Genomic DNA, 161832 nt, shown 5'->3' with positions numbered 1-161832 from the left:
AATCCCGTCCTGCTCGTTATGCCCTTCGATATCTTCGGAAAGACCTTAACTGAACGGCATTAGCCCCGAAGGGCTGCTTTTTTTTCGTCTGCCAATGCTGACCGGCAGCGGGCGGGTTAGCGCTGCGCAGCTTCGTGCCTTTCTTCACCGCGATTGCCTTGCGGGTGTGGTTGGCCCTCGTGGTGCTCTTGCCGCGGCGGCTGAGGCTGAGGCTGAGGCTGAAGCTGTGGTTGTGGCTGTGGCTGTGGCGGCCGGGCTTCAGGCGGACGCGGTTGCGGTTGCGGCTGCGGTTGCGGTTGAGGCGGATGGAACTCTGGCGCACGCGCCTGTGGCTGCTGTTGCGGCGGTCGCATTTCAACAACGTGCGGCTGCGGCGCCGGACGCGGTGCGTCCATGTGCGGCTCTGCCGGCCGTTGCGTGGGCTCGGGGCGAGCGCGCATCTGCGGAGGCTCGTTGTGCGCGCGCCCCTGCATTGCCGGCGCCGGATTCCCATTGAAGCGATTGGGCTCCTGACCACCGTGCTGCGGTTGAGGTTGCGGCGTTTGCGGAGCGGCTTGCGGCAGTTGCGGGCGCGGCGCGAAGGCACGGCGTTCGTCGTGCGGTGCGCCGGGGGCACCTTCGTGCTGCGGTGGCCGAGTCGTCATGCCGGCAGGGCCTTGCTGTGCCTGCGCCGTCTGCGGCTGTCCGGGCCGCTCTTGGGGCGCGGCGGCGCCTGGCAGCGGACGTGGGCGATTGATCGAACCTGGCGCCATCAGCGCTTGCGGAGCCGGCACAGGTTGCGCACCATGCTGACCGTTTTGCGGGTTCGGCGCGCCAGGACTGGGCGAGCCCATCAGCCCGACCGGATGCCCCGGCTCGTTGCCGGGGCGTGCAGGGCCATTGGGCGCGGCGCGTGTCAGGCGTAGACCAGCGGCCTGAGCAGCCACCGGCGCAGGCGGCACTCCCGCATTGGTTTGGCCGCGCACCGAAGCGACGCGTGGGCCTGTGCTGCCACCCGTCCACGCCGGACCGGCGCCGGGCAGCGCGCCGCCTTGTGAACGGAAGCGCTCCGCCAGGGCGTCATGTCCGCCCGCGGGTGCGGCAGGCGCGCGTACGGCGATTGCCTGGCGTGCAAACGCCTGCTGCGGCGGCAACTGATGCGGCCCGCCATTGGCCGCCGCGCCCACCAGGCTGGCGCGCACCGGCGCCAGCGCTGGTGTCGACACAAACTGCGCATGTGCCATTTGCGCGCGCAGTTGTTCGGGGCGCAGATGCGTCATTGCGGGGCCGACCGGCTGACCGTTCACGAACGTTTTGGCTGGCACGGCCGTCAGCGCGGCCGGGTTGTTGGCGTTGACGTACGTGATCCGGTTTGCGTTCCGGATGTTGGTTACGTTGGTGTTGTTGATGATGGTCTTGTTGACCGTGACGTTATTCACCACCACCGTGCGGTTGATGTTGGTCACGTACGTCGGGCTGGCTGCGTACACCGGGCGATAGGCCTCGCCGGGGGCCAGCGGGAACCACGCCACGCCCGGCGAGCCGATCGAGATGTTGATCCCCCAACTCACGCCGCCGCCGCCTCCGCCGCCCACAAAACCAACAAGTGCCGGCGCATACACTGGGCGCGGTATCACCGGCCCCGGCACCCAGCACCAGGTCGTGCCGACATACGCCCAGCGGCCATAGTGGAACGGCGCAAAACCCCACGGCGCATCATCGACCCACGTCCAGCCCCACGGCGCGACCCAGGCCCAATGGCCTGTGCGATACGGCGCCCAGCCGACTGGCACTGCACGCGGCACCCACACAGCACCGTAGCCGTCTTCTTCACGCCACGTGCCGTTGTCGTCGAGAGCTTCGTAACCGGTCATCTCGCGGCCGACGTAACGGGCGGAGACGGAAGCGTCTTCACGGGCGTCGCGTGATTCGGACCAGCGGTCGAAGGCGTCGCGGCCGGGGTTGTCGGTGCCGCCAGCCTCGGCGAGGTTGGTGCCGTCGAAGCGGACTTGCTGGCCGACACCCAACGGCGTGGAACGATCATCGCCGTAGGCCGTACCGTGCCCGTGCCAGACGGTGACGGTCGTGCTTGAGCCATCCGGCGCCACGTCAATGCGGTATTCGCCCGGCGCCTGCGGCGTGAACGCCAGGTTGGGCGTATCGACTTCGATGGTCTGATCTGCCGGCAGCGAGCGCACGCGCACCGACAGCGCGCCTTGCGTGAGCTTTACCTGCGTGTTGCGATCACCCAGGTCGACGAGCGTGGCACCGGTGTTCTGGCCCAGGCGCAGCGCTGTCGAGCCGACATGCAACTCGCTGTGGCTGCCCTGGTCGGACCACAGTCGATCACCGGTGGTGAGCGGGCGGTTGAGCGAGGCACCGGCCCAGTCGTCGGAGCCGGCGGGCGCGAAGCTCACCGTGCCCGAGAAGTCAGACAGCCGCGCAACGCGTGAAGCGGGGTCCGCGGCCATCGCAGCCTGTTGCCCGCAGACCAGTAGCACGGCTGCAACGCCCACGGCGCGCAACACATGCGGCAGCCGCATACCGGAGAAGGGCGCGCGACGGGAAACATTGGACATGATGAGCCCTCGTTTTTAGGGCGGCCTGTGCCGCATGGATGTCTCCATTTAACGCGGTAGGCGCCGAGGGGTCGACTTGCCTTTGTAAGCACGTGTTTCGCGGGGTGAGGCGCCGGGCGACCGGCTGGCCGGTCGTCATGCGATGCGCACCGCCGCGAACAGAGCGGGCGGGCGCGCGAATTGCGCACACAAAAAAAAGCGCGCGGGCCGGGGAGCACCGCGCGGACGGGAAATCCCTTCGAGGGGTCAATTCGAAAGGGAGGGGTAACCATGCACCGGAGAATGTGTCGTCGTCATCGTGTCGGATGAGATGCATCATCTGATGCCCAACATGGCGCACAACAATTGGACACAAACGCAGGGTGCGCAGGCATTGTGGGCGACAGGGTGGCGCTGAGGCGTAACAAAGTGTGTCGGATTGCAATCGAATGCAAGCGCTGTAAAGGCCGCTTGGTGTGAAGCGAAAAGCGCCTGAAAGACGGGCTGAGGGAACGCCTGCTGCACCTGCACAGTCCCATCGCTTTGCTGCTTAGGCAGAAGGGGCCTGGAGAAAGGCGAGCCAGCGGTGCGTGTTCTGGTTTGGAATGTCGAGTTCACGGGAGGGAGGCATGCAAAGGCATGTGTTGCAGAAGTGGGGCGGGGCAGGCGTTTTTGTTACCTTGATGGGAGCTGTGGGCGGGGTGGGCGTCGCTCACGCAGGTACGGAAGCGGCCTCTGCTCCGCCTGCTGCGCCCGCGAGTGCGCCGGCCGCCTCCGCGCCTGTTGCTTCTGCGCAAACCATCCCTCTTGCAAAAACGAAAGAGCAGTCCGAGCGCCTTGTTGGCAGTTTCTGGCAGGGCACGGTAGGCAAGAGCGCCGACAGCCCCGGCTGGAATGTCTGGCTGAGCGTGTACGACCCGCCCCCCAAAGCGCAGGACAAAGACAAAGACCCAGTAGCCGACACGCTCACCGGCGAGGCGTACGACGACCGCCCGCAGGGCCGCACCCTCTGGGCCGTTGAAGGCCGCAACGCGCCTGAGCGCCGCTTTGTGTGGCGCGAGCGTGCGGATGTACTCGATGCAGCCGGCCAGTCCGTCGTACGCGAGGGCGGCACGCTCTCCGGTGCGTTATCGGCCGACGGTGCCACTGCTACCGGCACGTGGAGCGACGGCGGTCGCAGCCAGCCTTTCACGCTCAAGCGCGTGGCGCGTTACCAGGAAACCACCAGTGCTTCGGGCCAAGCCACGCTGACCGAGCGCTACCCCGTCACTGGCGACACCGCCATTGACGCGCTGGTCCAATCGCTGCGCGTTCGCAAGTGCGATCAGTACGACACTCAATGCACCATCCGCATCAGTGCCATCGGCGTGGGCGACACCGTGAGTCTGTTGCGCATGGTGTGGGCCTACAGCGGCGGCGCGCACGGCAACTACAGCTTCACGGGCGGCAACTGGCGACGCGGCACGCAAGGCTTCCAGCCGATCGCATTGGCCGATGTGCTGAACCCGACGGCCGCCTGCCTGCAAAGCTTCAACACGCAGATCGTCGATGCGCTCAAGCGCGAAGGTGCGCCCGACGCGCCGCGCGGCGCGCTCAAGGAGAAGGATCTGCGTAACGCCGCGTTTCCGTTTACGCTGCAAGGCGACCGTATCGTCGTGCACTACGGGCCGTATGAAGTTGGTCCGTATTCGTCGGGCGCGTTCCGTGCCGCTGTACGCTTGGATGACCTGAGCGCCGCATGCAAGCGGCCCACCACCTGATTGCAACTGCATCGCAACCATGTCTGCCAATCCTTCCTACGCCGACGAACAAGCCACCATGCGCCGGCTGCTGTCCGGCAAGACCATCGCCGTGGTCGGGCTGTCGCCGCGCGCCACGCGGCCCAGCTATGACGTGGCGCGCTATCTGCAGCAGGCCGGCTATCGCATCGTGCCCGTCAACCCGCGGCACGCGGGCGAAGATGTGCTCGGCGAGCCCTGCTACGCCACGCTCACCGAGGCTGCGACGACGCTCGCTGCTGCCGGCCAGCGCATCGATCTGGTTGATATCTTTCGCCGATCCGAACAGGTGCTGCCCGTCGTGCAGGAAGCCGTGACGCTGGGTGTGGGCGGCATTTGGGTGCAGCTCGGTATCGTCAACGACGAGGCGATGGCTGTGGCGCGCAACGCCAGCATTCCGGCCGTGCAGGACCGTTGCACAAAGATTGAGCACTGGCGACTCGGCATCGGGCAACACGGCTGAATGCCATTGAGCGCATCACGATTTGTGACGGTGGCGCGCGCGGTTTGCTCTAGGCTTTTGCGTTTCTGTTTTCTCAGGAGCGCCTGATGCAATGCCGACGCTGGATATCCGCTGCTGCGCTGGCCGCAGCATCATCCTTCACCAATGTTGCCAATGCCGCCGGAGCCGGTCTGAGCGTGCACGTGCTCGACCAGCAGACCGGCATGCCGGCCACTGCCGTGCGCGTCACGCTCGATGCCCGCAACGCTGCAGACGGCGCCTGGCACACCATCAGCCAGGGCACCACCGACGCCGACGGCCGCATCAAGGCTTTGCTGCCCGCCGGCCAAATGCTCGCCACCGGCGACTACCGCGTGACGTTCGACACGGGTGCTTACTTCAGCAAACACAACACGCCCGCGTTCTTCCCGGAAGTGCCAGTCGTCTTCCATGTGCAAGACGCCAAGCAGCACTATCACATTCCGCTGCTGCTCAGCCCGTTCGGCTTCTCGACGTATCGCGGGAGCTAAGAGGCAAGCCGCAGCGGCGCGCTACACTTCGGCCGTCATCGAATCTTCTTCGCATTCTCTGCCCACCATGGCCGTCGATCCGCAAATCCTGCAGTTCTACCAACGCCTTGCCGAGCATTTCGGCGCCTTGCCTGCGCCGGAGGATGCAGCGGCGCAGCGCGCACGCTTTGAAGCGATTGCCGCACTGTCTGAGCGGCCCGACCCCGATGGCGTTGACGTTTCGGACCTGAGCTTGCCGCTTGCAGGGCGCACGCTCGACGCCATCGTTTTTCGTCCGAAGGGCGTGACCACGCCGCGCTTGCTGGTGTGGTTCCACGGCGGAGGTTGGGTGGTTGGCGCACCGCGCACCACGCACCGCATGCTGGCCGCATTGGTAGCGCAAGACACGGGTTGCGCCGTCGTGAGTGTTGATTACCGCCTCGCGCCCGAGCACGCGTTTCCCACGCCCGCCGACGATGCACGTGATGCGCTCGCGTATCTGGCCGCACAGCGTGCGCACCTTAACGTCGAGCCGGACTTCCTGGCGGTGGGTGGTGATAGCGCGGGCGGGCACCTTGCGGTGCAGGCAGCGCAGGGCATGCGTCCAGGGCTCGTCAACGCGCAGTTCCTGCTGTACCCCGTCACCACGCCGGCTTTCGGCAGCGAGAGCTACAACGCGTTTGCACAAGGTCCTGGCCTTACGCGCGACGAAATGCGCTGGTACTGGGAGAAATACATTGGGGCTGAGGCACTCGCCAAGCCGCTTGCCGAGCACGACCCGCGCGTCTTCCTGATGGCGCACGCGCCAAAGACCACGCCGCCCGACACCGTCATCATCGTGGCCGCGCACGACGTGTTGCGCGACGATGGCCTGCACTACGCCGACTACCTCGTGCAGCACGGCGCGCAGGTCATCACCATTGAAGCGTCGGGCATGACGCACGCCTTTGCACGCATGCAGTTCGAAGCCGAGCGTGCACGCGAATGGATGCGCCGCGCGGCGCATGCATTCGTTGGGATGACGAGCGAGGAATAAGCGAAGGGGCTAGCGCGTTGGCGGGCGGCGCGAGCGGAACGCCGCCAGCACGCGGCGCGTGACGAACAGCGAAAGGTAGTCGTGCACGCGGGCATCGGCGGCCAATGTGCGCATCGTCTGCATGTACTGCTCGCGGACGAGATCGGCGGGTGCGCCGGTGTCGTGTGCAATTTGGTCGATCTGCTCGTCTTGGTCTGCGATGGCGGTGCCCATGTTTCCCTTCCCATCGTTGCTTTGGCAGTGACGCGCGGGGCTGACTTGCGCGGTGAGTGATCACTATAGGAAACGCGACAGAACAATCCAGCCTTTTTGCAAAGCTTTCAGCGGGCTGTCTGCCCTGCATCAACACAGCGAGATTGCCGGGACAAAAACTGCACCGGCAAGGCCCATTGGCCCCTTATTTTCCCCAGTTTGCGGGCATGCTCTGCAGGCCAATGGCGGCGCCCGACGTATCTGTCACGCGCGCCAGTTCACGATACGCAATCGCCTGCACGCGCTCGGGCAGCGGCACAAACTTGGCCTTGGCGGCCAGTTCATCGCCGTGGAAGTAACCCCACGTCAGAAACTTCAGCGCGGCCAGCGTGCGCGGGCCCGACGCACTCACCGCCGGTACGACGATGAAGGTGCCCATGGTGATCGGCCATGTCTCTGCGCCCGGCAGGTTGACCAGCGGCGCGGTGAAATCGCCTTTGCGGTTCCACGCGCTTTGCATCACGGCTTCGCGAAAGCCGCTGACCTGCGCGCTGACAAAGCGGCCCGCGACGTTGCGCAACTGCACGGCGCTCAGGTCATTGTCGAGGATGTAGTTGTAGTCGACGTAACCGATGGCGCCGGCCGCGGCCTGCACGGCCTTGACCACATCGCCGCTGCCCTTGGCGGCCGTGAAGCCGGCGGGCCAGTTGATGGTCGACTTGGTGCCGTAGGCGCGCTTCCAGTCGGGGCTGACGGCGCTCAGGTAATCGGTGAAGTGGTACGTCGTGCCCGAGCCATCGGCGCGCACCACGGGGCGGATCTTCAGCTTGGGCAGCGTCACGCCTGGGTTCAGCGCGCGCAGCTCGGGTGCGTCCCAACTGTCGACCTTGCCGAGGAAGATCTGCGCGAGCAGCTCGCCCGTGAGTTTGAGCTGGCCCCGCGGCACGCCCGGCACGTTCACGAACGGCACCGCGCCCGTCACCACCGACGGCACACAGACGAGCCCCGCCTTGGCGGCATCGTCGCTGGAGAGCGGCACGTCAGACGCCCCAAAATCCACAGAGCCCGCACGAATGCGCTTCAGGCCTTCTCCTGAGCCCACCGCGTCATAGCTGAGCGTAACGCCCGACGATGCGGCATACCCTGCCGACCAGACGCGATAGACCGGCGCAGCGGCGGTTGAACCCGCGCCGCGCACATCCGCGCGAGCGAGAACTGGCAGGCCCGCAGCCGCAACGGCCAGGGCGAGAACAACGTGCTTGAACATGGAGAGACCTACGGACTGCTGAAGACGCAAAGCCTGCGATTGTAGCGACGCACGTGTGACAACGTGCCATGCGCCGCCGATAGGCCCCATCTCCAACATAGCGGTATGTTGTAAGACGTTCCGCAAACGTTATGCGTAGTAGGGGGTCACTCGGCGATTTTGATTAGTCCTCTGGCACTTTTCACATCATCTCGCAGACTGCGCACGATCGCGCCTGAGCGGGCCGTCATTCCCGGACAGCACCTCTAGCAGCATCTGAAGCATCAAGATTCGACCGGGCTTGATTTCGTTTTCATCGATTTCTTCGCCAGCAAAATCTGGGCAGGGTGGGGCCAGCGCGACGATCGACCGGCGCCCAAATGGCATGGCAACGATCACCATGGTGAGTCCGCCCGATGTGGAAACCAAGGCGGCCTGGGTGCAGCAGCGTGGCAAGACGGATCCCTTTGGCGGGATTCATCCGCTGGACTGAGTTCACGATTTTGCTCGACATGTTGCGCTTGCCGCAGGTTCAGTTGGCGGCAACGGCCGGGGCGACCGGGTGCTCGTCGGGAATGAGCGCGGCGCGGCGGCGCAAATCCTCCGTCGTCTCGCCATTGCCACCGGGCCGCCAGCCTGGCGGGCGGAAGAGATAGCCGAGGACTTCGCTGGCCGAGCGCGCCGCCTTCAGGTCTTGCCACAGCGCGCGCCATTGCGCGAACTCGATCACCAGCAGGTTGTACGTGCGCATCGGGTGCACGAGGCCGTAGCGGCAGGGCACGTCTTTGCGTTCGGCGATGTAGGTGCCGAACAGGCGGTCGAAGATGATCAGCACGCCACCGTAGTTGCCGTCGAGATATTCGAGATTGGACGCGTGATGCACGCGGTGCGCCGACGGCGTGTTCAATACCCATTCCAGTGGGCCGAGGCGGGGGATCCATGTGGCGTGAATCCAGAACTGATACAGCAGATTGAGCGACAGCAGCATCAGCACGATGCGCGGCGGCATGCCCAGCAGCGGCGCCAGCACAAAGAACGCCAGCGTGCCGCTCAGGCGGCCCGTCCAGCCGAAGCGATAGGCGGCAGACAGGTTCAGGTCATTCGGCGAGTGATGGATGGCGTGCGTGCACCAGAACCAGCGCACGCGGTGCGCGGCGCGGTGGTACCAGTAGTAGCAGAACTCCTGACCGAGAAAGCATGCGGCCCAGCCGGTCCAGTGATCCATCGGCAGGGTCCAGAGGCGATGCTGGTAGACCCATTCCAGCCCCTGCGTCCAGAACGCCAGCGGCAGCAGCCAGCGCAGTGGGTACTCGCGTACCAGGAAATCCACCACCGATACGCCGGCAGCCTTCCAGTCGTAGTTCGTCCAGCCGTTTTTCAACGACAGCACGATCGCCTCGGCCAGTGACGACACCAGCACGAGCACCACGGCAATCTTCAGAATGGTGAACAGCACAGCCATGGCACGGGGCTCCCGGCGCTGTAGGGAATGCTCGCGACGGTACTGCAAACGATGCCGAGGCGGCAATCGGGGCCGATGCCGGGGCGTCTTGCAACGTGTTCAGCGCGCCCATGTGTTATTGCGGTTGTGCAGAAAGACGTGCACGCCGCCGCTCTTGTCTTGCGCCACGCCGGCGCTGCCCCAGGGGTAGCGCGCCAAGTCGCCTGGGTCATCGCCGAGTTTGCGGGCGATCCAGCCGCGGTGGCGTTGTTCCACAACGTCGATGTCGTCATACAAAACCGGCTGCGTCAACTCGACCAACACGCTGACGAGCGCACCGTCTTCAAACCGCAGGCTGACGGTAACGGGCGTTGTGTCGTCCAGCGCGGCCACGGTTGCGAACTGGCAGGCGACGTTTTTGCCATCAATGCTCACTGACCGCACGGGCCCAACTGCAAAGCGTGCGGGCAAGGCATGGGCTTGCGTCTGCGGCGTGATGTGGATGTCGGCCAGCCGGATTTCGCCGGTGGCGGGGTCGATGTGCAGAGCGTCGTGCATGGGTTGGGTTTCGCGGGAAATGGGCTGCCTGGGCAATCACGCGAAGCGTTTCCTGTTATAGCAGCCATCCGCCCCAGGGAGCGGGTTTTGCCGACTCAAGTTCGCCTGTGGCGTGCCGTAGCAGCTTGGAGTGGCCCCCCACAGCCAGCAGTCGGTTCTGGGGGACGCTGCGGTCGCCGCTGCACGCAGTCAGATTCATGCCAAAACGTTCTACCAAGAAGAATCATGATCTCCTCTCTCCGCACCCGAATTCTCCTGATTTCATCGGCCACCGTGGTTGGTGCCCTGGCGCTGTCCGGCGCGGCGACATATTCCATCGTGCGCTCCAATACGATGGAATCGATCGAGCAGAACCTCGCTGCCGTCGCCAGCGGCAACACGCTCGCCATCGACAAATGGGTCAGTGCCAAGGCGCAGGCCGTCAAGGCCACCGCGGGCGTGATCGAGCACGGCGACCCGCAAGGCTTCGGCAAGCACATGGGTGACGCCAACGGCTTCCCCATCATCACGATCGGCTGGACCGACAAGAGCTTCATCTCCACCAGCGCCACCACGCCCAAGGATTACGACCCGACCGTCCGCCCCTGGTACAAGCAGGCCATTGCCGCAGGCCACTTGCTCGTCACCAAGCCCTACGGCGACGTGTCGACCGGCGTGCCGTATGTGTCGTTTGCTGCGCCGCTCATCCAGAACGGCGAAACCAGTGGTGCGCTGTCTGGCGCCGTGCCGCTCGATGGCGTGCGCGAGGTGGTGGCAGCGGTACACCCGACGCCGTCGAGCCTGGCCTTCGTGGTCGCTAAAGACGGCCAGGTGATTGCGCACCCGGACGCAAAATTGATGCTCAAGCCGGCCACCGATGTGGCGGCATCGCTCACCGCCGATACGCTCGCCAACCTGGCGAAGGCCACGTCGCCGCTGGAGGTTGAACTGGCCGGCGCACCGAAGCTGCTCAAGGCGCAGGCGGTGCAGGGCACCGACTGGTATCTCGTGATTGCCCTGGATAAGGCCGAGGCGACGGCCGGTTTGCGCAACGTCGTGCGCGCCATTGGTGTGGCCATGGTGCTGCTGACGCTGGCTGCCGTGGGCATCGCCGCGTTCTTCACGTCGCAATCGTTCCGCCGCCTGTCACAGGTGCGTGATGCGATGGACACCATCGGCTCCGGCGGTGGTGACCTCACGCACCGCCTGCCCGTGGTCGGCAACGATGAGGTTGCGCAGATCAGCGCCTCGTTCAACACCTTTATCGACAAGATCGGCGAAGTGCTGCTGGAAGTGCGCGCCAGCGTCGACAGCATGAAGTCCGCCACCGGCGAGATCGAGGCGGGCAACCGCGATCTCTCCAACCGCACCGAGGTCTCGGCCAGCAACCTGCAGGAAACCTCTGCCGCGCTGACTGAGCTGACCACCAGCGTGAAGAACTCCGCCGATGCGGCCGTGCAGGCCACGCGCCTGGCCAGCGACGCCAGCAATGCGGCCACGCGCGGCGGCGACGTGGTCTCCAGTGCCGTCAGCACGATGGACGAGATCGCCAAGTCGTCGGCACGCATTACCGAGATCATTGGCGTGATCGATAGCATTGCGTTCCAGACCAACATCCTGGCGCTGAACGCTGCGGTGGAAGCCGCCCGTGCCGGCGAAAACGGCCGCGGCTTTGCCGTGGTGGCCGGCGAGGTGCGCACGTTGGCGCAACGCAGCGCCACCGCCGCACGCGAGATCAAAGACCTGATCCAGGCGTCCGAAGCCAGCGTGAAGACCGGCGCGCAGCGCGTGCAGGCTGCCGGCGCGACGATGCAGGAGATCGTGCAGGGCATCGAGCGTGTCGCGCGCATCATCGGCGAGATCGACGGCGCGATGCACGAGCAGAGCACCGGTATCAGCCAGATCGACCGCAGTGTCGCCGAGATGGATGAAGCCACGCAGCAGAACGCCGCACTGGTGGAGCAGTCGACCGCCGCATCGTCGATGCTCAACGAGCAGGCGCATGGTCTGGCGCGCACGGTGGGGCTGTTCAAACTGCGCACCAACTGACGCACAACCCCCCTTCATCGCGCCCGGGCCGGGTGCTCCTTTGCCTGGATTGGAGCCCCGGCTATTTCCCCCGCGCCGCGTGGCTACATCGCGCGCCCGTCGAAATGCGTGACCGGCACGCTGGCCAGATCGATGTCTTCCAGGCAGCGGACGTTGACCGCAATCATCGGCGTGCCGTCGGGCATGACGCCCTCGGCATACGGATGGATGCCGCAGGTCGGGCAGAAGCGGTGTTTGATCACATGCTTGCGGAAGAGATAGGTGCTGGCGTTGTCTTCTGGCGTGAGCAGCCGCACCTTGTCGCGCCCCACAAACCACAGCAGTGACCCTTTACGCTGGCAGATCGAGCAGTTGCACGCCATCGCGCTTTCCGGATGGCCCTCGACTTCGAACGCGACGCTGCCGCAGTGGCAGCTTCCCTTGTGTGTCATGCCGGTCTCCTTGGGGTGTCAGGGGCTGGTGGGCCTGGTGGGCCTGGTGGCGACCACTATAGGCGAGCCGGTTGGCGTTCAGTGTCCGCTTTCTCGGGAATCGCCCTAGGTCTCCACCCACGCATGCCGATGCGACAATCTGCGCGCCACGGATCGCCGCGCCTTGACGGCGACCGCGTCACGAGGAGGCATCATGCATCGTCATCGTTCTGTTGCTGTGATCCGGGCGGTTTGTGCCGCCGCCATCTTTGCCGGCAGCGCCGCCGCGTTTGCGCAAGCGTCGGAACCGGCCGCTGCTCCGACCGCGGGGCCACCGCTCTCAGCGCAGATCATCGGCATGGGCGGCATGGCGCCGGACGAGATCGGCCCCGTCATTGCTGAGATGGGGACGCTGCGCACCAAGACCCTCGTGACCGCCGCCAACGGCACGGTGGGCATCCAGGTGGGCACCGTGGCCAAGCACACGCATACCTACTCGGACGAGATCCAGTACGTGATGTCGGGCACGGCCACTGTCTGGCTCGACAAGGCGCCGCGTGAGGTGAGGGCGGGGGATCTGATCGTCATTCCGCGTGGCGTGGTGCATGCAACGCTGACGACCAGCACGGATTTCAAATCGATGGCGATCAAGCTGCCGCCGCAGCGCGCAGGCGATACGCACAAGGTGCCGTGACCTGCGCGCGGTGATATGCGACATGTTGGCCTGAGTCACGTCGGAATAAAAACACCATCCCTTACAATGGCGCCCTCCTCAAGAGTCCATCGCCATGTCCGCACCGCTCGCCAACGACACCTTCCTGCGCGCCCTGCGCCGCCAGCCCACCGACTACACGCCGCTGTGGCTGATGCGCCAGGCGGGCCGCTACCTGCCCGAGTACAACGCCACACGCGCCCGCGCTGGCAGCTTTCTCGGTCTGGCCAAGTCGCCGGCGTATGCGACGGAAGTGACGCTGCAGCCGCTGGATCGCTATCCGCTGGACGCGGCCATCCTGTTCTCGGACATCCTGACCGTGCCCGATGCCATGGGCCTGGGCCTGTCGTTCGCGCAGGGCGAGGGCCCGCGCTTTGCCAAGCCGGTCCGCACGGAAGCCGATGTGGCGGCGTTGTCGGTGCCAGACATGGCGTCGCTCCAATACGTGTTTGATGCCGTGTCGGAAATCCGCCGCGCGCTTGTGCAGGACGGCCGCCAGCGCGTGCCGCTGATCGGCTTCTCGGGCAGCCCGTGGACGCTGGCCTGCTACATGGTCGAAGGCGGAGGCTCGGACGACTTCCGCACCGTCAAGTCGATGCTCTACGCGCGTCCGGACCTGATGCACCGCATTCTGGAGATCAACGCGCAGGCCGTGATCGATTATCTGAACGCGCAGATCGATGCCGGCGCCCAGGCTGTGATGGTGTTCGACACCTGGGGCGGCGCACTGGCCGACGGCATCTATCACGACTTCTCGCTGGCCTACATGGCACGCGTGGTGGAAGGCATCCGCGCCGGCGCCGACGGCCAGCGGGTGCCCGTCATCCTGTTCACCAAAGGCGGCGGCCTGTGGCTCGAAGCCATGGCCGAAACCGGCGCCGACGCCCTGGGCGTGGACTGGACGGTCAACCTGCAGCGTGCCCGCCAGCGCACCGGCGGCCGTGTCGCGCTGCAGGGCAATCTGGACCCGACGGTGCTGTTTGCCGAGCCGGACGCCATCCGCGCCCAAGTGCGCCGCGTGCTGGAAGACTACGCAGCCGGTGGCGACAGCGACGGCCACATCTTCAACCTGGGTCACGGCATCTCGCAATTCACGCCGCCCGAAGCGGTGACGGTGCTGGTGGACGAAGTCCACAGCTTCAGCCGTGCACTGCGTACCCAAGCGAAGTAACGCGTAACGGCGGCAATGCTGCGATGCGATAGCGTTTGAATGGGGCCGCAACGGTGCGTGAAGCCGGGGTCACGGGTGGAATCTTCGCCGCTTTGGTGCAGCGGGGGTGAGTGACTACTCGCGTGCCGGTGGCCCCATCTGGGCCGCAAGGGGTGTCAAGCGATTTATTTTGTGATTTCTGGTGCGTAGGCTGGCTGTCAAGACTTGACTTATGCACAAAGCTGTCGCGGCTGGTTCTTTCTGCGGCGCAACAGAAGAGGCTTCACACACCCAACGCATAAGTGTTTGATTTTTTTGAAAGAAAGTCGCGTGCGCGTAAATCGTGCAAGCTAGAAAAACGGCGAATCTACTGGCGTTCGCAGGCATGGCAGCCGACTTTTCAACAAAGTTATCCACAGGTTGTGTGGATAGCCCGAAAAACGATCGCCGATCAGGGCGCCAAGGCACAAACCTCAAGTAGTACTTGAACATTGAACCGACCATGGCAATGGCTGTGAAGGCAAGGTGAGATGGGCGAGACGCATTTCCCGGGTGCAGGATCCGCCGCTGCATCGCAACAATCCCTTTGTGATTCAACCGTTTGCGCTCCGCATGACCACCGCCCACGTCGACGCCGCGTTTCCTGATGCTCAGGTGTCGGCTGCCATCGCGCGGGTTGTGATTGATACGCCGCTCGATGCGGTATTCGATTACAGGTGCACGCAGCCGGTCTTGCCGGGGCAGTTGGCGGTGGTGCCATTTGGCAACCGCCGCGTGGTGGCGCTGGTCATTGAAACCGCCGCAACCTCCGATGTGCCGCAAGAGAAGCTGCGCGATGTCGAACGGGTGCTCGATTGGGTGCCGCCGCTCGATGCTCAATGGCGCGCCCTGGCCGAATTTTCCGCCAGCTACTACCACCGCGCGCTGGGTGAGGTGACGTTGCCGGCGCTGCCGCCGTTGTGGCGCACCCCCGGCAGTTGGGGCAACCTCGCGCGCCAAGCCAACGAAACCGTCTACGTGATGTTTGAGCCGGCACGTGCGGCGTTGCTGGACAGCCTTCCCAAACGGGCCTCTGGCGCCACGCGCCTGGCCGAAGCGTTGACCGGCGATGGCGAGCTGTCCACCAGCGCTGCCGTCGCGCTGCACGGGCAAGCCGTCGCCAAGTTGCGCGATTGGGCTGCCGCCGGGTGGCTGCGTGCAGAATTGCGGCCCAAGGCGCTGCTGCCGCAACCGCTTGAACTGCCTGCGCCTTCCGTTGCACCTGCCCTGAACGACGAGCAGGCTGCCGCCGTGGCCGCCATTGCCCAGGCAGGCGTGGCGGGCGCGTTCAGCCCGTTCTTGCTGTACGGCGTGACCGGCAGCGGCAAGACCGAGGTCTACCTGCACGCCATCGCCGACACCCTGGCGCGCGACCCCGCCGCGCAGGTGCTGATGCTGGTGCCCGAGATCAACCTGACGCCGCAACTGGAGGCGCGCATCGCGGCGCGTTTTCCCGGCGTCCCGATGGCTGCGTTGCACAGTGGTCTGGCAGAACAACCGCGCGCGCTGAATTGGCTGGCCGCCCATCGCGGCGAAGCGCGCATTGTGCTCGGCACGCGGCTGGCGATGCTGGCATCGCTGCCCAACCTGGCGCTCATCCTCGTCGACGAGGAGCACGACACGTCGTACAAGCAGCAGGAGGGTCTGCGCTATTCCGCACGCGACTTGGCGCTGTGGCGTGCCAAGCAGCGCAACATCCCCGTCGTGCTGGGTTCGGCCACGCCGTCGCTGGAGACCTGGTGGCGCGCCGAGCAAACCGCCACGACACGCCTGACGCTGTCGCAACGTGCGCAGGCCGAGGCGGTGCTGCCGCGCGTGTCGCTCATCGACCTGAACCTGGAGCGCCGCGCCGGACGCGAGATTCGTGATGGGCTGTCCAAACCGCTCGTCGATGCGATTGCCGATCGCCTGGCGCGTGGCGAACAGAGCCTGCTGTTCCTCAACCGCCGTGGCTACGCGCCGGTGCTCTCATGCGACGCGTGCGGCTGGCTGTCGGGCTGTCCGCGCTGCTCGGCGTACCTGGTGCTGCACAAGCCGGAGCGGCGCTTGCGCTGCCACCACTGTGGCTACGAATCGCGCATTCCGCATCACTGCCCCGACTGCGGCAACGTCGATATCGCCCCGCTCGGGCGCGGCACACAGCGCATCGAAGAGACACTTGACGAGCTGTTCCCGCAAGCGCGTGTCGCCCGCATCGACGCCGATTCCACCCGCCGCAAGGGCAGTGCCGAAGCGCTGTTCGAGACGGTGCACGAAGGCAGCGTCGACATCCTGATCGGCACCCAGATGGTCGCCAAGGGGCACGATTTCCAACGGGTGACGCTGGTGGGCGTGGTCGCGCCCGACCCTTCGCTGTTCTCGCACGATTTCCGCGCTGGAGAGCATCTCTTTGCCTCGCTGATGCAGGTGGCGGGGCGCGCGGGCCGTGCCGGGCTGGCCGGCGAGGTGCTGATTCAGACGCGGTATCCGGATGCGCCAGCGCTGCAGGCGCTGGTGCGGCATGACTATGGCGGGTTCGCGCGGCAGCTTTTGCGCGAGCGCAAGCAAGCCGGATTGCCGCCGTTTTCCTACCAGGCGCTGCTGACCACCGAGCACAAGGAAGTGGCGCGGGCGTTGGAGTTTTTGAAGGCTGCACGGGAGATGGGCGAAACCCTGGTTGCTGAATTGGGTGCGCCGGTGTTTTTGCATGATCCGGTGCCGATGACGATGGTGCGGCTGGCCAACCGCGAGCGGGCACAGTTGCTGATTGAGAGTGCGTCTCGGGCGGCTTTGCAGAAGCTCTTGTCGGCCTGGACTGAGGGGTTTGCCGGGATTGGGAAGACGGTCAAGGGTGTGCGGTGGCAACTGGAGATCGATCCGCTGCGGATTTAGGTTTTTGGGCCTTGGTGTGCCATCCGCCTTTTCGTTCCCTGCCGGGATGGAACAAGGGATGCACCAGCAACAAAAAACCAGCCCCCGAATCGCCCAACCCAGTTGTGCGGTTGCACCAAAATTACCCCTTTCGAACCAAGGGGTTGTACTAGGTTGCACCTTCCAAACTGCCGGGCGTATGATCCGCTCCAATTTGCCGGCCACAAGCTTTGGCAATGGCAGCTACGGATAGGAACCCACATGGCTACAACCACCCTCGGGGTCAAGCTGGACGATGCTTCGCGTGAACGCCTCAAGCGCGTTGCGCAGTCCATTGACCGCACGCCGCACTGGCTGATCAAGCAGGCGATCTTCACGTATCTGGATCAAGTGGAGCGGGGGCAGCTGCCAAATGAAGTAAAAGCAGATGCAAACGGCACGGCGGCGGATGGCCTCCCGTCCGCCGCTGGCGCCGCCACAGCCGTCTCCGACATGCATGACGGAGACGATAGCGATGGTGCCGCGGTGCAACCGTTCCTCGAATTCGCGCAGAGCGTGCAACCGCAATCGGTGCTGCGCGCTGCCATTACGGCCGCATACCGCCGGCCGGAAACTGAAGCCATTCCGATGCTGCTGGAGCAGGCCCGCTTGCCGGCCGCACTCGCGTCGGAAGCCAAGCAGCTCGCCCGTGATCTGGCCGGCAAGCTCCGTACACAAAAGGTTGGCACCGGCCGCGAAGGGCTGGTGCAGGGCCTGATCCAAGAGTTCTCTCTGTCGAGCCAGGAAGGCGTGGCGCTGATGTGTCTGGCCGAAGCGCTGCTGCGCATTCCCGACAAGGCCACGCGTGATGCGCTCATCCGCGACAAGATCAGCAACGGCAACTGGTATTCGCATGTCGGCCAGAGCCCGTCGCTGTTCGTCAACGCTGCCACGTGGGGCCTGCTGCTCACCGGCAAGCTGGTCGCCACGCACAACGAAGCGGGGCTCTCCAAGGCGCTCACGCGCATCATCGGCAAGAGCGGCGAGCCGCTGATCCGCAAGGGCGTGGACATGGCGATGCGCCTGATGGGCGAGCAGTTCGTCACCGGCGAGACCATTTCCGAAGCGCTGGCCAACGCGCGCAAGTTCGAGGCCGAAGGCTTCCGCTACTCGTACGACATGCTCGGCGAGGCCGCCATGACGGAGGAAGACGCACAGCGCTACCTCGCGTCGTACGAGCAGGCCATCCGCGCGATCGGGCAGGCGTCGGGCGGGCGCGGCATCTATGAAGGGCCGGGCATCTCGATCAAGCTGTCGGCGCTGCACCCGCGTTACAGCCGTGCGCAGTACGACCGCACCATCAACGAGCTGTACCCGCGCGTCAAAGCGCTGGCGATGCTGGCGCGCGAATACGACATCGGCATCAATATCGACGCGGAAGAGGCAGACCGCCTTGAACTGTCGCTCGACCTGCTCGAGCGCCTGTGCTTTGCGCCCGAGCTGGCCGGCTGGAACGGCATCGGCTTTGTGGTGCAGGGCTACCAGAAGCGCTGCCCGTTCGTGCTCGACTACATCATCGATCTGGCCCGCCGCAGCAAGCACCGCCTGATGATTCGTCTGGTGAAGGGCGCCTACTGGGACAGCGAGGTCAAGCGCGCCCAGGTGGACGGCCTGGAGGGCTACCCGGTCTACACGCGCAAGGTCTACACCGATGTGTCGTACCTGGCCTGCGCGCGCAAGCTGCTGGCCGCGCCGGAAGCGATCTTCCCGCAGTTCGCCACGCACAACGCGCATACGCTGGCCGCGATCTATCAGATGGCCGGTCAGAACTATTACCCCGGCCAGTACGAATTCCAGTGCCTGCACGGCATGGGCGAACCGCTGTACGAGCAGGTGGTCGGCAACAAGCCGGGCAAGCTGAACCGCCCGTGCCGCATCTACGCACCGGTCGGCACGCACGAAACGTTGCTGGCCTACCTGGTGCGCCGCCTGCTGGAAAACGGCGCCAATACCTCGTTCGTGAACCGCATTGCGGACGAGTCGATTCCTTTGGACGACCTCGTCGCCGATCCGGTGGCCGTGGTGGAAAAGATGCACGCCGATGAAGGGACGCTCGGCATGCCGCATCCGAAGATTCCGTTGCCGCGCCATCTCTATGGTGACGTTCGCGCAAATTCGTCGGGCATTGACCTGGCGAACGAGCAGCGCTTGGCGTCGTTGTCGTCCGCCCTTCTTGCGGGCACCAGCACCGTTTGGGCTGCCGAGCCGACCATCGGCGATGCGCCGTACGCGCGTGGCCCATCGCAACTCCGGCAGCCGGTGCGCAATCCGTCGGACCTGCGCGATATCGTTGGCCACGTGACGGAAGCCACCGAGGCTGATGTCGATGCCGCGCTGACGGCTGCCGCCGCTGCGGCACCGATCTGGCAAGCCACGCCGCCCCAAGCACGCGCCGCACTGCTGGATCGCGCCGCCGATCTGATGGAAGGCGAGATGCAGCACCTGATGGGGCTGATCATCCGCGAGGCGGGCAAGACGCTGTCCAACGCCATCGCCGAGGTGCGCGAGGCTGTGGACTTCCTGCGCTACTACGCGGCGCAGGTGCGCGGTGGGTTCTCGAACGACACGCACCGCCCGCTGGGCCCGGTGGTCTGCATCAGCCCGTGGAACTTCCCGTTGGCAATCTTCACGGGGCAGGTGAGCGCGGCGCTGGCCGCCGGTAACCCGGTGCTGGCCAAGCCCGCCGAGCAGACCCCGCTGATTGCCGCGCAGGCCGTGCGCATCCTGCGCGAAGCCGGCGTGCCGGCCGGTGCCGTGCAACTGCTGCCGGGCCGGGGCGAGACCGTTGGTGCCGCGCTGGTCAAGGACATGCGCACCAAAGGCGTGATGTTTACCGGCTCCACCGAAGTCGCCCGCATTCTGCAGCGCACGCTGGCCGGCCGCCTGGACGCCAACGGCGCGCCGATCCCCCTGATTGCCGAGACCGGCGGCCAAAACGCAATGATTGTTGATTCGTCTGCGCTGGCCGAACAGGTGGTGGCGGATGTGTTGTCGTCTGCGTTTGATTCAGCGGGGCAGCGTTGCTCGGCGCTGCGCGTGCTGTGCCTGCAGGACGATGTGGCCGACCGCGTGCTCACGATGCTCAAGGGCGGCATGGCCGAACTGGCGATGGGCAATCCGGATCGCTTGTCGGTGGACGTCGGCCCGGTGATTGACGCCGAAGCGCGCGACAACATCGTCGGCCATATCGAAGGCATGCGCGCCAAGGGCCGCCGTGTGCATCAGGCGCCAGTGCCAGCTGCCTGCGCGCACGGCACCTTTGTACCGCCGACGGTGATCGAACTCGACAGCCTGTCGGACCTGACGCGCGAGATCTTCGGCCCGGTGCTGCACGTGGTGCGCTGGAAGCGCACGGCCAAGGATTCGGATAGCGCTGGCCTCACCAAGCTGATCGAGCAGATCAATGGCACGGGCTACGGCCTGACGCTGGGCATCCACACGCGCATTGACGAGACCATCGCGCACGTGGTCGACCGTGCGCACGTTGGCAATCTGTATGTGAACCGCAATATCGTGGGCGCCGTGGTGGGCGTGCAGCCGTTCGGCGGCGAAGGCCTGTCGGGCACTGGCCCGAAGGCGGGCGGGCCGCTGTATCTGCTGCGTTTGCTGTCGACGTGTCCGCAAGACGGCATGCGCACGGCGCTGCAGTTGACCGCAGGCACCGGCACGGAAATCGACACCGATGCGCGCCGCGCGTTGCTGGCGCCGTTCGATGCGCTGGCCGATTGGGCGCGCAAGCAGTCGACGGCGCAGTCAGCCGAGCTTGCTGCACTGTGCGAACGCCTGGCCGCTGCCTCGGCCACGGGTGCCACGGCCACGCTGCCGGGCCCGACGGGCGAGCGCAACACCTACACGCTGTTGCCGCGCGAGGCGGTGCTGTGCGTGGCGGCTGATCCGGCCGACTGGCTGCGCCAGTTGGCGGCGGTTCTGGCTGTTGGCAGTGTGGCCGTTGTGCAGGAAAACCCTGCCATCGAAGCGGTACTTCAGGGCTTGCCTGCAGCAGTACAATCGCGCGTCCGCGTGGTCGGGTCGACTGACGAAGCGGCGTTTGATGCGGTGCTGCACCACGGCGATTCGGACCATCTGCGCGCCATTTGCGAAGGACTGGCACGACGTGCCGGCCCCATTGTGGGCGTGCAAGGCCTGCCGCATGGCGGGGAAGGGCTGGCGCTGGAGCGCCTGCTGATCGAGCGTTCGCTGTCGGTCAATACGGCCGCAGCGGGTGGCAACGCCAGCCTGATGACCATCGGCTGACGGGGAGCACGAGCAGGATTCGCAGCACCATCCGCACGACGGGTACGGGTGGGGCGCGAAGCGGGAGGAGGGCGACGGTGATCCCGTCGCGCTATTGATCCAAATTGCGTTTGAACTAGGAGACGCACAAATGAAATTGAAGCAACTGTGCCTGGCAGCGGCCCTGTGTGCATTGGGTAGCGCCGCATCGGCTCAAGAAGTCATCAAGCTCGGCTACGCTGGCCCGATGACCGGTCCTCAAGCCCAATACGGCAAGGACATGCAGAACGGCCTGACGCTGGCTGTGGAAGAGTTCAACGCCACCAAGCCGAAGATCGCTGGCAAGGACGTCAAGTTCCAACTGGTGTCGGAAGACGACCAGGCTGACCCGAAGACCGGCACCACCGTTGCACAGAAGCTGGTGGACAACGGCATCAAGGGCATGCTGGGCCACTTCAACTCGGGCACGACCATCCCGGCCTCGCGCATCTACAACAACGCCGGCATCGCAGAAATCGCGATGGCCACGGCGCCGGAATACACCAAGCAAGGCTACAAGACGACGTTCCGCATGATGACCTCCGACACCCAGCAGGGTTCGGTGGTCGGCACGTACGCCGTCAAGAAGCTGGGCTACAAGAACATCGCCATCATTGATGACCGCACGGCCTATGGCCAAGGTCTGGCAGACGAGTTCGAGAAGGCCGCCAAGGCTGCCGGCGGCACCATCGTGCGTCGCGAGTTCACCAACGACAAGGCCACCGACTTCAAGTCGATCCTGACGCAGATCAAGGCCAAGAAGCCGGACGCCGTGTTCTACGGCGGTGCCGAAGGCCAATCGGCCCCGCTGGTCAAGCAGATGCGCGAACTGGGCATGAAGTCCACGCTGATGTCGGGCGAAATGTCCAAGACCGACGACTTCATCAAGCTGGCGGGCGCGCAATCGGCCGAAGGCGTGGTGTGCTCGCTGGCCGGTCTGCCGCTGGAGCAGATGCCGGGCGGCGCTGGCTACAAGGCGCGTTATGAGAAGCGCTTCGGTACGCCGGTGCAAACGTACTCGCCGTACGCCTACGATGGCGCCATGGCTCTGATGCAAGCCATGGTCAAGGCCGGTTCGTCGGATCCGAGCAAGTACCTGCCGATCCTGGCCGCCACCAACATGCAAGGCGTGACCGCCAAGCACTACGCCTATGACGCCAGTGGCGACCTGAAGGACGGTGGCATCACCGTCTACAAGGTCACCGGCGGCAAGTGGGCACCGCTGGAGAGCGTGGGCGGCAAGTAAGCCGATCATCCTCAGCCGTTTGCAGTATGAAAACCGCCCTTCAGGGCGGTTTTTCTTTGCCGGCGGGAAATCGCTCCAAACACAAAATTGCCAGTATTTGCGCCGAAAATCTTCGATCTATTATTAAATATCGTGTAACGCGGTTCTAACGCGTGTCAGTGCTTGGCTGACTTTTCCAAATGGGTGCTTCGGGTACCATGTCGCCCATGACAGGACTTCACGATCTCTTCCCTTCGTGGCCGCCCGCACCTGGCGGTCTCTTCTGGATCGGGCTGGCGCTGGTTGGCGCAGCGCTGTGCGGCGAGTTCGCGCGCGTGGCGCTCAAGCTGCCACGCATCGTCGGCTATGCGGTGGCAGGGCTGGTGGCCGGTGTGCTCGGCCGCCCGCTGATTGACGCCGACATGCTCGACCAGACCCACATCCTGATTGAGATGGCGCTGGCGCTGGCGCTGTTCGAGTTGGGGCACCGGCTTTCGTTCGAGTGGCTGCGCGCCAATCGTTGGCTGTTGCTCACCAGCGGCTTTGAGAGTTTGCTGACTTGGGGTCTCGTGACTTGGGTGCTGCAATTGTTCGGGGTGGCGGCGCCGGTGGCGGTGGCTGCAGGCGCTATCGCAGTGGCCACGTCGCCCACGATACTGCTGCAGCTCAAGAACGAACTGCGCGCGGAAGGCCAGGTGACGGAGCGGCTGCTTTCGCTGGGCGCGCTCAATAGTATTTACGCGAGCGTGCTGGTGCCGCTCACCGCAGGCTGGCTGCATAGTGAATACGGCCACTGGGCTGCCGCGCTGATCCACCCGCTGTACCTGCTGGCAGGCTCCGTGCTTCTGGCATGGGTGGTCGGCAAGGTGGGCCATGCGCTGTATCACCGCATGGCGGGTGATGATCACTACGCGTTTCTGGTGCTGGTGGGCCTCGTGCTGTTTGCACTGGCGATGGCCAAGCTGCTCAAGCTGTCGGTGCCGCTCACGCTGCTGCTGGCGGGCGTGGTGTTCAAGCACCAGGACGACCACCCGCGTGTGTGGCCGTCACACTTCGGCAGCGCGGGCAGCATCCTGATCGTGGTGATGATCGTGTCGCTCGGCTTGCCGCTCCAGGCATCGGACTGGGCGATTGGCGGTGTGGCGGCAGTGGCGCTTGTGCTTTCGCGCTTCATCGCCAAGCTGGCGGCCACGACGGCGCTGGGCTCGTTCTCGGGCCTGTCGATGCGGCAGAGCATCGCGCTGGGTCTGGCGCTCGGCCCCATGTCGGGATTGTCATGGCTGCTGATGCACGATATGGCGGCGCTGTATCCGCAAACCGGCGGGCCGCTGGCGGCCATCATCCTGTGCACGCTGGCGATCCAGCAGATTGCTGCGCCGATCCTGACCGCGCGCTCCTTGCGCTGGGCAGGTGAGGTGCGCCAAGACGAAGGGAGGCGCTGAGCCCCATGTCCCTCGAACCGTTCTCGAAATCCGAAGCGCTCACGTTTGGCGTCGAGCTGGAACTGCAGCTCGTCAACCGCCACGACTATGACCTCGCCTCGGCGTCGCCAGACTTGCTGCGCATGCTCAAAGGCAAGGAATACCCCGGCGACATCAAGCCGGAGATCACCGATTCGATGATCGAGATCTCCACCGGCATCTGCCACAGCCACGACGAGGCCCTGTGGCAGCTGCGCGAGATGCGCGACCGCATGGCCGATGCCGCCACGGCGCTGAACATCGGCATCTGCGGCGGCGGCACGCACCCGTTCCAGCAATGGAGCCAGCGCCAGATTTCGCAGTCGCCGCGCTATCAGTACATCTCAGAGCTGTATGGCTATCTGGCCAAGCAGTTCACCGTGTTCGGCCAGCACGTGCACATCGGGTGCCCGAGCCCGGACGATGCGCTGTACCTGCTGCACGCCATGTCGCGCTACGTGCCGCACTTCATTGCGCTGGCAGCGTCGTCGCCGTTCGTGCAGGGCGTGGATACCGGGTTTGCCTCGGCACGCATGAACTCGGTCAGCGCCTTCCCAATGTCGGGCCGCGCGCCATTCGTGCTCACGTGGGATGCCTTCATCACGTACTTCGACAAGATGCGCGCCACCGGCGTGATCGAGAGCATGAAGGACTTCTACTGGGACATCCGCCCCAAGCCCGAATTCGGCACGATCGAAGTCCGCGTGATGGACACCCCCCTCACGGTGGAACGCGCCGCCGCCATCGCCGCCTACATCCAGGCGCTGGGCCGCTGGCTGCTGCTCGATCGCCCGTTCGTGCCGGTGGAAGACGACTACCTCGTCTACACGTTCAACCGCTTCCAGGCGTGCCGCTTTGGGCTGGCCGGCGAATACGTCGACCCTGCCACTGGCAACCGCGGCGCGCTGGCCGATCACATCCTGGAGACGAGCAAAGTGCTCTCGGCGCACGCCGAAGCGCTATCGTCCGAAGGCGCGCTCGATATGGTGCGAGAGGTGGTGGAAGCGCGCGACGCGGATGCTGAATGGATCCGCAGGGCGCAACGTGAAACCCGCAACCTGCACGAGACCGTGCGACGTGGTTGCGGGCGGTGGACACAGGCGGCAACGCAGCCTGCGTAAGTTGAGCTGACGACCGGGGCCGGTCAGTCGTTGCGGACCGTGCCCGGCGCTTCCAGCCAGCGCTGCATCAGGACGAGGTCGAGCCATTGGCCGCGCTTGATGGCGGCTTCGGGCATGCGGCCCACCTCCTTGAAGCCCAGCTTTTCGTGCATGCGGATCGAGCCCGCATTGGCGCCGTCGATGGCGCCGACCATCACATGCTTGCCGATGGCGGCCGCACGCTCGCACAGCGCTTCCGTCAGAAGGCTGCCGAGCCCCTTGCCGCGCCAGTCACGGTGAATGTGCACCGAGTGCTCGACCGTGTGGCGGTAGCCGGGGTAGGGGCGAAAATCGCCAAACGACGCAAAGCCCGCGACTTGTCCGTCGTCGTCGGCCACCAGCACCGGATAGCCCTGCGTGGCGCGCAGGGCAAACCACGCGGTGCGGTCTTCCAGCGTGGCCGGGGTTTCGGTGTAGATCGCGTTGGAGGTGGCGATTACGTCATTGAAGATGGCGAGAATAGCCGGCAGATCGGCTTGCGTGGCGTCGCGGAGCAGCATGATGCGGATGGGTCAGTGGGTCAGTGGGTCAGTGGGTCAGTGGGTCAGTGGGTCAGTGGGTCGGGTGCACCGCCAGAACGCGGCGCGAAAACGCCCAGCATACCAAGGCGAACACGATCAGCCCAAACCATTGCGCCGTGCCTTCAAACGAAGCGCCCACAATCGCGAGCGGCGCATCCTTGCCCGTGGCCCCGATGACGGCCGCCATCAGCACGCCCACCAGGCTTTCGCCCACGATCAGGCCCGAGGCCAGCAGCACGCCGTGGCGGTTCGGCACTTCGGCATAGCGCTCGTACGGCACACCAGCCGCTTGTGCGCGCTTGGCCAGAATTTTCTCGATCACCCACGCCAACACCGCGCCGGTCACCAGCACCGTGCTGATGGTTGGCGGCAGATAGATGCCGATGCCCACCGCCAGCACCGGCAGTCGGGCGACGCCGCCACGCTGCTTGAGCGCCCAGTCGACGGCGATCAGCAGCACGCCGATGACGACGCCGGCAATCACCATGTTCCATTCCAGCTGGTGCGTGAAGATGCCCGTGGCAATCGCCGTCATCAGCGTGGCCTGCGGCGCGGCCAGTGCTTGCGAGGCGTCCATGCCGACACGCGGCAGCGCGCCCGGAAAGCCGTATGCGTTGTACAGCAGCTCCAGCACCGGCGAGATGACTGCCGCACCGGCCACACAGCCGATCAGCAGGGCCACCTGCTGGCGCCACGGTGTGGCCCCGACCAGCCAGCCGGTCTTCAGATCCTGCAGGTTGTCGTTGGAGATGGTCGCCACGGCCACCACGGCAGACGTCGTAAAGATGGCCAGCGCGATGCCCAGCTTGCTCGCTTCCGGCGAACCGACGATGCCGTTGTCCGCGCCAATCGCCAACAACAGCAGCGACACCAACGTGATGGCAATGATGCCGATGCCCGAAATCGGGCTCGACGACGAACCGATCAGCCCGGCCATATAGCCGCATGCCGCCGCCACCAGAAAGCCGAACACCACCGCAAAGATCACGGCGCAGGTGATCAGCGTCCAGCGCGAGCCGGCCGACAGCATGGTCGGCGCCAGGAACGCGGCAAAGGTGATCACCAGCACCACGACCATCGCCAGCGTGACCAGCAGAATCCAGCGCGGTGCCATGTCCTGCTCGGTGCGCTGCGCGCCATCGGCTTTCGGGCGCACGCTGCCGAACGCACGCTTCACGCCGTGCACCACCGGGCCGATCAGCGTGCCCAGTGTCCACACGGCCGCCACGGCGATCACGCCCGCGCCGATGAAGCGCACCTGTGTGCGCCACACATCCGTGCCGAATGCGGAGAGTGCCTTGCCTGCCGGCATTGGCGTGATGGACGTCAGATACGGCACCGCGATGCCCCAGGCAATCACCAGGCCCACCAGCATTGCCAGCCCGGCCACCAGCCCGATCAGGTAACCGGCGCCCAGCAGCGCCGTTGAAAAACCCAGCGGCAAGCGCACCACCGCGGCGCCCGCTGCGAACCACCAGCTCGCCCCTTCGCCCAGCAGGCGCAGGCCACTGGTTGCAAACGCGACGACGGCCGCGACAATGCCGCCGGCAGCCAGATCGCGCATGCCGGTGGCGGCGGGCACGGCGTTATCGTCAGCGTCGGAGCCGTCCGCCGATTGGCCGCTGCCCACGCGCAGGATTTCTGCGGCGGCCACGCCTTCGGGGTAGGGCAGATCACTCTGCACCACCATCGCGTGGCGCAGCGGAATTGTGAACACCACGCCCAGCATGCCGCCAGCCATGCAGACACCAAACGTTTGCCAGAACGGAAAGCCCTGCCAGTGTCCGATCATCACCAGGCCCGGCAGGATGAAAATGATGGAAGACAGCGTCCCTGCCGCAGACGCCTGCGTCTGCACCATGTTGTTCTCAAGGATGTTGGCGCCGCCGAGCATGCGCAGCACCGCCATCGAAATGACCGCTGCGGGAATCGCCGAAGAAAACGTCAGGCCCACTTTCAGGCCGAGGTACACGTTGGAAGCGGTAAAGATCACGGTGATGATGGCACCGAGAATCATGCCGCGCAGCGTCAACTCCGGCAGGGTTGCTGCCGAAATGTGCTTGGGAGGATGGAGGGTTTGCATCCTGCGGGTCTCCGATGAGGGTTTTGTGGGCCGGATTATAGGAGGGCAGGGATGCGGTGGCCCGTTTCATACCCCGCCGGACATGACGCACTTTTCTTTGTCTGGCCAAAGGCACGCAGCAAAAGAACGACGCGCCGGAGATGACCGACTTCTCCTTGAATTCGCGCGGCCGTGCGGGGAAGCAAAATCCAAGACGCCATCCAAGGGCTCAGCGCCAAAGAAAAAAGGCCAACCCGTCGTGATGGTTGACCTTTTTTTTCTGGCTGGCGTGCTGATGGCTCAAGTCGCCACGGGTTTCTTTGCTGCGAGCAACCCCTTAAGCGCCCCTAACCGATCCTTGGGCGACATTGCCGGCATCGAGTCCTCCGGCGCAGGCCCATCCTCCTCTCCAAGCTTCATCTCCGCGATATATCGCGACGGCTCGCACACCACGGTTTCACGCGCCCGCTTGCGCTTCTTGCACCAACTGATATGCAAGCTGCGCTGCGCCCGCGTAATGCCTACATACATCAACCGCCGCTCTTCCTCGATCTTCTCGTCGGTCAGGTCGTCGTCTTCACGGCAGTGCGGCAGGATCCCTTCTTCCACGCCCACCAGAAACACGTGCGGATACTCCAGCCCCTTGCTCGCATGCAATGTCGAGAGCCGCACCGCATCCGGGTCCTCTTCCCTGCCTTCAAGCATGCTGATCAGCGCGATGGTCTGCGTGAGCTCCAGCAGGTTCTTGCCGGTGTCCATCAGGCCATCGGCGTTGTCGAAGTTGGTGGCGTCTTCGTCTTCGAGCTTCTCGGGCTTGGTGCCCTTGCGCTTGAGCCAATCCAGAAACTCCAGCACGTTGGTCCACTTGTTCTGGGCCTGCCGCTCGTCGTAGGTGTCGTACAGATAGGCCTCGTAGTGGATGCCTTCCATCATCTCGTCGAGCAGCGTGCCGGCGGGCTCCTTCGCAGCGCGGTCTGACAGGCGCACGATGAACTCGCAGAACACGCGCAGCGGCTCCAGTTGACGCGGCGCGAGCTGCGCCTCGATGCCGCCCATCATTGCCGCCTCGAACAACGACACCTTGGCCTGCCCAGCGAACGCGCCCAGCACTTCCAGCGTCGCATTCCCCACGCCGCGCTTGGGGCACGTGATGGCGCGGATGAACGCCGGGTCATCATCCGCGTTGGCGATCAGGCGCAGATACGCACACAAGTCCTTGATCTCGGCCTTGTCGAAAAAGCTCTGCCCGCCCGAAAGCACATACGGAATGCGCTCACGCCGCAGGATCTGCTCGAACAGGCGCGCCTGAAAGTTGCCGCGATACAGGATCGCGTAATCCCGAAACTGCGCGCGGCGCTCGAACTTGTGCGCGGAGAGCTTGAAGACCACGCTCTCGGCCTCGTGCTCTTCATCATTGGCGCCCGTCACGTTGATGGCGTCGCCCATGCCGTGCTCGCTCCACAGCGTCTTCTCGAACAGCTTTGGGTTCTGCGCGATGACGGCGTTGGCCGCATTCAGGATGCGCACCGTGGAGCGGTAGTTCTGCTCCAGCTTGATGACTTTCAGGTTCGGGAAATCGGTCTGCAGCAGCTTGAGGTTGTCCAGCGTGGCGCCGCGCCAGCCGTAGATGGCCTGGTCGTCGTCGCCCACTGCCGTGAAGGCCGGTGCGCGCAGGTGCGAGCCGCCCGCCAGCAGCTTCAGAAGCTGGTACTGGCAGGCATTCGTGTCTTGATATTCGTCGACGAGGAAATAGCGCAGGCGGTTCTGCCACTTCAGGCGCACGTCTTCATTGCGCGCGAACAGTTCGGCGGGAATGCGGATCAGGTCGTCAAAATCCACCGCCTGATACGCGTGCAGCGTGGCGACGTAGTTGCGGTAGACCAGCGCGGCCTGGTGATCGTCGGCGTTGTTGTTGGCGAGCGCCTCCGCAATGGCGGTTTCGGGGTCGACAAGACCGTTCTTCCACAATGAGATCGTGCTCTGCACGCGGCGGATCAGTTGCTTGTCGGTGGTCGCCAATTGCTCCTGGATCATGCCGAAGCAATCGTCCGAATCCATGATCGAGAAGCGCGGCTTGAGGCCCACGTGCTCGGCCTCCGCACGCAGAATCTGCACGCCCAGCGAGTGGAACGTACACACCGTGAGTTGCTTGATGGGGATACGCTTGCCGTCTTCGCGTGTCTTGCCATCCATCAGCTTGGCCACGCGCTCCTGCATCTCTTTGGCCGCCTTGTTGGTAAACGTGACGGCGGCGATGTGACGCGGCTCGAATCCCTTGTCGAGGATCAGGTGCGCGATCTTCTGCGTGATCACGCGCGTCTTGCCCGAGCCCGCCCCCGCCAGCACCAGGCATGGGCCATCGAGATAGTGCACACCTTCGGATTGAGCAGCGTTGAGCCCGTGGGCGAGACCAGAAGACATGGGAACAGGCGGGAGGAAATCGGGCGGGAACTGACAGCGGAGGGCGATGGTAGCACGCGGGGGCGACGCGCTTTGCGCGTCATCATGGCTGCCGCCAGCCGGGGTTTTGCGAGGGCCGCCGACGCTGCGCGCACACGCGTTTCTCACCCGCTTTTTGGATGGCGATAGCCTCGATTGCAAGCCGCACGCGTTTGCGCCCCTCGCTTTCTCCCGCCGCCGTTACACGGCTTACGCGCGGTTACACGACGGCCGTCAGCGTTCAGCCGAAACGGGCCGTTATTGGCAGCAGAGCGGCTGAATCGGTCAGCCGCCAATTGGGGGAAAACCATGAACCGCATCGTCAAAGTCCTGGCTGTGTCCGCTGTCGCTCTGTCCGCCGCCACCGGCGCCTTCGCGCAAACGCACTGGCAAAAGGAACACCCACGCCGCGCTGAAGTGAACAAGCGCCTGGCCAACCAGAACCGCCGCATCCACAACGAAGTGAAGGAAGGCGAGATCACCAAGGGCCAGGCCGCGACGCTGCGCAAGGACGATCGCCAGATCCGCCAGGAAGAGCGCGACATGGCCGCCCAGAACGGCGGCCACATCACCAAGCCGGAACAGCGCGTACTGAACCAGCAGGAAAACCAGGTGAGCCGCCAGATCGGCAACTGATCACCGGCTTTCCTTTGACCCGCTCACTGGCCACACGCAGAGCACTTCCCACGTTTCAGGGTTGATCTGACGGCCCTCCAGCACCATTGATACGAAGGCACCGATGCCATCCAGAAACCCGTGCCGATACTCGGGCGGGTGGATGCTGGCGTATGCGGGGCGGTGCCCGCTTCTGACAGATGGCATGTCGGCCTCGCCAAGTTGCATCGGAGGCTCGCCATCTCGTTGCTACACGGGGTGGCGGGCCTGACGGCGGGGGTAGCAAAACCGGCCCTTAGAGAACGACCGGCAGACCCGAAGGTCTCCTCGCCCGGCCCCCCAGGCACTACAACGGCCAGCCTCAGTTGCCAGCACTATCCGTTGGCGTATTGAACGAGTCCCGCAGCAGATAGCTCATCGGCACTTCCAGGTTCACCCCGTTGGGCGGAATCGGCTGCTGGAACCACTTCTTGTATAGCTTCGGCACCTCGCCGTCCACAATCAGCCGCGTCATCGACTGATCGATCAGCTTCTTGAATTCCGGGTCTTGCTTGCTGAGCATAATTGCGTACGACGACACCAACTGGGTCTTGCCCGCCAGGCGATAGTCGGCCGGATTCCTGGCCGTGGCGCGCATGCCCGAGAGCAGGATGTCGTCACCGGCGAACGCATTGGCGCGGCCATCGGCCAGCATCGCAAACGCGCTGCGCAGGTCGTTGGCATCCACCACGTGCATCGTCATACCGGTCTCGTTGAGCTTGCGTGCGAGGTCGGCATTGGTTGACCCGCGTGCGGCCACCACCGTCTTGCCGTTCAGGTCTTCCCATTGCTGGATGGGCGAGGCCGTCTTCACCAGCATGCGGCCCTTGGTGATGTAGTGCGGAATCGTAAAGGCCACCTTCTCGCGTCGATCGCGCGAGTTATTGGTTGAGCCACACTCCAGGTCGGCCTTGCCCGTGGCGATCACGTCCATGCGCGTTGCAGCCGTCACCGGCAGGTATTGCACCTTCAGGTCGGGGCGCTTCAGCGTGGTCTTGAGCGAGTCGATCAGATGCGAGCAGATGTCGATCGCGTAGCCCACTGGCTTGCTGCCGTCGAGGTACGAAAACGGAATCGAGTCTTCCCGATACGCCACGTGTACCGTGCCCGAGTCGCGGATGCGATCGAGTGTCGGGGTGGCGGCGAGGGCGTTGGATGAAGAGAGCGCGGCGGAAACAGCGGCAGGAATGGCAAACGCGGGCAGCAGCCACGTGCGCGCAGGGAACAGCATCGTCAAAGGTCCTGGGAGAGAGTTAGGGCTATATGGGCACGGCTGGCCCGAAGTGACCGTGCCGCTGCCGCTGTGCCCTGTCGGCGCGGCCGTCTTCGCAATCGTTTGCCGGGTCAGCCCGGATCGATCGCGTCGAACTGGCTTGCGCGCGCCACTCCCCCGGAGAATGCCAAACCGTGAAGCAATGTCACGCGCCGCCATGGGCGCGCATTATGCGCTGATTGCGGGTATACCCTCAAGCACCTTCTCGGTGCATGGTTGATGGGTGTTGCGTTAGTCCGCCACCTTGTCGGTCGGAAACTTGAACGAGTCGCGCAGCAGGAAGCTCATCGGAATCTCAAGCTTCACACCGTTGGGCGCAATGGGCTGCTGGAACCACTTCTTGTAGAGCTTCTCTGCATCGCCATCGAGGATCGTGCGCGACATTGCCAGGTCGACCACTTTCTTGAACGCCGCATCGTCCTTGCCGAGCATGATTGCGTAGGGCGCTACGGCCAGGTTGCTGCCGACCACCGCGTAGTCCGCCGGGTGGGGCGAAGTGGCGCGAAAGCCATAGAGCAGCACGTCGTCCATCGCAAACGCATCGGCCTTGCCAACTGCCACCATGCCAAAGGCTTCGGCGTGGTCCTTGGCTTCGATCACGTTGATCTTGAGCACGCGCGCATCGGCCATTGAGCGAATCTGCCCGCCGTTGGTACTGCCCCGCGTGGACACCACCGTCTTGTTGTTCAGGTCTTCCCAGCGGTGGATGCCCGAGGTGGTCTTGACCAACATGCGTCTGCTGGCAATGTAATGCGGGATAGTGAACGCTACCTTCTCACGCCGCTCGCGCGTGTTGTTGGTCGAGCCGCATTCCAGATCGGCCTTGCCCTCGGTGATGGCGGCAATGCGCGTGGCCGGTGTCACCGCCACATAGGCCACCTTCAGCTCCGGCCGCTTGAGCGCCACTTTGATCGCATCAACCAGCCGCGCGCAGAGGTCGATCGAATACCCCACCGGCTTGCCGCCATCGATGTAGGAGAACGGCACGGAGTTCTCGCGATACGCCAGCCGGACGGTGCCGGATTCGCGAATGCGGTCGAGAACGGGGCTGGTGGATGCGGCCAACGCCTGGAATGCGCACAACGCCAGGCCGGCCGCGGGCAATGCGCGGGTCGGATGCGGCACGGGGGATGTCTCCTGTCGGATTATTTTTCTGGTGCCGGCGCGCTTGCGCGGCTCCCCACCCTATGCGATGCGGTCTTTCATCCTGCTTTCATTGCCTTCGCCGCTTCCAACCTGTGGCCTCTTCACAGCGCGTTCACGCGGGCCATGCGCGCTGCAGCACGGCCCCCAGTTCCTGCGCGTGGCCGTCGAGCGTGCCAAACACGCGGCCATGCTGATGGTGAAAGCGGCTGGCGATAAAGCGTTCGGCGTCGTCCGGGTGGGCGTGCGCCAGCATCAGCGCGGCCTGCGCGGTCAGTGCCAGCCCCTGCGCGATGCGGCGCGCGGAGGTCTCCTGAATGTCGCCCGGCTGATGCAGCATCGCCTGCAGCGCAGCCAGTTCGGCACGCACGGCGCGGTGGCCCTGCGCGCGCTCGCCAATGTCGTGTACCAGGCGCAGCGCATCGTCCGGCGTGCGTGCGATGGCGCGCAGCACATCCAGGCACATCACGTTGCCCGAGCCTTCCCAGATGGAATTGACCGGCGCCTCGCGGTACAGGCGCGCCATCGGGCCTTCCTCGACATAGCCGTTGCCGCCCCAGACTTCCATCGCCTCGCCCGTGGCTTCGAGGGTGCGCTTGCAGACCCAGAACTTGGCCGCCGGCGTGACGATGCGCTTCCAGGCGGCGGCCAGCGGATCGACATCGGCGCGCTCGAACGCGCTGCCCAGTTCCATCATCAGCAAGGTCGCGGCCTGAGATTCAAGCGCGAGATCAGCCAGCACATTGCGCATCAGCGGCTGATCGACCAGCAAGCGGCCAAATGCCATGCGATGGCGCGCGTGGTGCAGCGCCTGCATCAGTGCGTGGCGCAGGATGGCCGCGCTGCCGATCACGCAGTCCAGGCGCGTGTGCGTCGCCATCTCGATGATGGTCGGAATGCCGCGCCCTTCCTCGCCGATGAGGATGCCCTCCGCGCCACGGAACTCCACCTCGCTGCTGGCGTTGGAGCGGTTGCCGAGCTTGTTCTTTAGGCGCTGGATCTCGATCGGGTTTTTGCTGCCGTCGTCGCGAAAGCGCGGCACGAAAAAGCACGACAGCGGACCATCTTCGGCGCCCATGCGCGCAACCACCAGGTGTGCATCGCACATCGGCGCCGAGAAGAACCACTTGTGCCCGGTGATGGCGTACGTCGCGCCGCGCCCCTCGCCGCGCAAGGCGGTGGCCACCGTGATGTTGCTGCGCACGTCGGAGCCGCCTTGCTTTTCCGTCATGCCCATGCCGATGAGGATGGCGTTCTTCTGGCGCCACGGCAGATCGCGCGCATCATGCTCACGGGCATACAGACGCGGGCCCAGATCAGCAAACAGCGCGGTCTCTTTCTGCAGCACGGGGATGCTGGCGAACGTCATCGTCGCCGGGCAGAGCGTGCCGGATTCGATCTGGGCCTGCATGAAATAGCCGGCGGTGCGGGCAATCCAGGCGCCGGGGCGTGGGTCGACAAACGGCAGAGCCTGCAGGCCCTGGCCGCGCATCAGGCTGAGCAGGGCGTGCCAGGCGGGGTCGAAGCGGATGGCGTCGATGCGCTCGCCGGTGCGGCTGTGGGTGTGGAGTTCGGGCTGGTATTCGTTGGCCTCGGCGGCCCACCGCAGGGTTTCGGGGGCGCCGAGCTGGTCACCGAAGGATCGCAACGCATCGGCGTTCCAGCCGCCGCCCAGGCGTTCGAGGGCGCTTTGCAGCGTGGCGTCGGACGTGAAGGGGTTGAAGCCGGTCAGATCCTGGACCTGATTGAAGACGCGGTGCGTGGCATCGGTGGGCATGGAGGGTCTCCTGGCGTGTCACATTTGGTTGTGAGGCCATGGTAGACCAGTGATGGCTGGGGCGGGTGGAGGGGGATTTCCATACGCGGTTTGGGTTTTTGAGGTTTGCGCATCCCGCATCCTGCATCCCGCATCCCTTGCATCGGCCCTTGCAGGGAGCCAACATCCAAACCTGCGAATCCCCCCACAGCCAACCACGAAACCAACGGCTACGCGCCAGCGCTTAAGATGACGGCACGTTTCATCAAGCCAACGCCCACGCCAACGCCCATGCAGATCTACCACAACCCCCGCTGCTCCAAATCCCGCGCCGCCCTTGAACAGGCCGAGGCCTTTGCCGCAGAAAAGGGCGAACAACTCGACGTCATCGAATACCTGAGCACGCCGCCCACGCTGGCTGATCTCAAGAGGCTCGCCGCGCAGCTCGACACTCCGCTGCGCACGCTCGTCCGAGAAAACGAAGACGAATACGCGCAACTCAATCTGGCCGATGCATCAGATGACGCGCTGCTCAAGGCCATTGCAGCACACCCGAAGCTGCTGCAGCGCCCCGTGCTCGTTCGCAACGACAGGGCCACCATCGGCCGCACACCCGAAGCACTCGACGCCTTCCTGAAGTAACTCCGGCGCCCCACAAAGTTGAACGGCCTGGCGATTTCCATCGGACAGGCCGTTCAGGGGTGGCCGTATCTCGCTTTGCGCGAGGGCCGGGGCTGCGTCCGTCAAGACGCGCAAGGGCACCGGATTATTCCAGGCCCATCCATCGGGCCATTTCTGACCCGAAGCCAATTGCCAGCAGGGCGGCAAGCACCACTGCCAGCGCCGCCACGGTAGACACCATGGCGACTTTCATCACCTCTGCGTCGTGGTGCGCGTTGCTGTGCGTGTGATGTAGATGCTGCGCACGCATGCTCAACGGGACCGCCTTCGCAGACGATTTGCGATGCCAATGCAAGCGCTCCGTCATCGCTCGCAAGTGTTGCGTGTCAAACGCGTCACGGGAAAATCGCATCGCGGAACCTCCCGTTGTTGGCTGATAGCCGACGCCGGCACGCACCGGCGTCGGGGGCACGTGCGGCCCGAAAACGATACGGCAAGCAAATGGCGTATGCGAGTGGCTTTGCTTGCCGGCGCCGGGTGGCGCAGTCGTCTGGTCGCCTCGCACAAGCCCAGCGTAGGCGCGGGTTTGCGGCGCTGCAAGTTGCGTTGCGGCATGGTGCGCGCATCACGCGGGCAAGACGCAAACGGTATGCGGCTCTTGGCGAAATGCGTGATGTGTCCGGCGCTCAATCCTGAGCAGATTGGTGGGGCACTTGTGCGGCGGCGCGCTGGGCTTCGCGCTCGGTTTGCCGTTGATGCAACTCGGCGAGCATGTTGCAGAAAAGTGCGCCTTGCTCTTTTGCGTCGTCCAGCGCGATATGCGTGTGCGGCAGCGGGTCGTGCCAGTGTTCGGGAAAGAGCGCCTTCACGTTGCGTCGATACGGCAGGCCCGTGAGCGCAAAGGCCAGCGTCTTGATGTCGAGCGCTGCCCAGCCGAACGGCGAGCGTCCGGCAAAACGCATCATGTACCAGAACATGTAGGTGAAATCGAAGCCTGCCGGAAACGCCACGAACACAGGCTTGCCGGGCAGGCTCTCGACCCATTCCACGTAGCGTGGCAGGGCCACTTCGGGGGCTTCGAGGTTGGTACGGCAGGCCGCCCACGCCTCGGGCTGCGTTTGCCACCATTGCATCTGGATCGGGTGGCCTTCAGCGCCCGGCAGCGTTTCCAGGTTGGCCTCAAACGTGCCGACGAGCGTCTTGTCGGCCAGGTACGCCGCGCTCGCGAAGCTCAGCATCGAGTGCGGCCCTGGAATGGGCCCATCGGCTTCAATGTCGGTGCTGACGTAGATTTCGGGCCGTGTGTCAGGCAGCTGGTTGCCGCGCTTGCGGCGAGGCTTGTCTGCCGGTGCGGCAGGCGCGGTGTCGGCGAAGATGTTGTCGCTGTCGTTATCTTGATCGCTCATGTTGTGCCTTCGTTGGCAAACAGGCGATCGGCAACGTACGGATTGGTCGCGCGCTCCTCGCCGAAGGTGGAGACCGGCCCGTGGCCCGGCACAAAGGTGACGTCGTCGCCGAGCGGCCAGAGCTTGGTGCGGATCGCGCGGATCAGGTCCGCATGATTGCCGCGCGGAAAATCCGTACGGCCAATTGAACCCGCGAACAGCACGTCGCCGACGATGGCGACGCGATCTTCCGCGCTGAAAAACACCACATGGCCGGGCGTGTGGCCGGGGCAGTGAAACACCTGCAGCGTGCGGCCAGCGGCTTCTACTGTGTCGCCATCATCCAGCCAGCGGTCGGGCACGAAGGCGTTGGCCGGCGGAAAGCCGAAGCGCTGGCTTTGCATCGGAAGCTGATCGATCCAGAACGCCTCGTCTTTGTGCGGGCCTTCGATGGGCACGCCAAGCTGTGTGCGCAGCGCATCGGCGGCGGCGCAGTGGTCAACATGACCGTGCGTGAGCAGGATCTTTTCGATGCGCGCGCCGTGCTGTTGGGCGGCGGCCAGGATGCGTTCGATATCGCCGCCCGGGTCGGTGACGGCGGCCGCGCCATCGTCGCCGATCAGCAGCGTGCAGTTCTGTTCAAACGGCGTAACGGGGATGACGACGACTTTCATGTGATCTTTGGCGCGCATTTGCGCATGTCAGGGATAACCCGATTGTATCGGGCCGAGCCCGCGCCAGCACTGGGCTCGCGGGGCGCACTGTTACATCGGAAAGAAAATATTACAAAATTGATGCGAGATGACAGCATGATGTGATCCTTTTAATAGGAAATGTAAATAATCGATCAAAGCATGCGTGTTAGACTCGCGGCCATGTTCCAGTTGACCCACCCGATCCCCAGCCTTTCGGCCGGCCGCACGCTGCGTGCCTGGCTGACGCATGGTGCCGCACTGCTGGCGCTCGCAGGCTGTGCCGCCGTACCCGGCGAACCGCCCACGGGTGGGCAGCCTGGCCTGCAGGCCAGCAAGCCTGCAGCCGCCGCGTTGAAGCCGGCCGACCCGCGCAACAACCCCGATGCCTGGGGCGCGCTGTCGTTTCGCGGCGTGCCGGATTCGAGCAGCCTCAAGCTTGACGAGAACGCAGATACGAGCCCCGGCCTGCGCGCCGACCTCGGTACGTTCGAGCAACGCGGCGTGGCTTCGTGGTACGGCCGCGGCTTCCACGGCCGCCGTACCGCCAGTGGCGAGCGCTTCGATATGAACGCCTTCACGGTGGCGCATCCGTCGCTGCCGCTGCAGAGCTGGGTGCTGGTGCGTAACCTTTCCAACGACCGCGTGGTGGTGGCCAAGGTGACGGATCGCGGCCCGTATCACGGCAAGCGCATCGTCGACATGTCGTATGCGGCGGCCAAGCGTCTGGACTTCGTGAAGCGCGGTTCGACGCAGGTGGAGATCCGCCGTCTGTCGCGCGCCGAAGTCGAAGCGTTGCGCCCCGAGTTGACGCAAACCGACGTCGCCAGCAATGACGGTGATGCCGATGTGGGCGGTGATGAGCCCGCACCCGCAAAGAAGAAGGCGATCAAGCGTCGCGCCAAGCGCCGCTGATTCAGCCGTCTTTCAGCACCGTCAATCCTTCCCCTCGTTTTTCAACGCCAGCGCGCTCTGATACAGCGCGTCTACCGGCGCACCCGTAATCGCCCCGGCCAGCTTGGCCGCGCGCTTGGCGGGCAGCTCGGCCAACAGCAAGCGCAAGACCTGATCCGCCGCCATGGCGGTCGGTGCCGCATCCTGCGTGCCTGCGCCTTCCACCACCAAGACGAACTCGCCCTTGCCGTGGGCGGCATCGGCGGCAAGCCATGCGGGTGCATCGGCTGCAGGCAGCACGACAATCTGCTCGAACAGCTTGGTCAGCTCACGACCGATGAGCAAACGCCGCGCTGGCAAATGCTCCGCCAGCGCGGCGAGAGTGGCGTCGATGCGATGCGGCGCCTCGTACAGCACCCACGCCGGCCCATGCGCCGCCCATTGACGGATGGCGGCGTCGCGCTGCCCAGCCTTGGGCGGCAGGAAGCCAACAAACGTGAATTGCCCATCCGACGTGTCGAGCAGCTCGCCGGCGGCGGAAAGCGCTGTGACCACCGCGCTCGCGCCCGGCAGCGGGATCACGCGCTGGCCCGCCGCACGCACCGCCTCGACAATGCGCGAGCCGGGGTCTGACACGCCGGGTGTGCCCGCATCAGACACATAGGCAATGCGCTCGCCCTGCGCCAGACGCGCGACGATGCGCGCCGCTGCCTCGCGCTCGTTGTGCTCGTGCGCCGCCAGCATCGGCCGCGACAAGCCCAGCCGATTGAGCAACTGCCCGGTGTTGCGCGTGTCCTCGCAGGCCACCGCATCAACGAGGCCGAGCACATGACGCGAGCGCAGCGACACGTCGGCGGCGTTTCCGATGGGGGTGGCCACCACATATAATGCGCCGGCGGGATAGTGCTGGTCGTGCGCCAGCAGGGTCCAGTCAGGATCACTCACGAGAACTTCTCTCAGTCACTTGGTTCAAACCGCAAATGCACGCGCCGCAGCCCGTTCCTGTGCCACACGACAACGCTACAACCGGCGAGGCCGGTGAAGATCGCGCGCTGCGCTATCTGCAGGCGCGCGGTTTGTCGGTGGTCACCCGCAATTATCGCTGCAAGGGCGGCGAGATTGATCTGGTGATGCGCGATGCGGCCGGTGTGTTGGTGTTTGTCGAGGTGCGCGCCCGCGTGGCGCGTTCCACGCAGCGTTTCGGCGGGGCGGCCGCGAGTGTCACGCCCGCCAAACAGCGCCGCCTGATTGCCGCAGCCGAAGATTTTCTCGCACGGCAGGCCGAGAATGTGCCCGCCTGCCGTTTTGACGTCATCGCCATCGATGGCACACGCATTGCATGGATGCGCGATGCCTTCGGTGTCGAAGCTTGAGCCTGGCTCTTCTTTCTTCCGGATTTCATCCAAGGACAGCATGAAACTCTCGTCGCCTACGTTTGCCAGCGCCCGCCGCATTGTCGTGCTGGCCGCCCTGGCCGGTGTCACCGCCACGCAGTTGACCGCCTGCTTCCCGCTGTTTGCCGGCGCCGTGGCCGGCGGCGTGGCGCTTGCCACCGACCGTCGCCCGACCGCTACCCAGACCATCGACCGCGGTTTGCAGATGGAAGCCGAGAGCACGCTGATCTCGCGCTACGACGGCCGCGCCCACGTCAACGTGACGGTCTACAACCGCAAGGTGCTGCTGACCGGCGAAGCCGGCACCGAGCAGACCAAGCAGGAGATCGGCCAGTACGCGCAGAAGCTGCAGAACGCACGCGAGGTCGTCAACGAGATCGTGGTGACGCCGGTGTCGAGCACGTTTGGCTCGCGCACCAACGATACGTACATCACCACCAAGGTGAAGAGCATGCTGGCCGGCACGGAAGGCGTGCCCTGGAACTCCATCAAGGTGACGACCGAAGCGCAGACCGTCTTCCTGCTGGGTGTGGTGACCGAGGCCGAAGGCAACAAGGCCACCGAGGCCGTGCGCACCGTGGGTGGCGTCAACAAGGTCGTGAAGGTGTTCGACTACGTGAGCGAAGACGAACGCAGGCGCCTGGATTCGAACGCCACGTCGACCAACCCGTCGACCGCGCCCGATGCATCGCAAGGCACGCCCGCGCCGGTGCAAGGCACGCCAACGGCCACGCAGGCACCGGCACCTGTGACGTCGGCCGCGCCGGGCGTTACCGTGTCACCGACCAACTCGCCGGCACTGCCGCCGGGCAAGCAATTGCCGTAAGCCATATCAGCGGCATCGGCAACATCGCTTCGCAGGGAACGCAGCCACCGCGCTGCGTTTTTTGTTGCCTGCGCGCATCACGGGGCACATAGCCAGCCGTGCGTGTTAGCGTATGACGCTTCCGCGACTTCGCAGCCCCCCATGCCCGTCGTCCACCGTTTTGTTGCCGCCGTTCTATTTGCGGCGCTGTCCACGGCCCAGGCGGCCGATCGCCCGCCCTCCAACTTGCAAGCCCGCACCTGGGCCGCTACGTGCGCCAGTTGTCATCACGCCGATGTTGCCCCCGCCACGCCGGGGGCCAGGCGCGCCGCGCAGACATTGCCGTCGCTGGCGGGCCGCTCGCAGGCCGAGCTGATCGATGCGTTGCAGGCGTTTCGCAACGGCACGCGCCCGTCCACGGTGATGGGCCAGATCGCACGTGGTTATGACGACGCACAGATGGCTGCCATTGCCGGCTGGCTGTCGCGCCAACCGCAGGAGGCGCCATGAGTGAGTCGCTGCGCAAGGATCGACGCGCCATGTTGCGCGCGCTTGGAGCAACGGCGCTGGCCGGGCCGCTGGCTGCGTGCGCATCGCTATCGGGCATGCGCAATGCGCGCGTGGTGGTGGTCGGCGGCGGGTATGGCGGCGCGACGGCGGCCAAGTACGTGCGCGTGTTCTCCGGTGGCCGTGTCGACGTGACGCTGGTCGAGCCGAACGCCGCGTTTGTCTCGTGCCCGCTGTCGAATCTCGTGCTGTCGGGCGACCGTGACATGGCGTCGATTACCGTGCCGTATGACGCCCTGGTCGAGCGCCATGGTGTGCGCTGGGTGCGCGACCGCGCATCGGCCATCGACCTCGGCGCGAAGCAGGTGCGGCTGGCCGGGGGCGGTACGCTCGATTACGACCGCCTGATTCTCTCGCCCGGGATTGATTTCATGCCCGGCGCGATTCCCGGCCTCGCCAACGCCGCTACGGCTGCGCAGGCTCCGCACGCATGGAAGGCCGGCATGCAGACGCTGGCACTGCGCCATCGGCTCGAAGCCATGCCCAATGGCGGCACGGTGGCGATCAGCATTCCGCTGGCGCCGTACCGCTGCCCGCCCGCGCCGTACGAGCGCGCCTGCCTGATCGCCAACTGGCTGCAGCGCGCCAAGCCGGATGCGCGCGTGCTCATCCTCGATGCCAATGACGACGTGACCTCCAAGGGCGCACTGTTCAAGCGCGTGTGGGCCGAGCGTTATCCGAGGCACATTGAATATCGCCCGCAGTACAACGCCGTCGACATTGATGCCAAGGCCCGCGTGCTCAAGTTCGACGTGCAGGACGATGTGCAGGCAGATGTGGTCAACCTGATCCCGCCGCAACGTGCAGGGGCGATTGCCGTGCAAGCCGGGTTGGCGACGGCCAACGGACGCTGGTGCGAGGTGGATTTCCTCTCGTTCGAATCGAAGGTGGCGCCGGGCGTGCATGTGATTGGCGATGCCATCCAGACCGCGCCGTTGATGCCCAAGTCGGGCCACATGGCCAATCAGCACGGCAAGGTGGCCGCCGCTGCAGTGGTGGCGATGCTCGCCGGGCACGCGCCCGATGCGTCGCCGCTCTACACCAACACCTGCTACAGCTTTGCCACGCCAGACGAGGCGATGCACGTGGCGACCGTCCACCGCTACGACCCGGCCGAGCACACCATGGTCACAGTGCCCGGTGCCGGCGGGTTGTCGGATGCGCCTTCCGCCGCCGAGGGCAAGCTCGCCCAAGGCTGGAGCCGCGCAATCTGGTCGGACATGCTCGGTTAGGCCCACGGCACAAACAATGCGCAAGATTGTGCAAGTCGTGCAGGCGGCCCGCGCCTACAGTGCGTCATATGGCCGCGCGGGCGGCCGTTTGAACATCTGACCCATCATGTCTCCAAAGGATCTGCTGCTGGCCCTGACCGTTGTGCTGGTGTGGGGCGTCAACTTCGTCGTCATCAAGGTGGGCCTGCACGGTGTGCCGCCCATGCTGCTGGGGGCGCTGCGCTTTGCGCTGGTCGCCTTCCCGGCGGTGCTGTTCGTGCCGCGCCCCAGGATTGCGCTTAAATGGCTGCTCGCCTATGGCGCCACCATCAGCTTCGGGCAGTTCGCTTTTCTGTTCTCGGCCATGTACGTGGGCATGCCGGCGGGGCTGGCCTCGCTGGTGCTGCAGTCGCAGGCGTTCTTTACGCTGACGATCGCGGCCATCGTGCTGCGCGAGCCGATCCGGTGGTTCCATTTGGCGGGCATGGGGGTGGCGGCCTGCGGCTTGGGCGTCATCGGCATGGCGGGCGGCGGCTCGGTCACGGGCATGACTACGGCCGGCTTCCTGCTGACGCTGTGCGCGGCGTTTTCGTGGGCCAGCGGCAACATCGTCACCAAACGCATCGGACCAGTGAATGTGGTGAGCCTGGTGGTGTGGGGTGCGGTGGTTCCGCCGATTCCGTTTCTGCTGCTGTCGTACTGGATGGAGGGCCCCGAGCAGATCGCCCGCAGTCTGGCGAACATCAGCGGGTCGAGCATTGGCGCGATCGTCTACCTGTCTTTTGGTGCCACCATCTTCGGCTACAGCCTGTGGAGCCGCCTGCTGGCGCGCTATGCGGCGAGCCAGGTCGCGCCGCTCACGCTGCTGGTGCCGGTCGTGGGGCTGGTGTCGGCCGCCGTGCTGCTCGGCGAGCGGCTGGTGCCCGCGCAATGGCTGGGGGGCGCGGTGGTCATGGCGGGGCTCTTGCTGAACGTATTCGGCGGCCGGCTGGTGCCGCGGCGGGCGGTGGCCTGAGCGCCGTATCCTCGCCAAACAAGCGCCCGGGCCGCGAGGTTCCGGGCGTTTTGCTTTTTGGGCGACATAGGATTTGGCCCACTTCGGGCACAATATTGGGTCCGATTCTGCCCACTGCGACCATTGGTCCGCACACGCAAGCGGGCAACCCCATCCTCTGGAGACCGCATGAAGTTCGCCCCCACGCTCGCCGCGAGCGCCGCGCTGGCCGGCCTGGCGCTGTCCGCCACGTCCGCGCTGGCCGCCGTTGATGCTGCCCGCGCGCAATCCATCGCCAATCAGAACGCCTGCATGGGCTGCCACGCCGTCGACCGCAAGCTCGTCGGCCCGGCCTACCAGGACGTCGCCGCCAAGTACAAGGGCGATGCCGGGGCGCAAGCCAAGCTCATCAAGAAGGTGCGCGAAGGCGGCATGGGCAACTGGGGCCAGATCCCGATGCCGGCCAATCCGAAGATCGCTGATGCCGATCTGAAAACCGTGATCGACTGGGTGCTCGCGGGCGCCCCGGCCAAGTGAGGGATGTGATGACGGATTCCGTGAACCTCTCCCGCCGGGACGTGCTGCGCGCGGGCGCCATGATGGCGCTTCTGGTATCCGCCGGCATTGCCACACCGGCACAGGCCGCCGAGTGGAACAAGGCCGCGTTCGCCGTCAAGGGCGTGAATGACGTGCTCAAGCAACTGGGCGGCGGCGCTGTCGACAAGGGCGGCGCTGGCATACAGCTCACCGCCCCGGATATCGCCGAGAACGGCGCCGTGGTGCCGCTGGTGGTGACCAGCACGCTGCCCGGCACCGACCTGATCGCCATCCTGGTCGAAAAGAACCCGAACACGCTGGCCGCCACGTTCGCCATTCCTGGCGGCACCGATCCGTTTGTCAGCACGCGCGTGAAGATGGGCGAGACCTCGATGGTCTACGCTGCCGTGCGTGCCAACGGCAAGTGGGTGCTCGCGAGCAAGGAGGTGAAGGTTACCCTCGGCGGCTGCGGCGGCTAAAGAACAAGGAGCACACCATGGCAGACCCGATGCGCATTCGCGCAATGGAAAACGGCGGCACGACCGACGTGAAAATCCTGATGAAGCACGACATGGAAACCGGCCAGCGCAAGGATGCGTCCGGCAAGGTCGTGCCGGCTTGGCACATCACCAACGTGACGGTGCTTCACAGCGGCAAGACGGTGCTCGACGCACAGTTCGGCCCGGCCGTATCGAAGGATCCGTTCCTCAATTTCAAGTTCAAGGGCGGCGCCAAGGGCGACAAGGTAACGGTCACGTGGGTTGATAACCACGGTGACAAGCGCACCGACGAGACGTCGATCCAGTAAGCGCCATCCAGTCAGGCAAGCACAGGAGTCCGAGATGCGACGCAGCTTCTTTCGTGTGACCGCCGCGCTGGCGGCCTTGGGCGTGGCCGGCAAGGCTGCTGCCCAGAATGCACCGCGCGCGGGCGGCGGCGCCCGCTACAAGGTGGTCTACCAGTTGAGCGAAGGCAATGACCAGGCCGTGCGCGCCATCGGCAACCTGCGCAACCACCTCAACGGTGCGCCCGGCACGAAGATTGTGGTGGTGGCGCTGGGGCACGGTATTGAGTTCCTGGTCGAAGGGGCCAAGGATGCGCAGGGCCGCACGTTTGACGCGCCCGTCGCCGCGCTGGCCAGCATGGGTGTGGAGTTTCGCGTGTGCCACAACTCGCTGATGGCCTTCAAGGTGCCGGAAGACAAGCTGCTGCTTGAAGCCAAAGTCGTGCCCGCCGGTGTGGTGGAAATCACCCGCTTGCAGCAGGAAGAAGGTTTCGCCTATATCAAACCGTAGGCGACCCGCGGAGGGGACTGTGAAACGCTTCAAACAAATCGTCACGCTGGGTGCGGCGCTGGCCGCTGGCGTTGCCCTCACGGCCAGCGCGCAGGACACCAAGGACAGCACCGCCGCCGGCATCGCGCAGTACCGCGAAATGCTGGCCGACGGTAATCCGGCCGAGCTTTGGGAAGCCGCCGGCGAGGATCTCTGGAAGAAGCCTGCCGGCCCGAAGCAGGCGTCGCTCGAAGCGTGTGACCTGGGCCTGGGCCCCGGCGTGGTGAAGGGCGCATACGCCAGGCTGCCGCGCTTCTTCAAGGACACCGGCCGTGTGATGGACGCCGAACAGCGCCTCATGTACTGCCGCATGACGCTGCAGGGGCTGACGAAGGAAGAGGCTTCGGCCCGACCGTTCTCGTCGCCAGGCAAGGCGTCGGATATTGAACGGCTGATGGCGTACGTCGCGTCAGAATCGCGCGGCGCTGCCATCGACATTCCGCTGGCACATCCCGAAGAAAAGCGCGTGTATGAAATCGGCCGCCGCATGTTCTTCTACCGCGGCGGCGCGTATGACTTTGCCTGCGCCACCTGCCACGCCCAGCCGGGCTTGCGCATCCGCCTGCAGGAATTGCCTAACCTGCTGACGGCCGATGGTGCGCGTTTTGCGTATTCCACGTGGCCGGGCTATCGCGTCTCACAAGGCGAGGTGCGCACGATGCAGCACCGCCTGTACGACTGCCTGCGCCAGCAGCGCTTTCCGGAACCGCTCTACGGCAGCGAGGTGATCACTGCGCTGGAGATGTTCCTCGCCCGCAACGCCAACGGCGGCAAGATGGACGCGCCGTCAATCAAACGATGAGGCCACGCATGATCCGACTGATCCCCATCGTTTTGACCGCTTTGACGCTGGTTGTGGGCACCGCGCAGGCGGCAGACGCATCCAAGGCTGTCACCCCGCCCAAGCCCGATGTGAAGGCCGACGCCGCACTCGCCAAGGTCATCCACGAGAGCTTTGTCTCCAAGGGCCCGGCCACCGTGGAAGGCGTGACCGAGCGCGACGACGTGCAGAAAATCTGCAGCCAATACGCAGACCGCAACGCCGTGCCCGCCGCCGTTGCCAAGAAGCTGGAAGACGCGCAGCTCAAGACCATCCGCTACCCGGCCGACGGCAAGTGGCTGGGCGACTGGAAGGCAGGCGAGAAGACCGCGCAGAGCGGCCATGGCATGCAGTTCTCCGACCCGCCCGGCGGCATGAATGGCGCCAATTGCTATGCGTGCCATCGCCTGTCAAAAGACGAGGTGTCGTACGGCACCATCGGCCCATCGCTATATCAGTACGGCAGGCTGCGCGGCGGGGTTGACGCTCAGGAAGCCATCCTGCGCTACACGTGGGGCAAGATCTACAACTCCAACGCGTATGCGGCGTGCTCCAACATGCCGCGCTTCGGGCACAAGGGCATCCTGACCGAGCAGCAGATCCGCGACGTGATGGCGCTGTTGTTTGACCCGGTCTCGCCGGTCAATCAGTAGGGATCGTCATGCAGGCCCTTCAACGGCTCGTGATGTTGGCGGCGGCGATGGTGTTCGCCGCTGGTGCCGTTAGTGCCGCGCAGGCCGTCGAAGTGGGCGATGTGGTGACGATGCCCGAAGTGCAATTGCTCGACGGCACGCGCGTGCCGGGTGAAGCGTGGCACGGGCATCCGGTCATCATCGCCACGTGGGCATCGTGGTGCCCGTTCTGCGCGCTGCAGAACCCGCGTCTGCAGAAGCTGTACGACGCCACACGCAACACCGATCTGCGCATCCTCACCATCAGCATTGATGCCAACCCGCAACTCGCCCGCGATTACGTCGCCAAGCGCGGCCTCACCTTTGCGGTGACGATGGAAACCGACGCGCTGTGCGCTGCCACCGGCCCGCGCAAGGGCTTGCCCGAGCTGCTCGTGCTCGATGATCGTGGCCGCGTCGTGCGCAAGGAAGTCGGCGAGATGCTCGAAGACGATGTAGCGGACCTCGCACGCTACGCGCACAGCACCACAAAATGAACCGCCGCGAATTCGTTCAAGCCCTGACGATTGCCGCAGCCGCCGGTCTGCGCCTGACCGATGCTCACGCTGACACGGTCCACTACGACGTGCCTCGCTTCGGCAACGTCCACCTGCTGCACTTCACCGATTGCCACGCGCAGTTGCTGCCCATCGAATACCGCGAACCCAGCGTCAACCTGGGCGTGGCGCAATGGGCCGGGCAGCCGCCGCATCTGGTTGGCCATGCGCTGCTCAAGCGCTATGGCATCGCGCCCGGCACACGTGCTGCGCACGCGTTCACCGCACTCGACTTCACAGAAGCCGCGCGCCGCTACGGCCGCATGGGCGGCTTCGCGCATCTGGCCACGCTCATCAAGCGCCTGCGCGCCACACGCCCGAACGCGCTGCTGCTCGACGGTGGTGATACGTGGCAGGGCTCGGCCACGTCGCTGTGGACCAACGGGCAGGACATGGTCGATGCTGCCCTCGCACTCGGCGTGGATGTCATGACCCCGCACTGGGAGATGACCTACGGCGCCGATCGCGTGCGCCACGTGGTCGATCACGACTTCAAGAACAAGGTCGCCTTCGTCGCGCAGAACATCCAGACCGCCGACTTTGGCGATCCGGTGTTCGACCCGTACGTGCTGCGCGAGCTCAACGGCGTGCCTGTCGCCATCATCGGTCAGGCCTTCCCGTACACGCCGATCGCGCATCCGGCTGATTTCACGCCCGACTGGACCTTCGGTATCCAGGAAGAGCGGCTGCAGAAGATGATTGACGAGGCGCGCGGCAAGGGCGCCAAGGTGGTCGTCCTGCTGTCGCATAACGGCATGGATGTGGACCTGAAGCTCGCGTCGCGCGTGCGCGGGCTGGATGCCATTCTCGGTGGGCACACGCACGATGCGGTGCCTGCGCCGGTCAAGGTCAGCAACCCCGGCGGCGTGACGCTTGTCACCAACGCGGGCGCCAACGGCAAGTTCGTCGGCGTGCTCGATCTGGACGTGCGCGGCGGCGCCGTGCGCGATATCCGCTACACGTTGCTGCCCGTCTTCGCTGATCTGCTGCCGCCCGATCCGGCCATGACTGCACTCATCGAGCGCGTGCGGGCGCCGTACAAGAGCAAGCTGGGCGAGACGCTCGCCGTCAACCGCGGCCTGCTGTACCGGCGCGGCAACTTCAACGGCACGTTCGACCAGCTCATCGTCGATGGCCTGATGCACGCGCAGGGCGCGGAGATCGCCTTCTCGCCCGGCTTCCGCTGGGGCACGTCACTGCTGCCCGGCGAGGCACTGACGATGGAAGCGCTGATGGCCCAGACCGCCATCACCTACCCGGCCACCACGCTCACCGAGATGACCGGCGCGACGATCAAAACCGTGCTTGAAGACGTGGCCGACAACCTGTTCAATCCCGACCCGTACTACCAGCAGGGCGGTGACATGGTGCGCACTGGCGGCCTGCGCTACACCATCGACCCTACGCGCCCGATGGGCCAGCGCATTACCGACATGCGCCTGGGGGACAAACCGCTCGACGCCGACCGCCGCTACAAGGTGGCTGGCTGGGCCGCCGTATCGCCCGAAGCGCGCAAGGCCGGTGGCCGCCCGGTGTGGGACGTGCTGGCTGATTGGCTGCGCGACCAGCGCGAAGTGACCGCGAGGCCGCTGAATACGCCGCGTATAGTCGGCATGGAGGGCAATCTCGGCATCGAAAACACAGGTTGACCCGCGATTGAAGGCAAGCCGGGAATTCGGGTAGACTAAATTTTCACGGGCCGATAGCTCAGCTGGGAGAGCGCCGCGTTCGCAATGCGGAGGTCGGGAGTTCGATCCTCCTTCGGTCCACCAACTCACTGGCAAAGTTTGCCAAGCGTTTGAGACAGGGACGATATTTTTGCAGCAGGTGCAAGGACATGCTTCTCTGACAAAGTGTGCAGTCTTATGCGTCAACAACAAAGCCGACCACGTGTCGGCTTTGTTGTTTCTCTGGTGTACCGAGCAAGGATTGCGCACGTTGAAGGCGCCTTAGCGGCCATCGACCGATGGAGCCTTGGCCGGCTGTTTCCGGCCATAAAGCGACAATCACTTTATGCCGCCAACTGCCCGGCGACCGCTACGAACGCTCGCTGTACGTTGGGGGCCAATGCGACGCCATGTCGCATCACGTCAGTAAGACTTGCCGTTGCGGGTTGCCTTTTCTGCGGTATTTACTCTCTATAATCAGCAGCAAATTCTTCGCCCGCATGTCTTTCGTCCGCCGCGTCCTCGTTTGGCTTGCACTGTTCGGTATGGCGCTGCATGCGCCGTTGCCGGCGATGGCCCATGAGCAGCAGGCGGAATGGTTGGCCGTTCACGCCGTTTGCAGTGCAAGCGGCAAGCCGATTGCCGGAATGGATGCCCAGGCACCCGACGGCCAGAATCATTCCGGCGCCAACCACGTCGGCATGCTGTGCTGCCTGTTCTGCTCGGACGTTGGCACGCTCCACGCGGCGCCGCCAGTGACATGGGCATTCATTGCGCAACGCGGCTTGCAGTTTGCCGTGCCGCTGCTTTCTTCATCGGCCTTCTACCGACATTCCCGCAGGTTCCTGGCGCCGGCTCGGGCACCGCCGGTGGCGTAGCGCACGTCGTCAATACGACCAATGGCGCGCTGCCCGCGCGTCTTTACGCTAAGGGCGGATACTCCGCCCACGATTTGCCAGGACTGTCATGAATCCGTTTCTTCGCGCCGGAGCCGTCGGCGCTGCCTTGTCGTTCCCCGCGTTTGCTTTTGCCTGCGCTACCTGCGGCTGTTCGCTCAGCACCGATGCCGCCATGGGCTACTCCGCGATCCCGGGCTGGCGCGTCAGCCTTGATTACACGTATCTCCCGCAGAACCAGTTGCGCCACGGCACGGGGTCGGTCACGCCGGCTGAGGTCGCGGCCATCAATGCCGCTGGCGGCAACCAGGAGGTGGAGCGCCAGACCATCAACCGCTACGCCATCCTCGGTATCTACTACAGCCCGAACAGTAGCTGGGGCTTTAGCGCGGCCGTGCCATATATCGACCGCAGCCATACCACCTACGGCAACGCCACGACCGACCAGCTCACCCCTGACAACCTGAGTGGCGCCACGGCCAGCGGCCTGGGCGACATCAAGCTGATCGCCAGCTACCAGGGCTTCCTGCCCACGCACAATCTGGGGGTGCAACTGGGCGTGAAGCTGCCGACCGGACGCTACGGCGGCCAGAATGTGAACACCGGCGCCACGGTCGGGCGCAATCCGGTCTTCTTCAACAGCGGCCCCAATGCAGCCGGCGGGCAGGCGCTCGATTCCAGCCTGCAGCCAGGTACCGGCAGCACCGACTTGATTCTCGGCGCCTACTACTACCAGCCCGTCAGCCAGGATTTCGATGCCTTCATCAACGGTCAATTCCAGGCGGCCGTGGCCCACAGGCTGCGTGATGCCGGCGCAGACTTCCGACCTGGCAATGCCGCCACGGCAAGCTTCGGTCTGCGCTATGAGGCGAATCCGCACATCGTGCCGCAACTGCAGGTCAACGTGACGCGCAAGAGCCCCGATCGGGGGGCGCTGGCCGACACTGTCAGCACGGGCGGCACGGCGGTCTATCTGTCGCCAGGCGTGACGGTTAGCGTGGCGCACAACATGCAGGTCTATGCCTTCCTGCAGAAGGCGCTGTACAGCAATCTGCAGGGCTATCAACTCTTCCCGCGCTGGTCGGGCACTATTGGGGCGAGCTATGCGTTCTGATGCGGACATGAACCCGGTGCAAGGGCCCGGGCCAAGGCGCGCGTGGCTGCGTGCGGCTGGCGCGCTGGCCTTAGGCGCCGGGCTGAGCGGACGACAGGCGGCGGCGCACGCGGCCAGTCTGGAAGTGGGGCGCCCCGCGCCTCCCCTCGTCCTTCACACCCTGGATGGGCGCAGCATTGCGACCGATGACCTGCGCGGTCAGGTGGTGGTGCTGACATTTTGGGCAACGTGGTGCGGCCCCTGCCGCACGGAGCTTCCCCTGCTATCGGCCTACGCCGCGCGCCATGCCGACAAGGGCCTGCGCGTATTGGGCTTCAGCCTGGACGAGCCAGACGAGCTGTCAGCCGTGCGCGATGTGGCGGCCAAGCTAAGCTTTCCGGTTGGCCTGCTCGGCAGCGCTTACGCGGGCGGCTACGGCCGTATCTGGCGCCTGCCCGTGAACTTCACGGTCGACCGCAAAGGCCTGCTGGCCGACAACGGTTGGGAATCGCGCGAGCCCGCCTGGACGGCCGAGCGCCTGGAGCGGATTGTCACGCCTTTGTTGCGCTGAAGCAGGCGGACGACTGCAAAGGCGTTCATACAGAGCCACGCGCCAGCATCGAGTAGCGTTGCGTCGGTGATTTGGTAGCGGACATTCGACGACAGGGAGCAACAGGCGGATTCGGGGCGGCTAACCACGCGGTTCTGTTCCGCTTGTTCGGCCATCTTTCCCGGTACGGTTGGGATGGGCCGACGAAGTCACCCGGTGCGAGGGCACGATTCCCGCTGTGGATAAACGCGTGCAGAACTTCAGGGACAACTGTGTTCGCTGTCCGGGGTCAGGTTGTCCACAGTTTGGGAATAACTTCGGCGTCTGCCGGTAGGGTGAGGCGCGCCCTGCACGAGTCATCCACGCAACGGCACATGCTGTCCGATGGGTTGTGCATTCCGCAAACGGTTGATGCGAAAGCGTTTTCTGCGGCTATCCACAGAAACCATCCACCGTTATCTACTACTACTATTTTTATATACAAAAGAAATAAAGAAGACAGCAAAGACAGGCGAGACGGACGCCCAGCGGTGCTTGAGCGGTTGTCGTGCGTCACGTGCGTTATGTGAGTGCGGCCGGCTGCCTTGGCGCGGTGCAGCGCGGCGTCGGCGGTTTCGACCAGCCGCGTGTCGATAGAGGGAGCGCCCTTGCTCGGCACGGACGTGGCGCAGCCAGCGCTGACGGTCACGTAGCGCGACGGTGTGGTGGCTTCTATGCGCAGGCGTAGCGCGACTTCACGCGCACGCTCGGCGAAGGCCTCGGCCTCGCGTGCATCGGTTTCGGGCAGCACAACCACGAACGCTTCGCCGCCGTAGCGGGCGATGAAATCCGCCGGGTGGCGCACCACACCGGCCAGCGCATCGGCCACGGCTGCGAGGCAGGCATCGCCCTTGAGGTGGCCGAAGGCGTCGTTGTAGCGCTTGAAGTGGTCGACATCGACCATCACCAGTGAGAACGCCTGGCCGTTGCGTTGGGCGGCGCTGATCTGCGTGCCGATCTGCTCGTTGAAGTCGCTGCGGTTGCACAGGCCGGTCAGCGCATCGTGCATGGAGGCCTGCTGCAGCAACACGTGCGCCTCGAGCGGGCGCCGGTACAGCGCCGTGACTTCCCATACCAGCACACGGTAAAGCGGCCGGTGCTCAGCAGGTTGAGGGTGGTATCGGTCAGGCAGGCCGGTGCGGCAAGTGTGCCTACATCACAGGCACCGGTAAGCGGTGGGAAAAGCCTGGGCAGTGATCGGGGCGCCGCTACGGCAGGCCTAAGTCTGGTGGCCTAGGCTTGCTCACAGGTTGGCCCCAAGGGAATTGAAGGGAATGTTCCGTACTGTGGGCCCGGCATTTCTGTCGTTGACGTTGAATCACTCGGGCCCGTTGGCCGACGCTGTATGGAATCACTCAATCACACGCTGTTTCTTTGGATGAACGCCCCGGCCGACCCTTCGGCCACCACCGTCTGGCTGGCGTTGGCCTTTGCTGAATATGCGATCTGGCTGGTGCCGCTTACGCTCGTGGCCGGCTGGCTATGGGGCGCGCCGACTACACGCCGTCAGGCATTGCAGACCGGCGTGGCGGCGGTGCTGGCTTTGTTGATCAACGTCGGCTTGAGCCTGGCGTGGTATCACCCGCGGCCGTTTGCGATTGACCTGGGGACCAATCTGCTGCCGCACGCCCCGGATTCATCATTCCCGAGCGACCACCTGACGGTGCTCTGGACTGTGGCGTTCAGCCTGATGTGGAACGCGCGGTTGCGTCGCGTAGGTGTGTTGCTGGCGCTGTTGGGCTTGCCGATGGCGTGGGCGCGCATTTACCTGGGCGTGCACTATCCGTTTGACATGTTGGGCGCGGCTGCCGTGTCGACCCTGAGTGCATGGCTGTGCAGCGGGCGCGTGGCGCATACGGTGTCGGAGCCGCTGCACCGCCTGGGGCTGGCGGTGCATGGTGTGGTATTGGCACCCTGCGTGCGGCGCGGCTGGGTGCGCAAGTAAGCGCAGGTTAAGCGTGCCGGCGCCATGCGCGCCAGAACAGTACGAAGGCGAGCACTGTCGCGCCCACGTTGTAGAGCGTTGCCAGAGCGAATGCGTGGCCGTAGTGCGCTGCGTGCGTAGCGTCCGTAGTGGCATCCATCGCAACCGTGCCGCTCAACCCATCCATCTGGCCGAGCAGCGAGAACAGCAGCACGCCCACCACCGTCACGCCCACCGCATTGCCGACGGCCTGCATGGTCGTTACCGTGCCGGCGCCCATGCCGGCCTGTGCGGTTTCCACGCCGCTCAGGATGGTGTTGAGCGACAGCGGAATCACCATGCCTTGCCCAAAGCCGTTGAGCACCAGCGGCACGATCAGCCACGCGGTGGCGACACCGGCCTGTGCCATTGTGGCCAGCAGCACGAGGCCCACCGCGAAGATCCCCACGCCCAGCAGCAATGCACGTTGCCCAATGCGTTCGGCCAGCCGCGGCGCCGTCAGCGAGCCGGTAAAAAACGCGATCGCTGCCGGCGTGAACACCAGCCCCGCTGCCAGCGCCGACAAGCCGCGCCCGAACTGCAGCAGAATCGTCAGCGCCAAAAAGTACGAGCTGATGGCTGTGTAGAACAGGAAGATTGCCAGCACGCCCAGCACAAAGCTGCGGTTGCGGAACAACGCCATCTCGATGATGGGCACGCGGCCCGCTGCGGACAGCGCCCGCTCCACTCGCACAAAGTGGCGGAACACCAGCAGCGAGGTCAGCGGCACCGCCCATGACCACCACGGCCAGCCGGACTCCCGCCCCTGCATGACGGGCACCAGCAGCATGGCCAGGGCCACCGCGCCCGCCACCGCGCCATGCACATCCAGCCGCGCAGCCACCGGCGCGCGCGATTCCGCCACGAAGCTGCGTGCGGCCAGCAGCGCGACGATGCCAATCGGCACATTCACCAGAAACACCGCGCGCCAGCCCGACACTTCTGCCGCCAATGGGTGGGCAATCAGCCAGCCGCCGATAATTTGCGACACCGATGCCGCCACGCCTTGCACCGCGCCCATGGTGCCGAACGCGCGCCGTCGCGCATCGCCGTCAAACAGCACGCGCAGCGACGCCATCACCTGCGGCATCAGAATGGCCGCGCCCAGGCCTTGGCCGACGCGCATGGCGATCAGCATCCACGGCGTGGTCGCCAGCCCGCACAAGGCCGATGCCAGCGTGAACAGCGCCATGCCAGCCAGGAACATGCGCTTGCGCCCGAACAAATCGCCCAGGCGCGCGCCGTTGAGCAGGAACACCGCATACGCCGCGCTGTAGCCGACCATCACGAGCTGGATCTCGGCAAAGCTCGCATGCAAGCTGGCGCGGATGTCCGGAATCGCCACGTTGACGATGAACAGGTCGAGAATGGTGACAAAGTTGCCGCTCAGCAGCGCCGCCAGCGCGGGCCAATGCCGTTTGGCAGGCGAGCTGGTAACGCGAGCGGCAGAAAGGGATTCCGTTGACATGGAGGGAGCACGCTTATTAATATACGGTCGTACGTATACTAGAGGGCGATTGGCTCACGTCAAGCGTCAATTCCATTGACCCCACGCACTGATAGGGCATTGCCATGAATGAAACCGACGGCCGCCGCCAGCGTGGCGAACGCGCGCGCGCCCAAGTGCTTGAGCACGCCACGGCCATTGCCTCCACCGACGGGCTGGAGGGGCTGACCATCGGCCGTGTCGCCACCGATGCGGGTGTGGGCAAGGGCAACATCCAGGTGCTCTTTGGCGACAAGGAAACGCTGCAACTCGCCACGCTGGATGCGGGCGTCGTGCAGTACCGGGCGATGGTGATCGAGCCCGCGCTGGCGCTGGAAAGCCCGCTCGCCCGTCTGCGTGCCTTGACCGAGGGCTGGTTCGATTACGTGGCCGGTGGAGCGTCGCCGGGCGGATGCTTTGTCTGCGCAGCCAGCTACGAATACCGCGCGCGCCCAGGCGTTATCCAGGACCGCGTACGTGGCCATCGTGAATCGGTGCGCGCACGCTTTCGCGACACGATTGCCGCCGGCCAGGCCGCCGGTGAATTGCGCGCCGATCTGGATGTCGAGCAGCTTGTCTTCGAGATTGAATCGTTTCGCTCGAACGCCAACGTGGCGTTTCTGATGGGTGACATGGCGGTGTTCGAGCGCGCGCGACGCAGCACGCGGGCGCGCATTGACGCTGCTGTCGCCTGAGCGCACGCCGGCACGCCCCGACGCGCGCAAGCAACGCCCGCGCGGCGCCCCGACGCTTCTGTGACGTCACCTTTGGTTACACTTGTGCGCGGTCGCACAAACACACCAAACAAAAAAGTCCCGGGGGAAAAGGGTATGACGAGCCGAACGATTGCCACGGCCATCGGAGTCGGTGGCGTGCTGTGGCTGGCGGGCTGCGCGGCGCCTTATACGGAGCCGCCTGCGGGCGCCAGGACTGCCACGGTGGATTTCGTCCGCCCGCTGGCCAGCACCAATGCCACCATCCTCGCGTTTGACGACGCCAAGCATTGCGGTAACCCGCGCACGGCGCTCAAGCCGGCAGATGCGACCCGGCCGATCCGCGTGCTGGCTGGCGTGCCGACCGCGCTGGGCGCCAGCTTCATCCGCACATCGGGCACGCTCGTCTACCGCTGCGGCGTGTCGGTGACGTTCGTGCCGCAACCAGGCAAGCAGTACCGGATGACGGCCAGCTACCCGACCACCGCGCATGCATGCCGCGCCGGCGTGGTCGAATCCGACGACGGCAGGTCGTGGCACGCCATCAATGCACGCTACCGCACCTACCGCATCAACCCATCCTGGGGCACCGGAAGCTGCCCCGACCTGACAGACGCCGATGTTGCCTTCCTGCGTGACAAGACGCGTTCCGACGACGGCTCCACCACGTTGAGCGACCTTTCTGATTTGCTGACGCCGCAATGACCCGCACTGCTTTGATGATCCGCTCACTCGTGGCTGCCGCGTCCGTGCTGGCTGCCTTGCCGACTGCCGCGCTGGAGCCTGCGGAAGTATTCGCCAAGGTCGCGCCCAGCATCTGGGAAGTGCGCGTGTCCAACGCCGCCGGCCAGCCGCTTGCCATCGGCAGCGCCGTGGTGATTGGCGACGGGCTTGCCGTCACCAACTGTCATGTGCTGCGCGGCGGCAAGCAGGTCAGCCTCAAGCGTGGCAACGCCAGCTTTGGCGCGCGCCTGCTGTACCCCGACGTCCAGCGCGACCTGTGCCAGCTCCGCATCGCCGATTTCCACTACCCCGCTGTCACCATCGCCCCCAGCAGCACGCTCGTGACGGGGCAGAAGGTCTATGCCATCGGCAATCCGCTGGGGTTTGACCTGACGATCAGCGAGGGCCTGATCTCATCGTTGCGCCACAACGAGAGCGGTCAGTTGCAGGCGATCCAGACCTCGGCGGCCATCTCGCAGGGCTCAAGCGGCGGCGGACTGTTCGACAGCAATGCGCGGCTGGTCGGCATTACGTCGCGGATGGTGCTCGCGGTCTATGGGCAAAACCTGAACTTTGCAGCGCCGGCCGAGTGGATTGACGATGTGCCCGCACGCGCGCAGAAGGCACTGGCCGAGCGGGCCGCTGCAGCATCGGCCGCGGTGGCCAACACGAACGCGGCGGCAACCGTGGCAACTGCCGCACCGCTGCCGCGCAAGGCCGGTGAACTCGGCCCGAAGTCGCAAGCGGCTTTTGGTCAATATCTGCACAAGCCCTGGCCGAAAATCTTCGTGGCAGCCGACGGCGATCAGTTCGTCTACGAATTCGGCCAGAACGCCGAATTCCGCGCGGTGTCGTCGTGCAAGGAACGCTATCAAAACTGTTCCATCTACGCCCGGGACGACACAATTGTCGAAAGCAAATAGGTTCCAGCGCCTTATGTAACAGTGATTGCATCTTGCTAAACACAGATCATAAAAGACATTAATATGTGATCTTTGTACGATGCAAAACACGGCTGCCGTTTGTCTAATAGCAGCGCAAATTTGTGCCTAAATGTTATATCTTGATGTAACGTTGTGGCACATTAGGGTCAGCCTACGCAGCGCCTTAAAACAAGTCGAATGAAACCTGCAACATGAACTGGACCGCGACCCGACCGATCCGCGTGATCGTGCTCGATGACCATGCGATCGTCCGCCATGGCTTGGCTGCGCGCCTGAAGCAGGAGGCGGACATCGATGTCACCGGCCTATTCGCGTCTGGCCGGGAAATCGTGCAGGCCCTCAAGGACAACGCCGTCGAGGTGGATGTTCTGCTGATGGATTATTCGCTCGGCCCGGCGGAAATCGATGGGCTCAACCTGATCCGCCTGATTCGCGTGCGTTATCCGGAATTGAAGATCCTGGTGGCTTCGGCGCATCACAACAAGGCGACGGTCGGCATGGTCATGCATGCTGGCGCACGCGGGTTTGTCGGCAAGGAAGAGGAACTGTCGGACTTGGTACGTGCCATCCGTACCGTGGCAGCCGGCGGCAAGCGCCTGAACGCCGCGCTGGCTGCCGAGATGGAGCGCGATGCTCTCGCGGCCGATGCACCGGCACCTGCGGCCAATAGCACCGAGCTTTCTGCGCTCGTGGATCGCCCGGAACTGAGCCCGCGCGAGCGCGAGGTGCTGCGCTGCTGCCTCGACGGCATGTCGGTGACAGAGATTGCCGAGAAGTTCGCGCGCAGCATCAAGACCATCAGCTCGCAAAAGCAATCCGCCTATCGCAAGCTGGGCATCCGCACGGATACCGAGCTGTTCAAGATCAAGCACGAGTTGGAGGGGCAGTGAGCGCCGGGCAACCCGGCCAACCTCGCCCGCGCGTGCTGGTGGTCGAAGACCAGCCGGCCAATCTGCTGATCCTCGAACACCAACTGCGTGCGCTCGATTGCGACGTTGAACTCGCTGCCGATGGTGCCCAGGCGCTGGAGAAAGCCGCTGCGCAGTCGTTTCACGTGATCCTGCTGGATTGCCAGTTGCCGGATGTCGACGGCTACGCCATTGCCGAACGCATCCGTGCGCGTGAAGGCGGTACGGGCGCTCACACACCCATCCTCGCCATCTCTTCGGCCACCGACGAAGAACACCAGCAGCGCGTTCTGGCCAGCGGCATGGACGGCATGCTGACCAAGCCGATTCGCGAAGATGTGCTGCGCGACCTGATCGCGCTGTGGTGTGACCGCACCGACGCTGCGCCGGTGCGTACGGCGGTCATGGCTGACGCCGGTCAGGATGTCTGGTCAATCTATCTGGATTCGCTGGACGACGATCTGGAGCGCCTTGCGCACGCCATTGCGGCGGGCGATCTGGAGGCGGCGCGTCACGCGGCGCATCGTGTCAAAGGCGCCGCGCTGGCGGTCGAGCAGGGCGCGATTGCGCAGCGCGCCGATGCATTGGAAGCGGTTCTGAAACAGGCCGTGACCGTTCCCGCCGATGCGCCAGACGCGCTGGCCGCACTGCGCCGCCAGCGCGACAACCTGCGCGCTGGCAACGCCGCCGGCTGAGACTGCTGAACCGCCAACGCCTGAACCGATCAGGCGTTGTGCAGCACACGCAGCAGCAGGTTCTCCAACTGCTTGACCTCGGGCTGCGAGAAACCCCGCAACAGGTGGTTCAGCACATCGATGATCAGCGGCCGGATTTCCGGATACAGCGCACGGCCCTGTTCGGTGAGCGAAACCACCACCGAGCGGCGATCCGCATCGCTGGGCGCGCGCTTGACGATGTTTTTCTTCTCCAGCCGATCAATCAGCCGCGTCATCGCACCCGGATCGTAGTGCAGCAGGCGCGAGAGTTCGGCCGGTGTGGTGGCGAGGTCTTCCGCCAGGTAGATGACGACCGTCCACTGCGCGGCGGTCAGGTCCAGCGATGCCAGGGCACTGTCGATGTGCGACACCAACTCGTGTCGGACCCGATGCACGAGCCGACCGATGTTGGTGTCGCGGTCCATGGTGTCAAGCTGGTAGGCGCCTTCACTGATGCTGGTGCCGGCGGCCTCAGGTGTCTGTACGTCGATGCTCATGATGGTGCTCCCCGTTCCGCCGGTGATCCGGCTTGTAAGGCGCGTCGCGTTTCCCGTAACGCCGAGCGTGCTTCATTGCACACTAATCGTCGCTTGCCCAGGCCGTCAAGCCGGGATCGACACCAACGCAGATCGTCAAATCTCGTTGGATACGGCTGCAAAACGATTGCGGCTGCCAAGGGTGATGGAGCTTCGTATCATGGTTGAAACGTCGCCTCCGCACCGTGTGGCGCGGCGTGCTCGTCCTCCCCCATATTCCTTTTTCGAACGCCATGAACCTCCACCTTCAGAACAAGCTTGCACTCGTAACGGGCTCTACCAAGGGCATCGGTCATGCCATTGCTGTAGCACTGGCTGCCGAAGGCGCCCGCGTGATCGTCAACGGCCGCACCGAAGCGTCGGTGGAAGACGCGATCGCGCGCCTGCGCGCCGAGGTGCCCGACGCCCAGGCCGAAGGCTTTGCCGGTGATCTGTCGAATCCGATACAGGTTGACGCGCTGCTTGGCCGCTTTCCCACGGTCGATATCCTCATCAACAACCTCGGCATCTTCGACCCCAAGCCGTTTGAGGAAATCGACGATGCCGAGTGGCAGCACTTCTTCAATGTGAACGTATTGAGCGGCGCGCGTCTGTCTCGCGCGTACCTGCCCGGCATGCGTGCGCAGAACTGGGGCCGCATCGTGTTTATCAGCAGCGAGAGCGGCGTGCAGATTCCGGTTGAGATGATTCACTACGGCGTGACGAAGACTGCGCTGCTGGGCCTCTCGCGCGGGCTGGCAGAACTGACGGCAGGCACCGCCATCACCGTGAATGCCGTGCTGCCGGGGCCGACACGTTCCGAAGGCGTGGATGCGTTTGTGGAGAAGCTCTCGGGCGGCCAGAGCTTCGATGCGTTCGAGAAGACTTTCTTCGAGACCGCCCGCCCGACCTCGCTTATCAAGCGTTTTGCCACCACGCAGGAGGTCGCCAGTCTGGTCGCATATGTGGCGAGCCCGCTGTCGTCCGCCACCACGGGCGCTGCACTGCGTGTGGATGGCGGGGTGGTGAAGTCGGCGTTCTAGAGCGCCAGCCCTGACGGATGCTCCATTTCAGTGCGCGGCTGCTGGAGGCGAGCCGATGTGCGCGACGCCGGGCCGATGTCCGAGGGTTTGGATAGTGTCCGGTTTGCCAGACAAAAGCCGCCTATGAAACGTTTGCTATCAAGCTTTTCCCCGTCGATCCGTTGTTAACCCGACTGACGACCCGCAGGGAAAAAAGCATGAGAGCGTCTGCGCCCCTTTCTGAATCTTCCCAAGCCCCAACGAGCTTGGGGACCCGGCTGGCCGTGATTGGCCTGATTGCCCTGGTGCTGGTATTTGGCATGTTTGCACTGGCGATTTCGCAGTCGAGCCTGCGCATGCTGGAAGCCAATATGCAATCGGCCATGCACAACCAGGAGGCCGCCATGCGCGACATGATCGGCTTGTTCGACGGCACCATGCGCACCGAAGCCGACCGTTTCCTTACGGCCTTTGCCGATGCCGCGCCCGGCCCCTACAGCGTAGAGCCGGCGCAAACCGTGGAGGTGGCCGGCAAGCCCACACCCACGTTCAAGAGCGGCGATACGGTGCTGAACCTCAACTTCACCGTGCCGGACACGTTCTTCGCGCGCACCGGCGGCACCATCGCCACCGTGTTCGCCCGCACAGGCGACGACTTCGTGCGCGTGACCACTTCGCTCAAGAAGGAAAACGGCGAACGCGCGATCGGCACGCTGCTCGACCGCGCCCACCCCAGCTACAAGGCGCTGATGGCCGGCGAGCCGTTCCGCGGCCTGGCCTGGTTGTTTGGCGTGCCCTACATGAGCAAGTACGAGCCCGTGCGTGATACATCGGGCAAGGTGATCGGCGCGTTGTATGTGGGGGTGGATGTGCGCTCGGAACTGGCGCTGCTCAAGGACAAAATCCGCTCGCACGGCCTCGGCAAGACGGGTGGCTATTTCGTCATCGATGGCAAGCCCGGCGTTGATCAGGGCAAGGTGTTGATCGACCACACCCAAGACCGCGAAGGCAAGAACCTGCTCGATGCCAAAGACACCGGTGGCCAAGCCTGGGTGCGCGAGATGATCGCGCGCAAGGACGGCACGCTGCGTCATATGCTGGCCGATGCGGAAGGCGGCATAGCGCGTGAGCGCCTCACCGTCTTCACGCAATACCCCGATTGGCAACTGGTGATTGCCGGCACGGCCTACGTGGATGAACTCGACGCCGATCTGGTTGCCGCCCGCAACCGCTTCCTGCTGCTGGGGCTTGCGCTGGGTGCGCTGCTGGCCGGCGGGCTGTACTGGATGCTGCGCCGCTCCGTCAGCGCGCCGTTGGCCGAAGTGGTGAACGTCACCCAACGTGTGGCCGCCGGTGACCTCACGCACCGCCTGCCGACGACCCGCCGCGACGAAATCGGCCAGGTGATGCGCGCCGTCAATGGCGTTGGCGACGGCCTCTCGGGCATCGTCGACAAGGTGCGCGCCAGCGCCTCCACCATCGCGTCGAGCACCGGCCAGATCGCTGCCGGCAATGCCGACCTCTCGGCCCGCACCGAAGCGCAGGCCGGCAACCTGGAACGCACCGCATCGAGCATCGAAGAACTGGCCGCCACCGTGCGCCAGAACGCCGAGAGCGCCCACCATGCGCACGACATGGTGCGGTCCGCCAGCGACGCGGCCAGCGCCGGCGGGCAGACCGTGGAGCGGTTGGTGGGCACCATGTCGGGCATCCACACCACGGCGCAGAAGATTGCCGACATCACCGGCATCATCGATGGCATCGCGTTTCAGACCAACATCCTCGCCTTGAATGCCGCCGTGGAAGCTGCCCGCGCAGGCGAACAGGGCCGCGGCTTTGCCGTCGTGGCCGGCGAGGTGCGCAGCCTCGCCCAGCGCAGCGCCGCAGCCGCCAAGGAGATCAAGGCGCTAATCAACCGCTCGGTCGAAGAAGTGCAGGCCGGTAACGAAGCCGCACGCGGCGCGGGCGATGCCATGCAGGACATCGTGGCGCGCGTGGAGCGTATCGCCGGCCTGATGGGCGAGATCAGCCACGCCTCGCGCGAGCAATCGCAGGGCATTGAAGAGGTCAACCATGCCGTCACGTCGATGGACGAGGTGACGCAGCAGAATGCCGCGCTGGTCGAAGAGGCCGCCGCCGCTGCCGAAAGCCTGCGCCAGCAAGCTCAGGAACTGCGCGGCGCGGTGGACGTATTCCGGCTCGCCTGAGCCGGCGAGTTGTCATGAGTGGATGGCGTGACGTTGCGATCGGTACAGCGTTTGGCGGGCAATCGGTCAGTGCAGGATAGCCCGCCGCACCAGTGCCACCAGCGGCGGCCGGATCGAGCGCTCGAAACCAGGCCGTAGCCGCAGCGGCTTGAGCAGCATCTTGGCCGCCATGTCGAGTGGCAGATACGAGCGCACCAGCGCACTGACGCGCGAGTTGAGCGCGCGTACGTCGGCCTCCGGCACGTCTTCTTGGCCGCGCTCGATACGAAGCACATTGCGCAGCGCGATCATCGAATCTTCGTTCTTGATTTCCCGCAGGCGTGACGCGAGCGCCTTGAGCACCCGCGCGCGGCCCACGCCCTCGCTTGCATTGCACTCGTTGAAGAAGCGCAGGAAGTGTTTGTAATGCCGGACTTCGTCGGCGGAAATGCGGCTGGCGAGGTCGCGCAGCACGGGCTCGTCGGCTTCGGCCGCCGCTTGGGCGATGGCGCGGTAGAAGGTGGCGGTGCCCATTTCGACCACGCAGCGCGCCACCATCTCCAGCGCCTGCGTGGGCTCGAACTGGTCGACCGAACAGGTGACGGAGTACTCGTCAAAGAAGCGGGTATAGCCGCGCTCCCAGTCGAACTCGGGCCAGACGGCTTCAACGTAGCTGCGCAGCGCACGGCCGTGCTGCAGCTCTTCGCGTTCCCAGTGGTGGATCAGCCAGCGCGCGGTTTCGGGACGATCGGCGTAGTACTGGGCGAGGTTGCCAGCGTAAAGGTCGGAGCCGCTCTCGACAAACGAGGCGCTGGCAACCAGATAGAACAGCGTACGGTTTTCACGCACACGTGCGATGTCGATGCTGCCGTAGGCGATCTCTTGGATCGACCACGGCATGCGCTCGCTCGCAGATGATGTTTGCTGATGAACCTGTGACAAAGCGCTTCCTCCGTTGGCGACTTCGCAAAAACCGGGCCGCCTCTATCATGAGAATGAAACATCACGTCTCAAGATTCAAGACAGATGTGCGCAAGCAAAGGTTCCTAAAAGCGAACTTCTGCGTACAAAGTGGTGAAGACGTCATGGCAATTCATGGCAATTGCCTCACCTCGGTGCGGGGGAGGTCTGTACCGCGGCGGTGCATCGGCGCCAGAAACACCGTGAAGGTGAAGTACAGCGTGCCCCACGAGACCATTTGCGCGAGGCCCAGTTGGAACACAAGGCGCCGGCCCTCGGGCGAGCCCGGCGAGAACATGGGAATCATGGAGGTGGAGGTGGAGGCGGTCGAGGCAGACAGAGCTGCGCGCAGCAGGAAAAACATTCTATCGGCGCGTGCCGGTGCACGCGTGCCCCATGCGGAGGGCCTGCTCAGCGAGCGTGGCCGCCGGTCAGCAACCGCAACGCTGCCGTGTCGACGATCTCGACCGTCCGGTAATGGCAGCGGACCCAGCCGGCGCGCTGCCAGGCCTGCAGATATTTGGAGATCGTCTGCCGCGAGCGTGCCAGCATGCGGCCCAGTTCTTCATTGCTGGCGGCTACGGTGCGGCCATCGCCGGCGCGGGCGAGTTGCAGCAGGCGTTGCGCAAGGCGCGCATCGGCAGGCATTTCGCTGGCGTGTTCGAACTCGTCGAAGATCAGGCGGATGCGCTGGCAGAGCTGCTGCATCAGCGCCCACATGCCAGCCGGGTAGACGGACACCACACGCGCAAATGCCGCGCTACCCAGCAGGATGAGTGTGGTCGGCCCTTGCGCGTGGGCGCTGTGCGTGCGGCCGCCGCCGTCGATGAGCGCGATCTCGCCAAACCATTCGCCCGCGCGCAGCACACCGTAGACAAGTTCGCTGCCGCCATCCGTCGTCCGGCTGATACGCACACGGCCGCGCACGATCAGGAACATGCCCTGTGCCGGCCCGCCGTGCGGGTGGATGCATTCGCCGTCGGGGTAGGTGATAAGGCGTGCGGCGGGCGCGATCTCGGCCAGCAGGTGGGCGGGGGCATCCCGCAGCCAGCCTTGCGCCAATTGCGCGGGCGTGGGAGCAGGGGCGGTATGGGAGGCGTCTGCGGGCATGACGGCAGGATGCGGCGAGGGCGGTTGGCGCATTGTCAAACGCTTGACAGTCTGCGTGCAAGGCCCCGGCAGAGAATGGCCAGCCAGCCGTGCAACCTGCCATTCAATACGACGCGGCACCGACGAGACCATTCCGGCGACGAAGGAGACACCCCATGACGCAACACACTGCCCCCGGCGCAACCCATGCGACGTTTTCTCACATGGAGCACGGCACCCGCGAGGACTGGGCCGCCATCTCGGCCGAGTTCATGCCCTACGCCCGCGCGCTGCCTGACCGCGTGCTCACGCATCTGAAGCTGCTCGATGGCGATTGCGGCGGCTTCCCCGTAGACCGCCTCACGCATTCGCTGCAGACCGCCACGCTTGCCCACCGCGATGGCCGCGACGAGGAATACGTGGTCTGCGCGCTGCTGCACGACATTGGCGACACGCTGGGCAGCTTCAACCACCCGGACATTGCCGCGGCCATCCTCAAGCCGTTCGTCAGCCCCGAAAACCTGTGGATGGTCGAGAAGCACGGCATCTTCCAGGGCTACTACTTCTTCCACCACCTCGGCCTGGACCGCAACCTGCGCGAGCAATACCGCAGCCAGCCCGAGCTGTTCGAGCGCACCGCCGAGTTCTGCGCCAAGTACGATGCCGCGGCCTTCATGGCCGACTACGACAACCTGCCGCTCTCGTTCTTCGAACCGATGGTGCGCCGCGTGCTGGCCAAGCCGCGCAATTCCATCTACGTGAAGGAAGGTGAGGCCGAGCTGTCCCAGCCGAAAGCCGAAGCGGCGTGATGCGGTGAGTGATTAAGCCTTCACCACATTGACGGGCGCGCCGGCTGCCCACGCCGCAACATTGGCGAGCGTGGTGTCGGCAATGCCCGCCAGCGCCTCACGCGTGAAGAACGCCTGATGCGCCGTGACGATGACGTTGGGAAAGCTCAGCAGCCGCGCCAGCACGTCGTCTTGCAGCACGTCGGCGGAGCGGTCTTCGAAGAAGAGGTCAGCTTCTTCTTCATACACGTCAAGCCCCAGGTGACCGAGCTGCCCGGTCTTGAGCGCATCGATCAGCGCAGGGCTGTCGACCAGACCGCCGCGGCTCGTGTTGATGAGCATCGCGCCGGTTTTCATGCTGGCAAGCGCACTGGCATCGATCAGGTGATGCGTATCGGCGGTGAGCGGACAGTGCAGGCTGACGATGTCGGCTTGCGCCAGCAATTCGGGCAGCGGCACGTAGCGTACGCCCAGCGCGGTGAGCGACGCCTGTGGAAACGGATCGAACGCCAGCAACTGGCAACCGAAGCCGGCCATGATGCGCGCGAATACCTGCCCGATCTGCCCGGTACCGACCACGCCAACCGTTTTGCCGGCCAGATCAAAGCCGAGCAAACCATCCAGTGAGAAATCGCCTTCGCGCGTGCGGTTGCAGGCACGGTGCAGGCGACGGTTGAGCGTGAGGATCATGCCGACCGCGTGTTCGGCCACGGCGTGCGGCGAATACGCGGGCACGCGCACCACTGTCAGCCCCAGGCGCTGCGCGGCGGATAGATCGACGTGGTTGAAGCCCGCCGAGCGCAGCGCGATCAACCGTGTGCCGCCCGCAGCCAGCGCGGTGAGCACGTCTGCGTTGAGCGCGTCGTTCACGAACGGGCACACCACTTCAAAGCCCGCAGCGAGCGGTGCCGTTTGCGCGTCCAGGTGCGCGCGCTGGAAGACGAGGTCGAAGCTGTGGCCTCCGCGCGCAAGCGAGGCACGGAAGCTGTCTTCGTCGTAACGGTGGCTGCTGAAGAAAAGGATGCGCATGGCGGTGGTCGGGGCGCTTGGAGCCAGTCTGGCGATCGCGCTAGCTTACTCCCGCTCCTGTCGGGTTTGCGCGGCCCGGCTCGGCAGGGCTGTTAGCATGCCGGCATCTTCAGCCTTTTCCTGCGAGTTACGCCTTGCCCGTCACCCAGACCTTCCTCTGGCACGACTACGAAACCTTTGGCGCCGTGCCGCGCCGCGATCGCCCGGCGCAGTTTGCGAGTATCCGCACCGATGCCGAACTCAACGAGATCGGCGAGCCGGTCGAGCTGTTCTGCCAGCCCTCCAACGACTGGCTGCCCGATCCGGTGTCGTGCCTCATCACCGGCATCACGCCACAGCAGTGCGCCAAGCAGGGCATCCCCGAATACCGCTTCGCGCAGGCCATCGAGCGCGAGCTGGGCACCCCCGGCACCATTGGCGTGGGCTACAACACCATCCGCTTTGATGACGAGATCACGCGCCACCTGTTCTGGCGCAACCTGATCGACCCGTACGCCCGCGAGTGGCAGAACGAATGCGGGCGGTGGGACTTGTTGGACGTGGTGCGCACCACATGGGCGCTGCGCCCCGAAGGTATCCAGTGGCCGACACACGAAGACGGCAAGCCGAGCTTCAAGCTGGAGCATCTGTCCAAGGCCAACGGCCTGGTGCATGAGGCCGCGCACGATGCGGTGTCCGACGTGCGCGCGACGATTGCGCTGGCACGCCTGATTCGCAACGCGCAGCCGCGCCTGTTCGACTTCTGCCTGGCGCTGCGCAAGAAAGACCGCGTAGTGGCCGAGATTGGCGATGCGCCACGGCCGCTGCTGCATATCTCTGGCATGTACGGTGTGGAGCGCGGCTGCATGGCCGTGGTCTGGCCGCTGGGCGGACACCCGACCAACAAGAACGAGCTGATCGTGTGGGACTTGGCGTTCGATCCGTCCGAGCTGTTCCACATGGACGTCGCCACGATCCGAGAGCGCATGTTCACGCGCACCGCCGATCTGGCCGAAGGCACCACGCGTTTGCCCATCAAATCGATCCACATCAACAAGTCGCCCATCGTCATCAGCAACATGAAGACGCTGCAGCCTGCGCAGGCGCAGCGCTGGGGTATCGACTTTGCCACCATCGAGCGCCACGCCGCTATCGCGCAGACTGCGCCGGATATGCGAGAAACGTGGCGCCAGGTCTACGCCCGTGATCTGGAGCCGATTGAGGATGTGGACCAGAACCTCTACGGCGGCTTCGTTGGTAATGAGGACCGCCGCACGCTCAACGAGTTGCGCACGCTCAGCGGCGAGCAGCTCGCACAACTGCACCCGGATTTCGCGGATGCACGGCTGCCCGAACTGCTGTTTCACTACCGCGCGCGCAACTTTCCTGACACGTTGAGCGAAGAGGAATACGAGCAGTGGGAGCAACTGCGCGCCGAGCGCCTGTTCGAGGGCAGCGGCGGCTATCTGACGCTGGATGCGTATATGGAGCGCATCGACCAACTCGGTGCTGAAGCTGCCGAGCGCGGCGATGCTCGTGCCGAGCGCATTCTTGCGGCGCTGCATGACTACGCTGAGATGGTTGCGCCGGAGTGAGTCTCCGGCGCGCAAGCCGAGTGAGCTGTCAGCATGCCGCCTGCGCCGACGGCGGCGCCGACAGATTTCTGAATTTAGATCAGAGAACGAATGAATCTGATCTTCATCAGAAGAGCTTCGCCTGTCGCCCCATAATCTGGTCCGGGCGTCCAATAAGCGGAACTGCCATCGGGATCGTCACTGCGAAGACCAATTTTTGTGCAGAGCCCAGCGCCCGCCTTGCCCCTGCCTGCCGGCAAACGTTAGACTCCCCGGGCTCGCGCAAAAAAAGCGTGAGCCGGGAGCGCAAAACCCGAATTAAGACTTTACCCGTGAGTGCCGTTATGGCCCTTGCGTGCTGTCGTTCGCCTATATGGGCGGGCCTCGGCAGGGAGGGCTTCGGCCCTGCCGGTTCTTGGTTGGTCTTATCGGTGTTTGCGCCCTTGTCGTGTGCCCGCCCACCCCTCGCGGTGGGTGGTTCCTCAATTCATCAGAGGACAGGACAATGGTTCTATCGACCGAGGCTGCGCTCATCACCAGTGGGCCTCGCTCCCCGCCGAGCCAGCACGATGCACCGGACTTGCAACACGAAGTCCAACGCCTGGTCGGCCGCTGCCTGCTTCGGCTCCAGCAATACGAAACGCTGATCAAGTATCTGGTTGCACATCACCAGCTTTCGGGGCCTGCATACGCGTTGGAAAGAATTCGTGTGCAGCGCGTCAAAGAACACGCGACCAAGCCGCTTGGTTACCAGATCGACGTTCTCCTGCGGTCTTTCTTTACAACCAGCGAAGCGCCGCATACACGCATCGACGATGCCTCACCTTTGATCGGATCGCCCGCGTTCGGCTATCGCAGTACGATGCGGCTATCTGCCGAAGACTATGCCCGGACAAAAGCGGAGCTGAGGCATCTGGTCGATGCACGCAATGATCTCGTGCATGACTTTGGCAGCCGGTTCGATCTCCACACGTGCGAAGGCTGTTCGGCTGCTTGCGACTATCTCGAAGGTTGCTACGCTCGCATTGATACCCAATACGGGAAGTTGTGCGCATGGGTGAAAGGCGTGGACGCGGCCAGAATCGCCGCTGCGGCCTTCATGCAAGCACCGGGGCTTTCGGGATGTTTTAACGACGGCGCGGAGCCTGTCGCAACGACGCGGTGGGCGGAGGCCGAGATTGTCGGTGCGCTGCGCGAAGCAGCAGCGCTGAATGCTGGCGAGCGCGGGTGGACACGGCTCGACCATGCGATCGCTCTGATCCATCGCAAGCATCCGGGGCTGACACCGGACAGCTACGGTTGCAAGTCCTGGCGACACGTTCTGAATGAATCCCGGCGATTTGATCTGGAATACCGCGCCGATGAGAACGCTCGGCGGGCGGCGTGGTTCAAGGTGCGCGATCGGTAGGTCCGGTTTGGGTAGGAATTACCCAACAAAAAACCGGAGGCCAAAGCCTCCGGTTCCCTTTCTGCATTTTCCCGACCATCAATGCATCACGCGGCCCGCTGCGCCGCCGCCGGATCACGCCACTGCGCAAGCAGCTTGTTCCAGCGGATGCGTGCGGCGGCCAGATTGGCCTCCTTTACATGACCAAAGCCGCGGATGTCTTCCGGCAGGCGCGCCAGCTCCACCGCTTGCGGCAGCTTCTGCGCATTCAACCCCTTCACCAGTTCATCCACCAGCGCACGGTATTCGCCGATCAGGGCACGCTCGGTGCGGCGCTCTTCGGTCTTGCCGAAGATGTCGAGCGCCGTGCCGCGCAGGCCCTTGAGCTTGGCCAGCAGCTTGAAGATGCGCATGGTGTTCGGGCCGAAGCGCTGCTTGATCAGGTGGCCCTTTTCGTCGCGCTTGGCCGTCATGGGCGGGGCAAGCCAGAAGTTGAGCTGGTAGTCGCGGCCGGGTTCGCCTTCAAACTGCGCGCGCAGCTTGTCGAGGAAGGCCGGGTCGGTGTACAGGCGGGCGACTTCGTATTCGTCCTTGTACGCCATGAGCTTGGACAGGTTGCGCACCACGGCTTCGGTCAGTGCCAGCGGTTGGTTGGCGCCGACGACTGCCGTTTCCGCCGCACGCACACGCTCCACCACCGCGCGGAATTCCGCAGCATAGGCAGCATTCTGGTACGCGCCCAACAGATCGACGCGGCGGGCGATGAGCGTGTCCAGCGAGGGCATGGCAATCACGTCGGCCTTCGCACGCGGGGCGTCATCTGCCAGCTTGAGCACGGCGTCGCGGTCTTGCGCGAGGTGGCGGCCCCATTCGAACGCCGTCTTGTTCTTCTCGACCGCCACGCCGTTGAGTTCGATGGCGCGCAGGATCGCGTCGTGCGTCAGCGGAAGCCAGCCCTTCTGCCACGCAAAGCCCAATACCAGCGGGTTGGTGTAGATCGCATCGCCCAGCAGGCGCACAGCCAGCGTGTTGGCGTCTTCAAATGCGCAGGCATCGCCGATGGCGGCGCGGATGTCGGCCTCGGCCGAACTGCCCGGAAAGCGCCAGTTCGGATTCTTGATGAAGTCAGCCGTGGGCGATGCGGTGCTGTTGACGATGGCGCGCGTCTGGCCGTGCTGCACCTTCGACAGCACTTCGTCCGACGCCGAGACGATCGCATCGCAACCGATCACCAGATCTGCCTCGCCCATGGCGATGCGCGTGGCGTGAATGGAATCCGGACGCTCACCGATCTGCACGTGCGAGAGCACCGCACCGCCTTTCTGCGCCAGGCCCGCCATGTCGAGCACGGTCACGCCCTTGCCTTCGATGTGCGCGGCCATGCCAAGCAGCCCACCGATGGTCACCACACCCGTGCCGCCCACGCCGGTCACCAGCACGCCGTAGGCACGTTGGATGGCGGGCAGCTCCGGGTACGGCAGCAGCGGCAGATCACTCATCGACACGCCGCGCGATTCCGGCTTGCGTACCTGTGCGCCTTCGGCCGTCACAAAACTCGGGCAGAAGCCGTTCACGCACGAAAAGTCCTTGTTGCACGACGATTGGTTGATCTTGCGCTTGGTGCCCAGCTCCGTGTCCAGTGGCTCAACGGATAAGCAATTCGATTTGACCGAGCAATCGCCGCACCCTTCGCACACTGCATCGTTGATGAATGCGCGGCGTGCGGGGTCGGCCATCGTGCCGCGCTTGCGGCGGCGGCGCTTTTCCGTGGCGCAGGTCTGGTCGTAGATCAGCACGCTGGTGCCTTGCACTTCGCGCAGCTCGCGCTGAATCGCATCCAGGCGATCGCGGTGGTGCACGGTCACGCCTTCGGGCAGCTTGATCGCCGCGTTGTACTTCTCGGGCTCGTCCGTCACGATGACGATACGAGACGTGCCCTCGGCATACACCTGCGCGGCAATCTGCGGCACCGAGAGCGGGCCGTCCACCGGCTGGCCGCCGGTCATGGCCACCGCGTCGTTGTAGAGGATCTTGTAGGTGATGTTCACCTTGGCCGCGATGGAGGCGCGAATCGCCAGCAGGCCCGAGTGGTAGTACGTGCCGTCGCCCAGGTTGGCGAACACGTGCTGATCGCCCGAGAACGGCATCTGGCCGATCCATGCCACGCCTTCGCCGCCCATCTGGCTGAAGGTGTCGGTGCGGCGGTCCATCCACACGGTCATGTAATGGCAGCCGATGCCGGCCAGCGCGCGCGAGCCTTCCGGCACGTTGGTCGACGTATTGTGCGGGCAGCCCGAGCAGAACCACGGCTTGCGCTCGGCGGTGATGCGCGGCTTGGCCAGCGCCTTCTCTTTGGCGTCGATGATGGCGATGCGCGAGGCAATGCGCGCGCGCACATCCGACGGCAGCTCGAACTTCTCCAGACGCGTGGCGATGGCGCGGGCGATCAGCGCAGGCGACAGCTCGTAGTGCGCCGGCAGCAGCCAGTTGGCCATCGGCACCGACCATTCGCCGCCGGCATTGTCGCGCTCATCAAACTTGCCGTACACGCGCGGGCGCACGTCGTCGCGGTAGTTGTACAGCTCTTCCTTCAGTTGGTACTCAAGAATCTGGCGCTTCTCTTCCACCACCAGAATCTCTTGCAGCCCCTCGGCAAAGGCACGCGCGCCGTGCGCTTCGAGCGGCCACACGCAGCCCACCTTGTACAGGCGGATGCCGATGCGGCGGCAGGTGTCTTCATCCAGGCCCAGGTCGACCAGCGCCTGACGCACGTCCAGGTACGCCTTGCCCGCGGTCATGATGCCGAAGCGCGCCTGAGGCGAGTCCATCACCACGCGGTCGAGCTTGTTGGCACGCACGTACGACAGGCCGGCATACCACTTGTAGTCGAGCAGGCGGGCTTCCTGCACCAGCGGCGGGTCGGGCCAGCGGATGTTCAGACCGCCCTGCGGCATGATGAAATCTTCGGGCAGGATGATCTCGGCGCGGTGCGGGTCGACATCCACCGAAGCGGATGATTCCACCACGTCCGTCACGCACTTCATCGACACCCACAGGCCGGAGTAGCGGCTCATCGCCCAGCCGTGCAGGCCGTAGTCGAGGTATTCCTGCACATTGGACGGATACAGCACCGGAATGCCGGCCGCCTTGAAGACGTGTTCCGACTGGTGCGCCAGCGTGGATGACTTGGCGGCGTGGTCGTCGCCTGCCAGCACCAGCACCCCGCCATGCGCGGACGAACCCGCCGAGTTGGCGTGCTTGAATACGTCGATGGTGCGGTCAACACCCGGACCCTTGCCGTACCACATGCCGTACACGCCGCTGAACTTGGCGTTCGGATACAGATTGACCTGCTGCGAGCCCCAGACCGCCGTGGCGGCCAGGTCTTCATTGAGCCCCGCCTGGAAGACGATGTTGTGCCCGGCCAGGTGCTTCTTGGCCTTCCACAAGGCCTGGTCCAGCGCCCCCAGCGGCGAGCCGCGGTAGCCGGAGATGAAGCCCGCCGTATTCAGCCCTGCAGCGCGGTCGCGCTCCTGCTGCAGCATCGGCAGACGAACAAGCGCCTGCGTGCCGCTGATATAGATGCGGCCACGCTCGAGCGTGTACTTGTCGTCCAGGGAAACGGTTTCGAGCGCGCGGCGTAGCGCGTCGTTCAGAGGGGCATTCATGCGTGCTCCGTGTGGGTGTGCCGGGATCACCAGCAGCAGGTCTCTTTTGGTGCCGCCTGCGCCGCTTCTTGTGGAAACTGGCAGGCAGCCATGGGTCCGGGCATCGTAGCATCGCGTGACATTCCGAACACCGTGCAACGCAGCAAGAATAGGGGTGGGTTTTCCCGAGGTTGCGGCGTTCAATGCACGCAGGTGCATCGTTGCCGAGACCAGCGGCCCGCGTTGTGCGATGCGTGCAACTTTGCTGGCGGATCTGCTGATTGGGGAGGCACTGGCGGCTGCCCTCCAAGATGACCACCTGACGATCAGTTGGCAACGCTTTCGATCACGTCGCGCATGCGCATCACCAATCCGTCCATTGCTTGGGCAGGTACGTTGCCGTAGCCGAGCACGAGGCCGTTGTATTGCGCGGTCAGCGTGCCGGGCAGGCAGAAGCGCGACAGCGGCCGCAGCACCATGCCCCGCTCGCGGGCGACGCGGCTGACCTCGGTATCCGGCACCGGTGCGTCAAGCCGCGCGGAAAGATGCATGCCGCCCGCACCACCCGATACGGTGACGATGCCGCCCAGGTGTCGCTCGATTGCGGCTTGCAGCGCATCGCGGCGCTCGCCATATAGGCGGCGCATGCGCCGCAGGTGCCGCGTGAAATGTCCCGCTTCAATGAACTCCGCCAGCGCAAGCTGCTCGGCCACGCGCCCGCGCAGCATCAGTGCACCGGCAGTCTTTTTCAGCACGGGCGCCAGCGCTGGCGGCACCACCATGTAGCCCAGTCGCAGCGCCGGAAACAGCATCTTGCTGAACGTGCCGAGGTAGATGACCGGCGCGTCCTCAGTCAGACCTTGTACGGCGGACAGCGGCGCCCCCGTGTGGCGGAACTCGCTGTCGTAGTCGTCTTCGATGATCCACGCGCCGGCTGCGCGCGCGTGCTGGATGAGCGCGAGGCGGCGCTCCAGGCTCATCACCGCGCCGAGCGGGTATTGGTGCGATGGCGTGATGTAGATGAGCTTGGGTGGCGCGTTGCGCCAGTCTGCTTCACGCGGGGCGAGGCCATCGGCATCCACGCCGACCGGTACCAGCTTGAGGTCGGCGGCTTGCAGGGCTGCACGCGCACCGTAGTAGCCGGGGTTCTCGATCCACGCGGTGTCGCCCGCATCGGCCAGCGTGCGGGCGCACATGTCGAGGCTGTTCTGCGTGCCGTCGGTGATGAACACCTGCGCCGCGTCGCAGCGCACACCACGCGAGACGCGCAGGTATTCCGCCACCGCTTGCCGCAACGCGACGTTGCCTTCCACCGGGCCGTAGCCCATCTGGCCGGGCCCGACGCCGCGCCAGCCGCGTTCCATGCAGCGGCGCCATTGCGCGAGCGGGAATTCATCCAACGCAGGTGTGCCGGGCAGGAAGGGCAACAGGTCGCCCATGCCGCCGCGCGGGCGCTCCAGATCTTTGACGCGGTGCGACAGCACGGGTGGCGCTTCGGGCGCCGGCGCGGGCACTTGCTGCAGGCCCACGCGCGCCACCACCGTGCCTTGCCGACGGCTGAGCACGAAGCCCTCGGTGGCGAGCTGCTCGTAGGCATAGAGCACCGAGTTGCGTGCAATGCCCAGCTCTTCGGCCAGCGTGCGCGACGGCGCCAGGCGCGTGCCTTCTTCAATCTGTCCGCTCAGGATCGCCGCGCGCAAACACGCATACAGCCGGTGTTGTTGCGAGGCGCGAGCAACGCCTTCGCTGCGCATCACAGTCCGTTCGTAGTTCGACAGCAGGACGCCGTAGTCCATCGTGGCTCCAAGACATAGCATTTTGGTGGGTCTATGCATGGTGCCACGGTTTTCTTATCGTCGGCAGATCGATTGCCTATTCGGGGCCTTGTCATGACGACAGCTTCTGCAACCCCACCCACGGATCGCACGCGTGTAAACCGTGTCGCCCGCCGCAGCCACTACGATGCGGCCACGCTGCACGCCATCCTCGACGGTGCCTACGTTTGCCACATCGCCTTTGCGGACGGGCACGGCGTGCATTGCATCCCGACAGCATGCTGGCGCGATGGGGATCACCTCTACATCCACGGCTCCAACGGCAGCCGCATGCTCAGGCTGGCCGCCAGCGGAGCGCAGGTGTGTGTGACCATCACGCACGTCGATGGCCTGGTGCTGGCGCGCTCGGCGCTATGACGTTCGAGACGAACCGGGCAAGGTCACTTGGGTGAAACCGGGGTTGGTAGCGATATCACCTGCATGACCTGACCATTGATTAGCGTTCCAACCCCAACCCAGCCTCGGGTTGCAACCGGGCAGGCATTTCTGTGCGGCCAAGCTGACCGCGGCCGTGCGCCAGATCGGAAATGGCTTGCCGCTCGCGAGAGCCTGCGTTCGACTCCATGTGCTGAGATTTGTGATGATGGGCGTTTGCGCTTTCGGTATCTCGCGCATCTCTGCGCCCCACCTTCAAGGCATGCATTGTGTCTTGCTCGGGCAGATGCCGCGCCGCAGCCCCCGATAGCCGCCCCGAAGCAAGCTTTCGAATCTCGATACGGTCATGGCGCAAATCCTCAGAGACTGCCTGTTGACCGACTTCACCTGTGTGGCCGGACAGCGCTGCCGCCGCTTGGCTGCCCGCCGCGTGTGAGTTGATTGCTTGCTGATGCCACAGCGCAGCAGGCGCGGGCGTGCTGCGGGTCAGTGCATACAGGCCAGCCACCGCACCGGCCACTGCGTTAGGTGCTCGCAAGTGCCCCGAGCTCGCGGTATGCGGACGCGCTTGCGATGCATGTTCCTGCGCAAGGCGATGGAGCTCGGCACCTTCAATGGCCCAATTGTCCGACTTGCCCGGCTCGTATCGTTCGAATTCGAACCTGTCCTGCGATTGCCCAGCCGGTGGCTGTTTGCCCAACGCCAGCTCTTGGTGCTTGGGCCGTGGGGCGTAGCCTGACTCAGGCGGCGCACCATACGAACCAGCCGGACGAAATGTGCCGGAATCAGTCAACACTCGCACGCTTAACGTCAGCGTGTCGGCGTTGTTGACGGCATTGTTGAACGTAAAGGGTGCCAGATGGTTGCCATAGTTCGGACTTCGCCCACTTTCAGGGAAGGATTGGTACCACTGATCTTTAGCGCTTGCCCCTTTATGGGTGTGCTCGTGAATATTCAGTTCGGTAAAGGCACGCGCATTCAGGTCGCGCACTGCTCCACCAGAAAACTCAATGCGTCCGTTCGGGCGGCTGACTCCTATCGCGTCTGTGCCGTCGATGCCATTCCAGGCGATGGATTCATCCGCGCCATTGGTCGCGCGGCTGTATTTGATGGCGTTTAACGTTTTGATGAATTGTTGCTCGACGGCATCCTTGCCTTCTGGGGTCAGGATGCCTGGACCATACAGCCGGACCATGGCGTCACTCGTTCTGGGATCCCACGGCTCGTGCAGCCGGATAATCGCACGCTCGATTTTTTTGATGCCGTCGTCGTTCGCAAATGAAATGTGGCCCTCGGGCGTCGTGGCGTATAGGTTGTTTAGCGCATGTGCGGGTTCTATCGGTCGCCATGCGCCGCCCTGATTTTCCAGCCGAAGAACCTCGCCGCCCGTGCGGGGATTCATCAGGCCCCAAGTCGGTCTATTGCCTTCTTGCATTTGGAAATTGCCGAGTTGATAAGTATTGCCTTCAATGCGCGTGAAATGGCTTGTATTTCCGTGGGAATCGGTTCGGGTGTAAATACCTTGCTGGTCCGGCTGCAAGCCCAGCAGATTGCTGTCGGGCGTTCGATAGTTGAAGAGGCTCACACGATCTTGAGAAGGCGCGTGCTGGAATAACGGGGTTTCAAAGCCGGAGCCTCCGGTCCGTGAGGCGTTGCTCGGTTCAGGCGGCACACTCTGCGAATCGATTGGGTGATCAGAATTTGTGGCGGGAATGTACATGATGAGTCCTCAGTGACATGGATATGGCGCAGCCAATCGGTGACTGACGTTTTCTCGCGGCATCGGGTCAGTGCAGACCGACTTTCGAAAAGCGGGCGCAAGTCGCGCGGCAAGAGCGATGCCTGCGACATTCATTTAATCAATGTCTGAACTCAGCGGGGGTGATTTGACAAAAATGCATCTTCCTGATTAGTGGGTGGAGCATTCCACCGAAAAATCAGCGAACTTAGAAAAGAGAATCTTCTGATTAAGAAAACTCGACAGAATGAATCAATCGAGATTCACGGGCAGCCGATGGGTGTACCCATGGGAGCAGAGGCGGGAGACCGGTGCCGGGGCCGAGCGCTGCGGCATGCTCGTATGCAACGGTCCATTGCTCTTGAAAGCAACCCGCTGCCATTGGATTGGCCGCCTTCATGGTCTGGAGCGAACCACGCCAGACAACAGCGGTACTGCGCGTTGACGCAGGGGATGCACCAGCAAAAAGAGCCAGTCAGTGCACCAGCTGGTTGATCTCAATAATCGGCATCAACACGGCCAGCACGATGAGCAGCACCACAAGGCCCATCGTGAGAATCAGCGCCGGTTCCAGCAAGCCAGTCAGGAACAGCGTCCGCCGCTCAAGCTCTTGCGCTTCACCTTGCGCCGCACGCTCCAGCATCGCAGGCAGATTGCCTGTCGCTTCGCCGGAGCGAATCAAGTGCACCAGCACCGGCGGAAACTGATTCTGCGCCGCCAGCGCCCGCGCCAGTGACGTCCCTTCCCGCACGCGCGTAGACGCGTCTTCCACATTGGTTTTGAGCGCGACGTTATTCAACGTCTCCCCGGCGGCCTGCAATCCACGCAGAATCGGCACACCCGCGCTGGTCAGAATTGCCAACGTGCTCGCAAACCGTGCGGTGTTGTAGCCACGAACAAGCTTGCCGAACAGCGGCGCTGTCAGCAGCCATTTGTGCCACGACAAACGCAACGCCGGTTGCTTGAGCAGGTTGCGGATCAGCACCCCCAGCGCTGCCAGCACGATGGCTGCCAGCCAGCCCCAGTTCCGCACGAAGTCCGACAGCCACAGCATGATGATCGTGAGCGTCGGCAGCTTTTGCTTGGTGTTAGCAAATACGCTCACCACCTGCGGCACCACGTACGACAGCAGGAAGATCACGATCGCAAACGCCACCACCGTGACGATGGCCGGGTAGGTGAACGCCAGCTTGATCTTCGAGGTCAGCGCGTTGCGGCTTTCGATGTAATCGGCCAGACGTGAGAGCACGAGGCCCAGGTTGCCCGAGTGTTCGCCAGCGGAAACCAGCGCGCGGTAGATGTCCGGAAAATCCTTCGGATGCTGTGCCAGCGCGACTGACAACGCGCTGCCGCCCACCACTTCCGCGCGGATGGCGGCGAGCAATTCGCCCACATAGGCACGTTCGGCTTGATCGGCCAGCGCGGCGAGTGCCTCATCCAGCGGCAGGCCCGCAACCAACAGGCTGGCGAGCTGGCGCGTGACCAGTGCGTTTTCCTGTGCGGAAAGCCGCTTGCCCAAGCCCGAGCCGCTGCGCTTGGCGGCCTGCGCGCCCAGGGCGTCGACCACCAGCGGCGTGAGCCCGCGTGCGCGCAACAGCGTGCGCGCCTGGCGTGCGCTGTCAGCTTCGATGACACCTTTGTCGGTTTTGCCGGCGGCGTCGGCGGCTTCGTAGCGGAAGGCTGGCATGCGCTATTCGTTTGATCCCGCTTTATTTAGTCACGTGTGACGCGCAGCACTTCTTCCAGCGACGTGGCGCCCGTGTCGATCCAGCGCTGTGCGTCCATGCGCATGGTCTGCATGCCCTGGCCGATGGCGAACGCCTTGATCTCGGATTCAGCGGCCTGGCGGTGGATCATCGTTTGGATTTCGGGCGTGACGGTCAACAGTTCGTACACGCCGGTACGGCCCTGGTAGCCGGAGTTGCTGCAACGCTCGCAGCCGACGTGATGCCACACCGATTTGCGCGCCGGGGTCGCCACCGCCACCCCCTCTGCAACCGGCGTGCCGGCCACGGCTTCTACTTCAGCGGGCGTGAGTTCGAGCACTTCCTCGCGGCGGCAATGCACGCAAAGGCGGCGCACCAGCCGCTGCGCCAACACACCCAGCAATGACGACGACAGCAGGAACGGCTCGATCCCCATGTCGATCAGCCGCGTCACGGCAGAAGCCGAATCGTTCGTGTGCAGCGTCGCCAGCACCAGATGGCCGGTGAGCGAGGCCTGCACGGCAATCTGCGCGGTTTCCAGATCGCGGATTTCCCCGATCATGACCACGTCCGGGTCTTGACGCAGGATGGCGCGCAGGGCTTTGGCGAAGGTCATGTCGATCTTCGGGTTGACCTGCGTCTGGCCGATGCCGTCGAGGTCGTACTCGATCGGGTCTTCCACCGTCATGATGTTGGTGGATGCTGCATCGAGCCGCGACAGCGCCGCATACAGCGTGGTCGTCTTGCCCGAACCCGTCGGGCCGGTGACCAGCACGATGCCGTGCGGCTGATTGATCAGGTGGTCAAAGCGCGCCAGCGTGCCGGCGCCCATGCCGAGCCTGCCGAGGTCGAGCCGGCCGGCCTCTTTGTCGAGCAGACGCAGCACCGCGCGCTCGCCGTGGCCGGTGGGCAGCGTGCTCACACGCACATCCACCGGGCGACCGCCCACGCGCAGCGTGATGCGGCCGTCTTGCGGCAGGCGTTTCTCTGCAATGTCGAGCTGCGCCATGATCTTGATACGCGAGATCAGCGCACCATGCAGCGCCTTCTTCGGGCGCACCACGTCGCGCAGCGTGCCGTCCACCCGAAAGCGCACCACCGATGCGTTCTCGAACGGCTCGATGTGGATGTCCGATGCACCTTCGCGCGCGGCCTGTGTGAGCAGCGCGTTGATCATGCGGATGATCGGCGCGTCGTCTTCGGATTCGAGCAGGTCTTCCACGGCGGGAATGTCCTGCATCAGGCGCGAGAGATCGACCTCGCCTTCCACCTCGCCGACGACCTGCGCGGCGCTGCCGTCCTGCGCGTTGTACGCGGTTTGCGTCGCGGCGGAGACCGCTGCCGCGTCGAGCGTGACCAGTTCCAGTGCGCCAAATACGCGGCCGAGTTCGGCCAGCGCCGTGCGCGAGGTTTCGGGGCAGACCCACACTTCTAGCGTGTCGACGTCCTGGCGGGCGACGAGCAGCCTGGCGTCACGCGCAAACGCGTACGGCACAAGCCGCACGGCCGACTGCGAGGGCGGCTCAAGCGTGTTGACGTCGGTGGTCGGGGCTTGCGTCGTTGCCATGGTGTGGTGTCCTCAGCCGCCGTTCCTTGGTGCGTTGCTGTCGAAGCCGCCCGAAGTGGGGGGCGCAAAGTTCTGCAGGCGCGGCTGGCTGCGGGTGGTGCCTTGCGGCATCGGCATCGGGGCACCCGGAGGCACTTGCGTGCCGGCCGGCCCCTTCGGCACGATCGACACATCGCCGTAGTTGTCGGCCGGGCGCATGGCTGACGGCGCGGGCAGCACCGGTGTGTCTTTGTCGGAGGTAGTCGGCAACATGTTCGGCGAGACAAAACCCTGCTGCGTGTCGCGCATGTAGCTGTAGCGGTTGTCCGACAGCGCGCCGGTGGCATCCGCCGTGCGCAGGATGATCGGGCGCAGGAACACCAGCAGGTTGGTCTTCACACGCGTTTTGTTCTCCGAGCGGAACAGCGCGCCCAACAGCGGGATGTCGCCCAGGCCTGGCACCTTCTGTTCGCCGTCCTGGTAGTTGTCTTCCAGCAGGCCGCCCAGCACGACGACTTGGCCGTCATTTGCGAGCACATTGGTTTCAATCGACCGTACGTTGGTGGTCGGGCCTTGCGTCGCATTCTGCGTGCCTGGCACCACTGCCGACGATTCCTGGAAGATCTGCAGCTTCACCAGCCCGCCATCGGTGATCTGCGGCTTGACGCGCAGCGTGATGCCCACGTCCTTGCGGTCGAACGTCTGAAACGGCGTGACCGAGGCCGCGCTGCCGGTCTGCGCATACGAGCCCGTGGTGATCGGCACGTTCTGGCCGATCAGGATCTTGGCTTCCTCGTTATCCAGCGTGATCAGGTTGGGCGTGGACAGCACGTTGACCGAGCCGTCCGAACCGAGCGCCGACAGAAGCACGCCCAAGCCGCTGCCCCTGTTGAACACCCCGAAGTTACCGCCGTTGAGTTGGCCAACGTTGAGGTTACCCAGCGCCGTTTGTGCTGCTGTGCTGCCGATGCCGCCCGAGCCGATGGCGGCGATCGTACCGGCCAGGCTGATCAAGTTGCCCGAGCCGGTGCCGTAGTTGGTGCCGCCACCGACGAACGTGCCCGGTCCGCCTCCGCCCACCAGCCACTGGATGCCGAGCTGCGAGGCCTTGGTGGCCGTCACCTCGACGATCATCGATTCGATGTAGACCTGCGCGCGGCGCGCATCCAGGTCGTCGATCACGGCGCGCAGGTTGCGGTAGACCGGCTCGCTGGCAGTGATGATGAGTGCGTTGGTGGCCGGATCGGCCTGGATGATGCCGCCGGTGGTCGGCGTGTTGTTCTGCCCGAACGAGGCACGGAACGAAGAGCCGCTGCTCCCCGAGCCGCTGCCCGAGCCCGAGCCCGAGCCGTAGTTGGTGTTCTGCGTGTTCTGGTTTTGCGCGCTGCTCATGCCGCCCGTCGGCTGCGACGTGGCGCCTTGCGCGGCGCTCTGGCCGCCAGGGCTGGTGGCCGACGCTGCCGACAGCGTGGCATCCGCCGCCACGATGGCGCGCAGCGTGGTTGCCAGTTGCACCGCGTTGGCGTTCTTGAGCGGCACCACCCAGATATTGCCGGGGCGTGCGTTGGGCACGTCCAGCTTGGCAATCAGTTGCTTGGCCTGCGCCAGGCGTGCCGCGCTGGAAGCACGGATCATCACACTGTTCGAGCGCGGCTCGGCCACTACGGAGGTACGCAGGCTCGGGTCCGACAGCGCCGCGCCGGCGGCCGCGCCACCCGTGCCGCCGGCTGACGGGTCGAGCAGCTTTTGCAGCGTGGCGGCCACGTCGATCGCCACGGCGTTCTTCAGCGCAATCAGCTCGGTCTCGCCGGCTACGGGCGTGTCGATCGAGGCGATGATGCGGCCGATGCGGCGCAGGTTGTCGGCGTAGTCGGTAATGACCAGCGTGTTGTTGGCCGGGTACGCGGTGATCGTGTTGTTGGGCGCGATCATCGGGCGCAGCACCGGCACCAGGTTGTTGGCCGACTCATGCTGCAGGCGGAAGACCTGCGTGACGACCTGTTCACCGCCGCGTGAGCCCGCAGCGCCCACGCTGGTGGGGGAGCCCTGCAGCTTGGCGTCGGCTTCTGGCACAACCTTGGTGAAACCGTTGCCCTCGACAATCGCGTAGCCCTGCATGCGCAGGATTGAGCCGAGAGATTCCAGCGCCTGCGAGCGCGTCACCGGCTTTTCAGTGACGAGGTTGACAGTGCCTTTCACGCGCGGGTCGACGATGAAGTTCTTGCCGGTGGCCTGGCCCACGGCCTTGACCACCGAGTCCAGATCCGCGTTGACGAAATTCAGCGAGACCTCATCCCCCGGGTTGCCAGCGGCGCCGTTCTGGGCGGATGCCGTGCTCGGCGGGGCGGCAAAGACTGGCATCGAGCCGGCCACCATTGTTGCGCAGCATGCCAGGACGATGGCGCGAACGGTGAGTCGGGAAGAGGCGTTGTGCATGGTCTCGTTCATGGTTGTCGGCACGCTGGCTCGCGCGCCGGCTTGAGGATCAAAAGCGGAGTCGATGGTGCGACCCGTCGCGCGGGCCCAGCAGACTCAACAGGCCAATCAATTGCGGTTCCGATTCCGGCGTGGCACTGGCCACCCCGTCAAAATGCGCGCCCTGGCCAAGGGTGCCCTGGCCCTGCAAAGACAACGGCCCGGCCAGTGTCGACAGCGACAACTGCATCGGGCCGCCGCTCACGCCGCCAAACGACATCACCGCCTGGTAGCTGCCCAGCGGCCGTACACGACTGAGGCTGGATGATACCTGCTCAAGCGTGACAGTCAGCGCGCCCTGAGCGGTGTTTGGTTGGCCCTGACTACGTCCCGACGCGCGACCAAATTGGCCAGAGAGCGGCGTCCACTGCGCACGCAGCCGGCCGTCCAGCTTGAGCGTGTTGAACGGCGCACCAACGCCCTCCAGCAACGATGCCGGCAGCGTGACCGTGCCCGCCTCTGCTTCCCAATGCCCCGGCGCCACCATCAGCGTGACGGGCTTCTCCAGCGCGCGATCGTGCGTCAGATGCGCCCGCAGCGTGCCGGTCAGCAACGGCAGCATATCGACCGACCATGACAGCCGACCGGGCAGCACTGTCGCATCGGCACCGCCGTTGCCGGCTGTCAGCGCCAGTGTTGCGCTGCCGTGCCAGATACTGCCCTGGCTGTCGGCCAGCAACACGCGGTGTCCGGTGGCAGCGGCGACGCGCTCAGCCACCCATGCGGCCGGATACTGCGCCACCACGGTCACGCCCACGGCCAGCAGCGCTACGCCGCACCACAGCACGCGCCAGCCCAAGCTCGTGCGCTCGTCGGACTCGGCACGGCGGCGCAGGCGCAACGGCGGCAACGATTCAATCCCTATCGGCACGATCGAACCCGTCAGCGGCCTGCGGCGGCGGGGCCTTGCAGCGTCGCCGTCACGTTGACCAGGGCGGTCGCGCCCACGTACTTGATGTTCGTGTCGATCACCTTCATGCGCTGCGCCTGCCGCACTTCCTGCAGCCATTCGGCGACGGCGCCAAAGGGCACCTTGTCCAGTTGCACCTGCACGCTCTCGCCCGACATGGCCATCCGCGTGGCCTTCAGGCCATGGTTGGTCAGGCTCGTGTTGAGCGCCTGCTGCAGCTCCGCGCCGTGCGGCACGGGTGCGGCTGCAATGGCAGAGAGGCCGCGTGCTTCCTGGCCGAGCGTTTCCATCTCGGCCAGTTGGCTGCGCATTTGCGGCAGGGCCTTTTCAATGCGGTGCTGGCCTTCAAAGGCGGGCTCCCACAGCACAAGGTAGACGATGACGAGCAACAGGATGATGCCGCCGCCAGCCAGGATCTGGCGTTCGCGCGGCTCGCGCTGCATCCAGAACGTCGTGGCCGCATCGCGTACCGAGTCCGGCACGCCAAGGCGCGGCAAGCGGCGGGATGACGATCGGGCAGGGGAAGGGGAGGAAGTCGCCATGGAGGAATCGTTATTGGGCGATGGAGACAGTCCAGCGCGAGCCAGGCACGGTGGCCTCGGCGCCGCGCGGTGCCTCGGCGGTGTCCATGTTCAGGCCGACGTTGCGGGCGGCGGTGCGCAGGCTGGCGGTGTCGGTGCCGTCCTTGAGCGTGACTGTCAGCGCGCGGCCGTGGTAATCGAGCGCGAGCAGCGCGTCGGGCGCAAGGCTGGTGGCGGCCTGGGCAAAGCGATCAGCCAGCGGCAGGAAATCTTCCGGCGCCGATTTGCCGGCGGCCAGGCGCAATTGCTCGACCTGGCGGCGCATCTGCGCGGGCGGGTCGAGGATCACCGGCGTATTCGGGAAGGCCGTCTGCAACTGCGCGCGCATCGCGTTATCAAGCCGCTTTTGCTCGGCGCGCAGCGTGAGCCAGCGCGCGTTCATGCCGACGAGCTGCACCACCACCAGCAGCACGGCCAGGGCGATCGGCAGGCGCCAGCGGCTCCAGTCCATGCCAGCCACGCCGCCGCGTGCAAAGTCGAATTGGCAGAGATCGGCCTCGCCCGAGGCCAGGGCGTCGCGTGCGCCAGCGGCCCAGGTGGACCAATCCAGCGTGGCGGTGGCGGGGTCGACTGACAGGCCGGGTGCCAACTCAGTTGCCAATGCATGCAGTGCGGGCGACACCATCAGCGTGGCCGGCGTGGGCGCAATGCACAGCCAGTTGCCAACGTTGGCCGGCAGCAGGCGCAGGCCGTAGCCCTCGGCGCGGCTGGTGCGTACGGTGATGTCGACGGCGAGGGGCGCGTTCGGGTCGGACGGCGGCGCTGCATCAAGTGCAATGGTGGCCGGAGCGACCGCGGCAGAGGTTTCAACACCGGGTGCTTCGGGTGCCGGTTCAACAGCGGCATCGAGCGACGGCTCAGCGCGTTCGACGTCGTGTGTCGATTCTGCAATGGGCACCGTGGCTGCGGCAGGCGTTTCAAACGGCACGCAAAGCTGCGCAGGCAGCAAGTGGCAGGTACGGTGCTTGTGGCTGGCGAAGGTATCGAGAATGAAGCGAACCCACGCGCGGTCGGCAATCATCAGCGCGCGCGACTGCGGCTCGCGCGGCGCACGCCAGCCACGGGCCGGTGCATCGCCCAGGCGCGGGCCCAGGGCGATATGGCATTGCTGCGCGTCCTGCACGAGGCGGTCTTCCACCAGATTGGGCAGCGCCAGGCGCAACTTGGGGCTAGCCAGCGGCGGCACGTTGGCCGGCACCAGCAGCACATCGGCGGCGGGCAGTAGCAGGATCAGGCGGTCCGCCGCGGGCAGTTCATCGGGGCGCGACGTGCCTTCGCGCTGAACGCGTTGCGGCCCTTGCGCACCTTCTTCACGCACCAGCGCAAAAGGCACGGAAGCAAGCGCGCCCGCCGACCAACGTTCGGGCGATTGAATGGGCCGGTGCGGCAGGCGCACGTACAGGGAGGTCGTCAAACCGCTCCTCTATCGATCTTGAGAGTGTGAATGCGAACTGCCAACGGAGCCGCCGGATTGCGCAAGACCCGCGATGCTGAACGATGCGGATGACAATACGGCGAAGGCCAAGGTCTGTCTACAAGCGGCGCGCCCGCATGTGGAGGGGTATTGGTATTGCGCTGCCGTCATGACGGAATCTCGTCAACACGGCGGATCCAGACGATGCGGGTCGCGTTATTGTTGACCGGATCGCCACGTGAAACAAGCGCCACTTCCCCGATCCTCGCACGCTCGTGGCGGGCCATTCCATAGACCAGGAAATAGTGCGTCTGCACGTCCAGCAGGTTGGCCGCCGCAGTGGAGTCGGCCCCTGGGGCAAGGCCGCGCAACTGGTTGGTGACGTCGCCGATATTGCGGAAGTACGCGCGGTCGCGCGCCTGCACCAGCGAGCGGGCGCGATCCAGGCTCAGGTTCGGGATGACGGCGGCCAGCACTTCGGCGCTGGCCGTATTGGCGTTGATCTGTGTGCGGGTGGGCAACACCACCACGTAGGGGCGCAGCTTGGTGATCATGTCCGCCGTGTAACCAGGAATCGTCAGCAGGCTGCCAACGTCATCGAGCGGGCGCGGGCCATTGCTATTGCTGCCGCCGCCCCCGCTGCTGCTGTCTTCACCGCCTTGCTGGCCGCCCTGCGTGCCCTCGACCGAGTGGAAGCCGCCCAGCATCTGCGCCAGATATGTTGCCGTCAGGTTGGCCAGGCTCGGGTCGATGTTCAGCGATTGCAGCAGCAGGCCATACGCCTTGATGCCGTCCTTGTCGCGGCCGGTGATGATGGTGCGCGTGCCCAGCGTCTGCGCGGTCAGCAGGTTCATCAGGTTGAAGCGCGCCTGAGCATCGAAGATGCGGCCCGACAGGTACGACTCCTCGCCCGCCGTGTCGGTGCGCAGCGAACTGCCGAGGAAGTCCGACAGCTTGGTCTCCTGAATAGGTACGGCCCAGATTTCGCCCAGGTGATCGACGGCGCCGGTGCGGCGCTGGTCGTCGCGCAGGATGAGCCGCGCCCAGTCGATGCCTGCCCGCGCGATCCACGTGGCCTGCGCTTTCAGGCGCTGGTTTTCCACCGCGCGGATCTCCACCTGCTGGCGCCACAGCATGCCCGAGACGATCACCACCGCCAGCGTGACCACCAGCAGCGCGGTGATGATGGCCGCGCCGCGCTGGCGCCTGGCGTGTGGCATGCGTTGAGTCAGCCGACGAGAGCATCGCGCCATGTCAGAGCCCCGTCATGCAGATACGCGTAAAGCGCTGGGGCGCGCCCTGTGGCGTCATGCGCACGAGCAGCGCCAGCTCCACCGCGCGCACCGATGCCGCTGGCACCACCACGCCCTGGCTGTTGGCCGGCGGCGCCGACGCGCCGGGCGTGGACGCTGAAGGCAGGCCGGTGAGGGTAGTGGTGTTGCTACCGGCCGGAAACAGCGCCGCCGACAGCGCACCGGTGTTATCCATCCAGCCGCCGGGTTCGATCCAGGCGCGCGCGCTGATGCCGTCGACGTTGGTGGCGAGCAGGTAGCGCGCTGCGCCACCACCACCCTGGCCGCTCTGGCGCAGGTTGTCCAGCGCATTGCGCAAGTCCCCGCGGTTGGTGATCGGCTGGCTTTGCAGGCGTTCAAGTCGGCCGTCGATGATGCGATAGAGCACCACCTGCCACGCAGGTGGCTGACCATCGTCGCGGCGGTCGCGCACCATCAGCACGCGGTTGGCGTCCACCTCAATGGGCGAGCGCGACAGCGTGTTCGGATCGGCCAATTGGGTGCAATCGGCATCGAACTGGGCGTAGGCGGTTTTGAGCGCCTCGATGCGTTCGTCGCGCTGGGCCAGTGCTTCGTGCGTGCGGGTCATGCTGTCCAGCCCGCGCCAGGCGATCACGGCCAGAATGGCCAGCAGCGTGATCGCCACCAGCAGTTCGAGCAGGGTGAAGCCGCGCGCGCGGCGTTCAGAAGACATTGCGCGCATCGTTGGGGAGCAAGGTCACGAGCCAGGCCAGGCGCACGGATTTGCTCGCGTCCGGATAGACGGACACCTCCACGCGGCGGAACAGCGGGTTGGGCGTGGTGGCGATGGTTTCTTCGCACCACAGTTGCGTATCGCCCTGCGGGCACGCAAAGCCGCGCGCGCCGGGGTCAGGAAAAGTGCGTGCCAGGCGCAGGTTGGCCAAGTGGTTTTCCGCGCTCCAGGTGGCGATCATGCGCGTCTGCAAAGAATCGCTGGCGGTGGTCATGCTGCCCATGGCGCGCATGGTCGCAGTCAGCGCCACGGCCACAATGGTCAGCGCAACCAGCACTTCGAGCAGCGTGAAGCCGCGCGTATGCGCGGGGTGGAGGACCTGGCCGCGCGTCATTGCGTTTGCGTCTCCGTCAACACACGCGGGCCGCCGTCGGACACGACATCCACCCGCGCACCTTGCGAGGTCAACGCCACGCGCCACGGCAGGCCAATCGCCTCGCGGCCGAACACCAGCCGCTGCGGCGCGCCCGGCACCGAAGCCGCACCGGCGACGATCTGTACGTTGTCCATACCTTGTCGCCAGTGGCCCGGCGCCAGCACGTCGCGATTGAGCAAGCGCCAGCCGTTGGGTGTCGATTCATAGAAGCGCCAGCCCTGTGCGTCACCTTCCCACGCCACGGGCCGCGAGGTGAGCTGCGCCTCTTCCTGCGCGAGTTCGATCAGGCGGCCCAGTTTCTGCGCGTCATCGGCCAGTTGCGAGCGCGGGTTGGGCGTGGCGTTTACGGCCACCACGGCCAGCACGATGCCGATGATGACCACCACCACCAGCAACTCCAGTAGCGTAAAGCCACGAGTGTGCTGGCGGCGACGTGGATGGCCGAACATGGTGAGTGGGCAGGCTGGGCGTGAGCTTAGTTGTCCCAGTTGCCGATATCGGCGTCGTTGCCTGTGCCGCCGGCCTGGCCGTCGGCGCCAAAGCTGAAGACGTCCACTTCACCGCGCACGCCTGGGTTCAGATATTGGTACGGATGGCCCCATGGGTCTTTGGGCAGGCGTTCCAGATAGCCGCCGCCCTTCCAGTTGTTGGGGATCGGCTCGGTGGTGGGCTTGGCGACCAGCGCACCAATACCCTGCTCGGTGGTCGGATAGCGGCCGTTGTCCAGGCGATAGAGCTTGAGTGCCTGCGAAATGGACGCGATGTCCTGTTTGGCGGCGATGATGCGCGCCTCATCGGGGCGGCTCATGATCTTTGGCACCACCAGCGCGGCGAGGATGCCCAGGATCACCACCACCACCATGATCTCGATCAGGGTGAAGCCACGCGCCGTGCTGCGGGCGAGGGCGCGTTGGCGGAAAGAGGAGCGAAGTTGGCCTTGCATCATGGCGACAGAGTTGGCAATGAGGGGAAGAGGCACAGTATATCCGTGACATATGACCACAGATTGCGTGGCAGGGTCATGCTGCATTGGGTCTAGAGCCGCCCCTCCAAGCTGTTCACCGAACCGGCATGAAGGGCGGATAGAATCGGCGTATTCCTACGGTGTCTCGCCCTATTTCATGACCGCTCGACAGTCGTCCCGCCTGCTCAGTCTTGTACTGTTCGCTGCCCTGTGCGCGCTGCTGACGCATTGGGTGCTGACGCTGTGGTCGCTGCGCGCGCTCTCTGCGCCACGCGAGGCCCGTGTGGCCCAGACCGATGCGCTTGAGACCGGCGCGGCCGTCACGCTCTTTGGCGGTGGCCCGCAGAGCGGCCCGCGCGATGTACAGGTGATGGGTGTGGTGGCCGACTTGGCGGATGGCGGCGGCGCGGCCATCGTGTCAGTGGATGGCGGTGCCCCGCAGGCTGTGCGGGCTGGCAAGTCGCTGTCATCCAACCTCAAGCTGGTGGAAATCAAGGCGCGCTCGGTGGTGATCGAACGTAACGGCGCACGCCAGGAGATTGCGCTGCCGGCCAGCGCCGTGGCAGGGGTGTCGCCAGCCAACCGCAATGCGCCGCCGCTGCCGCTGCCGCCGTCGGGTGCCGCCGCTCCGTTGTCGACGCCAGCCATGCCGCCGTCAGCGCCGCCTGCGCCGCCCGTGGCCAACAACCCGGCCAACACGGCCATGCCGGGCGCCATGCTGCCCCTTGCGCCCGCGCAGACGAACATGGGCGACGAAGCCGGCAATCAGGGTGGCGGCATCGCCGGCCCGCGCCATCGCGCAGCGGCCGCAGCACGCAAGGGCGACGTGGCCCCGGCGGGTGGCCAGCAGTAGGTTTTTGCGGCTCGCCATGCGCTGGCGGGCGCATATTACAGCGCGTGTCATCGGGGTAACAGCGTGTAAAAGCCGGCAACGCGCTGGCATTGTCGGGTTCTAATCCGCTACACAGTCCATGTGAAAAGGAGCTGACCATGACCAACAAACGTGCTGTCCAAGCCTTCCTCGCCACCTCGGCCGTGTTCCTGGCCATGTCGGGCATGAACGCCCGCGCTCAGGACGCCAGCGCTCCCGCCCCCAGCGCACAAGCGCCTGCCACGGCACCAGCTACCGCACCAGCCGCACCAGCCGCACCAGCCGCACCAGCCGCCTCAACCAGCGCCCGCGCTGACAAGCCGGGGCACCACGGCGGCTTCAAGGCCATCGACACCAACGGCGACGGCCAGATCTCGCGCGACGAGGCAAAGGGCCACGCTTGGCTTGAGAAGAACTTCGACCAGATCGACACCAACCACGACGGCCAACTCAGCAAGGACGAGCTGGCTGCCTGGCACAAGGCCCACAAGGGCGAGATGCGCGAAAAGATGGCGCAACGCTTCGACGCCAAGTTCAAGGCTGCCGACAAGGACAATGACGGCTCCCTGACCAAGGACGAAGTGCAGGCCGGCTTGCCACGCCTGGCCAAGCACTTTGACGAGATCGACGCCAACCACGACGGCAAGATCACGCAAGACGAGATCCGCGCCTACATGAAGGCCCGTCACGATGCCCGCAAGGCGCAGAAGAACACCCCGGCAGCTGCGGCCATGCCGGGCGGGCCGTCGGCCACCAAGGGCGAGTAATTCTCCGCACCTGCGGTATGTGTTGTAAGCAAGCGGCGCCTTCGGGCGCCGTTTTTATTGATCGCGCCAATTTGCATCATCAATCTGGCGCAATACCGGCGTGGGTCGATTTGGCTACAGTGCGGTGTCACGGCACCATGTAACGGAGAAAACCATCATGAAGACCAGCGCACGCAACCACTTTTCGGGCGAAGTCACCGCCATCCACTCGGGCGCGGTCAATGACGAAGTGACGCTCAAGATCGGCAACGCGTCGGTCGTAGCCGTCATCACGCAAGCGAGCACCAAGTCGCTCGGCCTGGCCGTGGGCAGCAAGGCGTCGGCACTCATCAAGGCGTCGTCCGTGATCGTGATGGTGGATGCGGACGCATCGAAGGTGTCGGCCCGCAACGTGTTCGTGGGCACGGTGTTGAGCATCAAAGCCGGTGCGGTCAATTCTGACGTGACCATCTCGGCCGGCGCGTTGGAGATTGCCGCCATCATCACCAACGACAGCGTGGCGCGCCTGGGGTTGGCAACGGGCAAGCCGGTGGCGGCGGTGGTCAAGGCATCGAGCGTGATCCTGGCGGTGGACTGATCGACCATGCCGCAACTGCCCGCACTGAACATCCTGCTTGCCGGAGCACGCAATGCGCATGCGCCCGACACGCGATTGTTCGCGCGGCTGATTGCGGCGCGCATGGATGCGGGCGACCTCGCCGCACTCGGCCTCGGGCGCGAGGATCTTGCTGTGCTGATGACGCGGCACTTTCCCGATGCCGCCATCGACGTCGCCCTGCCCGAGCAGCCGTTGGCCGATGCGCCACCCTTTGTGGCAGAGCTGATCGCCTTGCTGGCGCAGTTTGATCACCCAGCGACACCGGCAGATGCGGCGGACGCCCGCTGCCTTGCCACCATCCTTGCCGCCGCGTGCTTGCGGCCGGACCATCTCTGGCGCGATCTCGGCCTCTCCGGCCGCGATGACGTGACCGACCTGCTCACGCGCCACTACCCCGCGCTCGTTGCACGCAACACCGCCAACCTGCGCTGGAAGGCGTTTCTCGCCCAGGAAGTGGCACGCGCCCATGGCCGTGTGCCCGGCCCCGCGCCGGGGTGCCCCGGCTGTGAAGACTTTGGCCACTGCTTCCCGGCACAGCGCGCATGAAAAAACACCCCGGTGGCGAACCAGCGGGGTGTGGAGCAAGCAAACCTGAAGTGAGGAACGTCAGGCCGGCTGATCGTCGGCTTTGAGCACGCCACGGCGCATCTGGTCGAGTTCGATCGACTCGAACAGCGCCTTGAAGTTGCCCTCGCCAAAGCCCTGGTTGCCCTTGCGCTGGATGAACTCGAAGAAGATCGGCCCAAGTTGGTTCTCGGAGAAGATCTGCAGCAGCAAGTCGCCCGGCGCGCCATCAATCAGAATCTTGCGCTTCTTCAGCTCCGCCACGTTTTCGCCATGGCCGGGGATGCGCTTGTCGACCAGCTCGTAATACGTGTCGATGGTGTCCAGCAGCTTGATGCCGTTGGCGCGCAGCGCGTCCACCGTCTTGTCCAGCGCGGTCGAACCCAGCGCAATGTGCTGGATGCCCTCGCCGTGGTACATGTCCAGATATTCCTGGATCTGGCCGGCCTTCTCCGTCCCTTCCTCGTTGATGGGGATGCGGATGTTGCCGCACGGGCTCGTCATCGCCTTGCTCTTCACGCCCGTGACCTGGCCTTCGATATCGAAGTAGCGCACCTCACGGAAGTTGAAGAAGCGTTCGTAAAACTCGGCCCATTCCTTCATGCGGCCACGGTAGACGTTGTGCGTCAGGTGGTCGATGTAGGTCAGGCCGTGCCCGGTGGGGTTTGGGTTGGCGCCCGCGATGGGCACGAAATCAACGTCATAGATGCTGATGTTGCCGATGTCGCCAGCCTTGGCGCCGTTCTTGCCAGCCCAGCGGTCCACCAGATAGATCAGCGAATCGCCAATGCCCTTGATGGCCGGAATGTTCAGCTCCATCGGGCCGCTGTGGGTGTCGAAACCCCAGGCGCCGAGTTCCAGCGCGCGCTTGTAGGCGAACGCGGCGTCTTGCACGCGGAACGCAATCGCGCAGATCGACGGGCCGTGCAGACGCGCAAAGCGCTGCGCGAACGAATCGGGCTCGGCGTTGATGATGAAGTTGATCTCGCCCTGCCGATACAGCGTCACGTTCTTGTGGCGGTGCTTCGCAATGGCGGTAAAGCCCATGTTCTCGAACAGCTTGCCCATGGCAACGGGGTCCGGCGCGGCGTATTCGATGAACTCGAAGCCGGCGGTGCCCATCGGGTTTTCCCAAGGCGTGAATTGCATAGCGGTCTCCTGCAGGGCTGGAGCGTTGGGGCGCTCAGGTCTTTGACGATCCTCGCAGTGTAGAAGTGTCAATCCACGCAAAAATTGCGAACTTGTGCCTACCTTGCTAAATTTGCGCAAGAAAATTGCCGAATTAATTGGTGCGGAGCAACAAAATGAATAAAGTGGAACTCGACAAGATCGACCGCAAGATCCTGGAAGTCCTGCAGAACAACGGCCGCCTCACCAACCTGGAAGTCGCCGAGCGGGTGAACCTGTCGCCCAGCCCGTGTTTGCGACGCATCCGCCGCCTCGAGGAGTCCGGCGTGATCCGCCAGTACGCCGCACTGCTCGACCCCGGCAAGATCGGCCTGGGGCTGTCGGCGTATATCAACGTGCGGCTGGAGAAGCAGGGCGGGGCGCCCAAGGGCAAGGCGCCGTCAGACCTGTTTCGCGCCGCCGTCGCCACCTGGCCCGAGGTGGTCACGTGCTACGCCATGACCGGCGAGATGGACTACCTGCTCAAGGTGTTCGTGGAAGACATGGAGCACTTCGCGCGGTTCATCCGCGACCAACTGCTCGCCCACCCGGCGGTGATTGATGTGAAGAGCAGTTTTGCGCTGGAGCGGATCAAGGATACGACGGCGTTGCCGGTGGTGGTTTGAGCCAATCCTCACTGTTCTAGCCAGGGCTTTCAGGCCACAGCCGGCTGAAATGCGTGGATGTGCGGCGCAATCAGACTAGTCGGATTTCGTCGTCAGGATGACGCTCGCTATAATCCGTCGGCCATCGCGCAAGTGGTGGCACGGGTCTGGCGATCCACCAAAAGTAGTTTCTACGGAGCGGCTTTTCGCGTAAGCGTTTTGTCCGTGCACTCGCACGCCCCTATGGCGGGCCGAGTGGGGAGACCTCCGGGTCTGCCGGTTCTCCGTAGGCCGGTTCGCCAGCCCCACTGTCGGGCCCGCCACCTCCGTCTGGCGATGAAGGAACGGGCCTCCTACGTTGTAGAACTACGGAGGTTCTATGTTGTTCGCATCCAGCGGGCACCGCCCCGCATCCTATCCATCCCCGCCTCGCACCCCTGCGCACACCGCTTACGGAGGTGCCCAATGACCCACCGCAAACGCCACTACCTGACCGGCGCACTGGCCGCGCGGGATTTCCTGCGTCGCACGCAAACCGATTTGCATGCGTACCGGCAATTCCGGCCTAAAGCGCTGCGCTGGGAATTCGCGTTCATCGTTGGGATGCATCCGCCCGAATATCGCGCGGGGTTTCTTGACGCGATTGGTGCGTATCTGTTGACCACGCTGGAGGGCGTGCTGGTCGATCCCGACCGGTGGGAATTGCTGGACGTGCTTGAGCGGGAAGAGAACTAAAACAGCGGGAAGGCATCCTCGAGACGGGCGGGGATGCTGACAGTGAACACTCCGGCAGGCGCCATGTGCTTGGCCCGCACGCATTCACCAGGGTGGTCAAAGGAGGTTGACGCTGCCATGTCGCGCCAAATACAAACGCCCGGTCTGAGCCGGGCGTTTTTCGTGTGAGTAATGCGATCAGACCGCGCGTTTTTGCGGCGCCAGCGAGCGCCAGAAGCGCTGGCCGAAGCGGCGCACGTCGCGCAGGTTGCGCTTGAGCATGTAGTCGAGATCGGCGACTTGTTCATCGATGGCTTCGGTCAGCAGGCTCATCGTGTCGGCGGGCGGCAGCTCCAGGTAGGCATCGGCTTCGCCGTAGGCGTACTGCACGCGCATGCCGGCCTTCTTGGCGATGTGCATCATGGCCGCGTTGCGCGACAGGCAGTGCATATACAGCGTGCGCACCTTGGTGTTCTGGCCGTGCATGGCGGCACGCTGGAACAGCGCGCTGCCCACGCCCTTGCCGCGCGCCGATTCCGACACCGACACGCCGAACTCCGCCACGCGCCCCTGCGGGTTGTCGCGCAGGTAGGCGAGGTGGCCCACGCCAACCAGCTCCAGGCGCTCGTTGTAGACGCCAAAGACCTTGTCGTGGTCGAAGTCGATGCTGTCGACGTATGCCTCGATGACGTGATCCCGCACCACCTGGCCGAAACGCAGCAGGCGGTCTTCTTCGCCCAGGGCGAGCAGGTGTTTGAGCAGGCGCGACCGATGGTGCGCAGCAAGCTCGCGCACCAGCACGGTGGAACGCGGCGCGCCTTGCACTGCTTCCGTTTTGTCGATGTCGTCCTGGGTGACGACGCCGATGGCCTTGCTCAGTTCGAGCGGGTTCACGACACGGTTCCTGTTCTGATCGCGCCCTTCAGTACAGGGCGGCGAAGTGATAAGTCGGAGGTGCGGATGGCACCTCCGGGGCACTCAATCGGGTGCAACTGAGTGTTGTGCAACGCACCATGCCATTGTAGTGCAATCAGGGTTTCCCCGTAAGTCTGGTGTCAGACTTTCTACAGGGTTTCCCGATAAATCATTGATTTAGCGCAGCGGAACCGAGGCTCAAGGGTTGTGGTGCATCAACAACGTAAGATGCTGCATCGCGCAAAAGCGTGGAGTGAGGCGCTTTCTCAAGTGCAGTGCACACTGCATCACCGCTGGCGCTAGGGTTCTGTTCGTAACGCGGCTCAACAATAGCCATGCGAAGATGCGCCATCAAGACGCACCCGCCTCCTGATTTTCCATGACGCCCTCGCGCATTCTTGTGATCTACGCACATCCTGCGCCACGCCGTTCGCGCGCCAACAAGCCGCTCGCGCGTGCGCTGGCCAGCCTGCCCGGCGTCGCCATGCATGATTTGTACTGGCATTACCCTGATTTCGACATCGATGTGCGTACCGAGCAGGAAGCGGCGGAAGGGGCGGAGCTGATCGTCTTCCAGTTTCCGGTGCAGTGGTACGCCACGCCGTCGCTGCTCAAAGAGTGGCTGGACGTGGTGCTCGAGATGGGCTGGGCCTACGGACCGGGCGGTACGGCGCTGCGCGGCAAGCACGTGATGGTGCTGGCCACCACCGGCGGCCGCGCGCATGCCTACAACCCGGACGGCATCCACGGCCACACGTTCGACATGTTCCTCCTGCCGCTGCAGCAGACTGCCGCGCTGTGCGGCATGCAATGGCAGCCGCCGCACGTGCTGCACGACGCCGACGACGCCACGCCCGAGGCGATCGCCGCGCATATCGATCGCATCCGCGCCGCCCTGCAGCCATGGCTGCCGGTTGACCTTGACTGATTCTCCTTCGTTCATGCAATCGCACGACTTGCTCGTCAATTTCGTCATCTACCTGGCTGCGGCCGTGGTGGCGGTGCCGTTGGCACGACGGCTGGGGTTGGGTTCGGTGCTGGGTTATCTGCTGGCCGGGGTGATCGTGGGCCCGTGGGGGTTGCGCCTCATTACCAATGTGCAGTCGATTCTGGATTTCTCGGAATTTGGCGTCGTGCTGATGATGTTTGTGATTGGGCTGGAGCTGGAGCCCGCGCGGCTGTGGTCGCTCCGGCGCAGCATCTTTGGCTATGGCGGGCTGCAGCTCGCGGTGTGTGCGCTTGCCGTCGGGCTGGCGGTAATGGCGGTGAGTCATCCGTGGCGCGCGGCAGTGGTGGCCGGGCTGGGTTTGGCGCTGTCATCCACAGCCATTGCGCTGGCGACGCTCTCCGAGCGCAACCTGATGCGCACGCCGGCGGGCACGGCCAGCTTTGGCATCCTGCTGTTCCAGGACATTGCGGCCATCCCGCTGATTGCGCTGCTGCCGCTGCTGGCGCCCGAAATGGGGGAGGCGGGTGATGCCGCAGGCGGCGCCCATTGGCTTGCCGCGCTCAAGGCCGTGGGCGTGGTGGCGGCCGTGATCTTTGGCGGGCGCACGCTGCTGCGGCCTGTGCTGCGCGCGATTGCCCGCACCAACATGCGCGAGATGTTCACGTCGTTCTCGTTGCTGCTGGTCGTGGGCATTGCGCTGCTGATGCACAGCGTGGGTTTGTCGATGGCGCTGGGCGCCTTCATTGCCGGGGTGCTGCTGGCCGATTCCGAATACCGCCACGCGCTGGAAACCGATATCGAGCCGTTCAAAGGGCTGCTGCTCGGCCTGTTCTTTCTGGCCGTTGGCATGTCGATCGACTTTGGCGTGCTGATGCGCCAGCCGCTGGCGGTGATCGGCCTGGTTGCCGTCTTTCTGGCGGTGAAGATTGGCGCGCTGCGCCTGCTGGCCACGCGCTTTGGCATTGCGCGCGGACAGGCGTGGCTGTTTGCGTTCCTGCTCTCGCAGGGCGGCGAATTTGCGTTTGTGGTGTTCGGCCCCGGCGTGGCGGGCAATGTGCTCGGTGCCGAAACGGCTGCCGCGCTGAACCTCGTGGTTGCCTTGTCGATGGCGGCCACGCCGCTTTTGCTGCTCTTCCATGACAAGGTTCTCGTGCCGCGCCTGATGGATGGCAAGAAGCGTGCGCCCGATGCGATCGAGCCGCAAGACAACGAAGTCATCATCGTGGGTTTCGGCCGCTTCGGGCAGATCGTTGGCCGCATGCTCTACAGCCAGGGCTATCGCCCCACCGTGCTCGACCACGACCCTGACCAGATCGACATGCTGCGCCGTTTCGGTTTCAAGGTCTTCTATGGCGACGCCACGCGCATGGACTTGCTCGAGACCGCCGGCGCCGACCGTGCCCGCATGATGGTTGTCGCCATCGACGACATGGACACGAACCTGGAAGTGGTCGACCGCGTGCGCGAACGCTTTCCGCACCTGAAGCTGTATGTGCGGGCGCGCAACGTGTCACACGTGTACCAGTTGCGCGACCGCGGCGTAGAGGTGATCGAGCGGGAGATGTTCGAGGGCTCGCTTATGCTCAGCCGCCGGGTGCTGGAGGGCCTGGGCAAGGCGCCGTACGAGGCGCATCGCATTGCGCAGACGTTCCGCCGCCACACGCTCAACTCGATGGAGCAGGTCTACCCGGTCTACCGCGATCAGAAGAAGCTCGTGTCGCTCGCGCAGCAGGGCCGTGACGAACTGGCCGAGATGTTCCAGCGCGACCGCACGCAGCGCAAGCGCCTGCGCGAATCCGGCATGCCGTGGGGCGAAGGCGATATACACAACGACGTGCAAGACGTGCAGCCCGATGCGGACCTCGCCAACGAAATCGACACTGGTGAATCTGCCGATACAGGCACGCCTATCGATTGCCCGGCCCGCGCGGGCATCCGCCGCGACGGCTGATGCCCGCCCGCCGCAGTGGCAGCCGTATGAAGAAATGTCCACGGTTGCCCCCGGAATGGGACAGTGGGTGTTGTTTCCGGATTGACGGCCAAAGTGCGGCCGCCTGCAGGCGCATCTTGCGAAGACGGCGTGAACAAAAAAAAAGGAGCGCTTTGGGCGCTCCTGCTTCTGATGTCCAAATTGGCCGGATTGGCGCGGGCTTAAACCGCCACGCTCACGTTGCGGCGCAGCTCGCAGGTCGTGAGCGAATCAGCCTCGCCGCGCAGCAGCAGTTGGCCGTTGCTGACCAGCTCGCGGCAGCGCCAGAAGACGAACCAGTCGCTGGCGAGCAACCCGTCGATGGCGCCCATGATGCTGGCGACCACGTCGCGCGCGCTGGCCCAGTCGGTCGGCACGTGTTCCAGGATCACCTCGTCCACCGTGCCGTACGACACCGGCACCAGCGTATTGCCCTTCCACAGCCGCGTATCGGCATTCTCGCGCACGGTCTGCTGCCATTCGTAGGCCAGGCGGCCGATGCGCAACACCGACACGGGTGCGATGGTCGAAAACCGCCGCGCCAGCCGTGCGCCCGAATACATGCCGATGGTGGTGAGCGGCCCCTGGCCGTTGGGTGCCTCAAGTTCGCGCACATCCATGCCGACTTCATTGATGCGCTGGGGCGATTGGTGCAGGTGGAAGGCCACCCGGCGCAGCATGAGTTGGTCAGACGCGCTCTGGCCGTGCCAGATGGCGACTTCCGTGGCGGCATCGCGCAGGTCAGCCAGCGACGCGAGTGCATCGCGCATCTCGGCGGCGAAGTCGATGTTGCTGTTGGGCGCTACGCGCTGCCAGAAGCCGGAGCGTGCCATCGCCACGCTGTCGACGTCGGCCAGCGGCCCGACGGCAAGATCGTCGCGCAGTACGACTACGGAATCGGGGCGGCCAGCCTGTGCGAGCGCCTGCTTGAGCGTGGCGCCGGCAACATCGCCGTTGACGACATGGATGTATTGCATGGCAGCAATTGTAGCGAGAGTGTCAGCGCGGCGCTTTCGTTTTACGTATGTCTATCAGTATTCCCTTGCGCGGTGTCATGGTGCCCCTCCAAAGGGCGGATGGCCCGGGGGCAATCCTCAGGTGGGCGTGCGAAAATCGCCGCTTTGTTGCAGACCATAACTAAGAACAGGTGAGGAAACATTCATGAGAGCCCCGTTGGTGCCCAAGGGCATGCGCACGGCAATGCTAGCCGTTGCTGCAATGGTGGGTGCGCTGGCTGCCGGTCAGGCCGCCGCGGTGCCGCCCGCTGAAATCTACAAGCACGCCCAGCAGGAAAAGCCCGCGCTGATCGACACCATGAAGACCCTGGTCTCGATCGAATCGGGCAGCAAGGACATCGAAGGGCTGGACAAGATTGCCGGCGTGATTGCCGACCGCCTGCGCGGCATGGGCGGCGACGTCAAGCTCATCGACCCGAGCGACCACGCCTACCGCATGGCGGATACGCCCGAGAAGGTCGGCAAGATGGTGCTCGCGCGCTTCAAGGGCGAGGGCAAGCGCAACATCATGCTGATTGCGCACATGGATACCGTCTACCTGAAGGGCATGCTCGCGCAGCAGCCGTTCCGCATCGACGGGGACCGCGCCTATGGCCTGGGCATTGCCGACGACAAGAACGGCGTGGCGGTCATCCTGCACACAGTGTCGATCCTGCAGGCGGTCAACTTCAAGCAGTACGGCACGCTCACGGTGCTGATCAACGGTGACGAAGAGATCAGCTCGCCCGGCGCGCGCGCGATGCAGGCCAAGCTGGGCGCCGAGCAGGACGCCGTGTTCTCGTGCGAGGGCACGCGCGTGACGTCTGACAAGCTGTCGCTGGCCACCAGCGGCATCGGCGCGATCCTGCTGGAGGTGAAGGGCAAGGCCTCGCACGCGGGCGGCGCGCCGGAGCAGGGCCGCAATGCACTGTACGAGCTGTCGCACCAGGTGCTGCAGATGCGCGATCTGTCCAGGCCTGAAAGCGGCCTGAAGGTGAACTGGACGGTGGCGCAGGCGGGCACCAATCGCAACGTGATCCCGGCCGTGGCCAGTGCCCAGGCAGATGTGCGCCTGCTGCGCGCGGCCGATGCCGACAAGCTGGAAGAAACCGTCAACGAGCGCATCCGGAGCAAGCTGATTCCGGACACACAGGTGAGCGCCAGGTTCGAGCGCCGCCGCCCGCCGCTGGAAGCCACGCCCGCCTCGCGCGCGCTGGCTGAGCACGCCCAGAAGATCTACGGCGAACTCGGCAAGACGCTGGAGGTTGACGACAAGGCCGAAGGCGGCGGTACCGATGCCGCGTTTGCCGCATCGAAGACCAAGGCGCCTGTGATCGAACGCTTTGGCCTGGCGAGCTTTGGCGCGCACTCCAACGACGCCGAATACGTCGATCTGAACTCGATCGTGCCGCGCTTGTACCTGCTGACACGCATGGTGATGGACGTGTCGCGCGATCGCGCCGGTCTGGCCAAGTAACACGGCTGCAACGCGGCGCGTAAGGCTTACACGCGCCGCAGCAAATCGCCTCTGCGAAGCCACGGTTCAGTGGCTTCCTTCCCGTCGCTTCCGTCCCGTTGCTTTGCCCGGGTGCCGGGTATTGCGCTTGCTTTCCCCTGACGCATGTTCCCCGTTTCCGGCCGCGTGGCCGGTGGAGCGCGCGTCATGTCTGAACATTCCCCCGCAGCATCGAGTGACCCCGCCCATGAACCGGATGGATCGCCCGCGCGGCCCAGCCGCCGTGGTTTTCTGCAAAGCGCGGCGGCGGCAGCCTCGGCGTTTGCGCTGCCGCATGAGTCTGAATTGGCAGGTGCGCGCGCTTCCGGGCAGCCCCCGGCACGCCCGGCTGCGTTGGCGCCGGCGCGGCCGGTATCGCTCAATATCAACGGCAAGCCGTATGCGTTGTCTCTGGAGCCGCGTGTAACGCTGCTCGATGCATTGCGCGAAGTGCTGGGCCTGACCGGCACCAAGAAAGGCTGCGACCGCGGCCAGTGCGGCGCGTGCACCGTCCTCGTGAACGGCCGCCGCATCAACAGTTGCCTGACGCTGGCCATCATGCACGAGGGCGAGGCCGTCACCACCATAGAAGGGCTGGCGCGTGCGCATGACGGCACCATCGAACGGGCAGCGCTGCATCCGGTGCAGGCGGCCTTCCTTGAGCACGACGCGTTTCAATGCGGGTACTGCACGCCGGGGCAGATCTGTTCGGCGGTGGCGGTGCTGGAGGAGGCGCGGCACGGCATGCCGAGCACAGTCACGCCGCCTGCGGCGCTGGGCAATGATGGCCCGGTTGCGCTGACGGAAGAGGAAATCCGCGAGCGCATGAGTGGCAACCTCTGCCGCTGCGGCGCGTATCCCAACATCGTGGCGGCGATTCGCGTAGTGGCTGCCAAACCTGGCAACACTGTTTGAGGGGCCGCCATGCAATCGATTGCCTATGACCGTGCGTCTTCCGTCGAAGCGGCAGTGCGACTGGGCCGGGAGCCGGGCGCCCGCTATATCGGCGGCGGGACGAACCTGCTGGACTTGATGAAGGGCGGCGTCGAGCAGCCCCAGCGGCTGGTGGATGTGAGTCGCCTGCCGCTGGCGCAGATCCGTGCGTTGCCCGACGGCGGCCTGCGCCTGGGCGCGATGGCGCGCAATGCTGATACGGCGGCGCATTCGCTGGTGCGCTCACGCTATCCGCTGCTGACCGAGGCAATCGTGTCAGGCGCTTCGGGCCAACTGCGCAACATGGCCACCAACGGCGGCAATCTGCTGCAGCGCACGCGCTGTCACTACTTCTATGACACGGCATACCCGGCGTGCAACAAGCGGCAGCCCGGCTCCGGCTGTGCGGCGCGCGAAGGGTTCAACCGCATGCACGCCATCTTCGGCGCGAGCGAGGCCTGCGTGGCGACGCATCCGTCGGACATGGCCGTTGCGCTGGCGGCATTGGATGCCAGCGTGGTGGTGCACGGTGCACACGGCGAGCGGCGCATTCCCATTGAGACGTTTCACCGTCTGCCGCAAGCGCATCCTGAAATCGATACGACGCTTGGCCCCGGTGAATTGATCATCGCCATTGATCTGCCGCCGCCGGTGTTCGGCGCGCACGTGCACTACCTGAAGGTGCGCGACCGGGCGAGTTATGCGTTTGCGCTGGTGTCGGTGGCAGCGGCGCTGGCGTTGCAGACGGATGGGCGGACGATCCGCGAGGCGCGTATTGCGCTGGGCGGCGTGGCGCACAAGCCGTGGCGCGCGCATGCGGCCGAGCAGATGCTGGTGGGGCAGGTGCTCGACGCGCAGTTGTTTGCCCAGGCCGGTGCATTGGCCGTGCAGGGTGCGCAGCCGCTGCGCGACAACGGCTTCAAGGTGCCGCTTGCGCAGCGCGCGGTGGCACGGGCGCTGGGTGTGGCCGCGGATTTGAATGCGAATGCCACAGGAGGTGTGGCATGAGCAACGTTGGTCAACCGCTGGACCGTACCGACGGTCTGCTCAAGGTCACGGGCCAGGCGCGCTACTCAGCGGAATCTCAGGTGCCGCGCTTGGTGCATGCCGTGCTGGTGCAGAGCACCGTGCCTGCCGGACGCATCGGTCGTGTCGACACGCACGTCGCGCAGGCCATGCCCGGCGTGCTGCTGGTGATGACGCACGAGAACGCGCCGCGCCTGCCCAATGGCGGCAAGCCCGCGCTGGAGCCGCCGGCGGGCCGCGTACTGTCATTGCTGCAGGACGACCAAGTGCACTACAACGGCCAGCCCGTCGCGCTGGTGGTGGGCGATACGCTGGAACACGCGCAGGCCGCCGCGCGCATGGTGCGGCTGGAAGTCGTGCCGCAGCCGGCGAGGCTCGATTTCGAAACTGCCCGCGCTGATGCCCATTCGCCCGGCAAAGTCCAGACGCAATCGGCGGATACCACCCGCGGCGATATGGCGGCCGGCATGGCGCAGGCCGCGCGTCGCATCGAGGCCGTCTACGGCACGCCCATGGAAACGCACAATCCCATGGAGCCGCATGCCACCATCGCCGTATGGGACGGCGACGCGCTCACGCTGTACGACAGCACGCAATATGTCTCGGGCGTGCGGCGCACCGTCGCCAAGACGCTTGGCCTGTCGCCCGAGAAGTTGCGCGTGGTGTGCCCGTTCGTGGGTGGCGGGTTTGGCTGCAAGGGCTCGGTCTGGTCGCACGTGGTGCTGGCGGCGATGGCCGCGCGGCAGGTCGGGCAGCCCGTCAAGCTGGTGCTGGAACGCCCGCAGATGTTCGGCCCCGTCGGGGGCCGCCCGCGCACCGAGCAGCGCATCGCCTTGGGCGCCACCCGCGATGGCCGCTTTACCGCCATCTCGCACGACTCGCTGACCACCACGTCGATGATCGAAGACTGGACCGAGCCGTGCGCCATCGTCACGCGCATGCTCTACGACACGCCCAACCAGAAGACCACGCACCGGCTGGCGCGGCTCAACGTCGGCACACCGACTTTCCAGCGCGCCCCAGGTGAAGCCACCGGCACGTTCGCGCTGGAAGTGGCGCTTGATGAAATGGCCTGCGCGCTTGGTATCGACCCGGTGGAACTGCGCCTGCGCAACGACGCCGCGCAGGATCCTGAAAGACACATTCCGTGGTCGAGCAAATCCCTCGCTGCGTGCTACCGCGCCGGCGCCGAACGCTTTGGCTGGGGGCGCCGCAACCCGCAACCCGGCAGCATGCGCGAGGGCAACACGCGCGTCGGCTGGGGCATGGCCACCGCCACGTATCCGGCCAACCGTAGCGCGGCCGGCGCCACCGCGCGCTACTTGCCGGATGGCACCGCGCAGGTCGAGTCCGGCTCGCAGGATCTCGGCACCGGCACCTACACGGTGATGACGCAAGTGGCGGCGGACGCCATGGGCATGCCTGTTGACCGCGTGCGCTTCAGCCTGGGCGACACGCGCATGCCCGAAGCGCCGGTGTCGGGCGGCTCGCAGAGCGCGGCCAGCGTGTCGCCCGCCGTGCAGGCGGCCGGTGTGCAGGCGCGCGATGCGTTGATTGCCGCGGCCATTGCAGATGCGGGCTCACCGCTGCATGGGCAGGCTGCGGGTGACATTACCGTGGTTGATGGTTTCCTGAGCGGACGCAGCGGCGCGCGTGAACCCGTGGCGGCGGTTGTCGCGCGCCATGGTCGGCCCATTGAAGCGACCGCCAAAGTGCAGCCCGGCGATGAAAAGCAGAAGTTCTCGATGCACTCGTTCGGCGCGGTGTTTGCCGAGGTACATGTCGACGCAGATCTGGGCGTGATCCGCGTCTCGCGCATCGTGGCCAGCTATGGCGTGGGGCGGCTGCTCAACGCCAAGACCGGGCGCAGCCAGCTCATGGGCGGCATCGTCTGGGGCATGGGCATGGCGCTGTTTGAAGAGAGCCTGTTCGACCCGCGCTACGGTCGCATCGTCAACAACAACCTGGCGGAGTACCACGTGCCCGTCAACGCCGATGTGCCCGACATCGACATCCTCGTGCTCGACGAGGTGGACCCGCATATCAACCCGCTCGGCGCCAAGGGCATCGGAGAGATCGGCATCACCGGCGTGCCGGCGGCCATCGCCAACGCCGTCTATCACGCCACCGGCCGGCGCGTGCGCGAGTTGCCGATTACGCTCGACAAGCTCATCTGAGCGCGCATGAAAAAGCCCCGCGGGCGCATCACCAGCGGGGCCAGAATGGGCCAAGAGGCGGAAAACGGAGGATGCCTGGAGACCGGCCCGTAAGTGGTTGCCGATCAAGGCATCAATTGGGTACCGGATACCCGTAGACCGTGCCGCCACCTTCGCGGTTGCGGCCGGCCGGGTCACTGCGCATGCCATCCGAATACGGGTCGAAGCGACCGCTGCGCGCGCCCTCTGTATACGTGTCGAAACGTCCGGTGCGGGTACCGTCGCTATAGACGTCAAACCGTTCGGCCCGTGCGTCCTGGCCGAACACCTCCACGCGGCTGGACTGCGCCCAAGCGCTGCCCGCCGCGAGGGCCCCGACCGCCAGCATGGCGGCCAACCCCATTTGCCTGAGTCGCATGGCGAACTCCTTCTTCAACTGATTTTCGGTGCTGTTTTAGGCGTGGTCATTTGATGTCCTGCCACGGTCTACAGCCTAGGTCAGGCGGCATGCCGTATCCACGGTGGTGCGACGAACGGTTTGTTGTCGGCGCCGAAATGATGCGAGTCAGCGTGAATGGCGCCCAAAAACGCGCCAACGGCGTAACCCCCTACGGCGGCCCCCAACCTTTTTGTCTAATCAAGAGACCGGTTGAAAGGCGGCGGCCAGCCTTGGTGCACCACAGCAGGGCGCCATGCGCTGGCAAGCCTTGCAGCAAGCCGATTTGGTGCGATGCATTAAGAGCGATGCGCGCTTACCACACTTGGTAGAACGATTCCGTGAATTGCTTTGCCGCACATATAGGCTTTTGTTAAATTTGCGCGGCACTTCCGACACGGAAGTTAAGGAAACGGAGGAGCCCTACCTCATGCACACGGGGTCGGGCGGTTTGAGACAACTCTTTTATTACGAGCCCACATGAAAAAGTCTGCCATTCTGGTTGCAGTTGGCGCCCTGTTCGCAGGTTCTGCCTATGCCCAATCGAGCGTGACGCTGTACGGTATTGTCGATACCAGCATTCACTACATCAACAACGCGAACCAAGCTGGCAACAGCGTGACCCAGATGGAAAGCGGTGCTGTGTCGAACAGCCGCTGGGGCCTGAAGGGCTCGGAAGACCTGGGCGGCGGCAACAAGGCGCTGTTCGTGCTGGAAAGCGGCTTCAATTCCGACACGGGCCGCATGAGCAGCACCGGTACGCTGTTCAACCGTCAATCGTTCGTGGGCCTGTCCAACAAGGACCTGGGCACCATTACGCTGGGCCGTCAATACAACTTCGGCTTCACGACCGGCGGCAACTTCGACCCGCTGGGCGTGGGCAACTACGACGGCAACTCGTGGATGTACTACGGCCTGACCGGTCTGCGTGAATCCAACATGCTGAAGTACGAAGGCAAGTGGAACGGCCTGTCGGTCGGCCTGGCCTACGGCTTTGGCGAAGTGGCTGGCGCTCCAAGCCAGAACTCGTTCGTTGGCGGCACGGTGGCCTATGAATTCGGCCCGGCATATATCGGCGCCTTCGCACAGCAGCACAAAGACGTTGCTGGCAACAAGCAAACCGTGTGGGGTATCGGTGGTAACTACACCATCGCCGCTGCCAAGCTGTTCGCAGGCTACATCGACAGCAGCGACGCCACGGGTTGCGTGAACAGCTCGGCCAACTGCGTTGGCGGCAGCGCCTTCGGCCTGAACATCTACGGCAATGCCACGTCGGGCGCTGGCCTGACCCCGGGCGCCACGAAGCGTCGTGACCACGTCGGCATCCTGGGCGTGACGTACAACGTCACCCCGGCTCTGGCTCTGACGGGCGCGTTCTACTACGACAGCATCAATAACGCTGCGCTGACCGCCGGCAACGACGGCAAGCGCTACACCGGTGTGCTGCTGGCCGAGTACGCTCTGTCCAAGCGCACGCAAGTGTATGGCACGGTCGACTACAACAAGGTCAAGGACGCAGCTCTGCCGGAACTGTCGGGTGGCGGCAACGCAGCCGGCACTGGCAAGTCGAACCAGACCAGCGTTGGCGTGGGTATCCGCCACATCTTCTAATCGACGCTGTTACTCGATTGGGAATGGGAAAGGCGCCTTCGGGCGCCTTTTCTTTTGCCTGCGGTTTTTGCACGCGGTCCGGCGAGCTTGCCTGGGCATCCGCCTACAATGTCGACTCCCGTTTTCGACTCCCGGTTTCGCTCCCCCTGACATTGCGCCATGACTTCCGCACGTACTGCCCGTCGTCGCCTGATTGCTTCTGCCGCGCTGCTGTGCGCCGGCCTGCCGCTGTTTGCCGCTATACCTGCGCAGGCGCAGGATTATCCGGCCAAGCCGATCCGCATCATCGTCGCGTATCCGACCGGTGGCATTTCCGACAACGTGGCGCGTGCGCTGGGTGAAAAACTGTCGGCGCAACTTGGCCAGCCGGTGGTGGTGGAAAACCGCGCCGGTGCCGGGGGCAGCATCGGCATGGACGCCGTGGCCAAGGCGGCCCCCGATGGCTATACGCTCGGCTTCTCCTCGGTGAGCCCGCTCACGTTGAACCCGCATTTCGGCAAGCTGCCATACGACCCGCAGAAAGATATCGCGCCCGTGGCCAACGTCATGTATGCGCCAATGATCCTGCTGGGCACGCCGTCGTTCACGGGCAAGAGCTTTGCCGACATGCTGAGCCAGTCGCGCGCCAAGCCGGGTTCGATCCGCTGGTCGACCTCAGGCCCGGGTACGGTGGGGCATCTCGCGCTGGAACAGATCAAGACGCAGGCGCGCGTAGACATCACGCTGATCCCATACAAGGGCGGTGGCCAGCAACTGACGGATGCGCTGGGCGGCCAGGTGGAGGTCATGTCGACCAACGTCGGCCCGACCCTGATGCAACACATCACGAGCGGCAAGCTGCGCCCGCTGGCGGTGGGCGCGCCGCACCGGCTGGAGGCGCTGCCCAATGTGCCGACTTTTACCGAGCTGGGCTATGCCAAGGCCAACATGGCATCGACTTTTGGCGTGTTCGCGCCCGCCAGGACACCCGCGCCCGTGGTTACCCGACTGAACGCAGAGATCAACAAGGCGCTGGCTGCGCCTGATCTGCGCGAGCGCCTCATGCAGGCCGCCGTGGTGCCGGCCGGTGGCATACCCGCGCAGTTTGCTGCGGCCATCCGCGCGGAATACGACAGCAACAGCCGCATCGTGCGCGCTGCAGGTATCAACGAACAGTGAGCCTGCGCCTGAGCTGTTTCAAGCGGTAAAGCGGTACCCGACGCCGACTTCGGTCAGCAGGTGCTCGGGCCGCGCCGGGTCGCGCTCCAGCTTGTGGCGCAGATGGCCCATGTAGATGCGCAGATAGTGGCTGCTGTCGGAATGCGCGGGGCCCCAGACTTCGCGCAGCAGTTCGCGGTGCGTCATCACCGTGCCGCGCCGGCCGAGCAGCACGGCCAGCAACCGGTATTCGATTGGCGTGAGATGCAACGCCTCGCCGTTGCGGCTGACCAGGCGCCGCGCCAGGTCGACTTCCACCTCGCCAAAGCGGATGATGCTGCCGCCGTCTTCGCCGCGCTTGGCGTGTCGGCGCAGCAGCACGCGCAAGCGTGCAATCAACTCGCCAACGCCAAAGGGCTTGGTCAGGTAATCATCAGCGCCGGCATCAAGGGCGTCGATCTTGTCGCGCTCATCCACGCGGGCAGAGAGCACCAGCACCGGCACCTCCGTCCAGGTGCGCAGCTCGCGGATCAACCGCATGCCATCTCCATCAGGCAGGCCGAGATCAAGGATGACCGCATCAGGCTGGCGCGTTCCGGCCTCGATCAGGCCGCGTTCAACGCGGTCGGCTTCGTGGACTTCGCAGCCTTCTTCCTCCAACGCAGCGCGCACGAAGCGGCGGATGTGCGGCTCGTCGTCGATGACGAGGACGGTGGGCGTGAATGTGAACGGCATGGCACGCATTGTAGAGCGAGCGCCCATGAAAAACGGACCCCGAAGGGTCCGTTGCGTTGATGCTCAGTCGCTTAGGCTTTCTTGGCCCAGGCGCTGCACCAACCCTTGTTGGCGACATCCTTGCCGGCAAACAGCGGGCAGCCGCCTTGCGCTGCCGTACCGCCTTGGTACAGGGCGCAGTTGCCGCAGTGCTGATCCGGCGTGTGCTTCGGGAACTTGGCCTTGTCGGCCTTGGTGGTGTCAGCCACGTAGCCCAGTGCCTTGGCTTGCGGATCGGCTTCCGCCACCATCGGTGCAGCCAGGGCCAGGTCCGACATCGACATGACGGCGCCCGCGGCGGCCACGATCGGGATGCTCTTCAGGAATTGACGACGATTGGACATGCTGATTCCTTTTGTGGGAGTGTGTTGTGTGGCGTCCCGTGCTGCGCCCGTGCATTGCGCAGGCTTGCCCTATGGGACAGCGGACGGCGTCGGCGCGCCATTTTCCCGCTCGTGCATTCTGGCACAGCAATCGGCCGGCGGCATCTGCTCATGGTCAATGTTCCGCATACCTGAGTGCAGCAATCGCTTGCTTTCGTGGCCTTCCATCCACACAGGGCAATGCCGCGGGCGCACCGTGTGGTTGAAGGAGGCAGACATCAGCGCGAGCGTGGCCCCCCGAATGGCTGGTCAACCCGGTGGCAATTTGCCGCACGTGTGTAAATGCTTACGCCAGCAGACCTTGCAGCGCCTTTAAGAATGCGTCGCATTCATCGTCGGTGCCAACAGTGATGCGCAGATGCTGATCGATGCGCGGCAGCTTGAAGTGGCGCACAAAGATGGCCTGGTCTTTCAGGCGTGCCGCCAGCGTTGCTGCGTCGTGGGCCGGGTGTCGCGCGAAGACGAAGTTCGCCATTGACGGCACCACCTCGAACCCCAGCGACTGCAGTGATTGCGTCAACCGCGCGCGGCTCGCAACCACGCGCGCGCACGTGGCGCGAAAGTACGCGTCGTCTTCATAAGCCGCTTGGGCGGCGGCCTGCGCGAGACGGTCCAGCGGGTACGAATTGAAGCTGTCCTTCACGCGATTGAGCGCTTCGATGAGCGCCGCATGCCCGAACGCGAAGCCAACGCGCATGCCGGCCAGCGAACGCGACTTCGACGTCGTGTGCACAACGAGCAGGTTCGGGTAGCGCTCGATGAGCGCAATGGCGGAACTGGCGCCGAAATCCACATAGGCCTCGTCCACCACGACCACCGACGACGGGTTCGCAGCGACGATCCGTTCGATCTCCGCCAGCGGCAGCGCATGACCGGTCGGCGCGTTGGGGTTCGGGAACAGCACGCCGCCCGCATCGCCAAGATAGTCATCTGCGCGGATGGAGAAATCATCCGCCAGGGGCACCACTTCGCAGTGCACGCCGTACAGCCGCGCGTAGGTCGGATAGAAGCTGTACGAGATGTCAGGAAAGCGCAGCGGCTTGTCGTGCTTGAGCAGCGCCTGAAAGACATGCGCCAGCACTTCGTCTGAACCGTTGCCTGCGAAGACCTGCTCAGGCTTCAGGCCGACTTGGGCGGCCACCGTTTCGCGCAACCGGCGCGACAACGGATCTGGATAGCGGCGCAGGTTGTCGCCCGTGTCGCCCAGTTCCGCAGAGATTGCCGCCACCACGCGTGGTGACGGTGGGTACGGGTTCTCATTGGTGTTGAGCTTGATGGGCCGCGCGATGGCCGGTTGTTCGCCCGGCACGTAGGGCACAAGCTGCTGAACGATATCGCTCCAGTAACGGCTCATGGGTCGACTCCTGATGGGTGGCTATGTTTCAGCGTGCCCGCAGCGCGATCGACGAATCGAAAAATGCTGGAAGGACTGAATAGCGTTTGGAAACGGGCAAACCGGCATGTTGCGGCAGAAGCGCAGTTCTGGCGGGAAAAACTGTGGCGTTAGCTGCAATTTAGCTACAGTCGGTAGGGCAGGGAGAGGGGAAGGTACTGCGAAGCGTTGTCAGGCTTGGCGCGCCCGGCTGGGATCGAACCAGCAACCCCTGCCTTCGGAGGGCAGTACTCTATCCATTGAGCTACGGGCGCACATCGGCACAGAACGCACCGAAAGAGAAGCCCCGCAGGATAGCGCATTTGGGGTCAAGCGTCCATCGCGCGCCCGTGAACGCACCGGTACGAGGCGCGCTGGCGCAACGTTCCGTTGGGTTTTTGACGCAAGTCGAAAAGCGGCGCCTAGGGCTGTCCCGCGTGTCAAAGGCCTAAGCATTGCGGATATAATCGCGCGTTATTTGCCAGAAGAAAGACGGGGACAGGTCTGTTTGGGCCGACGCGGCAATTGAATTGCCACGGTCTTCCTGCCCTCATCACGATCCAATGCGGCCCCCACGCACTGCCGGCGATGCTCGTGACCTTGCCAGCGGCGCTCTGAGGGCTCCAAGAGCGGTTTCACCATCCTGAGAGTTGAGCATGAGCGACGCGCAACACGACGAACACGAGCCTCTGATCAAGACCCCCAAGCAGCTGATCATCGCGGTGATCGCCGCCTTTGTCGTTCCCATTCTCATCATCATCCTGCTGGCCAATTACGTTGGCCTGGGCGCCAAGGAAGGCGCTGGCGGCTCCGGCATGTCGGAAGAGGCCGTCAACGATCGCATCAAGCCTGTTGCGCGACTCGAGCTGAAAGACCCGAACGCGCCGCGCGTCTTCAAGACGGGCGAGCAGCTGTATAAGGAAGTCTGCGCGACCTGCCACGCGGCAGGTGTGGCCGGTGCGCCCAAGTTTGGCGATGCGGCAAGCTGGGGCCCGCGCCTGTCGCAAGGCCTGGATGGCCTGACGAAGGTGGCGCTGGCCGGCAAGGGCGGCATGCCCGCTCGCGGCGGCACGTCGCCGGATGACGTGAGCGACTACGAAATCGAACGCGCCATTGTCTACATGGCCAACTCCGGCGGCGGCAAGCTGCAGGAACCGGCCGCACCGGCTGGCGCTGCACCGGCCCCTGCTGCTGCGCCGGCTCCGGGCGCCGCGGCCCCCGCTGCTGCCGCCCCGGCAGCGCCGGCTGCTGCTGCGGCCCCGCAAGCCTCCGCAGGCGAAGTCGGCAAGAAGGTCTACGACTCGACCTGCCAGATGTGTCACGCCGCTGGCATGGCTGGCGCGCCGAAGTTTGGCGACAAGGCTGCTTGGGCTCCGCGTATTGCCGAAGGCAAGGCCAAGATGTACGACATTGCACTGCACGGCAAGGGTGCGATGCCGCCCAAGGGCACCTACTCCGGTTCTGACGACGATGTGAAGGCCGCCGTTGATTACATGGCCGCTGCCGCCAAGTAAGCGAAGCCGCGTTTTCGCGCATCCCTGAAGGCCCGCCCCGTGCGGGCCTTTTTGCTGCTTGCCGCGGCAGTGGCACGCGCGGCATGCCGTTTGCTATGACCATCTCTGATGTGCGGAGAACGATGCAACCATCCTGCATTGCTCCGCATACGTCTGTGCAACGAGGCAAACGGAGGTTGCAATGCGAACGGAACGAACGACGCTGATCTACTGGGTAGCTGCTGCGCTGGCAATCGGTGGCTCGACGGCCATGGCGGCCGACAACTGGGTCAAGCTCGCCCCGCTGGCCGACAACGGCGGCTCGCTCTATCTGGACAAAGACTCCATCGAGCACAACAAGGATGGCACCGTACGCGCCACGACGCGCGACGCCTATGACGCGCCGCGCAAGCTCTCAGACGGCAAGGCGTATCAGTACGACACGCGCACGTCCGTCTACGACTGCAAGGAGGGGCGCATCCTGCCGGTCAGCGCGCTGATCCAGGACGGGCAGCACGCCACGGTGCTCACCAAAAACGTCGACGGCCCCCGCTGGGAAGCCGTCGTGCCGCGCTCAGAGGGCGAGGCGATCCTGCACGCTGTCTGCCAGAAGTAATGCGCTGACGACGGCGTTACTGGAGGGCCGCTGCCGGCGCGAGGTCGACGCGCAGCGTGCCGTCTGCATCCATGTGCGTGGTGCCGCGCGCGGCGGCCTCGCGGTAGTGATACAGGTCGAAGCGCAGCGGCCCGCGCGTCGATGTATCGGTGACGAGCACGCGGCTGTTGGTCACCAGCACGTTGTACATCTTCAGGTCGCCGGATTGGATCCAGATGCGGCTGGCGGCGTCGGTTGGCGCGGGCGCGCACGTAGCGGGCGCGGGGCCGAAGCTGAGCACCAGCCCATCGGGCGTAACACGCGCCGTTTTCATCCGGCCGACCAGGCGCGGCGGCGGGAACACTGTGTATTGGTCCAGCACCATGTCATTGCCCTCCAGCTTGGCGCCGGTGCGATTGAGCGGCGCAAGCTGCGACAACTCCAGCCCCATCCCCTTGAGCAGCGCCAGCGTTTGAATGCCCATCACGCGGGCCTCGGTGGGCGTATAGACGAGATAACGCGATTCCTTGAGCGCCAATGTGCCGCGCATGCCGAACGGCAGCCACACGCCCGGAAAATGGTTGCGCAGCTTGAGCCCGCCCGATACGTCGAGCACGCCGTCGCCCGGCGTGAGCGACAGCGCATTGAGCGAGCGCGGGGAGTAATCCAGCAGATACCGATTGAACAGCGCGTCGAGCGAATCCTTTGGCACCGTCACTTCGCCGCCGAGGATGCGGATGTCGAACTGGCCGGGGTCGTCCATGTCGACAGGCTGCCCCGGCTTATGCGGCACGAGTTGCGCGGTGAGCTGGTGCACGTGAAAGCCGATGTTGCCGGTAATGCGGAAATCCACATCGCGCATCTGCACGACGGGCGGTGCGGTGCCCGAGTCGCGCGCAACGGCGGGGCCGCTGGCATTGGGTGCACCGGAAGACGGATCGCAGCGCTGCGCCCACTGCTGGCGCACGCTGGTCCACTCCTTGTGCTGGGCGCTGGCCATCGGGGGCTCTGCGGCGCGGGCGAGCGCGCTGGCCAGGAGGCCGGCCAAGCCGAGCGACACCAATGCCAGGCGCACCATCAAAGCAGCGAGAGCGAAGGCGGGGACGATCATGGCGCGGTCCTCTTGGCGAGTTGCAGGGCGGGCTTGGCCACGTTGTCCGCCGGCGTTGCTTTCGTGGCCCTGGCGGCGGAGAGCGTGTCAAACGACGGCATCAGCACGCGGATGCTCCCATCGGGCGAGAAGCGCAGTGACCCCGCCACAAGCTGATCCCGGTAGCGGTACAGGTTGAATACGAACGGCTTGGCCGGGTCTGCCACAACGATATCGATGCGCGCGTTCATCGGCATCGAGCGCAGGAAGCGGATATCGCCGCCGCGGAAGAGGATGTACGGGCGCTGCGCGTCAGCGGCGTTGGCCAGCGGCGGCATCTGCGGGTTGCCGTCACCGATCTGCATGCGCAGCCCATCGCGCGTGACGCGGATGGCGGAGAGCTTTAAATCCAGCGCGGGCGGCGGAAACAGCTTGGGCACCTGCATGACGATCTCGCTGCCGGTCAGTTGCACGGCGGGCGTGGAGACCGGAAGCAGATCGGCCAGCTCGATATGCGCGGCGCCCATCAGCGCACCGGCGTCTTGGCCGCGCACTTTGACGACATTGGGGCGGAACACGATGGTCTGCGGATCACGCAACACCAGCGGGCCGCGCAATTCGATCGGCACCCACGCGCCGCGCCGGTGCATCTCGGCGCGCATGTCGAGCGTGCCGTCGTCGAGCGAGAAGCTGAAGTTCCTTAATGGTGGCTGAGGTGAATCCCCGCCCGACCCGCGCGCAAAGACCACGGTATTGAACAGCGCGGCCATGCTCTGTGCCGTCACCCGCACCGATCCGCTCACCGGCTGCAGCGCGTAGGACGATACATCGTCGAGCCACACCGGGTCTCCCGGCGCACGCGGCACCATGCGCAGCGCGAGCTGATCGACCTGGAAGCCGACACCGCCGTCAAAGCGGAAATCGACATGCCGCAGATACGAGATCGCATCGGGCTGGCCGGAGTCGCGCAGCGTGGCGGGCCGCACTTCGCGCGTGGCGAGATTGCCGGCCTGGAACGGCGCGCGTGCCTGAGTGCGGGCGTCTTCCAACTGTTTGGCCTTCTCGGCTTCGATGCCGCCGTGTCCATCGCCGGCGGTGGCGCAGCTTTGCAGCAACAGCGCCGCCACCACGGCGCCCGCAGCCCGGAGCGCACTCTTGCCGAAATTGCGGTAATGCAAGGTCAGGTCCCACATCGACGGCCTCCTCGTCGTGAGCACCGGAAAGGCTCCGGCAACTGGCGCGTTGTTTTGCCGCGCTCGTGTAGAATTTTTTGCATGCCTGCCCGCAAACCAACCGGCGATGCCGGTCCGCCTGCTGCCCCACCCGCCCGCGAGTTCACCATCGATGAACTGGCGCGCGCGGCTGAAACCACTGTCCGCAACGTCCGCTCGTACCAGGACCGCGGCCTGATCGACCCGCCCGAGCGGCGCGGCCGCGTGGGGATCTACACGCAGGCGCATCTGGGACGGCTCAAGCTCATCAATCACCTGTTGGGGCGCGGCTACACGCTCGCCAACATCCAGGAACTGCTCAAGGCCATCGTCGAAGGCCATGACCTGCGCTCCATCCTCGGCCTCGAATCCGCCATTGCCAGCCCGTGGTCGGACGAGCCGCCCAAGCACTATTCGCTTCTGGCGCTGGCCAAGCTGTTCGGCAGGGCCATGTCGCGTCAGGCGCTGGCGCGGGCCATCTCGCTTGGCCTGCTTGAACCCGATGGCCTCGGCTATCTGGCGCGCAGCCCGAAGGCACTGCTGGCCGGGGCCCAGATGGCGAAGGCCGGCTTCCCGCTGATCGAAGTGCTCGACATCATCGAGCGTGCCCGGCCGCATACCCAGGCGCTGGCCGACGATCTCGTCTCCATGGTCGTGCGCGAACTCGACAAATACGGCAGCGACTTGCCGCCGGTCGAAGACGTGCCGCGTCTGGTCGACGTGATCTGGCGCATTCGTCCGCTGGCGCTGGTGGCGGTTGAAGCCGAGCTGATGCGTGCGCTCGAAACTGCCGCCAACAAATATCTGGGCGACCGTGTGGCGCAGGTCATCGAGCACCTGCACGAACCGCCGGGCAACGCGCCCAGGCCGGACAAAGGCTAGTGTCTCCGGCGCGCCCGTGCGTGGGGCGCGCCTTATGTATTTCTAGTTCCAGTTTGATCCCGTTGCAGTGGGTACCGCAGGTGTTTTGAATGCCTGTTCAAGAACCGGCTGCACCTGCCGCCGACAACTTGCGGCGGATCGACGGCGACGGCGCTTCGCCATTGGCGGCTGCGTAGGCTTCGATTTCCGAGATCAGCTTGGGCAAACGCTCCAGCGCCGCGCGGTTGTCCTCATCCCACGGGTGGAATGATGGCCGGAAGAAATCGAAGAACTCCGGAATGATCTTGCGCAGCGGCGCCGGGTAGATCCAAAGGTAGTGGAATGCCTTGCCCAGCCCCAGGAATTTGCGCTTGCAGGTGCGATCGGCAAAGATCAGCCGCATGTGCACGTAGAACACCATCGACCAGAACAGCACCGTGGTGGTCAGCATCACGGAGGTGCGCAGGATATAGCTGCGCAAGCCTGGCTTGGCGGCGAGATTCCATACGTCATAGCTGACCGCTTTGTGTTCAGTTTCTTCCATGGCGTGCCACATCCAGACCTGGCGATAGCCGGGTTGCGAATTGCGGCCCAGGCCGTCTTCATGGGCGAGCACCTGACCAGCCAGCATGGCGGTGTAGTGCTCCAGCGCCACCGTCACGGCCAACTGGTGCTTCTTGGGCGTGTACTTGCGCAGCACGTTCAGGAACTTGCCGACAAAGCGGTCGATGCGGGTGGCGGGCAGGCCGGCGCGGTCGAGCAGGTCGTTGTACAGCACGTGCTCACGCGTATGCATGGCTTCCTGGCCGATGAACCCTGCCACGGCCTGCTTGAGTTCGGGATCGGTCACCAGATGGCGGTAGTTGCGCACGCTGTCCATGAAGAAGCGCTCTCCGGTGGGGAAGAAGATCGACAGCGCGTTCAGGAAGTGGGTGACGTGCGTGCCTCGCTCGTGCCAGTTGCTGATGCGATCAGCCGGCAGGTGAGGATGCACGTCGCGGCGGACTGGCATCATGGGCGGTTCTCCAGATATGTGGTTTCTGCAAGACAGGGTGTGGCCAATTCGGCTGCACGCCCTTGATCGAGGAAGGCACAGAGGTCGGTCCCCACGCGCACGGGGTCTTCCTCCATTGGGATATGGCCGAGGGCCGGATACATGCGCAGCGTGGCGCCGGGGATGCGGCGGGCAAATTCACCAGCATGCGCGGGCGGGATCCACCGGTCGCGCTGGCCCCACAGAATGAGCGTCGGCACGCGGATGGCGGCCAGCCCGCTCGTATCAACATCGTCAAAATGGAACTTCGGCACCATCCTGCCGATGGCCTGGCGTGCACCGTCGGCGTAGAAGAAATCGGCGTAGCGGCGCAGCGTGGGTTCGGACACGCGTGACGGGTCGCCATACACATCGCGCGTAGCGGCGCGGATGATGCCCTCGGGCAGCATCCACGGCGAGGTCAGCCGCACACCAAGGTGGTTGAACAGATCGATATAGATCGGCAGCTTCATCGGAAAGCCGGCCGAATCAATCAGCACGAGCTTTTCCACCCGGCCAGGGTGCCGCACCGCAAAGTCCCACGACACCATGCCGCCGAGCGAATTGCCGATCAGCGTGAGCTGGGACAAACCGAGCGTGTCGACAAACGCGTCGATGAAGTCGCGGTACAGCGGCAGCGCCATCGTGCGCGGGCGGCCTTGCGCATCGCGCAGCGGGCCGGTGATGCCGAACGGCGGCAAGTCGAGCCGGATGACGCGATAGCGCCGCGTGAGCTGCGGCAGCACGCCGTCCCACGTGTGCAACGAAGCGCCAAAGCCGTGGATCAGCAGCAGCGTGCCCTCCGGGTTGGCGGCGCCCTCATCGGTGTAATGCACGCGCGTGCCCATCAGCGGCAGGTAGCGCGATTGCGGCTTGGCGTAACGGGCGATCAGCACGTCGCGCCCAACGCTGCGCAGGCCGATGCGGCCGGGGCGCAGCATGGCGCGTGCAACGTTCAACAGATTCGCGCGTGGGGGGCTGGCGAATTGTTCAAGTTCAACGGTGGTGGCCGTGTTCATTGGCGGCCTCTTATTTGGCGCGGGCGGTGGTCGGGGCGCTATCGCCTTGCACGTCGCGCAGCGCCTTCTTGCGCGTGCGGCGCGCCTCGCGCACGACCAGCGCCTGGTACGCGGCGGGCAGCACGCGGGCCATCACGTCAGCGGCGTGGGCGTCGGGGCCGATCAGCACGCGGCGCTTGTTTTTGCGCACGCCATCGAGGATCACGCTCGCGGCTTTCTCGGCCGTGGTGATGAAGAACTTCTCGAATTCGGCCTTGCCTTGCTGTTCGTCGCGCACCAGGAAGCCGTTCATGCTGGGTGACACGCGGCTTGACTTGGCGATGTTGGTCTTGATGCCGCCGGGGTGCACGCACGTGGCAGAGACACCGCAGTTCATCAGGTCCAGTTCCTGGCGCAGCGCCTCCGTGTAGCCGCGCACGGCGTACTTGCTGGCGTTGTAGGCGCCCATGCCAGGCTGCGCGAAGATGCCAAAGATGCTCGACGTGTTGACGATGTGCCCATCGCCACTCGCCTTGAGCAGCGGCAGGAACGCCTTGGTGCCGTGCACGACGCCCCAGAAGTTGATGTTCATGATCCAGGCCAGCTCGTCGTCGTCCATGCCTTCGATCGTGCTGGACAGGGCCACGCCCGCGTTGTTGAAGATCAGGTTGACCTTGCCGTGCGCGGCGGCGGCTTCTTCGGCCCAGCGGTGGACGGCGGCGCGGTCAGCCACGTCGACAGCGTGCGTGGTTACGCGGATGCGGTCGCCCGAATGTTCACCATTCAGTGCGCGCACCAGTTGCAGCGTCTGCGCAAGCGCGGCCTCGTTGCGATCGGCCAGCGCGAGGTGACAGCCCTCGCGTGCGAGCTGCAGTGCCAGCGTGCGGCCCATGCCCGATGCGGCACCAGTAATGGCGGCAACCTTGTTGTTGAATGACTTCATGACGTGGTCTCCTGATGGCCGGCGCGTCAGACGCGGTCGAGCGCTTCTTCGTTAGGGGTGTTCTGGGCAGTGGCTGGCACAGTGCGGGCAGGCACGCGCAGCGGCACCCCCTTGGGCACGGCCATCGGGCGCGTGCGGTAATCGGCCAAACGGAAATGTGCGGTCGCACGGCGGAACTGCCACGTGAATCCCGGCCACAGCGTGGTGTTCTTGCCGGTCTTCGGATCGAGATACCAGCTCACGCAGCCACCGGCCGACCAGATGGCGTTCGACAGCCGTTTCTGGATGCCGTCATTGAAGCGGCGCTGCACGTCGGGGCGCACGTCGATGGCCGCAACGTTGTGCGCGCGCATCGACTTGAGCGCATCGACGATGTACGCCACCTGCGACTCGATCATGAACACCATCGACGAGTGGCCGAGCCCCGTATTCGGGCCCACCACCATGAAGAAATTCGGGAATCCCGATACCGTGGTGCCCAGGTAGGCCTCGGCGCCGCGCTTGTCCCAGACATCGACGATGTCTGCGCCCTGGCTGCCGAGCAGCACGCCGCGCGGGAACGGATCGGTGGCGTGGAAGCCGGTGCCGAAGATCAGGCAATCGACCTCGCGCCGCGTGCCGTCGGCGGTGACGATGGCGTTGGGCTCCACACGCGCGATGCCGGTGGTGATCACGTCGACGTTCTCGCGCGTGAGCGCCGGGTAGTAATCGTTCGAGATCAGGATGCGCTTGCAGCCAATGGTGTAGTCGGGCGTGACCTTCTCGCGCAGCACCGGATCAGCGATGCGGCGCTTGATGTGGCCGCGCGCCATGCGCTCGACCGCTTTCATCAGCTTCGGGTGAATCACAAAGCCCAGCACGCGCGATTCAAGCATCCAGTAGATGCTGGTGCGCATGAGCTTTTGCGTGAACGGCAGGTGGCGGAACAGCCAGTGCTCCGCGCGTGACACCTTGCGGTCGGGTTTGGGCAGGATCCACGGCGGGGTGCGCTGGTACAGGTCAACGCGGCCGGCCTTGGGGGCGATCTGCGGGACGAACTGGATGGCCGACGCGCCCGTGCCGATCACGGCAACGCGCTTGCCACGCAGGTCGTAGTCGTGTTCCCACAACTGCGAGTGGAACGCCTTGCCCTGGAAGGTTTCGATGCCCGGAATGTTGGGCCACGCCGGACGGCTCAGGCCGCCCATGCCGGAGATGAGCGCGCGGGCGCGGTAGCGACGGCCGTCCGCCATGTCCAGGTTCCACACGCCGGCGGCTTCGTCAAAGGCTGCGCGTGCCAGTTCGTGGTTGAAGCGCACATGCGGGCGCACGCCAAATTTATCGGTGCAGCGCTCCAGGTACGCGCGGATTTCCGGCTGCGGCGAATACATGCGCGACCAGTCCGGATTGGGCGCGAACGAAAACGAATACAGATGCGATTGCACGTCGCACGCGCAACCGGGGTAATGGTTGTCGCGCCATGTGCCGCCCACCGAACCGGCTTTCTCGAAGACGAGAAAGTTGTCGATGCCGTGCTGCTTGAGCTGGATGGCCATGCCCAGGCCGGCAAAGCCCGTCCCGATGATGGCAACATCGATCAGGGCTGGGGCCTCGGCACTCGGGTGAGGGCGGGGGAAATCGGACCGTGCATTCACGTGGCGTCTCCGTGGGCACCACATGATGGGCGCCTCTTAATGTGACATTGATCGATGTCATCGTAGGAGGCGCCTCGGGGCGAGTCAATCGCCCGATTGGAACGGTTGATCTAGAAGCGGCGCATTCGCCGCTTGAAACGGATTTCCCTTATGAATCCGCAACTTGCGTGCGCTGCACAACGGATGGGGAGGGCGGCTTTATCGCTGTCAGTTGCTGTTTGATGTGAGCAAGGCGCCGTATTGCGTTGGCGCCCGCCGCTTGGAGTTCGGCGTCCGTCCCGTTGTGAATAGCGTGGCGGAAGGCCTTCACCATGGCGTCCACCGTCGGGTTGCGCAGCAGCGCGAGCGCACCGCCCGTGCGGTGTACCCATTTGCGCAACGCTGCGCGGTCGAGCGTTTCGAGCAGCGGGCGCAGCCGTTGGGCATCGTCGTCCAGGGAAGACAGGAAAACCTGCGCCAGGCTGATCGCGGCGGGGCCTGTTCCTAACGTGCCGCGCAGATCGTCGAGCGACAGGGCGATTGGTGCATCGCTTGACGCTTCGGCTGCCGGTGGTGCGTTGGTCCACAGCGTCGATAGCGCCTCCTGCAGCGTCGCCAGCGTGGTCGGCTTGAGCAGGCTCGCGTCCATGCCGACGGTGCGGCAGCGTGCGTGTTCTTCGGCCAGTGTCGTTGCCGTGATGGCGATGATGGGCAGACGCGGGCCGCCGGCATGCTCTTTCGTGCGGATGTGCCGGGCCAGGTCGAAGCCGTCCATGCGCGGCATGTGACAGTCGGTGAGCAGCGCGTCGAATCGGCCCTCGCGCAAGCGTTCGAGCGCAACGACGCCGTCTTCGGCCAGCGTTGCGCGGTAGCCCAGCAGCCGCAATTGCTTGGCGATCAGTTCGCGATTGATGGGGTGGTCTTCTGCCACCAGAATGTGTGCGCCCGGGGCTTCGCTGCCTGCGGCCGCCTGCACCGCACGGGTGGGCACGCTGGGTGGTGTCAGCCGCGCCGCTGGTGCCGGTTGTGGCAATGCGTGTTCGCAGGCTTGTACGAAGGCGTGCCAGCTCAACGGATTGATGCTCAGCGTCGCACCGCGTTCTGCGTAGCGCGCTTCACGTGTGATGCGGATGACGCCTTTGCCGGCCCGCGATGATGCGGTGACCAGGATGTCAGCATTGGCTGCAGGTGCGGCGTGCAGGCCCGCCGCCATCGCCAACTGCGTAAGAGTGCGCCGTTCGTCGGGGTTGTCGACGGCCATGGCAATGCTGCGTCCGGCCAGGCGCGGCAGCGCGTAGCGGGCATTGATGATGGGCAAGGCCAGCCGCAGTGTGACGGTGGTCCCGTAACCGAGCGTGCTCTCCATGACCAGCGAGCCGCCCATCAGGCCGGCAAGCTGGCGTGAGATCGCCAGCCCCAGGCCGGTACCGCCATAGCGGCGCGTGGTGGACCGCTCTGCCTGCACGAACGGCGCGAACAGCGTCGTCTGCACTTCGGGGGCGATGCCGATGCCGGTGTCGGTCACCTGAATGGCGACGTGGGCCACGTTACGCTTGATGGCAGTGCACTGCGCCCTCAGCGCTACGGTGCCGTTGTCCGTGAACTTGATCGCGTTAGAGAGCAGGTTGAAGAGGATCTGGCGCACGCGCACGCTGTCGACCGACACCGTGGCCGGCACGTCGGCCGCGACATCCACACGCACCGCCAGCGATTTTTCGTGCGCGCGGCTGGCGAGCAGACCGACCGTGCTGTCAAACAGCGCACGCAGATCAGTCTCCACCGGCGCGATATCGAGCCGGCCAGCCTCGATCTTGGCGTAGTCCAGGATGTCATCAAGGATCTGCAGCAGCGCGCGGCCCGAATCCTGCACCAGCGACACCATCTGCCTCTGCTCGCCTTCAAGCCTGGTCTGCTGCAGCAACTCGACCAGACCCAGCACGCCGTTCATGGGCGTGCGGATCTCGTGGCTCATCATGGCCAGGAAGCGGTCCTTTGCCTGCAGCGCCGATTCCGCCGCGTTCTTGGCGGCTTCCAGCGCATCGGCCTGTTCACGCTCGGTGGTGACGTCGCTCATGTAGCCGTTCCACACCGTATTGCCGTTCGACTCGCGGTGCGGCGTGGCGCGGGCATGCAGCCAGCGGATCGTGCCGTCTTCACCCACATGGCGGAATTGCACATCAAACGGAATCAGGTGCTGCGCAGAGGTGAGCGTCATCTCCTCCACGCGCTGGCGGTCGTCTTCATGCACAAGCTGCCCAGGCGTTGACAGATAGGTCAGCAAATCGTCGGGCTGCGCGCGCAGCGTCTCGTATGCCTTGCCGGCCACGTAGGTCATGCGGCCCTGCTGGTCGCCCGCAGGCAGTTCGAACTGATAGACCAGCGCCGGCAGCGATTCAGTCACCTCGCGCAGCCGGCGCTCCAGGCGTTCGGCGCGCGCTTGAGCCTCGCGGATCTCGCTGATATCGATCAGCGAGGCCACCGTGCCGGCCGGCTGGCCGTCAGGCAGATGGAACGGCTCGATCCAGTACAGCATCTGGCGCGACTGGCCGTCGGGCGTGACGATGGTGATCTCTTCGCGCGAGCTCTCATCCATTTCGATGGCACGGTGGTTGGTCTCGAACAGGTAGGCAGCGTTCTGCGCCGAATACAGCCCAAGCTGCTGCGGCGTGCGGCCCAACAGCGATTCGCGCGGACGGTCGAACATGTTGCAGAACGCGGCGTTGACGGCCAAGTAGCGGTGACCCGCGTCTTTGGCCACCAGCGGAAACGGGACCGACTCCATCAGCGCACGCTGAAAGCTCAGTTGCTGCGCCAGCGTTTGCTCGGCACGGCGGCGTTGACGGTTTTCACGCCGCAGTTGCAACTGTTTGATGAACAGCGCGACGACCGCGATCAAGACGAGTGCCGCAGCCGGCCCGAACTTGGCCACCACAGCAGAAGTTGACGGCCCCAACTGATAGCTTACCGACAGCCATTTGTTACGGATACTGGCCTGCTCGCCCTCGGGCATGGCAAACAGCGCGCGGTTGATCAGCGGAACCAACGCTCCATAGCGTGCAGACACTCCCACGCCGATGCTCTCGACAGTGTTGGCCGAGCCCGTCACCTTCAGCACCCCCGGAAAGTGATGGCGGATCAGGGCATCGGCTACGGGCAGGTTGGCGATAGTGAAGTCGGCCGCGCCGGCCGCCACCATCGACAGCGCATCATTGATGGATTCGGCCGACACGATGCGGATCTTGGGAACGTTTTGGTGCAGCAGGCTGGCGAGCGAATCGCTCATGGGAAGCGCAACCGTCTTGCCCGCCAGTTCGGACAGCGCGGCCACGCTCAACGCGTCGTTGCGGCCGACGACCACCATGGGTGTGGCATCGACAGGGTGGCTGAGCGAGAAGCCGGGCGGGCGCGCGTCCTGGTCGGACATACCGAGCAGGATGTCGATCTCCCCGGCGCGGGCCTTGGCGAGCGCCTCCGACCAGTCGTGCACCTGCACGCGCTCAAAGCGCAGGCCGAGCGTGCGGGCCAGAAAGTTCTGATACTCGGGCAGGATGCCCATCACCTCGCCACGCACCTCGTTGAAGGTGTAGGGCATGTAATCGGGGTCGGCCGCGTAGCGCAGCGGCGGCAACGACGCCAGCATCGCACGCTCACCTGCAGACAGCGGCAGCGCCACGGTGCGGGCGCTACCGTGGGTGATCCAGCGTGCGCGCAACTCGGCCAGCGTTGTGTCGGGCAACTGCGCGAGACGACGGTCGAGATGGCGAATGAGCGCAGCTTGTGCGCGCGGCGTGGCAAAGTGCAGCGCGTCGACCCGCTGGTTGACCAACTGCACGATCGACAACTGTCGGAAACGCGGTTGGGCCAGCAGCTCACGTGTTGTGTGGGTTACGCCCACATAGGTGTCTGCCGCGCCGCGCAGCACGGCATCGAGCGCATCACCCGCGGTAGGGGTGCTCACCATGTGCACGCCCGGATACTCGCGGGCCAGTTCCGCCTCCAGCGGCGAGCCTTGTTCCACTGCGACACGCGTGTCGGCCGAGAACGCGTTCTGCCGAACGCGATCGTTGTCGATGCGGGCCACCACGGCAGTGGCGCGTTCCAGATAGGGCGCAGAGTATTCCAGGCAACGGTCGTACTGCGAGCGCGGCACCACGCTCATGATGATGTCGACATCGCCGCTGCAGGCCGCCCTGAGCAGATCGTCGCGGCGCTCGAACACGCGCGGCACGACGCGCGTCTGATCGTGTGAGATCAACTGCATCAGCAGGTCGCCTGAGAAGCCGGTGAGCCGGTTGGCGGCCACGCCCTCGAGCGGCATCATCGCGTTGCCGATCACCCCCACCGTGAGCCGGGATGGCATCGGGCTCAGGCGCTGCGCAGCCTGAGCCGCGTCTTCCGCATGAACCTCGCGCGTGCCGCCCAGCCAGGCGAGCATGGCAACGCAGGCCAGAACGCCCGCGCCAATGCTGATGCGAAGCCGTGTCAGCGCAGAGCGTTTCATGCGCGCGGTCATGGCGTCAGGCCTCGCCGCTGCCCAGCAGCCCGTGGCGCACGGCAAAGTCGAACAGCGCCGCCTCGGTGTCGAGGTCGAGCTTGCGCATGGCGGTCTGCTTTTGTGCGCTGATGGTCTTCACGCTGCGGTTGAGCTGCACGGCGATCTCGCTGATCGTCTGGCCGGTCACGTACATGCGCAGCACTTCCAGCTCGCGCTTGCCGAGCGTGGCGATCGGGTCGTCCTCGAGGGGCTCGGGTTCGGGCGTGCGCCGGATCAGCTTGGCATCGAGCTGCGGTGACAGATAGATGCGGTCGTTCAGCGCCGCCCGCATGCCTTCAAGGATGTGCTGCGGCTCGTCGGATTTGCTGACGATGACCTTGATGCCCGCGCGCAGGATATTGCTCATCAGGGCGCGCGTTTCGAGCATGGTCAGCACCATCACGCGCAGGTCTGGGTGACGGCGCACCAGGAATTCGAGCAGGATGATGCCGTCGCCATACCGGCTGCCCGGCATGGCGTAGTCCGTGATGGCAATGTCGCAGCGCACGCGGCCCAGCACGGCGATGAGTTCGTCGGCGTTGCTGGCTTCGCCCACGACCTCGAAGCCGTCAACCGCCGACACGAGCTGCCGCACGGCGGCCACCACGCCAGGGTGATCATCTGCAATGACGAGTTGGATGGGGGCCTGCATGTCGACGTATCTCCGAGCGTGTAACGTGCGGCAACCTGTTTGCCGCATTGCTGAGAATCGCCGATGCCGCCAGCGTGGAACATCGGAAAAGTCTTATTAGTACGCCCTGTTCTGCGCGCTTTTGGTGCAAATCTGTTGCAGTACGTTGTGATTGTGGCTTGCGGTCCGGGTCAGGGCGGCGCCCGGGTGCGTGGCACAATGCTCGCAATTTCTTCGCACGCGCTACGTTCCGACTTCCGATGACGCTCACTCCCCCGACAGCACTTTCTGCGGCCGCGCGCCAGCAGAGCGCCGAACGCTCCACGCTGGTGAGCGCGGGCGTCAATTGCCTGCTCTCGGTGGGGCAGATTGCGGCGGGGCTGTGGTCGCATTCGCAGGGCCTGGTGGCCGATGGGCTGCACACGCTGTCGGACCTGATTGCCGATGGCATCGTCTTCATTGCCAACCGCAACAGCCACAAGGGGCCGGACGAAGATCACCAGTACGGTCACGCGCGCTACGAGAACGCAGCGTCGCTGGGGCTGGGGTTGCTGCTGGTCGGGGCGGGCGCGGGCATGATTTGGGCCGCGGTGCAAAGCCTGCGCTCGCCGCAAGGGCCGGCGCCGGTGCATGGCCTGGCGCTGGTGGTGGCGCTGATTGCGCTGGCGGCCAAGGAGGGGCTCTTCCGTTACATGCTGGCCGTGGCCAAGCGCATCAACTCACGCATGTTGATCGCGAATGCATGGCATGCGCGCTCCGATGCGGTGTCGTCATTGGTGGCGGCGATCGGCGTGGCTGGCAACCTGATGGGCTATCACTGGCTCGACCCGGTGGCAGCGTGCGTGGTGGGGCTGATGATCGGCCGCGTGGGCGTGCGCTTTGGCTGGGAAGCGCTCAACGACCTGATGGATCGCGCATTGCCGCCATCGCAGGTGGAAGCTGTCCATGCGAGCCTTGCCGCCACGCCGGGCGTAATCAACGTGCATGACCTGCGTACGCGCGTGACGGGCGACCAGGCGCTGGTCGATGCGCATATCGAGGTGGATCCGCGCGTCTCTGTGAGCGAAGGCCACGCGATTGCCGTGCGTGCGCGCGTTAATGCGCTGGCCGCACATACGGCGATGGCCGTGCTCGACGTGCAGATCCACGTTGACCCGCGCGAGCGCATCGCCACCGACCCCGTCCCGCTACCGGATCGTGATGCGCTGCGCGCCGCGCTGGCGCCACTCCTGCCGTCCGGCACGCCGCTCGATGCGCGCCACTGTGTGTTGCACTACGTGGATGGCTTTGTGGAAATGGACTTGATCCTGCCGCCCGCGTTGGCCGCTGAGCACGCCCGCATTGCCGAGGCCATCCACGCCAAGTGGAACGGCCTCGTGCACCTGCGCGTGCTGATTGCCGCCGCTTAAGCCTCCAGCATTAGCGGCACTGGTCGATCGCGTTGACCGGCTGCGCCTTGGTTGGGTCGAAGCGCAACTGCTCCAGCCCCTTCTCTGTCAGTGACAGCCAATCGAGCGCGCCCGAGGTGCGCTGCAAGCCGGTGCTGCCCACCGGGCGCCAATGCACGCGCTTGCCGTCGGTGTTCATCAGCGTGGCAGACAGCGTGAGCGAATCCGGCCCCGCTTGCAGTTGCAGCAGGCGGCCGTCAGCGGCGGGTGTGTAAGCGGTGTTCTGGTTCACGGCGATGCCCGCTTCGCGCACGATTGCCGGCATGCACGGAATGGACGCGCGCACCTTGCCCGTGGGATCGATCAGATCGGCAAAGCCGTTGCCCTTGGCCACGCCCACCAGCAGGAAGCGCTCGATCGCCGGCATCCACGTGATGCTGTAGGTGTAGTACTGCAGATGCTTGTGCAGGAGTTGCTCGCCGGTAACGCGCCCGCTGACCGGATCAAAGATGGCGACCTTCAGGTTGGCTTCGGTCTGCCCCGGCACGAACTGCTGCCAGGCCAGTAGCGCATTCGTGTTGCCGCCGGCCACCACGGGCCACCATTCGCGGCGTTGATCTGCAACATCGACGTTGTGCAGGCGGCGGCCCCGCCCGTCATAAACCTTCAGGTAGACGCCGTTGCCACTGCCGAGGTTATCGACGCCGCCGCCCGTGATCCAGCCATCGGAATAGAACACCACGAAGCGATCGCCCACGGCCGCGATATGGCCCGAGTGGCCGCCCGATTCCACCTGCTGCGGATACGGCTTGATGGGCCGCAGCGCCGTGTCGTAGATGCCAAAGCGCTGCGTGACGTTTTCCGGCGCCTTCCAGCCGTCTTCAAACGACACCATCACCTGGCCCGAGCGGTTGCGCGCCACTGTCACAGGCTCTTGCGCTTCTGGCTTTTGGATGAAGATACGCGGGGCATCGAGCACGCCCGTATCGGCATGCCATTGCGCGACATACACGTCGTGCGGCCAACTGCCGCTGCGGTCGGCCCCGCGCGGCGGCAGACCCGACGCGCTGAAGAACACGTTGAAAGTGTTGGCGGCCGCAGCGGGTACCGCGCTGATGCCGTGCATGTACTGGCGCGGATCAGGCGCGCTGGCAGTAGCAACGGCAGGTACGGCCAACGCGCAGGCGAGGGCCAACAGGGTACGGCGCAGGAAAGACAATCGGGACACGTGACGCTCCATCTTCATCGGTGGCTAGGTGGCGGTTCCAGAAACCATTGGGCCACAGGCACCCGCCGAAGTTGCTGCGCGGATGGGGGAGCCCGTTTGGCGGAGTGCCGCGGCCGCGCTGGTTTTACCCCCCGCCGTGGCAATCAAGTTTCGGTCCCGTATGCCGTTCTTCACAAACAAGAGCGGAACTCATTCCGCCAATCCCTTCCCAGCGCGGCCACAGCGGGTACAAGCTCGCCGCTGATCGCGCAAAAAAACCGGGCGCCAGAACCGACCCAGCGAGAACAACATGACCCAGCGACTCGACGCCCGATGGCGAAGCGAAGTGACCGAGGCTCTACGTACCGTGGAGGCGCAGTTCGGCGTGGCACTGCAAAGCCTGCCGCGCGAGGCGCTTGTCGCGGCCCTGACCGACGCCGTCTGGGCGCAGCGTGCCGCCTATGCACGTGTGCGCCAGAGCCTGGTCGCATGTCCTGAGCTGGCAGATGAATCGATGTAACCGGCGCGCCCCGGTGCCGCCGTTGTTTTCAAGAAGGTGAAGTGATGCGGTACTGCGGTTCGCTGGATCTGGACCATCTGCTGCGCCAGCCGTTTGCCCAGCTCGGCCGGCTAGTGCGCGATCAGGACTCGGGGCAGCCTTTGCCTCCGGTGGAGGTGGCCGCGCGCGCGGTCTTGCTGCGTGCTGCCGGCTACGAGGTCATGCCCACCTGCGGGCACCATGACCGACGCGGCTTCTGCCTCGGCCACGCAGACCAGATCATCGGGATGTAAGCGCCCCGCCTACGACGCATGCGCCACGTGCGCGCAGCCCTGCGCACACGCTGTTGCGAGCGCGCGTCACGGCATTCAAAAACGGCATGACCGCGTGGTGTGTGGAGCACCCGCAAAGCGTTGACTGGCGCACCTTTGCGGGCAATCCGTTGCCAAAAAGCAAACGGTAAAAATGACTTACATTCCGGTCCTTTTTCGGCCCTTGGTTCTGGTGCATCCTGAATCAAGATAGATCGCACGGATGGCAGAGTGTGCGACGTCGGACGCAACGTCAGGCCGGAAGTCGGAAGTGAATCGAATCGGCGACGCCTGCAGACCTGGGGTCAGGGGAAAGAACATGAAAACGCAATATCTCAGCAAACAAGAAATCTACGACGGCGCAGTCCGCCATCTGTTTGGCCAGGGCGGCGCCGCCATCCTGCCGCGCGGCGGTGCCGCGTATCACGGCCAGGGCGGCCGCTGCTGCCCCATCGGCAACCTGATTGGCGTGCGTGACTACACGACGTCGATGGAGAGCGTGCCGGTGCGCTACATCCTCAAGCCGACCAACGAGATTCCGCGTTACATGGACGCCGGCGTCATCGCGCTGCGCCGTGCGCTCAAGCGTGCCCGCATCGACGTGGACGATCGTGACACGGTTGAGCTGCTCTCCAAGCTGCAGAACGCGCACGACGTGTTCGGCACGTGGGAGTGGAAGGAACGCCTGCAGTCGATCGCGCGCCAGTTCGGCCTGAGCGGCGCCGTTGTCGATACTGTCGAATCATTCTGACCGGCCGGCCGGTCACAGATCACCCTATAGAAGGTGACGCCATGCAAGGGAAGGGGACGTTCCTCGCTATCGAGGACATTTTTGAACGCGTGCGCACGCACCTGCTCGCGCAGCAATGCCGCTCCGAAGATGCCGACGGCGAGCCGCGTTACCGCGGGCTGGACAATCGCCGCTGCGGCGTCGGCATTCTCATTGACGACGCGTTTTATTGCAGCGCGATCGAGCGTCTGGGTGTGAGCCTGCTGCGCGTGCCCAGTGACGATCCGCTCGCGCGGGCGCTGCGCTGCTCCGGCGTGAATGTCGACGATGATCAGGTGGTCGATCTGCTGATCGATCTGCAGGACATCCACGATCTGGCGGCCATCGAGCGTTGGCCTGCTGCGCTGGAAGACATCCAGCGTCGGTTGCCCGCTACGCCGATAGCGGCCTGAACGATTCCACCTCCGTGCGAACCCGGCCCTGCGCCGGGTTTGTCATTTCAGCGCATCCAGTTCGGGGTAGTGGCGGAAGATGCCCATTGTGTTGAACGGAATGCGCCGCGGCGATTCCAGATACGCCGCGATGTTCGGTTGCGCCGCTACGCGGTCATGCAGCGCCACAAGGTGCGGCAGCTGGCGCGCGTAGCGCTGCATGTGACGCGGGAAGGCGTAGCGCAGCCCCGCCACGATCTGGAACAGTGATAGGTCCACATACGTCAGCGCATCGCGCACGGCCCAGGTCGGGCCAGCGGGGTTGCGCTCGAGCACGCGCTCGAAGTAGCGCAGGAACTTGGGCGCGCGATGATCCAGAAAGTCCTGCGTGCGGCGCTTCGCTTCAGCTTGCTGGTCTTCGTAGTACTCGCCTGAGGCGATGGGGTGATGCGTATCGTGAATCTCCACCACGAAATCGGCAATGGTCAGTTGCAGACCGTGCGACCACAGGCCACCTGCTTCGTCGTGCGGAGCCAGGCCGTAGTGCTGGCCCAGGTAGAGCAGGATGTTGGCCGTCTGCGCGATCACCAGTTGGCCGGTCACCAGAAACGGCGGCGCGAACGGCGGTGTGGGGATTCCCGCGTCGTCGAGAAACGCTTTGATGGCGGCTTCGTCTTCGCGGCCGAGGTCGGTGTAGGGCACGGCGGCCTGTTCCAGCGCGAGCCGGACGAATTCGCCGCGGCCCTGGATTTCGGGCCAGTAGTAGAGCGTGGTTTCCATGGTCGGGCGGATGAACGCGATGGCAGTTGCGCAGCAAGATCAATGCCCCTGCCGCACTGCAGCAGGCGTGGCGGTTGAGAACGATAATAGGCGGTCGCCCCTGAACTGCCAGCCGCCGTGAACGCCCCGCTTTCCTCTTCGCCTGCCCCTGTGCCCGCCATCGAACCCGCCGATCCTTCCCGCTGGCTGGTCCGGGGCCATCCCGGTTATCTGCGCGCCAATCTGGCGTTGTTTGCAGCGGGCTTCTCCACGTTCTCGCTGCTGTATTGCGTGCAGCCGCTGATGCCGATGCTGGCGCACGACTTTGGCCTCACGCCTGCGCAGACGAGCCTCGTGCTGTCGGTGTCCACGCTGTTGCTGGCGTTCGCGATTCTGTTTGCGGGGCTGCTGTCGGAGTCGATCCATCGCAAGACGCTGATGGGGGTGTCGCTGGCGCTGTCGTCGGCGTTCACGCTGGCGGCCGCGGTGTTGCCGGGCTGGCACGGGTTGCTGGCCACGCGGGCACTGCTTGGCATTGTGCTGGGCGGTGTGCCGGCGGTGGCGATGGCCTATCTGGCCGAAGAGGTGCATCCACAAGGGCTGGGCATGGCGATGGGCCTGTACATCGGCGGGACAGCGTTCGGCGGCATGGCTGGCCGCGTGCTGACAGGCGCCGTGGCCGACCACTTCGGCTGGCGCGCCGCCATGGGTTTTACCGGCACTCTGGGTCTGCTGGCAGCGCTGGCTTTTGTGTGGCTGCTGCCGCCGTCGCGCCGCTTTGTGCCGCGCAAGGGCGTGGCGCTGGGCGATCTGTTCGAAACGCTGGCCGCACATCTGCGTGAGCCGGGTCTGCGCGCGCTGTTTGCCATGGGCTTTCTGCTGATGGGTGGCTTCGTCACGATCTACAACTACGCGAGCTTCCACTTGCTTGATGCGCCGTATGCCCTCAGCCAGACGGCGGTGGGCGGCATCTTTATGGTGTACCTGCTGGGCATTGGCGCATCGGCATGGTTCGGCCGATTGGCCGATCGCCATGGCCGGGGCCGCATGCTGCTGGCGGGCACGGTGCTGATGTCGGCTGGCGTGCTGCTGACGCTGGCCGCGCCGCTGGTGCTGGTGATTGGCGGCATCGCGCTGCTGACCTTTGGCTTCTTTGGTGCGCACGCGGTGGCCAGCGGCTGGGTGGGACGCCGCGCGCAGCGTGCCAAGGGGCAGGCTGCGGCCCTGTATTTGCTGGCGTACTACCTGGGCTCCAGCCTGATCGGCACAACAGGCGGCAAGCTCTATGCGCCGTGGGGCTGGCCCGGTGTGGTGGCGCTGGTGATGGCTTGCATGGCCTGTGCGCTCGGCACGGCGGCCTGGCTCTGGCGTCGGGCTCCACTGCCGCCGGGTGCCAAGCGCTGAGGTTGTGCGCCCAGGGAATTCGCGTATCGTGCCGTGATCGATGTCTGCACGATTGCTTTCCCCCTGTCATGCGTACTCATTCTTTATGTTGGATGCGGCGACTGTGGCCGCTCGCATTGGTCCTGTTTGTTCTGATGGCCGGCGCGGCCCACGTGGCCGACGCTGCACCGGTGTCGTTTGCCAAGCTCGCCGGGTTGTCGACTTCCACCGCGAGCGCATCGGCACCGGCGGCGGATCCTGCGCAGACGCGCCAGTCGCTCGACACCGTCATCACGCTGCTCAACAACGACGAGCAGCGCGCCGCCCTCGTCAATGAACTGAAGCAATTGCGCGACGGCATGAGCGCACAGCAGAAGGTGCAGGCCGAACAGGCTCCCGGCCTGCTGGGCGCGGTGGCCTCGCTCATCGAGAGCGGCTCGCTGCAGGCCGACGTGCAAGCCGGGGCCCCGCGTTACTGGCTGCGCCGTATCGAGGCGGCCAGCGGTAACGCCAGCCTGCTCATCGCGCCCGACAAACGCATGCCGCTTATTGCCGACTTTGCGGGCACTGTTGGCATCTGGGCCGCCATTGCCGGTGGCTTGCTTGGCCTGGGTTGGCTCATCCGCCGTGTGTTCGGCCTCACCACCGGCCTCGGGCCGCACCCGACCACGCGTGCGTTGTTTATCGATGCGCTGCGCAAGATCGGCCCATGGGCCATTTCCTTTGCCGTGATCATGCGGCTGGAGCACGATGCCTCGCCTGGGTTTGTGCTGGCGCTGGTGCTGGCTTACGCCATCGTCTGGGGCGCGATCATTACGGCGGGCGTGGCGATGCTGTTCTCGCTCTTCTCCGGCAGCGCGCACCGGCGCGTGGCGGTGGAGTATCTCTTCAAGCACGGCATGTGGCCGATCTTCCTGACGGCCAGCCTGGGCGCTTGCGGCGATGCGCTGGTCGACCCGCGTGTTGCCCTGGTGCTGGGCGGCTCGCTCAGTCTGCTGCTGGCCACGGTGTGCAACGTGGTGTCGTCATTGATGCTGGCGGTGGGCGCGTTGTGGGCACGTCGGCCGATCGGCCAACTGATCGCCAATCGCCCGCTGGAACTGCGCAGCGGCGAGCACACGGGCAACCAGGTCCGCCGGCTGTTGGCAGCGTTCTGGCCGGTGCCGGTGGTGGTGCTGGCCGGCGCCACCATGGTGGCCACGCTGACGATGCCCGGCAACGTTGATGTCGTGGCGCGCCGCGCGGTGATGACCTCTTTGCTGCTGGTGGCGGCGTTCTTCCTGTCGGCGCTGATCCGCCCGCGCGCGAACTGGCGCTCGCATCTGCGTCTGGCGCGCAGCTCGCCCTACGTAGAGCGGCTCAAGCATTTCGTTGGCGCGCTGGTGAAGCTCGCCATCTGGATCGCTTTCCTGGAGCTGGTGCTGCGCGTGTGGGGCCACACACTGGTGGAGGTGACGCACAGCTCGGTCAATGGCAAGCGCATCGCCGATGCCATGGTGGGGCTGATCGGCACTGTGTTTGCCACCTGGCTCGTCTGGATTCTGCTCGACACGGCGATCCTGCGGGCGCTGTCACCGGCCTCGGCGCGGGCGCAGCCCAGCACCCGCGCGCTTACCATCCTGCCGCTGCTGCGCAACGGCCTGAAGGTGACGCTGGTGGTGACGGCCAGCATTGGCGTGCTGGCCAATCTGGGCGTGAACGTGACGCCGCTGGTCGCGGGTGCCGGGGTGATCGGCCTGGCGGTGGGTTTTGGTGCGCAGTCGCTTGCGCAGGATTTCATCACCGGCATCTTTATCCTGATGGAAGACACCATCAGCGTGGGCGATACGGTGGACGTGGGGGTGGCGTCAGGCACCGTCATCAACCTGACCATTCGCACGGTGCGGCTGCGCGACGGCACGGGCGCGGTGCTGTCGATTCCGTTCAGCCAGATCAAGACGGTGCGCAACCTCTCGCGCGACTACTCGTTTGCCGACTTTGAGGTGCGCGTGGCGATGGATGCCGAGCCGCAGCAGGCGATTGATCTCGTGCGCGCAGCGGCTGACCAGATTGCCGGCGAGCCGCGCTTTGCCTATACGTTGCTCGGCGGTGCGGAAGTCTTCGGGCTGGATCGCTTTGACGGCGGGGCGATGATCGTCAAGGGGCGGTTCAAGACGCGGCCGCAGAAGCAGGCGGATGTGCTGCGGGCGTTCAATGTCGTGCTCAAGGCCATGTTTGATCAGGCGCATGTGCCGCTGGCGACGCCGGGGACGGTGTTGCGGACGTCTCCGGCGTTTGAGCAGTGGATGACGCAGGTTTCGCCAAATGCGGAGAAAGGGGCGTCCGCTTCCCATGAGCCGCCTGCCGCTGCGCCGGCTTAAGGGCGCTGGTGGTTTGCTGATGTTTCGTCCCCTGCGGGGGGCGACTCCAGGGCGCCATCCAGGGCAGGGTACGGCCACACCGGCTGGGCGCATGTGTTGGCGCCAAGGTTGTTCGGGTGGCCGTGTGCCGGGTTTTAGAACCCGTGGCGCATGCCCACCATCACGCCGGTCTGCGAGGCCTTTGGCAATGCGGCGGCCAGCACGGTGCCGGCGTCTTTCTGGTGGGTGTAGTCCATGCCGACGTACAGCCACGTGCGCTTGCTGACCACGTAATTCATGATCGCGTAGGCGGTGTAGCGCAGGCCGTCGGGGTCGCGCTGGCGGGTCGCCATGCCGCCCACTACCAGGTTGTATTGCCCGCTGAAGTCGTACTTCACGCCGCCGAGGATGAGGTCGTTCCTGGTGGGTGTGCCGTCGCGGTAGTTGATGTAGCCGAGCATCAGCTTGGCCGGCCCGAGCTGTACGCTGCCGCCTGTCGTCCATGTGCGGGTGCCGACCGATTGCAGGTCTTTCTGCTGTTCCCATGCGCCGCCAAAGGCGAACGGGCCGCTGGCGTAGTTGAGCGACAGCGCGCTGTAGTTGCCCGCCGAGAACGCGCCCGCCTGTTCGCCCATGCCGACCATCACGCCTGGGCGCCAGCCGTTGAAATCACCCACGTACTTGACCGCGTTGTCGATGCGCACACCGGTGGCGGTGACGTGCCAGGCCGTCGCGCCAAGATTGCCGATGGAGAGCGCGTCGTACTGGCCGGCCGTGTTGAAGACGAGGTTCTCTTGCCGGCCGAACGTTAGCGAGCCGAAGCCGCCTTCCAGCCCGACATATGCCTGACGCCCGAATAAGCGCGACGTCGCCGGTGTGGTGGGCTTGTAGCCGCCCAAGCCCATGTCGTTGGTGGAACCCACACCCGTATCCGGTGCGAAACCGCTGACCAGGTGGAACACGGCCTTCAACCCGTTGCCCAGGTCTTCGGAACCACGAATGCCGAAGCGGCTGCCGCTGTAGTAGCCGCCCGCCATTTCAGCCTTGCCGTGGCCGGCTGCGTCGTTGTTGGTGCTGTAGCGCAGGCCGGTTTCCATCACGCCGTACAGCGTGACGCTGGATTGCGCGTGCGCCGCGCTGCAGGCGAGCAGTGCCGACAGTGCCGTCAGTCTGATCGCCGACAGCGGCATGGAACGGATCGAAGTGGTCATGTGGCTCCCTTATTGTCGTAACGACTGTTGTATCGCCGGAATGGGTTTCCGGATTGGCTCGGGGGCCGACTCTCGGGCAAGTTGCGTCTGTAAGGTTTGAAGTTACGCAGGCACTGGCAAAGCGCCGCACACGTCGCGTGCGATGGGGTGTCGCGGGCCCTGCATCTGACGGGCGTAAACCGCAGACTTACAGATTCTTGGGGGTTTTCCCTCGGGCAGGCGGCGTGGTGCGGGGCTGCCGCTACACTGGCGGCGCTGATTTCCGATCGCCACTCCGCGCACTGCCATGCTTTCGCTCTCCGTTCCCGTGCTCAATGCCCTGCGTGACAAGCTGCCCGCGCTCTCGCCGGCGCAGCAGGGCGTGGCACGGCTGATCCTGGAGGCGCCGGAGCTGTCGCTGGAGCAATCGGTGGAGACGTTGGCCGTGCGTGCCGGTGTGTCGATGCCGACCATCGTGCGGATGTGCCAGGCGCTCGGCTTTGAAGGCCTGCGCGAGTTCAAGGCCACGCTGGCCGCAGAGCTGGCGCACGCGCAGCCGACACTGCCCGGCCACATTGGCCGGGCCGATCCGCCGGCGCTGGTGGCCAGCAAGGTCATCGACGGGGCCACGCGGGCGCTGGCCAAGCTGCGGGAGTCGCTGTCCATCGCGCAAGTCGACGCCGCTGCCGAGCGCATCGCCCGCGCGCGCCGCGTCGATTGCTATGCCGCCGGTGCCGCGTCATCGTTCATGGCCAACGATATGCAAGCGCGGTTGATGCGGCTGGGGCTGGCGTCCAATGCCTACTTCGATGCGCACCTGCAACTGGTGTCGGCTGCCATGCTGGGCGCGTCCGATGTTGTGGTCGCGTTCTCGCACGTGGGGCGCATGCCGTATCTGCTGGAGTCGATTGCCTATGCGGCCGAGCAGGGTGCCTGCGTGATCGCCATCACCCAGGCGGGCACACCGTTGGCTGAGCGCGCACAGATCGCGCTGACGGTGGATGTGCCGGAAGATGCGGTGATGCGGGTGGGCACCGAGGCGTACCTGGTGCATCTGACCGTCATCGAGATTCTGATGACCTGCGTGGCGCAACGCCGCGATGAAATGGTGCGCTCGCGCATGCGGGCGATCCAGCGGCTGCTGACCGAGCGCAGCGTCGACCGCCCATAGAAACGCGATCAGGACGATGCTGGCGGTCCCGCAGCGCCTTGCCGTACTGCTTGTACTGTCTGCGGTGCCGCTAAACCACCAGAACCGCTTCGCCTCGCCCTGATCGCATTTCTGACATCAGAGCCGCGTCACCGCCAGCCCGATCGCCAACAAGCCCCCCAGTCCGAAGATCGTCCAGCCGACCGTGCGGCGCTTGGTGGTCATCACCCATAGCCACAAGCCCGAGATCGACAGAAAGAGGATGCAGCCGGCCAGCGTGTCGACCAGCAAAATCCACGGCGCCGTCATGCCGCGGCCCAGGTGCAGGCTGATCAGCTTGCCCAGGATGCCGTTGTCAGTCTGCCGGGCTTGCGCCCAATGGTTGCTGACCCAGTACTCCACCTGAAGCTGTGTGCTGGCGTTACCGAAGCTGAAGCTCCACTGCTCGGGCTGCATCGGCGCTTGGGCGGCGATGCGCCCGCCGTCGGTCTGATCAGCGGGTTCAGCCCAAGGGACCGGCTTGGCGCGTTCGACGCGGATGCGGCTGGGCGGCTCCCGCAATTGCAACGCCTGCTGCAACCTGGCGCCCATCGCCTCCGGCGTGCCCGGCAACGGATCGGACAGAGCGATCCGCTTGGTGGTCTTCTGCTGGGCCACCGGCAGTTTCATCACCGCGCGGTGGTTCAGCCAAATGCCCGACACGCCGAAGATCAGCCCCATCACCGCGCCCCACAGGCCGAACCAGCCGTGCGTCTTGCGCAGCCAGCGGACGACCGTGGCGCGGCGGTTGGCGGGGTGTTCGGCTTTGGCTTTGGCCGGGCGCGCGTTGGCAGCCGGTTTGGCGGCGGGCTCAGCCGAAAGCGGGGGATGGAGCAGGTCGGTCATGAAGCACAAGGCAGCGCAAGGGCTGCCCGAGGGGGCAAATCGGCCGGCCAATATAAATGAGAATGATTCTCGCTGCAATCAAGCGCGGGTTACAGCGTAATACGCTCCAACGCGCGCCGCGATGCTTCATCTGCCGGGTAGAAGCATTCGATGCGCATCTCCTGCAGCCCTGCATCGCGCGGCGTGCCCAGCGTGGTGAGCGTGCTGAACAATGAGATCGTCACGCCGTCCCGCTGCAGCGTGACGGGCAGGAAGGGCGGCGGATCGCCAGCGTCCGGCATGGGGGAAGATTGCGCAGGCGCATCCGCCGCGTCAAACAGCGCCGGCTGCAGCGCGCGAATGTCCGTCAGCAAGCGCTGCGTGGCCGGGTCGATGGCGTGCAGTGCCAGTTCCTGCCGCACGCGCCGGGCCAAGTAGCGGCCGACGGCCTCACGGTTGACGATGGCCGGCCAAAGCGCAGCCGGGTCGAACACCAGCTTCATCATGTTGACGGCACCCGCAGTGGGTTCGGCCCCGCCTTCGGCCCGGTCGTCGCCGATGGCCCATCGCATCAGGCGGCGGTGCGCGGCGTTGGCGTCGAGCACGTGCCAGAAACGGTCGAGCACGATGGCCGGATACGGCGCCTGCTTGTCGAGGATCAGCTTCACCGCATGACGCACCGCCAGCATCATCGGCGAGGCCGCGTCGGCGGCTGTGGAGAGGCCCTGTTCCGAATAGGCTGGGGCGAAACCGCCGGCGAGCAGCATCTGATTGCGATGGCGCAGCGGCACGTTCAGCTCCTCGGCCAATTGCAGGATCATGTTGCGGCTGGGGGTGGCGCGCGCCGATTCCAGAAAGCTCACGTGCCGCTGCGACACGCCGGCCGCCAGCGCCAGAGCGAGCTGGCTGTAACCACGCCGGGTGCGCCAGAAACGCAGCAACTGCGGAAAGCGCGAGAGCGCGGCTGGGGGTGGCTCAAGCGGCGCGATCGCTACCTGGGCGGTATGGGCGTCATCAAGCGCGAGCGTGTCAGCGGACGAAGGCTGGGCGGGTTTCATGTCACCTATTGAAGCAGAGTCAGGTAGGTGCGGCGATTACCTGTCGCGTAATTGTGACCGCACCCGCCGCTGCCAATACTGCATCCATTCCGCTTAATTCGATGCGCCCCCAAGTCGAGCACCTCATGCAGCGCGAACCGATCGATTACCCCGCCGATGCCCTTCCCACGCGCGAAGACCACGTCCGCACGGCAGACGGTTGGACGCTGCCAGTCACCATTACCAGCCCCGGCCTGGGTGCGCGCGGTACGGTGGTGATCTGCTCAGCGCTCGGCGTGCCGCGCCCGTTCTACGGCGCGTTTGCGCGCGCGCTGTGCTTGGCCGGGTGGCGTGTGGTGACGTTCGACTATCGCGGCATTGGTGAGGCGGTTGCCACTGGGCCAGGCACGCCGCACTTTGCCGACTGGGGCCGGCAGGATATCGACGCGGTGCTGAAATGGGTGCACGACACGCTCGTCCCCGAAGGTTGTGGCGGCCGCAAGCTGGTGGTGCTGGGCCACAGCGCGGGCGGGCAACTGGCGGGATTGGCGCCGCACATCGTGCATGCCGATGGGCTGGTGCATGTGGCAGTGTCGCTGGCGAATGCGCGGTTGTGGCCGTGGCGCGGGCCGCTGACCCGGCCGCAACTCACGTGGTTGTTGCGCGTGCGGATTCCGCTGGCGGTGGCGCGCGCACGCGGCGGCATGCTGCCGCTGGCGGCTGTCGGGATGGGGCCGATGTCGATTCCCGCCACCATCCTGGGCGACTGGGCGCGCTTTGCCCGCCGGCGCGGTTACCTCTTTGCGCCGCGCGCCGGGCTGGATACGTCGCGTTACGCGAGGCTTGCCGTACCGCTGCTCGCCTGGGGGTTTGACGATGACCCGATGGCGCCGGCCAACGCCGTCGATGCATGGGTGGCGCGCTTTCCTGCTGCACGCCTCACCCGCCGCCAAGTGCGTGGCGGCGCGCTGGGCGCTGGGGGCGTCGGTCACATGGGTTTCTTCCGGGCATCGTCCGGCGCGCCGTGGTGGCACGAAACGGTGGCGTGGCTGAATGCCCTCGTCTGAGTGTCCTCGTCTGCGTGCCGGCGCGCTCAGAACGTGTAGACGATGCCCGTGCCGCCAAAGTCGCTCTGCTCGTTCTGCACGGTTGGGTTCGTGGCCACTTTGCCCAGCAGGCGCGAGGTGCCAACGCCGTCTGCACCGCCCGGTGGCGCGCGCTGTGCGGTGCTGCTGCCCGCCATGGCGATTCCGTCGCAGCAGGTGCAGCAGGCGCAGCAGGATCGGCTAACCGCAGGATCAGGCGCCGTCGCTGCCCGGCCGATGCAGAAATGCGCTCGGGCTGCTGCCGAACGCGCGGCGGAACATCGCCGAGAACGCACTCTGGCTGTTGTAGCCCAGTTCCTGCGCAACGCGCGACAGCGGCATCCCCTGCGACATCATCGGGATGGCGCTGGCCAGCACCGCCTGTTGGCGCCACTGCGAAAAGCTCACGCCCAGCTCGTCCCGGAAACGCCGCGCCAGCGTGCGGGCGCTGGCGCCCACGTCGCGGGCGAGAGCGTCGAAGGTGAGCGAGGTGCCAGGGTCGGCCATTACGCGTTCGCACAGGGCGCGCAGGCGCTTGTCGGCGGGCATGGGCAAGTCCAGCGGCAGCGGGGCGCTGCGGCGCAGCTCATCCAGAATGAGCATGGCGAGCGCCTGCTCGCGCGCGGCGGGCAGCGTCTGGCGTACGTCCATCGCGGCAATCAGTTCTCGCAGCAGCGGCGATACCTCCATCACCCGACACTGCGCCAGCGCGCCCGTGACCACCGATGGGTCGGCATACAGCGTGCGCAGGAAGGCCGCCTCCACCACCCACACCTCGTGCTCGATGCCGGGCGGAATCCAGATCGCGCGCGACGGTGGCACCACCCAGGCCGTGTTGCCCGCCTGCACGCGCAGCACGCTGTTGTGGCTGTACGCAACCTGTGCCCACGGATGCGTGTGGCGCGGAAACCGCGTGTTGGCGTCCATCTGCCGCGTGTAGAGCCGCACCGGATGCGCCGCAGAGGGCGGCGTACGGCCTTCGATGTCTGTGGGCAGGAGGCGCTGTGGCATGGCGGGTTGGCGACAAAAAGAGTCGGGCCAGTGTAAATCCGCCCGCAGGACTTGTCGAAGCCACGACGCAATGGCAGGCTAACGCCCGCGCCAGTTATGTTTGGCGCGACACAATAAAGCGGATCGCTCAAGCGGTCTCGACAAAACGCGGTTACCCACGAGGCACGCCGTGAAATGGGTGCGAACAATGCAAACGGGAAATTACACGCGTAGCCGGGGGGCGCGCGGGGCCGGGGCGATGGCGAGCGTGCGGCCGTGGGCCGCGCTTGCCATGTGCGTGGCATACAGTGCGGCGTTGATGGCGCCGGCCGCCCACGCCGATATCAGCGTCATCCAGTCTTTGCCGCTGTCGGGCTCGCAAGCGCTGACGGGGCGGGCGCTGAATGCCGGGGCTCGGCTGTACTTCGACTGGCTCAATCTTGATGGCGGCATCAACGGCGAAATCATTCGCCTGGTGGCTCGCGATGACGAGCAGAAGGTCGAGCAGACCCTGCGCAACGTGCGCGACATGGCCAAGATCGATAACCCTGTGGCGGCGCTCACCGTGGTCGGCACCGCCAATGTGGAAGCGCTCATGCGCAACGGCGTGCTGGCCGAAGCCAACCTGCCGCTGGTCGGGCCCGCCACGGGTGCCTCCAGCATGACCGGCGATCCGCTGGTGTTCCCCATCAAGGCCAGCTACCAGCAGGAAATGGACAAAATGGTGGGCGCGCTCGTCACCATCGGCGTCACGCGCATCGGCGTGCTGTACCAGGACGACGCGCTGGGCAAGGAGGTGCTGGCCGGCGTGGAGCGCACGCTCAAGCCGCACAGGCTAACGATCGCGGCCACGGCCTCGTACCCGCGCAACACCGCCTCGGTAAGCGCCGCTGTGGACAAGCTGCTTGGCGCCGATGTGCAGGCCGTCTTCCTGGGCGCCACGGCGGAACCCGCCGCGCAGTTCGTCAAGCAATACCGCGCACGTGGTGGCGGTGCCCAGCTCCTGGGGCTGTCGTCTATTGATCCCGGCATCCTGCTCAAGGTGGCTGGCATCGACGCGGTGCGCGGCTATTCGCTCGCGCTGGTGATGCCCAACCCCGGCAAGGGCGTGAACCCCGTCATCCGCGAATTCAACCGCGCGCGCACCGCCGTGGGCGCCAAGGACGTCGAACTGTCATTCCGTGCCGTGGAAGGCTTTGTTGCCGCCAAGGTGCTCGCCGAGGCCGTGCGCCGCGCGGGCCCCAAGCCCACGCGCGACCAGGTGCGCCACGAGCTGGCCCGCCTGCGCAACTTTGATGTGGGCGGCGGGTTTGTGGTGGATTTTTCTGACCGCGCGCGACCGGGCTCGCACTATGTGGAGTTGGGCGTGGTGGGGCCGAATGGGCTGGTGATTCAGTAAAGCCTCATGGCTTTTGACTTGGAAGGTACGGCCCAGAGCCCGAAGCGCGAGAGTTTGGGGCTCGCACGCGGTGCCCGGTGCTCAGGCCGGCTGCGCTGGCCCGACGCGGTAATGGTAGGCATAGGCGTTGGCAAAGCCGAGCGAGCGGTACAGGCTGATCGCCGCCACGTTGTCGGCGCCGACCTGTAGATAGGCGGTCAGCCCATCGGCGACATTCTGACGGCGTGCCCAGCCCAGCATGGCTTCAGTGACGGCGTGCCCAGCCCAGCATGGCTTCAGTGACGGCGCGGCCCAGGCCCCGCCCGCGCGCGGCGCTTGCCACGCGCACGTCGAACAGGCCGACGTATGTGCCCGCATGCGCAACGTCCTGCACGGCCAGGCCGATCCCCAGTGTGGTGCCTTGATCATCGCGCAGCGTGATCGCAGCATGTGGGCGGTCGAGCGCGCCGAGCATGGTGCGGCGCGTGGCACGTCCGTGCGCGTTGAGCCCATCGAACTGCGCAAAGGCGTCGTGCCAGGCGTTGGAGATGGCCGTATCGACGCTAATGGTGATGCCGTCGGGCGGTGCGGCGGGGGCCGTGGGCGCTGTGGGCGCGAGCTGTGCCGTCATGACGAAGCTGCTGTCGGCGATGCGGTAGCCGCGCGCTTCAAGCAGCGCATCGACCTCGGGCGAGGCCAGCGGCGTGACGCGCACGATGGGGCAGAGGCCCGCGTGGCGGTAGCAGGTTTCGATGCGGTCCAGGCGGGCCGCATCCAGCGCAGCGCCCGGTGCGCGCGGGTTGGCGGAGTTGGCCCGTTTGGCCAGGCCGCCCGCCATACGCAGCACCCAAGAGCCGTCTTCAATGCTGTGTTCGGGCGGCAGCGCGGCAAAGCCGCAGTGCTCAAGCGCGACGATGTCGGCGATATCGCTCAGGCCGCCCGGGTTGCGCATCGGCGCTCAGGCGGCCGTTGCGGTGCCTGCGCTGTGTTCGTGCTTGCCCGCCGGCTTGACGATCGCCAGCGTGGCAACCAGCCCGCACAGCGCGGCAAACGACACCCACACGCCGGGCATCGCCTTGTTGCCGGTGGTGTGGATCAGCCACGTGGCAATCGCCGGGGTGAAGCCGCCGAAGATGGCCGTGGCCAGGCTGTACGCCAGCGAGAAGCCGGTGGTACGCACTTCCGGCGGCATGATTTCGGTGAGCGTGACGACCATCGCGCCGTTGTAGCTGCCATACAGGAAAGACAGCCACAGCAGCACGGTCAGCATGCGGGCGAACGAAGGTGCGGCCACCAGCCACTGCATGGCCGGGTAGGCCGTCAGCAGCATCAGCACCGTGAAGAGGATCAGCAGCGGGCGGCGGCCGACGCGGTCAGACACTGCGCCCATCACCGGCAGCCAGAAGAAGTTGGATGCGCCCACGCACAGCGTGACGATCAGGCTGTCCATGTTCGACAGGTGCAGCACGCTCTTGCCGAAAGTCGGCGTGTAGGCGGTGATCAGGTAGAACGACACGGTGGTCATCACCACCATCAGTGTGCCTGCGCCCACCAGGCGCCAGTTCTGGCCCATCGAGCGGAACACGGCGGCCAGATCGGGGCGATGCTTGCGCTTCTGAAACTCCTCCGTCTCTTGCAGCGAGCGGCGGATGATGAACAGGAACGGCACGATCAGGCAGCCGATCAGGAACGGCACGCGCCAGCCCCATGCGCTCATTTCAGACGGCGGCAGCAAAGACGACATCAGCACGCCCAGCAGCGCGGCAAACATGACAGCCACCTGCTGGCTGGCCGATTGCCAGCTCACGAAGAAGCCCTTCTTGCCCGGCGTGGAAATCTCCGCCAGGTAGACCGACACACCGCCCAGCTCCACACCGGCCGAGAAGCCCTGCAGCAGCCGGCCGATCAGCACCAGCAGCGGCGCGGCCAGCCCGATGGTGGCGTAGCCCGGCACCAGTGCGATCAGCAGCGTGCCGCACGCCATCAGCGCCAGCGTGACGATCAGGCCTGTGCGGCGGCCATGGCGGTCGATGTAGGCACCCAGGAAGATCGCGCCCAGCGGCCGCATCAGGAAGCCGGCGCCAAAGGTCACCAGCGACAGCATCAGCGAGAGGAACTCGTTGCCGGCGGGGAAGAAGGTATCGGCAATGGCCTTGGCGTAGTAGCCGTAGACCATGAAGTCGTACATCTCCAGGAAGTTGCCGCTGACCACCCGGAAGATGGTGCGGGCCTTGGATTCGTTGGGGTTGTGGGTATGCATGCGGGTCTCACTCAACAGCTTGGGTACAACGTGCGGGCGCGCCGGCTAGCGAATTGCGGGCCGCTTCGTAAAAGGTGGTGATGTGGTAGGGCGTGCTCGACGGCATGTCGGCGCGCAGGCGCTGTCCGGCGGGGTCGATGACTTCGTTCCAGCCGTGCGCGTGCAGGAAGCGCGCCGACCACGCCGGCAGCAGGCGCGCGAGCATGACGCCCTGCGTTTCGGTGCAGAGGGCCAGCGCGCGGCCGTACTCGGTCTGCGCCCAGATGCGCTGGCTGGCATCGCGCATTGTGCCGTCCAGGTTGAGCGACAGGCAGACGCCCTGCGTGTCGGCGTCCACGCCGGCGGCACAGGCGGCATTCACCGCGCGGGCTAGCGTTTCGGCCAGATGCTGGCCGGCTTGGGACTGCGCAAACACATTGGCGTGCGCACGCACGAGGTAGAACCATTCGAACTGGTGGCCGGGCTCGATGCGGTTATTGGCGATGACCTCGGCGCTGGCTTCATCCGCAGTTTCATCAACGGGCAACTCGGCGATGCTGCCCGTGCGTGCGTCGATAAAGCGCGCGAGGATGCCTTCGGCCAGCGTGCGCACACCGGCTTCGGCCCAGGCGGGCGGTTCGGCCAGCGCGGCGGCGGCAAGATACGCCTCGGTCAGGTGCATCACCGGGTTTTGCGCGACGCCGGCCAGCGTGGTGCTGAACGTGGCGTCCATCGATGCGACCGGCAGCGGTTTGGCGCCGGTGCGTGCAAAGCGGCAAGCGATCACGTCGTGCGCGTCGTGCATCAGCGCGGCGGCACGCGGGTCGTCGCTCACGGCCAGCCAATGCGCGGCGGCAAACAGCACGAAGGCGTGCGTGTACAAGTCCTTGGTGGTGTCCTGTGGCGCCAGCGCGCTGTCGATGGCAAACAGCCAGCCGCCTTGGAGGGTGTCGCGAAAGCGCGTATCCAGCGCATGGCACAGGGCGGCGGCACGTTCGGCGCAGAGATCGCGGTGGCGCCCGGAGAGCTGCGTCGCGCGGGCGAAGGTATACAGTTGCCGCGCACATGCCATCGTCCGGTAGCGGGCGGTCGATGCCGGTACCAGCGCGCCGTTGTCGATGACGAGCGCCTCGTAGCAGAGACCGGCTTGCGCGTTCCAGCCCGGGCCTAGCCACATGGGCAGCAGAACGTCGTCGTAGTAGCGCTCGAATGACTCCAGGGCAGCCGCAATGGTGGCGGACGGTTCGGCCGTGGCCGTATCGGGCAGCGGGGGCGTGGAGGATTGTGAAAGCATGTGCGCCGTGATGATCGTGGCGGGCGTCGGCCTGTCGAAAGCGCAGACCGGCAGCTCGGATCTGCTCACCATAGGCGACGTGCGGCTGCATACGGCGACGCGCAGGCGTTCTACATGTGAACAGACCCGGGATTGTGCTCCAACTGGCGGTCCAGCGCCACGCACAACTGCCTCAATCCCGGTCGCGGCGCAGGGTTGTGGGTCCAATGAAAGGTTTTTGCCGGATGCTGCCTGGGCGTGGGTTATGCGAAGATGATTCACCCTTGGCTCACCCTGGTCCTGCCCTGATCCATGCACCGTCGCGACCTGCTCAAGCAGTTGGCCGCCGGGCTGCTTGCCGTGGCTCCTGGTTTGTCCCGCAGCGCCCCGGCCCGCACCGCCGTTAGTGCCCCCGAACCGTTTGACGAGGCCCGCTTGCTGGCGCGCGCACGGGCTTTGGCCAGCGGGCCATACCGGCCCCGCAGCACGCAGTTGCCCAAGCCACTGGCCACGTTGGGCTGGGACGGTTACCAATCCATCGGCTATCGGCCCGATCACGCTCTGTGGGCCGGACAGCACTTGCCGTTCGAGGCCAAATTCTTTCACTTGGGATTGTTCTTCAAGTCGCCCGTGCAGATGTACGAGGTGGTCGACGGTCATGCCCGGCTGATCGCCTACAGCCCGACCCTGTTCGATTACGGCAAGAGTGGGCTGGATCACCAGGCGCTGCCGTCCGATCTTGGCTTCGCCGGTTTTCGGCTGACGACCCGGGCGGATCCGACACGTGATGTGGCGGCCTTTCTGGGCGCGAGCTACTTCCGCGCGGTTGGCGGGCAGTGGCAGTACGGCATGTCAGCGCGCGGGCTGGCGATCGACACCGGTTTACCGCGCGCGGAAGAGTTTCCCGATTTCACTGAGTTCTGGCTGGTGCGGCCAGCGGCCGATGCCGATGCCGTGCGCATTTATGCGTTGCTCGATTCGCCCAGCGTGGCCGGCATCTATCGTTTTGACATCCGGCCGGGCGGCACGCTGGTGATGGACGTGGCCGCCACGCTCTACATACGCAAGCCGATTGAGCGCTTGGGTATCGCACCGCTCACCAGCATGTTCCTCTATGGCGAGAACGACCGCGCCGACCGCGCCGGCGATCGCCACAGCGCGGCCCGGCGCTGGCGTGCGTCGGATTGGCGCCCCGAGATTCACGACTCCGACGGCCTGGCCATCTGGCGCGGCTCGGGCGAATGGGTCTGGCGGCCGTTGGCCAATCCGCCCGTGCTGCGCAGCCAGCGCTTTGTCGACGACAGCCCGCGCGGCTTCGGCCTGCTGCAGCGTGACCGCAATCCCGATCACTATCAGGACGACGGCGTGTTCTACGAGAAGCGCCCGAGCGTGTGGGTCGAGCCCACGCACGATTGGGGTGAGGGCGCGGTTGAGCTGGTCGAGTTGTCGGCCAATGATGAAACCTTCGACAACATCGTCGCGTTCTGGCGGCCGGCTGTGGCGCCGCATGCGGGGCAGGAACTGGCGTTCGGCTATCGGCTGACGTGGGGCGCGCAGCCTGCTGCGGCCTCGCCGCTGGCGCGGGTTGTGGCAACACGCACGGGCATCGGCGGCATCGTTGGGCAGCCGCGCAAATATTTCTCCTGGCGCTTCGTGGTGGACTTTGCGGGTGGGGAGCTGGCGCGGCTGGGGCGCAGTACAACGGGGTCGACCGTGGAGCCGGTGATTCGTGCTTCGCGCGGGCGGGTGGAGATTGCGTCCGCTCGGCCGCTGGCCAGCATTGATGGTGTGCGGGCGATGTTCGATGTGGTGCCGGATGCCAGCAATGCGCCGATTGAGCTGTCGCTGACGTTGCAGTCTGGCGAGCGGTTGTTGTCGGAGACTTGGGTGTATCAGTGGACACCGCCGGTGGATCGGGGGGTGTGAATTTTCTTGCGCTCAATCAGCGCGGATGGTGCATCCCTTGTTTCAAGCCTTTGCAGGGCGCCATCCGGGGCAGGTACGTCAAAGGCCAAACCAACGCAGGGCGGAGGTGAACGCCAAGGCTTGCTGCGTGAGCGTTCAGCCGCGAGTTGGCTTCTCACTGAACCTCGCTGCCATCTCCGCCCAGCCTTCCGGCCCCAGCCGCTCCATCGTCGCGATGTTCCGCTCGTAGATGTCCGCGGCATCTGGTACGGCTGCGGTGGCGCGGGCGATGCTGTCTTCGCGCAGTAAATGCAGGATGGGGGCGGGGGCCCGGTTGGTGGCGTTGGCGATGTCGTCGGGGTCGGCATCGGCGAAGACGAAGTCAGGGTGGAAGCTGGCGAGTTGGAGTTCGCCGTCAAAGCCCGCTTTGGCGAGCAGCGCTTCGGCGCGGTCTGTGAGGGTGTGGAAATCGAAGAAGTCGGCCAGCGCGGGGACGATCAGCAGGGTGGTGTCGATGTCGGCGGCTGGGGTGGTGCGCAGCAGGTCGGCTTCGGCGCGCAGGTGGTCGAGCACGTCGCCGTCTGTGGTGGCGCGGCTGACGACGTAGCGGACTTGGCGTTTGATGTGGACGGCCTTGGCAAAGGGGCAGAGGTTCAGGCCGATCACGGCATCTTCGAGCCAGCGCTGTATGCGTTTGACGTGGCCGGCTGCGGCGTCTTCGGCCAAGGGCAGGGCGTCGGCAGGCGGGTCGAGCAGGATGAAGTCGGGAGCGGAATCAGGCACGTAGTGGTGGCAGCGGCGGCAGCAAGAGGAGACCAGCGCGCAGTGTAGTTCATGGGGCGGGAGCGCTTCTTGCGGCAGCAAGGGTGTTGTGTTTGCAACGTTCCGGCACGTGACCTTTGATGCGCGCCGAGACCGCTTTGGCGCATGCCACATGCGCCACTTGAGTGGTCAGATATTCCCCTGACTGTGTAAAAGAAGGAGCCCAACCATGATGGAACTGCGCCCGACCAAGACCACACTTCAAACCGCTCTTGCGATGGCCGCTGCGTTGGCAGCGTCGGCAGCCTTTGCCCAGATGACGCCGGCGCCACAGACCTCACCGCAAACCACCGGTACGGTGCAGGCGGCGCCGGGCGGTCAAGCGCCGGCGGCATCGTCGTCTGATCCGCTGGTGCAAAAGCGCATTGACGACAAGGCGGCCAGCGATGAATACAAGGCCCGCAAGTCAGACGCCAAGGCCGCCTACAAGGAAGAAAAGAACGCCGCCAGGGCCAACCGCAGGGCCGAGCGCAAGGAAGCCCGCGCCAAGCGCAAGGAAGCCATGAGCGAACAGGGCGGCGCGGCGCAAACGCCGAGCAGTGAAGGCAAGTAAGCCGCGGCGCTCTCTATGAAGAACAAAGGCGACCCTCGGGTCGCCTGGCGGGCTGTCTGAAAACCAAGGTTCAGGCTTCTTGCTCGCGTCTTCTAATCTGCGGAGGGCAACGACTTGCGTTGAGCCACTCGAGCAGCGCCTGCGTGACAAATGTCTGGTTCTCCAGGTTTGAAATATGCCCTGCGTTAGGCACCAACCGGTATTGGCAGCCGATCACGCGCGCCATCTCTGCCGTTTCGGCGGGTGGCCGCGCTATGTCGTGCTCGCCACACATCAGCAGTGTTCGGTCCCCCTTCAGCGCAGCCAACGTCGCCAATGCATCTGGCCGCCCGAAGATTACTTTACCCAGCGGCACGATCGACTGTCGCAACTGGCTTTCGGACAAATTTGCAAGCGAGTGACGAAATGCGGCGGGCACTTCGCTAGTCAGATCTGTGTCCGGCTGGAAGAACAACGGCACGATTGCATCGAGTAGCTTCGGGGGGATATGGCCCGCAGTCTCAATGGTGTCGAGCATTTGAAAGTAGCGCGTACGAGTCAATTCGGGCTCGGCAGCGAGCGATGTGTCCATCAACACCAGCGATCGCACGCGCTCAGGTTCGCGCAGTGCGAGCTGCGCCCCCCACATGCCGCCAACGCTCAGACCAACGACCGCGCAGTGTTCAATGTCCAGCGCGTCGAGTAACGTGCTGACCTGGGCGGCCAGATCTTCCAGCGTGCGTGTCCCGTCAGGGAGTGGGCCAGATTGCCCATGCCCCCATAGGTCTGGCGCAATGACCCGGTAAGGCTGAGACAGCGCGTCGATCTGCGGTGCCCACATGGCGGCATCCCATAAATAGCTATGCCCGAGCAATACCGGAAAACCGGTGCCTCGATCTTGATAGTGCAATGTCCTGCCTTGAATGATGCATGTGGGCATGTTTGTCTCCGGATCGAAGGGGGGTGAGAAAGCCTCCCAAAGAACTTGGCGGCAAACGGCAAATGCGTCAATCAGCCTGGGACTATTTCGGGTGGGGTGCGTACAAAATTGCGCTTGTCGGCTGAAACCGTTGAGCAAGAAAATCTGTACCCGGAAAAACTGTGGGTGTTCGCACTAGTCCGGCGCGACATTCTGTGTGCGATGCTTTGACGCCCAATCCGCGCGCGTGGTCGGCAGGCGCACTTGGGCGACGGCCATTTCCCACTGCGCCATGCGGCTCAGTGCCTCGTCCCGGCTGATGACCGGGTGGAAGGTGCGCGAGGCGCGCCATTGCTGCGCGACTTCGGCTTCATCGCGATAGAAGCCGGTGGCGATGCCGGCAAGGTATGCCGCACCCAGCGCGGTGGTCTCAATGATCTCCGGGCGCACGACCGGAATGCCGAGCAGGTCCGCCTGGAACTGCAGTAGCAGGTTGTTGGCCGAGGCGCCGCCGTCCACGCGCAGCTCCGAGATGGTGGAGACAGCGTCGCGCGTCATGGCCTGCAGCAGCGCCGTGCTTTGGAATGCGATCGACTCCAAAGCTGCCCGTGCGATGTGGCCGATGGTTGTGCCGCGCGACAGACCGACGATGGCTCCCTGTGCAGTCGGGTCCCAGTACGGCGCACCCAAGCCCGTGAACGACGGCACGAACACCACGTTGCCGGAATCGGGCACCGAGGCGGCAAGGCCCTCCACATCGGCCGAGCGCTGGATGGCGCGCAGGCCGTCACGCAGCCACTGCACCACCGCACCGCCCACAAACACGCTGCCTTCCAGTGCGTAGCTGCGCGTGATGCCGCTCTGGCAGGCGGCCGTGCTGATCAGCCCATTGTGCGACTGCACCGCCTTGTCGCCCGTGTTAAGCAGCATGAAGCAGCCGGTGCCGTAGGTGTTTTTGGCCATGCCGGGCTTGAAGCAGGCCTGGCCGAACAGCGCTGATTGCTGATCGCCCGCAATGCCGCCGATGGTGAGCGAGGCACCGAGCCAATCCGCATCGGTCTGCCCAAATTGATACGCCGAGGGATGCACTTCGGGCAGCAGGCTCGGGTGGATGTCGAGCGCGCGCATGAGGTCAGCATCCCACTGGCCGGTGTGGATGTTCCACAGCATCGTGCGCGAGGCGTTGGACACGTCGGTCACGTGCAGGCGGCCGCGCGTGAGTTGCCACACGAGCCAGCTGTCGATGGTGCCGAAGGCAAGTTCGCCACGCGCGGCGCGTTCCCGGGCGCCTTCGACGTGGTCGAGAATCCATCGCAGCTTGGTGGCGGAGAAGTACGGGTCGATGATGAGGCCCGTGCGCTTGCGCACTTCGTCTTCCAGGCCTTCGGCGCGCAGGCGTTCGCAGATCGCTTCTGTGCGGCGGTCCTGCCACACGATCGCGTTGAAGATGGGTTTGCCGGTGGCGCGCTCCCACACCATGGTGGTTTCGCGCTGGTTGGTGATGCCGAGCGCAGCCATGTCGGCGGCTGTCAGCTTGGCTTGTTCGAGTGCGGCGCGGCAGGTGGCAAGCTGGCTGTTCCAGATGTCGAACGGGTCATGCTCGACCCAGCCGGGCTGCGGAAAATGCTGCGGAAACTCCTGCTGGGCGCTTGCGACGATCTGGCCGGCGCGGTTGAAGACGATGGCGCGTGAACTGGACGTGCCCTGGTCGAGTGCGAGGAGGTATTCCATAAGGCAGATTCAGGTGACCGCCGGGCAGGCGATGGTGTGGTCGGGCCCGGCGGTAGGTAAAACGGAAGCTGGCATGGTAGCCCGCCGGCCGACGGTTGGTCGACCGGCAGGCACGCGAATTAACGCACCTTGCCAGCCTTCCAGGCTGCCAGCAGCTTGTCGTACGCCACCGTCTCGCCCTTCGGACGCTCGTTGTCGAGCTTCTTCCACGGGGCATGCTCAGCCGACAGCCACTTGGATGGATCGCTTTCCGGGTTCAGCTTGGGCGCGCAGTTCTTCATGCCGGCACGCTGCAGGCGGCCCATCACCTGATCCATTTCCTTGGCCAGGTTGTCCATCGCACCTTGCGGCGTCTTCTCCCCCGTGACGGCCGTGGCGACGTTCTTCCACCAGAGCTGCGCCAGCTTCGGATAGTCGGGCACGTTGTTGCCGGTCGGCGTCCAGGCCACGCGGGCCGGGCTGCGGTAGAACTCGATCAGGCCGCCGTACTTGGCTGCGTTCTTGGTGAAGTAGTCGCTGTGGATGTCCGAATCACGAATGAACGTGAGGCCGGTGATCGACTTCTTGAGCGACACGGTCTTCGACGTGACGAACTGGGCGTACAGCCACGCAGCCGAGCGGCGCTCGAACGGGGTGGATTTGAAGAACGTCCACGAGCCGACGTCCTGGTAGCCGTTCTGCATGCCGTCTTTCCAGTACGGGCCGTGCGGCGACGGGGCCATGCGCCACTTGGGCGAGCCGTCGGCGTTCACGACCGGGCCCGGTTTGGTCATCGGCGCGGTGAAGGCGCTGTACCAGAACACCTGCTGGGCGATGTGGCCTTGTGCGGGCACCGGGCCGGCTTCGTTGAAGGTCATGCCGGTCGCCTCGGGCGGGGCGTACTTCTTCATCCAGTCGATGTACTTGGTGAGGGCGTACACGGCAGCCGGGCTGTTGGTGGCCCCGCCACGCGACATCGAGGCGCCCACCGGTGCGCAGTTTTCCGCGCGGATGCCCCATTCGTCGACGGGCAGGCCGTTCGGGATGCCCTTGTCGGCGGAGCCAGCCATCGACAGCCACGCATCGGTAAAGCGCCAGCCCAGCGACGGGTCTTTCTTGCCGTAATCCATGTGGCCGTAGACGCGCTTGCCATCCAGCTCCTTCACGTCGTTCGTGAAGAAGTTGGCGATGTCTTCATACGCCGTCCAGTTGACGGGCACGCCCAGGTCGTAGCCGTACTTGGCCTTGAACTTCTCTTGCAGGTCTTTGCGGGCGAACCAGTCGGCGCGGAACCAGTACAGGTTGGCGAACTGCTGGTCGGGCAACTGATACAGCTTGCCGTCAGATGCGGTAGTAAAGCTCGTGCCGATGAAGTCCTTCAGATCCAGGCCGGGGTTGGTGAAGTCCTTGCCTTCGCCGGTCATGTAATCCGACAGCGGCATCACCACGCCGTAGCGGTAGTGCGTGCCGATCAGGTCGGAGTCGGAGATCCAGCCGTCATAGATGCTCTTGCCGGATTGCATCGAGGTCTGCAGTTTTTCGACGACATCGCCTTCCTGCATGATGTCGTGCTTGACCTTGATGCCCGTGATTTCTTCGAAGGCCTTGGCCAGCGTCTTCGATTCGTAGGCATGCACGTCGAGCGTTTCCGACACGACGTGGATCTCGGTCACGCCGCGGGCCTTGAGCTTGGCTGCGGCGTCGATGAACCACTTCATTTCCGCCATCTGCTTGTCTTGAGACAGCGTGCTGGGCTGGAATTCGCTGCTGACCCACTTCTTGGCTTCGGCTTCGCCGGCGTGTGCAGCGCCGACAGCCAGGGCGCTTGCCAGTGCGATGGCACTGATCTGAAGCGTCATGCGCCAGGATGTTTTCATCGGTATCTCCTCGTGCTTGTTGGCTTGTTGTTCTCCCCGCAGCGAAAACATCCGGCATTCCGACGCGGGGAGCGTGATGGAATGCCTGTGCCCGTACGTCAATTTGGGCGTGGAAGCGTCAGCCCGTGCTGACGCCCCCGGACCTGCAAATTCATAGGCGATGCAATTGCCTCAGCCGCGCCACATCACGATCACCAGCACCACCATCGAGGCGATGAAACCGCCCCAGGCGCTGGTCTCTTCTGACGTGAGCCCCACCCACGCCAGGTTGATATAGGCGGCGGTCAGCAACCCGATGAAGAGGCGATCGCCGCGCGTGGTGGCAATGGGCAGGAAGCCCTTGCGCTCCACCGTCGGGCGGGTCACTTCCCACACTGTCATGCTGGCCAGCATCAAGGCGATGCAGCCGAAGAAGGTCGCCACTTCGGGCGTCCAGGCCATCCAGCTGAACATGGCTGTGTCTCCCGTTGTTCTTTTAGACGCGGCCCATCGCAAAACCCTTTGCGATGTAGTTCCGCACAAACCAGATCACCAGCGCGCCGGGAATGATCGTCAGCACACCGGCCGCGGCCAGCACGCCCCAGTCCATGCCCGAGGCTGACACCGTGCGCGTCATCACCGCGGTGATGGGTTTGGCATCGACCGAGGTGAGCGTGCGAGCGAGCAGCAGTTCCACCCAACTGAACATGAAGCAGAAGAACGCCGTCACGCCCACGCCTGCCTTGATCAGCGGCAGGAAGATCTTCAGGAAGAATGCGGGGAAGCTGTAGCCGTCGATGTAGGCCGTCTCATCAATCTCGCGCGGGATGCCCGACATGAAGCCTTCCAGAATCCACACCGCCAGCGGCACGTTGAACAGCATGTGCGCCAGCGCCACGCCCAGGTGGGTGTCCATCAGGCCGACCGTCGAATACAACTGGAAGAACGGCAGCAGGAACACCGCAGGCGGCGTCATGCGGTTGGTCAGCAGCCAGAAGAACATGTGCTTGTCGCCCAGGAAGCGGTAGCGCGAAAAGGCATAAGCCGCCGGCAGCGCCACCACGGTCGAGAGCACCGTGTTCATCGTCACGTAGATGATGGAGTTGATGTAACCCCAGTACCACGACGGGTCGGTGAAGATGATCTTGTAGTTGTCGAACGTGACGAGGTTCGGCCAGAGCGAGAAGCCGGCCAGCGTCTCCTCGTTGGTCTTGAGCGACATGCTCAGCATCCAGTACAGCGGCAGCACGGCAAAGGCCACGTACACCGCCAGCGTGATGGCGCGCGCGATCTTGCGCTGGCCTTCGTTGTTTTGATTACGCATGGTCGTCTCCCACGGCCGCGCTGGCGCTGCCCATGCGCTGCATCCAGTTGTAGAGGACGAAGCAGAACAGCAGGATGATGAGGAAGTACACGATCGAGAACGCCGCCGCCGGGCCCAGGTCAAACTGGCCCACGGCCTTCTGCGTCAGGTACTGCGACAGGAAGGTCGTGGCATTGCCCGGGCCGCCGCCGGTGAGCACGAACGGCTCGGTGTAGATCATGAAGCTGTCCATGAAGCGCAGTAGCACGCCGATCATCAGCACGCCGCGCATCTTCGGCAACTGGATGTAGCGGAACACGGCCAGGCGGCTTGCGCCGTCAATCTCGGCGGCCTGGTAGAACGCATCCGGAATCGAGCGCAGGCCGGCATAGGCCAGCAGCGCCACCAGCGGTGTCCAGTGCCATACGTCCATGATCAGCACAGTGATCCACGCGTCGAACGAGTGCGAGGTGTAGTTGTAGTCGATGCCCATCTGGTTAAGCCAGTAACCGGCCAGGCCGATATCGGAGCGTCCGAAGATCTGCCAGATCGTGCCGACCACGTTCCAGGGAATCAGCAGCGGCATGGCGAGCACCACCAGCGCCGCCGAGGCCTTCCAGCCTTTGCTCGGCATCGACAGCGCCAGGCCGATGCCAAGCGGAATCTCCACCGCCAGTACGCACAACGAGAAGATCAACTGGCGGGTGAGGGCATCCTGCAGATCGCCGTCGCGCAGGATCTGGCGGAACCAGTCCACACCCACGAACACGTGCTGCTCGGGGCTGATGATGTCCTGTACCGAGTAGTTCACCACCGTCATCAGCGGCAGGATGGCGGAGAACGCCACGCACAGGAACACCGGCAGGATCAGGAACCACGCCTTGTTGTTGAGCGGCTTGTTCATCGGCCGATCCTCTCGTCATTGCTGTAGTACAGCGTCTGCGGCGCATCCAGGCGCAGCCACACGCGCGATTCGGTCACGCTGACTTCATTGGGCAGCTTGGCCTTGATGGGTAACCCGCCCGCTTCACCCAGACTGGCCGTCAACAACTGGTGCGTGCCAAGCTGCTGCACTTGATGCACGTTGGCCGCTACCGTGCCAACTTCACCCGGCGCCGCCAGTTGCACGAACTCAGGACGAATCCCGAGCTTGAGCGAACCGTTTGCGTTTTTGAGCGTGGCCAGCGTGTCGCGGCTCACGGACAGACGCTGGTCGCCCAGCGCAATGACGTCGCCATCCACCGCCACCGGGTAGAGGTTCATGCCGGGGCTGCCGATGAAGTAACCGACGAAGGTGTGGTCCGGCCGCTCGAACAGCGCTTCCGGGCCGCCTTGCTGTACCACCTTGCCCTCAGTCATGACGACCACTTCATCGGCAAAGGTCAGTGCTTCCACCTGATCGTGCGTCACGTAGATCAACGTGAGCTTGAGCTGTTGGTGAATCTTCTTGAGCTGGCGGCGCAGTTGCCACTTCAGATGCGGATCAATGACGGTGAGCGGCTCGTCGAACAGGATGGCCGCCACGTCCTTACGCACCAGGCCGCGACCCAGCGAGATCTTCTGCTTGGCGTCTGCTGCCAGACCCGAGGCACGGCGCTTGAGCGCGTGCTGCAGCTCGAGAATCTCGGCCACTTCTTCCACGCGCTTTTTCACCTCGGCTTCCGGCGTCTTGCGATTGCGCAGCGGGAAGGCGAGGTTGTCGAACACGGTCATCGTGTCGTAGATGACCGGGAACTGGAACACCTGGGCGATGTTGCGCTCGCGCGGGCTGGCGTGCGTGACGTCGCGGTCGTCAAACAGCACCTGGCCTTCGGACGGCGTCAGCAGCCCCGAGATGATGTTCAGCAGCGTGGACTTGCCGCAGCCCGACGGGCCCAGCAGCGCGTAGGCACCGCCGTCGCGCCACGTCATGTTCATCGGCTGCAGCGCGTAGTCCGATAGGTTTTGCGGGTTGGGCCGGTAGCTGTGCCCCAGATTGCGGAATTCAATGCGCGCCATGTGCGCCTCCCTGCTTGGGCGCGCTCACCAGCTTGCCCGCATCATCGAACAGGAACAGCTCGGCCGGATCGACAAACACATCCAGCGCTGCACCCAATTCGAATTCGTGCACGCCCGGCAGTTGTGCGACCAGGCCGATGCTGTTCGGCTGGCCGGCCGCATGCGCGCGCACGTGCAGATAGGTCTCCGAACCCGACAGCTCGGCCAGCTCCACCGAACCCGGCAGCGCGACGCTGCCGCCGTTGCGCGGCGACAGGCGAATATGGCTCGGGCGCAGGCCGATGCGGCAGCGCGTGCCGGCCGCCATGGGCAGCGGGCGCGTCCACGGCACATCAATCCCTTGGGGCAGGCGGATATGGTTGCCTTCGGCCACGGTGGCATCCAGCACGTTCATCGGCGGGTCGTTGAAGATGGCGGCGGCGCTCACCGACACCGGCACTTCATACATGTCGAGCGTCGGGCCGTCCTGCAGCACGCGGCCTTCATGCATGACGACCGTGTGGCCGCCCAGCAGCAGCGCTTCCTGCGGTTCGGTGGTGGCGTACACCACGGTCGTGCCGCCGTCGGCAAAGAGCGACGCCAGTTCGGCACGCAGTTCTTCGCGCAGCTTGTAGTCGAGGTTGACCAGCGGCTCGTCCAGCAGCACCAGCGGCGCGCGCTTGACCAGCGCCCGCGCCAGCGCGCAACGCTGCTGCTGACCGCCAGACAGCTCGGCCGGCAGGCGCTGCAGCAGGTGTTCGATATGCAGCTTGGCGGCCACGGCGCGCACGCGCGTGTCGATCTCGCCTTTCTTGGTGCCCTGCAGGCGCAGCGGCGAGGCGATGTTGTCGAACACCGTCATCGCCGGGTAATTGATGAATTGCTGGTACACCATCGCCAGATTGCGATCGCGCACCCCCACGCCCGTCATGTCCTTGCCGTCGACCAGCACACGGCCGGTGGTCGGCCGGTCCAGCCCGGCCATGATGCGCATCAGCGTGGTCTTGCCGGCCTGCGTCGGCCCGAGCAGCACGTTGATGGCGCCGGGCGCCAGCCTCAGGCTGGTCGGGTACAGATGCGTCTGCGCCCCGACCACGGCCGTAACCTGGTCCAGTTCCAGAATCAATTGAAGTCTCCCGTCTTATTGCTTTGATTTCTTGGTATTGCGGTTCGGGCGCCCAGTCCCGTGTTTTTAGGGCGCCCGTTCTGCAACCGGGGTGGTCTCGCCTTCCGGCAGATGCCGCCTCAGCCAGCCTTCCAGGCGGCTGCGGTCGGCATCGCTGGCGTGCAGCCCCAGCTTGGTCCGCCGCCACAGGATGTCCTGTGCCGTGCGGGCCCATTCGTGTGCGATCAGGTAATGGATTTCGGCTTCATACAGACCGGGCGTCACCTCGGAGCCCAGCGCTTCCAGCCGCGTGGCCCCTGCCAGCAACGTGTTCATGCGCGTGCCGTACTGGTGCGCGTAGCGCATTGCCAACCGGGTCGGCAGCCACGGCAAACGTTTTTGCAGGCGCGTCACAAAATCGTCGAAGGTGTATTCAGCAACGAGCTGCCCCGGCGCTTCCAGATCGCCCCCGGGCAGCGATGCAGCGGCCGTCCACGAAGGCTTGCCGGCCAGCGGCAGGTGCGGGGCCAGTTGGTCCAGCGCTTCTTCGGCCAGCTTGCGGTAGGTCGTGATCTTGCCGCCCCATACGTTGATGAGCGGCGCGCTGTTGCCGTCGGCACCGGTCTCGCATTCGACCAGGTAGTCGCGCGTGATGGCCGAGGCGTTGGCGGCGCTGTCATCCAGCAGCGGCCGCACGCCCGAGTAGCTCCACACCACGTCGGATGGCGTGAGCTGCCGGGTGAAATAGCGGCTTGCCATCTCGCACAGGTATTGAATCTCGTCCGCGTCGATGGCCACTTGGTCCACCGAGCCCTTGTATTCCAGGTCGGTCGTGCCAATCAGCGTGAAATCGTTCTGATACGGGATCGCAAACACGATCCGCCCATCGGGGTTCTGGAAGATATAGGCGAACGGGTGGTCGAACATCCGCCGCACGACGATATGGCTGCCCTTGATCAGGCGCAGGCCGCGCGTGCTCGGCAGCGCATGCGCCGAGCGGGCGAATTCCGCCGCCCACGGCCCGGCTGCATTGACGATGGCTTTGGCGCGCACCGAGCGGATGCCATCCGGCCCCGCCAGCGAGGCATGCCAGCCATCCGTGCGGCGTTCTGCGTTCAGGCAGCGCGTGCGGGTGAAGATCTGTGCGCCGCGATCCGCCGCGTCGCGGGCGTTGAGCACCACCAGGCGGGCGTCGTCGACCCAGCCGTCGGAGTAGACAAAGCCGCGCGTGTAACCCGGCTTGAGCGGCTTGCCCGCCGGGTGTTGCGCCAGCTTGATCGACTTTGAACCCGGCAGAAAGCGTCGGCGCGCGAGATGGTCATATAGGAAGAGGCCCGCGCGGATCATCCACGCTGGGCGCTGGGCCGCGTCGTGCGGCATCACGAAGCGTAGCGGCCACATGATGTGCGGCGCCATGCGCAGCAGCACCTCGCGCTCCTGCAGCGCCTTGCGTACGAGGCCGAATTCGTAATATTCGAGGTAGCGCAGCCCGCCGTGGATCAGCTTGGTCGAGGCCGAAGAGGTGTGCTGGGCCAGGTCGTCCTTTTCACACAAGACCACCGACAGGCCACGGCCCACGGCATCGCGCGCGATGCCCACGCCGTTGATGCCGCCTCCGACCACCAGCAGATCACAGTCCAGATGCGCGGCATCGGTGTGTTGCATGGTTGCTTTATGTTGGTTTGCTCACCCTTTCTTGCGAAGTGTGACGCGTTAGCGGATAGTGTAGTGAAAGGCGAAAATAAAGCAACATAGGGAATCGCCTAATCCGCTCATATGTGTTCATTTGTGCTCGTTTGATGAATTGATGCTGCCTAGACACCGCCAGATCCTCGAATACGTCCGCCAGCACGGCGATGCTTCCGTCGATGCGCTTGCCCGCGTGCTCGGCGTCACTACGCAAACCATCCGCCGCGATATCCGCCAGCTCGAAGATGAGCGCCTGCTCGCGCGCTACCATGGCGGCGTCGGCCTGCCATCGTCAGTCGAAAATATCGACTACGACCAGCGTCAGGTGCTGCACATCGACGCCAAGCGCCGCATTGCCGAAGTCGTCGCGCGCCATGTCGAGCCCGGTCGCTCGCTCATCATCAATATCGGAACGACCACCGAAGAGATCTCCAAGGCGTTGGTTGGTCGCAAGGGCCTGCGCGTGATCACCAACAACCTGAACGTTGCATCCATCCTGTCGGGCAGCCCGGATGCGGAAGTCATCGTCGCCGGCGGCCTCGTGCGCAACCGCGACCGTGGCATCGTCGGCGAGGCCACCATCGACTTCATGAAGCAGTTCCGCGTCGACATCGGCATCATCGGCGTCTCCAGCATCGATGAAGACGGCACGCTCCTCGACTACGACTACCGCGAGGTACGCGTCGCACAGGCCATCATTGAGCAGTCGCGCGAAGTCTGGCTGGCGGCGGACCACTCCAAGTTCGGCCGCCGTGCTGTCGTTCGCCTTGGCCACGTCTCGCAGATCGACAAGTTCTTTACCGACGTGCCCGTCCCCGAGCCGATGGCCGAAGTCTTCCGCGCTGCCGAGGTCGATGTGGTCGTCGCCAGCGAAATGCTTTGACGTTTGATCTGATGCTCCCGCAGTCTTGTCCCCGTCGACTACAGTGAAATGATCAGGCGCGCACCTTGCGTGCCTTCCTGCCATCCAGACACGTCATATGGGGAGCATCGTGAGCAAGCACTCACATGCGGCAATCCTTTCGGTCTTCGGGAGCATCGTCACTGAGCACATCGCCGCCCTGCGCGATGCCCTCGCCAAACTGGCCGCGCCCAGCCCCAGTGATGAAGATCTCCATCAGTTCCGCGTCACCCTGCGCCGGCTGCGTTCCGCCTGGGTGACGTTCGCACCCGTCTTGCCGACCTCTTTTGTTGCAAAGTGGAAGCCCCGCTTGCGCGCGCTCGCTGCATCCACAGGCCCCGTGCGCGAGTGGGATGTGCTGCTCTCGGATTGGCTTCCCGCCGCCCAGCAGTCCGTGCCCGACAATGAAGAGACCAGCCGGGCGTGGCTGGACGAAGCGCTTGCAAAATCCAGGGGCGCGCGCCACCGCGCCTGGGAAGCGTTGCGCGCCGAGCTGGCCTCCCCGGATGTGCTGGAAACGCTGCGCGAACTGGAACAGGCAGTCGCGCCGTTTCATATAGAAGATGAGTCTGAGCGGCATTCCCGTTTCGCCCGCACTCGGGCCGAGGCGCTCAGAAAGAAGCTGATCCGCCGGGGGCGTCACCCCAAACAGTCGCCTGCACCGCAGTTGCATCGCGCCCGCATCGCGGCCAAGCAATGGCGCTATCTGTATGAATCGTTCTACCCGGCGCTCGGTGCCCGGGCGGGCAAGCGTTACCGGACGCATTTGCGCAAACTGCAGGACGCTTTGGGCGAAGTGCACGATGCAAGCGTGTCCCTCGATTGCGTTGCAGACTTATTGGATATCCCGCCGCCGCCCTCCATAGTGAGCACCTTTCACAAGCGCGCTCGCACTGCACGAAAGCGGGCCGCCAAGAGGCTCCGCTGGATACGGTCCCACAAGGCGTCGTAACCGCAGAAAAAGCGCAGAAAGACCCGCAGTAAGAAAGGGCTTGCGCCGTTCGAGAAACCCGCCTAATATTCGCCCCTCGCTGCACAACGCAGCGCCGAAACGCAGGTTGCGGCGGCGGTGTTGAGGTGGTGGAGAAGTAGATGTGGTGCGGATTTCCGGGCGATTGGGTGGTTGGTGATCGGCTGGGGGTTGCGAGGTGGTTGGCAGCGAGTTGA

147 protein-coding genes, 2 tRNA genes and 2 pseudogenes are annotated in these 161832 nt (G+C 65.1%); 76 read left to right on the top strand and 75 right to left on the bottom strand.

The features are described from left to right. Positions 1 to 116 precede the first annotated feature (116 nt). A complete protein-coding gene (locus tag PSUB009319_RS15570; RefSeq protein WP_124383131.1) occupies positions 117 to 2558 on the bottom strand; it encodes a DUF6600 domain-containing protein in 2442 nt (813 codons plus the stop codon). A gap of 608 nt (positions 2559 to 3166) precedes the next feature. On the opposite strand from PSUB009319_RS15570, the gene PSUB009319_RS15565 reads away from it, so the two are divergent. The 4 genes from PSUB009319_RS15565 (at position 3167) to PSUB009319_RS15550 (ending at position 6302) form a co-directional block, all read left to right on the top strand. Then, the gene (locus PSUB009319_RS15565) at positions 3167 to 4297 is read left to right on the top strand and encodes an RsiV family protein (RefSeq protein ID WP_124383130.1); all 1131 of its coding nucleotides are present in this window, start codon (positions 3167 to 3169) and stop codon (positions 4295 to 4297) included. A gap of 19 nt (positions 4298 to 4316) precedes the next feature. After that, positions 4317 to 4778, top strand: a complete 462-nt coding sequence (locus tag PSUB009319_RS15560) for a CoA-binding protein (protein ID WP_124383129.1) — start codon at positions 4317 to 4319, stop codon at positions 4776 to 4778. 86 nt (positions 4779 to 4864) lie between these two features. Then, positions 4865 to 5287: a hydroxyisourate hydrolase gene (uraH, locus tag PSUB009319_RS15555; protein ID WP_124383128.1), complete on the top strand. Its 423-nt coding sequence runs from the start codon at positions 4865 to 4867 to the stop codon at positions 5285 to 5287. A 67-nt stretch (positions 5288 to 5354) separates the two neighbouring features. Continuing rightward, the gene (locus PSUB009319_RS15550; protein WP_124383127.1) at positions 5355 to 6302 is read left to right on the top strand and encodes an alpha/beta hydrolase; all 948 of its coding nucleotides are present in this window, start codon (positions 5355 to 5357) and stop codon (positions 6300 to 6302) included. Between the two features lie 9 nt (positions 6303 to 6311). Here PSUB009319_RS15550 and PSUB009319_RS15545 read toward each other — a convergent pair whose 3' ends face one another. Further along, positions 6312 to 6515 (bottom strand): DUF3562 domain-containing protein, encoded by a 204-nt coding sequence (locus PSUB009319_RS15545; RefSeq protein WP_124383126.1) that lies wholly within the window; start codon positions 6513 to 6515, stop codon positions 6312 to 6314. 184 nt (positions 6516 to 6699) lie between these two features. Next, on the bottom strand, positions 6700 to 7761 hold the full coding sequence (pstS, locus tag PSUB009319_RS15540; protein ID WP_124383125.1) for a phosphate ABC transporter substrate-binding protein PstS: 1062 nt from the start codon (positions 7759 to 7761) through the stop codon (positions 6700 to 6702). A gap of 364 nt (positions 7762 to 8125) precedes the next feature. On the opposite strand from pstS, the gene PSUB009319_RS15535 reads away from it, so the two are divergent. Then, a complete protein-coding gene (locus tag PSUB009319_RS15535; protein ID WP_306308033.1) occupies positions 8126 to 8233 on the top strand; it encodes a DUF2875 family protein in 108 nt (35 codons plus the stop codon). A gap of 39 nt (positions 8234 to 8272) precedes the next feature. On the opposite strand, the gene PSUB009319_RS15530 is transcribed toward PSUB009319_RS15535, so the two are convergent. Then, positions 8273 to 9202 carry a sterol desaturase family protein gene (locus PSUB009319_RS15530; protein WP_124383124.1) on the bottom strand — a complete coding sequence of 310 codons (930 nt, stop codon included), beginning with the start codon at positions 9200 to 9202 and terminating at the stop codon, positions 8273 to 8275. Positions 9203 to 9301: 99 nt separating this feature from the next. Beyond that, positions 9302 to 9739 carry a hypothetical protein gene (locus PSUB009319_RS15525; RefSeq protein WP_124383123.1) on the bottom strand — a complete coding sequence of 146 codons (438 nt, stop codon included), beginning with the start codon at positions 9737 to 9739 and terminating at the stop codon, positions 9302 to 9304. A 225-nt stretch (positions 9740 to 9964) separates the two neighbouring features. On the opposite strand from PSUB009319_RS15525, the gene PSUB009319_RS15520 reads away from it, so the two are divergent. Then, positions 9965 to 11767 (top strand): methyl-accepting chemotaxis protein, encoded by a 1803-nt coding sequence (locus PSUB009319_RS15520; RefSeq protein WP_124383122.1) that lies wholly within the window; start codon positions 9965 to 9967, stop codon positions 11765 to 11767. Between the two features lie 83 nt (positions 11768 to 11850). On the opposite strand, the gene PSUB009319_RS15515 is transcribed toward PSUB009319_RS15520, so the two are convergent. Next, the gene (locus tag PSUB009319_RS15515; protein ID WP_124383121.1) at positions 11851 to 12198 is read right to left on the bottom strand and encodes a GFA family protein; all 348 of its coding nucleotides are present in this window, start codon (positions 12196 to 12198) and stop codon (positions 11851 to 11853) included. Between the two features lie 193 nt (positions 12199 to 12391). Here PSUB009319_RS15515 and PSUB009319_RS15510 point away from each other — a divergent pair, with 193 nt between their 5' ends. The 7 genes from PSUB009319_RS15510 (at position 12392) to PSUB009319_RS15480 (ending at position 25045) form a co-directional block, all read left to right on the top strand. Beyond that, a complete protein-coding gene (locus PSUB009319_RS15510; RefSeq protein ID WP_124383120.1) occupies positions 12392 to 12871 on the top strand; it encodes a cupin domain-containing protein in 480 nt (159 codons plus the stop codon). 94 nt (positions 12872 to 12965) lie between these two features. Continuing rightward, positions 12966 to 14060, top strand: coding sequence for a uroporphyrinogen decarboxylase (gene hemE, locus PSUB009319_RS15505; RefSeq protein WP_124383119.1), 1095 nt, complete (start codon positions 12966 to 12968; stop codon positions 14058 to 14060). A 591-nt stretch (positions 14061 to 14651) separates the two neighbouring features. Next, on the top strand, positions 14652 to 16949 hold the full coding sequence (locus PSUB009319_RS15500) for a primosomal protein N' (RefSeq protein ID WP_124383118.1): 2298 nt from the start codon (positions 14652 to 14654) through the stop codon (positions 16947 to 16949). Positions 16950 to 17189: 240 nt separating this feature from the next. Further along, entirely contained in the window at positions 17190 to 21221 is a 4032-nt protein-coding gene (gene putA, locus PSUB009319_RS15495) for a trifunctional transcriptional regulator/proline dehydrogenase/L-glutamate gamma-semialdehyde dehydrogenase (RefSeq protein WP_124383117.1), read from the top strand. Between the two features lie 130 nt (positions 21222 to 21351). Further along, positions 21352 to 22485 (top strand): branched-chain amino acid ABC transporter substrate-binding protein, encoded by a 1134-nt coding sequence (locus PSUB009319_RS15490; RefSeq protein ID WP_124383116.1) that lies wholly within the window; start codon positions 21352 to 21354, stop codon positions 22483 to 22485. A 197-nt stretch (positions 22486 to 22682) separates the two neighbouring features. After that, complete coding sequence (locus tag PSUB009319_RS15485; RefSeq protein ID WP_124383115.1) at positions 22683 to 23906, top strand: cation:proton antiporter; 1224 nt, start codon at positions 22683 to 22685, stop codon at positions 23904 to 23906. A 5-nt stretch (positions 23907 to 23911) separates the two neighbouring features. Continuing rightward, the gene (locus PSUB009319_RS15480) at positions 23912 to 25045 is read left to right on the top strand and encodes a YbdK family carboxylate-amine ligase (protein WP_124383114.1); all 1134 of its coding nucleotides are present in this window, start codon (positions 23912 to 23914) and stop codon (positions 25043 to 25045) included. A 23-nt stretch (positions 25046 to 25068) separates the two neighbouring features. Here PSUB009319_RS15480 and PSUB009319_RS15475 read toward each other — a convergent pair whose 3' ends face one another. The 3 genes from PSUB009319_RS15475 to PSUB009319_RS15465 all read right to left on the bottom strand — a co-directional run bounded on the left by PSUB009319_RS15475 (position 25069) and on the right by PSUB009319_RS15465 (position 30088). Further along, positions 25069 to 25584: a GNAT family N-acetyltransferase gene (locus PSUB009319_RS15475; RefSeq protein WP_124383113.1), complete on the bottom strand. Its 516-nt coding sequence runs from the start codon at positions 25582 to 25584 to the stop codon at positions 25069 to 25071. Between the two features lie 52 nt (positions 25585 to 25636). Further along, a complete protein-coding gene (locus tag PSUB009319_RS15470) occupies positions 25637 to 27688 on the bottom strand; it encodes an OPT family oligopeptide transporter (RefSeq protein WP_124383112.1) in 2052 nt (683 codons plus the stop codon). Between the two features lie 279 nt (positions 27689 to 27967). Beyond that, positions 27968 to 30088 carry a UvrD-helicase domain-containing protein gene (locus PSUB009319_RS15465; RefSeq protein WP_124383111.1) on the bottom strand — a complete coding sequence of 707 codons (2121 nt, stop codon included), beginning with the start codon at positions 30086 to 30088 and terminating at the stop codon, positions 27968 to 27970. Positions 30089 to 30415: 327 nt separating this feature from the next. On the opposite strand from PSUB009319_RS15465, the gene PSUB009319_RS15460 reads away from it, so the two are divergent. Beyond that, positions 30416 to 30742 carry a hypothetical protein gene (locus tag PSUB009319_RS15460; protein ID WP_124383110.1) on the top strand — a complete coding sequence of 109 codons (327 nt, stop codon included), beginning with the start codon at positions 30416 to 30418 and terminating at the stop codon, positions 30740 to 30742. On the opposite strand, the gene PSUB009319_RS15455 is transcribed toward PSUB009319_RS15460, so the two are convergent. From PSUB009319_RS15455 to PSUB009319_RS15440, 4 genes are all read right to left on the bottom strand, one after another. Further along, positions 30743 to 30928, bottom strand: a complete 186-nt coding sequence (locus PSUB009319_RS15455; RefSeq protein ID WP_124383109.1) for a hypothetical protein — start codon at positions 30926 to 30928, stop codon at positions 30743 to 30745. A 154-nt stretch (positions 30929 to 31082) separates the two neighbouring features. Continuing rightward, a complete protein-coding gene (locus PSUB009319_RS15450; protein ID WP_124383108.1) occupies positions 31083 to 31991 on the bottom strand; it encodes an amino acid ABC transporter substrate-binding protein in 909 nt (302 codons plus the stop codon). 273 nt (positions 31992 to 32264) lie between these two features. Further along, positions 32265 to 33158, bottom strand: a complete 894-nt coding sequence (locus PSUB009319_RS15445; protein WP_124383107.1) for an amino acid ABC transporter substrate-binding protein — start codon at positions 33156 to 33158, stop codon at positions 32265 to 32267. A gap of 133 nt (positions 33159 to 33291) precedes the next feature. Further along, positions 33292 to 34953, bottom strand: coding sequence for an acyl-CoA dehydrogenase family protein (locus PSUB009319_RS15440; RefSeq protein ID WP_124383106.1), 1662 nt, complete (start codon positions 34951 to 34953; stop codon positions 33292 to 33294). A 270-nt stretch (positions 34954 to 35223) separates the two neighbouring features. Here PSUB009319_RS15440 and arsC point away from each other — a divergent pair, with 270 nt between their 5' ends. Further along, the gene (gene arsC, locus PSUB009319_RS15435) at positions 35224 to 35574 is read left to right on the top strand and encodes an arsenate reductase (glutaredoxin) (protein WP_124383138.1); all 351 of its coding nucleotides are present in this window, start codon (positions 35224 to 35226) and stop codon (positions 35572 to 35574) included. A gap of 124 nt (positions 35575 to 35698) precedes the next feature. On the opposite strand, the gene PSUB009319_RS15430 is transcribed toward arsC, so the two are convergent. The 3 genes from PSUB009319_RS15430 to PSUB009319_RS15420 all read right to left on the bottom strand — a co-directional run bounded on the left by PSUB009319_RS15430 (position 35699) and on the right by PSUB009319_RS15420 (position 37612). Then, positions 35699 to 35965, bottom strand: coding sequence for a hypothetical protein (locus PSUB009319_RS15430; protein ID WP_124383105.1), 267 nt, complete (start codon positions 35963 to 35965; stop codon positions 35699 to 35701). A gap of 274 nt (positions 35966 to 36239) precedes the next feature. Continuing rightward, on the bottom strand, positions 36240 to 36959 hold the full coding sequence (locus PSUB009319_RS15425; RefSeq protein ID WP_124383104.1) for an exonuclease: 720 nt from the start codon (positions 36957 to 36959) through the stop codon (positions 36240 to 36242). Continuing rightward, positions 36956 to 37612: an MBL fold metallo-hydrolase gene (locus PSUB009319_RS15420; RefSeq protein ID WP_124383103.1), complete on the bottom strand. Its 657-nt coding sequence runs from the start codon at positions 37610 to 37612 to the stop codon at positions 36956 to 36958. The genes PSUB009319_RS15425 and PSUB009319_RS15420 overlap by 4 nt, the downstream gene beginning before the upstream one ends. A 201-nt stretch (positions 37613 to 37813) precedes the next feature. Between PSUB009319_RS15420 and PSUB009319_RS15415 the strand changes: the two genes are divergently transcribed. After that, complete coding sequence (locus PSUB009319_RS15415) at positions 37814 to 38545, top strand: septal ring lytic transglycosylase RlpA family protein (RefSeq protein WP_185453485.1); 732 nt, start codon at positions 37814 to 37816, stop codon at positions 38543 to 38545. 21 nt (positions 38546 to 38566) lie between these two features. Here PSUB009319_RS15415 and rsmI read toward each other — a convergent pair whose 3' ends face one another. After that, positions 38567 to 39469: a 16S rRNA (cytidine(1402)-2'-O)-methyltransferase gene (rsmI, locus tag PSUB009319_RS15410; protein WP_124383101.1), complete on the bottom strand. Its 903-nt coding sequence runs from the start codon at positions 39467 to 39469 to the stop codon at positions 38567 to 38569. A gap of 35 nt (positions 39470 to 39504) precedes the next feature. Between rsmI and PSUB009319_RS15405 the strand changes: the two genes are divergently transcribed. The 17 genes from PSUB009319_RS15405 to PSUB009319_RS15325 all read left to right on the top strand — a co-directional run bounded on the left by PSUB009319_RS15405 (position 39505) and on the right by PSUB009319_RS15325 (position 51641). Next, a complete protein-coding gene (locus tag PSUB009319_RS15405) occupies positions 39505 to 39897 on the top strand; it encodes a YraN family protein (protein WP_124383100.1) in 393 nt (130 codons plus the stop codon). A 40-nt stretch (positions 39898 to 39937) separates the two neighbouring features. Beyond that, positions 39938 to 40744 (top strand): BON domain-containing protein, encoded by an 807-nt coding sequence (locus PSUB009319_RS15400; protein WP_124383099.1) that lies wholly within the window; start codon positions 39938 to 39940, stop codon positions 40742 to 40744. A gap of 141 nt (positions 40745 to 40885) precedes the next feature. Beyond that, positions 40886 to 41233: a c-type cytochrome gene (locus PSUB009319_RS15395; protein ID WP_124383098.1), complete on the top strand. Its 348-nt coding sequence runs from the start codon at positions 40886 to 40888 to the stop codon at positions 41231 to 41233. Continuing rightward, entirely contained in the window at positions 41230 to 42522 is a 1293-nt protein-coding gene (locus tag PSUB009319_RS15390; RefSeq protein ID WP_124383097.1) for an NAD(P)/FAD-dependent oxidoreductase, read from the top strand. Before PSUB009319_RS15395 ends, PSUB009319_RS15390 begins: the two co-directional genes overlap by 4 nt. A gap of 106 nt (positions 42523 to 42628) precedes the next feature. Next, on the top strand, positions 42629 to 43516 hold the full coding sequence (locus PSUB009319_RS15385; RefSeq protein ID WP_124383096.1) for an EamA family transporter: 888 nt from the start codon (positions 42629 to 42631) through the stop codon (positions 43514 to 43516). A 168-nt stretch (positions 43517 to 43684) separates the two neighbouring features. Next, positions 43685 to 44032, top strand: coding sequence for a c-type cytochrome (locus tag PSUB009319_RS15380; RefSeq protein WP_124383095.1), 348 nt, complete (start codon positions 43685 to 43687; stop codon positions 44030 to 44032). 8 nt (positions 44033 to 44040) lie between these two features. Continuing rightward, positions 44041 to 44511: a thiosulfate oxidation carrier protein SoxY gene (soxY, locus tag PSUB009319_RS15375; protein WP_124383094.1), complete on the top strand. Its 471-nt coding sequence runs from the start codon at positions 44041 to 44043 to the stop codon at positions 44509 to 44511. Positions 44512 to 44528: 17 nt separating this feature from the next. Continuing rightward, positions 44529 to 44840, top strand: a complete 312-nt coding sequence (soxZ, locus tag PSUB009319_RS15370) for a thiosulfate oxidation carrier complex protein SoxZ (protein WP_024977295.1) — start codon at positions 44529 to 44531, stop codon at positions 44838 to 44840. A 34-nt stretch (positions 44841 to 44874) separates the two neighbouring features. Then, a complete protein-coding gene (locus tag PSUB009319_RS15365; protein WP_124383093.1) occupies positions 44875 to 45327 on the top strand; it encodes a DsrE family protein in 453 nt (150 codons plus the stop codon). A gap of 19 nt (positions 45328 to 45346) precedes the next feature. After that, positions 45347 to 46168 (top strand): sulfur oxidation c-type cytochrome SoxA, encoded by an 822-nt coding sequence (gene soxA / locus PSUB009319_RS15360; RefSeq protein ID WP_124383092.1) that lies wholly within the window; start codon positions 45347 to 45349, stop codon positions 46166 to 46168. Beyond that, complete coding sequence (gene soxX / locus PSUB009319_RS15355) at positions 46165 to 46839, top strand: sulfur oxidation c-type cytochrome SoxX (protein WP_185453483.1); 675 nt, start codon at positions 46165 to 46167, stop codon at positions 46837 to 46839. Before soxA ends, soxX begins: the two co-directional genes overlap by 4 nt. A gap of 8 nt (positions 46840 to 46847) precedes the next feature. Beyond that, a complete protein-coding gene (locus PSUB009319_RS15350) occupies positions 46848 to 47354 on the top strand; it encodes a TlpA disulfide reductase family protein (RefSeq protein WP_124383090.1) in 507 nt (168 codons plus the stop codon). Further along, positions 47351 to 49063: a thiosulfohydrolase SoxB gene (gene soxB / locus PSUB009319_RS15345; RefSeq protein ID WP_124383089.1), complete on the top strand. Its 1713-nt coding sequence runs from the start codon at positions 47351 to 47353 to the stop codon at positions 49061 to 49063. Before PSUB009319_RS15350 ends, soxB begins: the two co-directional genes overlap by 4 nt. 47 nt (positions 49064 to 49110) lie before the next feature. Continuing rightward, positions 49111 to 49186: transfer RNA gene (locus PSUB009319_RS15340), tRNA-Ala, on the top strand. A gap of 305 nt (positions 49187 to 49491) precedes the next feature. Next, entirely contained in the window at positions 49492 to 49959 is a 468-nt protein-coding gene (locus PSUB009319_RS15335) for a DUF2946 domain-containing protein (protein WP_260392999.1), read from the top strand. Positions 49960 to 50047: 88 nt separating this feature from the next. Beyond that, positions 50048 to 51091, top strand: a complete 1044-nt coding sequence (locus tag PSUB009319_RS15330; RefSeq protein WP_124383088.1) for a transporter — start codon at positions 50048 to 50050, stop codon at positions 51089 to 51091. Continuing rightward, complete coding sequence (locus PSUB009319_RS15325; RefSeq protein ID WP_124383087.1) at positions 51081 to 51641, top strand: TlpA disulfide reductase family protein; 561 nt, start codon at positions 51081 to 51083, stop codon at positions 51639 to 51641. The genes PSUB009319_RS15330 and PSUB009319_RS15325 overlap by 11 nt, the downstream gene beginning before the upstream one ends. Before the next feature lie 268 nt (positions 51642 to 51909). On the opposite strand, the gene PSUB009319_RS15320 is transcribed toward PSUB009319_RS15325, so the two are convergent. Next, complete coding sequence (locus tag PSUB009319_RS15320) at positions 51910 to 52740, bottom strand: GGDEF domain-containing protein (protein WP_260392998.1); 831 nt, start codon at positions 52738 to 52740, stop codon at positions 51910 to 51912. A 264-nt stretch (positions 52741 to 53004) separates the two neighbouring features. Here PSUB009319_RS15320 and PSUB009319_RS15315 point away from each other — a divergent pair, with 264 nt between their 5' ends. Beyond that, positions 53005 to 53604 carry an undecaprenyl-diphosphatase gene (locus PSUB009319_RS15315; protein ID WP_124383086.1) on the top strand — a complete coding sequence of 200 codons (600 nt, stop codon included), beginning with the start codon at positions 53005 to 53007 and terminating at the stop codon, positions 53602 to 53604. A 7-nt stretch (positions 53605 to 53611) separates the two neighbouring features. Here the strand turns inward: PSUB009319_RS15315 and PSUB009319_RS15310 are convergent, their stop codons facing one another. Further along, a complete protein-coding gene (locus PSUB009319_RS15310) occupies positions 53612 to 55090 on the bottom strand; it encodes an MFS transporter (RefSeq protein ID WP_124383085.1) in 1479 nt (492 codons plus the stop codon). 104 nt (positions 55091 to 55194) lie between these two features. Here PSUB009319_RS15310 and PSUB009319_RS15305 point away from each other — a divergent pair, with 104 nt between their 5' ends. The 5 genes from PSUB009319_RS15305 to PSUB009319_RS15285 all read left to right on the top strand — a co-directional run bounded on the left by PSUB009319_RS15305 (position 55195) and on the right by PSUB009319_RS15285 (position 59091). Beyond that, entirely contained in the window at positions 55195 to 55803 is a 609-nt protein-coding gene (locus PSUB009319_RS15305) for a TetR/AcrR family transcriptional regulator (RefSeq protein WP_124383084.1), read from the top strand. Between the two features lie 135 nt (positions 55804 to 55938). Next, positions 55939 to 56526, top strand: coding sequence for a hypothetical protein (locus PSUB009319_RS15300; RefSeq protein ID WP_124383083.1), 588 nt, complete (start codon positions 55939 to 55941; stop codon positions 56524 to 56526). Further along, positions 56523 to 57467, top strand: coding sequence for a S1C family serine protease (locus PSUB009319_RS15295; RefSeq protein ID WP_124383082.1), 945 nt, complete (start codon positions 56523 to 56525; stop codon positions 57465 to 57467). The genes PSUB009319_RS15300 and PSUB009319_RS15295 overlap by 4 nt, the downstream gene beginning before the upstream one ends. Before the next feature lie 212 nt (positions 57468 to 57679). Beyond that, positions 57680 to 58378, top strand: a complete 699-nt coding sequence (locus PSUB009319_RS15290) for a response regulator transcription factor (RefSeq protein WP_124383081.1) — start codon at positions 57680 to 57682, stop codon at positions 58376 to 58378. After that, positions 58375 to 59091 carry a response regulator gene (locus tag PSUB009319_RS15285; RefSeq protein ID WP_124383080.1) on the top strand — a complete coding sequence of 239 codons (717 nt, stop codon included), beginning with the start codon at positions 58375 to 58377 and terminating at the stop codon, positions 59089 to 59091. The genes PSUB009319_RS15290 and PSUB009319_RS15285 overlap by 4 nt, the downstream gene beginning before the upstream one ends. A gap of 29 nt (positions 59092 to 59120) precedes the next feature. Here the strand turns inward: PSUB009319_RS15285 and PSUB009319_RS15280 are convergent, their stop codons facing one another. After that, positions 59121 to 59609, bottom strand: a complete 489-nt coding sequence (locus PSUB009319_RS15280; protein WP_124383079.1) for a MarR family winged helix-turn-helix transcriptional regulator — start codon at positions 59607 to 59609, stop codon at positions 59121 to 59123. A 272-nt stretch (positions 59610 to 59881) separates the two neighbouring features. Between PSUB009319_RS15280 and PSUB009319_RS15275 the strand changes: the two genes are divergently transcribed. Together PSUB009319_RS15275 and PSUB009319_RS15270 are read left to right on the top strand one after the other, a co-directional pair. After that, positions 59882 to 60670 carry an SDR family NAD(P)-dependent oxidoreductase gene (locus tag PSUB009319_RS15275; protein WP_124383078.1) on the top strand — a complete coding sequence of 263 codons (789 nt, stop codon included), beginning with the start codon at positions 59882 to 59884 and terminating at the stop codon, positions 60668 to 60670. A 197-nt stretch (positions 60671 to 60867) separates the two neighbouring features. Continuing rightward, positions 60868 to 62856, top strand: coding sequence for a methyl-accepting chemotaxis protein (locus PSUB009319_RS15270; protein ID WP_124383077.1), 1989 nt, complete (start codon positions 60868 to 60870; stop codon positions 62854 to 62856). Between the two features lie 66 nt (positions 62857 to 62922). Here PSUB009319_RS15270 and PSUB009319_RS15265 read toward each other — a convergent pair whose 3' ends face one another. The 3 genes and pseudogenes from PSUB009319_RS15265 to PSUB009319_RS15255 all read right to left on the bottom strand — a co-directional run bounded on the left by PSUB009319_RS15265 (position 62923) and on the right by PSUB009319_RS15255 (position 64938). Further along, the gene (locus PSUB009319_RS15265; protein ID WP_124383076.1) at positions 62923 to 63735 is read right to left on the bottom strand and encodes a ferritin-like domain-containing protein; all 813 of its coding nucleotides are present in this window, start codon (positions 63733 to 63735) and stop codon (positions 62923 to 62925) included. Between the two features lie 241 nt (positions 63736 to 63976). Further along, positions 63977 to 64102: pseudogene (locus PSUB009319_RS15260) on the bottom strand (MFS transporter); the annotation flags it as partial. A gap of 104 nt (positions 64103 to 64206) precedes the next feature. Then, positions 64207 to 64938 (bottom strand): Crp/Fnr family transcriptional regulator, encoded by a 732-nt coding sequence (locus PSUB009319_RS15255; RefSeq protein ID WP_124383075.1) that lies wholly within the window; start codon positions 64936 to 64938, stop codon positions 64207 to 64209. A gap of 122 nt (positions 64939 to 65060) precedes the next feature. Between PSUB009319_RS15255 and PSUB009319_RS15250 the strand changes: the two genes are divergently transcribed. Further along, complete coding sequence (locus PSUB009319_RS15250) at positions 65061 to 65693, top strand: HD domain-containing protein (protein WP_124383074.1); 633 nt, start codon at positions 65061 to 65063, stop codon at positions 65691 to 65693. Positions 65694 to 65705: 12 nt separating this feature from the next. Here the strand turns inward: PSUB009319_RS15250 and PSUB009319_RS15245 are convergent, their stop codons facing one another. Then, on the bottom strand, positions 65706 to 66701 hold the full coding sequence (locus PSUB009319_RS15245) for a 2-hydroxyacid dehydrogenase (protein WP_124383073.1): 996 nt from the start codon (positions 66699 to 66701) through the stop codon (positions 65706 to 65708). 134 nt (positions 66702 to 66835) lie between these two features. Here PSUB009319_RS15245 and sbcB point away from each other — a divergent pair, with 134 nt between their 5' ends. Both sbcB and PSUB009319_RS15235 read left to right on the top strand, forming a co-directional pair. Beyond that, the gene (gene sbcB, locus PSUB009319_RS15240) at positions 66836 to 68275 is read left to right on the top strand and encodes an exodeoxyribonuclease I (protein ID WP_124383072.1); all 1440 of its coding nucleotides are present in this window, start codon (positions 66836 to 66838) and stop codon (positions 68273 to 68275) included. Between the two features lie 484 nt (positions 68276 to 68759). Beyond that, entirely contained in the window at positions 68760 to 69662 is a 903-nt protein-coding gene (locus tag PSUB009319_RS15235; protein ID WP_185453482.1) for an OST-HTH/LOTUS domain-containing protein, read from the top strand. Positions 69663 to 69748: 86 nt separating this feature from the next. Here the strand turns inward: PSUB009319_RS15235 and PSUB009319_RS15230 are convergent, their stop codons facing one another. Continuing rightward, positions 69749 to 73309, bottom strand: coding sequence for an indolepyruvate ferredoxin oxidoreductase family protein (locus tag PSUB009319_RS15230; protein WP_124383070.1), 3561 nt, complete (start codon positions 73307 to 73309; stop codon positions 69749 to 69751). A 305-nt stretch (positions 73310 to 73614) separates the two neighbouring features. Beyond that, positions 73615 to 75084, bottom strand: coding sequence for a PLP-dependent aminotransferase family protein (locus PSUB009319_RS15225; RefSeq protein WP_124383069.1), 1470 nt, complete (start codon positions 75082 to 75084; stop codon positions 73615 to 73617). A 93-nt stretch (positions 75085 to 75177) separates the two neighbouring features. On the opposite strand from PSUB009319_RS15225, the pseudogene PSUB009319_RS15220 reads away from it, so the two are divergent. Further along, positions 75178 to 75474: pseudogene (locus tag PSUB009319_RS15220) on the top strand (pyridoxamine 5'-phosphate oxidase family protein); the annotation flags it as partial. Between the two features lie 85 nt (positions 75475 to 75559). On the opposite strand, the gene PSUB009319_RS15215 reads toward PSUB009319_RS15220, so the two are convergent. From PSUB009319_RS15215 to gspG, 12 genes are all read right to left on the bottom strand, one after another. Then, positions 75560 to 77218, bottom strand: coding sequence for a hypothetical protein (locus PSUB009319_RS15215; protein ID WP_124383068.1), 1659 nt, complete (start codon positions 77216 to 77218; stop codon positions 75560 to 75562). Positions 77219 to 77711: 493 nt separating this feature from the next. Beyond that, complete coding sequence (gspF, locus tag PSUB009319_RS15210) at positions 77712 to 78923, bottom strand: type II secretion system inner membrane protein GspF (protein WP_124383067.1); 1212 nt, start codon at positions 78921 to 78923, stop codon at positions 77712 to 77714. A 26-nt stretch (positions 78924 to 78949) separates the two neighbouring features. Continuing rightward, on the bottom strand, positions 78950 to 80509 hold the full coding sequence (gene gspE, locus PSUB009319_RS15205) for a type II secretion system ATPase GspE (RefSeq protein WP_124383066.1): 1560 nt from the start codon (positions 80507 to 80509) through the stop codon (positions 78950 to 78952). A gap of 12 nt (positions 80510 to 80521) precedes the next feature. Then, on the bottom strand, positions 80522 to 82936 hold the full coding sequence (gene gspD, locus PSUB009319_RS15200) for a type II secretion system secretin GspD (protein WP_124383065.1): 2415 nt from the start codon (positions 82934 to 82936) through the stop codon (positions 80522 to 80524). A gap of 37 nt (positions 82937 to 82973) precedes the next feature. Continuing rightward, on the bottom strand, positions 82974 to 83834 hold the full coding sequence (locus PSUB009319_RS15195; protein ID WP_185453481.1) for a type II secretion system protein N: 861 nt from the start codon (positions 83832 to 83834) through the stop codon (positions 82974 to 82976). 11 nt (positions 83835 to 83845) lie between these two features. Beyond that, entirely contained in the window at positions 83846 to 84415 is a 570-nt protein-coding gene (gene gspM, locus PSUB009319_RS15190) for a type II secretion system protein GspM (RefSeq protein ID WP_124383064.1), read from the bottom strand. Between the two features lie 10 nt (positions 84416 to 84425). Continuing rightward, positions 84426 to 85868, bottom strand: a complete 1443-nt coding sequence (gene gspL / locus PSUB009319_RS15185) for a type II secretion system protein GspL (protein ID WP_124383063.1) — start codon at positions 85866 to 85868, stop codon at positions 84426 to 84428. A gap of 167 nt (positions 85869 to 86035) precedes the next feature. Further along, positions 86036 to 87121, bottom strand: a complete 1086-nt coding sequence (gene gspK / locus PSUB009319_RS15180) for a type II secretion system minor pseudopilin GspK (RefSeq protein ID WP_124383062.1) — start codon at positions 87119 to 87121, stop codon at positions 86036 to 86038. Between the two features lies 1 nt (position 87122). Next, positions 87123 to 87863, bottom strand: coding sequence for a type II secretion system protein J (locus PSUB009319_RS15175; protein ID WP_185453480.1), 741 nt, complete (start codon positions 87861 to 87863; stop codon positions 87123 to 87125). Beyond that, positions 87844 to 88248 (bottom strand): type II secretion system minor pseudopilin GspI, encoded by a 405-nt coding sequence (gene gspI / locus PSUB009319_RS15170; protein ID WP_124383060.1) that lies wholly within the window; start codon positions 88246 to 88248, stop codon positions 87844 to 87846. The genes PSUB009319_RS15175 and gspI overlap by 20 nt, the downstream gene beginning before the upstream one ends. Beyond that, entirely contained in the window at positions 88245 to 88739 is a 495-nt protein-coding gene (locus tag PSUB009319_RS15165) for a GspH/FimT family pseudopilin (RefSeq protein WP_124383059.1), read from the bottom strand. The genes gspI and PSUB009319_RS15165 overlap by 4 nt, the downstream gene beginning before the upstream one ends. A gap of 26 nt (positions 88740 to 88765) precedes the next feature. After that, a complete protein-coding gene (gspG, locus tag PSUB009319_RS15160; protein WP_124383135.1) occupies positions 88766 to 89236 on the bottom strand; it encodes a type II secretion system major pseudopilin GspG in 471 nt (156 codons plus the stop codon). A gap of 175 nt (positions 89237 to 89411) precedes the next feature. Here gspG and PSUB009319_RS15155 point away from each other — a divergent pair, with 175 nt between their 5' ends. The 4 genes from PSUB009319_RS15155 (at position 89412) to PSUB009319_RS15140 (ending at position 92036) form a co-directional block, all read left to right on the top strand. After that, entirely contained in the window at positions 89412 to 90107 is a 696-nt protein-coding gene (locus tag PSUB009319_RS15155) for a type II secretion system protein N (protein WP_124383058.1), read from the top strand. A gap of 137 nt (positions 90108 to 90244) precedes the next feature. After that, positions 90245 to 90892, top strand: a complete 648-nt coding sequence (locus PSUB009319_RS15150) for an EF-hand domain-containing protein (RefSeq protein ID WP_124383057.1) — start codon at positions 90245 to 90247, stop codon at positions 90890 to 90892. 157 nt (positions 90893 to 91049) lie between these two features. Then, the gene (locus PSUB009319_RS15145) at positions 91050 to 91469 is read left to right on the top strand and encodes a molybdopterin-binding protein (RefSeq protein ID WP_124383056.1); all 420 of its coding nucleotides are present in this window, start codon (positions 91050 to 91052) and stop codon (positions 91467 to 91469) included. A gap of 6 nt (positions 91470 to 91475) precedes the next feature. Then, positions 91476 to 92036, top strand: coding sequence for a nitrogen fixation protein NifQ (locus PSUB009319_RS15140; RefSeq protein WP_124383055.1), 561 nt, complete (start codon positions 91476 to 91478; stop codon positions 92034 to 92036). A 60-nt stretch (positions 92037 to 92096) separates the two neighbouring features. On the opposite strand, the gene hppD is transcribed toward PSUB009319_RS15140, so the two are convergent. Continuing rightward, positions 92097 to 93203, bottom strand: a complete 1107-nt coding sequence (gene hppD / locus PSUB009319_RS15135; RefSeq protein WP_124383054.1) for a 4-hydroxyphenylpyruvate dioxygenase — start codon at positions 93201 to 93203, stop codon at positions 92097 to 92099. A 155-nt stretch (positions 93204 to 93358) separates the two neighbouring features. On the opposite strand from hppD, the gene PSUB009319_RS15130 reads away from it, so the two are divergent. Both PSUB009319_RS15130 and PSUB009319_RS15125 read left to right on the top strand, forming a co-directional pair. Further along, positions 93359 to 93847 (top strand): Lrp/AsnC family transcriptional regulator, encoded by a 489-nt coding sequence (locus PSUB009319_RS15130; RefSeq protein ID WP_124383053.1) that lies wholly within the window; start codon positions 93359 to 93361, stop codon positions 93845 to 93847. 444 nt (positions 93848 to 94291) lie between these two features. Next, the gene (locus tag PSUB009319_RS15125; protein ID WP_124383052.1) at positions 94292 to 94561 is read left to right on the top strand and encodes a hypothetical protein; all 270 of its coding nucleotides are present in this window, start codon (positions 94292 to 94294) and stop codon (positions 94559 to 94561) included. Positions 94562 to 94738: 177 nt separating this feature from the next. Here the strand turns inward: PSUB009319_RS15125 and PSUB009319_RS15120 are convergent, their stop codons facing one another. Next, positions 94739 to 95434, bottom strand: a complete 696-nt coding sequence (locus PSUB009319_RS15120) for a GNAT family N-acetyltransferase (RefSeq protein WP_124383051.1) — start codon at positions 95432 to 95434, stop codon at positions 94739 to 94741. A 400-nt stretch (positions 95435 to 95834) separates the two neighbouring features. Between PSUB009319_RS15120 and PSUB009319_RS15115 the strand changes: the two genes are divergently transcribed. Beyond that, complete coding sequence (locus PSUB009319_RS15115; RefSeq protein ID WP_124383050.1) at positions 95835 to 96383, top strand: NAD(P)H-dependent oxidoreductase; 549 nt, start codon at positions 95835 to 95837, stop codon at positions 96381 to 96383. 13 nt (positions 96384 to 96396) lie between these two features. After that, positions 96397 to 98355, top strand: coding sequence for a glutathione-regulated potassium-efflux system protein KefC (gene kefC / locus PSUB009319_RS15110; protein WP_124383134.1), 1959 nt, complete (start codon positions 96397 to 96399; stop codon positions 98353 to 98355). Positions 98356 to 98555: 200 nt separating this feature from the next. On the opposite strand, the gene PSUB009319_RS15105 is transcribed toward kefC, so the two are convergent. Next, positions 98556 to 99350 carry a DUF1835 domain-containing protein gene (locus PSUB009319_RS15105; protein ID WP_124383049.1) on the bottom strand — a complete coding sequence of 265 codons (795 nt, stop codon included), beginning with the start codon at positions 99348 to 99350 and terminating at the stop codon, positions 98556 to 98558. Positions 99351 to 99534: 184 nt separating this feature from the next. On the opposite strand from PSUB009319_RS15105, the gene PSUB009319_RS15100 reads away from it, so the two are divergent. From PSUB009319_RS15100 to PSUB009319_RS15085, 4 genes are all read left to right on the top strand, one after another. Beyond that, complete coding sequence (locus PSUB009319_RS15100) at positions 99535 to 100845, top strand: M20/M25/M40 family metallo-hydrolase (RefSeq protein WP_124383048.1); 1311 nt, start codon at positions 99535 to 99537, stop codon at positions 100843 to 100845. Between the two features lie 186 nt (positions 100846 to 101031). Further along, complete coding sequence (locus PSUB009319_RS15095) at positions 101032 to 101778, top strand: (2Fe-2S)-binding protein (RefSeq protein ID WP_124383047.1); 747 nt, start codon at positions 101032 to 101034, stop codon at positions 101776 to 101778. 9 nt (positions 101779 to 101787) lie between these two features. Continuing rightward, entirely contained in the window at positions 101788 to 102804 is a 1017-nt protein-coding gene (locus PSUB009319_RS15090; protein ID WP_124383046.1) for a xanthine dehydrogenase family protein subunit M, read from the top strand. Continuing rightward, a complete protein-coding gene (locus PSUB009319_RS15085; RefSeq protein WP_124383045.1) occupies positions 102801 to 104999 on the top strand; it encodes a xanthine dehydrogenase family protein molybdopterin-binding subunit in 2199 nt (732 codons plus the stop codon). Before PSUB009319_RS15090 ends, PSUB009319_RS15085 begins: the two co-directional genes overlap by 4 nt. A 112-nt stretch (positions 105000 to 105111) precedes the next feature. Here the strand turns inward: PSUB009319_RS15085 and PSUB009319_RS15080 are convergent, their stop codons facing one another. Beyond that, positions 105112 to 105396, bottom strand: a complete 285-nt coding sequence (locus PSUB009319_RS15080; protein WP_124383044.1) for a hypothetical protein — start codon at positions 105394 to 105396, stop codon at positions 105112 to 105114. 498 nt (positions 105397 to 105894) lie between these two features. On the opposite strand from PSUB009319_RS15080, the gene PSUB009319_RS15075 reads away from it, so the two are divergent. Both PSUB009319_RS15075 and PSUB009319_RS15070 read left to right on the top strand, forming a co-directional pair. After that, positions 105895 to 107025 (top strand): porin, encoded by a 1131-nt coding sequence (locus PSUB009319_RS15075; RefSeq protein ID WP_124383043.1) that lies wholly within the window; start codon positions 105895 to 105897, stop codon positions 107023 to 107025. A gap of 159 nt (positions 107026 to 107184) precedes the next feature. Then, positions 107185 to 108183, top strand: a complete 999-nt coding sequence (locus tag PSUB009319_RS15070; protein WP_124383042.1) for a tripartite tricarboxylate transporter substrate binding protein — start codon at positions 107185 to 107187, stop codon at positions 108181 to 108183. An 18-nt stretch (positions 108184 to 108201) separates the two neighbouring features. On the opposite strand, the gene kdpE is transcribed toward PSUB009319_RS15070, so the two are convergent. The 4 genes from kdpE to PSUB009319_RS15050 all read right to left on the bottom strand — a co-directional run bounded on the left by kdpE (position 108202) and on the right by PSUB009319_RS15050 (position 110966). Beyond that, the gene (kdpE, locus tag PSUB009319_RS15065; protein ID WP_124383041.1) at positions 108202 to 108906 is read right to left on the bottom strand and encodes a two-component system response regulator KdpE; all 705 of its coding nucleotides are present in this window, start codon (positions 108904 to 108906) and stop codon (positions 108202 to 108204) included. Positions 108907 to 108968: 62 nt separating this feature from the next. After that, entirely contained in the window at positions 108969 to 109280 is a 312-nt protein-coding gene (locus PSUB009319_RS15060) for a high-potential iron-sulfur protein (protein ID WP_124383040.1), read from the bottom strand. A gap of 325 nt (positions 109281 to 109605) precedes the next feature. Further along, positions 109606 to 110673: a histidinol-phosphate transaminase gene (hisC, locus tag PSUB009319_RS15055; RefSeq protein WP_124383039.1), complete on the bottom strand. Its 1068-nt coding sequence runs from the start codon at positions 110671 to 110673 to the stop codon at positions 109606 to 109608. A 217-nt stretch (positions 110674 to 110890) separates the two neighbouring features. Beyond that, positions 110891 to 110966: transfer RNA gene (locus PSUB009319_RS15050), tRNA-Arg, on the bottom strand. Between the two features lie 381 nt (positions 110967 to 111347). On the opposite strand from PSUB009319_RS15050, the gene PSUB009319_RS15045 reads away from it, so the two are divergent. Both PSUB009319_RS15045 and PSUB009319_RS15040 read left to right on the top strand, forming a co-directional pair. Then, on the top strand, positions 111348 to 112205 hold the full coding sequence (locus tag PSUB009319_RS15045; protein ID WP_124383038.1) for a cytochrome c5 family protein: 858 nt from the start codon (positions 111348 to 111350) through the stop codon (positions 112203 to 112205). Positions 112206 to 112386: 181 nt separating this feature from the next. Then, the gene (locus PSUB009319_RS15040; protein ID WP_124383037.1) at positions 112387 to 112800 is read left to right on the top strand and encodes a surface-adhesin E family protein; all 414 of its coding nucleotides are present in this window, start codon (positions 112387 to 112389) and stop codon (positions 112798 to 112800) included. Between the two features lie 16 nt (positions 112801 to 112816). On the opposite strand, the gene PSUB009319_RS15035 is transcribed toward PSUB009319_RS15040, so the two are convergent. Beyond that, a complete protein-coding gene (locus tag PSUB009319_RS15035; RefSeq protein WP_124383036.1) occupies positions 112817 to 113890 on the bottom strand; it encodes an LmeA family phospholipid-binding protein in 1074 nt (357 codons plus the stop codon). After that, entirely contained in the window at positions 113887 to 115062 is a 1176-nt protein-coding gene (locus tag PSUB009319_RS15030; protein WP_124383035.1) for a hypothetical protein, read from the bottom strand. Before PSUB009319_RS15030 ends, PSUB009319_RS15035 begins: the two co-directional genes overlap by 4 nt. Before the next feature lie 81 nt (positions 115063 to 115143). Here PSUB009319_RS15030 and PSUB009319_RS15025 point away from each other — a divergent pair, with 81 nt between their 5' ends. Beyond that, positions 115144 to 115962, top strand: a complete 819-nt coding sequence (locus tag PSUB009319_RS15025; RefSeq protein ID WP_124383034.1) for a MerR family transcriptional regulator — start codon at positions 115144 to 115146, stop codon at positions 115960 to 115962. Positions 115963 to 116059: 97 nt separating this feature from the next. Here the strand turns inward: PSUB009319_RS15025 and PSUB009319_RS15020 are convergent, their stop codons facing one another. The 6 genes from PSUB009319_RS15020 to PSUB009319_RS14995 form a co-directional block, all read right to left on the bottom strand. Then, a complete protein-coding gene (locus PSUB009319_RS15020) occupies positions 116060 to 116956 on the bottom strand; it encodes a metal-dependent hydrolase (protein WP_124383033.1) in 897 nt (298 codons plus the stop codon). Next, a complete protein-coding gene (locus PSUB009319_RS15015) occupies positions 116953 to 117993 on the bottom strand; it encodes an alpha/beta fold hydrolase (protein ID WP_124383032.1) in 1041 nt (346 codons plus the stop codon). Before PSUB009319_RS15015 ends, PSUB009319_RS15020 begins: the two co-directional genes overlap by 4 nt. Positions 117994 to 118003: 10 nt before the next feature. After that, on the bottom strand, positions 118004 to 118915 hold the full coding sequence (locus PSUB009319_RS15010) for an SDR family oxidoreductase (protein WP_124383031.1): 912 nt from the start codon (positions 118913 to 118915) through the stop codon (positions 118004 to 118006). A 26-nt stretch (positions 118916 to 118941) separates the two neighbouring features. Beyond that, positions 118942 to 120549: an NAD(P)/FAD-dependent oxidoreductase gene (locus PSUB009319_RS15005; protein WP_185453479.1), complete on the bottom strand. Its 1608-nt coding sequence runs from the start codon at positions 120547 to 120549 to the stop codon at positions 118942 to 118944. 148 nt (positions 120550 to 120697) lie between these two features. Then, positions 120698 to 125029, bottom strand: a complete 4332-nt coding sequence (locus PSUB009319_RS15000; RefSeq protein ID WP_124383029.1) for an ATP-binding protein — start codon at positions 125027 to 125029, stop codon at positions 120698 to 120700. A 16-nt stretch (positions 125030 to 125045) separates the two neighbouring features. Beyond that, positions 125046 to 125714 carry a response regulator transcription factor gene (locus PSUB009319_RS14995; RefSeq protein ID WP_124383028.1) on the bottom strand — a complete coding sequence of 223 codons (669 nt, stop codon included), beginning with the start codon at positions 125712 to 125714 and terminating at the stop codon, positions 125046 to 125048. 239 nt (positions 125715 to 125953) lie between these two features. Here PSUB009319_RS14995 and PSUB009319_RS14990 point away from each other — a divergent pair, with 239 nt between their 5' ends. Then, positions 125954 to 127102, top strand: a complete 1149-nt coding sequence (locus tag PSUB009319_RS14990) for a cation diffusion facilitator family transporter (RefSeq protein ID WP_124383027.1) — start codon at positions 125954 to 125956, stop codon at positions 127100 to 127102. A 10-nt stretch (positions 127103 to 127112) separates the two neighbouring features. Here PSUB009319_RS14990 and PSUB009319_RS14985 read toward each other — a convergent pair whose 3' ends face one another. Continuing rightward, on the bottom strand, positions 127113 to 128327 hold the full coding sequence (locus PSUB009319_RS14985; protein ID WP_124383026.1) for a hypothetical protein: 1215 nt from the start codon (positions 128325 to 128327) through the stop codon (positions 127113 to 127115). Between the two features lie 271 nt (positions 128328 to 128598). Here PSUB009319_RS14985 and PSUB009319_RS14980 point away from each other — a divergent pair, with 271 nt between their 5' ends. The 4 genes from PSUB009319_RS14980 to PSUB009319_RS14965 all read left to right on the top strand — a co-directional run bounded on the left by PSUB009319_RS14980 (position 128599) and on the right by PSUB009319_RS14965 (position 130280). After that, complete coding sequence (locus tag PSUB009319_RS14980; RefSeq protein WP_124383025.1) at positions 128599 to 128808, top strand: hypothetical protein; 210 nt, start codon at positions 128599 to 128601, stop codon at positions 128806 to 128808. Positions 128809 to 128852: 44 nt separating this feature from the next. Next, complete coding sequence (locus PSUB009319_RS14975; protein ID WP_124383024.1) at positions 128853 to 129080, top strand: hypothetical protein; 228 nt, start codon at positions 128853 to 128855, stop codon at positions 129078 to 129080. Between the two features lie 337 nt (positions 129081 to 129417). Further along, positions 129418 to 129849 (top strand): hypothetical protein, encoded by a 432-nt coding sequence (locus PSUB009319_RS14970; protein WP_124383023.1) that lies wholly within the window; start codon positions 129418 to 129420, stop codon positions 129847 to 129849. 41 nt (positions 129850 to 129890) lie between these two features. Beyond that, positions 129891 to 130280, top strand: a complete 390-nt coding sequence (locus PSUB009319_RS14965; RefSeq protein ID WP_124383022.1) for a hypothetical protein — start codon at positions 129891 to 129893, stop codon at positions 130278 to 130280. A gap of 42 nt (positions 130281 to 130322) precedes the next feature. Here the strand turns inward: PSUB009319_RS14965 and PSUB009319_RS14960 are convergent, their stop codons facing one another. Next, on the bottom strand, positions 130323 to 131039 hold the full coding sequence (locus PSUB009319_RS14960; protein WP_124383021.1) for a glutathione S-transferase: 717 nt from the start codon (positions 131037 to 131039) through the stop codon (positions 130323 to 130325). 117 nt (positions 131040 to 131156) lie between these two features. On the opposite strand from PSUB009319_RS14960, the gene PSUB009319_RS14955 reads away from it, so the two are divergent. Both PSUB009319_RS14955 and PSUB009319_RS14950 read left to right on the top strand, forming a co-directional pair. Beyond that, positions 131157 to 132422 (top strand): MFS transporter, encoded by a 1266-nt coding sequence (locus PSUB009319_RS14955; RefSeq protein ID WP_124383020.1) that lies wholly within the window; start codon positions 131157 to 131159, stop codon positions 132420 to 132422. Between the two features lie 68 nt (positions 132423 to 132490). Continuing rightward, positions 132491 to 134761, top strand: a complete 2271-nt coding sequence (locus PSUB009319_RS14950; protein WP_124383019.1) for a mechanosensitive ion channel family protein — start codon at positions 132491 to 132493, stop codon at positions 134759 to 134761. A 134-nt stretch (positions 134762 to 134895) separates the two neighbouring features. Here the strand turns inward: PSUB009319_RS14950 and PSUB009319_RS14945 are convergent, their stop codons facing one another. Continuing rightward, positions 134896 to 135951: a porin gene (locus tag PSUB009319_RS14945; RefSeq protein WP_124383018.1), complete on the bottom strand. Its 1056-nt coding sequence runs from the start codon at positions 135949 to 135951 to the stop codon at positions 134896 to 134898. A 286-nt stretch (positions 135952 to 136237) separates the two neighbouring features. On the opposite strand from PSUB009319_RS14945, the gene PSUB009319_RS14940 reads away from it, so the two are divergent. Beyond that, positions 136238 to 137101 carry a MurR/RpiR family transcriptional regulator gene (locus PSUB009319_RS14940; protein ID WP_124383017.1) on the top strand — a complete coding sequence of 288 codons (864 nt, stop codon included), beginning with the start codon at positions 136238 to 136240 and terminating at the stop codon, positions 137099 to 137101. 117 nt (positions 137102 to 137218) lie between these two features. On the opposite strand, the gene PSUB009319_RS14935 is transcribed toward PSUB009319_RS14940, so the two are convergent. Both PSUB009319_RS14935 and PSUB009319_RS14930 read right to left on the bottom strand, forming a co-directional pair. After that, positions 137219 to 137965 (bottom strand): PepSY-associated TM helix domain-containing protein, encoded by a 747-nt coding sequence (locus PSUB009319_RS14935; RefSeq protein ID WP_124383016.1) that lies wholly within the window; start codon positions 137963 to 137965, stop codon positions 137219 to 137221. Between the two features lie 89 nt (positions 137966 to 138054). Further along, positions 138055 to 139002: a helix-turn-helix domain-containing protein gene (locus tag PSUB009319_RS14930; RefSeq protein ID WP_124383015.1), complete on the bottom strand. Its 948-nt coding sequence runs from the start codon at positions 139000 to 139002 to the stop codon at positions 138055 to 138057. A 125-nt stretch (positions 139003 to 139127) separates the two neighbouring features. On the opposite strand from PSUB009319_RS14930, the gene PSUB009319_RS14925 reads away from it, so the two are divergent. Beyond that, complete coding sequence (locus PSUB009319_RS14925; protein ID WP_124383014.1) at positions 139128 to 140048, top strand: serine aminopeptidase domain-containing protein; 921 nt, start codon at positions 139128 to 139130, stop codon at positions 140046 to 140048. 26 nt (positions 140049 to 140074) lie between these two features. Here the strand turns inward: PSUB009319_RS14925 and PSUB009319_RS22940 are convergent, their stop codons facing one another. Both PSUB009319_RS22940 and PSUB009319_RS14920 read right to left on the bottom strand, forming a co-directional pair. After that, positions 140075 to 140224, bottom strand: coding sequence for a hypothetical protein (locus PSUB009319_RS22940; RefSeq protein ID WP_185453478.1), 150 nt, complete (start codon positions 140222 to 140224; stop codon positions 140075 to 140077). Between the two features lie 55 nt (positions 140225 to 140279). Next, positions 140280 to 141077 carry a helix-turn-helix domain-containing protein gene (locus tag PSUB009319_RS14920; RefSeq protein ID WP_124383013.1) on the bottom strand — a complete coding sequence of 266 codons (798 nt, stop codon included), beginning with the start codon at positions 141075 to 141077 and terminating at the stop codon, positions 140280 to 140282. Positions 141078 to 141348: 271 nt separating this feature from the next. On the opposite strand from PSUB009319_RS14920, the gene PSUB009319_RS14915 reads away from it, so the two are divergent. Next, positions 141349 to 142455 (top strand): ABC transporter substrate-binding protein, encoded by a 1107-nt coding sequence (locus PSUB009319_RS14915; RefSeq protein ID WP_124383133.1) that lies wholly within the window; start codon positions 141349 to 141351, stop codon positions 142453 to 142455. A gap of 81 nt (positions 142456 to 142536) precedes the next feature. On the opposite strand, the gene PSUB009319_RS22935 is transcribed toward PSUB009319_RS14915, so the two are convergent. Genes PSUB009319_RS22935 through PSUB009319_RS14900 form a run of 4 tightly spaced genes read right to left on the bottom strand, consistent with a single transcriptional unit; the run spans position 142537 to position 145967 of the window. Beyond that, positions 142537 to 142695, bottom strand: coding sequence for a hypothetical protein (locus PSUB009319_RS22935; protein ID WP_185453476.1), 159 nt, complete (start codon positions 142693 to 142695; stop codon positions 142537 to 142539). 4 nt (positions 142696 to 142699) lie between these two features. Continuing rightward, positions 142700 to 143386, bottom strand: coding sequence for a GNAT family N-acetyltransferase (locus PSUB009319_RS14910; protein ID WP_124383012.1), 687 nt, complete (start codon positions 143384 to 143386; stop codon positions 142700 to 142702). A 6-nt stretch (positions 143387 to 143392) separates the two neighbouring features. Further along, complete coding sequence (locus PSUB009319_RS14905) at positions 143393 to 144694, bottom strand: MFS transporter (protein ID WP_124383011.1); 1302 nt, start codon at positions 144692 to 144694, stop codon at positions 143393 to 143395. Positions 144695 to 144701: 7 nt separating this feature from the next. Continuing rightward, the gene (locus PSUB009319_RS14900) at positions 144702 to 145967 is read right to left on the bottom strand and encodes an AGE family epimerase/isomerase (protein WP_124383010.1); all 1266 of its coding nucleotides are present in this window, start codon (positions 145965 to 145967) and stop codon (positions 144702 to 144704) included. Between the two features lie 291 nt (positions 145968 to 146258). On the opposite strand from PSUB009319_RS14900, the gene PSUB009319_RS14895 reads away from it, so the two are divergent. Then, the gene (locus PSUB009319_RS14895; protein ID WP_124383009.1) at positions 146259 to 147872 is read left to right on the top strand and encodes a glucan biosynthesis protein; all 1614 of its coding nucleotides are present in this window, start codon (positions 146259 to 146261) and stop codon (positions 147870 to 147872) included. 135 nt (positions 147873 to 148007) lie between these two features. Here the strand turns inward: PSUB009319_RS14895 and PSUB009319_RS14890 are convergent, their stop codons facing one another. Then, complete coding sequence (locus PSUB009319_RS14890) at positions 148008 to 148634, bottom strand: DUF1415 domain-containing protein (protein ID WP_124383132.1); 627 nt, start codon at positions 148632 to 148634, stop codon at positions 148008 to 148010. A gap of 208 nt (positions 148635 to 148842) precedes the next feature. Between PSUB009319_RS14890 and PSUB009319_RS14885 the strand changes: the two genes are divergently transcribed. Continuing rightward, positions 148843 to 149226, top strand: a complete 384-nt coding sequence (locus PSUB009319_RS14885) for a hypothetical protein (RefSeq protein WP_124383008.1) — start codon at positions 148843 to 148845, stop codon at positions 149224 to 149226. 70 nt (positions 149227 to 149296) lie between these two features. Here the strand turns inward: PSUB009319_RS14885 and PSUB009319_RS14880 are convergent, their stop codons facing one another. The 9 genes from PSUB009319_RS14880 to glpD form a co-directional block, all read right to left on the bottom strand. After that, positions 149297 to 150145: an alpha/beta fold hydrolase gene (locus PSUB009319_RS14880; RefSeq protein ID WP_124383007.1), complete on the bottom strand. Its 849-nt coding sequence runs from the start codon at positions 150143 to 150145 to the stop codon at positions 149297 to 149299. A gap of 174 nt (positions 150146 to 150319) precedes the next feature. After that, the gene (glpK, locus tag PSUB009319_RS14875; RefSeq protein WP_124383006.1) at positions 150320 to 151855 is read right to left on the bottom strand and encodes a glycerol kinase GlpK; all 1536 of its coding nucleotides are present in this window, start codon (positions 151853 to 151855) and stop codon (positions 150320 to 150322) included. A gap of 119 nt (positions 151856 to 151974) precedes the next feature. Beyond that, the gene (locus tag PSUB009319_RS14870; RefSeq protein WP_124383005.1) at positions 151975 to 153711 is read right to left on the bottom strand and encodes an ABC transporter substrate-binding protein; all 1737 of its coding nucleotides are present in this window, start codon (positions 153709 to 153711) and stop codon (positions 151975 to 151977) included. A 171-nt stretch (positions 153712 to 153882) separates the two neighbouring features. Then, complete coding sequence (locus PSUB009319_RS14865) at positions 153883 to 154164, bottom strand: DUF2160 domain-containing protein (protein WP_124383004.1); 282 nt, start codon at positions 154162 to 154164, stop codon at positions 153883 to 153885. A gap of 22 nt (positions 154165 to 154186) precedes the next feature. Next, complete coding sequence (locus PSUB009319_RS14860) at positions 154187 to 155014, bottom strand: carbohydrate ABC transporter permease (RefSeq protein WP_124383003.1); 828 nt, start codon at positions 155012 to 155014, stop codon at positions 154187 to 154189. Then, a complete protein-coding gene (locus PSUB009319_RS14855) occupies positions 155007 to 155897 on the bottom strand; it encodes a carbohydrate ABC transporter permease (protein WP_124383002.1) in 891 nt (296 codons plus the stop codon). Before PSUB009319_RS14855 ends, PSUB009319_RS14860 begins: the two co-directional genes overlap by 8 nt. Beyond that, entirely contained in the window at positions 155894 to 156991 is a 1098-nt protein-coding gene (locus PSUB009319_RS14850; RefSeq protein WP_124383001.1) for an ABC transporter ATP-binding protein, read from the bottom strand. Before PSUB009319_RS14850 ends, PSUB009319_RS14855 begins: the two co-directional genes overlap by 4 nt. Continuing rightward, entirely contained in the window at positions 156978 to 158096 is a 1119-nt protein-coding gene (locus PSUB009319_RS14845; RefSeq protein ID WP_124383000.1) for an ABC transporter ATP-binding protein, read from the bottom strand. Before PSUB009319_RS14845 ends, PSUB009319_RS14850 begins: the two co-directional genes overlap by 14 nt. A 66-nt stretch (positions 158097 to 158162) precedes the next feature. Continuing rightward, positions 158163 to 159740, bottom strand: coding sequence for a glycerol-3-phosphate dehydrogenase (gene glpD, locus PSUB009319_RS14840; RefSeq protein ID WP_124382999.1), 1578 nt, complete (start codon positions 159738 to 159740; stop codon positions 158163 to 158165). Between the two features lie 142 nt (positions 159741 to 159882). Here glpD and PSUB009319_RS14835 point away from each other — a divergent pair, with 142 nt between their 5' ends. Then, positions 159883 to 160647, top strand: a complete 765-nt coding sequence (locus PSUB009319_RS14835; protein ID WP_124382998.1) for a DeoR/GlpR family DNA-binding transcription regulator — start codon at positions 159883 to 159885, stop codon at positions 160645 to 160647. A gap of 109 nt (positions 160648 to 160756) precedes the next feature. Further along, entirely contained in the window at positions 160757 to 161617 is an 861-nt protein-coding gene (locus tag PSUB009319_RS14830; protein WP_124382997.1) for a CHAD domain-containing protein, read from the top strand. Positions 161618 to 161832 lie beyond the last annotated feature (215 nt).

This window comes from Ralstonia sp. SET104 (assembly GCF_003851545.1).
Classification (GTDB): domain Bacteria; phylum Pseudomonadota; class Gammaproteobacteria; order Burkholderiales; family Burkholderiaceae; genus Ralstonia.
Note: the sequence above shows the minus strand (reverse complement) of the source record. Positions and strands in the feature narration are given on the sequence as shown.

Bases quoted from the DNA above. Each gene is read 5' to 3' on its own strand.
- PSUB009319_RS14995 (WP_124383028.1), bottom strand. From the start codon at position 125,714: ATGCAGGCCCCCATCCAACTCGTCATTGCAGATGATCACCCTGGCGTG.
- PSUB009319_RS15425 (WP_124383104.1), bottom strand. From the start codon at position 36,959: ATGAGCGATCAAGATAACGACAGCGACAACATCTTCGCCGACACCGCG.
- PSUB009319_RS14965 (WP_124383022.1), top strand. From the start codon at position 129,891: ATGCAAGGGAAGGGGACGTTCCTCGCTATCGAGGACATTTTTGAACGC.
- pstS (WP_124383125.1), bottom strand. From the start codon at position 7,761: ATGTTCAAGCACGTTGTTCTCGCCCTGGCCGTTGCGGCTGCGGGCCTG.
- PSUB009319_RS15250 (WP_124383074.1), top strand. From the start codon at position 65,061: ATGACGCAACACACTGCCCCCGGCGCAACCCATGCGACGTTTTCTCAC.
- PSUB009319_RS14870 (WP_124383005.1), bottom strand. From the start codon at position 153,711: ATGAAAACATCCTGGCGCATGACGCTTCAGATCAGTGCCATCGCACTG.
- PSUB009319_RS22940 (WP_185453478.1), bottom strand. From the start codon at position 140,224: ATGGCGGGCAGCAGCACCGCACAGCGCGCGCCACCGGGCGGTGCAGAC.
- PSUB009319_RS15525 (WP_124383123.1), bottom strand. From the start codon at position 9,739: ATGCACGACGCTCTGCACATCGACCCCGCCACCGGCGAAATCCGGCTG.
- glpK (WP_124383006.1), bottom strand. From the start codon at position 151,855: ATGGAATACCTCCTCGCACTCGACCAGGGCACGTCCAGTTCACGCGCC.
- PSUB009319_RS15010 (WP_124383031.1), bottom strand. From the start codon at position 118,915: ATGAAGTCATTCAACAACAAGGTTGCCGCCATTACTGGTGCCGCATCG.
- PSUB009319_RS22935 (WP_185453476.1), bottom strand. From the start codon at position 142,695: ATGCTGGGCTGGGCACGCCGTCAGAATGTCGCCGATGGGCTGACCGCC.
- PSUB009319_RS15275 (WP_124383078.1), top strand. From the start codon at position 59,882: ATGAACCTCCACCTTCAGAACAAGCTTGCACTCGTAACGGGCTCTACC.
- PSUB009319_RS15130 (WP_124383053.1), top strand. From the start codon at position 93,359: ATGAATAAAGTGGAACTCGACAAGATCGACCGCAAGATCCTGGAAGTC.
- soxZ (WP_024977295.1), top strand. From the start codon at position 44,529: ATGGCAGACCCGATGCGCATTCGCGCAATGGAAAACGGCGGCACGACC.
- PSUB009319_RS15035 (WP_124383036.1), bottom strand. From the start codon at position 113,890: ATGATCGTCCCCGCCTTCGCTCTCGCTGCTTTGATGGTGCGCCTGGCA.
- PSUB009319_RS15475 (WP_124383113.1), bottom strand. From the start codon at position 25,584: ATGCTGCTCCGCGACGCCACGCAAGCCGATCTGCCGGCTATTCTCGCC.
- PSUB009319_RS15165 (WP_124383059.1), bottom strand. From the start codon at position 88,739: ATGTTCGGCCATCCACGTCGCCGCCAGCACACTCGTGGCTTTACGCTA.
- PSUB009319_RS14835 (WP_124382998.1), top strand. From the start codon at position 159,883: ATGCTGCCTAGACACCGCCAGATCCTCGAATACGTCCGCCAGCACGGC.
- PSUB009319_RS15300 (WP_124383083.1), top strand. From the start codon at position 55,939: ATGACGAGCCGAACGATTGCCACGGCCATCGGAGTCGGTGGCGTGCTG.
- PSUB009319_RS15565 (WP_124383130.1), top strand. From the start codon at position 3,167: ATGCAAAGGCATGTGTTGCAGAAGTGGGGCGGGGCAGGCGTTTTTGTT.
- PSUB009319_RS15325 (WP_124383087.1), top strand. From the start codon at position 51,081: ATGCGTTCTGATGCGGACATGAACCCGGTGCAAGGGCCCGGGCCAAGG.
- PSUB009319_RS15350 (WP_124383090.1), top strand. From the start codon at position 46,848: ATGCAGGCCCTTCAACGGCTCGTGATGTTGGCGGCGGCGATGGTGTTC.
- PSUB009319_RS14910 (WP_124383012.1), bottom strand. From the start codon at position 143,386: ATGCGCAACCCGGGCGGCCTGAGCGATATCGCCGACATCGTCGCGCTT.
- PSUB009319_RS15075 (WP_124383043.1), top strand. From the start codon at position 105,895: ATGAAAAAGTCTGCCATTCTGGTTGCAGTTGGCGCCCTGTTCGCAGGT.
- PSUB009319_RS15080 (WP_124383044.1), bottom strand. From the start codon at position 105,396: ATGCGACTCAGGCAAATGGGGTTGGCCGCCATGCTGGCGGTCGGGGCC.
- arsC (WP_124383138.1), top strand. From the start codon at position 35,224: ATGCAGATCTACCACAACCCCCGCTGCTCCAAATCCCGCGCCGCCCTT.
- soxX (WP_185453483.1), top strand. From the start codon at position 46,165: ATGAGGCCACGCATGATCCGACTGATCCCCATCGTTTTGACCGCTTTG.
- PSUB009319_RS15280 (WP_124383079.1), bottom strand. From the start codon at position 59,609: ATGAGCATCGACGTACAGACACCTGAGGCCGCCGGCACCAGCATCAGT.
- PSUB009319_RS15480 (WP_124383114.1), top strand. From the start codon at position 23,912: ATGTCCCTCGAACCGTTCTCGAAATCCGAAGCGCTCACGTTTGGCGTC.
- PSUB009319_RS15255 (WP_124383075.1), bottom strand. From the start codon at position 64,938: ATGCGCCAACCGCCCTCGCCGCATCCTGCCGTCATGCCCGCAGACGCC.
- soxY (WP_124383094.1), top strand. From the start codon at position 44,041: ATGACGGATTCCGTGAACCTCTCCCGCCGGGACGTGCTGCGCGCGGGC.
- uraH (WP_124383128.1), top strand. From the start codon at position 4,865: ATGCAATGCCGACGCTGGATATCCGCTGCTGCGCTGGCCGCAGCATCA.
- PSUB009319_RS15000 (WP_124383029.1), bottom strand. From the start codon at position 125,029: ATGAAACGCTCTGCGCTGACACGGCTTCGCATCAGCATTGGCGCGGGC.
- PSUB009319_RS15330 (WP_124383088.1), top strand. From the start codon at position 50,048: ATGAATCCGTTTCTTCGCGCCGGAGCCGTCGGCGCTGCCTTGTCGTTC.
- PSUB009319_RS15090 (WP_124383046.1), top strand. From the start codon at position 101,788: ATGCAATCGATTGCCTATGACCGTGCGTCTTCCGTCGAAGCGGCAGTG.
- PSUB009319_RS15335 (WP_260392999.1), top strand. From the start codon at position 49,492: ATGTCGCATCACGTCAGTAAGACTTGCCGTTGCGGGTTGCCTTTTCTG.
- PSUB009319_RS15460 (WP_124383110.1), top strand. From the start codon at position 30,416: ATGAACCGCATCGTCAAAGTCCTGGCTGTGTCCGCTGTCGCTCTGTCC.
- PSUB009319_RS15545 (WP_124383126.1), bottom strand. From the start codon at position 6,515: ATGGGCACCGCCATCGCAGACCAAGACGAGCAGATCGACCAAATTGCA.
- PSUB009319_RS15060 (WP_124383040.1), bottom strand. From the start codon at position 109,280: ATGTCCAATCGTCGTCAATTCCTGAAGAGCATCCCGATCGTGGCCGCC.
- PSUB009319_RS15415 (WP_185453485.1), top strand. From the start codon at position 37,814: ATGTTCCAGTTGACCCACCCGATCCCCAGCCTTTCGGCCGGCCGCACG.
- PSUB009319_RS14950 (WP_124383019.1), top strand. From the start codon at position 132,491: ATGCGTACTCATTCTTTATGTTGGATGCGGCGACTGTGGCCGCTCGCA.
- gspF (WP_124383067.1), bottom strand. From the start codon at position 78,923: ATGCCAGCCTTCCGCTACGAAGCCGCCGACGCCGCCGGCAAAACCGAC.
- PSUB009319_RS15270 (WP_124383077.1), top strand. From the start codon at position 60,868: ATGAGAGCGTCTGCGCCCCTTTCTGAATCTTCCCAAGCCCCAACGAGC.
- PSUB009319_RS15315 (WP_124383086.1), top strand. From the start codon at position 53,005: ATGGAATCACTCAATCACACGCTGTTTCTTTGGATGAACGCCCCGGCC.
- PSUB009319_RS14855 (WP_124383002.1), bottom strand. From the start codon at position 155,897: ATGAACAAGCCGCTCAACAACAAGGCGTGGTTCCTGATCCTGCCGGTG.
- PSUB009319_RS15500 (WP_124383118.1), top strand. From the start codon at position 14,652: ATGACCACCGCCCACGTCGACGCCGCGTTTCCTGATGCTCAGGTGTCG.
- PSUB009319_RS14925 (WP_124383014.1), top strand. From the start codon at position 139,128: ATGCAGCGCGAACCGATCGATTACCCCGCCGATGCCCTTCCCACGCGC.
- soxB (WP_124383089.1), top strand. From the start codon at position 47,351: ATGAACCGCCGCGAATTCGTTCAAGCCCTGACGATTGCCGCAGCCGCC.
- gspI (WP_124383060.1), bottom strand. From the start codon at position 88,248: ATGACGCGCGGCCAGGTCCTCCACCCCGCGCATACGCGCGGCTTCACG.
- gspE (WP_124383066.1), bottom strand. From the start codon at position 80,509: ATGGCAACGACGCAAGCCCCGACCACCGACGTCAACACGCTTGAGCCG.
- PSUB009319_RS14975 (WP_124383024.1), top strand. From the start codon at position 128,853: ATGCGGTACTGCGGTTCGCTGGATCTGGACCATCTGCTGCGCCAGCCG.
- PSUB009319_RS15490 (WP_124383116.1), top strand. From the start codon at position 21,352: ATGAAATTGAAGCAACTGTGCCTGGCAGCGGCCCTGTGTGCATTGGGT.
- PSUB009319_RS14940 (WP_124383017.1), top strand. From the start codon at position 136,238: ATGCTTTCGCTCTCCGTTCCCGTGCTCAATGCCCTGCGTGACAAGCTG.
- PSUB009319_RS15430 (WP_124383105.1), bottom strand. From the start codon at position 35,965: ATGCGATTTTCCCGTGACGCGTTTGACACGCAACACTTGCGAGCGATG.
- hppD (WP_124383054.1), bottom strand. From the start codon at position 93,203: ATGCAATTCACGCCTTGGGAAAACCCGATGGGCACCGCCGGCTTCGAG.
- PSUB009319_RS15455 (WP_124383109.1), bottom strand. From the start codon at position 30,928: ATGCCATCTGTCAGAAGCGGGCACCGCCCCGCATACGCCAGCATCCAC.
- PSUB009319_RS15045 (WP_124383038.1), top strand. From the start codon at position 111,348: ATGAGCGACGCGCAACACGACGAACACGAGCCTCTGATCAAGACCCCC.
- glpD (WP_124382999.1), bottom strand. From the start codon at position 159,740: ATGCAACACACCGATGCCGCGCATCTGGACTGTGATCTGCTGGTGGTC.
- PSUB009319_RS15290 (WP_124383081.1), top strand. From the start codon at position 57,680: ATGAACTGGACCGCGACCCGACCGATCCGCGTGATCGTGCTCGATGAC.
- PSUB009319_RS15215 (WP_124383068.1), bottom strand. From the start codon at position 77,218: ATGTACATTCCCGCCACAAATTCTGATCACCCAATCGATTCGCAGAGT.
- PSUB009319_RS14930 (WP_124383015.1), bottom strand. From the start codon at position 139,002: ATGAAACCCGCCCAGCCTTCGTCCGCTGACACGCTCGCGCTTGATGAC.
- PSUB009319_RS15570 (WP_124383131.1), bottom strand. From the start codon at position 2,558: ATGTCCAATGTTTCCCGTCGCGCGCCCTTCTCCGGTATGCGGCTGCCG.
- PSUB009319_RS15440 (WP_124383106.1), bottom strand. From the start codon at position 34,953: ATGCCCACCGATGCCACGCACCGCGTCTTCAATCAGGTCCAGGATCTG.
- PSUB009319_RS14880 (WP_124383007.1), bottom strand. From the start codon at position 150,145: ATGCCCACATGCATCATTCAAGGCAGGACATTGCACTATCAAGATCGA.
- PSUB009319_RS15305 (WP_124383084.1), top strand. From the start codon at position 55,195: ATGAATGAAACCGACGGCCGCCGCCAGCGTGGCGAACGCGCGCGCGCC.
- PSUB009319_RS14990 (WP_124383027.1), top strand. From the start codon at position 125,954: ATGACGCTCACTCCCCCGACAGCACTTTCTGCGGCCGCGCGCCAGCAG.
- PSUB009319_RS15150 (WP_124383057.1), top strand. From the start codon at position 90,245: ATGACCAACAAACGTGCTGTCCAAGCCTTCCTCGCCACCTCGGCCGTG.
- PSUB009319_RS14865 (WP_124383004.1), bottom strand. From the start codon at position 154,164: ATGTTCAGCTGGATGGCCTGGACGCCCGAAGTGGCGACCTTCTTCGGC.
- putA (WP_124383117.1), top strand. From the start codon at position 17,190: ATGGCTACAACCACCCTCGGGGTCAAGCTGGACGATGCTTCGCGTGAA.
- PSUB009319_RS15125 (WP_124383052.1), top strand. From the start codon at position 94,292: ATGACCCACCGCAAACGCCACTACCTGACCGGCGCACTGGCCGCGCGG.
- kefC (WP_124383134.1), top strand. From the start codon at position 96,397: ATGCAATCGCACGACTTGCTCGTCAATTTCGTCATCTACCTGGCTGCG.
- PSUB009319_RS15070 (WP_124383042.1), top strand. From the start codon at position 107,185: ATGACTTCCGCACGTACTGCCCGTCGTCGCCTGATTGCTTCTGCCGCG.
- PSUB009319_RS14960 (WP_124383021.1), bottom strand. From the start codon at position 131,039: ATGGAAACCACGCTCTACTACTGGCCCGAAATCCAGGGCCGCGGCGAA.
- PSUB009319_RS15550 (WP_124383127.1), top strand. From the start codon at position 5,355: ATGGCCGTCGATCCGCAAATCCTGCAGTTCTACCAACGCCTTGCCGAG.
- PSUB009319_RS15470 (WP_124383112.1), bottom strand. From the start codon at position 27,688: ATGCAAACCCTCCATCCTCCCAAGCACATTTCGGCAGCAACCCTGCCG.
- PSUB009319_RS15245 (WP_124383073.1), bottom strand. From the start codon at position 66,701: ATGCGCATCCTTTTCTTCAGCAGCCACCGTTACGACGAAGACAGCTTC.
- PSUB009319_RS15560 (WP_124383129.1), top strand. From the start codon at position 4,317: ATGTCTGCCAATCCTTCCTACGCCGACGAACAAGCCACCATGCGCCGG.
- PSUB009319_RS15140 (WP_124383055.1), top strand. From the start codon at position 91,476: ATGCCGCAACTGCCCGCACTGAACATCCTGCTTGCCGGAGCACGCAAT.
- PSUB009319_RS14900 (WP_124383010.1), bottom strand. From the start codon at position 145,967: ATGCTTTCACAATCCTCCACGCCCCCGCTGCCCGATACGGCCACGGCC.
- PSUB009319_RS14850 (WP_124383001.1), bottom strand. From the start codon at position 156,991: ATGGCGCGCATTGAATTCCGCAATCTGGGGCACAGCTACCGGCCCAAC.
- PSUB009319_RS15225 (WP_124383069.1), bottom strand. From the start codon at position 75,084: ATGGACTACGGCGTCCTGCTGTCGAACTACGAACGGACTGTGATGCGC.
- PSUB009319_RS14980 (WP_124383025.1), top strand. From the start codon at position 128,599: ATGACCCAGCGACTCGACGCCCGATGGCGAAGCGAAGTGACCGAGGCT.
- PSUB009319_RS15025 (WP_124383034.1), top strand. From the start codon at position 115,144: ATGCCTGCCCGCAAACCAACCGGCGATGCCGGTCCGCCTGCTGCCCCA.
- PSUB009319_RS14895 (WP_124383009.1), top strand. From the start codon at position 146,259: ATGCACCGTCGCGACCTGCTCAAGCAGTTGGCCGCCGGGCTGCTTGCC.
- PSUB009319_RS15100 (WP_124383048.1), top strand. From the start codon at position 99,535: ATGAGAGCCCCGTTGGTGCCCAAGGGCATGCGCACGGCAATGCTAGCC.
- hemE (WP_124383119.1), top strand. From the start codon at position 12,966: ATGTCCGCACCGCTCGCCAACGACACCTTCCTGCGCGCCCTGCGCCGC.
- kdpE (WP_124383041.1), bottom strand. From the start codon at position 108,906: ATGCGTGCCATGCCGTTCACATTCACGCCCACCGTCCTCGTCATCGAC.
- PSUB009319_RS15390 (WP_124383097.1), top strand. From the start codon at position 41,230: ATGAGTGAGTCGCTGCGCAAGGATCGACGCGCCATGTTGCGCGCGCTT.
- PSUB009319_RS15420 (WP_124383103.1), bottom strand. From the start codon at position 37,612: ATGAAAGTCGTCGTCATCCCCGTTACGCCGTTTGAACAGAACTGCACG.
- PSUB009319_RS15310 (WP_124383085.1), bottom strand. From the start codon at position 55,090: ATGTCAACGGAATCCCTTTCTGCCGCTCGCGTTACCAGCTCGCCTGCC.
- PSUB009319_RS15535 (WP_306308033.1), top strand. From the start codon at position 8,126: ATGGCAACGATCACCATGGTGAGTCCGCCCGATGTGGAAACCAAGGCG.
- PSUB009319_RS15380 (WP_124383095.1), top strand. From the start codon at position 43,685: ATGAAGTTCGCCCCCACGCTCGCCGCGAGCGCCGCGCTGGCCGGCCTG.
- PSUB009319_RS15085 (WP_124383045.1), top strand. From the start codon at position 102,801: ATGAGCAACGTTGGTCAACCGCTGGACCGTACCGACGGTCTGCTCAAG.
- PSUB009319_RS14970 (WP_124383023.1), top strand. From the start codon at position 129,418: ATGAAAACGCAATATCTCAGCAAACAAGAAATCTACGACGGCGCAGTC.
- gspD (WP_124383065.1), bottom strand. From the start codon at position 82,936: ATGAACGAGACCATGCACAACGCCTCTTCCCGACTCACCGTTCGCGCC.
- PSUB009319_RS15020 (WP_124383033.1), bottom strand. From the start codon at position 116,956: ATGATGCCAGTCCGCCGCGACGTGCATCCTCACCTGCCGGCTGATCGC.
- PSUB009319_RS15485 (WP_124383115.1), top strand. From the start codon at position 22,683: ATGTCGCCCATGACAGGACTTCACGATCTCTTCCCTTCGTGGCCGCCC.
- PSUB009319_RS14915 (WP_124383133.1), top strand. From the start codon at position 141,349: ATGTGCGTGGCATACAGTGCGGCGTTGATGGCGCCGGCCGCCCACGCC.
- PSUB009319_RS15235 (WP_185453482.1), top strand. From the start codon at position 68,760: ATGGTTCTATCGACCGAGGCTGCGCTCATCACCAGTGGGCCTCGCTCC.
- gspM (WP_124383064.1), bottom strand. From the start codon at position 84,415: ATGGCGACTTCCTCCCCTTCCCCTGCCCGATCGTCATCCCGCCGCTTG.
- PSUB009319_RS15295 (WP_124383082.1), top strand. From the start codon at position 56,523: ATGACCCGCACTGCTTTGATGATCCGCTCACTCGTGGCTGCCGCGTCC.
- PSUB009319_RS15030 (WP_124383035.1), bottom strand. From the start codon at position 115,062: ATGTGGGACCTGACCTTGCATTACCGCAATTTCGGCAAGAGTGCGCTC.
- PSUB009319_RS15520 (WP_124383122.1), top strand. From the start codon at position 9,965: ATGATCTCCTCTCTCCGCACCCGAATTCTCCTGATTTCATCGGCCACC.
- PSUB009319_RS15175 (WP_185453480.1), bottom strand. From the start codon at position 87,863: ATGCGCGCAATGTCTTCTGAACGCCGCGCGCGCGGCTTCACCCTGCTC.
- PSUB009319_RS15405 (WP_124383100.1), top strand. From the start codon at position 39,505: ATGCACGCGCCGCAGCCCGTTCCTGTGCCACACGACAACGCTACAACC.
- PSUB009319_RS15450 (WP_124383108.1), bottom strand. From the start codon at position 31,991: ATGCTGTTCCCTGCGCGCACGTGGCTGCTGCCCGCGTTTGCCATTCCT.
- PSUB009319_RS15365 (WP_124383093.1), top strand. From the start codon at position 44,875: ATGCGACGCAGCTTCTTTCGTGTGACCGCCGCGCTGGCGGCCTTGGGC.
- PSUB009319_RS14935 (WP_124383016.1), bottom strand. From the start codon at position 137,965: ATGACCGACCTGCTCCATCCCCCGCTTTCGGCTGAGCCCGCCGCCAAA.
- PSUB009319_RS15515 (WP_124383121.1), bottom strand. From the start codon at position 12,198: ATGACACACAAGGGAAGCTGCCACTGCGGCAGCGTCGCGTTCGAAGTC.
- PSUB009319_RS15265 (WP_124383076.1), bottom strand. From the start codon at position 63,735: ATGCCGTGGTCGATCCAAGAGATCGCCTACGGCAGCATCGACATCGCA.
- PSUB009319_RS15105 (WP_124383049.1), bottom strand. From the start codon at position 99,350: ATGCAATACATCCATGTCGTCAACGGCGATGTTGCCGGCGCCACGCTC.
- PSUB009319_RS15155 (WP_124383058.1), top strand. From the start codon at position 89,412: ATGACCGCTCGACAGTCGTCCCGCCTGCTCAGTCTTGTACTGTTCGCT.
- PSUB009319_RS15230 (WP_124383070.1), bottom strand. From the start codon at position 73,309: ATGAATGCCCCTCTGAACGACGCGCTACGCCGCGCGCTCGAAACCGTT.
- PSUB009319_RS14905 (WP_124383011.1), bottom strand. From the start codon at position 144,694: ATGCATACCCACAACCCCAACGAATCCAAGGCCCGCACCATCTTCCGG.
- PSUB009319_RS15385 (WP_124383096.1), top strand. From the start codon at position 42,629: ATGTCTCCAAAGGATCTGCTGCTGGCCCTGACCGTTGTGCTGGTGTGG.
- PSUB009319_RS14985 (WP_124383026.1), bottom strand. From the start codon at position 128,327: ATGAAGATGGAGCGTCACGTGTCCCGATTGTCTTTCCTGCGCCGTACC.
- PSUB009319_RS15530 (WP_124383124.1), bottom strand. From the start codon at position 9,202: ATGGCTGTGCTGTTCACCATTCTGAAGATTGCCGTGGTGCTCGTGCTG.
- PSUB009319_RS15395 (WP_124383098.1), top strand. From the start codon at position 40,886: ATGCCCGTCGTCCACCGTTTTGTTGCCGCCGTTCTATTTGCGGCGCTG.
- PSUB009319_RS15015 (WP_124383032.1), bottom strand. From the start codon at position 117,993: ATGAACACGGCCACCACCGTTGAACTTGAACAATTCGCCAGCCCCCCA.
- gspG (WP_124383135.1), bottom strand. From the start codon at position 89,236: ATGATGCAAGGCCAACTTCGCTCCTCTTTCCGCCAACGCGCCCTCGCC.
- PSUB009319_RS14860 (WP_124383003.1), bottom strand. From the start codon at position 155,014: ATGCGTAATCAAAACAACGAAGGCCAGCGCAAGATCGCGCGCGCCATC.
- PSUB009319_RS15040 (WP_124383037.1), top strand. From the start codon at position 112,387: ATGCGAACGGAACGAACGACGCTGATCTACTGGGTAGCTGCTGCGCTG.
- PSUB009319_RS15115 (WP_124383050.1), top strand. From the start codon at position 95,835: ATGACGCCCTCGCGCATTCTTGTGATCTACGCACATCCTGCGCCACGC.
- PSUB009319_RS14885 (WP_124383008.1), top strand. From the start codon at position 148,843: ATGATGGAACTGCGCCCGACCAAGACCACACTTCAAACCGCTCTTGCG.
- PSUB009319_RS15510 (WP_124383120.1), top strand. From the start codon at position 12,392: ATGCATCGTCATCGTTCTGTTGCTGTGATCCGGGCGGTTTGTGCCGCC.
- PSUB009319_RS15465 (WP_124383111.1), bottom strand. From the start codon at position 30,088: ATGTCTTCTGGTCTCGCCCACGGGCTCAACGCTGCTCAATCCGAAGGT.
- hisC (WP_124383039.1), bottom strand. From the start codon at position 110,673: ATGAGCCGTTACTGGAGCGATATCGTTCAGCAGCTTGTGCCCTACGTG.
- PSUB009319_RS14920 (WP_124383013.1), bottom strand. From the start codon at position 141,077: ATGCCACAGCGCCTCCTGCCCACAGACATCGAAGGCCGTACGCCGCCC.
- PSUB009319_RS14945 (WP_124383018.1), bottom strand. From the start codon at position 135,951: ATGACCACTTCGATCCGTTCCATGCCGCTGTCGGCGATCAGACTGACG.
- gspK (WP_124383062.1), bottom strand. From the start codon at position 87,121: ATGGCGCGATGCTCTCGTCGGCTGACTCAACGCATGCCACACGCCAGG.
- PSUB009319_RS15400 (WP_124383099.1), top strand. From the start codon at position 39,938: ATGAAACTCTCGTCGCCTACGTTTGCCAGCGCCCGCCGCATTGTCGTG.
- PSUB009319_RS15145 (WP_124383056.1), top strand. From the start codon at position 91,050: ATGAAGACCAGCGCACGCAACCACTTTTCGGGCGAAGTCACCGCCATC.
- PSUB009319_RS15095 (WP_124383047.1), top strand. From the start codon at position 101,032: ATGTCTGAACATTCCCCCGCAGCATCGAGTGACCCCGCCCATGAACCG.